General features: G+C 54.8%; 212 protein-coding genes, 6 tRNA genes, 1 other RNA gene, 1 pseudogene and 1 other annotated feature (1 of these 221 only partly in view). Of the genes and pseudogenes, 149 read left to right on the top strand and 71 right to left on the bottom strand.

Annotation, left to right across the window (positions count from 1 at the left end):
* From J2X14_RS15595 to J2X14_RS15585, 3 genes are all read left to right on the top strand, one after another.
* Positions 1-199: the 3' end of an aminotransferase-like domain-containing protein gene (locus tag J2X14_RS15595; RefSeq protein WP_352412087.1), read on the top strand. The gene continues 1,280 nt to the left of window position 1, outside the view; 199 of the gene's 1,479 nt are visible here — the last part of the coding sequence; its start codon lies beyond the left edge, outside the window; it ends in the stop codon at positions 197-199.
* 111 nt (positions 200-310) lie between these two features.
* Positions 311-775, top strand: a complete 465-nt coding sequence (locus J2X14_RS15590; protein WP_352412086.1) for a YlaC family protein — start codon at positions 311-313, stop codon at positions 773-775.
* 154 nt (positions 776-929) lie between these two features.
* On the top strand, positions 930-1,277 hold the full coding sequence (locus J2X14_RS15585; protein ID WP_352412085.1) for a nitrous oxide-stimulated promoter family protein: 348 nt from the start codon (positions 930-932) through the stop codon (positions 1,275-1,277).
* Positions 1,278-1,378: 101 nt separating this feature from the next.
* Here J2X14_RS15585 and J2X14_RS15580 read toward each other — a convergent pair whose 3' ends face one another.
* Positions 1,379-1,570, bottom strand: coding sequence for a hypothetical protein (locus J2X14_RS15580; protein WP_352412084.1), 192 nt, complete (start codon positions 1,568-1,570; stop codon positions 1,379-1,381).
* Between the two features lie 277 nt (positions 1,571-1,847).
* Here J2X14_RS15580 and yghU point away from each other — a divergent pair, with 277 nt between their 5' ends.
* Together yghU and J2X14_RS15570 are read left to right on the top strand one after the other, a co-directional pair.
* The gene (gene yghU, locus J2X14_RS15575) at positions 1,848-2,705 is read left to right on the top strand and encodes a glutathione-dependent disulfide-bond oxidoreductase (protein ID WP_352412083.1); all 858 of its coding nucleotides are present in this window, start codon (positions 1,848-1,850) and stop codon (positions 2,703-2,705) included.
* Positions 2,706-3,190: 485 nt separating this feature from the next.
* Positions 3,191-4,360 carry a M20 aminoacylase family protein gene (locus J2X14_RS15570; RefSeq protein ID WP_352412082.1) on the top strand — a complete coding sequence of 390 codons (1,170 nt, stop codon included), beginning with the start codon at positions 3,191-3,193 and terminating at the stop codon, positions 4,358-4,360.
* A 78-nt stretch (positions 4,361-4,438) separates the two neighbouring features.
* On the opposite strand, the gene J2X14_RS15565 is transcribed toward J2X14_RS15570, so the two are convergent.
* From J2X14_RS15565 to J2X14_RS15545, 5 genes are all read right to left on the bottom strand, one after another.
* Positions 4,439-5,629 carry a phospholipase D-like domain-containing protein gene (locus tag J2X14_RS15565; RefSeq protein WP_352412186.1) on the bottom strand — a complete coding sequence of 397 codons (1,191 nt, stop codon included), beginning with the start codon at positions 5,627-5,629 and terminating at the stop codon, positions 4,439-4,441.
* Positions 5,630-5,690: 61 nt separating this feature from the next.
* Positions 5,691-6,335 (bottom strand): MotA/TolQ/ExbB proton channel family protein, encoded by a 645-nt coding sequence (locus tag J2X14_RS15560; protein ID WP_352412081.1) that lies wholly within the window; start codon positions 6,333-6,335, stop codon positions 5,691-5,693.
* Positions 6,336-6,354: 19 nt separating this feature from the next.
* On the bottom strand, positions 6,355-8,598 hold the full coding sequence (locus tag J2X14_RS15555) for a TonB-dependent receptor family protein (protein ID WP_352412080.1): 2,244 nt from the start codon (positions 8,596-8,598) through the stop codon (positions 6,355-6,357).
* 36 nt (positions 8,599-8,634) lie between these two features.
* Positions 8,635-9,378, bottom strand: coding sequence for an energy transducer TonB (locus J2X14_RS15550; RefSeq protein ID WP_352412079.1), 744 nt, complete (start codon positions 9,376-9,378; stop codon positions 8,635-8,637).
* A 1-nt stretch (position 9,379) separates the two neighbouring features.
* Complete coding sequence (locus tag J2X14_RS15545) at positions 9,380-9,784, bottom strand: ExbD/TolR family protein (protein WP_352412078.1); 405 nt, start codon at positions 9,782-9,784, stop codon at positions 9,380-9,382.
* A gap of 269 nt (positions 9,785-10,053) precedes the next feature.
* Here J2X14_RS15545 and J2X14_RS15540 point away from each other — a divergent pair, with 269 nt between their 5' ends.
* The 3 genes from J2X14_RS15540 to J2X14_RS15530 all read left to right on the top strand — a co-directional run bounded on the left by J2X14_RS15540 (position 10,054) and on the right by J2X14_RS15530 (position 13,984).
* Positions 10,054-11,127: a hypothetical protein gene (locus J2X14_RS15540; RefSeq protein ID WP_352412077.1), complete on the top strand. Its 1,074-nt coding sequence runs from the start codon at positions 10,054-10,056 to the stop codon at positions 11,125-11,127.
* A gap of 241 nt (positions 11,128-11,368) precedes the next feature.
* On the top strand, positions 11,369-12,799 hold the full coding sequence (locus J2X14_RS15535) for a sugar porter family MFS transporter (protein WP_352412076.1): 1,431 nt from the start codon (positions 11,369-11,371) through the stop codon (positions 12,797-12,799).
* Positions 12,800-12,883: 84 nt separating this feature from the next.
* A complete protein-coding gene (locus tag J2X14_RS15530; protein WP_352412075.1) occupies positions 12,884-13,984 on the top strand; it encodes an NADH:flavin oxidoreductase/NADH oxidase in 1,101 nt (366 codons plus the stop codon).
* Positions 13,985-14,079: 95 nt separating this feature from the next.
* Here the strand turns inward: J2X14_RS15530 and J2X14_RS15525 are convergent, their stop codons facing one another.
* Positions 14,080-14,586, bottom strand: coding sequence for a PadR family transcriptional regulator (locus tag J2X14_RS15525; RefSeq protein ID WP_352412074.1), 507 nt, complete (start codon positions 14,584-14,586; stop codon positions 14,080-14,082).
* A gap of 66 nt (positions 14,587-14,652) precedes the next feature.
* Positions 14,653-15,441 carry a siderophore-interacting protein gene (locus tag J2X14_RS15520; RefSeq protein WP_352412073.1) on the bottom strand — a complete coding sequence of 263 codons (789 nt, stop codon included), beginning with the start codon at positions 15,439-15,441 and terminating at the stop codon, positions 14,653-14,655.
* 209 nt (positions 15,442-15,650) lie between these two features.
* On the opposite strand from J2X14_RS15520, the gene J2X14_RS15515 reads away from it, so the two are divergent.
* Together J2X14_RS15515 and J2X14_RS15510 are read left to right on the top strand one after the other, a co-directional pair.
* Complete coding sequence (locus J2X14_RS15515; protein WP_352412072.1) at positions 15,651-16,091, top strand: DUF2231 domain-containing protein; 441 nt, start codon at positions 15,651-15,653, stop codon at positions 16,089-16,091.
* The gene (locus J2X14_RS15510; protein WP_352412071.1) at positions 16,088-17,398 is read left to right on the top strand and encodes a PQQ-dependent sugar dehydrogenase; all 1,311 of its coding nucleotides are present in this window, start codon (positions 16,088-16,090) and stop codon (positions 17,396-17,398) included. The genes J2X14_RS15515 and J2X14_RS15510 overlap by 4 nt, the downstream gene beginning before the upstream one ends.
* Positions 17,399-17,437: 39 nt before the next feature.
* On the opposite strand, the gene J2X14_RS15505 is transcribed toward J2X14_RS15510, so the two are convergent.
* Positions 17,438-18,505 (bottom strand): alkene reductase, encoded by a 1,068-nt coding sequence (locus J2X14_RS15505; RefSeq protein ID WP_352412070.1) that lies wholly within the window; start codon positions 18,503-18,505, stop codon positions 17,438-17,440.
* 348 nt (positions 18,506-18,853) lie between these two features.
* Between J2X14_RS15505 and J2X14_RS15500 the strand changes: the two are divergent.
* Both J2X14_RS15500 and J2X14_RS15495 read left to right on the top strand, forming a co-directional pair.
* Positions 18,854-19,029 (top strand): annotated as a pseudogene (locus J2X14_RS15500) (Orn/Lys/Arg family decarboxylase); the annotation flags it as partial.
* Positions 19,030-19,271: 242 nt separating this feature from the next.
* Positions 19,272-20,009, top strand: a complete 738-nt coding sequence (locus J2X14_RS15495) for a LuxR family transcriptional regulator (protein ID WP_352412069.1) — start codon at positions 19,272-19,274, stop codon at positions 20,007-20,009.
* Here the strand turns inward: J2X14_RS15495 and J2X14_RS15490 are convergent.
* On the bottom strand, positions 19,990-20,640 hold the full coding sequence (locus J2X14_RS15490; protein ID WP_352412068.1) for an acyl-homoserine-lactone synthase: 651 nt from the start codon (positions 20,638-20,640) through the stop codon (positions 19,990-19,992). The two genes, J2X14_RS15495 and J2X14_RS15490, sit on opposite strands and share 20 nt — an antisense overlap.
* Before the next feature lie 301 nt (positions 20,641-20,941).
* Positions 20,942-21,556, bottom strand: coding sequence for a TetR/AcrR family transcriptional regulator (locus J2X14_RS15485; protein WP_352412185.1), 615 nt, complete (start codon positions 21,554-21,556; stop codon positions 20,942-20,944).
* 316 nt (positions 21,557-21,872) lie between these two features.
* On the opposite strand from J2X14_RS15485, the gene J2X14_RS15480 reads away from it, so the two are divergent.
* Positions 21,873-23,093 (top strand): Tm-1-like ATP-binding domain-containing protein, encoded by a 1,221-nt coding sequence (locus J2X14_RS15480; protein ID WP_352412067.1) that lies wholly within the window; start codon positions 21,873-21,875, stop codon positions 23,091-23,093.
* 2 nt (positions 23,094-23,095) lie between these two features.
* Positions 23,096-23,926: a phosphoenolpyruvate hydrolase family protein gene (locus J2X14_RS15475; RefSeq protein WP_352412066.1), complete on the top strand. Its 831-nt coding sequence runs from the start codon at positions 23,096-23,098 to the stop codon at positions 23,924-23,926.
* A 67-nt stretch (positions 23,927-23,993) separates the two neighbouring features.
* Here J2X14_RS15475 and mltC read toward each other — a convergent pair whose 3' ends face one another.
* From mltC to mutY, 3 genes are read right to left on the bottom strand one after another with little or no spacing between them, the layout of a single operon-like run.
* Positions 23,994-25,073: a membrane-bound lytic murein transglycosylase MltC gene (gene mltC, locus J2X14_RS15470; RefSeq protein ID WP_352412065.1), complete on the bottom strand. Its 1,080-nt coding sequence runs from the start codon at positions 25,071-25,073 to the stop codon at positions 23,994-23,996.
* Between the two features lie 49 nt (positions 25,074-25,122).
* A complete protein-coding gene (locus J2X14_RS15465) occupies positions 25,123-25,395 on the bottom strand; it encodes an oxidative damage protection protein (RefSeq protein ID WP_352412064.1) in 273 nt (90 codons plus the stop codon).
* The gene (gene mutY / locus J2X14_RS15460; protein WP_352412063.1) at positions 25,395-26,483 is read right to left on the bottom strand and encodes an A/G-specific adenine glycosylase; all 1,089 of its coding nucleotides are present in this window, start codon (positions 26,481-26,483) and stop codon (positions 25,395-25,397) included. Before mutY ends, J2X14_RS15465 begins: the two co-directional genes overlap by 1 nt.
* 154 nt (positions 26,484-26,637) lie before the next feature.
* Between mutY and trmB the strand changes: the two genes are divergently transcribed.
* From trmB to J2X14_RS15445, 3 genes are all read left to right on the top strand, one after another.
* Entirely contained in the window at positions 26,638-27,357 is a 720-nt protein-coding gene (gene trmB, locus J2X14_RS15455) for a tRNA (guanosine(46)-N7)-methyltransferase TrmB (protein ID WP_352412062.1), read from the top strand.
* Positions 27,357-27,683 (top strand): YggL family protein, encoded by a 327-nt coding sequence (locus tag J2X14_RS15450; protein ID WP_352412061.1) that lies wholly within the window; start codon positions 27,357-27,359, stop codon positions 27,681-27,683. Before trmB ends, J2X14_RS15450 begins: the two co-directional genes overlap by 1 nt.
* Before the next feature lie 136 nt (positions 27,684-27,819).
* Positions 27,820-28,533 (top strand): YggN family protein, encoded by a 714-nt coding sequence (locus J2X14_RS15445; protein WP_352412060.1) that lies wholly within the window; start codon positions 27,820-27,822, stop codon positions 28,531-28,533.
* Positions 28,534-28,691: 158 nt separating this feature from the next.
* Here J2X14_RS15445 and hemW read toward each other — a convergent pair whose 3' ends face one another.
* Genes hemW through J2X14_RS15425 form a run of 4 tightly spaced genes read right to left on the bottom strand, consistent with a single transcriptional unit; the run spans position 28,692 to position 31,724 of the window.
* Positions 28,692-29,828, bottom strand: a complete 1,137-nt coding sequence (gene hemW / locus J2X14_RS15440; protein ID WP_352412059.1) for a radical SAM family heme chaperone HemW — start codon at positions 29,826-29,828, stop codon at positions 28,692-28,694.
* The gene (locus J2X14_RS15435; protein ID WP_352412058.1) at positions 29,821-30,414 is read right to left on the bottom strand and encodes an XTP/dITP diphosphatase; all 594 of its coding nucleotides are present in this window, start codon (positions 30,412-30,414) and stop codon (positions 29,821-29,823) included. The genes hemW and J2X14_RS15435 overlap by 8 nt, the downstream gene beginning before the upstream one ends.
* A gap of 35 nt (positions 30,415-30,449) precedes the next feature.
* Positions 30,450-31,001: a YggT family protein gene (locus J2X14_RS15430; protein WP_352412057.1), complete on the bottom strand. Its 552-nt coding sequence runs from the start codon at positions 30,999-31,001 to the stop codon at positions 30,450-30,452.
* Between the two features lie 12 nt (positions 31,002-31,013).
* Positions 31,014-31,724 (bottom strand): YggS family pyridoxal phosphate-dependent enzyme, encoded by a 711-nt coding sequence (locus J2X14_RS15425; RefSeq protein WP_352412056.1) that lies wholly within the window; start codon positions 31,722-31,724, stop codon positions 31,014-31,016.
* 15 nt (positions 31,725-31,739) lie between these two features.
* Between J2X14_RS15425 and J2X14_RS15420 the strand changes: the two genes are divergently transcribed.
* Positions 31,740-32,768: a type IV pilus twitching motility protein PilT gene (locus J2X14_RS15420; protein WP_352412055.1), complete on the top strand. Its 1,029-nt coding sequence runs from the start codon at positions 31,740-31,742 to the stop codon at positions 32,766-32,768.
* Here J2X14_RS15420 and ruvX read toward each other — a convergent pair.
* From ruvX to metK, 8 genes are all read right to left on the bottom strand, one after another.
* Positions 32,731-33,153, bottom strand: coding sequence for a Holliday junction resolvase RuvX (gene ruvX, locus J2X14_RS15415; RefSeq protein ID WP_352412054.1), 423 nt, complete (start codon positions 33,151-33,153; stop codon positions 32,731-32,733). The two genes, J2X14_RS15420 and ruvX, sit on opposite strands and share 38 nt — an antisense overlap.
* Positions 33,153-33,716, bottom strand: a complete 564-nt coding sequence (locus tag J2X14_RS15410; protein WP_352412053.1) for a YqgE/AlgH family protein — start codon at positions 33,714-33,716, stop codon at positions 33,153-33,155. The genes ruvX and J2X14_RS15410 overlap by 1 nt, the downstream gene beginning before the upstream one ends.
* A gap of 92 nt (positions 33,717-33,808) precedes the next feature.
* On the bottom strand, positions 33,809-34,753 hold the full coding sequence (gene gshB / locus J2X14_RS15405) for a glutathione synthase (protein ID WP_352412052.1): 945 nt from the start codon (positions 34,751-34,753) through the stop codon (positions 33,809-33,811).
* 94 nt (positions 34,754-34,847) lie between these two features.
* Positions 34,848-35,579 carry a 16S rRNA (uracil(1498)-N(3))-methyltransferase gene (gene rsmE, locus J2X14_RS15400; RefSeq protein WP_352412051.1) on the bottom strand — a complete coding sequence of 244 codons (732 nt, stop codon included), beginning with the start codon at positions 35,577-35,579 and terminating at the stop codon, positions 34,848-34,850.
* A gap of 105 nt (positions 35,580-35,684) precedes the next feature.
* Positions 35,685-36,398 (bottom strand): deoxyribonuclease I, encoded by a 714-nt coding sequence (gene endA, locus J2X14_RS15395; protein WP_352412050.1) that lies wholly within the window; start codon positions 36,396-36,398, stop codon positions 35,685-35,687.
* Positions 36,399-36,504: 106 nt separating this feature from the next.
* A complete protein-coding gene (locus tag J2X14_RS15390) occupies positions 36,505-37,023 on the bottom strand; it encodes a SprT family zinc-dependent metalloprotease (RefSeq protein WP_352412049.1) in 519 nt (172 codons plus the stop codon).
* Between the two features lie 134 nt (positions 37,024-37,157).
* The gene (locus J2X14_RS15385) at positions 37,158-38,555 is read right to left on the bottom strand and encodes a sugar porter family MFS transporter (protein ID WP_352412048.1); all 1,398 of its coding nucleotides are present in this window, start codon (positions 38,553-38,555) and stop codon (positions 37,158-37,160) included.
* A gap of 428 nt (positions 38,556-38,983) precedes the next feature.
* A complete protein-coding gene (gene metK / locus J2X14_RS15380) occupies positions 38,984-40,135 on the bottom strand; it encodes a methionine adenosyltransferase (RefSeq protein ID WP_352412047.1) in 1,152 nt (383 codons plus the stop codon).
* A gap of 600 nt (positions 40,136-40,735) precedes the next feature.
* Between metK and J2X14_RS15375 the strand changes: the two genes are divergently transcribed.
* The 3 genes from J2X14_RS15375 to speB all read left to right on the top strand — a co-directional run bounded on the left by J2X14_RS15375 (position 40,736) and on the right by speB (position 44,009).
* Entirely contained in the window at positions 40,736-40,930 is a 195-nt protein-coding gene (locus J2X14_RS15375) for a hypothetical protein (protein ID WP_352412046.1), read from the top strand.
* Positions 40,923-42,899 (top strand): biosynthetic arginine decarboxylase, encoded by a 1,977-nt coding sequence (gene speA / locus J2X14_RS15370; protein ID WP_352412045.1) that lies wholly within the window; start codon positions 40,923-40,925, stop codon positions 42,897-42,899. Before J2X14_RS15375 ends, speA begins: the two co-directional genes overlap by 8 nt.
* Before the next feature lie 174 nt (positions 42,900-43,073).
* Entirely contained in the window at positions 43,074-44,009 is a 936-nt protein-coding gene (speB, locus tag J2X14_RS15365; protein ID WP_352412044.1) for an agmatinase, read from the top strand.
* 90 nt (positions 44,010-44,099) lie between these two features.
* Here speB and loiP read toward each other — a convergent pair whose 3' ends face one another.
* Entirely contained in the window at positions 44,100-44,855 is a 756-nt protein-coding gene (gene loiP, locus J2X14_RS15360) for a metalloprotease LoiP (protein ID WP_352412043.1), read from the bottom strand.
* 289 nt (positions 44,856-45,144) lie between these two features.
* On the opposite strand from loiP, the gene tkt reads away from it, so the two are divergent.
* Positions 45,145-47,136 carry a transketolase gene (tkt, locus tag J2X14_RS15355; RefSeq protein WP_352412042.1) on the top strand — a complete coding sequence of 664 codons (1,992 nt, stop codon included), beginning with the start codon at positions 45,145-45,147 and terminating at the stop codon, positions 47,134-47,136.
* 118 nt (positions 47,137-47,254) lie between these two features.
* Here the strand turns inward: tkt and J2X14_RS15350 are convergent, their stop codons facing one another.
* Complete coding sequence (locus tag J2X14_RS15350; protein ID WP_352412041.1) at positions 47,255-48,001, bottom strand: bactofilin family protein; 747 nt, start codon at positions 47,999-48,001, stop codon at positions 47,255-47,257.
* Positions 48,002-48,426: 425 nt separating this feature from the next.
* On the opposite strand from J2X14_RS15350, the gene epd reads away from it, so the two are divergent.
* From epd to J2X14_RS15320, 6 genes are all read left to right on the top strand, one after another.
* The gene (epd, locus tag J2X14_RS15345; protein WP_352412040.1) at positions 48,427-49,446 is read left to right on the top strand and encodes an erythrose-4-phosphate dehydrogenase; all 1,020 of its coding nucleotides are present in this window, start codon (positions 48,427-48,429) and stop codon (positions 49,444-49,446) included.
* Positions 49,447-49,496: 50 nt separating this feature from the next.
* Positions 49,497-50,660 (top strand): phosphoglycerate kinase, encoded by a 1,164-nt coding sequence (pgk, locus tag J2X14_RS15340; protein ID WP_352412039.1) that lies wholly within the window; start codon positions 49,497-49,499, stop codon positions 50,658-50,660.
* Positions 50,661-50,757: 97 nt separating this feature from the next.
* On the top strand, positions 50,758-51,837 hold the full coding sequence (gene fbaA, locus J2X14_RS15335) for a class II fructose-bisphosphate aldolase (RefSeq protein WP_352412038.1): 1,080 nt from the start codon (positions 50,758-50,760) through the stop codon (positions 51,835-51,837).
* Positions 51,838-52,019: 182 nt separating this feature from the next.
* Positions 52,020-52,925, top strand: coding sequence for a small-conductance mechanosensitive channel MscS (gene mscS, locus J2X14_RS15330; RefSeq protein WP_352412037.1), 906 nt, complete (start codon positions 52,020-52,022; stop codon positions 52,923-52,925).
* Between the two features lie 133 nt (positions 52,926-53,058).
* Entirely contained in the window at positions 53,059-53,682 is a 624-nt protein-coding gene (gene argO / locus J2X14_RS15325; RefSeq protein WP_352412036.1) for an arginine exporter ArgO, read from the top strand.
* A gap of 173 nt (positions 53,683-53,855) precedes the next feature.
* Positions 53,856-54,581 carry an oxidative stress defense protein gene (locus J2X14_RS15320; protein WP_352412035.1) on the top strand — a complete coding sequence of 242 codons (726 nt, stop codon included), beginning with the start codon at positions 53,856-53,858 and terminating at the stop codon, positions 54,579-54,581.
* A gap of 342 nt (positions 54,582-54,923) precedes the next feature.
* Here J2X14_RS15320 and J2X14_RS15315 read toward each other — a convergent pair whose 3' ends face one another.
* On the bottom strand, positions 54,924-55,835 hold the full coding sequence (locus J2X14_RS15315) for a LysR family transcriptional regulator ArgP (RefSeq protein WP_352412034.1): 912 nt from the start codon (positions 55,833-55,835) through the stop codon (positions 54,924-54,926).
* 189 nt (positions 55,836-56,024) lie between these two features.
* Here J2X14_RS15315 and rpiA point away from each other — a divergent pair, with 189 nt between their 5' ends.
* Positions 56,025-56,684 carry a ribose-5-phosphate isomerase RpiA gene (rpiA, locus tag J2X14_RS15310; RefSeq protein ID WP_352412033.1) on the top strand — a complete coding sequence of 220 codons (660 nt, stop codon included), beginning with the start codon at positions 56,025-56,027 and terminating at the stop codon, positions 56,682-56,684.
* Between the two features lie 282 nt (positions 56,685-56,966).
* Positions 56,967-58,205, top strand: coding sequence for a phosphoglycerate dehydrogenase (serA, locus tag J2X14_RS15305; RefSeq protein WP_352412032.1), 1,239 nt, complete (start codon positions 56,967-56,969; stop codon positions 58,203-58,205).
* Between the two features lie 46 nt (positions 58,206-58,251).
* Here serA and J2X14_RS15300 read toward each other — a convergent pair whose 3' ends face one another.
* The 3 genes from J2X14_RS15300 to zapA all read right to left on the bottom strand — a co-directional run bounded on the left by J2X14_RS15300 (position 58,252) and on the right by zapA (position 59,492).
* On the bottom strand, positions 58,252-58,842 hold the full coding sequence (locus tag J2X14_RS15300) for a 5-formyltetrahydrofolate cyclo-ligase (RefSeq protein ID WP_352412031.1): 591 nt from the start codon (positions 58,840-58,842) through the stop codon (positions 58,252-58,254).
* Positions 58,843-58,938: 96 nt separating this feature from the next.
* Positions 58,939-59,122, bottom strand: a non-coding RNA gene (gene ssrS / locus J2X14_RS15295) — 6S RNA.
* A 40-nt stretch (positions 59,123-59,162) separates the two neighbouring features.
* Positions 59,163-59,492 (bottom strand): cell division protein ZapA, encoded by a 330-nt coding sequence (gene zapA / locus J2X14_RS15290; protein WP_085070241.1) that lies wholly within the window; start codon positions 59,490-59,492, stop codon positions 59,163-59,165.
* Between the two features lie 168 nt (positions 59,493-59,660).
* On the opposite strand from zapA, the gene J2X14_RS15285 reads away from it, so the two are divergent.
* From J2X14_RS15285 to gcvP, 7 genes are all read left to right on the top strand, one after another.
* Positions 59,661-60,242, top strand: coding sequence for a YecA/YgfB family protein (locus tag J2X14_RS15285; RefSeq protein ID WP_352412030.1), 582 nt, complete (start codon positions 59,661-59,663; stop codon positions 60,240-60,242).
* A 47-nt stretch (positions 60,243-60,289) separates the two neighbouring features.
* Positions 60,290-61,612 carry a Xaa-Pro aminopeptidase gene (gene pepP, locus J2X14_RS15280; protein ID WP_352412029.1) on the top strand — a complete coding sequence of 441 codons (1,323 nt, stop codon included), beginning with the start codon at positions 60,290-60,292 and terminating at the stop codon, positions 61,610-61,612.
* A complete protein-coding gene (ubiH, locus tag J2X14_RS15275) occupies positions 61,609-62,787 on the top strand; it encodes a 2-octaprenyl-6-methoxyphenyl hydroxylase (protein ID WP_352412028.1) in 1,179 nt (392 codons plus the stop codon). Before pepP ends, ubiH begins: the two co-directional genes overlap by 4 nt.
* Positions 62,788-62,800: 13 nt before the next feature.
* Entirely contained in the window at positions 62,801-64,000 is a 1,200-nt protein-coding gene (gene ubiI, locus J2X14_RS15270; protein WP_352412027.1) for an FAD-dependent 2-octaprenylphenol hydroxylase, read from the top strand.
* Positions 64,001-64,580: 580 nt separating this feature from the next.
* Entirely contained in the window at positions 64,581-65,675 is a 1,095-nt protein-coding gene (gene gcvT, locus J2X14_RS15265) for a glycine cleavage system aminomethyltransferase GcvT (RefSeq protein WP_352412026.1), read from the top strand.
* A gap of 21 nt (positions 65,676-65,696) precedes the next feature.
* Complete coding sequence (gene gcvH / locus J2X14_RS15260) at positions 65,697-66,083, top strand: glycine cleavage system protein GcvH (RefSeq protein ID WP_352412025.1); 387 nt, start codon at positions 65,697-65,699, stop codon at positions 66,081-66,083.
* Between the two features lie 113 nt (positions 66,084-66,196).
* A complete protein-coding gene (gene gcvP, locus J2X14_RS15255) occupies positions 66,197-69,070 on the top strand; it encodes an aminomethyl-transferring glycine dehydrogenase (RefSeq protein ID WP_352412024.1) in 2,874 nt (957 codons plus the stop codon).
* Between the two features lie 39 nt (positions 69,071-69,109).
* Here gcvP and J2X14_RS15250 read toward each other — a convergent pair whose 3' ends face one another.
* Together J2X14_RS15250 and J2X14_RS15245 are read right to left on the bottom strand one after the other, a co-directional pair.
* Positions 69,110-70,549, bottom strand: coding sequence for a 6-phospho-beta-glucosidase (locus J2X14_RS15250; RefSeq protein ID WP_352412023.1), 1,440 nt, complete (start codon positions 70,547-70,549; stop codon positions 69,110-69,112).
* Positions 70,550-70,768: 219 nt separating this feature from the next.
* Positions 70,769-71,500 carry a MurR/RpiR family transcriptional regulator gene (locus J2X14_RS15245; protein ID WP_352412022.1) on the bottom strand — a complete coding sequence of 244 codons (732 nt, stop codon included), beginning with the start codon at positions 71,498-71,500 and terminating at the stop codon, positions 70,769-70,771.
* A gap of 220 nt (positions 71,501-71,720) precedes the next feature.
* Between J2X14_RS15245 and trhA the strand changes: the two genes are divergently transcribed.
* A complete protein-coding gene (trhA, locus tag J2X14_RS15240) occupies positions 71,721-72,371 on the top strand; it encodes a PAQR family membrane homeostasis protein TrhA (RefSeq protein WP_352412021.1) in 651 nt (216 codons plus the stop codon).
* Between the two features lie 55 nt (positions 72,372-72,426).
* Here trhA and ygfZ read toward each other — a convergent pair whose 3' ends face one another.
* Complete coding sequence (gene ygfZ, locus J2X14_RS15235; RefSeq protein WP_352412020.1) at positions 72,427-73,413, bottom strand: tRNA-modifying protein YgfZ; 987 nt, start codon at positions 73,411-73,413, stop codon at positions 72,427-72,429.
* A gap of 225 nt (positions 73,414-73,638) precedes the next feature.
* Between ygfZ and sdhE the strand changes: the two genes are divergently transcribed.
* Positions 73,639-73,917: an FAD assembly factor SdhE gene (sdhE, locus tag J2X14_RS15230; RefSeq protein WP_352412184.1), complete on the top strand. Its 279-nt coding sequence runs from the start codon at positions 73,639-73,641 to the stop codon at positions 73,915-73,917.
* Positions 73,901-74,290, top strand: a complete 390-nt coding sequence (locus J2X14_RS15225) for a protein YgfX (protein WP_352412019.1) — start codon at positions 73,901-73,903, stop codon at positions 74,288-74,290. The genes sdhE and J2X14_RS15225 overlap by 17 nt, the downstream gene beginning before the upstream one ends.
* A gap of 48 nt (positions 74,291-74,338) precedes the next feature.
* Here the strand turns inward: J2X14_RS15225 and fldB are convergent, their stop codons facing one another.
* Positions 74,339-74,857: a flavodoxin FldB gene (gene fldB / locus J2X14_RS15220; protein ID WP_352412018.1), complete on the bottom strand. Its 519-nt coding sequence runs from the start codon at positions 74,855-74,857 to the stop codon at positions 74,339-74,341.
* Positions 74,858-74,963: 106 nt separating this feature from the next.
* On the opposite strand from fldB, the gene xerD reads away from it, so the two are divergent.
* The 3 genes from xerD to recJ are packed head-to-tail and all read left to right on the top strand — an operon-like array spanning position 74,964 to position 78,323.
* A complete protein-coding gene (gene xerD, locus J2X14_RS15215; protein WP_352412183.1) occupies positions 74,964-75,857 on the top strand; it encodes a site-specific tyrosine recombinase XerD in 894 nt (297 codons plus the stop codon).
* Between the two features lie 25 nt (positions 75,858-75,882).
* Positions 75,883-76,593, top strand: coding sequence for a bifunctional protein-disulfide isomerase/oxidoreductase DsbC (gene dsbC / locus J2X14_RS15210; protein ID WP_352412017.1), 711 nt, complete (start codon positions 75,883-75,885; stop codon positions 76,591-76,593).
* Complete coding sequence (gene recJ / locus J2X14_RS15205) at positions 76,593-78,323, top strand: single-stranded-DNA-specific exonuclease RecJ (protein ID WP_352412016.1); 1,731 nt, start codon at positions 76,593-76,595, stop codon at positions 78,321-78,323. Before dsbC ends, recJ begins: the two co-directional genes overlap by 1 nt.
* Positions 78,324-78,488: 165 nt before the next feature.
* Here recJ and J2X14_RS15200 read toward each other — a convergent pair whose 3' ends face one another.
* The gene (locus J2X14_RS15200) at positions 78,489-78,698 is read right to left on the bottom strand and encodes a hypothetical protein (protein ID WP_352412015.1); all 210 of its coding nucleotides are present in this window, start codon (positions 78,696-78,698) and stop codon (positions 78,489-78,491) included.
* Positions 78,679-79,326, bottom strand: a complete 648-nt coding sequence (locus tag J2X14_RS15195) for an Ssp6 family T6SS pore-forming effector (protein ID WP_352412014.1) — start codon at positions 79,324-79,326, stop codon at positions 78,679-78,681. The genes J2X14_RS15200 and J2X14_RS15195 overlap by 20 nt, the downstream gene beginning before the upstream one ends.
* A 146-nt stretch (positions 79,327-79,472) precedes the next feature.
* Here J2X14_RS15195 and mchS3 point away from each other — a divergent pair, with 146 nt between their 5' ends.
* The 4 genes from mchS3 (at position 79,473) to J2X14_RS15175 (ending at position 83,656) form a co-directional block, all read left to right on the top strand.
* Positions 79,473-79,859, top strand: a complete 387-nt coding sequence (gene mchS3, locus J2X14_RS15190) for an MchS3 family protein (RefSeq protein ID WP_352412013.1) — start codon at positions 79,473-79,475, stop codon at positions 79,857-79,859.
* 528 nt (positions 79,860-80,387) lie between these two features.
* A protein-coding gene (gene prfB, locus J2X14_RS15185) for a peptide chain release factor 2 (protein ID WP_352412012.1) occupies positions 80,388-81,486 on the top strand; the annotation gives its coding sequence in 2 pieces (ribosomal slippage) (positions 80,388-80,462 and positions 80,464-81,486; 1,098 coding nt in all).
* 9 nt (positions 81,487-81,495) lie between these two features.
* The gene (gene lysS / locus J2X14_RS15180; protein WP_352412011.1) at positions 81,496-83,016 is read left to right on the top strand and encodes a lysine--tRNA ligase; all 1,521 of its coding nucleotides are present in this window, start codon (positions 81,496-81,498) and stop codon (positions 83,014-83,016) included.
* A 142-nt stretch (positions 83,017-83,158) separates the two neighbouring features.
* Positions 83,159-83,656, top strand: coding sequence for a cupin domain-containing protein (locus tag J2X14_RS15175; RefSeq protein WP_352412010.1), 498 nt, complete (start codon positions 83,159-83,161; stop codon positions 83,654-83,656).
* A 39-nt stretch (positions 83,657-83,695) separates the two neighbouring features.
* Here J2X14_RS15175 and J2X14_RS15170 read toward each other — a convergent pair whose 3' ends face one another.
* Positions 83,696-84,322, bottom strand: coding sequence for a serine protease (locus tag J2X14_RS15170; RefSeq protein WP_352412009.1), 627 nt, complete (start codon positions 84,320-84,322; stop codon positions 83,696-83,698).
* A gap of 410 nt (positions 84,323-84,732) precedes the next feature.
* On the opposite strand from J2X14_RS15170, the gene J2X14_RS15165 reads away from it, so the two are divergent.
* Complete coding sequence (locus J2X14_RS15165) at positions 84,733-85,896, top strand: MFS transporter (protein WP_352412008.1); 1,164 nt, start codon at positions 84,733-84,735, stop codon at positions 85,894-85,896.
* 276 nt (positions 85,897-86,172) lie between these two features.
* The gene (fliB, locus tag J2X14_RS15160) at positions 86,173-87,387 is read left to right on the top strand and encodes a flagellin lysine-N-methylase (RefSeq protein ID WP_352412007.1); all 1,215 of its coding nucleotides are present in this window, start codon (positions 86,173-86,175) and stop codon (positions 87,385-87,387) included.
* A 16-nt stretch (positions 87,388-87,403) separates the two neighbouring features.
* On the opposite strand, the gene J2X14_RS15155 is transcribed toward fliB, so the two are convergent.
* Entirely contained in the window at positions 87,404-88,324 is a 921-nt protein-coding gene (locus tag J2X14_RS15155; protein WP_352412006.1) for a LysR family transcriptional regulator, read from the bottom strand.
* Between the two features lie 112 nt (positions 88,325-88,436).
* Here J2X14_RS15155 and lysA point away from each other — a divergent pair, with 112 nt between their 5' ends.
* Positions 88,437-89,687: a diaminopimelate decarboxylase gene (gene lysA, locus J2X14_RS15150; RefSeq protein ID WP_352412005.1), complete on the top strand. Its 1,251-nt coding sequence runs from the start codon at positions 88,437-88,439 to the stop codon at positions 89,685-89,687.
* A gap of 41 nt (positions 89,688-89,728) precedes the next feature.
* Here the strand turns inward: lysA and J2X14_RS15145 are convergent, their stop codons facing one another.
* On the bottom strand, positions 89,729-90,037 hold the full coding sequence (locus J2X14_RS15145; RefSeq protein ID WP_352412004.1) for a PTS lactose/cellobiose transporter subunit IIA: 309 nt from the start codon (positions 90,035-90,037) through the stop codon (positions 89,729-89,731).
* A gap of 181 nt (positions 90,038-90,218) precedes the next feature.
* Here J2X14_RS15145 and J2X14_RS15140 point away from each other — a divergent pair, with 181 nt between their 5' ends.
* The 9 genes from J2X14_RS15140 (at position 90,219) to J2X14_RS15100 (ending at position 97,556) form a co-directional block, all read left to right on the top strand.
* Positions 90,219-91,556 (top strand): PTS sugar transporter subunit IIC, encoded by a 1,338-nt coding sequence (locus tag J2X14_RS15140; RefSeq protein ID WP_352412003.1) that lies wholly within the window; start codon positions 90,219-90,221, stop codon positions 91,554-91,556.
* Between the two features lie 9 nt (positions 91,557-91,565).
* Positions 91,566-92,993 carry a glycoside hydrolase family 1 protein gene (locus J2X14_RS15135; RefSeq protein WP_352412002.1) on the top strand — a complete coding sequence of 476 codons (1,428 nt, stop codon included), beginning with the start codon at positions 91,566-91,568 and terminating at the stop codon, positions 92,991-92,993.
* A 10-nt stretch (positions 92,994-93,003) separates the two neighbouring features.
* Complete coding sequence (locus J2X14_RS15130) at positions 93,004-93,321, top strand: PTS sugar transporter subunit IIB (RefSeq protein ID WP_352412001.1); 318 nt, start codon at positions 93,004-93,006, stop codon at positions 93,319-93,321.
* 76 nt (positions 93,322-93,397) lie between these two features.
* Complete coding sequence (locus J2X14_RS15125) at positions 93,398-94,171, top strand: FCD domain-containing protein (RefSeq protein ID WP_249892155.1); 774 nt, start codon at positions 93,398-93,400, stop codon at positions 94,169-94,171.
* Positions 94,168-94,626 (top strand): GNAT family N-acetyltransferase, encoded by a 459-nt coding sequence (locus tag J2X14_RS15120; protein WP_352412000.1) that lies wholly within the window; start codon positions 94,168-94,170, stop codon positions 94,624-94,626. The genes J2X14_RS15125 and J2X14_RS15120 overlap by 4 nt, the downstream gene beginning before the upstream one ends.
* Positions 94,627-95,082: 456 nt before the next feature.
* Entirely contained in the window at positions 95,083-96,204 is a 1,122-nt protein-coding gene (locus J2X14_RS15115) for a DUF8093 domain-containing protein (protein WP_352411999.1), read from the top strand.
* The gene (locus J2X14_RS15110; RefSeq protein WP_352411998.1) at positions 96,198-96,446 is read left to right on the top strand and encodes a hypothetical protein; all 249 of its coding nucleotides are present in this window, start codon (positions 96,198-96,200) and stop codon (positions 96,444-96,446) included. The genes J2X14_RS15115 and J2X14_RS15110 overlap by 7 nt, the downstream gene beginning before the upstream one ends.
* A 223-nt stretch (positions 96,447-96,669) precedes the next feature.
* The gene (locus J2X14_RS15105) at positions 96,670-96,909 is read left to right on the top strand and encodes a hypothetical protein (RefSeq protein WP_352411997.1); all 240 of its coding nucleotides are present in this window, start codon (positions 96,670-96,672) and stop codon (positions 96,907-96,909) included.
* 215 nt (positions 96,910-97,124) lie between these two features.
* On the top strand, positions 97,125-97,556 hold the full coding sequence (locus J2X14_RS15100; RefSeq protein WP_352411996.1) for a hypothetical protein: 432 nt from the start codon (positions 97,125-97,127) through the stop codon (positions 97,554-97,556).
* Positions 97,557-97,819: 263 nt separating this feature from the next.
* Here the strand turns inward: J2X14_RS15100 and galR are convergent, their stop codons facing one another.
* Positions 97,820-98,821, bottom strand: a complete 1,002-nt coding sequence (galR, locus tag J2X14_RS15095; RefSeq protein ID WP_352411995.1) for an HTH-type transcriptional regulator GalR — start codon at positions 98,819-98,821, stop codon at positions 97,820-97,822.
* A gap of 183 nt (positions 98,822-99,004) precedes the next feature.
* On the opposite strand from galR, the gene J2X14_RS15090 reads away from it, so the two are divergent.
* From J2X14_RS15090 to lplT, 4 genes are all read left to right on the top strand, one after another.
* Positions 99,005-101,281: a molybdopterin guanine dinucleotide-containing S/N-oxide reductase gene (locus tag J2X14_RS15090; RefSeq protein WP_352411994.1), complete on the top strand. Its 2,277-nt coding sequence runs from the start codon at positions 99,005-99,007 to the stop codon at positions 101,279-101,281.
* 183 nt (positions 101,282-101,464) lie between these two features.
* Positions 101,465-103,186: a penicillin-binding transpeptidase domain-containing protein gene (locus tag J2X14_RS15085; protein ID WP_352411993.1), complete on the top strand. Its 1,722-nt coding sequence runs from the start codon at positions 101,465-101,467 to the stop codon at positions 103,184-103,186.
* Positions 103,187-103,302: 116 nt separating this feature from the next.
* Positions 103,303-105,444, top strand: coding sequence for a bifunctional acyl-ACP--phospholipid O-acyltransferase/long-chain-fatty-acid--ACP ligase (aas, locus tag J2X14_RS15080; protein WP_352411992.1), 2,142 nt, complete (start codon positions 103,303-103,305; stop codon positions 105,442-105,444).
* Positions 105,441-106,646: a lysophospholipid transporter LplT gene (gene lplT, locus J2X14_RS15075; protein WP_352411991.1), complete on the top strand. Its 1,206-nt coding sequence runs from the start codon at positions 105,441-105,443 to the stop codon at positions 106,644-106,646. The genes aas and lplT overlap by 4 nt, the downstream gene beginning before the upstream one ends.
* Before the next feature lie 69 nt (positions 106,647-106,715).
* Here lplT and J2X14_RS15070 read toward each other — a convergent pair whose 3' ends face one another.
* The 3 genes from J2X14_RS15070 to mutH all read right to left on the bottom strand — a co-directional run bounded on the left by J2X14_RS15070 (position 106,716) and on the right by mutH (position 108,925).
* Positions 106,716-107,756, bottom strand: a complete 1,041-nt coding sequence (locus J2X14_RS15070) for an NADP(H)-dependent aldo-keto reductase (protein WP_352411990.1) — start codon at positions 107,754-107,756, stop codon at positions 106,716-106,718.
* Positions 107,757-107,918: 162 nt separating this feature from the next.
* Positions 107,919-108,134, bottom strand: coding sequence for a YgdI/YgdR family lipoprotein (locus J2X14_RS15065; protein ID WP_352411989.1), 216 nt, complete (start codon positions 108,132-108,134; stop codon positions 107,919-107,921).
* A 107-nt stretch (positions 108,135-108,241) separates the two neighbouring features.
* Positions 108,242-108,925: a DNA mismatch repair endonuclease MutH gene (gene mutH, locus J2X14_RS15060; protein ID WP_352411988.1), complete on the bottom strand. Its 684-nt coding sequence runs from the start codon at positions 108,923-108,925 to the stop codon at positions 108,242-108,244.
* Between the two features lie 685 nt (positions 108,926-109,610).
* Here mutH and rppH point away from each other — a divergent pair.
* From rppH to J2X14_RS14980, 16 genes are all read left to right on the top strand, one after another.
* Positions 109,611-110,138: an RNA pyrophosphohydrolase gene (gene rppH / locus J2X14_RS15055; RefSeq protein ID WP_352411987.1), complete on the top strand. Its 528-nt coding sequence runs from the start codon at positions 109,611-109,613 to the stop codon at positions 110,136-110,138.
* Positions 110,139-110,150: 12 nt separating this feature from the next.
* The gene (gene ptsP, locus J2X14_RS15050) at positions 110,151-112,397 is read left to right on the top strand and encodes a phosphoenolpyruvate--protein phosphotransferase (RefSeq protein WP_352412182.1); all 2,247 of its coding nucleotides are present in this window, start codon (positions 110,151-110,153) and stop codon (positions 112,395-112,397) included.
* 161 nt (positions 112,398-112,558) lie between these two features.
* Positions 112,559-113,434 carry a prolipoprotein diacylglyceryl transferase gene (lgt, locus tag J2X14_RS15045; protein WP_352411986.1) on the top strand — a complete coding sequence of 292 codons (876 nt, stop codon included), beginning with the start codon at positions 112,559-112,561 and terminating at the stop codon, positions 113,432-113,434.
* The gene (gene thyA / locus J2X14_RS15040) at positions 113,431-114,225 is read left to right on the top strand and encodes a thymidylate synthase (RefSeq protein WP_352411985.1); all 795 of its coding nucleotides are present in this window, start codon (positions 113,431-113,433) and stop codon (positions 114,223-114,225) included. Before lgt ends, thyA begins: the two co-directional genes overlap by 4 nt.
* A gap of 344 nt (positions 114,226-114,569) precedes the next feature.
* A complete protein-coding gene (locus tag J2X14_RS15035; RefSeq protein WP_352411984.1) occupies positions 114,570-115,034 on the top strand; it encodes a prepilin-type N-terminal cleavage/methylation domain-containing protein in 465 nt (154 codons plus the stop codon).
* Positions 115,025-115,570, top strand: coding sequence for a prepilin peptidase-dependent protein (locus tag J2X14_RS15030; protein ID WP_352411983.1), 546 nt, complete (start codon positions 115,025-115,027; stop codon positions 115,568-115,570). The genes J2X14_RS15035 and J2X14_RS15030 overlap by 10 nt, the downstream gene beginning before the upstream one ends.
* Positions 115,571-115,584: 14 nt before the next feature.
* Positions 115,585-115,995: a DUF2509 family protein gene (locus J2X14_RS15025; RefSeq protein ID WP_352411982.1), complete on the top strand. Its 411-nt coding sequence runs from the start codon at positions 115,585-115,587 to the stop codon at positions 115,993-115,995.
* A complete protein-coding gene (locus J2X14_RS15020) occupies positions 115,985-116,284 on the top strand; it encodes a prepilin-type N-terminal cleavage/methylation domain-containing protein (protein WP_352411981.1) in 300 nt (99 codons plus the stop codon). The genes J2X14_RS15025 and J2X14_RS15020 overlap by 11 nt, the downstream gene beginning before the upstream one ends.
* 143 nt (positions 116,285-116,427) lie before the next feature.
* A complete protein-coding gene (recC, locus tag J2X14_RS15015) occupies positions 116,428-119,826 on the top strand; it encodes an exodeoxyribonuclease V subunit gamma (protein ID WP_352411980.1) in 3,399 nt (1,132 codons plus the stop codon).
* A gap of 110 nt (positions 119,827-119,936) precedes the next feature.
* Entirely contained in the window at positions 119,937-122,828 is a 2,892-nt protein-coding gene (gene ptrA, locus J2X14_RS15010) for a pitrilysin (RefSeq protein ID WP_352411979.1), read from the top strand.
* Positions 122,825-126,367, top strand: coding sequence for an exodeoxyribonuclease V subunit beta (gene recB / locus J2X14_RS15005; protein ID WP_352411978.1), 3,543 nt, complete (start codon positions 122,825-122,827; stop codon positions 126,365-126,367). Before ptrA ends, recB begins: the two co-directional genes overlap by 4 nt.
* Positions 126,364-128,223, top strand: a complete 1,860-nt coding sequence (recD, locus tag J2X14_RS15000) for an exodeoxyribonuclease V subunit alpha (protein ID WP_352411977.1) — start codon at positions 126,364-126,366, stop codon at positions 128,221-128,223. The genes recB and recD overlap by 4 nt, the downstream gene beginning before the upstream one ends.
* 194 nt (positions 128,224-128,417) lie before the next feature.
* Entirely contained in the window at positions 128,418-128,903 is a 486-nt protein-coding gene (locus J2X14_RS14995) for an Hcp family type VI secretion system effector (protein WP_352411976.1), read from the top strand.
* A gap of 2 nt (positions 128,904-128,905) precedes the next feature.
* Complete coding sequence (locus J2X14_RS14990; protein ID WP_352411975.1) at positions 128,906-129,199, top strand: hypothetical protein; 294 nt, start codon at positions 128,906-128,908, stop codon at positions 129,197-129,199.
* 23 nt (positions 129,200-129,222) lie between these two features.
* Positions 129,223-129,477 carry a hypothetical protein gene (locus J2X14_RS14985; protein ID WP_352411974.1) on the top strand — a complete coding sequence of 85 codons (255 nt, stop codon included), beginning with the start codon at positions 129,223-129,225 and terminating at the stop codon, positions 129,475-129,477.
* Between the two features lie 64 nt (positions 129,478-129,541).
* The gene (locus J2X14_RS14980; protein ID WP_352411973.1) at positions 129,542-129,979 is read left to right on the top strand and encodes a hypothetical protein; all 438 of its coding nucleotides are present in this window, start codon (positions 129,542-129,544) and stop codon (positions 129,977-129,979) included.
* 47 nt (positions 129,980-130,026) lie between these two features.
* Here J2X14_RS14980 and argA read toward each other — a convergent pair whose 3' ends face one another.
* Complete coding sequence (gene argA, locus J2X14_RS14975) at positions 130,027-131,355, bottom strand: amino-acid N-acetyltransferase (protein WP_352411972.1); 1,329 nt, start codon at positions 131,353-131,355, stop codon at positions 130,027-130,029.
* Positions 131,356-131,586: 231 nt separating this feature from the next.
* Here argA and amiC point away from each other — a divergent pair, with 231 nt between their 5' ends.
* Positions 131,587-132,831 (top strand): N-acetylmuramoyl-L-alanine amidase AmiC, encoded by a 1,245-nt coding sequence (gene amiC, locus J2X14_RS14970; RefSeq protein WP_352411971.1) that lies wholly within the window; start codon positions 131,587-131,589, stop codon positions 132,829-132,831.
* A gap of 86 nt (positions 132,832-132,917) precedes the next feature.
* Here amiC and J2X14_RS14965 read toward each other — a convergent pair.
* Together J2X14_RS14965 and J2X14_RS14960 are read right to left on the bottom strand one after the other, a co-directional pair.
* Positions 132,918-132,994 (bottom strand) — tRNA-Met (locus tag J2X14_RS14965).
* 50 nt (positions 132,995-133,044) lie between these two features.
* Positions 133,045-133,121: transfer RNA gene (locus J2X14_RS14960), tRNA-Met, on the bottom strand.
* A gap of 202 nt (positions 133,122-133,323) precedes the next feature.
* Between J2X14_RS14960 and mltA the strand changes: the two genes are divergently transcribed.
* Both mltA and tcdA read left to right on the top strand, forming a co-directional pair.
* Positions 133,324-134,475 carry a murein transglycosylase A gene (mltA, locus tag J2X14_RS14955; protein WP_352411970.1) on the top strand — a complete coding sequence of 384 codons (1,152 nt, stop codon included), beginning with the start codon at positions 133,324-133,326 and terminating at the stop codon, positions 134,473-134,475.
* Between the two features lie 56 nt (positions 134,476-134,531).
* On the top strand, positions 134,532-135,335 hold the full coding sequence (gene tcdA, locus J2X14_RS14950) for a tRNA cyclic N6-threonylcarbamoyladenosine(37) synthase TcdA (protein WP_352411969.1): 804 nt from the start codon (positions 134,532-134,534) through the stop codon (positions 135,333-135,335).
* Here the strand turns inward: tcdA and csdE are convergent.
* Positions 135,298-135,762: a cysteine desulfurase sulfur acceptor subunit CsdE gene (csdE, locus tag J2X14_RS14945; protein ID WP_352411968.1), complete on the bottom strand. Its 465-nt coding sequence runs from the start codon at positions 135,760-135,762 to the stop codon at positions 135,298-135,300. The genes tcdA and csdE overlap by 38 nt on opposite strands.
* Positions 135,763-135,767: 5 nt before the next feature.
* Positions 135,768-136,973, bottom strand: a complete 1,206-nt coding sequence (gene csdA, locus J2X14_RS14940; RefSeq protein ID WP_352411967.1) for a cysteine desulfurase CsdA — start codon at positions 136,971-136,973, stop codon at positions 135,768-135,770.
* Between the two features lie 217 nt (positions 136,974-137,190).
* On the opposite strand from csdA, the gene J2X14_RS14935 reads away from it, so the two are divergent.
* From J2X14_RS14935 to J2X14_RS14915, 5 genes are all read left to right on the top strand, one after another.
* Positions 137,191-137,415 carry a YgdI/YgdR family lipoprotein gene (locus J2X14_RS14935; RefSeq protein ID WP_352411966.1) on the top strand — a complete coding sequence of 75 codons (225 nt, stop codon included), beginning with the start codon at positions 137,191-137,193 and terminating at the stop codon, positions 137,413-137,415.
* A gap of 342 nt (positions 137,416-137,757) precedes the next feature.
* Positions 137,758-138,675: a glycine cleavage system transcriptional regulator GcvA gene (gene gcvA, locus J2X14_RS14930; RefSeq protein WP_352411965.1), complete on the top strand. Its 918-nt coding sequence runs from the start codon at positions 137,758-137,760 to the stop codon at positions 138,673-138,675.
* A 57-nt stretch (positions 138,676-138,732) separates the two neighbouring features.
* On the top strand, positions 138,733-139,128 hold the full coding sequence (locus J2X14_RS14925; protein WP_352411964.1) for a DUF423 domain-containing protein: 396 nt from the start codon (positions 138,733-138,735) through the stop codon (positions 139,126-139,128).
* On the top strand, positions 139,121-140,221 hold the full coding sequence (gene rlmM, locus J2X14_RS14920; RefSeq protein WP_352411963.1) for a 23S rRNA (cytidine(2498)-2'-O)-methyltransferase RlmM: 1,101 nt from the start codon (positions 139,121-139,123) through the stop codon (positions 140,219-140,221). Before J2X14_RS14925 ends, rlmM begins: the two co-directional genes overlap by 8 nt.
* A 459-nt stretch (positions 140,222-140,680) precedes the next feature.
* A complete protein-coding gene (locus J2X14_RS14915) occupies positions 140,681-140,848 on the top strand; it encodes a YhfL family protein (protein ID WP_352411962.1) in 168 nt (55 codons plus the stop codon).
* A gap of 898 nt (positions 140,849-141,746) precedes the next feature.
* Here J2X14_RS14915 and xni read toward each other — a convergent pair.
* The 3 genes from xni to queF form a co-directional block, all read right to left on the bottom strand.
* The gene (xni, locus tag J2X14_RS14905; protein WP_352411961.1) at positions 141,747-142,502 is read right to left on the bottom strand and encodes a flap endonuclease Xni; all 756 of its coding nucleotides are present in this window, start codon (positions 142,500-142,502) and stop codon (positions 141,747-141,749) included.
* Positions 142,503-142,539: 37 nt separating this feature from the next.
* The gene (gene ppnN / locus J2X14_RS14900; protein WP_352411960.1) at positions 142,540-143,904 is read right to left on the bottom strand and encodes a nucleotide 5'-monophosphate nucleosidase PpnN; all 1,365 of its coding nucleotides are present in this window, start codon (positions 143,902-143,904) and stop codon (positions 142,540-142,542) included.
* A gap of 182 nt (positions 143,905-144,086) precedes the next feature.
* Positions 144,087-144,932, bottom strand: coding sequence for an NADPH-dependent 7-cyano-7-deazaguanine reductase QueF (gene queF / locus J2X14_RS14895; protein WP_352411959.1), 846 nt, complete (start codon positions 144,930-144,932; stop codon positions 144,087-144,089).
* 105 nt (positions 144,933-145,037) lie between these two features.
* Here queF and syd point away from each other — a divergent pair, with 105 nt between their 5' ends.
* Complete coding sequence (gene syd, locus J2X14_RS14890; protein WP_352411958.1) at positions 145,038-145,592, top strand: SecY-interacting protein; 555 nt, start codon at positions 145,038-145,040, stop codon at positions 145,590-145,592.
* 104 nt (positions 145,593-145,696) lie between these two features.
* Here the strand turns inward: syd and J2X14_RS14885 are convergent, their stop codons facing one another.
* Positions 145,697-146,041, bottom strand: a complete 345-nt coding sequence (locus J2X14_RS14885) for a hypothetical protein (RefSeq protein ID WP_352411957.1) — start codon at positions 146,039-146,041, stop codon at positions 145,697-145,699.
* A gap of 155 nt (positions 146,042-146,196) precedes the next feature.
* On the opposite strand from J2X14_RS14885, the gene J2X14_RS14880 reads away from it, so the two are divergent.
* From J2X14_RS14880 to J2X14_RS14870, 3 genes are read left to right on the top strand one after another with little or no spacing between them, the layout of a single operon-like run.
* The gene (locus J2X14_RS14880; RefSeq protein ID WP_352411956.1) at positions 146,197-146,523 is read left to right on the top strand and encodes a YqcC family protein; all 327 of its coding nucleotides are present in this window, start codon (positions 146,197-146,199) and stop codon (positions 146,521-146,523) included.
* A complete protein-coding gene (truC, locus tag J2X14_RS14875) occupies positions 146,523-147,302 on the top strand; it encodes a tRNA pseudouridine(65) synthase TruC (RefSeq protein WP_352411955.1) in 780 nt (259 codons plus the stop codon). The genes J2X14_RS14880 and truC overlap by 1 nt, the downstream gene beginning before the upstream one ends.
* Before the next feature lie 11 nt (positions 147,303-147,313).
* Positions 147,314-147,760, top strand: a complete 447-nt coding sequence (locus tag J2X14_RS14870; protein WP_352411954.1) for a flavodoxin — start codon at positions 147,314-147,316, stop codon at positions 147,758-147,760.
* Between the two features lie 35 nt (positions 147,761-147,795).
* Here the strand turns inward: J2X14_RS14870 and garD are convergent, their stop codons facing one another.
* A complete protein-coding gene (garD, locus tag J2X14_RS14865) occupies positions 147,796-149,355 on the bottom strand; it encodes a galactarate dehydratase (protein ID WP_352411953.1) in 1,560 nt (519 codons plus the stop codon).
* Between the two features lie 18 nt (positions 149,356-149,373).
* Here garD and J2X14_RS14860 point away from each other — a divergent pair, with 18 nt between their 5' ends.
* From J2X14_RS14860 to J2X14_RS14830, 7 genes are all read left to right on the top strand, one after another.
* On the top strand, positions 149,374-149,604 hold the full coding sequence (locus tag J2X14_RS14860; RefSeq protein WP_352411952.1) for a hypothetical protein: 231 nt from the start codon (positions 149,374-149,376) through the stop codon (positions 149,602-149,604).
* A gap of 265 nt (positions 149,605-149,869) precedes the next feature.
* Positions 149,870-151,216 carry an MFS transporter gene (locus J2X14_RS14855; protein ID WP_352411951.1) on the top strand — a complete coding sequence of 449 codons (1,347 nt, stop codon included), beginning with the start codon at positions 149,870-149,872 and terminating at the stop codon, positions 151,214-151,216.
* Positions 151,217-151,225: 9 nt separating this feature from the next.
* The gene (locus tag J2X14_RS14850) at positions 151,226-152,572 is read left to right on the top strand and encodes an enolase C-terminal domain-like protein (RefSeq protein WP_352411950.1); all 1,347 of its coding nucleotides are present in this window, start codon (positions 151,226-151,228) and stop codon (positions 152,570-152,572) included.
* Positions 152,573-152,582: 10 nt separating this feature from the next.
* A complete protein-coding gene (gudD, locus tag J2X14_RS14845) occupies positions 152,583-153,923 on the top strand; it encodes a glucarate dehydratase (protein WP_352411949.1) in 1,341 nt (446 codons plus the stop codon).
* 25 nt (positions 153,924-153,948) lie between these two features.
* Complete coding sequence (gene garL, locus J2X14_RS14840; RefSeq protein ID WP_352411948.1) at positions 153,949-154,710, top strand: 2-dehydro-3-deoxyglucarate aldolase; 762 nt, start codon at positions 153,949-153,951, stop codon at positions 154,708-154,710.
* 13 nt (positions 154,711-154,723) lie between these two features.
* A complete protein-coding gene (gene garR, locus J2X14_RS14835; RefSeq protein ID WP_352412181.1) occupies positions 154,724-155,614 on the top strand; it encodes a 2-hydroxy-3-oxopropionate reductase in 891 nt (296 codons plus the stop codon).
* Between the two features lie 82 nt (positions 155,615-155,696).
* Positions 155,697-156,845 carry a glycerate kinase gene (locus tag J2X14_RS14830; protein WP_352411947.1) on the top strand — a complete coding sequence of 383 codons (1,149 nt, stop codon included), beginning with the start codon at positions 155,697-155,699 and terminating at the stop codon, positions 156,843-156,845.
* Between the two features lie 46 nt (positions 156,846-156,891).
* On the opposite strand, the gene barA is transcribed toward J2X14_RS14830, so the two are convergent.
* Positions 156,892-159,621, bottom strand: coding sequence for a two-component sensor histidine kinase BarA (barA, locus tag J2X14_RS14825; RefSeq protein WP_352411946.1), 2,730 nt, complete (start codon positions 159,619-159,621; stop codon positions 156,892-156,894).
* A gap of 91 nt (positions 159,622-159,712) precedes the next feature.
* Here barA and rlmD point away from each other — a divergent pair, with 91 nt between their 5' ends.
* From rlmD to mazG, 3 genes are all read left to right on the top strand, one after another.
* Positions 159,713-161,029: a 23S rRNA (uracil(1939)-C(5))-methyltransferase RlmD gene (gene rlmD / locus J2X14_RS14820; RefSeq protein WP_352412180.1), complete on the top strand. Its 1,317-nt coding sequence runs from the start codon at positions 159,713-159,715 to the stop codon at positions 161,027-161,029.
* A gap of 28 nt (positions 161,030-161,057) precedes the next feature.
* Positions 161,058-163,289 carry a GTP diphosphokinase gene (gene relA / locus J2X14_RS14815; RefSeq protein ID WP_352411945.1) on the top strand — a complete coding sequence of 744 codons (2,232 nt, stop codon included), beginning with the start codon at positions 161,058-161,060 and terminating at the stop codon, positions 163,287-163,289.
* A gap of 63 nt (positions 163,290-163,352) precedes the next feature.
* The gene (gene mazG, locus J2X14_RS14810; RefSeq protein ID WP_352411944.1) at positions 163,353-164,147 is read left to right on the top strand and encodes a nucleoside triphosphate pyrophosphohydrolase; all 795 of its coding nucleotides are present in this window, start codon (positions 163,353-163,355) and stop codon (positions 164,145-164,147) included.
* A gap of 441 nt (positions 164,148-164,588) precedes the next feature.
* Here mazG and J2X14_RS14805 read toward each other — a convergent pair whose 3' ends face one another.
* Positions 164,589-164,828: a hypothetical protein gene (locus tag J2X14_RS14805; RefSeq protein ID WP_352411943.1), complete on the bottom strand. Its 240-nt coding sequence runs from the start codon at positions 164,826-164,828 to the stop codon at positions 164,589-164,591.
* Between the two features lie 246 nt (positions 164,829-165,074).
* Between J2X14_RS14805 and pyrG the strand changes: the two genes are divergently transcribed.
* From pyrG to J2X14_RS14780, 5 genes are all read left to right on the top strand, one after another.
* Positions 165,075-166,712: a glutamine hydrolyzing CTP synthase gene (gene pyrG / locus J2X14_RS14800; protein ID WP_352411942.1), complete on the top strand. Its 1,638-nt coding sequence runs from the start codon at positions 165,075-165,077 to the stop codon at positions 166,710-166,712.
* Between the two features lie 78 nt (positions 166,713-166,790).
* On the top strand, positions 166,791-168,086 hold the full coding sequence (eno, locus tag J2X14_RS14795) for a phosphopyruvate hydratase (protein ID WP_352411941.1): 1,296 nt from the start codon (positions 166,791-166,793) through the stop codon (positions 168,084-168,086).
* Positions 168,087-168,652: 566 nt separating this feature from the next.
* The gene (locus J2X14_RS14790; protein WP_352411940.1) at positions 168,653-170,539 is read left to right on the top strand and encodes an acyltransferase family protein; all 1,887 of its coding nucleotides are present in this window, start codon (positions 168,653-168,655) and stop codon (positions 170,537-170,539) included.
* Between the two features lie 136 nt (positions 170,540-170,675).
* A complete protein-coding gene (queE, locus tag J2X14_RS14785; protein WP_352411939.1) occupies positions 170,676-171,347 on the top strand; it encodes a 7-carboxy-7-deazaguanine synthase QueE in 672 nt (223 codons plus the stop codon).
* Between the two features lie 63 nt (positions 171,348-171,410).
* A complete protein-coding gene (locus J2X14_RS14780) occupies positions 171,411-172,721 on the top strand; it encodes an NAD(P)/FAD-dependent oxidoreductase (protein ID WP_352411938.1) in 1,311 nt (436 codons plus the stop codon).
* A gap of 7 nt (positions 172,722-172,728) precedes the next feature.
* Here J2X14_RS14780 and queD read toward each other — a convergent pair whose 3' ends face one another.
* Positions 172,729-173,091 carry a 6-carboxytetrahydropterin synthase QueD gene (gene queD / locus J2X14_RS14775; protein ID WP_352411937.1) on the bottom strand — a complete coding sequence of 121 codons (363 nt, stop codon included), beginning with the start codon at positions 173,089-173,091 and terminating at the stop codon, positions 172,729-172,731.
* Positions 173,092-173,396: 305 nt separating this feature from the next.
* Between queD and cysJ the strand changes: the two genes are divergently transcribed.
* Genes cysJ through J2X14_RS14760 form a run of 3 tightly spaced genes read left to right on the top strand, consistent with a single transcriptional unit; the run spans position 173,397 to position 177,665 of the window.
* Entirely contained in the window at positions 173,397-175,211 is a 1,815-nt protein-coding gene (gene cysJ / locus J2X14_RS14770) for an NADPH-dependent assimilatory sulfite reductase flavoprotein subunit (RefSeq protein ID WP_352411936.1), read from the top strand.
* On the top strand, positions 175,211-176,923 hold the full coding sequence (gene cysI / locus J2X14_RS14765) for an assimilatory sulfite reductase (NADPH) hemoprotein subunit (RefSeq protein ID WP_352411935.1): 1,713 nt from the start codon (positions 175,211-175,213) through the stop codon (positions 176,921-176,923). Before cysJ ends, cysI begins: the two co-directional genes overlap by 1 nt.
* Before the next feature lie 10 nt (positions 176,924-176,933).
* Positions 176,934-177,665 carry a phosphoadenylyl-sulfate reductase gene (locus J2X14_RS14760; RefSeq protein ID WP_352411934.1) on the top strand — a complete coding sequence of 244 codons (732 nt, stop codon included), beginning with the start codon at positions 176,934-176,936 and terminating at the stop codon, positions 177,663-177,665.
* 673 nt (positions 177,666-178,338) lie between these two features.
* Here the strand turns inward: J2X14_RS14760 and J2X14_RS14755 are convergent.
* Both J2X14_RS14755 and J2X14_RS14750 read right to left on the bottom strand, forming a co-directional pair.
* Entirely contained in the window at positions 178,339-178,623 is a 285-nt protein-coding gene (locus J2X14_RS14755; RefSeq protein WP_352412179.1) for a YciI family protein, read from the bottom strand.
* Positions 178,623-179,657, bottom strand: coding sequence for an aminopeptidase (locus tag J2X14_RS14750; protein WP_352411933.1), 1,035 nt, complete (start codon positions 179,655-179,657; stop codon positions 178,623-178,625). Before J2X14_RS14750 ends, J2X14_RS14755 begins: the two co-directional genes overlap by 1 nt.
* 256 nt (positions 179,658-179,913) lie before the next feature.
* Here J2X14_RS14750 and cysG point away from each other — a divergent pair, with 256 nt between their 5' ends.
* The 15 genes from cysG to rpoS all read left to right on the top strand — a co-directional run bounded on the left by cysG (position 179,914) and on the right by rpoS (position 192,459).
* Positions 179,914-181,329 (top strand): siroheme synthase CysG, encoded by a 1,416-nt coding sequence (gene cysG / locus J2X14_RS14745; RefSeq protein ID WP_352411932.1) that lies wholly within the window; start codon positions 179,914-179,916, stop codon positions 181,327-181,329.
* Positions 181,330-181,338: 9 nt separating this feature from the next.
* A complete protein-coding gene (cysD, locus tag J2X14_RS14740) occupies positions 181,339-182,247 on the top strand; it encodes a sulfate adenylyltransferase subunit CysD (RefSeq protein ID WP_352411931.1) in 909 nt (302 codons plus the stop codon).
* A gap of 11 nt (positions 182,248-182,258) precedes the next feature.
* Positions 182,259-183,692, top strand: coding sequence for a sulfate adenylyltransferase subunit CysN (gene cysN / locus J2X14_RS14735; protein ID WP_352411930.1), 1,434 nt, complete (start codon positions 182,259-182,261; stop codon positions 183,690-183,692).
* A 1-nt stretch (position 183,693) separates the two neighbouring features.
* Complete coding sequence (gene cysC, locus J2X14_RS14730; protein WP_352411929.1) at positions 183,694-184,299, top strand: adenylyl-sulfate kinase; 606 nt, start codon at positions 183,694-183,696, stop codon at positions 184,297-184,299.
* Between the two features lie 56 nt (positions 184,300-184,355).
* Complete coding sequence (locus J2X14_RS14725) at positions 184,356-184,676, top strand: DUF3561 family protein (protein WP_352411928.1); 321 nt, start codon at positions 184,356-184,358, stop codon at positions 184,674-184,676.
* 221 nt (positions 184,677-184,897) lie between these two features.
* Complete coding sequence (ftsB, locus tag J2X14_RS14720) at positions 184,898-185,215, top strand: cell division protein FtsB (RefSeq protein WP_352411927.1); 318 nt, start codon at positions 184,898-184,900, stop codon at positions 185,213-185,215.
* Between the two features lie 2 nt (positions 185,216-185,217).
* The gene (gene ispD, locus J2X14_RS14715; RefSeq protein ID WP_352411926.1) at positions 185,218-185,937 is read left to right on the top strand and encodes a 2-C-methyl-D-erythritol 4-phosphate cytidylyltransferase; all 720 of its coding nucleotides are present in this window, start codon (positions 185,218-185,220) and stop codon (positions 185,935-185,937) included.
* Positions 185,937-186,416 carry a 2-C-methyl-D-erythritol 2,4-cyclodiphosphate synthase gene (gene ispF / locus J2X14_RS14710; protein ID WP_352411925.1) on the top strand — a complete coding sequence of 160 codons (480 nt, stop codon included), beginning with the start codon at positions 185,937-185,939 and terminating at the stop codon, positions 186,414-186,416. The genes ispD and ispF overlap by 1 nt, the downstream gene beginning before the upstream one ends.
* The gene (truD, locus tag J2X14_RS14705) at positions 186,416-187,465 is read left to right on the top strand and encodes a tRNA pseudouridine(13) synthase TruD (protein ID WP_352411924.1); all 1,050 of its coding nucleotides are present in this window, start codon (positions 186,416-186,418) and stop codon (positions 187,463-187,465) included. The genes ispF and truD overlap by 1 nt, the downstream gene beginning before the upstream one ends.
* Before the next feature lie 274 nt (positions 187,466-187,739).
* The gene (locus J2X14_RS14700) at positions 187,740-187,970 is read left to right on the top strand and encodes a ParD-like family protein (RefSeq protein ID WP_352411923.1); all 231 of its coding nucleotides are present in this window, start codon (positions 187,740-187,742) and stop codon (positions 187,968-187,970) included.
* A complete protein-coding gene (locus J2X14_RS14695) occupies positions 187,945-188,274 on the top strand; it encodes a type II toxin-antitoxin system RelE/ParE family toxin (protein ID WP_352411922.1) in 330 nt (109 codons plus the stop codon). Before J2X14_RS14700 ends, J2X14_RS14695 begins: the two co-directional genes overlap by 26 nt.
* A gap of 509 nt (positions 188,275-188,783) precedes the next feature.
* Positions 188,784-189,545, top strand: a complete 762-nt coding sequence (gene surE, locus J2X14_RS14690; RefSeq protein WP_352412178.1) for a 5'/3'-nucleotidase SurE — start codon at positions 188,784-188,786, stop codon at positions 189,543-189,545.
* Complete coding sequence (locus J2X14_RS14685; RefSeq protein ID WP_352411921.1) at positions 189,539-190,165, top strand: protein-L-isoaspartate(D-aspartate) O-methyltransferase; 627 nt, start codon at positions 189,539-189,541, stop codon at positions 190,163-190,165. The genes surE and J2X14_RS14685 overlap by 7 nt, the downstream gene beginning before the upstream one ends.
* A gap of 160 nt (positions 190,166-190,325) precedes the next feature.
* Entirely contained in the window at positions 190,326-191,417 is a 1,092-nt protein-coding gene (gene nlpD / locus J2X14_RS14680; protein WP_352411920.1) for a murein hydrolase activator NlpD, read from the top strand.
* 49 nt (positions 191,418-191,466) lie between these two features.
* Positions 191,467-192,459 carry an RNA polymerase sigma factor RpoS gene (rpoS, locus tag J2X14_RS14675; protein WP_085070446.1) on the top strand — a complete coding sequence of 331 codons (993 nt, stop codon included), beginning with the start codon at positions 191,467-191,469 and terminating at the stop codon, positions 192,457-192,459.
* Positions 192,460-192,599: 140 nt separating this feature from the next.
* Here rpoS and mutS read toward each other — a convergent pair whose 3' ends face one another.
* The gene (mutS, locus tag J2X14_RS14670) at positions 192,600-195,143 is read right to left on the bottom strand and encodes a DNA mismatch repair protein MutS (protein WP_502890018.1); all 2,544 of its coding nucleotides are present in this window, start codon (positions 195,141-195,143) and stop codon (positions 192,600-192,602) included.
* A gap of 308 nt (positions 195,144-195,451) precedes the next feature.
* Between mutS and J2X14_RS14665 the strand changes: the two genes are divergently transcribed.
* Complete coding sequence (locus J2X14_RS14665) at positions 195,452-195,793, top strand: zinc ribbon domain-containing protein YjdM (protein WP_352411919.1); 342 nt, start codon at positions 195,452-195,454, stop codon at positions 195,791-195,793.
* Between the two features lie 57 nt (positions 195,794-195,850).
* On the opposite strand, the gene J2X14_RS14660 is transcribed toward J2X14_RS14665, so the two are convergent.
* On the bottom strand, positions 195,851-196,738 hold the full coding sequence (locus tag J2X14_RS14660) for a dihydrodipicolinate synthase family protein (protein WP_352411918.1): 888 nt from the start codon (positions 196,736-196,738) through the stop codon (positions 195,851-195,853).
* 388 nt (positions 196,739-197,126) lie between these two features.
* Here J2X14_RS14660 and pncC point away from each other — a divergent pair, with 388 nt between their 5' ends.
* From pncC to luxS, 13 genes are all read left to right on the top strand, one after another.
* Positions 197,127-197,627: a nicotinamide-nucleotide amidase gene (gene pncC, locus J2X14_RS14655; RefSeq protein WP_352412176.1), complete on the top strand. Its 501-nt coding sequence runs from the start codon at positions 197,127-197,129 to the stop codon at positions 197,625-197,627.
* 94 nt (positions 197,628-197,721) lie between these two features.
* Positions 197,722-198,792, top strand: coding sequence for a recombinase RecA (gene recA / locus J2X14_RS14650; RefSeq protein WP_352411917.1), 1,071 nt, complete (start codon positions 197,722-197,724; stop codon positions 198,790-198,792).
* A 123-nt stretch (positions 198,793-198,915) separates the two neighbouring features.
* Positions 198,916-199,425: a regulatory protein RecX gene (locus J2X14_RS14645; protein WP_352411916.1), complete on the top strand. Its 510-nt coding sequence runs from the start codon at positions 198,916-198,918 to the stop codon at positions 199,423-199,425.
* A gap of 137 nt (positions 199,426-199,562) precedes the next feature.
* The gene (gene alaS, locus J2X14_RS14640) at positions 199,563-202,190 is read left to right on the top strand and encodes an alanine--tRNA ligase (protein WP_352411915.1); all 2,628 of its coding nucleotides are present in this window, start codon (positions 199,563-199,565) and stop codon (positions 202,188-202,190) included.
* A 247-nt stretch (positions 202,191-202,437) separates the two neighbouring features.
* On the top strand, positions 202,438-202,617 hold the full coding sequence (gene csrA / locus J2X14_RS14635) for a carbon storage regulator CsrA (RefSeq protein WP_038624529.1): 180 nt from the start codon (positions 202,438-202,440) through the stop codon (positions 202,615-202,617).
* Positions 202,618-202,904: 287 nt separating this feature from the next.
* A tRNA-Ser gene (locus tag J2X14_RS14630) sits at positions 202,905-202,997 on the top strand.
* A 9-nt stretch (positions 202,998-203,006) separates the two neighbouring features.
* Positions 203,007-203,083: transfer RNA gene (locus J2X14_RS14625), tRNA-Arg, on the top strand.
* An 84-nt stretch (positions 203,084-203,167) separates the two neighbouring features.
* A tRNA-Arg gene (locus J2X14_RS14620) sits at positions 203,168-203,244 on the top strand.
* An 84-nt stretch (positions 203,245-203,328) separates the two neighbouring features.
* A tRNA-Arg gene (locus J2X14_RS14615) sits at positions 203,329-203,405 on the top strand.
* Positions 203,406-203,705: 300 nt separating this feature from the next.
* Positions 203,706-204,272 carry a fructose-1-phosphate/6-phosphogluconate phosphatase gene (gene yqaB / locus J2X14_RS14610; protein ID WP_352411914.1) on the top strand — a complete coding sequence of 189 codons (567 nt, stop codon included), beginning with the start codon at positions 203,706-203,708 and terminating at the stop codon, positions 204,270-204,272.
* Positions 204,269-204,694, top strand: a complete 426-nt coding sequence (locus J2X14_RS14605) for a YqaA family protein (protein WP_352411913.1) — start codon at positions 204,269-204,271, stop codon at positions 204,692-204,694. The genes yqaB and J2X14_RS14605 overlap by 4 nt, the downstream gene beginning before the upstream one ends.
* Before the next feature lie 31 nt (positions 204,695-204,725).
* Positions 204,726-206,330 (top strand): glutamate--cysteine ligase, encoded by a 1,605-nt coding sequence (gene gshA, locus J2X14_RS14600; RefSeq protein WP_352411912.1) that lies wholly within the window; start codon positions 204,726-204,728, stop codon positions 206,328-206,330.
* A gap of 148 nt (positions 206,331-206,478) precedes the next feature.
* Positions 206,479-206,997: an S-ribosylhomocysteine lyase gene (gene luxS, locus J2X14_RS14595; RefSeq protein WP_352411911.1), complete on the top strand. Its 519-nt coding sequence runs from the start codon at positions 206,479-206,481 to the stop codon at positions 206,995-206,997.
* Positions 206,998-207,049: 52 nt separating this feature from the next.
* Here the strand turns inward: luxS and J2X14_RS14590 are convergent, their stop codons facing one another.
* Together J2X14_RS14590 and J2X14_RS14585 are read right to left on the bottom strand one after the other, a co-directional pair.
* Positions 207,050-208,336: an HlyC/CorC family transporter gene (locus tag J2X14_RS14590; RefSeq protein ID WP_352411910.1), complete on the bottom strand. Its 1,287-nt coding sequence runs from the start codon at positions 208,334-208,336 to the stop codon at positions 207,050-207,052.
* A gap of 19 nt (positions 208,337-208,355) precedes the next feature.
* The gene (locus tag J2X14_RS14585) at positions 208,356-209,144 is read right to left on the bottom strand and encodes a cytochrome C assembly family protein (protein WP_352411909.1); all 789 of its coding nucleotides are present in this window, start codon (positions 209,142-209,144) and stop codon (positions 208,356-208,358) included.
* 164 nt (positions 209,145-209,308) lie between these two features.
* Between J2X14_RS14585 and ffh the strand changes: the two genes are divergently transcribed.
* From ffh to J2X14_RS14555, 6 genes are all read left to right on the top strand, one after another.
* Positions 209,309-210,670 (top strand): signal recognition particle protein, encoded by a 1,362-nt coding sequence (ffh, locus tag J2X14_RS14580; RefSeq protein ID WP_352411908.1) that lies wholly within the window; start codon positions 209,309-209,311, stop codon positions 210,668-210,670.
* A 145-nt stretch (positions 210,671-210,815) separates the two neighbouring features.
* A complete protein-coding gene (gene rpsP / locus J2X14_RS14575; RefSeq protein ID WP_352411907.1) occupies positions 210,816-211,064 on the top strand; it encodes a 30S ribosomal protein S16 in 249 nt (82 codons plus the stop codon).
* An 18-nt stretch (positions 211,065-211,082) separates the two neighbouring features.
* On the top strand, positions 211,083-211,631 hold the full coding sequence (gene rimM, locus J2X14_RS14570; protein ID WP_352411906.1) for a ribosome maturation factor RimM: 549 nt from the start codon (positions 211,083-211,085) through the stop codon (positions 211,629-211,631).
* 35 nt (positions 211,632-211,666) lie between these two features.
* The gene (trmD, locus tag J2X14_RS14565) at positions 211,667-212,431 is read left to right on the top strand and encodes a tRNA (guanosine(37)-N1)-methyltransferase TrmD (protein WP_352411905.1); all 765 of its coding nucleotides are present in this window, start codon (positions 211,667-211,669) and stop codon (positions 212,429-212,431) included.
* A 42-nt stretch (positions 212,432-212,473) separates the two neighbouring features.
* On the top strand, positions 212,474-212,821 hold the full coding sequence (gene rplS / locus J2X14_RS14560) for a 50S ribosomal protein L19 (protein WP_025423346.1): 348 nt from the start codon (positions 212,474-212,476) through the stop codon (positions 212,819-212,821).
* Positions 212,822-213,137: 316 nt separating this feature from the next.
* Positions 213,138-214,913 carry a hypothetical protein gene (locus J2X14_RS14555; protein ID WP_352411904.1) on the top strand — a complete coding sequence of 592 codons (1,776 nt, stop codon included), beginning with the start codon at positions 213,138-213,140 and terminating at the stop codon, positions 214,911-214,913.
* Between the two features lie 98 nt (positions 214,914-215,011).
* Here J2X14_RS14555 and J2X14_RS14550 read toward each other — a convergent pair whose 3' ends face one another.
* Positions 215,012-215,560, bottom strand: a complete 549-nt coding sequence (locus J2X14_RS14550; RefSeq protein ID WP_352411903.1) for a GNAT family N-acetyltransferase — start codon at positions 215,558-215,560, stop codon at positions 215,012-215,014.
* Positions 215,561-215,911: 351 nt separating this feature from the next.
* On the opposite strand from J2X14_RS14550, the gene J2X14_RS14545 reads away from it, so the two are divergent.
* A complete protein-coding gene (locus J2X14_RS14545; protein WP_352411902.1) occupies positions 215,912-216,991 on the top strand; it encodes a 3-deoxy-7-phosphoheptulonate synthase in 1,080 nt (359 codons plus the stop codon).
* Positions 216,992-216,997: 6 nt separating this feature from the next.
* The gene (gene tyrA, locus J2X14_RS14540; RefSeq protein ID WP_352411901.1) at positions 216,998-218,119 is read left to right on the top strand and encodes a bifunctional chorismate mutase/prephenate dehydrogenase; all 1,122 of its coding nucleotides are present in this window, start codon (positions 216,998-217,000) and stop codon (positions 218,117-218,119) included.
* A 66-nt stretch (positions 218,120-218,185) separates the two neighbouring features.
* On the opposite strand, the gene budC is transcribed toward tyrA, so the two are convergent.
* The 6 genes from budC to bamD form a co-directional block, all read right to left on the bottom strand.
* The gene (gene budC / locus J2X14_RS14535; RefSeq protein ID WP_352411900.1) at positions 218,186-218,950 is read right to left on the bottom strand and encodes a meso-2,3-butanediol dehydrogenase; all 765 of its coding nucleotides are present in this window, start codon (positions 218,948-218,950) and stop codon (positions 218,186-218,188) included.
* A 196-nt stretch (positions 218,951-219,146) separates the two neighbouring features.
* Entirely contained in the window at positions 219,147-220,190 is a 1,044-nt protein-coding gene (locus J2X14_RS14530; RefSeq protein ID WP_352411899.1) for an ABC transporter substrate-binding protein, read from the bottom strand.
* A gap of 112 nt (positions 220,191-220,302) precedes the next feature.
* Entirely contained in the window at positions 220,303-221,463 is a 1,161-nt protein-coding gene (pheA, locus tag J2X14_RS14525; protein ID WP_352411898.1) for a bifunctional chorismate mutase/prephenate dehydratase, read from the bottom strand.
* A 23-nt stretch (positions 221,464-221,486) separates the two neighbouring features.
* Positions 221,487-221,613: a sequence feature (Phe leader region), on the bottom strand.
* The gene (locus J2X14_RS14520; RefSeq protein ID WP_352412175.1) at positions 221,565-221,612 is read right to left on the bottom strand and encodes a hypothetical protein; all 48 of its coding nucleotides are present in this window, start codon (positions 221,610-221,612) and stop codon (positions 221,565-221,567) included. It overlaps the preceding feature by 48 nt.
* A gap of 122 nt (positions 221,614-221,735) precedes the next feature.
* Positions 221,736-222,071 (bottom strand): ribosome-associated translation inhibitor RaiA, encoded by a 336-nt coding sequence (gene raiA, locus J2X14_RS14515; RefSeq protein ID WP_352412174.1) that lies wholly within the window; start codon positions 222,069-222,071, stop codon positions 221,736-221,738.
* A 267-nt stretch (positions 222,072-222,338) separates the two neighbouring features.
* Positions 222,339-223,070, bottom strand: a complete 732-nt coding sequence (bamD, locus tag J2X14_RS14510; RefSeq protein WP_352411897.1) for an outer membrane protein assembly factor BamD — start codon at positions 223,068-223,070, stop codon at positions 222,339-222,341.
* Between the two features lie 131 nt (positions 223,071-223,201).
* Between bamD and rluD the strand changes: the two genes are divergently transcribed.
* The 3 genes from rluD (at position 223,202) to clpB (ending at position 227,608) form a co-directional block, all read left to right on the top strand.
* On the top strand, positions 223,202-224,182 hold the full coding sequence (rluD, locus tag J2X14_RS14505; RefSeq protein ID WP_352411896.1) for a 23S rRNA pseudouridine(1911/1915/1917) synthase RluD: 981 nt from the start codon (positions 223,202-223,204) through the stop codon (positions 224,180-224,182).
* Positions 224,179-224,910, top strand: a complete 732-nt coding sequence (gene yfiH, locus J2X14_RS14500; protein ID WP_352411895.1) for a purine nucleoside phosphorylase YfiH — start codon at positions 224,179-224,181, stop codon at positions 224,908-224,910. Before rluD ends, yfiH begins: the two co-directional genes overlap by 4 nt.
* A gap of 124 nt (positions 224,911-225,034) precedes the next feature.
* On the top strand, positions 225,035-227,608 hold the full coding sequence (gene clpB, locus J2X14_RS14495) for an ATP-dependent chaperone ClpB (RefSeq protein WP_352411894.1): 2,574 nt from the start codon (positions 225,035-225,037) through the stop codon (positions 227,606-227,608).
* Positions 227,609-227,904 lie beyond the last annotated feature (296 nt).

The raw sequence follows: 227,904 nt of genomic DNA, 5'->3' as shown, positions 1-227,904 counted from the left end.
TTCTGATGCCGCCGCGAAGTTACGAGAGAAAGGCATCAGCGCGGTTTCCGGTATTGCCTTTTGCACTGACAATAATCCGGTAGAGGCGTTGCGCTTGTGCCTGGGCGGATCGCAGACCCGTCAGCAATGCGAAGATAGCCTGAAAATATTGTCTGAAATGCTGGCGGATCCGATTCATTTTTCCAGTATGGCTATTTGAATAATGAATAACCACCAGCGCATGATTAAACACATGAGTAAAGAGCGGCCATAAGTTCTTTGATTGATGCAACTGTTAACGACAACCTGACGGGTTGATAAGGCTTTAGAAATGAGTAATGAACTTAATGCTGTCTTACAGAAAGAGTTAGACAGAATCAACAAAGAAGAGCAGCGTAACGATCGTCCCTATTTTGATATTTCTTTTATCAAACAGTATTCGGGGCTTTATCTGTTAATGTGCTTTCTGTTTATTCTGACCATGGGGCTTTTAATCTACTCTGATTCCTTTGGAACAATCGAGTATATCGTTTGCTGCGCAATTTTTGCCGTATGTAACTTTTTCTTCTTTTTCCATGTAAACCCTTCTTATCAGGTCAAGGATATTGACCGGGGAGCGTGGAGAAACTGCTATACCGGAGACTGGTATATGGAAGTGCATGTAGAAGAAGCTTTTATTCAGTCACTGCTTGCTGGCAACGTGCTGACAGAAATTGAGAAAAATACGCTGAAATCGCAGTATGAAAAGAAAGGCCATCTCTATTTTGCCGATATCTACCGTCTGCGAACCCGATAACGAATAAGCGTTAAAGGGCTGCCTGTCAGCCCTTTCCTGCAATAAAGTTTTCCTTTGATCACGCTTAACACTTACAAAATTAATTTAGGGTAAAACGTCACCGTTCGGTATTTATCGGATGGTCAATTCCTTATTAATTTTGTGGACTATGCACATGTCAGGAAAACGTATTCAGCGTGAAAAACGCACCATTGAGAAAATGATCGCCTTGTATCAGGCTGACTGCCCGCAGGCCGATAGCGATGCGGAACGCTATCGGTCGCTGTATCACTATGCGGTGAAGCGCCTCGAACGCTGCGCTTTTGGCGAGGAAAAACCTGCCTGTAAACAGTGCCCAATCCACTGTTATCAGCCCGCAAAGCGCGAAGAGATGAAACAGATTATGCGTTGGGCGGGGCCGCGTATGCTTATCTATCACCCGATTCTGGCGATCCGTCACCTGATTGATGATAAACGTCCGGTGCCGCCGATTCCGGAGAAATACCAGCCGAAAAAGCGTTAACGGCTGTGCTAACCCTCAAGCGGCGCCCACACGCCTACCAGCGGCGATATTGGCTTCAATTGCCATTATTTTCATTTACTTCAACCTGCCAGACAAAATGATTACCGTGAGGCGCTTGGGCGAAATAAGCGCTGGCGTAGCGCATTAAAAAGACGTTTGCGTCGCGGTAAAGCATAGCTTTCATTATGGGCAATCAACTCCCGAACCCCCACTTCACATAGCAGCTCGCGCATCATATTTTCGTTGCCGGCGCATTTTTCTACCTGACGCTGCAAATCATCATACCAGGACATGGTTGGCTCCTTTAGCGGTTAGCACAGTAGCCACACAGCCACTGCCTCCATGCTATTGCAAACCCTGTGCCATAGATAACCCGCTGAATCACAACGGTTAACATAAAGGGCGCTGTCATTTTGATGTCGCGGAAAAATGTCAAAATGACGTGGGCCTGTCATTTTGACGCGCTGACCACGAGGGAAGGCCAGCAAGGTTAAGTTTGTTCAATGCCGCCTGCTACACTCGGTTCAGCGTAGTACGTCACTTCATCACTACTATCAAGGACACCACACTATGTCAGAGAACAATTATCAGCCGCCGAAGGTCTGGCAATGGGATCAGCAGGGCGCGGGAAGCTGGTCGAAAATCAACCGGCCGATTTCTGGCGCCACGCACGAATCGGCGCTGCCGGTGGGCAAACACCCGTTGCAGCTCTATTCCATGGGCACGCCAAACGGGCAGAAAGTCACGATTCTGCTGGAAGAGCTGCTGGCGCTGGGGGAAAGCGGCGCGGAATATGATGCGCATTTGGTTCGTATCGGTGAAGGCGATCAGTTCTCCAGCGGTTTTGTTGCGGTTAACCCCAACTCGAAAATACCGGCGCTGCTGGACCGCTCAGAAACGCCAGCGGTGCGTGTGTTTGAATCCGGCAATATTTTGCTCTATCTGGCGGAAAAATTTGGTCACTTCCTGCCGCAGGAGCGCGCCGCCCGTGCTGAAACCCTGAACTGGCTGTTCTGGCTACAGGGTTCGGCGCCCTATATCGGCGGCGGCTTTGGCCATTTTTATCACTACGCGCCGGAAAAAATCGAATACGCCATCAACCGCTTTGCGATGGAAGCCAAGCGCCAGCTGGACGTGCTGGATCGCCAGCTGGCTCAGCATCGTTATATCGCCGGTGAAGCGTACAGCATTGCCGATATCGCCATCTGGCCGTGGTATGGCGTGCTGGTGCAGGGCGGCCTGTACGAAGCAGCGGAATTTCTGGATGTTTCTTCCTATAAAAACCTGCAACGCTGGGCACAGGAGATCGGCGAGCGCCCGGCGGTAGCGCGCGGACGTATCGTTAACCGAACCTGGGGCGAGCCGTCGCTGGCAGAACGTCACGATGCCGCTGACTTCGATCAGTTTGGCCTGAACGAAGCGCGTTGATTTATCGCCACGGCAAAGGATTGCCGTGGTTTTGCTGACTGGCCGTTATCTGCTTATCACGTAAATCCACCTGCCTGTAACGTGTTTAATAAACGCAACCCGCCAAAGATTATGCTAATAAAATAGCCTGGCTATCTCACTGCCGTTGCTTAAACCACCGTGTCGTTGGTTAATGGTTTATTCGGGTAATGTTTTACCGGTGCATCCTGATTAACTATCTGAGTAAAAATAATAATTAATAATAAATTCCACAATTCGCACGCAATCAGGATAAAACGATATTTCCCAGAGCGATAATTAGCACGCAATTTAAAAGTAATGCGCTATTTATAGTATGGGTTAATTAATTATATATGTAGCGTAAATTTTCATACTATTAGCCAGGCCATTTTAGGCTGTATGCGCACGCGTCCGCATTTTAATCGCAGATAACGTGAAACGCATTGCCACGATAATAGCGGTCAGAATAGTTAACAGGGAAGGCAATGAAAGGTAGATTCCAGCATATTATAGATAATCAGGCACAGTTTATAGCGCTGCGGCGCGATCTGCACCAGCATCCTGAAACCGGGCTGGAGGAGCTGCGCACCAGTAATATCGTTGCTGAAAAACTACGTTCCTGGGGATATAAAGTGCATCGCGGCATGGCGAAATCCGGGGTGGTAGGCACGCTAAAGGTGGGGCGCGGCGGCAAAACGCTGGGCCTGCGCGCCGCGATGAATGCGTTGTCGGCGCAGGAGCAGAGCGATAAGCCCTGGTGCAGCCGAACCGACGGCAAATTTCACGGCTGCGGCCATGACGGTCATACCGCGATGCTGCTGTGCGCGGCGGAATATCTGGCAAAAACTCAGCGCTTCAACGGGATGCTGCACCTGATATTTCAGCCGGGCGAGGAGCTGCTCTCTGGCAGCCAACTGATGCTGCAAGATGGACTGTTTCAGCGCTTTCCCTGCGAGGCGATTTACGCGCTGCATACCATGCCCGGTTTAAAAAAAGGTCATTTCTATTTTAACACCGGCGCAATCATGGCCTCGTCCGATACCTTACATATTGCGATAAGCGGCAAGGGCGGTCACGGCGCGTTTCCGGAGAAAACCGTTGATGCTACGCTGGTTGCCTGCCAGATTGTGCTGGCGCTGCAAACCATCGTGGCGCGCAACGTCTCGCCGTTTTCCCCTGCGGCGATAACCATCGGCAGTCTCTGTTCAGGCCAAACCGCCAATATTATCAACGGCAGCGCGCTACTGAAGCTGAGCGTAAGCGCGTTGGATAACAAAGTGCGCCAGCAGCTGCTTAAGCGTGTCGGCGATATTGTTCATGGCCAGGCGCAAAGCTTCGGCGCAAAGGTGAAGATCGAGCGTATCAACGGCAGCCCGGCGTTGGTGAACGATCCAACGGCGACGGGGTTTGCCATTAACGTGGCGCAGGAGCTGGTGGGAGAAAGTCGGGTCTGGACGCATACCGCGCCAGTGATGGGCAGCGAGGATTTCGCCTTTATGCTGACGGAGAATCCTCACGGTAGCTATCTGTTCCTTGGCGCAGGCGACGAGCCGGAAAGAGCGATGCTGTATCATCCAGGCTATGACTTTGATGACGAGTTAATTGCGCCGGGCGCGATATTTTTTAGTCATCTCGCGGAGCGCTTCTTAAGTTAACGGCTGCGGGAACATGTGCGGCGCGGTGACGCCGCATCAGGCCAGATACCAGACGGCAGCCAGCCTGCCGCCGTGGCGTTAAGGTGACTTTTTCTCGCCGCCTGGCTGCGGTGGCGGATAGTCATAATCGATACGCAATGCTGCGGCGTAGGGGCTGTGCCACAGCTGCTGATAAAGCTGGTTTAGCCGTTGCGCCATGCTTTCATTATTCATCACCAGCTCCAGGTTGCGCGAGTTGTCGAAATAACCGCCGCGCCAGTTGCTGGTGCCGATCCAGGCGAGTCGATCGTCAAGGATCATGATCTTGCTGTGGATCACCCGGGCGTAAGGAATAAAGCCGCTGCTCGCTGGCGGAATGGTCACTATTTTGATCTGCACGCCAGGCACCAGCGCCAGGCTTTTCAGCCAGTCGATATCGGGTCGGTCGGTGTTCCAGTTAGCGACCATCAGTTCAATATGGACGCCGCGTGCCGCCGCGCTGCGTAAAGCGTTATCGATCAGCGGATAAAAGGGACGGCTGCGCTGCGGCCCGTAAGAGAGTGGCGCATAGTCCATTACCTGAACGCGTATTGAGTTTTGCGCCGACGCCAGCAGCTGCGGTAACGCCGCCTGCGAATCGATCACGCCCGGCGGATTCCAGTTGCGTGGGCTGGCGACCAGATAGTTGCCGCTGCGTAGATCGGTGCTGTCAGCCGCCTGTGGCACCGGCGGCACCGGTTGATCGGCCGCCAGCAGCGCCTGCGCCTGCCAGTCCTGATTAAACACCGCCGCGATCTGCGCCACCACCGGCGCATCGCTGATGCGCAGGCCGGTTTCCTGAATATGCTCCAGCGCGCGCCAGTCGAAATTCTGACTGCCAACAAACGCCTGACGATCGTCCACCACAAAATATTTAGCGTGGATGATGCCGCCGCTGAGTTTGCCAAACGGCATCAGGCGCAGCTCAAGGCCAGGAATGCTTTTCAGCTGCTCCAGCGTCTCCGGGGTACTGTTGCGCAGCCCTTTCTCTTCCATTAAAAACCGGATTTTCACCCCGCGCTCGCCCGCTTCGCGCAGCGCGTGCAGCACGGCGTCCAGCCGCGAACCGGACTGGTTGGCGACGTAAAACTGCGCAATATCGATGCGCTGCTGCGCGGCAGCAAACATCTCGCGCCAGACGTCGTCGCTGCGGCGTAGATCCTCCGCCTGCAGCTGGGTTTCCGTCGGGGCGGTATAGACCAGCTCATAGCCATCCGTTTCAAAACGTGCGCTGGCGTGGCAACTTAACATCAACAGACCACTGCTCCAGAGAATAAAAGGCAGGCGGCGTAGCCACCTGCGGTCAAAAATATCAGGCATAACGCTGCGCTCCGTTTTCCGCCCAGGCATTAGCGGTTTCCGGCAGCGGCAGCGCGGCGTTAGCGGCACGAATCAGCAACACCTTTAACAGTTCGCCAATGCGATCCATGCGGCTTTGCAGATAATTATTGCCTACCAGCGCAATCAGCGCGATGGCAATGCCGAGGCCGGTAGCGTACAGCGCGGTGCCCATGCCCGCCGATACCAGGCTCGGCTCAGAGACGCCGGAGGCGGAAAGCGCCTTAAAGGTATCGATAATGCCCATCACCGTGCCCAGCAGGCCCAGCAACGGCGCGGCGGTAACGATGGTTTCCAGCAGCCACAGCCCGCGGTTTAACCGCGGTTTGCTGAGCAGATATTGCGTCTCCACCAGATCGTTTAACGCCTGCGCGTTATGCTGCCCTTTATGCTGTAAAAGCGGCTGGATCGTGGCGATGGGCAAACTGTTGCGGCGCAGGAGCGCCGCAGGCAGGGCATCAATCTGACGCGTTTGCGGCGTTAACGCCTGCTCCAACTGCTGCGCCTGACGCCATGTCCAGGCAAAGCTGATGGCCCGCTCAATAATAATCACCAGCGCAATCGTGAGGGAAAAGTACATGATGTAAAAGATAATGTCGTGCATTAACGTTGCGTTCATTTCATTCGTTCCCGATTAATTAAAAGGTCGCTTCCAGCGAGACGCTAAAGGTGCGCTCCTCGCCGACGTTGTAATAAGGCGTGCTGGCATCCAGCCCGTTATGCGCGCTGGCGTTAAACACGTTGGTGCGAACCGAGGTGAGATACTTTTTATCCAGCAGGTTATCGATACCGAAGCGCAGCGCGGCGCTTTTCACAATCTTCTTGTCCACCGGCAGATGCACGCCTGCCGCCAGGTCATATATCGTGCGGCCACCGACTTTTTCATCGTTGGTCAGATCGCCGTAAAACGCACCGACATACTTGGCGGTCACGCCGCTGTACCACAGGCCGTCATCGTAGCCCAGCGTCAGGTTAAGCAGGTTTTTCGGCACGTTAGGCAAGGTTTTGCCGGAGGTCGGCAGGGTCACGCCTTCGGTGGTGAGATCCTGTTTCTGTTCTGAATCGGTATAGGTATAGGAGGCGTAATAGTTAAAGTTGTGCGGCAGCTTGCCGCTCCACTCCAGCTCGACCCCGCGGTTCTCTACCTTGCCGACGTTCATCATTTCAAAGTCGCCGTCGCTGTTGGTGGTCGACATCTGACGATCGCTGTAGCGCAGGTAGAACAGCGTGGCGCTCAGCAGCATATCTTCCTGCTGGAAACGCCAGCCCAGCTCATGGTTCCAGCTCAGCTCCGGTTTGGTGCTAATGGAGTCGCCCACGTTGTACAGCACATAGTTAGGCGGGGTACGCATATTGCGCGACAGGCTGTAAAACAGCTGATTTTCCTGATTCAGGCGATAGCTGGCGCTGAAATTGGGCAGGAATTTATGGTAGCTGGCATGGCGATTTTCAGGCGCGTTATACAGGCTGCCGTTGTTCTCGCCGCGTCGCTCAACGTGCTGCCAGGCCAGACCGCCTACCAGCGTCCAGTCCGGGGAAAGATACCAGCTATCCTGCACCCACACTTTCTGCGCGGGCGTCACGGTATATTGATCGCGGCCCTGTACGGTTTTGCCGTTGGCATCTTTTACCTGATTCGATCCGCCTGGTTCACCCCACAGTTCGGCGGGATTGCCATCTGCGTTAATACCGATAAACGGCTGTGTCTGACGCTGGCGCGCGCGCTCATACCAGTAGCCGACATCCAGACTATGTTGCTCGTTAATATCCCACTTCAGTTTAGTGGTGACGCCGGGCCGCCAGGTTTGCGTCCAGGAAGGGCGGTAATAGGTGTTGCTGCTGAGATTGCTTAAATCATACTGTCCGGCCTGGTCAGAGGTCGGCGAAAGCGAAGAAGCGTTCAGACCACTGAAGCTGCCGCCGTTGCCCCAGTAATAGTAGGGCTGAATCGTCCAGCTCAGATTATCGCGCAGCTGAAGTTTCTGGCTGAAGCTGACGGTCAGGTTTTCAAACGGGTTGCGGTTCAGCTTGTAATAACGGCTCAGCTGACCGCTGCTGTTGTATTGCGGCGTGGCGGGATAGTCGCCGGAACTGCGTCCCTCACGCTCGAACTGCGACTTGCTGATAGAGTTATAGTTGCTGTTTTCCTGACGGTTATATTTGACGATCAGGTTGCTGCTGTTGCCGTTCTCCGCCTCAAACAGCGAGTTCATCTCAAACTTATTAGAGTAGAGACGGCCTTCGCCACGCCATTTTTTCGCTTCGGTATGGGAATAAGAGAGCCAGTTGCTGAAGCCGTTATATTCGCCGGTCTCCAGGCGGGCAAAGGTTTTGCTGAGATCGTTGCTGCCCAGCGTTTGCTTCACGAAGCCGCCAAACTCTTTCACCGGACGTCGGGTAACCAGCCCGATATTGCCGCCGCTGGAGCCGATATGCGGGCCGTCCGCTTCGGAAGCGCCCTGCGTAACAAAGATCTCTTCCAGGTTCTCCGCATCGCCCAGCAGGTTAGGGTAGACCGCATAGTTGCCGGAATCGTTAATCGGAATGCCATCCATCGACAGACCAATCTGATCGGAGTTCATCCCGCGCATGGTGTAGTCCACGCCGCTCAGGCCGCTGGCGTCGGTGCTGTTAACGTTCAGTCCCGGCGTATATTCCAGCTTGTCGATGGCGTTGCCAGCGGAAGGCATTTTATCCATTGCCTCTTTAGTCACGGTGGAGCGCGCTTTGGCGGTCTCTTCCTGGACCATCATGCCGCCGCCCAGCGAAACGCCCTGCACATTGATGGTGCCGACGTCGCTATTCTCTTCCGCCTGCGCCAGGCCAGGCAACAGCGCGGTCATAACCGCAAGATAGATCCCAGAACGTTTAAAAGTTGTCATTTTCTTTTCCTGTGGTGCGATGAAAGTTTCCTGGCATTAAGGCGCCTGGTAATTGAAAGTGGCGGTAAAACGTTTACGGCTTTGACCGGCGAAAGCGCCCTCAGGGAAAGGCTTAAGCTGGCTGATGCTTTGCAGGCTGCTGCTGGCGGCACGGTTAAGCAGCATGCTGCGTGCTTTGCTGGTGATGCCGGAAGCGATAACGCGACCGCTGCGATCGACTTCCAGCCAGATCTCAACGTTGCCTTCCGGGCGTTCAAGTGATGCCTGGCGACCGGTGGGATAACGCTTACGCTGCTCCAGATCGTGACGCAGCGCCTGTAAATAGCGGCTTTCCAGCGCCCCTGCATTGGTGGCGCTGCTGGGGGCAGGCGCGCGCGGCGCGGCGGCAAGCGGCCTGACTGCGGGCGCTGGCTGTGAGCGGGGCGGCGTTGTCGGTTTCGACTGTACAACGGGTTTAGGCTTGGGTGTCGGCTTCGGCTGTACCACCGGTTTGGGCTTTGGTTTAGGCGGTGGTGGTGGTGGCTCGGCTATCGGCTCCGGCGTGGGAACAGGCTCCGGCGGCGCCACAGGTTCCGGCTCAGGCTGTGGTTCCGGCTGCGGTTCCGGCTCGGCTGGCGTCTCTGGCTCCGGCGGCGGCGCCAGAACCAATTCCATGGTGGATTCATCATAACGTGGCTGAACTTTCAACGCGGCCTGCTGATTTATCCACAGCATCCAGCCTGCCGCCGCAAGGGCCGGAAGCCAACTCAACACATGGCGGGAACGATAAAGCGAATACATATCACAATTTCCGTGTGGCGATAGAAACAGAGGTGAAACCACCCTGACGCAGGTTGTCCATCACCGCGACCAGGCGCTCTACGGCAACGCCTTTATCGCTGTTAAGAATGATGGTCAGCGGTTCGTCATGCTGTTGCTGCTTCAGCGTGTTGACTAAATCCTGCAGCGCGATCGCTTGCCCATCCAGTTGCAGCCCATCGTTCTCGCCCAATGTCACAATCGCTTTCTTCTGCGGCTTCAGCTGCTGTGCGCTTGCCGCGCCGGGCAGCTGCGTTTTAAGTCCCTGAGCCGGAATCACATTCAGGCTGATCAATACAAAGAACACCAACAGGAACATCATCACGTCGATCATCGGGATCAGTTCAATATGCGCTTTGTTTTTCTTCGGTTCGTTCCAGCTTCGCATGGTGCCTCCAGAGTGAAAGAGCAGCCACTATAGGGAAGGTTTGTTTATTTTTTGTTACGTTTAGAAGACAGAATTTTACACTCGCCGCAGCGCATCCTGCGGGAAAAGCGCGTTATCCATCAACAAGGCTTAAGGCTGAAAGCGCGGCATAACAGAGGGAAGGGCAGTGGCGGTATGCTGGCGGGAAAAAAATATTTTAAACAGCGGACGTTGAACCGCTTATTAGCAGGTGAGAAAGTAAACTATTGCGCCAAAAAAAGGAGGTCATTTTGCATTCCGTTACCCTTAACCCTTTCAGCCGTTATTATCATCATTATTTTCTTGTCTGGTATGCGCTGTTATCTTTTCTTGTCGCCGACAGGCTACATGGTCTGATGATGGTATTACTCTCTTCGCCGGTAGCGATGCTGTTATATTTCTGGCTGAAAGATCGGGCTAAAAAACAGAAGCCGCTCAGAGGCTACCGGCGGCAAATAGTAAAAAACGCCCGGCCTGGATATAGCGTTAGCGAAAATATGCTCTATCTGTCGCTGATATTGCTGATCGGCATCTGTTTGCTGGGTAAGCTAATGCCGGAAACCCTGGCGCTGGAATTTCTAATCGCCTCGCTGTTTTTTGTGGTGATCGCCATGACGGCAATCTATTTCTTCGTCTTTGATTCGCTGATCATGACCGGGAAACTGGGTGAGCGTTTTAAATCTTTGTTTGCCTTTATCTTTCGATCTTCATGGCTGCTGGTGTTTTTCTTTAGCTATGCGACAGCAAAAAACGCCATGATGGAGGTGATGGATATTACCTTTGAGGCCGCGGCCACCAAGGTGACAGTGATTCTGTTAGCCTGCATCTATTTTGGTTTGCTCTACTTTTCCCTGATTATGAGCTTTTCCGTTTTTTTAAATTTCTTTGAAAGCAAAGAGACGGTCACCACCAAAAGAATAAAATATATCGTTCATGTTCCCGCCTGGCCCTTTTTCCTGCTAATCGTTTCCTCGTGGGCCATCTCTTACGTTGCCTTTAACATTAATCTGCACAGCATATTCAGCTACGTGATGAAACGTACCGTGGCAATGGATACGCGCGACACTTTCTTCTGCAACGATCGCTATTTAACGATCCCGGCGTTACCCGGCGCGCGTTATTTAAACGTAGCTGAAAATGACTACCGTATTTTTGCGCCCTCGTCGCAGATTTATAGCACCTGGCGACTGAAGTGTAGCGATAAGCCGCCTGGTTATCGCTACTGGCCGATAATGAAAGCGGAGGATCTGACGCAGGCTACTTTGCAGCAAAAGGTTAACTTATTTAAACAGGACATGGTCAGGCTGCAACAGCCAACGCATTAAATTCATTAACGGATAGTGTGTCCTCCACTTCGCGAGTGATGTAATAAAAAAAACGGGTGGCGCGCGGCAATTTGCGCGCTGCCGCCCTTTTTCAATGTGATCTTCCTCACACAAACAGGCGGTTTCAGCGAAGCCGGTCTAGACTTATCTTTACCTTCCTCTCTTTTGCTGGAGTTAACCCTTTTATTTTTAAGCAATATCACCTGCACAAAACATTACAAAACTTATAACAGGGAGCATTATGACCGACTATTCATCTGAGCCGTCATCCGTAGAGGAGACGGAAACCAAAGACTCCGTCAAGCAACGTATATTTCTTGTGGTGCTGGTCGCAACCATGGGCGCGCTCGCTTTTGGTTACGATACCGGCATCATTTCCGGCTCCTTGCCTTTTATGTCGGCGGCGCCGTCGCAGGGCGGGCTGGGGCTGAACTCATTTACCGAAGGGCTGGTGACGTCATCGCTGATTTTTGGCGCGGCGCTGGGATCGTTTCTTAGCGGCTTTATGTCGGATCGCTTCGGTCGTCGCATGACCCTGCGCAGCCTGGCCGTGCTGTTTATCGCCGGTGCATTGGGCACCGCCGTTGCGCCATCGGTGCCGATCATGGTGGCGATGCGCTTTGTGCTGGGGATCGCCGTTGGCGGCGGCTCTGCCACCGTGCCGGTGTTTATCGCCGAGATCGCCGGGCCTAAACGCCGGGCGCCGCTGGTGAGTCGCAACGAGTTAATGATCGTCAGCGGTCAGCTGATCGCCTATATCGTCAGCACCGTGATGAGCTATGCGCTGCACGATCCGCACATCTGGCGCTATATGCTGGCGCTGGCGATGGTGCCAGGCATTCTGCTGTTTATCGGCACTTTCTTTGTGCCCGCTTCGCCGCACTGGCTGGTAGCGGAAGGCCGTTTCAAAGAGGCGCTCCGGGTGCTGAAAAAACTCAGGGAGACGCCGCGCGAAATACGCAAAGAGATGGCGGAAATGCGTAAGCAGGAGAAGCAGGCGCGTAAAGGGCCTTCGATAAAGGACCTGCTGCAAGAGCGTTGGGTGATTCGCCTGCTGCTTACCGGCTGCGCGCTGGGGTTTGTGGCGCAGTTTACCGGCGTAAACGCCTTTATGTATTACACGCCGATTATCCTGAAAACCACCGGTATGGGTACCAACGCCTCTATTGCTGCCACCATCGGCAACGGCGTGGTTTCGGTGCTGGCGACGCTGGTAGGGATCTGGGCGGTAAGCCGCTTTAGCCGCCGCCGCATGCTGATGACCGGCCTGAGCATCGTTATTCTGGCGCAGGTAGCGCTGGGGCTGACGCTAACGCTGCTGCCGCAAAACTTGATGCAAAGCTATCTGGCGCTGGCCTGTATTCTGGTCTTCCTGTTTTTTATGCAGATGTGCATTTCGCCGGTGTACTGGCTGCTGATGTCCGAGCTGTTCCCGATGAAAATTCGTGGTGCGCTGGCGGGCACCGCCGTCTCGTTCCAGTGGATCTGTAATGCGACCGTCGCGTTCGCGTTCCCGATGATGCTGAACCTGATCGGCAACCAGACTTTCTTCCTGTTTGTGGTGCTGAATATTGGCTCCTTTGTTTTCGTTTACTTTATGCTGCCGGAAACGCGCGGCAAGAGCCTGGAAGAGATCGAGACCATGATGCGTAGCAAATACGGTGAAGTTTAAAAAAGCGGGCCGGGCTATTATCACGCTTCTGTTTGGGCTGATCGGCTCGGCCATCTTCACTTTTCCTGAACGCAAGAGGTTTAAATGTCAGGTTTATTTTCACCGTTTTCATTGAAAGACGTGACGCTGCGTAACCGCATTGCGGTGCCGCCAATGTGTCAATACACCGCCATCGACGGTGTGAGCAACGACTGGCATCGTGTTCACTATAGCGGGCTGGCACGCGGCGGCGCGGGTCTGGTGATCGTCGAGGCGACGGCAGTGGCGCCGGAAGGTCGTATCACCCCCGGCTGCCTGGGTATCTGGAACGATGAGCAGGCGGAAAAGCTGGCGCAGATCGCCCGTGATATTAAAGCGGCAGGCGCCGTGCCGGGCATTCAGATTGCTCACGCCGGACGTAAGGCGAGCGCCAACCGTCCGTGGGAAGGCGATGACCATATCGCTGCAGACGATGGTCGCGGCTGGGAAACCATCGCGCCTTCCGCCGTCGCCTTTGGCGCTAACCTGCCGCAGGTGCCGAAAGCGATGACGCTGGACGATATCGCCCGCGTACGTGAAGATTTCGCTACCGCCGCCTGTCGCGCCCGCGATGCCGGTTTTGAATGGCTGGAGCTGCACTTCGCGCACGGCTATCTGGCGCAGAGCTTCTTCTCGGTGCAGGCGAACCAGCGTCAGGATCAGTACGGCGGCGACCTTGCCGGACGCAGCCGCTTTATGCTGGAAACCCTGGAAGCGGTGCGCCACGTCTGGCCGGAAAACCTGCCGCTGACCGCACGCTTTGGCGTGATTGAGTATGATGGCCGCGACGAAGAGACGCTGGCGGAGTCGATTGAGGTTACGCGTCAGATGCGTGCTGGCGGTCTGGATCTGCTGAGCGTGAGCGTCGGCTTCTCGGCGCCGGACGCCAATATCCCGTGGGGCCCGGCTTTCCTCGCGCCGATCGCTGAACGCGTGCGTCGTGAAGCGCAGATTCCGGTGGCTTCCGCCTGGGGCATCGATGCGCCAGCGATTGCTAACCGCACCGTGGAAGAACAGCAGCTGGATCTGGTGATGGTCGGCCGCGCGCATCTGGCCGATCCGCACTGGCCTTACAAGGCTGCGCTGGCGCTGAATGAAGATAAAGCGTCATGGGTGCTGCCTGCGCCGTACGCGCACTGGCTGGAACGCTATCGCACCAGCGAGTAGTCGCTATCCACTCACCTCCGGCAATCGGAGGTGAGTTTTCCTGCTGCCCTTACGGCAAACACACCTGGCAAATAACGTATTCACCGATTCAGGCGCTAGCTGCGCTCAATCTTTTTCGCCGCATCATCCAGCACATCAATAATCGCGTACAGCGCCTGCTGTGAGATATTTTCATCGGCCAGACGCGTATTCAGCGCGGTGCGCATATTATGAATCGCTCGCTGAATTTCCGGCTGGCTGCGGTTATTTGCCAGCACCGCCAGCGACTGCATACGATCGATCACGCTTTGCAGCTGCGTCTGCTGCTGTTGCAGAAACGCTTCCCCTTCGGCGGTAATCCAGTGGTTTTTTTTGTTGCTCGCTTCGTTCCCGGCGGTGACGTAGCCCATCTCTTCCAGCAGCGTGAGGTTAGGGTAAATCAGGCTGGGGCTGGGGGTATATTCACCGCGCGATAGCTCTTCTATCGCCTTGATAATTTCATAACCGTGCGCCGCGCGCGTCGCCAGAATACGCAGAATCAGCAGACGCACTTCGGTGGCATCAAGCAGCCGCTCTTTACGCTTTTTATGAGCGAAAAAAGCAGCGCTGTTTTTATCTTTCATCAGATGGTTTCCTGTCATGCGCGGTTAAACCGGCAGATATATCCCGGCATCGCTGCCGGGCAAACATTATTTCTGGTGCCAATAGGCCACGCCACGCAGGTAGTTTTCGTTGATCTGGCGTTCCGTGGTGAGGTAATCCAGCAGCGTTTTCACCCGGGTGCCTTCGCCGGTCAGCCAGAGGAAATATCCCTGCTGCGGGATGCTCAGCTGTTGCAGCGCCTGCTGTGCGGCGTGCAGATCGCCTGCGGGCAGGAAATCACAGGTGACGCCCGCCAGCGAAGGCAGATAAGCACGGCTTTGCGCTTCATCCGCCATAATCATTAGGTGAATTTCTGCTTTCGTTTGCGCGGCGGCCAGTTCCGCCAGGCGGCGGTTCAGCGCGGGCAGGCTGGATTCATCGCACAGATAGAGCTGAAACGCATAGTCCAGCGGCATACAGAAAGAGCCGCGCGGGCCGCCAATCACCAGCGGATCGCCCGGCTGCGCGGTTTCCGCCCAGCCGCTGGCAAGGCCGCCCGGATGAATAAAGAAATCGATAGTCAGCGTATTCGCCGCCGCATCCCAGCTCAGCGGCGTATAGTCGCGTGTCTGCGGGCGTTTGCCTTCCGGCCATACCACGCCGCCATCGCCCACTTCCGGCAGCACCAGCTCACCGTTTTGCGCATCCGGGAAAAAGAGTTTGATATGGTCATCGAAGCTATGGGAAATAAAGCCAGCCAGATCCTCGCCGGTTAAACAAATCCGATAAAAACGACCGATTTGCGTCTTGTGCAATACGCGCAACTGACGCAGCTTCAGTTCATTTTTTTTACGTGTGGGAAGGGGCCAGCCCTGAATAGCGGTCTCTGCGCTCATGATTCTCATCTCATAGTGAAGTAAGAGGTGAAACATATCTAAGATATATCTTTATCACAAGCGCCTTATGTGCGCTGCTGGATAAAAATTGACTATTTTTTGCCGGATTGTTAACCGAAAGGGACTATTTTTACTACGCTTTTTCAGGGTAGCGCGACGGTAAGCGATGTTTTGCTGCCGATTTTTCTTATTACCTCAGGAGCCTGCTAATGAATCCCTTTGCGACCAGACGTCACTCTGCGCTTGCGGTGGCGCTGTATGAGTTCCTTAATCCTCTACCGCTGGGCTTTTTCACCGCGGCGTGGATTTTCGACATTATTTACCTGAATAGTTACCAACCAATGTGGACGAAAAGCGCCAGCTGGCTGATCGCCTTTGGGCTAATTATCGCTATTATTCCCCGGCTGATTAACCTGGTACAGGTCTGGGTAGGCGCTTCATGGCCGCAAACCTCGCCGGTAAAACTGCATTTTTGGGCGAACCTCCTCGCCATCATACTGGCAATTTTTAACGCCTTTATTCACAGCCGCGATGCCTACGCCGTGGTGCCGATGGGCGTGATTCTCTCAACGCTGGTGGTGGCGCTGCTGTGCCTTGCCAATATTCAACTGGCTCTGCGTCTGCGCAGTGCAGAAGGAGCAACGCGATGAAAAAATTACTGTTGCTCGCGGTTTCTTCCGCGCTGCTGTTAAGCGGCTGCGATGAGCAGGCATCGATCGATCCCAGCAAGCAAATGGGACCCGATCCGGTATTGCCGAAGGCGCAGGATTTTTTGATCCCGCCGATGCAGGTGCCGAAAGGGGTCGCCTGGCAGCAGGGCGAAATGCCGAAGGTTGCCGATGGCCTGCAAATTACCAAGGTGGCGGATGGGCTGATGCATCCGCGTCAGGTTTATGTTCTGCCTAACAATGATGTGCTGGTGGTGGAAGCCAATAGCCCAGGCACCTCACCGGTGAGTATGCCGAAACAGCTAATTATGGGCCTGGTGCAGAAATCGTCCGGCAAAGGCGGCAAGGGTGGCAACCGTATTACGCTGCTGCGCAATGCCAGCGGCGACGGTGTAACCTGGGAAAAGCATGTTTTCCTCGAAAACCTCTTTTCACCGTTCGGCGTCCAGCTGGTGGGCGATACGCTTTATGTCGCTAACGCCGATAATGTGATGCGCTATCACTATGACGAAGGCGCGACACGGATTACCGATCCCGGTACTGAAGTGACCGATCTACCCGGCGGGCCGCTGAACCATCACTGGACCAAGTCACTGCTGGCCAGCCCGGACGGCAGCAAGCTCTATGTAGGCGTCGGCTCCAACAGTAATATCACGGAGAACGGCATCGGCGCGGAATACCGCCGGGCGGCGGTGCTGGAAGTGGATACCGCGACCGGCGGCAGCCGAATTTACGCCAGCGGCCTGCGTAACCCTACCGGTCTTCAGTGGGAGCCGCAAACCGGTAAGCTGTGGGCGATCGTTAACGAACGTGACGAGATCGGCGCCGATTTGGTGCCCGACTATCTGACTTCGGTGCAGGAGGGCGGTTTTTACGGCTGGCCTTACAGCTATTTTGGCGATCATATCGATCACCGCGTGATGCCGCAGCGCCCCGATCTGGTGAAAAAAGCCATTAAACCCGATTACGCGCTCAGTTCGCACGTCGCGCCGCTGGGTCTGATGTTTTATACCGGCACCAGTCTGCCGGAGAAATATCATGGCGGCGCGTTTATCAGCGAGCATGGCAGCTGGGATCGAACGCCACTGAACGGCTATCGCGTATCGTTTGTCGCTTTCCAGAATGGACGGCCGGTAGGCAAGCCGGAACCGGTGGTCACCGGTTTTCTTACTGACGATCATAAAGAAGTGCGTGGCCTGCCGGTGGGGCTGGCGATGGATAAGCAGGGCGGGGTGCTGATTGCGGATGATGCGGGCAATACCGTCTGGCGCGTTTCCGCCGCACGCTAACGGAGATTCCCGGCGCGTCCTGGACGCGCCGGGAAAACCTTAACCGGCGAGGAAAGGATAATCGGTGTAGCCGCGCTCGTACGGCGGCTCCATGCGATAAATCGTCTCATTATCCAGCGCGTTGAGCGGCGCCTGATGCGCAAAGCGCGCGACCAGATCCGGATTGGCGATAAACAGCTTGCCGAAGCTCACGGCATCGGCCCCGCCTTCAGCAATCAACTTTTCCGCCTGTTCACGCGTAATGCCGTCGTTGGCAATAAACGCACCGCTAAATTTCTCACGCACCAACGGGCCGATAGGCTCCGCCTGGGTTAGCTCTTCACGAGCGAAAATAAAGGCCAGCTGACGCGCATCCAGTTGCTCCGCAACATAGCTGAACAGCGCGCGTGGATTGGAATCTGACATGGAGTAGGAGTTAGACATCAGATTCAGATGCACCCCGACGCGATCGGCAGACCAGACCTGCAACAGCGCATCAACCACCTCCAGCAGAAAACGCGCACGGTTTTCAATCGGGCCGCCATACTGGTCAGTACGCTGGTTGGAGCCGTCATGCAGAAACTGATCGATCAAATAACCGTTGGCCGCATGCAGATCGATACCGTCAAAGCCCGCCCGTTTAGCGTTTTCCGCCGCCCGGCGATAATCTTCCACGATAGCGGAAATTTCACTGGTCTCCAGCGCGCGCGGCGTAACGTAAGGACGCTGCGGACGCACCAGCGTCACGTGGCCTTCAGGAGCAATGGCCGACGGGGCAACCGGTAGCTCGCCGTTCAGGTGAATAGGGTCGGACACACGGCCGACATGCCACAGCTGAATAACGATTTTGCCGCCCGCCTGATGCACCGCATCGGTGATTTTGCGCCAGCCGACGACCTGCTCTTCGCTCCAGATGCCTGGCGTACTGGGGTAACCTACGCCCTGCGGCGAAATTGACGTGGCTTCGGTAACGATCAGCCCGGCGCTGGCGCGCTGTACATAATGTTTAAGCATGATCTCATTAGGTATACGCGCTTCCACCGCACGCATCCGCGTCAGCGGGGCCATCACGATACGATTTTTCAATTCCAGCGCGCCGATTTTTACCGGCTGGTACAAGCTTGTCATAGTTACCTCATCTATTCAGTGAGCTTCAGACAAGTCATCATGCGGAGTGCTAAGCACAGCGTCAATGCATGTCGGCGCAGAGCGCAGGTATGCAGCATATAGTGTTAAACGGCAATGCGGAGGGGGGGAATATTTTTTCATTATCTACTGATGGCTATCGGTTGCAGCCGGACACCATTCTGTTTTGCATCCTTCCGACATCTTTCGCCGGGAAACGGTTTCCCATTGCTGCGCCTTACGCGCCCGCTCATCCTTGAGGCATGAGGATTTGTGCTATGACACCATTGAAAATAGCTGCCAGCGGCGAATACAGCGATTTTGTCATCCTGGCGACGATTTTAGCTAACAGGCGTGCTGTGCGTGGTGCCTGGCGAAGTATGGGGTGGGGCGGCGTTGCGTTACTTTTTAGCGCTGGAGGCGGGCATTAACCAACTGACTGGTTTTTGACCGGAACTGCAAGGCGTGTACAGCGAAACGGAGAGCGAAGGGGTAAACGGTTATATGGATATATCATTACAGAATGAGGGTTTACCTTGACGGCAACCCGTTAACCGTATGATAATTTTTAGATAAATTTTCCCTGGTGTTGGCCAAATGGCAACCTGATCTCATATGGTCAGGTTTTTTTTTGCTTAAAATTTATTCTTTGTCTTTTACTTTCATACACTTTACGATGTATGTAACATGGTTGTAAGTTAGACTTAAGTACAGGGTCCGGCGTTAGCGGGCACATTAAGGACGATACAACGTTATTTTGAGGTTATGGATGTCACTATTTTTTACAGAAAATCAGGCGATCATCGACACCGCACAGCGCTATTTCGACAGCGAATTAAGTCAGCTTGGTGATTTAAAATACGCCTATATGGTTTTAAATAAAAAAAATCCGGCTGATATGGTAATTATTTCAAACTATCCGAAAGAGTGGGTGGAGATTTATAAAGAAAATAATTATCAGCAAATTGATCCCGTGGTCATCGCTTCTTTTAATCGTATTTCCCCTTTCTCTTGGGATGAAAATATCACCATCAACAGTGAGCTGAATTTTTCCAAGATTTTTAACCTGTCTAAAAATTATAAGATTGTTAACGGTCACACGTTTGTCCTGCACGATTATTATAATAACCTTGCGCTGCTTTCTATTTTAATGAATGAAAATCACGTGCAGGAAACGGAAGCGATCGTGGCGCAGCAGCAGGCACAACTGCAGATGCTATTGATCAACGCACATGATAAGGTGATCTCACTCTATAAAGAGATGACAGATAACGCGGCCAGTAAAAAACAGGTGAGTAAAGATATGTTCTCACCGCGTGAAAATGAAATACTCTACTGGGCCAGCGTTGGAAAAACCTATCAGGAAATAGCGCTTATTCTGGATATCAAAGTAAGCACCGTAAAATTCCATATTGGCAATGTTGTAAAGAAACTGGGCGTCATGAACGCAAAACATGCCATCAGGATGGGCATTGAGCTGCAGCTGATTAAACCCGCTGCAGGTTAGGCTGAAAAGCCAGCGGCCAATTTGCTAACTCTTTGTCATCAAAAAGTTTATCCTGGTTCGCTTTTTCAATCAGTATATCGCGGTTTTTATCGTCAACCGGTAAAAACACGATATAAATCTTCTCTTTTTTCTCAGAAAGCGTTTGTGCAAAAACAGAAATTCCCCAGCCGGAACGCTTTAATATGCGCAGCATTGCATGGCTGACCAGCGTATATATTCCTTCATATCCATACTGGCGCGCATAATTAACCATTGCCAGGAAAAGCATGCTGCTGACCGGATATTGATATAGCTCTGAAGAGCGCGAGCGTTCTTTATCGACAAAGAAACGGCTGGATTCTACGTAATTTCCGGCAGGTAATTGTACATTATCAAACCATGGCGCAAAGGTATGGCTAATCATGTTAGGAAAGCGGGTTTCAATAAACCTCACGCTGCATAATACGTTATCATTATGAATGCCGAACACATAGGTTGTATGTTCGTTATCATATTCATCAAACTCCATGCCGTTGATACAGTTAACTGCCCAGTCCAGACGATCTTTGAAAGTTTCCTTTCTCAGGATAAATAGCTCGCTTGACCTCTGCTCTGATAGCTTTTGGTAGTTGATATCAAGAAAATTTATCATGCTGACTCCATTTCGATGACGTTGTTTTGCATCTGAATCACAAAACCTAATCCGGAGCGTAAAACTAATCCGGTAAAATCCTGTTCTGATTTTCGCTTTTTCCGCAGCGCTTGTACAGCGTACAAAGAATGTGTCGTAAAGAGAGGATGAAAATGAATGCGCACGCCGAAAACCTAAGGTAAGGGCTTTATCTGTTTCAGGCAAGTATAGCGGGAACAAACTAATAACCATTCAGCCAGCAATAAGCGGAGCAATATTGCTGACTAAGAATTAACCTACGTATTTCGCTCAGGCTGCCAGCTTACTTGCCCGCTTCCAGCTGGGCATCTTCCCGCGCCTGACGCACGATAGCTCTGGCGATCCAACGTGCGACGCCTTGCAGAGAATCGTCATCGCAGCCCCAAATATCTTTCATCACCAGAAAGATCTCAGAGCCATAGACCAGTGATAACGCATACAGTACTTTTTGTAGCAGTTCTGGCGAAAGCTCGGTGCGCAACGGCTCAACGACATGTTGCAGCGTTTGCTTGCGGTTGCCGCGCACCAGTTTCTCTTTCACCTGCGGCAGATCCGCAGAGCGCGACTGCGCCCACTGCGTCAGCGAGAGATGCAGCGCCGCCCGCAGCGTGCCTTCATGCTGTAGCATCCGCGGAAAAGCGAAAGCCAGCAGCTCATCAATACGATCGCTGACATCGGGTTCGGTTGACTGGAAATTTTTCATCGGGCTCAGCGTTTCAGTCACAATGGCTGAGACCAGCGCGCTTTGCGTAGGGAAATAGCGGTAGGCCGTAGCGCGTGACAGCTGAGCGGCCTGGGCCACTTCGGTAATCGATGGAAAGCTACCGCTATCAAACATTTTCATCGCAGTTTCAATTAATAGCCTGCGCGTACGGGCGCGCGTGGACGTCATTGGCATATCTGCCTGGGTGTCCCTTTCAACCACTTTAACCCCTTGTTTTATCTATTCGGACCCAGAGTCCGCTGATTCGCCAAGCTCTGTTGGCACTATAGCAGAACTAATAATATAAACAGCTAACATTCGTTATGTTTAATCATCAGTTTTTTCTCATTATTGTTGAGACGTGCATTTCATTCGCTTGATTTAACAATCAGGACAGTGATACTGTTGTCTCGGACGCAAGACCTTCTGTCCGCTAATAAAGAGCATTTTGGTTTTTATCTCCATTTTATCAAGAAGTTAGATGATTTATTGACAGGAATGGTTAACAAAAATGAAAGAAGAAACCGGTTACATCTACATTGCTGCTACAGCGGATACTAAAGGAAGGGAACTCTTTTACGTTCGGGATTTGATTAATAAAACTGGCTTGCAGACGCGCACCGTTGACCTGTCAACCCAGTCACTTAGCACCAGTCCGGCGGCTGATGTGACGCCGAAAGAGGTTGCGGCTTTTCACCCCCAGGGCGCGGCGGCCGTTTTTTGCGGCGACCGTGGTCGCGCGATCGAAGCGATGGCCATCGCTTTCCAAAATTACCTGAAAACTCGCCAGGATGTTGCTGGCCTGCTTGGTTTAGGCGGTTCTGGCGGCACGGCGATGGTTACGCCCGCCATGCAGGATTTAGCCGTTGGCGTGCCGAAGGTGATGGTCTCTACCATGGCTTCAGGTGATGTGGCGGCCTATATCGGCGCCAGCGACATCAGCATGCTCTATTCCGTGACCGATGTTGCAGGCCTGAACCGTATTTCGCGTCAGGTGCTGGGCAATGCCGCGCATCAGATCGCAGGCGCGGTGCTGTTTAAGCCAGAAGCCTGCGCGGAAGATAAACCGGCGCTGGGCTTAACCATGTTTGGCGTTACCACGCCCTGTATTCAGGCGGTAAGCCAGCAGCTGGAAGATGAGTTTGATTGTCTGGTTTTTCATGCCACCGGCAGCGGCGGCATGGCGATGGAAAAACTGGCGGATAGCGGCATGCTGGCTGGCGTGCTGGATTTGACCACCACGGAAGTGTGCGATTTGCTGGCTGGCGGCGTACTGGCCTGCGCGGATACGCGTTTTGATGCTATCGCACGCTCACAGGTGCCTTATGTTGTATCCTGCGGCGCGCTGGATATGGTCAATTTTGGCCATCCGTCGAGCGTGCCAGAAAAATATGCGGACCGGCTGTTTTATCACCATAACGCCCAGGTCACGCTAATGCGCACCACACCAGGGGAAAACCGCGCGATGGCGAAGTGGATCGCCGCCAAGCTTAATCGCTGCGAAGGGGAAGTACGGTTTTTGATTCCGGAAGGGGGTTTTTCCGCTCTCGACGCGCCAGGGATGCCATTCTGGTCGCCTGAAGCGAATGAAGCTTTTATCTCTACGCTGGAAGCGGAACTGATACCAACCGCAAAAAGAAAAATAATACGATTACCTTATAATATTAATGACACAAAGTTTGCTTACGCGGCAGTTGACGCGTTTCGTACCATCAACACCAGGGAGTTCTAATTATGCCTGCGTTAAAGCGTCAGGAATTGTTGGATAATTTTCGTGCCATGATCGCCCGACGTGAGCCGATTATTGGCGGCGGCGCCGGTACCGGACTCTCCGCTAAATGTGAAGAGGCAGGCGGCATCGACCTGATTGTTATTTACAACTCAGGGCGTTACCGCATGGCGGGAAGGGGGTCATTGGCCGGTTTACTGGCCTATGGCAACGCGAATGAAATCGTGGTTGATATGGCGAAAGAGGTGCTGCCGGTAGTGAAAAAAACGCCGGTGCTGGCTGGGGTAAACGGTACCGATCCTTTCTGCCATTTTGATAAGTTTCTGGACGATTTAAAGGCGCTGGGTTTTTCCGGCGTGCAGAATTTTCCAACGGTGGGCCTGATTGACGGTAATTTCCGCGCCAATCTGGAAGAGACCGGCATGGGCTACGGGCTGGAGGTTGACATGATCCGCCTGGCGCACCAAAAAGATATGCTCACCACCCCTTATGTGTTTAGCGAGCAGGATGCGGTTGCGATGACCGAGGCGGGCGCGGATATTATCGTGCCGCATATGGGACTTACTACCGGCGGCAACATTGGCGCAGAAACCGCGCTGAAGCTGGAAGATTGTGTGCCGCTGATTACAGCCTGGGCACAGGCGGCGAAAGCGGTGCGTGACGATGTGATCGTGCTTTGTCATGGCGGGCCAATTGCGACGCCGGAAGATGCAAAATTTATTATGGATAACTGCCCGCTGTGCGACGGTTTTTATGGCGCCAGTTCAATGGAGCGGTTACCAACAGAAGTAGCGTTAAAGACTACAACACAGCAATTTAAAAATATTCAGCGTTAATATTTAGCGCCAACATCAGGGTATTAAGCAAAAAGCCAGCCTCTTGAGGCTGGCTTTTTTATCTCCGCTAAAAGCGATTATAACTGCGCTGGGCGTGGCTAACTTTATAAAGGTAGCGCCGTGACTCTGCGGAAGGATGGCGCGTTGTCAGCGTTTGATAGACGTCATCCGGCGACATCGCGTTGATTTGCGCAAAGGCGCGATCCTTATCGCTGGAGAAGACGCGCAGCACGCTGCCCGCGCCACCGTTATAGGCGGTGATCACCGCGTAACGGCGCGACACCGGGTTAGCGATACCCGCCAGATAGTTGCCCTGCAAAATCGACAGGTAAGCAGTACCGGTATCGATATTATTTTCCGGATCGAACAGATAGCTGCGGCTGGGTTTGCCCCATTTACCTTTCATGCGGAACACATCAAGACCGGCAGAGTGTTGCACCACCTGCATCAGGCCCAGTGCATCAGCGTGGCTGACCGCATACGGGTTGAAGCTGGACTCAATCTGCATAATCGCCAGAATCAGCGACGCATCGACGTTATATTTTTCCGCCGCTTTACGCACCATCGGCAGATATTTGTGCGCACGCTTGTCGAGATGGTTAGGCACCATGGGAATGGTAACGGACCAGATCACATGCAGGCCGGAAACACGGCGCTGCAGCTTATTCTGGATCAGATAATCCGCGAAGCTGGCGGCGCGGCCCTGCCAGCGAATCGGCTGACCGGTATTATCCAGCACCTGACCATACAGCAGCGGCTCTTTACTGAGCTGCACATCATTGGCGTCAGAATAGAGATCGACATTGCCCGGATCTTCACCAATCAGCAACGTCGTGACGATCGCCTGACGCAGGCTGGCCGCCGGATCGGTGCCGGTAATGGTCTCAATGGTGATCGAGCCTTTTTCAAAGTTGATATGGCTACGGGTGTAGTAGTTATCGCTGTATTTAACGTAGTCTTTCGGCCCGGCGATCAGAACTTCATTGATACCCCAGATATTCTCAATGTTATGAGCAAACTGGCCCATCAAAATGTCGAAGCCGTTGGTATCTTTTACCCATTCTTCATGAAAAGTCTGTTTCTTACTTCCCGAGCAGGAAACCAGCAGCGGTGCTATCACTAGCAAGGCAATAAATTTTTTTTTCATCGTATCTGCGCTGAACCCAAAACAGGGGCCTCAAGTGAGGCCCAAAATTTTATTTCTCTGGTGGGGTATAACCTTCGATATGCACATCTTTGCCTTCGAACAGGAAATTGACCATCTCCTTCTCCAGCACTTTGCGATCTTCCGGGTTCATCATGTTGAGTTTCTTTTCGTTAATCAACATGGTCTGTTTGCTCATCCACTTTGACCAGGCCTCTTTCGAAATCTCATTGTAGATGCGTTTTCCCAGGTCGCCTGGGTAAAGCTGAAAATCCTGCCCTTCAGCTTCGCGTTGCAGAAACGTACAGAAAATAGTGCGGCTCATTACTCTTCCTCTTCAGAAACGCGCATATGCAGCGATATTTGCTGGGGATGCCGCAATTCTTGCAGCAAGCGCTCGACCGGTGCGGCTAAACCCACGGCCGGTGGTTGCGCTAAGTTATACCAGAGACCCGCGTCTTCATCCATCGCCGCGCCCGAAGATGGCAGCTCCAGCCACATTGGCACAATGTCCAGGTGGAAATGACTAAAAGTATGACGAAAAGCCGTTAGCTGCTGTAGCGCCGCGCTGTGGATGCCGCGAGCGCTAAGCGAGGCGCGGAGTTCCTCTTCGTTAGCAAACTGTGGAAAGCAGAACAGGCCGCCCCACAGGCCAACGGGCGGGCGCTGCTCCAGCCAGACGCCATCACCGCGCTGCATCAGCAGCATGTAGCCGGTGCGTTCTGGCAGCACCTGCTTTGGCTTTTTACCGGGATAGCTGGCCTGGGTGCCTGCGGCGTAAGCCATGCAGCCATTATTCAGGGGGCAGATCTCACATTTCGGCTTAGAGCGTGTACAGACCAGCGCGCCGAGATCCATCATCGCCTGATTGAACTCACTGACGCCAGCCGCTGGCGTAACCTCTTCAGCAATCTGCCACAGGCGCTTTTCCACATCCTTTTTGCCTGGCCAGCCGCCAACCGTATAGCAGCGCGCCAGCACGCGCTTTACGTTGCCGTCGAGAATCGGATAGTGCTGGCCCAGCGCCAGCGAGACCACCGCACCGGCGGTTGAGCGACCGACGCCGGGCAGGGCGGCAACCTCGTCAAAGGTTTCCGGGAAGATGCCCTGATGGCGCTCGCTGATGGTCTGCGCTGCTTTATGTAAGTTGCGCGCGCGGGCGTAGTAACCTAAACCGGTCCAGAGATGCAGCACCTCGTCCAGCTTTGCTGCGGCGAGATCGTTGACCGTGGGAAAGCGCGCCATAAAGCGCTCAAAATAGGGGATCACGGTAGCGACCTGGGTTTGTTGCAGCATGACTTCGGAGAGCCAAACCTTGTAAGGCGTTTTGGCTAGTTGCCACGGCAGGGTTTTACGTCCGAAGCGCTGATACCAGTCCAGCACCTGCTGCGCGAACTGTTGCGCTTGCATCATGAGAAGGAAAATTTCCGTTATTGCTCTACACTCAGGCAGGCATTGCAGCATAGACATTGCGTGGAGTAAACCGGAACTTTGCAAGTGCTTGCTTCTGTCCGGTAACTTTGCATAATGCCCGTTTTCCTGAATATGCAGACAGGCAGGCAACGACATGATTAATGACGTCATCACACCGGAATTTGATGAAAACGGACGCCCTTTGCGTCGTATCCGCAGCTTTGTGCGTCGTCAGGGTCGCCTGACAAAAGGCCAACAGCAGGCGCTTGATACCTTATGGCCGGTTATGGGCGTAGAGTACCAGGCGGAGCCGGTGGATCTGGTGGCGTTGTTTGGCCGCGACGCGCCGGTGGTGCTGGAGATCGGCTTTGGCATGGGCGCCTCGCTGGTGGCGATGGCCAGCGCCAACCCGCAGCAAAACTTTCTCGGTATTGAAGTGCATGCGCCGGGCGTCGGCGCCTGCCTGGGATCGGCGCAGGAAGCGGACGTTAAAAACTTGCGCGTGATGTGTCACGATGCGGTTGAAGTGCTGGAAAAAATGATCCCGGATAACTCGCTGCGTATGGTGCAGCTGTTCTTCCCCGATCCGTGGCACAAAGCGCGCCACAACAAGCGGCGTATTGTGCAGGCGCCTTTCGCCGAGCTGGTGCTGCGTAAACTGAAGCTGGGCGGCGTGTTCCACATGGCTACCGACTGGCAGGAATATGCTGAGCACATGCTGGAAGTAATGAACAATGTGGCGGGTTATCAGAATCAGTCCGCCACCAATGATTATGTGCCGCGTCCCGATACGCGTCCATTGACGAAATTTGAGCAGCGCGGGCAGCGACTGGGCCATGGCGTATGGGATTTAATGTTTGAGAGGATTAAATAATGGCAACACAGCGTAGCCGCCGTTTACGTAAGAAGCTGCATATCGATGAGTTTCAGGAACTGGGCTTTTCCGTTGCCTGGAGTTTTCCGCAGGACACCGCGCCAGAAGAGATCGATACCGTCGTGGATGCCTTTATCAATGAAGTGATTGAGCCTAACGGACTGGCATTTGACGGCAGCGGTTATCTGCAGTGGGAAGGACTGGTTTGCCTGCAGAAGATCGGTAAATGTACCGATGAGCATCGCGAACTGGTTCGTCAGTGGCTGGAAGCGCGCAAAATGGAAGGCGTAAAAGTCACCGAACTGTTTGATGTCTGGTGGGATTGACGCGCAATAGAGGCGCAGACTGGCGGCCAGGCGCGTTAAATCCGCGCTGAGCAGCTGGCGGCGGCGCAGACGCGCAGAGCGTCTGCCTGCCAGGCGTACAGGAACATGATGTCCTATCACGAATGCAGGAGTCTTTATGATGCGTAAAGCGCTGACCGGCGCACTTCTTCTGGCTGCGGTGCAGGCGCACGCGGCTTACGAATGCCCGGTGAAACCGCAGGATGATGTGGTTATCACGCCGCAGTCGGTACAGGTCGTCGGTGCCAGCGGTAATCTGCAGATTTCGCCAACGGGCGATCTGCAATATAACGGCAAGCAAATTCAGCCAGATACGGCGACACGCCAAAAAGCAGTGGATTATCAGGCGGCGCTGCGCCGCGATCTGCCGTGGGTGGATCAGGGCGCGACACAGCGGCTGGAAAAAGGACGCGTGGCGCTGGATAAGGTCGTCGTTGAGAAGCTGGGGGCGAACAGCAACGTACGCAGCCGCCTCACTACGCTGGATAAACAGCTCAAGCAGCAGATGAACCGTATTATTGAGCATCGCAGCGACGGCCTGACGTTCCATCATCAGGCGATCGATCAGGTACGTGCTGACGGCGAACGTTTGGTGCAAAGCAGCCTCGGCGGCGTCGTTCAGGACAGTCTGAACGAAATGGGCACCAAACAGGCGAGCCAGGGCGATAATCCTTTGCAGGCGATTATGGGCAACCTGGGCGGGCTACAGCAGGCGATTCAGGCCGAATGGAGCAATCAGGAACAGGATTTCCAGAACTTCGGTCATGAAGTCTGTAATCGCGTAAGCGCGCTGGAAAACCAGCGTAAGGCGCTGTTAGCGGGTCTTAAATAGTCATCCGCCCTGATGACCGAAAGGTGGTCAGGGCGTTTCTCATCGTTCGCAGGTGCTGGCTAAAGGAATAATATTAATTCAAAGGCTCAACATCGCCTTATGGTATCGGCCTACTATAGCGGCCAATACCCATGAGCCTTCGGTTTTAAACGAGTAGATCACTCCGCTAAAAACAGCTCCAGCAGCGAATTCAGGAACAGCTTGCCCTTCTCCGTTATTTGCCAAAACTCAGAGGTTTCCGTCAGATAACCTTTCTCCAGCGCGCTATCCAGCTGCGGGCGGATAATGGCTTCATCTAAACCCGTGTAGCGCGTGAAATCGCGGCGCGGCGCCGGTTCCAGCAGGCGGAAGCGGTTCATAAAAAACTCAAACGGCTTATCTTCATTCGCCACATCGTGCTGCTTATCCAGATACTCGCCAGACATAAACCCACGCGGATGGCGCGTTTTTACCGTACGCACAATCTGGCCGTCCGGCTGCGTTAGCTTGCCGTGCGCACCGCAGCCAATCCCCAAATAGTCGCCAAAGCGCCAGTAGTTAAGATTATGCTCGCAGCGATAGCCAGGCTTAGCGTAGGCCGAAGTCTCATACTGCTGATAGCCCGCCGCTGCCAGCAACTGATGCCCCTGCTCAAAAATATCCCACAGCGCGTCATCATCCGGCAGAACCGGCGGACGCGAGGCAAACAGCGTATTCGGCTCAATGGTCAGCTGATACCAGGAGAGATGCGGCGGATTAAGCGCGATAGCCTGACGCAGATCGTCCAGCGCTTCGGTCAGCGACTGATCGGGCAGGCCATGCATCAAATCAAGGTTAAAGCTGCGTAGGCCAAGTTCCGCTGCCAGCCTGGCCGCCCGTTTCGCCTCTTCGGGGCCATGAATACGGCCAAGGCGCTGTAGCTTAAGCGGATCAAAGCTCTGCACGCCGATAGAAATCCGGTTGATGCCCGCCGCCTGATAAGCGCTAAAGCGATCGGCTTCCACCGTACCGGGATTGGCTTCCATGGTGATTTCCGCCCCGGCAGCCAGCGGCAGGCGCGCACGCACGCCATCCAGCAGCTGTTGCATCGCGCTGCCGCTTAACAAGCTGGGCGTGCCGCCGCCGATAAAGATCGTGGAGACGTCGCGCCCGCTGGTTAACGGCAGATCGCGCTCCAGATCGGCCAGCAGATGGTTAACATACTCCTCATGCGGCACATCGCCCTTTAAAGCGTGCGAGTTGAAATCGCAGTAGGGGCATTTCTGAACGCACCAGGGAATATGAATATAAAGGCTGAGCGGGGGAAGATTAACCATTACGCATCGCTTCCAGCAGCAGCGTCAGCGCCTGGCCACGGTGTGAAACCGCCTGTTTTTCGGTTTTGCTCAGCTCCGCTGCGGTTTTACCCAGCTCCGGGAGCCAGAAAATGGGATCGTAGCCGAAACCGCCAGCGCCTGCCGGATGACGGATAATCTCACCGCGCCAGCTGCCGTGAAACACCAGCGGCGTGGGATCGGCGGCATGACGCAGATAAACCAGCACGCAGTGGAACTGCGCCTGGCGCTGGCCTTCCGGAACATCCTGTAATGCCACCAGCAGCTTTTCCAGATTCTGCCGGTCGCTGGCCGCCTCGCCCGCGTAGCGCGCCGAATAGATCCCCGGCGCGCCGCCAAGCGCATCCACCGCCAGACCCGAATCATCGGCAATCGCCGGCAGACCGGTTATCTGTGCGGCATGACGCGCTTTCAGAATGGCATTTTCAATAAAGGTTAAACCGGTTTCCTCGGCGGATTCCACGCCCAGATCGGTTTGCGCCACAATATTCAGGCCGAAATCAGCCAGCAGATCGGCCAGTTCACGCACTTTGCCCGGATTACCGGTGGCGAGGACAACTTTTTGCATATCAGTTCCAGAAACGTTTACTGCGATAAAAACAATTACAGCTGCGCCCAGCCAGGAATGAAATCCATGCCCAGGAAGTTCAGCATATAGAGAACCAGAATCACCACCATGGCGGAGAAATCGATGCCGCCCATCGCGGGCAGAATGCGACGCACAGGCGCCATCAGCGGCTCGGTCAGCTGAATCAGCACGTAATCGACCGGATTACGCCCCTGACTTATCCAGCTCATCAGCGAACGGACGATGATTACCCAGAACACCAGCACGCCTGCGGCTTTCACCAGCGAGACAAGGCCAAAATAGAGAAACACCGGATCGAACAGGAAAACGCTGCTTTGCAGCGCGAAAACCAGGGTAAACATCAGCACGCTAAGCACATAGGCCAGCAGCAGCGACGCGGTGTCCACCGGGCCGATGGAGGGAATAACGCGACGCAGCGGTTTGATAATCGGCTGAGTAATCTTGACCACAAACTGGGAAAACGGGTTATAAAAATCGCATCTTGCCCACTGCATCCAAATGCGCAGCAACAACACTTTCACGTACAAATTAATCAGCGTCGTTACCAGGAAAGTCAACGTCAGCATGGGGTTCCTCAATTATTGTTGTGGGGGGGTGGTGCCGTAATCGCGTGCGCCAAAAATCGCGGTGCCGATACGAACCATGGTACTGCCTGCCGCAATCGCGGCTTCCATATCGTCGCTCATTCCCAGAGAAAGTGTATCGACGGATGGATAATGCTGTTGCAGCGAGGCCAACGCGTCCGCCATTTTCTGACAGACCGCCAACTGACGCGGGTAATCTTTTTCCGGCGCCGGAATCGCCATCAGCCCGCGTAGCCGCAAATGCGGCAGCGCCGCAACCGCCTGCGCCAGTTCCGGCAGCGCCTCAAGCATAATGCCGGATTTACTGTTTTCGTCACTGATATTTACCTGAATTAACACATTCAGCGGCGGCAGGTGCGCCGGGCGCTGATCGTTCAGGCGCGTGGCGATACGTAAGCGATCCACCGTATGGCACCAGGCAAAATTTTCCGCCACCAGACGGCTTTTATTGGATTGCAGCGGGCCGATAAAGTGCCATTCAACCTCTCCGACAGCGACTAACTGCTGAATTTTATCCACGCCCTCCTGGACATAGTTTTCGCCAAAGGCGATTTGTCCTGCCTGCAGGGCTTCTGCGACAGCGCTCGCAGGTTTAGTTTTACTGACGGCAAGCAGCGTAATTTCTTTTGGATCGCGGCCGCAGCGCGACGCCGCCGAGGCGATACGCTGGCGTACTTCCTGTAAGTTGTGCTGAATAGAAGTCATAGTCAGGAGAACATCATGGATGTGGAGGAAATCGTGGCCCTTAGTGTAAAGCATAATGCTGCCGATCTGCACCTTTGTAGCGGAGATTTGCCGCGCTGGCGTCTGGATGGCCTGTTGCAGCCGATCCCTGATCTGCCGCCGACCCGCGCAACGCAGCTGGAGGCGCTGCGCGAGCGCTGGCTGGATGCCGCACAGCAGGCCAGCTTAACGCAGCACGGCCATATCGATTTCGCGCTGACCCTTGCCTGCGGGCAACGTCTGCGCGCCAATTTATTTCGGCAGCGGCAGGGGATCTCGCTGGCGCTGCGCATGATCAACAGCCGTTGCCCCTCGCTTGAGGCGCTGCGCCTGCCTGCCAGCGTTGCGGCGCTGCTGGAGCAGCAAGATGGCTTGATCCTGATCACCGGCGCAACCGGCAGCGGTAAATCCACCACGCTGGCCTCAATGGTGGATGCTCTGAATCAGCAGGCGGCGCGCCATATCATTACGCTGGAAGATCCCATCGAATTTATTCACCACAGCCGCCAGTCGCTGATTCAGCAGCGGCAAATAGGCCAGCATTGCAGTAGCTTTCAGCAGGGATTACGGGCGGCGCTGCGCGAGGATCCTGATGTGATTCTGTTGGGAGAGCTGCGCGATCTGGAGACGATTCGGCTGGCGCTGACGGCAGCGGAAACCGGGCATCTGGTGCTGGCGACGCTGCATACGCGCAGCGCGCCGCAGGCGGTGGATCGTCTGATCGATGTCTTTCCGGCGGAGCAGAAAAATCTGGTGCGCAGCCAATTAGCCGCCAGCCTGAAAGCGGTGATCGCGCAACGGCTGGTTGCCGCGAAAGCGGGCGGACGTATTGGGCTTTACGAGGTGCTGATTAATACCCCGGCGATCGCTAACCTGATCCGTGAAGGGAAAACGCATCAGGTTGCTGGCCTGCTGCAAACCGGCATGCAGTCAGGTATGCAAACTTTCGAGCAAAGCCTGTTACAGCGGCAGCAGCAGGGGCTGGTGGTCAGGCCGGAAGGTTCTCAAACCAGCTTTCCAGGATAATCACCGCTGAAAGCGAATCGACGCTGCCTTTGGTCAGCGCTTTATAGCCGCCGCGAGCAAACAGATCGGCGCGCGCTTCAACGGTACTGAGCCGCTCATCATGCAGTACCACCTGCACGCCGAAACGGCCATGCAGCCGGTTAGCAAATTTGCGCGCTCTGGCGGTGAGCGGTTGTTCGCTGCCGTCCATATTTAACGGCAGGCCGACCACCACCTGCTGTGGCTGCCATTCCTGAAGCAGGCGTTCGATCTGTTCCCAATTGGGGATGCCGTCCTGCGCTTTCAGGGCGGTCAAAGGACGTGCGGTGCCGGTAAGCGGCTGGCCGACCGCAACGCCGATGCTTTTGGTGCCAAAATCAAACGCCAGGAGTGTCATGTTGCTCATCAGGCGTGGCCTGCCTCGCTGGTGATATTATGTATATCCACGCCGATGCTTTTCGCCGCTTCACGCCACCGTTCGGCAATTGGCGTCTGGAACAGAATATTGCTGTTAGCGGGCGTGGTCAGCCAGGCATTTTCCAGCAGTTCGCCTTCCAGCTGATCTTTCTCCCAGGCGCAGTAGCCGAGCGCAACCAGCACCTGCTCCGGCTGTTCCGGCGTGCCAAGAGATTCAAGGACATCGCGTGAGGTGGTGATCACCGTATTATCAGAGATACGGATACTGGAAGCGAAAGTGCGCTGCGCGGAATGCAAAATAAAGCCGCGATCTTCCGCCAGCGGGCCGCCGGAAAAAACCGGTTTATCCAGCTTAACCTGCGGATCGCGCGGGGAGGGCGCAATTTTCAGTTTGGTCAGGATGCCGTCAACCGTCAGGTTCTCCATCGGTTTATTAATAATTATCCCCATGGCGCCGTCCTGATTATGCTCGCAGATATAGACCACCGAACGTTTAAACAGCGGATCATGGAGGGCGGGCATCGCAATCAAAAAATGGTGCTGTAAATTCATTCTCACTCGTCTGAATACGGGTTAACGGCTAACGGCAGGTGACCGCAGGGACCATTAACAGGTTGAAGACGGGGCTATTGCCCCGTTCAAATTTACGCCAGGCGCTTCTCAATAGCATCCATCAACATACCGGTGATGGAGACCGGGAAGGCGGCTTCGATTTCACGAATGCAGGTCGGGCTGGTAACGTTTATCTCAGTCAGCTTGTCGCCGATAATATCCAGGCCAACAAAGATCAGGCCTTTTTGTTTCAGCGTCGGCGCAACGCGACGCGCGATCTCCCAGTCGCTTTCGCTCAGCGGACGCGCTTCACCGCGGCCACCGGCGGCGAGGTTGCCGCGCGTTTCGCCCGACTGAGGAATGCGCGCCAGGCAATAAGGCACCGGCTCGCCATCCACCACCAGCACGCGTTTATCGCCATCTTTAATCGCTGGCAGATAGTTTTGCGCCATGCAGAAGAACTTACCGTGATTGGTCAGCGCTTCCAGAATGACCCCGACATTGGGATCGTCCTGTTTCACACGGAAAATAGAGGAGCCGCCCATGCCGTCCAGCGGCTTCAGGATAATGTCGCCGTGTTGGCGCCAGAACTCACGGATGCGCTTGCCGTCACGCGTTACCAGCGTATCGGGCGTCAGCTCAGAGAACCAGGCGGTAAACAGCTTTTCATTACAGTCGCGCAGGCTTTGCGGTTTGTTAACGATCAGCACGCCTTGCTCTTCCGCACGCTCCAGCATATAGGTGGCGTAAATAAATTCTGTGTCGAAAGGCGGATCTTTACGCATCAGAATCACGTTCAGCTCGGCCAGCGCGATATCCTGCTCGCTGCCAAACTCAAACCATTTGTCATAGTTCTGCTCAACGCTGAGCTGGCGCGTGCGGGCGCGCGCTTCGCCGCCGCGTAGATAGAGATCGCCCATCTCCATATAGTGAATTTCATAACCACGGCGCTGTGCTTCCAGCAGCATTGCAAAGCTGGAATCTTTTTTAATATTGATCGTCGTAATCGGATCCATGACGATGCCAAGCTTAATCATTCTGTTCTCCTCGAGCGGGCGGCCGGTATGCCGCTTGCCGCAGATTGGCATAAATTCTTTTTTCAGGCTTAACGCAATGGGCCGCTTATTCAGCTTAACCCAGATCGCCAAACCTGACCTGGAGTGCCGTAATGGCCGTGAGCGCGGTGGTCTCTGTGCGCAGCACGCGTGGGCCAAGCAAGATATCGGTAAAACCCTGGTGGCCGGTCATGGCGATCTCTTCAGCGGTCAACCCGCCTTCCGGGCCAATCAGCAGGCGCACCCGCTCCACCGGCTGCGGCAGCGTATTGATGCTGTGCTGCGCGCGTGGATGAAGATTCAACTTCAGCGCGTTGTCCTGTTCGGCGCACCAGGCTTCCAGCGACATCGCTTCACGTACCTCAGGCACCACATTACGCCCGCACTGCTCGCAGGCGGCCACGGCGATTTTTTGCCACTGTTGAATCTTTTTGGCCTGACGCTCGGCGTCCAGCTTTACGCCGCAGCGCTCAGAAAACAAGGGGGTAATAACATTAACGCCCAGTTCAATCGACTTTTGAATGGTGAACTCCATCTTTTCACCACGCGACATAACCTGGCCTAAATGCAGATGCAGCGGCGATTCGCGGCTATCTTCGCGGCTTTGCATAACTTTTACCGTTACGCTGCGCTTATCGGCGCGAACAATTTCACCGTCAAAAACCAGATTACTGCCATCAAACAGTTCCAGCGCCTGGCCGCTGCCCATACGCAGCACCCGGCCAACGTGATTGGCGGCATCTTCGCTAAGCGCGATCTCCTGACCGACCGTTAAACTTTCGGGATGATAAATGCGGGGTTTTCGCATGAGGTTCCTGATCATAACAGGCCGCGCAGGCGCACGGCAGAAAGTGCCTTCGCGTGACGGGCGCGCAGCGCATCACGCGGTTACGTAAAGTTTAGGGCAGCGCTTTTAGCGCTGGCAAGCGCGCTCAACGTACGGGTTATGGTTTCCCTGAATTTTTGCGATGCGCTTATCACGTTCGCATTCCCAGGGCGTGGCCGGATATTGCTTATCCCATACCTGCATCAGCTGCGTTTGCTGACGAGAAAGGCGCAGCTGGTAGCGATCGCGCATATAAAAATAAGTACGGGCGATAATGCCGCGCGCACGTGCTGGCGGCTCTGCCAGTTTATTTTTGAAATCAATTTTCATTGCGCACTGGCCGTATTGACGTTCGCTGCCGTTCCACTGACTGTACATAAAGTTGCCGCGATCGCCGTTCACTTCGCCAATCGCCGGTTGCAGGTTATGCAGATCCGACTCTATCTCACGATAGCCTTTATCTTTGCTGCAGTTTTTACGACCGCCGTCCTGCCAGCACTGGCGCTGGTGGCCGAACTGCCAGGCGGGAACCACATGCTCCCATTCGATGCGGTTGGCACGGTTAGCGTTTTTACGCACCTGATAGCCGCATGACGCCAGATCGGGCACGCCTTTCTTTCCCTGCCAGTTAATTTTACAGCCGCAGTAAAAGGAGCCTGGCGCATCGGCATTGATTTGCACAGAGACTTTCTTCGCCTGCTGAAAATTATTCTGATGATAAGCGTTTACGCTCAGGCTATGCGCGGCTAACGGCGCGAGCAGAGCGGAAAAGAGAACGGTAAACAAAAATTTGCGAGACATATTCCATTTTTCAACTGACGAAAAAGAGCGCGCAGCGTACCAGATTGCGACGTCTGTCGAAATGCCAAAGGGCCGATTGAGGGGAAATGCGCGCTAATTGGGCGGATCAGTTGCCTGGCGGCGCGTAATCGCCTGCGACAAGCCGATCGCCGCACTGGACACAGCGATATTCTGTTTCGCCGCGCACCACGCGGTTATGACGGCGAACCGTCAGTTGATGCTGCTGGCAGCGGCAACGGTAAGGAAAGGATTTGCCGCGCACCGAGGCGACGGCAAAGGAATGCGTACGGCGTGCCGGTACCTCCAGAATGGTTTCCATCATCCATTTCCACTCTTTGCCATGCGGCGCGACGCGGCCAAAGTGACGCCATACCAGCAGATGCGCCAGCTCGTGCGGCACCACTTCTTCAATAAACGCCTGCTGATTTTCCAGCAGCAGCACCGGATTAAGGCGGATCTCCCAGCTTGCCAGCCAGGCGGTGCCCGCCGCCGTCCCGCGCTGCTGATAAATCAGATTGGGTTCAGGATAGTTGCGTGCCAGGCGCTGGTTAGCCTGCTGCAGCTTCTCACGTAGCGTGCGCATCACGGCCTGCTGCAGGGCAATAGGAAGGCGAATCGATTTCATAGCGGCAAAGCATACGGCGCGTAAAAAAAGAAAACAATGGGATGCCGTGATTGAACGCGCCGGAGAAAGGGGAGGGAAGCGTTAAAAAAAAGCCGGGGCGGCAAAGGCGGCCCCGGCTGTTACCGATAGCAGGATTATTCTTGCGAACCGATATCGCGCAGTTTTTTGCCCGACATCAAATTGCGTTCGATATGTTCCAGAGAGATATTTTTCGTTTCCGGAATCAGCATCACCGTCAGGATGATGAACAGAATATTCAGGCCTGCGTATACCCAGAAGGTATTGGCGTTGCCCAGCGTATTCAGCATCGTCAGGAAGGTTGCGCCGACGATCATGTTGGCAATCCAGTTGGTAGTGGTGGAAACGGTGATACCGAAATCGCGGCCTTTCAGCGGCTGAATTTCAGAACACAGCACCCAGATCAACGGACCGGCGCTCATCGCAAAGCCGATGATAAACATCAGCAGCATGGCAACGGCAAAGTATTGCGCGCCCGGCGATTCGATACCGATATGCAGCATGGTGCCCAGGATGCCCATACCCACCGCCATCACCAGGAAGCCCAGCGTCAGCGTCGGTTTACGGCCCCAGCGATCCACCAGACCGATAGCGATAAAGGTGGCGAGAACGTTGATCAGTCCAACGATGACCGTGCCCCACATCTGCTCGGTGGTATTGGTAAAGCCCGCGATTTCAAAGATTTTCGGCGCGTAATACATGATGACGTTCATGCCGGTAAACTGCTGCATCACCTGCAACAGTACGCCGAGGAACACCGCGCGACGGAAGTTGCTGTTGCCACGGAACAGGCTCCAGCCGGTCTGCTTGATTTTCAGGCTTTCGCGGATCTCATCCAGTTCACGTTTTGCCTGCTCGCTGGTATCGCGCAGGCGATCCAATACGCGCTGTGCATCACGGAAGTTACCTTTTGCCGCCAGCCAACGCGGGCTGTTGGGCAGGAAGAAAACGCCAACCAGCAGCAGGATCGCCGGAATGGTGATCACGCCCAGCATCCAGCGCCAGTCGCCGCTATAGCTAAAGGCGGTATCGGAAAGATAAGCGCCCAGGATACCGATAGTGATCATCAGCTGATAGAGAGAGATCATGCTGCCGCGAATTTTCTCCGGCGCGATTTCCGACAGGTAGAGCGGCGCGGTATAAGAGGCAACGCCTACGGCCAGGCCCAGCACCACGCGAGCGGCGATCAGCATTTCCGGGTTAGGCGCCATAGCCGACCAGAGCGAACCGATCACAAACAGGATGGCACCTGCCATCAGGCTTTTTTTACGACCCAGGCGGGAGGACATCCAGCCGCTGCCGATCGCACCGATTGCGGCGCCAAACATCATTGAGCTAACGATCCACTCTTGTTGATGAGGTGTAACGTTAAAATCTTTGGCGATAAAGGGTAGGGCACCGGCGATAACGCCGATATCCAGGCCAAACAGCAGGCCAGCAAGTGCAGCAAGAAAGCAGACGAATAAGGTCATCATCTTATTCGAGGTTCTGCTTTTGTGGGTATTACCAGGCATAGTGCCTCCGAATAGTATCCATCGTTGTAGTTATCAATGTTAAGAGACCCGAACGTGGCGAAAAGTGAGACAGATCACAGAGGTGTAATCGGTTACACTCGCTGGAACCCTGAAAACCAGCATTTATCACCAGGCTCTGATTACATAACCAGTAAGGTATAGCACCTGTTAAGTTTCTGACAGTCGGGTGTTAACGAACTATCAGACGACGCTGAAAATAACGCATTTTCCGGCAAAATACATCCGCGATTAAATCCTAAATAACAGAAATATAAGGCCTTTCGATTTGTAAGCGTTATCATGACGGCGCAGCCGACAGGCAACCAAAAGTGTAGCTGGTGAAAAAAAACATGAGGAATAAAAAAAGGGAGCCATTAATGCTCCCTTTTACATTGAACGCCGCCGACGAATGCGGCAGCGTGAAGTGTTTACAGGCCCGCTGCGTCGCGCAGCTGCTGTGCTTTATCGGTTTTTTCCCACGGGAAATGCTCGCGACCAAAGTGGCCGTAAGCTGCCGTTTCACGGTAGATCGGCTGCAGCAGATCCAGCATCTGAATCAAACCGTACGGACGCAGATCGAAGAATTCACGCACCAGCAGCGTCAGCTGCTCGGTCGCGATTTTCTCTGTGCCGAAGGTTTCCACCATGATTGAGGTCGGTTCTGCTACGCCGATAGCGTAGGAAACCTGGATCTCACAGCGGTCAGCCAGGCCTGCGGCCACGATGTTTTTCGCTACGTAGCGCGCGGCATAAGCCGCTGAGCGGTCAACTTTGGACGGATCTTTACCTGAGAACGCGCCGCCGCCGTGACGGGCCATGCCGCCGTAGGTATCAACGATGATCTTACGACCGGTCAGGCCGCAGTCGCCCATGGGGCCGCCGATAACAAAGCGTCCGGTTGGGTTAATAAAGAATTTAGTGCTGGCGCTCAACCATTCGGTCGGCAGGACCGGCTTGATGATCTCTTCCATCACCGCTTCTTGCAGGTCAGACTGAGAAACCTCTTCCGCATGCTGAGTAGACAGCACCACGGCGTCGATACCCACAATTTTGCCGCCATCGTACTGGAAGGTCACCTGGCTTTTGGCATCCGGACGCAGCCACGGCAGGCTGCCGTTTTTACGCACTTCAGACTGACGCTGCACCAGACGGTGCGCATAGGTCACCGGCGCTGGCATCAGCACATCGGTTTCATTGGTGGCGTAGCCAAACATCAGGCCCTGGTCGCCCGCGCCCTGTTCCAGCGGATCGATGCGGTCAACGCCCTGATTGATATCCGGCGACTGCTTGCCGATCGCACTCAGCACGGCGCAGGAGTTGGCATCAAAGCCCATATCAGAGTGAACATAGCCGATGTCACGTACGGTCTGGCGCGTGATCTCTTCGATATCAACCCAGGCGCTGGTGGTGATTTCGCCACCGACCAGCACCATGCCGGTCTTCACATAGGTTTCGCAAGCCACGCGTGCTTTCGGATCCTGAGCGAGAATCGCGTCAAGAACGGCGTCCGAAATCTGATCGGCGATTTTATCAGGATGTCCCTCGGATACGGACTCTGAGGTGAAAAGGTGTTTAGCCATTTGATTCTTTACCTTACTAAAACGGTTTAATGAACAACTGCCCGGCGCAGAAAAAGGCTTAGCCTGATTCAACGCCCCTTCAGGCAAAGCCGCGTGCAGCACAGAAGTTAACCAGTTTAGACGGATTAACATCTGGACGTCTATTTTAGGTTACTCCGTAAGCGAATTGCCAGCCCTTTTTTGTTGTGGGCTCTTTTCGAGTTATCGGCCAGGATCGCCATTTCCTGATAGCAACCACAGCTTACATAATTTGTTTTTGCATTTTGCCTGCGTGAGCGGTATAAAACGCGGCTGCTGTTTTCAGCGAAGAAACAGGACGCTGCGGCGTCTGGCCCGTCAGATTTTGATCTGATTTTCACCCTCAGGCCTATTTTCCACATGCCCGGCATGTGTGGAGGTGATACGAGTAATGAACCAGGTTTTCATCCTTTCTTCCGGTTCGCTCCGCTGCACTGATGTGCGGTTGTCCCTTTCCGTTTGCGCCTCCGCCAGCCTTTTCCGCCAACGTTTTCTCTGTATCGGTCATCATCACGACACGAGCGCAGGCTAACTTGCTACAGTTTTTACTGGGTGCCTTCAGTGTTTACTGAAGGTGAGCTGATGCTTTTTCTATCCCGCAACACGGAGTTCGGCGACGTGTTTTACACTGAATCACTGACGCAGTGGCCTGAGGCGACGGTTCAGCATGATATGCTGGCAACCGCGCCGGAAGATGGCTTGTTCTGGCAATGCCAAACTGCGATAGTTGCTAATTATTCTGCCACACTAATTAATGTTGAGGTTCGCGATGTCTGACGACATAAAGAATATCAAGGGTTCGTCAGCTGGCGAACAGGGTGAACTGCGCTCGATGCAGGAGGTGGCGATGAGCGATCAAGATGCGAGCAGAATGCTGCGCACCTATAACATTGCCTGGTGGGGCAACAACTATTACGACGTCAACGAGCTGGGGCACATTAGCGTCTGTCCCGATCCGGATATGCCGGACGTGCGCGTTGACCTGGCCCGCCTGGTAAAAGAGCGTGAGGCCGATGGCCAGCGTTTACCGGCGCTGTTCTGCTTTCCGCAGATCCTGCAGCACCGTCTGCGCTCGATTAACGCCGCCTTTAAACGCGCGCGTGAATCCTACGGCTATCAGGGCGATTACTTCCTGGTCTATCCGATCAAGGTTAACCAGCACAAGCGCGTCATCGAGTCGCTGATTAACTCCGGCGAGCCGCTGGGTCTGGAAGCGGGCTCGAAAGCGGAGCTGATGGCGGTACTGGCGCACGCCGGTAAGACGCGTACGGTGATCGTCTGTAACGGCTATAAAGATCGTGAATATATTCGTCTGGCGCTGATTGGCGAAAAGATGGGGCATAAGGTTTACCTGGTTATCGAAAAAATGACCGAGGTGAAACTGGTGCTGGAAGAGGCGGAGCGCCTGAATGTGGTGCCGCGCCTGGGTATTCGTGCCCGTCTGGCTTCGCAGGGCTCCGGTAAATGGCAGTCCAGCGGCGGCGAGAAATCGAAATTCGGCCTGTCCGCTTCGCAGGTGCTGCAGCTGGTCGATATCATGCGCAACGCCGGGCGTCTCGATAGCCTGCAGTTGCTGCATTTCCATCTCGGTTCGCAGATGGCCAATATCCGTGATATCGCGACCGGCGTACGTGAATCGGCGCGTTTCTACGTTGAGCTGGCGAAGCTGGGCGTCAACATTCAGTGCTTTGATGTCGGCGGCGGGTTGGGCGTTGACTATGAAGGCACGCGCTCGCAGTCCGACTGTTCCGTTAACTATGGCCTGAACGAATACGCCAACAACGTTATCTGGGCGATCGGCGACGCCTGTGAAGAGCATGGCTTACCGCATCCGACGGTGATCACTGAATCGGGCCGTGCGGTAACCGCGCATCATACCGTGCTGGTTTCCAATATTATCGGTGTTGAACGCAGCGAGTTCAGCGAGCCTGCGGCGCCAGCAGAAGATGCGCCGCGTCCGTTGCTGAGCATGTGGGAAACCTGGCTGGAGATGCACGAGCCGAATACGCGTCGTTCGCTGCGTGAATGGCTGCACGACAGCCAGATGGATCTGCATGATATCCATACCGGCTATTCGCAGGGCACCTACGATTTGTCGCAGCGCGCCTGGGCGGAGCAGCTCTATCTGAGCATCTGTCACTATATTCAGCAGCATCTGGATCCCAGCAACCGCGCTCACCGTCCGATTATCGACGAGCTGCAGGAACGCATGGCGGATAAGATCTACGTTAACTTTTCGCTGTTCCAGTCGATGCCGGACGCGTGGGGTATCGATCAGCTCTTCCCGGTGTTGCCGCTGGAAGGGCTGGATAAAACGCCGGAGCGCCGCGCGGTACTGCTCGATATCACCTGCGATTCCGACGGCACCATCGATCACTACGTAGATGGCGACGGCATCGCCACCACCATGCCAATGCCGCAGTATGATGTGGATAATCCACCGATGCTGGGCTTCTTTATGGTGGGCGCGTATCAGGAGATCCTCGGCAACATGCATAACCTGTTCGGCGATACGGAAGCAGTTAACGTTTACGCCTTCGCCGACGGCAGCGTTGAAGTCGAGCTGTCAGATGAAGGGGATACCGTGGCGGATATGCTGGAGTATGTTCAGCTGAACCCGCAGGAGCTGTTGGATCTGTTCCGTAATCAGGTCAAACAGACCGAGCTTGACGAAGAGCTGCGCGCGCAGTTCCTTGAAGAGTTTGAGGCGGGTCTCTACGGCTATACTTATTTAGAAGACGAATAAGCGACGATGCGGCGGCAAGGGTCAAAAATGACATTGCCGCCTGCGTTGCGCGCGGCGATAATCGCCGTCAGCTTTTCCATCAAATCCCTTCCTCGTCGGGTTTAACGACGCGGAGGGGATTTTTTTCATCTGAACAACCATGTCGGCCGCGCCGTCATGAATCAAGGAGTTGTTATGAATAACACCAACACCTTAGGCCATCAGTACGATAACTCGCTGGTTTCCAATGCGTTCGGCTTTCTGCGCCTGCCGCTGAACTTCCAGCCGTACAGCAGCGATGCGGAGTGGGTGATTACCGGCGTGCCTTTTGATGCCGCGACCTCCGGTCGCCCCGGCAGTCGTCTTGGCCCAGGCGCGATTCGCCAGATCTCCACTAACCTGGCGTGGGAAGGCTGCCGCTGGCCGTGGGATTTCGATCTGCGTGAGCGTCTGAACGTAATCGACTGCGGCGATCTGGTTTACGCTTTTGGCGATTCACAGGATCTGAGCGACAAACTGCAGGCGCATGCCGAGCAGCTGCTGGCAAGCGGCAAGCGCATGCTGACTTTCGGCGGCGACCACTATATTACGCTGCCGCTGCTGCGCGCCCACGCGAAGCATTTCGGTAAAATGGCGCTGGTGCATTTTGACGCGCATACCGACACCTATTCCAACGGCCCGAAATTTGACCACGGCACCATGTTCCACCATGCGCCGAATGAAGGTCTGATCGATCCGCAACGTTCGGTACAGATCGGTATTCGTACCGAATTTGATAAAAACCTTGGCTATCAGGTGTTGGACGCGGCGCAGGTTAACGATCGCGGCGTTGATGACATTCTGGCGCAGGTGAAGCAGATTGTCGGCGATATGCCGGTTTATCTGACCTTTGATATCGACTGCCTCGATCCGGCGCATGCGCCTGGCACCGGCACGCCGGTGATTGGTGGCCTGACCACCGATAAAGCGCTGAAGCTGATTCGCGGTCTGCAGGGGCTGAATATCGTGGGTATGGATCTGGTGGAAGTCGCGCCGGGCTACGATCAGTCCGATCTGACGTCGTTGGCGGCGGCAACCATTGCGCTGGATATGCTGCACGTGCAGGCGGCGAATAAAGCCAGCAAGGGCTAATTTTCGCCTGACGGGCCTGGAAAAGATGCTTGCTCCGGGCCAACATCCCGCGCCGCTCAGGCGCGGGATATCAGCGAGCTATCACACCGCTTATTTACTATCGGCAGCGATACGCGCTTTGATATGTTCCGCACGCGCCACGGAAGAAGGGTGGTCATCGAACATTGAACTCTGATGCGTGCCTTCCAGCTGCGCCAGTTTTTCAAAGCTGGTAACCAGACCGTTTGGATTGATGCCGCGCTTTTTCAACAGGTCGTAAGAGTAATCATCCGCCTGCGACTCCTGGGTTTGCGAGAACTGCGCGCTCACCAGTTTCTGACCCAGCTCGCCAAGCTGCGACTGAGACAGCGTGGCAGCAATGCCGCCCATCGAGGCTGCCGCCGTGCGTGCCGCCGTGGTGGCGTAGGCTACCTGCATCGCTTTGCGCGAGTGGCCCAGCGCGACGTGACCCATCTCATGACCCAGCACCGCTTCAACTTCGTTATCGGTCATTAAATCCATCAGCCCGCTATAAACGCGAATGCAGCCGTTGGCCATCGCCCAGGCGTTAACATCTTTGGTGAGATAGACCTTATAGTTGGCTGGCGTACCGTTAATATTGTTGCCCAGCGCGGCGGCGATTTTATCCAGACGCTGCTGATAAGTGCTGCCCGGCTTGGCGATTTGCGCTTCGCTGTCCATCTGCTGGCAGGACTGGTCGCTGAGCGCCTTCACCTGATCGTTGCTGAGCGTTACCGCCTGGAAAGCCTGCGCGCCAGACTGCATCAGCGCATTACTGTCAAGATTCTGACAACCAGAGAGTAACGTCGCGACCGACAGGGCCATTAAAGAAGCACGGATTTTCATTCCATTCATATCCCATCACAGTAACAAAGTAGTAAAAACGATCGGTCCTGAAAGTAAATGCGCGTGGCGCTTCCCTCAGGAAAGCCCTCTTATAACGTTTTCAGACTACAAAGCCCAGTAGACAACGCTTAAAGCGCGAAATGTCCCTGATATTTCGCATCTCACGCCATGTACTTCCACCCCGCTTTTCATGTACATTGTTTGGCGACTTTTCTCTGGCTTTGCCTGATAACTCATTAATTACAATAGGTTAAGGACGGCGAAGCATTAATCCGACCTGGAGTAACACATGTCTTCTCGTAAAGAGCTTGCCAACGCCGTTCGCGCCTTGAGCATGGATGCAGTACAAAAAGCGCAGTCTGGTCATCCGGGTGCCCCGATGGGCATGGCGGACATTGCCGAAGTGCTGTGGCGTGATTACCTGAACCATAACCCGACCAATCCGCTGTGGGCCGATCGCGATCGCTTCGTGCTCTCTAACGGTCACGGATCGATGTTGATCTATAGCCTGCTGCACCTCACTGGCTACGATCTGCCGATTGAAGAGTTGAAAAACTTCCGTCAGCTGCACTCTAAAACGCCGGGCCACCCGGAGTATGGCTACACCGCAGGCGTGGAAACCACCACTGGTCCGCTGGGGCAGGGCATTGCCAATGCGGTGGGTATGGCGATCGCGGAACGCACCATGGCGGCGCAGTTTAACCGTCCGAATCATGACATCGTCGATCACCACACCTACGTGTTTATGGGCGACGGCTGCATGATGGAAGGGATCTCGCATGAGGTCTGCTCGCTGGCCGGTACGCTGAAACTGGGCAAGCTGGTCGCGTTTTACGATGATAACGGCATCTCAATTGATGGTCATATTGAAGGCTGGTTCAGCGATGATACCGCTGCCCGTTTTGAAGCCTACGGCTGGCATGTGGTGCGCGGCGTAGACGGCCACGACGCTGAGGCGATTAAACAGGCGATTGAAGAGGCGAAAGCGGTAAGCGATAAGCCGTCGCTGCTGATGTGCAAAACCGTTATCGGCTTCGGCTCGCCGAACAAAGCCGGTACGCATGATTCACACGGTGCGCCGCTGGGCCCGGGTGAAATCGTTCTGACCCGTAAACAGCTGGGTTGGGAACATGCGCCTTTTGTTATTCCGCAGGAGATTTATGCCGAGTGGGATGCGAAAGAAGCAGGTCAGGTAAAAGAAGCCGCATGGCAGCAGAAGTTTGATGCCTATGCCCAGGCTTACCCGGAGCTGGCCGCTGAGTTTACGCGTCGCATGAGCAATGCGCTGCCCGCTAACTGGCAGGAAGAGTCACAGAAATTTATTGAGCAGCTACAGGCTAATCCAGCCAAAATCGCCAGCCGTAAAGCGTCACAGAATGCGATTGAAGCGTTTGGCAAACTGCTGCCGGAATACCTGGGCGGCTCCGCTGACCTCGCGCCAAGCAACCTGACAATGTGGTCGGGTTCTAAAGGCATCAATGATGATGCGGCCGGTAACTATATCCATTACGGCGTACGTGAATTCGGCATGACCGCGATCGCGAACGGTATCGCGCTGCATGGCGGTTTCCTGCCTTATACCGCGACCTTCCTGATGTTTGTGGAATATGCGCGTAACGCGGCGCGTATGGCGGCGCTGATGAAGATTCGTCAGGTGATGGTTTATACCCACGACTCCATCGGCCTGGGTGAAGATGGCCCGACACACCAGCCGGTTGAACAGATCGCCAGCCTGCGCGTTACGCCGAATATGAGCACCTGGCGTCCGTGCGATCAGGTTGAATCCGCCGTGGCGTGGAAATACGCCATTGAGCGTCAGGATGGCCCGACTGCGCTGATCTTCTCACGTCAGAATCTGGTGCAGCAGTCGCGTAGCCCTGAGCAGCTGGCGAACGTTGCGCGTGGCGCTTACGTGCTGAAAGAGTGCGCAGGCCAGCCGCAGCTGATCCTGATCGCTACCGGTTCGGAAGTGGAACTGGCGGTGGCGGCCTGGGATAAGCTGACTTCTGAAGGCTATCAGGTACGCGTGGTTTCGATGCCGTCTACCGATGCGTTCGATAAGCAGGACGAGGCATATCGTGAATCGGTGCTACCGAAGGCGGTTAGCGCGCGTGTGGCCATCGAAGCGGGCATTGCGGACTACTGGTACAAATATACCGGCCTGAACGGCGCGATTATCGGTATGACCAGTTTCGGTGAATCCGCTCCGGCTGATCAACTGTTTGAGCTGTTTGGCTTTACCGTTGAAAACGTGGTCGCTAAAGCGAAAGCGATTTTGTAATCATGAGGGTGCGCTATTGTGAGCGCACCGGTTAAATAAGGGTGCCGTAATAGAATAAAAACGGCACCCTTTATTTTTTAATCGTCAAATAACCGTCGTGTTTACCGCTAATTTTTAATTATGCATTATGTTCTTCAGCGTTATTATCTACCACCAGTTCAGCGAGCGTAAAGGTTCCTAAGCTGCTTTCTTTAATGATGGTTTTATCCGTAAAATCCATTTTTTCCGTGACATTATCCGTTTGCATCGGTTTTACCCTCCTGGGCTTTGACATACCATAAAAATGTCCGCTTTTATTAATCGATAAATCATCGCTTTCGATGGTGCCGTCAATATAGCCATTGGCATTAATTTCTACTGATTCACTGATGCAGGTGCCGGTGACTTTTCCATCCACCACCAGCTTTTCCGCATAGATGTCGCCTTCAACGTTGCCCTGATGCAGCACATGCACGGTGTTGACCGCCTTGATCGTACCATTAACGGAGCCGCTAATTCGTATATCACCGGATGCGTTAACCTCACCTTTAATATGACACGAAGAGGGGATTATCGTTGCTTCATTATCTTTAATTGCCGTCGAAGCTAACGCTTTTTCAACCTCTGGCGAAAAAGGCTTAACGGAAATAACCTCATCCTGTTCTGCCGCAGCGGGGGCGCTATTTTCATTAAATGTTTCTTTACGTTTAAACATATTCAATCCCTTGTATGGTCGTCGATAATAAATGCAGCTTAAAATAATCACTGATGAGGTAATCAGCGGTAATGCGTTTAACAGAATGTTGAGAAATCCCTGGCGCGCTTCCGCTTGCAGGCAATAAGCCAGCAAAGCCAGAGCCCAGATAAACCAGACGCCCCAAAGCAATGTGTAGTTCATAACATCCTTTTACTGAACCAAAAACAAACACCGTGGCCGCAATAGCAGTGTTCTTTTAACCGGCAATTAAGCCTGACGGTCAGAAAGGCCAACGCGTGATAAAGGTGCAGGACCCGACGCGCTGTAGATAAAATCGTATCTCTTCGCGTCACAATACTATGACCACTAACGAAATCGACGTCGGCTGCGCTAACTTTTCTTCAAATTTGTGATCTGCGTCAGAAGTTTGTCGTAAGGGTTGATCGCTATCATTTTAATTATTCCTGGTAACGAATATTCTGGCTGAAGCGTTTCAGTTTTGTTAACTTCCCACCTTTAGCGTGGCTGGCACGGGCGGATTTTTCCCTGTACAAATCGTAACGGCTGGCTCAGGCTATCGGCACGGTTTGATCAGGTTCTGACGCAGGAGATTTATGACCCTTCGCGTAGCGATTAATGGCTTTGGCCGTATTGGACGCAGCGTATTACGTGCGCTGTACGAAACTGGCCGTCGGGCAGAAATTAGCGTTGTCGCTATTAATGAACTGGCGGAATCTGCCGGTATGGCGCATCTGCTGAAATATGATACCAGCCATGGCCGTTTCGCCTGGGAAGTGCGTCAGGAGCGCGATCTGCTGTGGGTAGGCGAGGATACTATTCGCCTGCTGCATCAGGCGCAAATCGCCGATCTGCCGTGGCGTGAGCTCAACGTCGACGTGGTGCTGGACTGTACCGGCATCTGGGGTAGCCGGGCCGATGGCGAAGCGCATCTGCAGGCTGGGGCGAAAAAAGTGCTGTTTTCTCACCCTGGCGGCAACGATCTCGATGCCACCGTGGTTTTCGGCGTCAATGAGCAGGCGCTTAAACCCACCGACCGCATTGTCTCCAACGCCTCCTGCACCACTAACTGTATTATTCCGATAATTAAGCTGCTGGATGATGCTTTTGGCATCGAATCCGGCACCGTCACCACTATCCATTCCGCGATGCATGATCAGCAGGTGATCGATGCTTATCACAGCGATCTGCGCCGCACGCGTGCCGCCAGCCAGTCTATTATTCCCGTTGATACGCGGCTTGCCGCGGGCATCGAACGCATTCTGCCGCAGTTCCACGATCGCTTCGAAGCGATCGCCGTGCGGGTGCCAACGATCAACGTTACTGCGATGGATCTTAGCGTCAGCGTACGTGCGGCGGTTACCCCTTGCGAGGTGAACGGCGTGCTGCAAAATGCCTCAGCGGGGGCTTTTAGTGGTATAGTTGACTATACGGAAATGCCGTTAGTCTCGATCGATTTTAATCACGATCCGCACAGTGCCATAGTGGACGGTACGCAAACGCGGGTCAGCGGTCGCCACCTGGTTAAGACATTAGTCTGGTGTGACAATGAATGGGGCTTTGCTAATCGGATGCTCGACACGACATTAGCAATGGCCGCAAGTGGTTTCAGGTAAGACGCGGATGCGTCTGACAAAACTTATGAGAATCAACGAGAGGGTTCACCATGTCTGTAATTAAGATGACCGATCTGGATCTTGCTGGTAAACGCGTTCTGATCCGTGCCGATCTCAACGTGCCGGTTAAAGAAGGGAAAGTGACGTCAGATGCGCGTATTCGCGCTTCGCTGCCGACCATCGAAACGGCCCTGAAACAGGGTGCGAAAGTGATGGTGACTTCTCACCTGGGTCGTCCGACCGAAGGCGAATATAACGAAGAGTTCTCCCTGCTGCCGGTAGTTAACTACCTGAAAGAGAAACTGAACGGTACCAACGTAACCCTGGCGAAAGATTACCTCGACGGCGTAGAAGTCGGCGCAGGTGAGCTGGTGGTGTTGGAAAACGTGCGTTTCAACAAAGGCGAGAAGAAAGACGACGAAACCCTCTCGAAAAAATATGCTGCGCTGTGCGACGTGTTCGTTATGGACGCCTTTGGTACCGCTCATCGCGCGCAGGCTTCTACGCACGGCGTAGGTAAATTTGCGCCGATCGCCTGTGCCGGCCCGCTGCTTTCCGCTGAGCTGGAAGCGCTGGGCAAAGTAATGAACAACCCGGCTCGTCCGCTGGTGGCGGTAGTGGGTGGTTCTAAAGTTTCTACCAAGTTCGACGTATTGAACTCGCTGGTTAAAATCGCTGACACCGTTGTCGTGGGCGGCGGTATCGCTAACACCTTTGTAGCGATCGATAACAACGTGGGTAAATCTCTTTATGAACCTGATTTCGTTGAAGCGGCAAAAGGCCTGCGCGATCAGTACGGCATTCCGGTGCCAACCGACTCCCGCGTAGGTACGGAATTCTCTGAAACTGCACCTGCTACGGTGAAAAAGGTTACCGAAATCGCCGATAACGAAGAGATTATGGACTTCGGCGATGAAACGGCGCAGGCGCTGGCTAAAGTGCTGAAAGAGGCGAAAACCATCCTGTGGAACGGCCCGGTAGGCGTGTTCGAATTCCCGAACTTCCGTAAAGGCACCGAAATCATCGCTAACGCCATCGCTGACAGCGAAGCGTTCTCTGTTGCTGGCGGCGGCGATACGCTGGCGGCAATCGATCTGTTTGGTATTGAAGATAAAATTTCTTATATCTCTACCGGCGGCGGCGCGTTCCTTGAGTTCGTGGAAGGCAAAAAACTGCCAGCTGTCGCTATGCTCGAAGAGCGTGCTAAACAGTAACCTTTAGGGCAGGGCGCTATGCTCTGCCAGAACGTATTGCCCAGCTTACTTAAATGGGCTGAATCCGTAACACGGCCGACGAAACAGGACAAAACAGATGTCTAAAATTTTTGATTTCGTAAAACCAGGCGTTGTCACCGGTGATGACGTACAGAAAGTGTTCCAGGTAGCAAAAGAGAACAAATTTGCCCTGCCAGCAGTGAACTGCGTAGGCAGTGACTCCATCAACGCCGTACTGGAAGCCGCTGCAAAAGCAAAAGCGCCGGTTATCGTACAGTTCTCTAACGGCGGTGCTGCCTTTATCGCGGGTAAAGGCTTTAAATCTGACGAGCCGCAGGCTGCTGCTATCGCCGGTGCGATCGCGGGCGCGCATCATGTTCACCTGATGGCGGAAAAATATGGCGTGCCGGTGATCCTGCATACCGACCACTGCGCGAAGAAACTGCTGCCGTGGATCGATGGTCTGCTGGACGCAGGCGAAAAACATTTCGCCCAGACCGGCAAACCGCTGTTCTCTTCGCACATGATTGACCTGTCTGAAGAGACGCTGGAAGAAAACATCGAGATCTGCAGCCAATATCTGGCGCGTATGGCGAAAATGGATATGACGCTGGAGATCGAACTGGGCGTTACCGGTGGTGAAGAAGATGGCGTGGATAACTCCCATCTCGACAGCTCTGCGCTGTACACCCAGCCGGAAGACGTTGACTACGCTTATACCAAACTGAGCGAAGTAAGCCCTCGTTTCACTATTGCTGCCTCTTTCGGTAACGTACACGGCGTTTACAAGCCGGGCAACGTGGTGCTGACGCCGAAAATCCTGAAAAACTCTCAGGAATATGTGTGTCAGAAACATAACCTGCCGCACAACGCGCTGAACTTCGTGTTCCACGGTGGTTCTGGTTCTTCTGCTGAAGAGATCAAAGAATCTATCGATTACGGCGTGATCAAAATGAATATCGACACCGACACCCAATGGGCGACCTGGGACGGTATTCTGCAGTACTACAAAAAGAACGAAGGCTATCTGCAGGCGCAGCTGGGTAACCCGGAAGGCGACGATAAGCCGAACAAGAAATTCTACGATCCGCGCGTTTGGCTGCGTTCTGCACAGGCTTCCATGGTTGTGCGCTTAGAGCAGGCGTTTAAAGAACTGAACAACATCAATACGCTGTAATAGCGCACTGATGATAAAAGGCCCTGCGGGGCCTTTTTTTATGGCATTTTGCGCTAAAAGTGTAACCATTATCGTCACTTATTTGGCGAAGCGGGTGGTTTTTGTTTACCCTTGGTTTAGGGTGCGTCAGCGCTGACTGGCGGGTTAAATGATTTTTTGAGGAATGATAACAGGGTGGATTGATGGAAGATTTAAATGTGGTACACGGAATTAGCAGCGCAGGTGGCTGGCTGGTTCATAATCAGGCGCTGCTGATCGGTTACGCGGTCAATATCGTGGCGGCCTTTGCCATCCTTATGGTAGGGATGATCATTGCGCGCATCGTTTCAAATGGCATCAACCGTTTGTTGGTTGCGCGACATATTGATGCCACCGTGGCGGATTTTCTGTCAGCGCTGGTGCGCTACGGCATTATCGCCTTTACGCTGATTGCGGCGTTGGGACGCGTTGGCGTACAAACGGCGTCGGTGATCGCCGTACTGGGTGCGGCAGGTTTGGCGGTCGGTCTGGCCTTACAGGGGTCACTCTCTAACCTCGCGGCAGGCGTGCTGCTGGTGACCTTCCGTCCGTTCCGTACCGGTGAGTTTGTGGATCTTGGCGGCGTGATGGGCACGGTATTGCACGTGCAGATTTTCTCAACGACGCTGCGTACCGGCGACGGGAAAATTGTCGTGGTGCCGAACGGAAAAATTATTGCTGGCAATATTATTAACTTTTCACGTGAACCGGTGCGCCGTAATGAATTTATTATTGGTGTCGCTTACGACGCGGATGTCGATCAGGTGATTTCACTGCTGCGTGAAGTGGTCGATGCCGATGCGCGCGTCTTGCAGGATAAAGGCGTGCAGATTGGGCTGAATGAGCTGGCGGCCTCCTCGCTGAATTTTGTGGTGCGCTGCTGGAGCAACAGTAGCGATCTGCAGGACGTTTATTGGGATCTGATGAAAAATTTCAAGCGTACGCTGGATGCGCACGGTATTGGCATCCCTTACCCGCAGATGGATGTGCATCTGCATAAAGTCACCTCTGCGGCAGAGGAAAAGGCTCTGCCAGAAAAGGTTCAGTTAGCAAAGACCAACGCGGAATAAGCCAGAACGGGCGAGGGCAATCCTCGCCCGTATTGTTATTAGCTCCGCTGATATTCCATTAGTTCTTTCCATTTCACCCCCACGTCTTTGCGCTATACACTGCCCGCCATTATCTCTGTGGGGAAAAAAAATTATGTTATCCGTTTATTTTCAGGGGCTTGCCCTTGGGGTGGCGCTTATTTTGCCGCTGGGGCCGCAAAACGCCTTTGTTCTTAATCAGGGAATACGCCAGCAGTATCACCTGATGACCGCCGCTCTTTGTACGCTGAGTGATATTATCCTGATCTCCGCCGGGGTTTTTGGCGGCAGCGCGCTGCTTAATCAGTCGCCGCTGTTACTGAATCTGGTGACCTGGGGCGGCGTCGCGTTTTTGTTGTGGTATGGATGGGGCGCGTTGCGTACGGCGATTAGCGCGAATATCTCGCTGGCCAGCGCGCAGATAAAGCAGCAGAGCCGCTGGCGCATTATCGCTACGCTGGTTGCCGTGACCTGGTTAAACCCGCACGTTTATCTGGATACGTTTGTGGTGCTGGGAAGCCTTGGCGGTCAGCTGCCGCCAGAGGCGCGTCGCTGGTTTGCTCTGGGCACCGCAAGCGCCTCTTTTATCTGGTTCTTTAGTCTGGCACTGCTGGCGGCCTGGCTGTCGCCACGATTGAGTACGGTTGGCGCGCAGCGCATCATCAATCTGTTTGTTGGCCTGGTGATGTGGTTTATTGCGCTAAAGCTGGCATTACAGGCGATTACAGGGTTTCACTAGGCGACCAATGGCATTAAATGCGGCGGGGCGGCAAAAAAAGAAACTTTTGCCACAATAAAAACTCAGATGAACACGCATGTTGCCCGCGTCTGGCTTGTGGCAGGCTTGCGTGGCCGTTATGGCAACCGCCACCCGGCGTCTCGCTAATTTTTTGTCTTCAAGGAGGACCTTTCGTGAAACTGAAAGCACTGGCTCTGGCCGCAACCATGGGGTTAAGCATCGGCTCACAGTTAGCCCAGGCCGATGAGTTGCCCAATGGGCCGCATATTGTCACCTCAGGGCAGGCCAGCGTAGATGCGCGTCCTGATATCGCCACGCTGGCAATCGAAGTTAACGTCTCCTCAAAGGATGCGGCGCAAGCAAAGAAACAGGCGGATGACCGCGTGGCGCAATATTTTGATTTGCTCAATAAAAATGGCATTGAGAAGAAAGATATTGATGCAGCGAACCTGCGTACCCAGCCGGAATATGATTACACCAAAGAGGGCAAGTCGGTGCTGAAAGGCTACCGTGCGGTGCGTCAGGTAAAGGTAACGCTGCGTCAGCTGGATAAGCTGAACGATTTGCTGGATGGCGCGCTTAAGTCGGGGCTGAATGAAATTCGCTCGGTGGAGTTGGGCGTCGCGAATCCGGATAATTATCAGGCGAAGGCGCGTCAGGCGGCGATTGAAAACGCTACGCAGCAGGCGGCCGCGCTGGCAAAAGGCTTTAACGCGACGCTGGGCCAGGTTTACAGCGTGCGCTATCACGTTGCCAACTATCAGCCGATGCCGATGGCACGTATGTATAAAGCTGCGGATGCTGCGCCGATGACCTCCGCTGAGCAAACCTATGAGCAGCAGAGCATTCATTTTGACGATCAGGTTGATGTGGTGTTCGAGCTACAGCGCAATAAATAAACCCGGCAGAAACAGCCCCTGCGCGTTGGGCGCTTATGTGCCCGCGCGGAGAGTGCAGGCCGATCGTAAAGACGCAAAAAATGTCATCCCTGACAGCTCGGCCCGCGCCGTCCATGGCGCGGGACGCTTTACTCTTCTGCCTGCGCTCCCCACGCCTCAGGCTTTAGGAGCTGGTTTGCCCGCGCGGAGAGTGCAGGCCGATCGTAAAGACGCAAAAAACGTCATCCCTGACAGCTCGACCCGCGCCGTCCATGGCGCGGGACGCTTTACTCTTCTGCCTGTACTCCCCGCGCCCTGCGCTTTGGGTACTTGCGTGCCTGCGCGGGATTGCCTTTTCGCGCCCTAACCGCTGAGCGCTTCCTCTTCCTGACGCAATACGCGATGACCATGCGCCAGCAGCGCGTCGGTTACCTTACGCATCAGGCGGCTTTCCGGCGCAAAGCGGTGCCAGTAAAGCATGCGGCGCTGATAAAGACCGGGCGTGAGATCGATAAGCTCACCGCTCGCCAGCTCCCGTTCGATCTGCAAATGCGGAATCATACAGCAGGTCGATCCCTGACGCGCCAGCTGCACAAACGCCTCGGATGAGTTAACGATATGACAAGGCACGCTGCCGGGCGACAGATCGAAATTCTGCTGTAAGAAAGCCTGATGCATGTCATCAAGGTGGTCAAAAGCCACCGCTGGCGCTTTCAACAACGCCGAGCGCGTCACGCCGTTAGCAAAATAGCGCGCGGCAAACTCGGGTGAGCCGACAAACAGATAATCCAGCGCGCCAAGCCGATCCACCAAACAGCTGGGCAGCGGCTGCGGCTGAATACTCACCGCGCCCACCACCTCGCCGCGTCGTAAGCGCTCCTGGGTACGGGTCTCATCTTCCACCTGCAAATTCAGGCGTACCGGCGAATCGGTTAACACCTCTTTTAGCGCTGGCAGCAGCCAGGTCGCCAGACTGTCGGCATTCACCGCCAGCGATAGCAGCAGAGGCGTAGTGCCGCCGTTTTCATCGCCCAGCCACTCGTCCTCCAGCAGCTCTACCTGATGCAGCAGGGCCAGCAGCTTTTGTCCTTGTTCGGTCGGGCGCGGTGGAATAGTACGCACCAGCAAAGGCTGACCGAACATATTTTCCAGCTGCTTAATACGCTGTGACACCGCCGACTGGGTGATACATAACTTTTGCGCCGCGCGTTCAAAGCCGCGCTCGCGGATCACAGCATCCAGAGCCTGAAGCGTTCGATAGTCGGGTCTTTTCATTGTTATTTTGTTCTCCTTCAGCAATGCCGGGACACTATGCCATAAAATTCACGCTTTGCCGCTGCGGTCAGAAGCGGCAGTTTGTGCACTGCTTTGCAAAGCGACAAAACGCCGCGCATCCAATACGCATTTTAACCAGAGCTTGTTTTATACTACGCGCACACCATTAGCACAGGTTTTAAACATACCATGACGCAGGATGAACTGAAAAAAGCAGTAGGCTGGGCCGCGCTGGATTATGTCACGCCAGGGACGATTGTCGGCGTAGGCACCGGATCAACCGCCGCCCACTTTATCGATGCGCTCGGCTCGATTAAGCATCAGATCGAAGGCGCCGTTTCCAGCTCGGATGCTTCTACGCTGAAGTTAAAGAGTCTGGGGATCCCGGTCTTTGACCTTAACGAGGTGGATTCGCTGGCGATCTACGTTGACGGCGCGGATGAAATCAACCCGCAAATGCAAATGATTAAAGGCGGCGGCGCAGCGCTAACGCGTGAGAAAATTATCGCTGCGGTAGCGGATAAATTTATCTGTATCGCCGATATTTCCAAGCAGGTTGATGTGCTGGGCGGTTTTCCGCTGCCGGTGGAGGTGATCCCGATGGCACGTTCTTATGTTGCGCGTGAACTGGTGAAACTGGGCGGCCTGCCGGAATATCGTCAGCAGGTTATCACCGATAACGGCAACATTATTCTCGACGTGCATAATCTGAGTATCGTGAACCCCTCTGAACTGGAACGCGCTATCAATGCGTTGCCTGGCGTAGTGACGGTAGGGCTTTTTGCCGCGCGTGGCGCCGACGTTGCGCTGATTGGCGGGCCGGACGGCGTAAAAACCATCACCAAATGATCTGGCTGGCGCGTAGCTCGCGCCGGTTATTTCTTGCCGAAAAACATCTTTTCTCCAGTAGGCGAAATTTAGTGACTTATGTCACATAAGAGATGCCTGGAGCGCTATCATTCTGCCTGCAAGGTGCTTCCCATCATAATCTGTTGAATCTGCCCCTATCTTCCTTTACCCATGCTAAGCGGCAGGCAATCGTTTGTATTGCCGCGCGCGTAAATTTTGATATTTTGACAGAAGGCTGGCTTATTACAGCCCCTTCTGAAGTCTGCAAAATAGGGTCGGGAAATGGCAAAAGTATCGCTGGAGAAAGACAAAATTAAGTTTCTGCTGGTGGAAGGCGTTCACCAGACTGCGCTGGATAATTTGCGTGCGGCAGGTTACACCAATATCGAATATCACAAAGGCGCGCTGGATAGTGAAGCGCTGAAAGCCTCCATTCGCGATGCGCACTTTATCGGTATTCGTTCCCGTACTCAGCTGACCGAAGAGATCTTTGCCGCGGCTGAAAAGCTGGTGGCCGTGGGCTGCTTCTGTATCGGCACCAATCAGGTGAATTTAGAGGCGGCGGCAACGCGCGGCGTGCCGGTGTTTAATGCGCCATTCTCTAACACCCGTTCAGTAGCGGAGCTGGTTATTGGTGAAATGCTGCTGCTGATGCGCGGCATCCCGGAAGCGAATGCCAAAGCCCATCGCGGCATCTGGAACAAACAGGCCGCCGGCTCGTATGAAGCGCGTGGCAAGAAGCTGGGCATCATTGGTTACGGCCATATCGGTATGCAGCTTGGCGTGCTGGCGGAAAGCCTGGGGATGCATGTCTTTTTCTACGATATCGAAAACAAGCTGCCGCTGGGCAATGCCACGCAGGTCAGGCACCTTGCCGATCTGCTGAATATGAGCGATGTGGTCAGCCTGCACGTGCCGGAAACTCCCTCAACCCAGAATATGATGAGCGCAGAAGAACTGGCGCAGATGAAGCCAGGCTCACTGCTGATTAACGCCTCACGCGGAACGGTGGTGGATATCCCGGCGCTCTGCCAGGTGCTGGCGAATAAACATCTCTCCGGCGCGGCGATCGACGTTTTCCCGGAAGAACCGGCAACCAACAGCGATCCGTTTAATTCTCCGCTGTGCGAGTTCGACAACGTGATCCTGACGCCGCATATCGGCGGCTCTACTCAGGAAGCGCAGGAGAATATCGGCATTGAAGTCGCTGGTAAGCTGGCAAAATATTCTGATAACGGCTCTACGCTTTCCGCCGTTAACTTCCCGGAAGTCTCGCTGCCAATGCACGGCGCGCACGTAAGCCGCCTGCTGCATATTCATGAAAACCGTCCAGGCGTGCTAACCGCGATCAACCAGATATTTGCCGAGCAGGGCATTAATATCTCGGCGCAGTATCTGCAAACCACGCCGTTAATGGGTTATGTGGTGATCGATATCGATGCGGAATTGGATGTGGCGCACAAGGCGCTGACGATGATGAAGGCGATTCCGGGCACCATGCGCGCCCGTTTGCTTTACTGATTGACTGTTTTTTTGCTCATCGCGCCGCCTGATTCCGGGCGGCGTGCTATTTTTCCCACTGCCACAGGCGTGAAGGGGTTAACATCGCGGGCAGCGGAATATCCCAGGTTTCCACCGGCAGCGTATCGACCTGCTGGCAGTCGTGCGCCAGGCCAACAGGAAGAAAGCGATGCCTGCGCCAGTGCTGTAAGGTGCGATCGTAAAATCCGCCGCCCATTCCCAGACGCTGTCCATGCTTATCAAACGCCACCAGCGGCACAAACATCACATCCAGCCGATCGAGCGGAATAATATCCTGCACATTTAGCGGCGGCTCCGGGATGCGTAAGCGGTTGGGGATCAGCTCTGTTTCCGGCGTATAGCGGATAAACAGCAGATTTCCCGGCGAGAAAGGGTGCAGTACCGGCAGGTAAACCTGCTTATGCTGTTGCCACAGGCGGGCAATTAAAGGGCGCGTGTTGAGTTCGCCATCCACCGAAAGAAACAGCGCGATATGCTGCGCCTGAGCGACCGATTCGACGTTTAACGCATGTTCAGCGACGCTATTCGCCGCCAGCGTTTGCTGTTCCGCGCTGAGCCCGCGCCGTAAATGGCGGACATGCGTGCGTATCGCCTGGCGTTCAAGTGATAAGGACATAGAGGTTTTCCTGCGCCTGCGGGGATGATGCGAATATAGCACAGGTAAAGCGAAGAATTAGCGGGCAAACGCGTTGCGTAACCGCTAAACAAGAAAGGAATCTCCGAGATGCCGCCGTAGGCTGTAACCCTTGAACCCTTGGTTCAAGGTGAATGTGTCGTCGTAACCATTAGGCTTCCCGGACGGACCGGGCATGCACACAGGCTGCGGAGCGCCACACTCTGTGGTTTTGAAATATCGGCTCAGGGGACTGGCCCACTTGCAAACATCTCAGAGAAATTGTACCTCACCGCCACTGTATCACAGTCGGCCGTAAAGTGTTATTCGAACTTCGCACCCTGGCGTTCAGTTATGCGACCTTGCTCAAGCAATGCTTGTTCTATGGTCTGTTGCAGCATCCGAATGCGTTGTTCCATGTTAGCAGCGTAGTCACGGGTTTTCCCCTTTTCCTGCGCCAGCTCATGGCAAATGTTCAACGCAGCGATGAACACCAGCTGCTCTGTATTTGTGACTCTAGTGCGAACTTTAAGATCTTGCAACCGCTGATTAAGATCTTCCGCCGCCGCGTTCAGCGCATCTTGCTGTTCAGGCGGACAATTCACGCGTAACGAACGTCCAAAAATCTGAATATCTACCGGTTGTGCAGACATGCCACCTTCCTGACTGATTACTGCGCCCGCATCGTTCTGAACCTGCTCCGGCTCAGAAGGGGCGCCACTATATATATCCTGGCGTGAAGAAACAAGCCCTTTCTGGAAACCTCAAGGCACCTGGTGGTAGCATAACACGAACTTACTCCGCCAACGATGATAATGCATATGTCTACAGATAACACACAGCCAGCCTGGCAGGCGCTGGCATCCCTCCTGACCCAGCAAGGGGTAGGAATGACGCCAGCTGAAATGCACGGCTTGATCAGCGGCATCGTCTGCGGTGGCAATAAAGATCACAGCTGGAAAGCGCTGGTACACGATCTCACCAATGAAGGTTTAGCGTTTTCACAATCGCTCTCGCAGCCGCTGCAGGCGCTGCACGCGCATATTCAGGACACGCTGGAAGAAGAAGGCTTTCTGTTTCAGCTGATGCTGCCTGATGAAAATGAAAGCAGCGTCTTTGAGCGTGCCGATGCGCTGGCGGGATGGGTTAATCACTTTCTGTTGGGGCTGGGCGTGACGCAGCCTAAACTGGATAAAGTCAAAGGCGAAGCGGGCGAAGCCATCGACGATCTGCGCACCATTGCCCAGCTTGGCTATGATGATGAAGAAGACCAGGAAGAGCTGGCACAGTCGCTGGAGGAGGTTATCGAGTATGTGCGCGTAGCCGCTTTGCTGTGCCATGAAACCTTTAATCCGCCGATGCCGCCGGGTGCGCCGGAAACCACCAAGGTTACGCTGCACTGATTATTTGCTCTTGCCGCGCGGCGGCCTAACTCAGGGAGAAGATACGGATGATTACGCTGGATACTTTTTTGCAGCGCCGCCAGGCGCTGTTGTCGCGTATGGCTGCGGGCAGCGCGGCACTCATTTTTGCCGCGCCGGAAGTCACGCGCAGCGCGGATAGCGAATATCCGTTCCGCCAGCACAGCGATTTCTGGTATTTCACCGGCTTCAACGAGCCTGAAGCGCTGCTGTTGCTGATTAAAAGCGATGAAAATCACAACCACAGCGTGCTGTTTAACCGCGTACGCGATAAGCAGGCGGAAATCTGGTTTGGTCGCCGTTTGGGGCAGGATGCCGCGCCGGAGAAGCTGGGTGTCGATCGGGCGCTGCCGTGGGACGACCTGAACGAGCAGCTGCATCAGCTGCTGAACGGGCTGGACGTGGTTTATCATGCGCAGGGCGAATATGAGTTTGCCGATCGCATCCTGTTCAGCGCGCTGGAGAAGCTGCGCCGTGGCTTCCGTCAGAATTTGCAGGCGCCGAATACGCTAACCGACTGGCGGCCGTGGGTGCATGAGATGCGCCTGTTTAAAGGCCCGGAAGAGCTGGCGATTTTACGCCGCGCCGGTGAAATCAGCGCGTTGGCGCATACGCGCGCGATGCAGGTGTGTCGGCCCGGCATGTTTGAATATCAGCTGGCGGGTGAAATTCACCATGAGTTTACCCGTCACGGCGCGCGGCATCCCTCTTACAATACCATTGTCGGCGGCGGCGAAAATGCCTGCATCCTGCACTACACCGAGAACGAAAGCGAACTGCGCGCGGGCGATCTGGTGCTGATCGATGCAGGCTGTGAGCTGCATGGCTACGCGGGCGATATCACCCGCACCTTTCCGGTGAGCGGCAAATTCAGCGTGCCGCAGCGGGCAATTTATAACATCGTGCTGGCGTCACTCTACAAAGCGCTTGAGCTGTTTCGTCCGGGTACCAGTATTCGTGAAGTGAATGAAGAAGTGGTGCGGGTCATGGTCAGCGGACTGATCGACTTAGGTGTGATGCAGGGCGATGTTGAGTTGTTAATCGCTGAAAACGCCCATCGACAATTCTTTATGCACGGCCTGAGCCACTGGCTGGGGCTGGATGTGCATGATGTTGGTGATTACGGTACGCCGGATCGCGGACGTATTCTGGAGCCGGGCATGGTGCTTACCGTTGAACCCGGACTTTATATCGCGCCGGATGCGGATGTCCCGGCAGAATATCGCGGGATCGGTATCCGTATTGAAGATGACATCGTGATTACTGAACAGGGCAATGAAAACCTTACCGATAGCGTGGTTAAAGATGTCGATGCTATCGAAGCGCTGATGGCGGCAGCGCAGCAGGCATGAGCGTGATCATAGCCGGTGGCGGCATGACCGGCGCAACGCTGGCGCTGGCGCTCTCGCATCTCACGCAGGGATCGCTGCCGGTGACATTAATCGAAGCGATAGCGCCGGGAGATCGCGCGCATCCGGGTTACGATGGCCGGGCGATTGCGCTGGCGGCAGGCACCTGTCAGCAGCTGGCGGCGATTAATCTTTGGCCCGCGCTTGCTGACTGCGCAACGCCAATTACCCATGTTCACGTCAGCGATCGCGGTCATGCCGGGTTTGTAAACATCGATGCCGCTGACTATGGCGTGAGCGCGCTGGGCAACGTGGTTGAGCTGCATGAAGTGGGAAGCCGCTTATATCAGCGCTTGCGTAAGGCGCCGGGCGTTACGTTACGCTGCCCCGAACAGGTAAGCCGCGTTGAGCGGCATCAGGATCATGTCAACGTGACGCTGGGCAGCGGAGAACAGCTGCAGGGCAGTTTACTGGTCGCGGCTGATGGATCACACTCATCCGTTGCCGCCGACTGCGGCATTCAGTGGCTGCGGGATGACTATCAACAGATTGCCGTTATCGCCAACGTGACAACGCAGGTAGCCCATCAGGGCCGCGCCTTTGAGCGCTTTACTGAACATGGCCCGCTGGCGCTGCTGCCGATGTCGCACGGGCGCAGTTCGCTGGTCTGGTGCCACCCGCCTGCGGCGCAATCCCGCATCGATCGCTGGAGCGATGCTGAATTTTTAGCGGAGCTACAGCAGGCGTTTGGCTGGCGGCTGGGGCGCTTTACCCAGGTTGGACAGCGCACCAGCTATCCGCTGGCGCTGCAAACCGCCAACCAGACGGTGGCGCATCGGCTGGCGCTGGTGGGCAATGCGGCGCAAACCTTACATCCGATTGCCGGTCAGGGATTTAACCTTGGCATACGTGACGTGATGTCGCTGGCGGAAACGCTGGCGGCGGCGCAACGTCAGCAGGAAGACCCCGGCAGTTTTGCCGTATTACAGCGTTACCGTCAGCGGCGAGAGCCGGATCGTACCGCCACTATCGGCGTGACCGATGGGCTGGTGCGGCTGTTTGCCAATCGCTACCTGCCGCTGGTGGCAGGCCGTAACCTTGGCCTGATGACAATGGATAATTTACCCTGGCTGCGCAACCGCCTGGCGGAGCGTACGCTTGGCTGGGTAACGCGCTGAAAAGAGGATTTCAATGCAAACTTATGATGTGGTGATCGCCGGTGGCGGTATGGTGGGGCTGGCTGTCGCCTGCGGATTACAGGGCTGCGGGCTGCGTATCGCGGTGCTGGAAAAGTCCGTGCCGGAACCGTTTAACCCCAGCGAACCGCACGGATTACGCGTCTCCGCCATCAATGCCGCCAGCGAAAAGCTGCTGCAGCATCTGAATGTCTGGTCCGCTATTCTGGCGCAGCGTGCCAGCGCTTATCACGGCATGGAAGTGTGGGATCGCGACAGCTTTGGGCGCATTGAATTTGATGAGCCGCAGGGCGTCAGCCACCTTGGCCATATTATTGAAAATCAGGCCATTCATCAGGCCTTATGGCAACGGGCGCAGCAGCTAAGCGATATTACGCTGCTGGCGCCCGCGCAGCTGCAACAGGTGGCCTTTGGCGATAACGAAGCCTTTATCACGCTGCAGGATGGCAACATGATGAGCGCCCGTCTGCTGATTGGCGCTGATGGCGCGCACTCCTGGCTGCGGGAAAAAGCGGATATTCCCTTAACCTTCTGGGATTATCAGCATCATGCGTTGGTAGCGAATATTCGTACCGAGCAGCCGCATCAGGCGGTGGCGCGTCAGGTTTTCCACGGTGAAGGGATTTTGGCCTTTCTGCCGCTGAGCGATCCGCATCTCTGCTCGATCGTCTGGTCACTGCCGCCGCAGGAGGCGACCCGCCTGCGCGAGATGCCCGCCGCGCTGTTTAACCAGCAGCTGTCGGTCGCTTTTGATATGCGTCTTGGCCTGTGCGAAGTGGAAAGCGAGCGTCAAACCTTCCCGCTGACGGCGCGCTATGCGCGTCAGTTTGCTGCGCATCGGCTGGCGCTGGTGGGCGATGCGGCGCATACCATTCATCCGCTGGCGGGGCAGGGCGTTAATCTGGGCTTTATGGATGCCGCTGAGCTAACCGGTGAAATCCGCCGCTTGCAGCAGCAGGGCAAAGATATCGGTCAGCATCTCTACCTGCGCCGTTATGAGCGCAGCCGTAAGCACAGCGCGGCGCTGATGCTGGCGAATATGCAGGGATTTCGGGAGCTATTTGCTGGCAATAATCCGGCGAAAAAGCTGTTGCGTGACGTCGGCCTGCGGCTGGCGGACAGGCTGCCCGGCGTCAAGCCGCGTTTGCTGCAACAGGCGATGGGCCTGCACGATCTGCCGGAATGGCTGCGTTAAGCGTCGCCAGTTAAACAGGTTAAAAAGGCCGCCTATGCGGCCTTTTTTATCCAGATGGTTCCTACCTGGCCTCTGTTGCCGAAGTGCGCAGATCTGTTATTAAACGTATAAGCCCACCGCTGGTTTCACTTCTCTTAAGTATGTTCGCTCTTTTTATGTAACTTAGCGGCATTTTCACCGTTTTTGTCGCGCTTTTGCCGGATTGCACCAAAACGCAGCAGCTGCACGCTGCTGATTCACTCGTTTGAATTATTCTAATTCTACCCGCTTCTTCGCATTAGTTTTTCTAATTTAACCCACCGATCGCCTGCGGCTTTTTTTCACGTTATCGCCTCGCTGGCTGGTTTTTAAACTGCTTTGTTACCTTTCTGTTGTTAGTTATGTGCCTTGTCACGCATTTTTTCAGTGAAAAATTCTGCACAATCCGTCAGGCACTGAACGCGCCCTGTAAAGGTTCGCCCTTGTTTAGCTTATGGTTAATCGCCTCGTTCGGTGATAACGTCAGAGCAAAGAGAACGTTTGCGTCGGGCGTTTTAGCCTCATTTAGCGTCCAGTTAACCCGTTAACGCACAGGAATGTTATGAAGCAGACTCCGTTATACCAACAGCATCAAGCCTGCGGCGCGCGCATGGTGGATTTTCACGGCTGGATGATGCCGCTGCACTATGGCTCGCAGATGGATGAGCATCATGTGGTACGCACCGATGCCGGGATGTTTGATGTCTCCCATATGACCATTGTCGATCTGCACGGTGAGCGTACCCGCGAATTTCTGCGCAAGCTGTTGGCGAATGATGTCGCGCGTCTGACGCAGCCAGGAAAGGCTCTCTACAGCGCCATGCTGAACGCATCGGGTGGCGTGATTGATGATTTGATTGTTTACTTTATAACCGATGACAGATTCCGGCTGGTGGTTAACTCCGCCACGCGTGAAAAGGATCTGGCCTGGATTAATCAGCATGCGCAGCCCTACGGTGTCACCTCGCAGGTCCGTGACGATCTGGCATTGATCGCCGTTCAGGGGCCGAATGCGCAGCAAAAAGCGCAAACGCTGTTTAGCGCAGCGCAGCGTCAGGCCGTTAGCGGCATGAAACCTTTTTTTGGCGTCGAGTCAGACGGCTTTTTTATCGCGACCACCGGCTATACCGGTGAAAGCGGGTATGAAATCGCGCTGCCGAACGAGCAGGCCGCCGATTTCTGGCAGCGGCTGCTGGATGCAGGCGTGAAGCCAGCCGGGCTGGGCGCGCGTGATACCTTGCGTCTGGAGGCCGGTATGAATCTGTACGGTCAGGATATGGATGAAGGCGTCTCGCCGCTGGCGGCGAATATGGGCTGGACCATCTGCTGGGAACCGGCCGATCGTCAGTTTATTGGCCGTGAAGCGCTGGAGCATCAGCGTGAAAAAGGCAGCGAAAAACTGGTTGGCCTGATCATGACCGAAAAAGGGGTGCTGCGTAACGATCTGCCGGTAATGTTTACCGATGCGCAGGGTAACCAGCAGCAGGGCGTGATTACCAGCGGCTCCTTTTCCCCAACGTTAGGTTGCAGCATTGCGCTGGCCCGCGTTCCGGCAAGCATTGGCGAGCGCGCCATTGTACAGATTCGTAATCGGGAAATGCCCGTTAACGTCACTAAACCTATTTTTGTTCGCGCCGGTAAACCGGTCGCTCAGTAACCAGTGCAGGAGAATGCAGCGATGAGCAATGTGCCAAATGAATTAAAATATCGTGAAAGTCATGAGTGGGTACGTAAGGAAGCGGACGGCACCTATACCGTTGGCATCACTGAACATGCGCAGGAGCTGCTGGGCGATATGGTGTTTATCGATCTGCCGGACGTCGGCAGCAGCTTCGCCGCCGGTGATGATTGCGCGGTTGCCGAGTCGGTCAAAGCGGCTTCTGATATTTACGCGCCGTTAAGCGGCGAAATCGTGGCGGTTAATGATGCGCTGGAAGCGTCGCCGGAGCAGGTGAATAGCGAACCTTACGCTTCCGGCTGGCTGTTTCGCCTGAAAGCCAGCGATGAATCTGAACTGGATCAGCTGCTGGATGCGGAGGCCTATCTGGCCTCCATTGATGAGTAATTTCCGGCAGGCCGTCAGCGCCACGCTAATGCGCTGACCGCCAGTTTTTCGCGGTCGGCTGCGGCTGACCGCTTATGTTGATAGCGGTAGCCTCCCCTCAGGATTGACGATTCATGACTCAGACACTCAGCCAGCTTGAACATACTGGCGACTTTATCGAACGCCATATCGGTCCCTCACTGGCGCAGCAGGAAAGCATGCTGCAGGCCATCAATGCCCGCTCGCTGAAAGAGCTTATCGCCAGCATCGTGCCCGCCGACATCCAGCTGCCTGGCCCGCCTGCGATTGGCGATGCGGTAACGGAACATCAGGCGCTGGCTGAGCTAAAAGCGATTGCCAGCCGTAATCAGCGCTGCAAATCATATATCGGCATGGGCTATACGCCGGTGCTGACGCCGCCGGTGATCCTGCGCAACCTGCTGGAAAATCCGGGCTGGTATACCGCCTACACGCCTTATCAACCAGAGGTTTCCCAGGGTCGCCTGGAAGCGTTACTGAACTTCCAGCAGCTGACGCTGGATTTAACCGGCATGGATATCGCCTCCGCCTCGTTGCTGGATGAGGCCACCGCCGCTGCCGAAGCGATGGCGATGGCAAAACGCGTCAGCAAGCTTAAAAACGCCAATAAATTCTTTATCGCCGACGATATCCATCCGCAAACGCTGGACGTGGTAAAAACGCGTGCGGAAACCTTCGGCTTTGAGATTCTGGTGGATAAAGCGGAGCGCGCGCTGGATCATGACGCGCTGTTTGGCGTGCTGTTGCAGCAGGTTGGCACCACCGGCGAAGCCCACGACTACGGCGCGCTGATGAGCGAACTAAAAGCGCGTAAGGTGGTGGTCAGCGTCGCGGCCGACTTTATGGCGCTGGTGCTGCTGGAAGCGCCGGGCCAGCAGGGCGCGGACATTGTTTTCGGCTCCGCCCAGCGTTTCGGTGTGCCGATGGGCTACGGTGGCCCGCATGCGGCCTTTTTCGCCGCCCGCGATGAATTTAAACGCTCAATGCCGGGACGGATTATCGGCGTCTCGCGCGATAATGCAGGCAATACCGCGTTACGTATGGCGATGCAAACGCGTGAACAGCATATCCGGCGTGAAAAGGCGAACTCCAATATCTGTACCTCGCAGGTGTTGCTGGCCAATATCGCCGGGTTTTATGCTGTCTTCCACGGGCCGCAGGGGCTGAAGCGCATCGCCAGCCGTATTCATCGACTAACCGATATTCTGGCGGCCGGGCTGCAAAAAGGCGGCCTGACGCTGCGTCATCGCAGCTGGTTCGATACCCTGACGGTTGAGGTGGCAGACAAGGCGGCGGTGCTGGCGCGTGCGCTCAGCTTTGGCGTTAACCTGCGTACCGATATCCATCAGGCGGTGGGCATCACGCTGGATGAAACCACCAGCCGCGACGATGTTGCTGCGCTGTTTGCGATTCTGCTGGGCGACGATCACGGACTGGATATCGAGCAGCTGGACGCCGCCGTGGCTGCCGACTGCCGCTCTGTTCCGCCTGCGTTGCTGCGTCAGCAGCCTATCCTGACCCATCCGGTTTTCAATCGTTATCACAGCGAAACCGAGATGATGCGTTATATGCACAGCCTGGAGAAAAAGGATCTGGCGCTGAATCAGGCGATGATTCCGCTCGGCTCCTGCACCATGAAGCTCAACGCCGCCGCTGAGATGATCCCGATCACCTGGCCGGAATTTGCCGAGCTGCATCCGTTCTGTCCGCCGGAGCAGGCGGCGGGCTATCTGCAAATGATTGGTCAGCTTTCTCAATGGCTGGTGCAGCTGACCGGCTACGATGCGCTTTGTATGCAGCCTAACTCCGGTGCACAGGGCGAATATGCTGGTCTGCTGGCGATTCGCCGTTACCATGAAAGCCGTAACGAAGCCGAACGTCATATCTGTCTGATCCCCAGTTCAGCGCACGGCACTAACCCCGCTTCAGCGCAGATGGCAGGCATGACGGTGGTGGTGGTGGCCTGTGATAAGCAGGGCAATATCGATCTGCATGATTTACGACAGAAAGCGGAGCAGGCGGGTAGCGCGCTCTCCTGCATTATGGTGACCTATCCTTCCACGCACGGCGTCTACGAAGAGACCATCCGTGAAGTTTGCCAGATCGTTCATCAGTATGGCGGCCAGGTCTATCTGGACGGCGCAAACATGAACGCACAGGTGGGGATTACCACGCCAGGCTATATCGGCGCGGACGTTTCTCACCTGAATCTGCATAAAACCTTCTGTATTCCGCACGGCGGCGGCGGTCCGGGCATGGGGCCGATTGGCGTGAAAGCACATCTGGCGCCGTTTGTGCCGGGCCATAGCGTGGTACAGGTCGATGAGATGCTCACGCAGCAGGGCGCGGTATCCGCTGCCCCCTTTGGCAGCGCATCAATTTTGCCGATTAGCTGGATGTACATTCGCATGATGGGCGCGGAAGGGTTAAAACAGGCGAGCTCGGTTGCCATTCTGAACGCCAACTATATCGCCAGCCGTTTGCAGTCGGCTTATCCGGTGCTGTATACCGGACGCGACAACCGCGTGGCGCATGAATGTATTCTGGATATTCGTCCACTTAAAGAGCAGACCGGCATTAGCGAGCTGGATATTGCCAAGCGGCTGATCGATTACGGTTTTCACGCGCCGACCATGTCGTTCCCGGTGGCCGGTACTCTGATGGTGGAGCCGACCGAATCAGAAGGAAAAGCCGAGCTGGATCGCTTTATTGATGCCATGCTGGCGATTCGTATGGAGATCGATCGGGTAGCGGACGGCGAATGGCCGCTGGAGGATAATCCGCTGGTGAATGCGCCGCATACTCAACAGGAATTGGTCGGTGAGTGGGCGCATCCTTACAGCCGTGAGCTGGCGGTGTTCCCGGCAGGCAGCGCCAATAAATATTGGCCGACGGTGAAACGTCTGGATGATGTCTTCGGCGACCGTAACCTGTTCTGCTCCTGCGTGCCGATTAGCGATTACCAGTAAGAGTAATAAAAAAGGCCGGATAATTTCCGGCCTTACTGTTTACAGCTGTTCGCCGTTGCTGGCGATCACCTGCTGATACCAGCTGAAGCTTTTTTTCTTCGCGCGCGCCATAGTGCCGGTGCCGTCATCATTTTTATCTACATGGATAAAACCGTAGCGCTTGTTGTACTGACCGGTGGTGAACGAAACGCAGTCGATACAGCCCCACGGCGTATAGCCCATCAGATCAACGCCATCTTCCAGCACCGCTTTTTTCATCTGCTCGATGTGCGCGCTGAGATAATCGATGCGGTAATCATCCTCAATAAAGCCGTCGCCGTTCGGTTTATCGATGGCGCCAAAGCCGTTTTCCACGATAAACAGCGGCTTCTGATAGCGCTCATACAGAATATTCAACGAATAGCGCAGGCCAACCGGATCGATCTGCCAGCCCCAATCGGAGGCTTTTACGTGCGGGTTCGGCACGCTGCCCTCGAAACCGGTAATGGAGTCGCCTTCGCCTTTGGTATTCGCCTGCACCGCCGTGCTCATGTAATAGCTGAAGCCGATATAGTCGCAGCAGCCGTTGCGCAAGATCGCTTCGTCTCCGGCTTCCATCTCAATGTGATAGCCTTTGCGCGCCCACTCATGCAGCGTGTACGCAGGATAGTAGCCGCGCATCTGCACATCGCTGAAAACATAGCGACGATGCATCGCTTCCTGGGCAAACATCACATCGTCCGGATGGCACGAGAAGGGGTAGACCGGCACCATGGCGATCATGCAGCCAATCTGGAAATCGGGATTGATGCGGTGACCCAGCTCCACCACTTTGGCACTGGCGACAAACTGATGGTGCATGACCTGATACATCGCCTGTTCAGGTTTTTCATGATCGGTAAACACCACGCCGGAACAGCAGTAGCCGAACAGCGGATAGTTCCAGGTGCGCTGATTATTGATTTCGTTAAAGGTCATCCAGTATTTCACTTTGTGCTGATAGCGGCGCAACACCACTTCACTAAAACGCACAAAGAAATCGACTACTTTACGGTTCAGCCAGCCGCCATATTCCTTCACCAGATGCCACGGCATCTCAAAGTGGGAGAGGGTGATCACTGGCTCAATGCCGTGCTTCAGCAGCTCATCGAACAGATCGTCGTAAAATTGCAGGCCTGCTTCGTTCGGCTCCAGCTCATCGCCGTTGGGAAAAATACGCGTCCAGGCGATAGAGGTACGGAAGCATTTGAAACCCATTTCGGCAAAAAGCGCGACATCTTCTTTATAGTGGTGATAAAAATCCACCGCCTCATGGTTCGGATAGCTGTAGCCAGGCTGGACGCCATCGGTCATTACACGATCGACGCCGTGCGACCCCCCTGATAGCACGTCACAAATGCTGATGCCTTTACCACCCTGATCCCAACCACCTTCAACCTGATGCGCGGCAACGGCGCCGCCCCAGAGAAAATCCTTCGGTAATTGCTGCTGCTTTGTCATAAAGAGATCCTTACTGTTGCAGTAAAAGTACGGTCTGGTTCACACAGCGCCCAGCGGTATTAAGCGGCGGCAAAAATAGCGTGCGGCCGTCAGCGAGGGCGCGGGGAAAATAACGGTCTGATGGCAAACGTTGACCGGAGTGTAGCAAAGCGCGAAGGAATGTCACGTTATAACGAAACGTGACAAAGGTGATTTGTTACCTGAGAAAAACAACCTGTTTTATTTGCCCTGGCGGCTGGCGAGTTTACGACCAATGGTTTCGATAATATACATAACCGGCACCTGACTGGTAATATCAAAGCCGCCGTTCATACGTATTAATGGCATATGACAGGAGATATTAAAATCCGCCATTTTAGCCAGCGAGCTGGTTTCGCTATTGGTAATGGTGATGATTTTACAGCGGTGCAGGCTGAACTGGCTGGCCAGCCTGAGCATCTCCTCGGTTTCACCGGAAACCGAAAGAATAATCGCCACGGCATCTTTATACATATCGCTGCTGACCGGATAATAAGGGTCATCAATATAGTTACTGAATTTTCCTACGTTAGAAAAAAAGCGTGCGCCATATTTCCCTAACGTGCCAGAGGTGCCTGCGCCGACAAAAATAATTCGCTGCGCCGCTAAAATATGTTCCACCGCCTGGCTAATTAAATGCTCAAATTCATCGTTATTAATGCTTTTAAAAAAGCTGACCAGTTCATTGACGCCATAATTAATTGGCCGCTGCTGTTCCTGCTCCAGATATAATTTAAAACGAATGCGAAACTCGGAATAACCGTCACACTGCATTTTACGGCAGAAGCGTAATACTGAGGTGGTAGAGACGCCAGCGGCATCGGCCAGTTCACGAATGGTCATATACATCACCTTGTCACCGCTTTTGATCACAGTGTTGTATACCATCATCTCTGTGTCATTGAGCGTTGAAATTATACTGTGAGTAAACATGCTTATTCCGCCAGTGAGTGCCGCGCCATACCTTACCAGATTTTGCCCGGCGCGCCGACGTGCGCGTGCAGGTTACAGAATAAGATGAATTTATTTGGGCTTACACTTGTACACTGAAAAAATTCTTCGCTAGTCTGTAAGCGAGTAAGGTTTTTCAGGCGAGTCGCTAACGATTCTTTTTTATACACAAGACATGAACAGAACAAGGGGAGTGAACAGCGTGAATAAAAGCGTATCGTCACCGGGATATTCTCTGGCGGAAGAGATCGCTAACAGTATCAGCCACGGTATTGGCTGCATTTTTGGCATTGTCGGACTGATCTTGCTGCTCAGCCAGGCGATGGAAGCTAACGCCGGGGCGCTTGCCATCACCAGCTACAGCGTGTACGGCGGCAGCATGATTTTGCTGTTTCTCGCCTCCACGCTCTATCACGCGATTCGCAGCCCGCGCGCGAAGTTTTGGTTAAAAAAGCTGGATCACTGCGCCATCTATCTGCTGATTGCCGGCACCTATACGCCTTTTCTGCTGGTGGGGCTGAAGTCGCCGTTAGCGCATAGCCTGATGGTGGTGATCTGGAGCCTGGCGCTGGCCGGGATCGTGTTTAAACTGGTGTTTATTCATCGCTTTAAGGCGCTGTCGCTGGTGACCTATCTGCTGATGGGCTGGCTGTCGGTTATCGTGATTTACGAGTTGGCGACTAAACTGGCACCCGGCGGCGTTTGGCTGCTGGCGGCGGGCGGCATTATCTATACGCTGGGCGTGATTTTTTATGTCGCGAAACGCATCCCTTACAATCATGCCATCTGGCATGGTTTTGTACTGGGCGGCAGCATCTGCCACTTTTTAGCGATCTACCTTTACGTGTTGTAAATGAAACACCATTAAAAAAGGCGGCGCTGGCGCCGCCTTTTACGTTGGGCCTTAATCAGGCCTCCGCCAGGGAATAGGGCAGCGGCTGAATCGCCAGCTGGCCGCCTTCATCGCCCTGCACGCGCAGCACGCTTTCCGCTTCCAGATCGTTGTTCAACACCGCCTGCACCCAGACATCACCGGAATCAAGCTGAACCGCCGCCAGAATGGTGCCGGTGCGCCGCCAGTTTTCACCCATTTTCAGTTCCAGCGCATCGCCCGCTTCTGGCACGCGACCCGCTTTTCCTGCCAGCCAGTAGAGGGCGCGCTTGTTGGCACCACGGAACTTGGCGCGTGCCACCATTTCCTGGCCGGTATAGCAGCCTTTCTTAAAGCTGATCGCTTCCAACGCCTGTAAATTGGTGGCCTGAGGAATCAGCTGCGCGCTGGTTTTTTCATCCAGCACCGGCAGACCCGCTTCAATATCCAGCGCCAGCCACTGTTTGCTGTCATTTAACTGGGCATCGTCTTCCAGCGCCTGTTTCAGCTCGCTGGCTTTCTCCGGCGTGGTCACCAGCAGGAAACGCTCGGCCGGGGTATCAAACCACAGCAGCGTGGAGCCGTTATCCTGTACCACTGGCGTTTGTGCATCCGGCAGCGCGGCAAAGCGATTAGTCAGCGCCGCTCTGGCCTGAAAACCGGCCACGCCCAGCAGCACCGCGCTGTCATCGGCAGCGATAGTGACTTTAGAAAACACGGCATATTTTTTCAGCTCGCTAACCTGGGTATCGCGCAGGCCGCGACGCACCAGATAGGCATAGCCTTCGCCACGGTGAAACAGGCGCAGGTTACTCCACATTTTGCCTTTGGCATCGCAGTGCGCGCAGGGCAAATGCTTTTCAGACGGCAGCGCAGCGACATCCAACGTCACCTGGCCTTGCAAATAGCTGGTGCTGTCAGCACCCTGGACGGAAACCAACGCCCAGTCTTCCAGCGAAATTAACGTCAGCGGCAACCGGGACGAAGCCACAGGCTGGCGCGGTGGAAAAGTAAAATCAGGCATAGCGCAATCCTGAAGAGTCAGTTAATAACAAGAGTGACTTCATATTAAAAGAGCAAGAGGGCTTTGCAACCTGTTTCCGGAAACGGACGCACAATTCGCGTGTTAATCCTGAAACTTGTGAGCGTGCTATGCGGCACGGCGCGCAGCAGAGGAATTTGCTTGCAACAGGCCGGAAAAAAAGCGCTACACTAGCCAGCATCTTGAAGCTAACCGATGACGGAACACATGGATATTAACGATAAATCCCGTATTCACTGGGCGTGCCGCCGCGGCATGCTGGAGCTGGATATCGCCATCATGCCTTTCTTTAAATATGAATATGATGCGTTAAGCGATGACGACAAGGCGCTGTTTATTCGCCTGTTGAAAAGTGACGATCCGGATCTGTTCAACTGGCTGATGAATCATGGCGAACCGGCAGATGCCGAGCTGAAACGTATGGTGCGGCTGATTCAGACGCGTAACCAGCAGCGTGGCCCGGAACGTGGTGCGGTGGCAATCTGAGCTGACGCCTTCGGCGTTCGCCCGGCGCGTGACCCTGGCGCTTTACCTCGCCATCGCGCTCGGGCTGTTGTGGCTTCCCTGGCCGCCACCGTTAACGCCCTTTATTGTTGGGCTGCTGCTGCTGTTAATCATTGAGCTACGGCAGCGCCTGCGGTTACAGCGGCGTTTTCGCGGGCCGTTAACCACGGATGAAAATCGCTGGTGGCACTGGCAGCAGCAGCGCGGTCGGGTAACGCGCCCGCCTTTTATTCTGCCGTTTGGCCTGCTGCTTTTGCTGCGTACGCAGCAGGGGAAACGCTTTTCTCTGTGGCTGATGCGCGACAGCATGAGCGAAGCGAGCTGGCGAGCGCTGCGCCGTCTGTTAAAGGGCTGACACGCGTTGCCTGTCCCGGGCGCAACGCATCCGGCGCAGCAGGCTAAATTACAGTAACGTCGCGGTTTCCGTCAGAATTTGTTCGCACCACTGCGCGATACGCTCATCGCTTTCTTCAAACTGGTTTACATCATCCAGCGCCAGGCCAACAAACTGGTTACCGTCGGGCGTAAGCGGTTTTGGGCTGGTAAATTCATAGCCTGCAATTGGCCAGTAGCCAACAAACTGCACGCCCATCGGCGTCAGCAGGTCATGCAGCATCCCCAACGCGTCAAGAAACCACTCGCCGTAGCCCAGCTGATCGCCCATGCCATAAAGTGCCACCACTTTGCCGCGCAGGTTCAGCGCCGGGATCTCCTGCCATATCGCTTCCCAGTCCTCTTGCAGCTCACCGAAATCCCAGGTCGGGATGCCGAGGATCAGCATATCGTACTGCTCCATCAGCGTTGGAGAATCATCTTTCAGGTTGTGCAGCGTCACCAGCTCCTCGCCGATAAAATCACGAATTTTCTCGGCGGCCATTTCGGTGTAACAGGTGCTGGAACCGTAAAAAAGGCCAATCTTCATACGGAACATCTACTCATAAATAGCTCAATGGGCGCAATTGTATCAGAAGGCCGCCGCTTTCAGGCATAATGAAGGCAAAATCACACATTTGCGCAAAGAGGCAAAAGTGCAGGATAACGATCTTATTGAACAGTTTCTGGATGCGCTGTGGATCGAACGTAACCTGGCGCAAAACACGCTGGCCTCCTATCGTCAGGATCTGCAATCGCTGAGCGCCTGGCTGAAGCATCACCAGCGCACGCTGCTGCAGGTTGACGCCGTGGATTTGCAGGCTTTTCTTGCCGATCGCGTGGAGGGCGGCTATAAAGCCACCAGTTCGGCGCGTTTGCTGAGCGCCATGCGGCGTCTGTTTCAATATCTTTATCGGGAAAAGCTGCGCGATGAGGATCCCAGCGCGCTGCTCTCTTCGCCGAAACTGCCGCAGCGTCTGCCGAAAGATCTCTCTGAAGCGCAGGTCGAACGGCTGCTACAGGCACCCAGCGTTGAGCTGCCGATTGAGCTACGGGATAAGGCGATGCTGGAGCTGCTCTACGCCACCGGCCTGCGTGTTTCAGAGCTGGTGGGGTTAACGGTCAGCGACGTCAGCCTGCGTCAGGGCGTGGTACGCGTGATCGGTAAAGGTAATAAAGAGCGGCTGGTGCCGTTAGGGGAAGAGGCGATACACTGGCTGGAACACTATCTGGAGTATGGTCGCCCCTGGCTGCTGAACGGCCTGGCGATTGATGTGCTTTTTCCCAGTAATCGGGCGCAGCAGATGACGCGGCAAACGTTCTGGCATCGGATCAAGCACTACGCCACGCTGGCGGGCATTGACAGCGAAAAGCTTTCGCCGCACGTTCTGCGGCACGCTTTTGCCACGCATCTGCTGAACCACGGCGCCGATTTACGTGTCGTACAGATGCTGCTGGGGCACAGCGATCTCTCCACCACGCAGATTTACACGCATGTCGCCACCGAGCGGCTGCGTCAGTTACATCAACAGCATCATCCGCGCGCCTGATGCGGCGGGATAATAAGGGAACAGGATGAAAAAAACTTTTGCCATCGTCGCCTTGCTGGCTGCCACGGTTACCGGTGTTGCGCAGGCGGACGACGCGACCATTCAGCAATCGCTGCGCAAACTGGGACTGCAACAAACCGAAATCCAGCCTTCACCGCTGCCGGGCATGAAAACCGTGCTTTCAGAAAGCGGTGTGCTGTATGTCACTGAAGATGGAAAGCATTTTATCCAGGGGCCGCTGTATGACGTCAGCGGCGCGCACCCGGTGAATGTCACTAATCAGCTGCTGCAAAAGAAAGTGGACGCGCTCAGTAAAGAGATGATCGTTTACAAAGCGCCGAAAGAGCAGCATGTGATTACCGTTTTCACCGACATTACCTGCGGCTATTGCCGTAAGCTGCATCAGGAAATGGCGGATTACAATGCGCTGGGCATCACCGTACGTTATCTCGCTTTTCCGCGTGAAGGGATGAACGGGCAGGTCGCGAAAGAGATGAAATCTATCTGGTGCGCGGCGGATCGTAATAAAGCGTTTGATGCGGCGATGAAAGGCGATGAAATTTCGCCCATTGATTGCAAAATCAATCTCGACCAGCACTATCAGCTGGGCATCCTGTTTGGTATTCAGGGCACGCCAGCCATGCTGCTGGAAAATGGCATGATGATCCCGGGCTATCAGGGCCCACAAGAGTTGAAACAGCTTCTTGATAAACAAAAAGCGGTAGCTAATCAGTAGTGAATAAACCGACACAACTCCGCCGCCGTGAAGCGGCAAGCGATGCGGCGCTGCCTGCGGATCTTCATCCGCTGCTGCGCCGTCTGTATGCCCAGCGTGGCGTTAGCGACGAGCGCGCCCTGGAACGCGGCGCGAAATTTTTGCATCCGTGGCAGGGATTAAGCGGGATGGCACAGGCGGTTGCTCTGCTGCATCAGGCGCTGATCGATGGCAAGCAAATTATGATCGTCGGCGATTTTGATGCCGACGGCGCCACCAGCACCGCGCTTACCGTGTTGGCGTTACGCAGTATGGGCGGCCGGAATGTCCAGTATCTGGTGCCTAACCGCTTTGATGATGGCTATGGCCTCAGCCCGGAAGTGGTGGAGCAGGCGGCGGCACGCGGCGCGGAGTTAATTCTGACGGTCGATAACGGGATTTCCTCCCATGCGGGCGTTGAATACGCGCATCAAAAAGGGATTCCGGTACTGGTTACCGACCACCATCTGCCCGGCGAAACGCTGCCTGCGGCAAAGGCGATAGTGAATCCCAACCTGAATGACTGCACTTTTCCTTCAAAGGCGCTGGCTGGCGTTGGCGTTGCGTTCTATTTGATGCTGGCGCTGCGGGCGCATCTGCGCGAGCAGGGCTGGTTCGACAACGGGCAGACAATGCCAAACCTGGCGGAGTTGTTGGATCTGGTGGCGCTGGGCACGGTGGCGGACGTGGTGCCGCTGGATGCCAATAACCGCATTCTGGTCTGGCAGGGAATGAGTCGCATCCGCGCCGGTAAATGTCGTCCGGGGATCCGCGCGCTGCTGGAGATCGCCAATCGCGATGCGCGCCAGCTGGCCGCCAGCGATCTCGGTTTTGCGCTGGGGCCGCGCTTAAACGCGGCGGGGCGTCTGGATGATATGTCGGTTGGCGTGGCGCTGCTGCTGACGGAAGATCTGGCGCAGGCGCGTATGTTGGCCAGCGAGCTGGATGCGTTAAACCAGACGCGCAAAGAGATTGAACAGGGGATGCAGGCGGAGGCATTAACGCTCTGCAATCAGCTGGAGCGCAGCAGCGAGGCGTTGCCGTTAGGGCTGGCGTTTTACCATCCCGAATGGCATCAGGGCGTGGTAGGGATTCTGGCCTCGCGGCTGAAAGAGCGCTTTCATCGTCCGGTGATTGCTTTTGCACCCGCGGGCGACGGCACGCTAAAAGGCTCTGGTCGTTCCATTGCCGGTTTGCATTTACGCGATGCGCTTGAGCGACTGGACACGTTGCATCCCGACTTGATTTTAAAGTTTGGCGGACATGCGATGGCCGCCGGATTATCGCTGCAGGAGGCAAAGTTCGAGCAATTCAGCGCCTTGTTCAGCGAGCTGGTGGGCGACTGGCTGGATGCGGACGCGTTGCAGGGCGTTATCTGGTCCGATGGCGAGCTGATGGCGCAGGAGCTAACGTTGCCGACGGCGGAGATGCTGCGCGATGCCGGTCCGTGGGGACAGGCGTTCCCTGAGCCAGTTTTTGATGGCAAATTCAAGCTGTTACAGCAGCGGCTGGTAGGCGAACGGCATCTGAAGGTGATGATTGAGCCGTTAGGCGGCGGCCCGTTACTGGACGGCATCGCGTTTAACATCGATACGCGTCTCTGGCCCGATGCCAGCGTGCGGCACGTCGAACTGGCTTACAAGCTGGATGTGAATGAGTTTCGCGGCAACCGCAGCGTGCAGCTGTTAATTGAGCACATCTGGCCGCTGTAAGGCCTGGCTGGCAGCGGAGAGCGCTTCTGCTGTCAGCTTTATTATCAACTCGGAAAGCGCCTCTGCTGTCAGCTTTTGATTACCATACAAAGCGTTAACTGTTTTGCTGGCAATCTAAAGCGTATCCAGACTCAGGTCTGCGGTTTCCATTGGGCGCAACGGGGTTCAACGGTATTTCTCAGGCACCAGCTTGCCCAGGATATAGACAGCCAGCAGCGTCAGACCAATATAGATGCCACGCTCCGCCCATGTCTCAAAGTGGAAAAACCAGTAAGCGCATAACAGAAAAACCAGCGTGCCAAGCAGTGAACCCAGGTAATGCAGGAGCGTGCGAATCACCGTCTCGCATTTCGCATCATCTTTTTTTGAATTCATTATCTACCGCATCAAGGATTTGGTTAAAAGCTGACGTTCCGTTAGTCCATCTAACGTGTAACGCCTCTACAAACGGCTGGAGAGCCGGTTCAAGTAAAAAGTAGAGGAGATCATAATTGTGAGGCCGCAGAGCGTTATATACCTCCGGAACATACGATTGAAGCCGACGGGAGGTATAAATGCAGCGTTCTGCCATTCCTCCAGCAAGTAACGCATTACCGATAATACTGCCACGGATACCAATAAATAAGCTACTCTTCTGCGCAATGCTCTGCGCGATACGTCCAGAAATCAATGTGTTAGATGTAGACCTGCCAGCAACGGAGAACAGCGTATGGCTGTAAATGCTGTTCTGTTTTTCTTCCGGAACATATTGATTGAAGGCGGCAAAAACGATCTCTAAGGTTTTAATGAAATTATGGTTTTTCAAAATACCGTAGCGGATCGCTGTCACCATCCTGATCCGTTCGTTTTCCCTGGCGGAGCGTGAGTCGGTGTCGATAAACCCGTAGGCCAGATAACCAACATCTTTTGGTACTGACATCACGCCATTCCAGAAGCCGAACACTGATTCAGGCGAAACCAATATTTTTACTATTCTCTGGGCTATTTCCCTGTAGCTACTCATACCCTTAACTCCCTTTAGGTAATGCGATCCAGACTTAATGTACGCATTTTTTAGATCCAGTAAAGTATAAAGAGAGAGTTTTACGCAATGTAACCGTCATCTGGTTAAGGTATGTTTTTAAATTAATTGTCGAAAATGGAGCCGCGATGGTGATTAAAATAGCGCTTTTGTTATTAGTTACATCATTCTCAGTTCAAGCAACAAGCCTGGAAGAAAACCTTGCGAAAATAACCTATTTCTCTTGGGGAAATGATGGCTTTATCGCACAACAATCTGAAGGCAAAAGCCTTTATGAAAAAATTGCATCTTCAGAAAATAGCGCGGAAATTTTTTTAAAGATAATAAATTCACCCAGCGCCACAAACGAAAGTAAACTCTACGCCGCCTGTGGATTATCCGTTATTAATAAAAAGCGGCTTAACGACATTGGTATAGAAAAAGGTTTCGTCACGGTTCTTCAGGGCGATATTTTACGCAAAGACGATTTTGCTGCCCAACTTGCCAAAATAAAAGAAAAAGGGTGTGCAGGGTAAATAAGAAACGCTTTTATAAGAGCGCGAGAAGATACCTTTGCAAGTTAACGCAGAGGCCATAAGAACAGCGAACAAACCGCCCCGTAAGGCACAAAGCGGCGCAGATCAACGCCGAGGCAGAAAAGCGGCGAACAGTTTATCGCTGAATTCAGGGAAGCAGCAGGTTGGTCGTGGAGAAAAGCCTCCGCGTCAGGGATGACGCGGCGGAGTCTCCAGGGATGGATTCATGACGACTTTACGGAACGGCCAGCCTGTTGCTGACGCCGCCGCTCCCAACATCAATGCCAGCCCGCCGCGTCGCCACCAACCTAAACATCAACGCCAACCCGCCGCGTCCCCGCCAACCCAAACGCCAACGCCAGCCCGCCGCGTCGCCACCAACCTAAACATCAACGCCAACCCGCCGCGTCCCCGCCAACCCGAACACCCGCCCCGCCCGCAATGCCCGTACAAAACTACAATCTCACCGCCTTTTCAGTTAAACTCCCTTGTTATATCTCATGCCACTTCTTAAAAGATCCTAAAGCCATGTTTGAAATCAATCCGGTCAAAAATCGTATCCAGGACCTCACCGAGCGCAGCGACGTTCTTAGGGGGTATCTTTGACTACGATGCCAAGAAAGAACGCCTCGAAGAAGTAAACGCCGAACTCGAACAACCCGACGTCTGGAACGAACCTGAACGCGCTCAGGCGCTGGGTAAAGAACGCTCCGCGCTGGAAGCCATCGTCGACACCCTCGACCAAATGGCTCAGGGCCTGGAAGATGTCGCAGGCCTGCTGGAATTGGCCGTTGAAGCGGATGACGAAGAAACCTTTAACGAAGCCATTGCCGAACTCGACACCCTTGATAAAAAGCTGGGTGAGCTGGAATTCCGCCGCATGTTCTCCGGCGAATATGACAGCGCCGACTGCTACATCGACCTCCAGGCAGGATCCGGCGGTACGGAAGCGCAGGACTGGGCCAGCATGCTGCTGCGTATGTATCTGCGCTGGGCAGAAGATAAAGGCTTCAAAACTGAAGTCATCGAAGTCTCCGACGGCGAAGTCGCAGGCGTCAAATCCGCTACCATCCGCATCGCAGGCGAATACGCCTTCGGCTGGCTGCGTACCGAAACCGGCGTTCATCGCCTGGTGCGTAAAAGCCCGTTCGACTCCGGCGGCCGTCGTCATACTTCCTTCAGCTCCGCCTTCGTTTACCCGGAAGTGGATGATGACATCGACATCGACATCAACCCGGCGGACCTGCGTATCGACGTCTATCGCGCATCCGGCGCAGGCGGTCAGCACGTAAACCGTACGGAATCCGCGGTACGTATCACCCACATTCCTACTGGCACCGTCACGCAATGCCAGAACGATCGCTCTCAGCATAAAAACAAAGATCAGGCCATGAAGCAGATGAAAGCCAAGCTTTATGAACTGGAAATGCAAAAGAAAAATGCTGAGAAACAGGCGCTGGAAGACAACAAATCTGATATTGGCTGGGGCAGCCAGATCCGCTCATACGTGCTGGATGATTCACGCATCAAAGATCTGCGCACCGGCGTAGAGACGCGTAACACCCAGGCGGTGCTGGACGGCGATCTGGATCGTTTCATTGAAGCAAGTTTGAAAGCAGGGCTATAAGGAACCGACATGTCTGAACAACAACCGCAGGGCGCTGATGCCGCGCTTGAACTTAACAACGAACTGAAAGCGCGTCGTGAAAAGCTCAGCGCGCTGCGTGAACAGGGCGTGGCGTTTCCGAACGACTTCCGCCGCGACAGCATCGCCGACCAGCTGCACGCGCAGTACGGTGACAAAGAAAATGAAGAGCTGGAAGCGCTGAATATCGAAGTCAGCGTGGCGGGGCGTATGATGACGCGCCGTATCATGGGTAAAGCCTCTTTTGTTACGCTGCAGGATGTTGGCGGCCGCATCCAGCTCTACGTTGCCCGTGACGACCTGGCGGAAGGCATCTATAACGAACAGTTTAAAAAGTGGGACCTGGGCGACATCCTCGGCGCGCGCGGCAAACTGTTCAAAACCAAAACCGGCGAACTCTCTATTCACTGCACCGAGCTGCGTCTGCTGACCAAAGCGCTGCGCCCGCTGCCGGATAAATTCCATGGCCTGGCCGATCAGGAAACCCGCTATCGTCAGCGCTACCTTGATCTGATTGCCAATGAAGAGTCGCGTAACACCTTCCGCATTCGCTCGCAGATCATGGCCGGTATCCGCCAGTTCATGGTTGGCCGCGACTTTATGGAAGTGGAAACCCCGATGATGCAGGTGATCCCCGGCGGTGCCTCTGCCCGTCCGTTTATCACCCATCACAATGCGCTCGACATCGATATGTACCTGCGTATCGCGCCGGAACTCTATCTGAAACGTCTGGTGGTTGGCGGCTTCGATCGCGTGTTTGAAATCAACCGTAACTTCCGTAATGAAGGCATCTCGCCGCGCCATAACCCTGAGTTCACTATGATGGAACTCTATATGGCTTATGCGGATTACAAGGATCTGATCGAACTCACGGAAAGCCTGTTCCGTACGCTGGCGCAGGATGTGCTGGGCACCACCGAAGTGGCGTACGGCGAGCAGACCTTTGATTTCGGCAAGCCGTTTGCCAAACTGACCATGACCGAAGCGATTCAGAAATATCGCCCGGAAACCGACCTGGCCGATCTGCAAGACTTTGACAAAGCCGTGGCGATTGCACGTTCGCTGGGCATCAAAGTTGAGAAAAGCTGGGGCCTTGGTCGCGTTGTTACTGAAATTTTCGAAGAGACGGCGGAAAGCCATCTGATTCAGCCGACCTTTATTACCGAGTATCCGGCCGAAGTCTCTCCGCTGGCGCGTCGTAACGACACCAACCCGGAAATCACCGATCGTTTCGAGTTCTTTATTGGCGGTCGTGAAATCGGTAACGGCTTCTCCGAGCTGAACGACGCGGAAGATCAGGTTGATCGTTTCCGCCAGCAGGTAGCAGCGAAAGATGCCGGTGATGATGAAGCGATGTTCTTCGATGAAGATTACGTCACCGCGCTGGAGCACGGCCTGCCGCCGACCGCGGGTCTTGGCATTGGTATCGACCGTATGGTGATGCTGTTCACCAACAGCCATACCATTCGCGACGTTATCCTGTTCCCGGCGCTGCGTCCGAACACGAAATAATGACGTAACGTGGTAAAAAAGGGGCGCTCAGGCACCCCTTTTTATTTCAACCTCACAGCCACCGCTTTCGATTCCCCCTTGCTTGAGATTGTCTCGTTCCTTTGCCATGCTCAAACGATCCTTTCTGGAAAGAGGCAATAACATGCAGCCCAAAGCGCGTCCCGGTTTTATTCGTCACTGGCAGGAACTGGAAGAGCCAGATGAAGCGCATTATGGCGATAGTCATGAACATATGGGCATTGGTGCGCCTTTAGGGCGGGCGCTGGGGTTAACGCGTATTGGCATTCATCATGAGCGCCTGCTGCCAGGACGTCGTCTTTCTTATCCGCATGCTGAAAGCGCGGAAGAAGAATTTGTCTATGTGCTGGAAGGACATCCTGATGCCTGGATTAACGGTGAGCTGCATGCTTTACAACCGGGCGATGCCGTGGCCTTTCCCGCAGGAAGCGGTATTTGTCATACTTTTATAAATAATGGGACAGCGGAAGTAAGATTATTAGTAATAGGCGAGGCGAATAAAGAGGAAAACCGTATTCATTATCCGCTCAACCCTGAATATGAAGCGACCCGAAAAGATCGCTGGCATAACCCACCGTTACAATCATTCGGCCCGCATAGTGGCCTGCCCGATAAGTCATAAACGACGGGCTGTTTATTTATCAGGCGAAGCACTATGCGCTTACGATTTTAGCGCGTTGGTCAGCCAGGCGGAGAATTGAGAATAAGGAACATAGAGCGCGGCATCCTTATACAGCGTTTTGCCGCTTTGCTTATCATTAATCTCAGCGCTATAGCCGACAATCACACCGGCCAGCGTATCATCCGACGCGTTATACACCGCGCCGCCGGACATTCCCTGAACCACGCCAGCATCTGCGGCCACCACCACACAGCTCTGCTTATTCCAGCTGTTTAGCAGGCTGCTGTTAACCAGATTCTTGCCAGATGAAGCGACCGGCATCGCGGTATAAAAACTATAGCCGTACAGGTTTACCCGATCGCCCATAAAACCATTACGAAAGCGCGGCGGCAGATTTTGCTCATCGTTTTTATGGTAAACAATCGCCAGATCGCAGGCAGGATGCCAGGCCTTAACTTTATATAAAGAGAACTTCGCCACATGGGCAGCGGTCAGGCTATAGTCCGCCGTCAATGGAATGGTGGTACCGAGCGTGCCCAGCCCCAATACCGTGGGGATACCGGTGACGGTCATATCAACGCGCCGCTGGGCTTCTTTGCTGTATTCATAATGACCGACCGAACAGCCAGTCAAACTCAACGCCAGCAGGGCGCACATCTTGCGCATGGCGACTCTCCGATATTGATTATTAAGCGCTGTTAATCCCTTATAAAGATATCGGCAGCGGCCTTGCTTTCTTTAATGCCTGGTTTATCCCCTGGAAAGCGTTATCGCACGCTATTTAGCGCCGTTGCGCCAGCGCGAAAGCAAACTTTAACAAAATTACCCGGCTAATTGTTAAGTAAAGATAAAGGAATACTCTTAAAGAAGATGTTTTGCGCGCCAAAGGTGTCCACAAGATTATTGCGAATGGCGCAATAATCCCTTGTGCGTTTTGGGGTGTTTGTCACATTAACGCTGTGCTTTAATAACCGCAGTGACGCAATAAACAGATGCAACATCACAACGCGTCATTCAATCCGCTGTCCGGCAGCGGCCTGCCTGGAGTCTGCAATTATCGTTTTCTGGAGAATGTTATGCCTGTTTCACTACTGGCGTTGGCGCTGAGTGCGTTCGCCATTGGTACCACGGAGTTCGTTATTATGGGATTACTGCCGGAGGTGGCGGGCGATCTGCGTGTTTCGATCCCTTCCGCTGGCTGGCTGATTAGCGGCTATGCGCTGGGCGTGGCGATTGGCGCACCGGTGATGGCGTTGCTGACCGCGCGCCTGCCGCGTAAACGTACGTTGATCCTGCTGATGTCGATTTTTATTATCGGCAACGTGCTGTGCGCCCTGGCATACAGCTATAACCTGCTGATGCTGGCGCGTATTGTCACCGCGCTGTGCCATGGCGCTTTCTTTGGTATCGGCTCGGTGGTTGCCGCCAGCCTGGTTGCGCCTAATCGTCAGGCCTCGGCGGTTGCGCTGATGTTTACCGGCCTGACGCTGGCTAACGTACTGGGCGTGCCGCTCGGTACCTGGTTTGGTCAGCTGTTTGGCTGGCGCGCGACCTTCTGGGGCGTAGCGGTGATCGGCATACTGGCCTTTGTGGCGCTGATTGTCAGCCTGCCGACCAATAAAGATGAGAAGCCGGTACACCTCGGCAGTGAAATTAGCGCGCTGGCAAACGGCAAGCTCTGGCTGTCGCTACTGATGACGGTCTGTTTTGCGGCGGCGATGTTCGCCCTGTTTAGCTACATCGCTCCGCTGCTGTTACAGGTGACCGGCATCAGCAATCGTGGCGTAAGCTGGACGCTGTTTCTGATTGGCGCGGGCCTGACGGTAGGCAATATCATCGGCGGCAAGCTGGCGGACTGGAAAGTGTCCTTCAGCCTGATTCTGAGCTTTGCGCTGATTGCGATCTTCTCTCTGGCCTTTAGCTGGACCAGCCACGGGCTTTGGCTGGCGGAGATCACCCTGTTTCTGTGGGCGATGGCGACCTTTGCCACCGTGCCGGGCCTGCAAATTAACGTAGTGCGCCACGGCAAAGATGCACCGAACCTGGTTTCCACGCTGAATATTTCGGCATTTAACGTCGGTAATGCGTTGGGCGCCTGGGTTGGCGGGGCAGTGATTGAGGGCGGCTACGGCCTGACCGCCGTGCCGGTGGCGGCCGCAGTGTTGGCTGCGGTTGGCCTGGTTGTCTGCCTGATCACTTTCCGTAAAGCGGGCGGCGAAACGCAGCCCGCGCGCGCTTAATTTAGTCATGTAGTAACGCATCGGCGGCATAAGATGTGCCGCCGATGCAATCGTTAACGCCTCTTTTATGCCAGCCCGTTATGTCGTTTCCGGATGCCTGTTGCTGCCTGTGGGGCAGCCAGCAATATATAAAGCGCCAGCCTTAATATCTTATATCGCCCGCTATGGTTACTTAAAGGCGGTATGACTAATTGCACGCTAAAGTGTGCGCTTATATCGCATTGGGTTGTCAACACTTCGTGTTACCTTATCGGTTTTATACAAGAGTGTTAATCTATGAAGATACACAAAGTCATTACCCCAAACTTTTATAAAAAATTCCAATGCGTGGGGGCGGCCTGTTTAAATCATTGCTGCCAGGGATGGGTTATTTACATAGATAAGAAAACACACGGAAAATATATTAACTCGTCTAATAAAGAGATAAGAGATATCTCTAATAAGTATTTTGTAAAAACCAGGGAAGGTAAAAATAAATATTCCATTATTGAGTTTAACGAAAAGGGAACATGTCCTTTTTTTACTGAAGAAAAACTGTGTAAAATTCATCAAGTCATGGGCGGTAATGCCCTCTCCAGAACCTGCGCTCGCTATCCCCGCCAAATGAAAGTCTGGAACGATCAGGCACGCCATAATATGTCGATGTCTTGCTCAGAAGTCGCACGGCTGGTTCTGTTCGATCCAGACAGTATGCTACAGCATGAAGAAACCAATCTGCTCGCCTCGCCTGCCAAAAACAAACAGTTTTACTCGCATGATTTGGGGCAAAAAAAACAGCTTATTCATCTGTTCGCCTGGAACCTGATCGCTGCACAAGGCAGCAGCATTGAGGCCAATTTACTTGCGCTGGCCCAGTTTATTTTATATCTGCAACGTATCGATTTTGATTTGGCGGAACGACTCACTGAAGCGGAAGCCTTCTACGAATCATTACTCGCGGCACTGAATAGCGGTGAAATGGACACGCATAGCGGCGTCAGCGAGCAGTCTGCATTATTAAAACTTCGCGCAGTAATGGCGATCTTCAAAGATCATATTAATACCACTGTACGCAATAAGTCACTGCGCGGTAATTATGAATTTCTTGCGGATTATTTGCATGAAGAAGCGAGTAATATCACCGAACTACAACAAAAATTTACTAAACTTAATCAGCAATGGCAGCAGCTTTGTGCTACTTCATGCCTGAAAGAGCCGTATGTGATGCGTAATTATCTGCTTTATCACCTTTATACCAGCTGGTTTCCCGGTGATGATTTTTCGCTTATCATGAGAAAGTTCTACCGTATCGTAATGGATTATTTCTTTGTGAAATTTTCACTCGCGGTGAAATCGTTCCATCAGGAAATTACGCCAGACGACGTCATTGAACTGGTTGCTGACTATTATCAATATATCAGTCACTCTGCTTCAATGGAGGATAAGCTGGATCAAGCCATTAATGAAATAAACAACGGGGACGATTTATCCTGCCTGCTGCTGTTAAGTTAACCCGCGTGCGGCCGGATTAATCAAGCAGGGCATTCAATTTAACCCGAAACTGCGCCGCCTCGTGCTGAAGATGCTGGCTAAACGCGCTCACCAGCGCCGAAGCCGGACGATGCAGCGGACGAATCAGACTGACGGTAAAAGGCACCTCAACGCTAAACCGCCGAATCACCACGCCGCTGGCGGCATAATCAAGCGCCGTCAGCGGATTCACGACCGATATGCCGACGCCAGCCCGCACCATGGCGCATACCGACGCCGCGCTATGCGTTTCCATCACCATTCTGCGCTGCACATTTTGCTCATGAAACAGCGCGTCCAGCAGCTGCCGATAGCTATCGCTGCGCGACAGGCTGATATAGCTTTCACCGGCAAAGTCCTGCGGCGTTAGCTGCCTGCGTGATGCTAACGGATGCCCGGCGGGCAACACGCACACCTCATTCAGCGTTAACAGCTCAATACGTTCCGTCCCGGCGGGTGTGACGTGGGTTTCGGTCAGGCCGAGATCGTGGCGCTGCGCTGACAGCCACTCTTCCAGCAGTGGTGACTCCTGCGGGATGATATTCAGGCTGAGATCGGGATAGTGTTGCAGAAAAGGCTGGCAAAGCGGCGGCAACAGCGACTGGGAAAAAACCGGCAGGCAGGCGATCGAAAGTTCGCCCTGGCGGAACTGACGCAGCCCTTCCGCCGCGCTGATAATGCGATCGAGGCCGTACCAGGAGCGCTGAACCTCTTCAAACAGGCGCAGCCCCTGAACGGTGGGTTGCAGGCGACCACGCACGCGCTCAAACAGATTAAGGCCGGTCAGCTTTTCAAAGCGGGCCAGCTCGCGGCTAACGGTTGGCTGCGAGGTGTGCAGCAGTTCGGCGGCGGCGGTTAAATTGCCGCTGGTCATCACTGCGTGAAAGATCTCAATATGCCGATGGGTGACGTTAGCCATAACTGCTCCGGAAACCAAAGCCATATCATATTTGCATAGACTGCGCAGAAACAGATATTTTTCACATGAAGCGCGCTATGGCGTAATAGGCAAAAGAGTAAGGAGAATCCTGATGCCGCGCCCGCTTAACCATTCTGATACCGCCCTGAACGCCGCTAACCTGCTGCCGCTGACTGAACGCTATGATGGCCCGTTCTGGGCCTACGATGCCGATATTATTCGCCAGCGCATCGCCCAGCTACAGCAGTTTGACGTGGTGCGCTTTGCGCAAAAAGCCTGCTCGAATATTCATATTTTGCGTCTGATGCGTGAAGCAGGGGTGAAAGTGGATTCGGTTTCGCTGGGCGAAATCGAGCGTGCGCTGGCGGCGGGCTATGTGGCGGGCGGCGATGAGATCGTGTTTACCGCCGACCTGCTGGATAAACCGACGCTGGCGCGCATCGCCGAGCTACGCATTCCGGTTAATGCCGGATCGGTGGATATGCTGCATCAGCTGGGCGAACGTGCGCCCGGCCATCCGGTCTGGCTGCGCGTGAATCCGGGCTTTGGTCACGGGCACAGTCAAAAAACCAATACCGGCGGCGAAAACAGCAAGCACGGCATCTGGCATGATGATTTGCCGCAGGCGCTACAGGCTATCGATCAATACAACCTGCAATTGGTCGGTATTCATATGCATATCGGTTCGGGGGTCGATTATGCCCATCTGGAACAGGTATGCGATGCCATGGTCAGCCAGGTGATCGCGCTGGGTTGTGATATTAGCGCCATCTCTGCTGGCGGCGGCCTGTCGATTCCCTATCGTTACGGCGAAGAGGCGATCGATACGCAACACTATTTCAGCCTGTGGCATAACGCGCGCCAACGTATTGCCGCACATCTGGGCCATGCGGTGAAATTAGAGATCGAGCCGGGACGCTTTCTGGCGGCGGAAGCGGGCGTGCTGGTGGCGCAGGTACGGGCGGTAAAAGAGATGGGCAGCCGCCACTTTGTGTTGGTGGATGCGGGCTTCAGCGATTTAATGCGCCCGTCGATGTACGGCAGCTATCATCATATTTCGCTGCTTGCAGCAGATAACGCTGCCGCGCAGAGAGAGCAACGCGAAACGGTAGTGGCGGGGCCGCTATGCGAATCGGGCGACGTGTTTACCCAGCTGGAAGGCGGACAGGTTGAAACGCGTCTGCTTCCGGTAACGGCGCCAGGCGATTATCTGGTGTTCCACGATACCGGCGCATATGGCGCCTCCATGTCATCCAATTACAACAGCCGCCCGCTGATCCCGGAAGTGCTGTTTGATGGCGGCGCGGCGCGTGAAATTCGCCGTCGCCAGACCATTGAAGAATTGCTGGCGCTGGAGCAATAATCCGCCCGCCGTTCCTGCTGCGTTACAGGAACGGCGGCGATTCAGGCCAGCAGCTCTTTACGCAGCAGCACAATCTCTTCTGCCAAATCCCGGCACAGCATGGCATTCATCAGATGATCCTGCGCATGTACCAGGATCAAGGTCACCGGCAGTTTCCCTTCACCCTCATCAGCACCGATCAGCTGCGTTTGAATACGATGCGCCGCTTTAGAGGCTTCCGCCGAGGCGGCCAGCGCTTCGTCCGCCTGCTGCCATTCACGCTTACGGGCTGATTGAATGGCGCTCATCGCGTGCGATCGCGCTTCGCCAGCGTTAATCAGCAATTCCATAACGATTTGTTCAAAATCCATACTCACCCCAACTATTGGTATACCAGATTTGAGTTAATCATCTTATTGGAATACCAAATAAGCGAACTGCGCTAAAGCTCACAGAAAAAAGCGCCGATTCCGCTAATTTTGGTATGCCATATCAGGGAAGGGTTGGGTTGTCACACCAGGACGATTACTCATTTACCCTGAGGGGTTGCTTATGTCTCTACAGGATCGATTGATTGACTCGCTGGGGAGCTTCGCCACGCGCTTTAACAGCTATCGCTACATTATGGCGATCAAAGCCTCTTTTATTACCCTGATGCCGGTGATTATCGTCGGCGCGTTTTCGGTGCTGATTTCAAATATGGTGCTGGATGCGAAAAACGGTCTCGCCAGTTTTCAGGCGCTCGCTTTCCTTGCCGAACTCAAACCGATCACCACCAGTATTAACTATGCCACGCTGAGCTTTCTGAATATCGGCGCGGTATTTTTAATCGGCATTGAGCTGGGCAGAATCAACGGCATCAGAACGCTGTTTCCTGGCCTGCTGGCGGTGATCTGCTTTATCGCCGTTACGCCCACCACGCTGGAAATGATGGTTGATGGGCAGATGCGGCTGGTGACGGATGTGCTGGCGAAACAGTTTTCCGACACCAAAAGCCTGTTTCTCGGCATGTTTATCGCCATCTTATCGGTAGAGATTTACTGTCGGCTGGAAAATGTCGAACGGCTAAAAATCAAAATGCCCGATACCGTACCGCCAAACGTTTCGGCCTCTTTTTCCGCGCTGATCCCGGCGATCATTACCGTGTCGGCTATTGCCACTTTCGGTTTTATTTTCCATCAGGTCAGCGGCATGTACCTCTACGACGCGGTCTACCGCGTGGTGCAGCAGCCGCTGGAATCGGTGGTGCAGAGCCTGTGGGGCATTTTGCTGCTGATGTTTGTCGCCCAGCTGTTCTGGGTAATCGGCATTCATGGCAATCAGATGATTAAACCGATCCGCGAGCCGCTGCTGCTGGGGGCGATTCTGGTGAATATGAACGCCTTTGAGCAGGGAATCGAAGCGCCGAATATCATCACCATGCCGTTTTGGGATGTCTATATGAGCATCGGCGGCTCAGGATTAACCATCGGCCTGTTGACGGCGGTAATGCTGGCGACCAAACGCAAAGAGATGCGGGAAATCGCCAAGCTTTCGTTTGGGCCGGGGCTGTTTAATATCAACGAGCCGGTGATTTTCGGCATGCCGATTATGCTGAACCCGATTCTGGCGATCCCGTTCATTATTACCCCGCTGGTAACCGGCACCATTGGCTATTTTGCCACGCTGATGGGCTTTGCCGGGAAAGCGGTGGTGATGGTGCCCTGGACCACGCCGCCAATCATTAACGCCTGGCTTTCTACCGCCGGTTCAATGGGCGCGGTGGTTACCCAGCTGGTGTGCATTGTGGTTTCAGTGCTGATCTATCTGCCGTTTGTGAAAATCGCCGCGCGTCGTGCCGAAGCCGCTGAGGCGAAAGCCCTACAGCAGCCGGAACTGGCGCAGCCTTAAGGAGTAGAAATGAGCAAAGTCACCATTGATATTCCGCCCGATTTTATTCTGGGCGCGGCGGCTTCCGCCTGGCAAACCGAAGGCTGGCATGGCAAAAAGGCGGGGCAGGACTCTTATCTGGACGCCTGGTATCAGCAGGATCGTCATGTCTGGCATAACGGCTACGGCCCGGCGGTGGCAACTGATTTTATCAATCGTTATCAGGAAGATGTGGCGTTAATGAAAGCCTGCGGATTAACGCACTACCGCACATCGATTAACTGGTCGCGCTTTCTGCTGAATTACGAAACGGCGGAAGTGGATGAAGAGTATGCCAGCTACTACGACCGCCTGTTGGATGAGATGGCGGCCAACAATATTGAGCCGATGCTCTGCCTGGAGCATTACGAATTACCGGCGGTCCTGCTGGAGAAATATGGCGGCTGGGGCGCGAAAAAGGTGGTGGACCTGTTTGTCCGCTATGCGGAGAAAGTGTTTGCCCGCTATGCCCATCGGGTGAAGCGCTGGTTTGTATTTAACGAACCGATTGTGGTGCAAACCCGCCTCTACCTCGACGCGCTGCGCTGGCCTTACCACCAAAGCACCGGCACCTGGATGCAGTGGAATCACCATAAAAACCTGGCTACCGCGCGGGTGGTGGCGCTGTTTCGCGCCGGTGGTTGGGCGGGCACCATCGGTACGATTTTGAACCCGGAAGTGACCTGGCCGCGCTCCAGCGCGCCGCACGACCAAAAAGCCGCAGAGATGTATGACCTGTTCTATAACCGGGTGTTTCTCGATCCGGCGATCAGAGGGGAATATCCGCCAGCGCTGTTGCAGCTGTTAGCGCAGCATCAGGTGGCGTGGGAATACAGCGAGGAAGATTTAGCGCTGATTGCCGCGCAGCGCGTCGATGAAGTCGGGCTGAATCTCTATTATCCGCATCGGGTTAAAGCGCCGTCGCGCGCCTGGCATGCGGAGACGCCGTTTCATCCCGCTTATTACTATGACCATTTTGAGCTGCCGGGACGGCGCATGAACCCGTCGCGCGGCTGGGAGATTGAGCCGCGCATCGTGGCGGATATCGCCCGGCGCATGCGCGATGAGTATGACAATTTCCCGTGGTTTATTGCCGAGAACGGCATGGGTATTGAGAACGAAGCGCGCTTTCGCGATACGCAGGGCGAGATTCAGGATGATTACCGCATCGCTTTTATCGCCGAGCACCTGTATCAGGCGCTGCTGGCGCGCGAAGCGGGCAGTAACTGTCAGGGTTATATGCTGTGGGCGTTTACCGATAACGTTTCGCCGATGAACGCCTTTAAAAATCGCTATGGCCTGATTGAAATCGATTTAGACCATCAGCGCCAGCGGCGCATGAAGAAATCAGCGCACTGGTTTCGCCAGCTGCGCGCCAGCGGCCAGCTGACCCTGACGCTGAACGATCAACCCAGGTAAGGAGCGGCAAATGAAACGTATCGTACTGGCCTGCGCGGCAGGCATGTCAACATCAATGGTGGTAACGCGCATGGAGAAAGAGGCGGCGGCGCGTGGCCTGAGCTATGAAATTTACGCTATTCCGGAGCAAAATTTGCGCGAGGAGCTGGAAAACCATGCCGGTGAGGTGGCCGTGGTGCTGCTGGGACCGCAGGTGCGTTTTAAGCTGGAGGAAAACCGTAAGCTGACCGAGCCTCATCGGGTTCCGCTGGCGGTGATCGATACGCTGGCGTATGGCACGTTAAATGGTGCAAAGGTACTCGATCAGGCGCTGGCTTTGATAAACTAGCCGGGTGTTGCCATCTGTTGTTACCGTTTAATCAGGCGCTACGGGATGGCGTGGTCAACGGGCGAAGGGTGATGAAGTGGATAAGGGCGCAGCGCCGCAAGAGAGAAAGCAATATCAGGAAATTGGCGAGCATTTGCGCCAGCAGATCGTTGCCGGGCTCTATCCGGTTGGCTCACGACTGCCGCCGGAGCGTAATCTTGCTGAGACCTGGGGCGTGAGCCGAACTATCGTCCGCGAGGCGTTGCTGATGCTGGAGCTGGAGGGCACGGTTGATATTCGGCAAAGTTCGGGCGTGTATGTGATGCGGATTCCCAGCGCCAGCAGCGATGAGGAAGAGGCGTTTTTCCGCAGTGATGTGGGGCCGTTTGAGATGTTACAGGCGCGTCAATTGCTGGAGAGTAATATTGCTGCTTTCGCTGCGCGCATGGCGACCAAAGCGGATATTGAGAATCTGCGTCGTACGCTGGAGCAGGAGCAGCGCGCCATCGCCCTGGATGATACCAGTCAGGATAACGATCGTTTGTTTCATCTGTTATTGGCCGGCGCGACGCAGAATCAGATGCTGATGGATACGGTAAAAAGTATCTGGCGGCATCATGAAAATAATCCGCTGTGGCAGCAGCTGCGCAGGCATATTGAGACGCGCAGTTACCGTTTGAAGTGGCTGAGCGACCATCAGACGATTCTGGCGGCGCTACGGCGGCGCGATGTGATGGGTGCCTGGCAGGGGATGTGGCAGCATCTGGAGAATGTGAAGAATACGCTGATGGAGCTGTCGGATGCGGATGCGCCCGATTTCGATGGGTATCTGTTTGAATCAGTGCCGATTTTTCAGGGGAAGCTGGTATGAGCCGCTGGCGTATTGTTGCTTTGTCTGAGGTGCCGCACTGTCAGCCGCAGCTGGTGTCGTGGCTGTGGCGCGCGTTTGGCGATGAGCAGAGCCAGAATTTTTTCGCCAGCGTGATAGAGAGTAGCGTGCGCGGCGCAGATTTCCCGCAGACGTTTGTGGCGCTGGAGGGCGATCGGCCGGTAGGGACGGTGGGCGTTTGGCGTTGTGATTTAATTAGTCGTCAGGATCTTTTTCCGTGGCTGGCGGCGTTATACGTTGATGAAAGCGCGCGCGGCAGCGGGCTGAGCGCGGCGTTGCAGGCGTATGCGGAAGGCTGGTGTCGTGACCAGGGTTTTACCGATCTTTATCTGTATGCGCTGTGCGCGGATTATTATGAGCGGTTTGGCTGGCGCTATATTGGCGATGCGTTGGATTATCCCGATGTAGCGGTTCGCTTGTATCACAAGGCGTTGTGATAAGCGCGGCGGAGGGGTTTTAGTTCGTTCGGCGGCGGGTTGCGTTTACGGTGGCTGTGGTTCGTTCGGCGGCGGATCGCGTTTATGGTGGTTTCAGCTCGTTCGGCGGTTGGGTGGTGTTTTCGGTGATTGCAGTCCATTCGGCGGCGGGCAGACGCTGCGTAAAGACGGCGTGAACCCATCCCTGGGGCCTCCGCCGCGTCATCCCTGACGCGGAGGCTTTACTCCGCCGCCTCACTGACTCCTGCGTTTGTTTGCCGCCGCCTCACTGGCTTTGGTGTTTGTTTGCCACCAGCACCAAACCGCCCTTTAAATAAACGATAAAAGCTACTCGTTATAATTTTGCGAACAACGCCACAATCTAAAAATATCTCCACGATAAAATAATTAATCTTTCTAATCCGAACCGTCCCCAGCAAGGGTTATGCAATAAATTTCATCATAAGGATATGATGTATGAGCTTCAGCCTGCCCGGAAACGATCTTTATTACCTGCCGCGCGACGATCTTCCGCCGGAAAAATATCAAGACATCATCAGGCCTGTTTTTGCCTGGCCGAAAATCGACAGTAACTATGTGTTTGACGATCGTATGCATTTCGGTTTTCAGCTGATTAATATGCGGCAACGCGCTTTTAACGGTTATACCCATCAGCTGCCGCCGCACGGACCACGCGAGCGGGAAAAGCTGAAAAATATGATCTATCGCGGCGAAGTGGTGATGCTGGGCGGTTTTTCTGGGACGAAAGGCGAGCTGTTTTATATCGATGAACAGGGTGAGCTGATTTGCCGCGATCCGCGGGCATTTAACTTCGGCGGGGCGCAGGACGTCATCCGGGAATATAAGCGCTCGGTTGCTCGTCGGGACTACAGCAGCCGTGGCGGTAAACCACGTCCCACCGTTTTACCCGGTCGTCCATCCGGCGTTAAACAACCCGCTCCGCAGAGCACCATTAACAGCAAAGCTGCCGGACGGCTTCTGGCGGCTGGCGGGATCTATAATAGAAACCCTGAAGGCTTCAGGCAAGCTGCACAGCAGCTCGGCGGCGATGCGCCTGCGGGTTACGACCAGATGATGTCTGAACAGGCGAAAGGCCTGCTGATTGCTGGCGCTTCTGTTGCCGCTGGTTTGACAATGGGACGGATGAAGTTTCCTGATTTAAATGAACTGGAGGCATTTGGCGCTAAAGGCACCTATACATTACGACAATTTGATCCTGAAAAAGCTGGTGGTCCCATCGAACACCTAACAACTGAGGGGGTAACCATTACTCACGAAGGGATAACTATTGTAGAAAAACATATCTCTCGTTTTGATCCTGACCCAGGAAACGAATTTATGGTGACAAGATTAAAGAAAATCGCTGATGGTGAAATCCCTCCAGAACAGGTAGATTTAAATTTCTATACTTATGAATGCAGAGAATTTCAGCGTTACTGTAACTTAGGTTGGGAAACGGGAAGGCCTGGCGATAACATTGAGGCTTACGAATTGTGGAATAACACACATACTGCCACTCTCGAAGACTATAGAATAACTGGCGATAAACTTTATCATCCGGATGCACCATTATGGTAAGTAATACAGAACTGAATATTTTAAAGCTGCTGGCCTCAAGGGATGATGTCAATTGGACCTGGTATAACCTTGATCGTGCTCTGAGCCAGCGAAAAATGGCTGGGGCTGGCAATGTTGCAAAGCTTGTAGATAACCTATCTAAAGCAGGTCTAATCGATATCATACCCAGAACCCCTGCCGGTATGGATTATTATCGTATATCTTCACAAGGGGTTAAATTGCTTAATGATAAAAATGAATAGACTTGTTGATTTCTTATCGAAGCGGAAGGGGGGAGACCTATACCTGCTTTTTGCTCCCTCGACTGACCAACACCATATCGCCCTTTATATAAACGATAAAACTATTTTTCATAACTTTGCCAACCACTCTACAATCTAAAAATACCTGATGGGCGCGGTTTGCGCTATAACTCCGATGGGTCGCTCTCTGGTCTTTTAGATCCTAAGTTGATGAGGTAATGATATGGATGACGATTTTGAAATAACCTTTTTTAGTGATTCTGATTATGAAGAAATCACCGTGGAGGTTTCATTCAGAGACCAAATTTTTTGTCAATTAAACAAAGATAAAGGTCCTGATAATATTGAGGTTGAGTTTTTTGCCGACGCCAGAATTTTAGCTGAGAAAAATGCCATGAAATTTAGTTTGGATGATTTTTTAAAAGTCATTGCGGAAGCATCGGATGCGTTGAAAGAATCTTAGTTGATGTAATCCCATCTGCTGAGATTTAGGGGGGCGTTGAGCGCTTTAACGTTTTTGCCTGATGATATTGAGTTATTAAAATAGAAGGCTGGGAAAGTAAAGTAGCTTGTAAAGTTGGTTAATGGCCACTATAAAGTCGCTGGGTAGCTGGTAGCAGAGGAAACTGATAATAATAGCCCTAAAATTTCACAAAGATTTTTTGGGAAAGGGTTAATATGTTGATTAATGAATATTTTAAAGGTTTCAGATTCCGTTCTTTTTTTATCGAGAAAGCATTGGTTTGCCAGATGCTGGCATTCTTTTTCCATGTTTCATCTTCTGGCTGGGTGTCATTAACTATCGATGAAGGTGTTTTGCGCTTATCAGTTGAAGATTCAGAGCCGATGCTGTTGGATATCAAAGATATTGATGATGAGTTTGCATATCCCGTAGAAACTGCTGTTGAGTTCAATAATTATCTTGGCAAAAAAATAACTAACATATCTGAGTACAGGTTGGAAGGGATCAAAGAGGGTTGTGTTGGTGTTTATATTGAATGCGGTAATGAAGGATTTAGCATAGTAGAAAAGGGCAGCTGCTTATTTTTATTTGATGGAATATATCAGGATTTTCAGGAGGAAACCTTTTTGTCCAGATTAAATATTTAATCCTGGCGCTCGGGTGCAAGGTAGAGATAACCAGTAGTTTTTACTTTTCTAAGCTTATTTTCGAGATGTTAAGTTACGGTAGCTGGACAGCCGGGGGAAGGAGAGGGGTGGGCAGTGGAGGCGGGCCTCCCGCGCCAGGGAAGGCGTGGGCGGAGGCCCCAGGGATGGGTTTATGCCGTCCCGCCGGAACTGCCCACCCCTCGACTGACCGGCACCAAACCACCTTTAAGCTAATCCACATCAAACCGCCCTTCACCTCAGCCTCAGCCGGGTGAACTCACTGAATGCCTGCGCACCAGCGTTGGATTAAACGTATTCGTCACCTCCGGTAGCGGCTGACCATTCGCTAACGCTAATGCCAGTTCGGCGGCCTGTTGCGCCATCGTCACAATCGGATAACGAATCGTCGTCAGGCGCGGACGCACATAACGCGACACCAACACATCATCAAAACCCATTAACGACATCTCCTCCGGCACGCGAATACCGTTATCGCTTAGCACCGCTAACGCGCCCGCCGCCATCGAATCGTTATAACAGGCCACCGCAGTAAAATTTCGGCCGCGTCCTAACAGCTCCGTCATCGCCTGCTCGCCGCCCACCTCATCCGGCTCGCCAAACGCCACCAGCCGATCGTTACAGGGCAAACTGTACTCTCTCAACGCATCGTAATAACCCTGCAAACGCTCCTCGGCATCGGAAATCGTATGCGTGGAACAGATATAAGCGATCTGATCGTGACCCTGCTGAATCAAATGGCGCGTCGCCAGCCACGCGCCATAGCGATCGTCCAGCGCAATACAGCGCTGCTGAAAAGCGGGCAGCGAACGATTAAGCAACACCATGCCCGGCATCTGCTGCATCAGTTTCTCCAGCTCCTCATCCGGGATCTTCTTGGCATGCACCACCAACGCCGCGCAACGATGCCGCATCAGCTGTTCAATCGCCTGCCGCTCCTTCACCTCGTTGTGGTAACCGTTGCCAATCAGCAAAAAATTACCGGTTTGCCAGGCGATCTCGTCAACGGCCTTTACCATCGCCCCGAAAAAAGGGTCGGAAACATCGCCAACCACCAAACCAATGGTTTCTGTTGACTGCTGAGCCAGCGCCCGCGCGTTGGCATTCGGGTGATACTGCAGCTGCTCCATTGCGCTAAACACCGCCAGACGTGAATTCTCACTGGCCTTGGGGGAGTTATTGATAACTCGCGAAACGGTAGCAACAGAAACACCCGCCAGTTTGGCGACATCCTTTATCGTAGCCATGAATAGAGAACCTTCCGGGGTAAACGTTTACACATACTGAGAGTGTTGCGGAAAAGAGTGGCAAGTTCAACCGCACAGAATGCCAGCTTCGTCGCAAAGCGCGCCGAATATTGCGCTTTTATTTTGCCAGTGGGAAAAGCTACCATGCCCCTCTGTTCTTTTCGCTGGCATTCACATCCCACCATGACGATCAAAAAAGTACCGCACCTTGCCCACTGGGGCGCGTTTACCGCCGTAACCGAAAATGGCCGACTTACTGGTTGCGAACCCTTTTTTGCTGACAGCAACCCCTCGCCGATGCTGCAAAGCATCCCGCAGCTGGTCTATTCCGATAAGCGAATTCGTCAGCCGATGGTGCGGCGATCCTGGCTTAAAGCGCGTGAAAACAGCGATCGCACGCTGCGTGGACGGGAAGATTTTGTCGCCGTGGATTGGGAAACCGCGCTCGATCTGGTTGCCGCAGAAAACCAGCGCGTCCGCGCGCGTTACGGTGCCAGCGGCATCTTTACCGGATCGTACGGCTGGTCTTCGGCAGGAAGGGTCAACCATGCGCGCACGCTGGTACGACGCTTCTACTTCAATGGCGGTGGCGGCGTGGATCAGCAGGGCAACTACAGCTGGGGATCGGCACAATTTTTCCTGCCTTATGTGATCGGCACTTATATGCCGCTCACCGGTCGCGTCACCGACTGGCCGAGCGTGATTGAACATGCGGAAGTGGTGCTGGCGTTTGGCGGCCTCGCGCTGAAAAATTCCCAGGTGGCGTCGGGCGGGGCGGGCGAGCATACCCTGAAACCGGCGCTGGAACAGCTGGCGCGCAAAGGCACGCGCGTCATCAACGTCAGCCCGCTGCGCGACGATTGTCCTGCCTTTCTGAATGCCGACTGGATCGCGATTCGCCCCAACACCGATGTCGCGCTGATGCTGGCGCTGGGCTATGAGATCGAGCGCCTCGGCGCGGCGGATCGTGACTTTCTGCACAGCCACTGCGTCGGTTATCCGCAGCTGCGGGACTATCTGCTGGGACAAAGCGACGGCGTAGCGAAAACGCCGCAGTGGGCCAGCGCCATCACCGGCATCGCGGCGCAACGTATCAGCGAACTGGCGCGTCAGCTGATCGGTAAACGCAGCTTTATCACCTGTTCTTATGCAGTACAGCGCGCGCATCGCGGCGAACAGCCTTACTGGATGATGATTGCGCTCTCCGCCATGCTGGGGCAGCCTGGCCTGCCGGGCGCGGGCTTCTCGTTTGGTCATGGCTCAATGAACAGCGTGGGCAACCCACGGCTGGATACGCCTGCGCCGCAGCTGCCTACCGGCCCCAACCCGGCTGGACTGGCGATCCCGGTGGCGCGCATCTGCGATATGCTGCTGCAACCCGGCGAAAATTATGCTTTCCAGGGAAAAACGCACCGCTATCCCGATATTCATCTGATGCACTGGGCGGGCGGTAATCCGTTCCATCATCATCAGCAGCTTAACCGGCTGGTGCAGGGCTGGCAGCGCCCGGACACGGTTATTGTGCAGGATATTGTCTGGACGCCAGCGGCACAAATGGCCGATATCGTATTGCCAGTTACCACCACCCTGGAGCGTAACGATATTGGCGGATCCTCGCGCGATCGCTTTGTTTTCGCCATGCATCAGGCCATTGCGCCGCAGCATCAGGCGCGTAACGACTTCGATATCTTTGCCGATCTCGCTGAACGCCTCGGCTACCGGGAGCGTTTCACCGAAAACCGTAATGAGATGCAGTGGATCGCCCATCTTTACCAGCATTGCGGCGAGGCGCAGCGGCGTAAAGGCGTGGAATGGCCGACCTTTGACACATTCTGGCAGCGTGGCTATGCCGAGGTGCCAGCCAGCGAACGCGACTACGTTTTTATGGCCGACTTTCGCGCCGATGCGCAGGCCAGCCCGTTAAAAACGCCCAGCGGGAAAATCGAACTCTTCAGCCAGCGCATCGCGGATTATCAGCTGGACGATATGGCGGGGCACCCGGAATGGCGTGCGCCGCAGGAGTGGCTGGGTAGCGAACAGGCGACGCGTTTTCCGCTGCATCTGATTTCCATTCAGCCTGCCGATCGCCTGCACAGCCAGCTTGATGCAACGCCGGATGTTCAGGCGAACAAAACCGCCGGTCATGAAACGCTGTGGATGCATCCGCAGGACGCAGCGGCGCGCGGTCTCGGCGATGGCGATGAAATCGAGGTATTTAACGCCCGTGGCATGATGCTGGCGGGGCTGCGGCTGAACGAGGGCCTGACGCCGGGCGTGGCGGTGATCTCAACCGGCGCCTGGTTCGATCCTGGCTTTGGCGGTGCCTGGCAGAGCTGGGATCGCGCCGGTAATCCGAATGTGTTGACGCTGGATATTGGCACCTCGCGTTTGACCCAGGGGCCAAACGCCATGTCCTGCCTGGTGGAGATCCGTGCGCGGCAAACATTGCAAAATAGCTGATAAATCACATAGCTGGTTACATTTTGCGGGTAACTGTTGCGAATCATCGATAGCCGTCCGTCGCTGCCGCTTGGTACATTTTACGTCCCAGAGGTATTGATGGGTGAACATCAACAAGTTTATTGATTACACCAACCTGCGCAGATGCGCAGGTTTTTTTTGCCCGTTTTAAGGTCATGGACCATGCCGCGCATACAAAAATTTCTTGGAAAAGACCAGATCAAAGCGCCGTTCAACCCCTTTCGGTTTCGCCTTATTTGTCTGGGAGTGCTGGGATGTTTGTCGGTTCTGCTGGCTCGCGTCGCCGATCTTCAGTTAATTAACCATCCGATGCTGGAACACGAAGCGGATCAGCGTTCGCTACGTACCGTTACGCTGCCCACTAACCGCGGCACCTTGCTGGATCGCGATGGCGAAACGCTGGCGCTGAGCGTGCCTTCACGCGACATCATTGCCGATCCGCAGCGCGTGCTGGAGGCCAATCCCGATTTCACCAGCCCCAAATGGGAATATCTGGCCAGCGCCCTTAGCCAGCGCCCGGAACAGATCCAGCAGCAAATTACCGCTAACCCGCATCGCCGCTTTCTTTACCTGGGCCATAAAATCGAGCTGGGCATCGCCAAAGATATCAGCAAGCTGCATCTGAAAGGCATCAGCAGCGTCTATAACGACAGCCGTTTTTATCCCATGAGCGAGGCCGCAGCGCCGCTTATTGGCATTGTCGGCGCAGATAATAGCGGCCTGAACGGGCTGGAAAAAGGCTACGACAAAGTGCTACAGGGGCAGCCGGGCGTGGAAAAATATCGCCAGGATCGCGAAGGTAATATCATCGCGATGATCGACTATCAGCCGCCGAAACAGCCGCCTACCGTGCAACTCAGTATCGATAAGTTCGATCAGTACACCCTTTACAGCAAACTGCGCGATGGCGTGCTGTTGAATAAAGCGGACTCCGGCGCGGCGGTGTTGGTGAAGATCGATACCGGCGAAATTCTGGGTATGGCCTCTTATCCCTCTTTCAACCCGAATAACTACGCGGATGTCTCACCGGCGCAAATGCGTAACGTGGCGATCAATGACAGCTTCGAACCGGGCTCGACGGTAAAACCGTTAGTGGTGATGGAAGGGCTGGAGCGCGGCCTGGTACGGCCTGATTCCGTGCTGGATACCACGCCGTATCGCGTTAACGGCCACCTGATCCGCGATGTGGGCCACTGGCCGCGCCTGACCATGACCGGCATTCTGCAAAAATCGAGCGACATCGGCGTTTCGCACATTGCGCTGGCGATGCCGGCGGAAGCGCTGGTGAATACCTATCACGCTTTCGGCCTCGGCAAACCCACCGGTCTTGGGCTGACTGGCGAAAGCGTCGGCTATTTCCCACTGCATCGTCAGCGCTGGGCCGATATTGAACGTGCGACGTTCTCGTTTGGCTACGGATTACGCGTCACGCCGCTGCAGATCGCCCGCGAATATGCCACGCTGGGCAGCTACGGCATTTACCGTCCGCTTTCCATCACTAAAGTGACGCCGCCGGTAATCGGTAAACAGGTCGCTAATCCCGATACGGTAAAAACCGTGGTGCATATGCTGGAGAGCGATGTGTTGCCGGGCGGCACCGGGATCCGCGCCGCGGTGCCGGGTTACCGGTTAGCCACCAAAACCGGTACGGCGGAGAAGATGGGCGCCAGCGGCAAATATGATGGCGGTTACATTAACTATACCGCAGGCATCGCACCGGCCAGCAATCCGCAGGTGGCGCTGGTGGTGATGATTAACCATCCCACCGCAGGCGATCACTTTGGCGGATCGGTGGCCGCGCCGATCTTCGGTAATATCATGGGACCGGTGCTGAAACATATGAATATCGCCCCTGATGCGCTGGTCAGCGGCGCGCCGCGTTAAACCGCAAGAAAACCGCGCTAACGGAAACAGCGCGGTTTTTTAACCCGCCAGCGTTGAGTTCAGCGTGCCTTTGCTGCATGGTGATAGCCAGTTTTTTCGGCTGCTAAGGAGCTGGCATGCTTTTTTCCTTTTTCCGTTTTCTGTTTCGTCTGCTGTGGCGCGTGCAGCTGCGCGGCGATCTTTCCGGGCTGCGCAAAGACAAGGTGCTGATAGCGCCGAATCACGCCTCGTTTCTCGACGGCGCGCTGCTGGCGCTGTTTCTGCCGGTAAAGCCGGTTTTTGCCGTCTATTCAGATATCACCGATAAATGGTTTATGCGGCTGCTGAAGCCGATGGTGGATTTTGTTCCGCTTGACCCCACGCGGCCGATGTCGTTGAAATACCTGGTGCGCACGTTGAACGAAGGGCGACCGGTGGTGATCTTCCCGGAAGGGCGCATTACCATCACCGGTTCCCTGATGAAGGTATACAGCGGCGCGGGCTTCGTGGCGGCAAAATCGCAGGCAACCGTGGTGCCGATGCGCATCGAAGGGGCGGAATATACGCCGTTTGGCCGTCTTGGCGGCGTCTTTAAGCGGCGTCTGTTTCCGCGCATTACGCTGACGGTGCTGCCGCCCACGCTGATCCCGATGCCCGATGCGCCTCGCGCCCGCGATCGTCGTGCGCTGGCGGGCGAACATCTGCATCATATTATGATGGAAGCGCGAATGGCGGTGCGTCCGCGTGAGACGCTGTTCGAGGCGTTGCTCAGCGCCCGTACTCGCTATGGCTGGTTTAAGCGCTGCATTGAAGATATTAATTTTGCGCCAGACAGCTACAGCGGCCTGCTGAAAAAATCGCTGGGCGTAGGGCGCATTCTGGAGCGTTACACGCAGCCCGGGGAATATGTCGGCCTGCTGCTGCCAAATACCACCGTCACTGCCGCCGCCATTTTCGGTGCCACGCTGCGCGCGCGCGTTCCGGCCATGCTGAACTATACCGCTGGCGTTAACGGCCTGAGCAGCGCGGTCGCCGCGGCACAGATAAAAACCGTTTTTACCTCACGGCAGTTTCTGGAGAAAGGCAACCTGTTGCACCTGCCGCAGGGGATCCCGCAGGTGAAGTGGATCTTCCTGGAAGATTTGAAAGATACCCTGACCGGCAACGATAAATTGTGGATCCTGGCGCATCTGCTGGTGCCCCGGCGCGCCATGCTGCCGCAGCGCGCAGAAGACGCAGCGATGGTGCTGTTTACCTCCGGCTCGGAAGGCAATCCGAAAGGGGTGGTGCATTCGCACAAAAGCCTGCTGGCGAACGTCGAGCAGATTCGTACCGTCGCCGATTTCACCCCGCGCGATCGCTTTATGGCCTCGCTGCCGCTGTTCCATGCCTTTGGCCTGACGGTTGGCCTGTTTACGCCGCTCTTTACCGGCGCGCAGGTCTTTTTATATCCCAGCCCGCTGCACTATCGCATCGTGCCGGAGCTGGTCTACGACCGTAACTGCACCGTGCTGTTTGGCACCTCCACCTTCCTCGGCAACTATGCTCGCTTCGCGAACCCTTACGATTTTGCGCGTCTGCGCTATGTGGTCGCCGGTGCGGAGAAACTGCAGGAAGGCGTGCGCCAGCTTTATCAGGATCGTTTCGGCATTCGTATTCTTGAAGGCTATGGCGTGACCGAATGCGCGCCGGTGGTGGCGATTAACGTACCGATGGCGGCAAAACCGCATACCGTTGGCCGTCTGCTGCCGGGTATGGATTCCCGCCTGATGTCGGTGCCGGGCATTGAGCAGGGCGGAAGGCTACAGCTGCGCGGGCCCAATATCATGAATGGCTACCTGCGCGTGGAACGGCCAGGCGAGCTGGAGCCGCCGATGGCTGACAACGGCGAAGGCGTGATGGAGCCAGGCTGGTACGACACCGGCGATATCGTCAGCTTTGATGAAGGCGGCTTCTGTGAGATTCAGGGCAGGGCGAAGCGCTTTGCCAAAATTGCCGGTGAAATGGTCTCTCTGGAGGTGGTCGAGCAGATCGCCCTGAAAGCCTCGCCGGAGAAACAGCACGCCGCCACCATTAAGCCGGACGGCAATCGCGGCGAAGCGCTGGTGCTGTTCACCACCGACCGCGAATTGCAACGCGATGCGCTCCAGCAGGCGGCGCGCGAACTGGGCGCGGCAGAACTGGCGATACCGCGCGATATCCGTTTCCTGCAACAGCTGCCGTTGCTGGGCAGCGGCAAGCCCGACTTTGTTACACTGAAGAAAATGGTGGAAGAATGAAACTCCCGCTTCAAAGCTCCTCATTAATGTCGCGCGGCATGCTGGCGGTGATCGGCGCGCAGTTTTTCTCCGCTTTTGGCGATAATGCGCTGCTGTTCGCCACGCTGGCGGTGCTGAAAAATCAGCGCTATCCCGACTGGAGCCAGCCGGTGCTGCAAATGGTGTTTGTCGCCACCTATATTCTGCTGGCCCCGTTTGTCGGTCAGCTGGCGGATAGCTTTGCCAAAGGGCGCGTGATGATGCTGGCAAACGGTCTGAAGCTGTTGGGCGCGCTGGTGATCTGCTTTGGGCTTAATCCTTTTCTGGGTTACGCGCTGGTGGGGATCGGCGCGGCGGCTTACTCACCGGCCAAATACGGTATCCTGGGCGAAATCACCGACGGCGATCGGCTGGTTAAAGCTAACGGCCTGATGGAAGCCTCGACGATTGCGGCGATCCTGTTGGGATCGGTGGCGGGCGGCGTGCTGGCGGACTGGAACCTGCTGGCGGCGCTGATCGCCTGTGTGGTGACCTATGGGCTGGCGGTGGCTGCGAACCTGCTGATTCCACAGCTGCAGGCGGCGCGTCCTGGTCAGAGCTGGCATCCGGGAGCGATGGCGCGCGCTTTTTTCCAGGCGGCGCAACTGCTGTGGCGCAACGGCGAAACGCGTTTCTCGCTGGTGGGCACCAGCCTGTTTTGGGGCGCTGGCGTCACGCTGCGCTTTTTGCTGGTGCTGTGGGTGCCGGTGGCGCTGGGCATCACCGATAACAAAACGCCTACGCTGCTCAATGCCATGGTGGCGATTGGGATTGTGTTTGGCGCGGCGGCGGCGGCAAAGCTGGTGACGCTGAAAACCGTTGGGCGCTGTATGCCCGCCGGCGTGCTGATTGGCGTGGCGGTGGTGTTTTTTGCCCTACAGCATACGCAGATCAACGCCTACGCCTTGCTGATTGTCATTGGCGTGCTGGGCGGTTTCTTTGTGGTGCCGCTTAATGCGCTGCTGCAGGAGCGCGGAAAACAAACGGTCGGCGCGGGTAACGCCATTGCGGTGCAGAACCTGGGCGAGAACAGCGCGATGCTGCTGATGCTGGGCCTCTACTCGCTGGCGATTAGTCTGGGCGCGCCGCCGGTTGCCACCGGAGTGGGCTTTGGCGCGCTGTTTACGCTTGCCATCGCGCTGCTTTGGGGCTGGCAGCTGGCGCAAAAGCGTCGCGTGTTATAGCAGATAACGGCGGACAACCCGCCGTCTGTAACCTTGTGCGCCGCCCTCTTTTGACGGCGGCGCTGTTTTTTACGGCGCGGGGTAAGTATAGCGACGGTGAATCGCTTCCAGCTGCTCTATCAGCTCGCTGCTGAGCGTGAGCTGATAACTATCGATATTGCTCTGCAGCTGCGCCAGCGTGGTCGCGCCCAGCAGCGTGCTGGCGACAAAAGGCTGTTGGCGCACAAAGGCCAGCGCCATCTGCGCCGGATCGAGCGCGTGGCTGCGTGCCAGCTCGACATATTCCGCGATCGCCTGCTGCGACTGTTCACTGCTGTAACGCGTAAAGCGGCTGAACAGCGTGTTGCGTGCGCCAGCCGGACGCGCGCCGTTGAGATATTTACCGCTAAGCGTACCGAAAGCGAGACAGGAATAGGCCAGCAGCTCCACGCCTTCATGCTGGCTAATTTCCGCCAGGCCCACCTCAAAGCTACGGTTAAGCAGGCTATAGGGATTCTGGATCGAGACAATACGCGGCAGCTCATGCTTTTCCGCCAGCTGCAGATAACGCATCACGCCCCACGGCGTTTCATTCGAGACGCCAATATAGCGAATCTTACCGGCGCGCACCTGCTCGGCCAGCGCCTCCAGCGTCTCCAGCAACGTCACCGGCACGCTGCTATCGGTATACTGATAGCCCAGCTTGCCGAAACAGTTGGTCTGACGCTGTGGCCAGTGAACCTGATAGAGATCGATATAGTCGGTGTTCAAACGCTTCAGGCTCGCATCCAGCGCCACACGAATATTTTTGCGATCCAGCACCTGAGCCGGGCGAATACCGGCGTCACTGCCGCGCGATGGCCCGGCGACTTTGGTGGCCAGCACGATTTTGTCACGGTTGCCGCGCGCTTTTAGCCAATTGCCGATATAGCTTTCGGTGCGTCCCTGGGTTTCCGGGCGCGGCGGCACGGGATACATCTCCGCGGTGTCGATGAAGTTAATGCCGCAATTAACGGCTAAATCCAACTGGGCATGGGCATCGGCTTCGCTATTTTGCTCACCAAACGTCATGGTTCCTAATCCCAGCTGGCTGACTTCCAGCGTACTATGGGGGATACGGTGATAGTGCATTTGCCGGCTTCCTTTTGTCATTATGGGGAGAGTGCAGGCGCTGCCATTTCTAAAGCGCCATTTCGACTATAGCGGGCGCTGAGGAGAGGGGGAAGAGGAGAGTTGCGGTTCAATTTAACGATAAGCGCCGAGGGATGCTGCACGGTCGGCGCTCATATCGGATTAGCGCTCAATGATGGAAGATATCTCATCACCGTTGATCTGCATTTCATTACCGGCCTGATCGGTATATTTAACCAGCCCCGTTTCCTTATCAATTTCCGGCTTGCCGTCGGTCATAATCATGTGACCATTTTTCGTCGACATCACGTAATTGCTGCTGCAGCCGCTTAACAACATCACGATAGTCAGGGCAGCCACGCTGGTTATCCGCTTCATTTACTCTGTTCTCCTGGGTGGTGATTACAACTAAACAGTGTAGTAATAAAATATTTGCTGCCCAGGATTAATCGCAGGAATCTGAAAAAAGCGCCAGCAGGAAAAGATTACAGCAAAAAATGACGCGCCAGCAGCGGGGCGGTAAAGCTCTTCTTCAGGTAAAAACCGCGTGGCAACGTCATAATCGGCTGCCCATGCTCGCCGATGCCTTCGGTTAAGGCTTTACTGTTGGCCGCTTTCGGACGGATCTGCAACACCTCGCCGTGGCGGGCGGTGATACGCTCTACCTGGCCCAGAACGATCATATCCATAAGCTCTTCCCAGTCGCGTTGCAACAGCGACTCCTCCTGCGGCGTCGGGCTCCAGAGTAGCGGCGCGCCAACGCGGCGCGTTGCCAAAGGAATCGCCCGATCGCCTTCCACCGGGATCCACAACACCCGCGCCAGCTTATGGCGTACGTGGCTGCTCTCCCAGGTTACGCCGCTATTGCCGGTCAGCGGCGCCACGCAAACAAAGGTGGTTTCCAGCGGGCGGCCCTGGGCATCAACCGGGATGGTTTTCAGCTCCACGCCAAGATGGGCGAAATCACGTTCGGGCTTGCTGCCCGCGCTGGCCCCAAGATGCATCTCCAGCAGCATGCCAACCCAGCCTTTATCACGACGTAAATCCGCTGGCGTGGCGATGCCCGCCAGCTGCGCCAGTTCATCCAGCGTATAGCCAGCCAGCGTCTGCGCGCGAGCCAGTAACGTCGCCTCATCGGGCGGGGGCGTGGTGAGAAAACAGGGATCCATAATACTCTCAATAACTGTTCAAAAAATAGCCACCCAGCACAGGTGGGTTATCTGCACGTGGGCGTGCAGAATAGTCGGGGAATAATAGCATGATAAATCTTAAGAATTTATTTGGCCGCGCCTGGACAGGATCGAATTACGCGAGCGTTTTACCCACATTGTCACCGGCAATGAACAGGATCTTACACCCAGTTATCCACAGAAACATGGGATAACTTCGCTTTTTTCCCCGTACTGGTTCCATTTACAGCCTTGACGCAGGCCATTTTTACTGGGCGCAGCCGTTTTGTGCATAACTTTATCGCATATTCTGTGGATAAAATCAGCGGTGGGCGATCTTTCACCAGTAGCGGATCCTTGCGGGTATAAACAGTGCGATTGACTGCGCAAATGCGGCTAATAATGCGCTTAATCTATTTAAAATAAACAGGTTAGCTATTTATAACGGACAAATGAAATCCGCTGCTTTTGCTGCTTTTCCCACGCGGCTACCATGTTCTGCACAAAGCTATCCACAGAAAAAGTGAATAAAATTGCCCTTTTCTGCCGTTAGCTGTTTATAACTATGATGAAAACTGTGAGTTATCCCCCTGTTATGCGTTATTCACAGCCGCAAGCAGTGGTTTACCGCCTGTAAGGAGTATGAAACAATCAGACCATCTGAATTTCAGTTTGAGGTAGTCCCGTGATCGACGATGATGGCTACCGCCCAAATGTTGGTATTGTAATCTGTAACAGACAGGGACAGGTATTGTGGGCCCGGCGTTTCGGACAGCACTCCTGGCAGTTTCCTCAGGGTGGCATTAATCCTGGAGAAACCGCCGAACAGGCCATGTACCGCGAACTCTTTGAAGAAGTCGGCTTGCACCGTAAAGATGTGCGCCTGCTCGCCTCTACCCGAAACTGGTTACGTTATAAGTTGCCAAAACGTTTGGTGCGTTGGGACACAAAGCCGGTATGTATCGGCCAGAAACAGAAGTGGTTTCTTCTGCAGTTGATGAGCAATGAAGCCGATATCAACATGCAAACCAGTAGCACGCCGGAATTTGACGGCTGGCGCTGGGTCAGCTTTTGGTATCCGGTTCGTCAGGTCGTCTCTTTTAAACGCGACGTCTATCGCCGCGTGATGAAAGAGTTTGCCGCTGTGGTCATGCCATTGCAGGAGAGTGCAACGCAGCGCAATACGCCTGCTTATCGACGGAAAAGAGGTTAAGCCACGCTGATGATGCTGACTCAGTTGCGTGAGATTGTAGAGAAAGTGGCGGGCGCACCGCGCCTCGAAGAAGCGCTTGAGATCCTGGTGAACGAAATCTGTTTTGCCATGGAAACTGAAGTCTGCTCCATTTATCTCGCCGATCACGATCGTCGTTGCTATTACCTGATGGCGACGCGCGGACTGAAAAAGCCGCGCGGCAAGATCGTCACGCTGGCCTTTGATCAAGGCATCGTTGGGTTGGTTGGACGGCTGGCGGAGCCGATCAACCTGGCCGATGCGCAGAGTCACCCCAGCTTCAAATATATTCCGTCGGTTAAAGAAGAGCGTTTCCGCTCGTTCCTCGGCGTGCCGATCATCACCCGACGCCAGCTGCTTGGCGTGCTGGTGGTGCAACAGCGCGAACATCGCCAGTTCGATGAAAGCGAAGAATCCTTCCTGGTGACGCTCGCCACCCAGCTGGCCACGCTGATTACCCAATCTCAGGTTAGCCAGCTGTTTGGCCATTTCCGGCAAAAACGCGTACGCGCGCTGGCGGCAGCGCCCGGCGTGGCGGTCGCGCCCGGCTGGGTGGATACCACGCAGCCCTCGCTGGAGCATGTTTCCGCCGCCTCGACGCTGGACGTTGGGCGCGAGCGCGAGCGACTGGCGCAGGCAATGAGCGAGGCCAGCAACGAATTCCGTCGCTACAGCAAACGCTTCAGCGCCAGCGTGCAAAAAGAGAGCGCGGCGATTTTCGATCTCTACTCCCACCTGTTAACCGACGCGCGGCTGAAACAGGATCTGTTTGCCGAGATCGACAGCGGATCGGTGGCGGAGTGGGCGGTGAAAAAGGTGATCGAGAAATTCGCCGCCCAGTTCGCCAGTTTGCAGGATAACTACCTGCGTGAACGCGCGGGCGATCTGCGCGTGCTGGGCCAGCGCCTGCTGTTTCACCTTGATGATACGCTGCAAGGCACTAACGCCTGGCCGGAGCGCTTTGTGCTGGTGGCGGATGAGCTAACGGCGACCACGCTGGCGGAGCTGCCGCAGGAGCGGCTGGCGGGCGTGGTGGTGCGTGACGGCGCGGCCAACTCCCATGCGGCGATCCTGGTGCGGGCGATGGGCATTCCCACGGTGATGGGCGCGGACATCCTGCCGGAGCTGTTAAATAAGCGCTTACTGATCGTTGATGGCTATCGCGGCGAACTGCTGATCGATCCTGAGCCAGTGCTGGTGCAGGAATATCAGCAGCTGGTCAGCGAAGAAAACGAGCTAAGTCGGCTGGCGGAAGATGACGTTGAGCAGCTCGCCAGGCTGAAAAGCGGCGAGCGCATTCAGGTGATGCTGAACGCGGGCCTGAGCGCAGAGCATGAACAGGCGATGGATAACTGGGTGGATGGCATCGGCCTCTACCGTACTGAAATCCCGTTTATGCTGCAAAACGGCTTCCCCTCGGAAGAGGAGCAGGTCGCGCAGTATCAGGGCATGCTACAGCTGTTTCTGCATAAGTCGGTCACGCTGCGTACGCTGGATATCGGCGCGGACAAGCAGCTGCCCTATATGCCGATCAGCGAAGAGAACCCTTGTCTGGGCTGGCGCGGCATCCGCCTGACGCTTGATCAGCCGGAGATTTTCCTGGTGCAGGTGCGGGCGATGCTGCGCGCCAACGCCGCCAGCGGCAATCTCAGCATTTTGTTGCCCATGATCACCGGCATCGAAGAAATTGACGAGGCGCGCCGCCTGATTGAGCGCGCCGGGAAAGAAGTGGAAGAGATGCTCGGCTACGCGATCCCGCAACCGCGCATCGGCATTATGATCGAAGTGCCTTCCATGCTGTTTATGATCCCGCATCTGGCCTCACGCGTTGACTTTGTTTCGGTTGGCACCAACGACCTGACGCAGTATCTGCTGGCGGTGGATCGCAACAATACCCGCGTGGCTAACCTGTACGATTCACTGCATCCGGCGATGCTCAAGGCGTTGAAGTCTATTGCCAGAGCGGCGCGCGAAGCGCATATCGATCTCTGCTTGTGCGGTGAAATGGCGGGCGATCCGATGTGCGTGGCGCTGCTGATTGGGTTGGGCTATCACCATTTGAGCATGAACGGCAAAAACGTGCCGCGCGTGAAATATCTGCTGCGCCATATCGACCACGAAGAGGCGCTGGCGCTGGCGGAACGCAGCCTGCAGGCGCAAACGGCGACCGAGGTGCGACATCAGGTTGCCGCCTTTATGGAGCGACGCGGTTTGGGCGGGCTGATCCGCGGCGGACGCTAAGCATTTATCCACGTTTACATTTCGATGAATCCCTCAGAAAACGGCTATGCTATCATGCCTGGCCGGTTTTCCCTGGCTGAGAGGCGCTGCGTATTACGCGGTGTACAAGGAGTAAACTATCCATCGTCCAGCCTGTGGACGGATGACATCAATGGTGAAAGATGAATAGCTATCTGGCTTTCCCTCAATTCGATCCGGTGATTTTCTCGATCGGACCTATCTCCCTGCACTGGTATGGCCTGATGTATTTGGTCGGGTTTATTTTTGCTATGTGGCTGGCGGTACGCCGTGCGAACAAACCCGGTAGCGGCTGGAAAAAAGAGGAAGTGGAAAACCTGCTGTATGCGGGCTTCCTTGGCGTGTTCCTGGGCGGCCGTATCGGCTATGTGCTGTTTTATAACCTGCCGCTGTTCCTGGATAATCCGCTCTACCTGTTCAAAGTCTGGGATGGCGGCATGTCGTTCCACGGCGGATTAATCGGCGTTATCGTGGTCATGCTGTGGTTTGCGCATCGTACCAAACGTCACTTCTTCCAGGTCGCTGACTTTATTGCGCCGCTGATCCCGTTCGGGTTGGGCGCGGGCCGTCTTGGCAACTTTATTAATGGCGAACTGTGGGGCCGCGTCGCGCCTGATTTCTCCCTGGCAATGCTGTTTCCCGGCTCGCGCAGTGAAGATGTAGCGCTGGTTGCTACGCACCCGGAGTGGCAATCGCTGCTGGCAACGTACGGCGTGCTGCCGCGTCATCCCTCACAGCTGTATGAACTGGCGCTGGAAGGCGTGGTGCTGTTTGCCATCCTCAACCTGTTTATTCGCAAGCCGCGTCCGATGGGCAGCGTTTCCGGCTTGTTCCTGATCGGCTACGGCGCATTCCGCATTATCGTGGAGTTTTTCCGTCAGCCCGACGCCCAGCTGGGGCTGTTTAGCGGCATCAGTATGGGGCAAATTTTGTCGGTTCCGATGATTCTGGCCGGCATCATCATGATGATTTGGGCGTACCGTCGTCGCCCGCAGCTACACACAGGTGAACAAAAATGAAGCAGTATCTGGCATTAATGGACAAAGTGCTGAACGAGGGCACGCCGAAAAACGATCGCACCGGAACCGGCACCCTGTCGATTTTTGGCCACCAGATGCGTTTCAATTTGCAGGAAGGCTTTCCGTTGGTCACCACCAAGCGCTGCCATTTGCGCTCGATTATTCATGAACTGTTGTGGTTCCTGAAGGGTGATACCAACATCGCTTATCTGAAAGAAAACAACGTCTCGATCTGGGATGAGTGGGCCGATGAAAATGGCGATCTCGGACCGGTCTACGGCAAACAGTGGCGCAGTTGGGGCGCGGCGGACGGTCGTCAGATCGACCAGCTGGCTAAGGTGCTGGAGCAGTTGAAAAACGATCCCGATTCACGTCGGATTATCGTTTCCGCCTGGAACGTCGGCGAGCTGGACGAAATGGCGCTGGCGCCGTGCCACGCGTTCTTCCAGTTCTACGTCGCGGACGGCAAACTCTCTTGCCAGCTTTACCAGCGCTCTTGCGATGTGTTCCTCGGCCTGCCGTTTAATATCGCCAGCTATGCGCTGCTGGTGCATATGATGGCGCAGCAGTGCGATCTGGAGCCGGGGGATTTTGTCTGGACCGGGGGCGACACGCACCTCTACAGCAACCATCTGGAGCAGGCGCGCCTGCAGCTGACGCGCGAACCGCGTCCGCAGCCGAAGCTGGTGATCAAACGCAAGCCCGCCTCGCTGTTTGATTACCGTTTCGAGGACTTCGAGATCGAAGGTTACGATCCGCATCCCGCCATCAAGGCACCGGTAGCGATCTAACCCTGGCACCTCAGCGGCGCATCCCCGCGCCGCTGACCTTCATGCTATCTGCTCATCAGTAATACTGATCCTTTTTCGGCGCATCCCGTGCCGCTAATTTCCCTCTCAGCGACAACGCTATGCGGTCATGGCAATAACGGTTCATACATTCACTTCCTTTCCGTCTGCTTTTGAATTCTCTTTCTTTCCTCGAACGTTGTGCAGCTTCGCATTCAACATCAGCGATGCGGCAAGTTTCACAACGCTGTGCAAGCCGTTGCAATTTAACGAGAAAATCGGGAAGCATGGCCGCAAGCTGTTGCTAACGTGCTGGTCGCGGCCGGTCAGCGCGGCACAATAGGGCAATGAAAAACAGATATAGCGATGGATTTACCCTAATGGAGCTGCTGCTGGTGGTGACCATAGCCGGTCTGCTGAGCCTCGCTTCGTTGCAGGGCTGGCAGAGCTGGCAGCAGCGTCAGCGCATGCAGGAGACCGCCCGGCAGCTACAACGCTTTTTACATGGCGTGCGCGCCTGGGCCAACTGGCATAACCAGCCGCAGCCGTTGTGGCTGTTGGCGGGTGAACGCTGGTGCCTTGGTAGCGGAGCGGTGCCCGCAACCGGCTGCGAACGCGCGCACCGGCTACAGCTGCTGGCGCCGCATCCGCAGGTGCAGATTTTCGCGATAGAAGGGACGCCGGGGTTTTACGGTAAACGTAACGTAGCAAAAGCGGGGCATATTATCTTTGGTGAAGGCCAACTGCGCTGGCGAGTAATTATCTCGTCACGCGGGCGCATTCGGGTTTGCGAGGTTGCGCCATGCCTGTAAAAGCCGCTGGTTTTAGCCTGATGGAAATGCTGATCGCGATGGCGCTGAGCGGCATTTTAATGCTTGGGGCGTTGCGTCTGCTGCCCCATTTGCAGCGGCAAAATTTGCAATTGCAAAGCCAGGTGCGGTTACAGGAAGAACTACAGCAGATAATGAGCCTGCTGGAAAAGGCGATTCGTCGGGCGGGCTACTGTCGCGGCATATGTCAGGGAACGCCGCTGATTATTCAACAAAACTGCCTGTTGGTAAGGTGGGATGAAAACAGCAATGGTCGCTGGGAAGGGCCGGAGCATGAGGAGAGCGAATGGTACGGATACCGACTGCGCAATCAACGACTGGAGATGCAGCGCGCCGTGAGCAGCTGCGACGGCAACGGCTGGGAAAGCCTTTCCGATCCCACCACCCTGACCGTGGCCGAGCTGGCGTTTACTCACCGCGGGCAGCAAGTCACAGTGACGCTCAGCGGCGCATCGCCGGGCTTTCCCGCGCATATATTCAGGCTGCAAAGCATCGCCACCACCCACAATTTGCCTTAAGGGAGGAGGGCGGTATGGCGCTGGCGATGGTGCTGCTGATCCTGTTGCTGGGCGCCGGGCTGCTGCACGCCACGCGCCAGCAGCTTGATGGTTCGCTGGCGCTGGTGGCAGACGAGCGGCAGTTCCTGCTGGAGCAGCATCAGGCACTTTCAGCGCTGGCATGGGGCGAACGGCTGAGCTGGCCGTCTCAGCAGGGCTGGCATTGCCAGCAGCAGCCGCAGCATGGCTGGCGCGCCTGTCTGCTGCACCATGCCAGCGACGAAGCGTTGCTACGCGGCAGCGGCGTAGCATCCAGCGGCGAGGCGCTCTCTCTATGGCAGTGGCTGACGCCGGGCGAGGCGGGGCGCTGGCGGGCGCGGGCGCACGGTTGGCTCGATTTTTGCCCGCTTTCTCCACAAGATCGTTGTCAGCCTGATGCAGCGTGAAACAGGCTTTAGCGTAGCGGAAACGCTGCTGGCGCTGCTGCTGTTTGCCGTCAGTTTAACGGCGCTGTTGCACTATCAGCGGGTACTGGCGACAGGTTTTTACCAGCAGTGGCAACAGCGCGAGGCCTGGCGCGTGGCGGCAAGGCGTCTGCAGGGGCAGGAGATCGAAAGCTGGCAAACCACGCTGCACACGCAGCCCGCAACAGAAGGCTGCCTGCTATGGCAGGCGACGGCTTCCCGGCCCGGCCTGGCTGCTGTTACGCTAAGCCAGCTGCGCTGTGCTCAATAGCGTGGTCGGCGGGTCATTCCGCCAGCTGGCCTTATAAGGCAGGGTAATTTTGCGGTTTTTTTGCACGATGGTTGCATTAGTCAATGTAAGGGGTAGAGTGTCCCCGCGCTAACGCGCAGTAGCAGCACTGAACAGGAGCCAACATGTTTACGGTTTATCACTCCAACCAGCTCGATATTCTTAAATCGCTGGCGGCCTATCTGATTGAGAACGAACCGTTACGCGATCCTTTTCAGTCCGAAGTGGTACTGGTGCAAAGTCCGGGCATGGCGCAATGGCTACAGATGCAGCTGGCCCAGCAGTTCGGCATTGCAGCCAATATCGCTTTTCCGCTGCCCGCCTCTTTTATCTGGGATATGTTTGTCCGCGTATTGCCCGGCATTCCAAAAGAGAGCGCCTTTAATAAAGCCAGCATGAGCTGGAAGCTAATGACGCTGCTGCCCGATCTGCTGCGGCAAGAGGCGTTTCGCCCGCTGCAACACTATCTCAACGATGACGACGACAAGCGTAAGCTGTTTCAACTGGCGTCGCGCGTGGCCGATCTCTATGACCAGTATCTGGTTTATCGCCCCGAGTGGCTGAACAGCTGGCAGCAGGGCAAAACCCTTGATGGCCTGGGCGAGGCGCAGCAGTGGCAGGCGCCGCTGTGGGCCGCGCTGGTGGAATATACCCGCGATCTTGAACAGCCGGAATGGCACCGCGCCAACCTTTATGCGCGGTTTATTCAAAAGCTGGAGAACAGCGAATCGCGTCCGGCGGGCCTGCCGGATCGCGTGTTTATCTGTGGCATATCGGCGCTGCCGCCGGTTTATCTGCAGGCGCTGCAGGCGTTGGGCAAGCATATCGATATTCATCTGCTGTTCACTAATCCCTGTCGGCACTACTGGGGTGATATTCAGGATTATGCTTTCCTGGCGAAGCTGCAAAGCCGCCGTCGCCGTCATCATCAACAGCAGCAAGAGATCGCGCTGTTTCGCGATCCCGACGGCGCCTCTTCACTGTTCAACGACGCCGGTGAACAGCAGCTAACCAACCCGCTGCTCGCCTCATGGGGCAAGCTGGGGCGCGACAACCTTTATCTGCTGGCGCAAATGGAGGCGCGCGAGATCGATGCCTTTGTTGAGGTGCCGCAAGATACCCTGCTGCAGGCGTTACAGCACGATCTGCTGGAGCTGGAAGATAACGCGGTTATTGGGCTGAATGCGGAAGAGCTAAAAAGCAGCCATAAAAAACGCTGTCTCGATCTGCAGGATCGTTCGGTGGTGGTGCATGTTTGCCACAGCCCGCAGCGCGAAGTGGAAGTGTTACAGGATCAGCTGTTGGCAATGATGGAGGCGGATCCTGCGCTGACGGCACGCGATATTATTGTGATGGTCGCCGATATTGATGCCTACACGCCCTATATTCAGGCGGTGTTTGGCAACGCCTCGGCGGATCGCTATCTGCCTTTTGCGATCTCGGATCGCCGCGCCAGCTTCGCTCATCCGGCGATCATGGCCTTTCTCAATCTGCTTGCCTTGCCCGATAGCCGCTTCGCCTGTGAAGAGGTGCTGGCTTTGCTGGAAGTACCGGCGTTGGCGACGCGCTTTGCTATTGATGAAGAAGGGTTGCGCCGGTTACGTATGTGGGTAGAAGAGTCCGGCATTCGCTGGGGACTGGATGATGATAACGTACGCGAGCTGGAGCTGCCGCCGACCGGTCAGCACACCTGGCGCTTCGGGATTACCCGTATGCTGCTGGGTTATGCGATGGAAAGTAGCCACGGCGACTGGGATGGCATTCTGCCTTATGACGAATCCAGCGGGCTGATTGCAGAGCTGGCCGGTAACCTGGCCGAACTGTTGATGCAGCTTAACCACTGGCGGCAGATCCTGGCCCTGCCGCGCACGCTTAGCGACTGGCAGCCGCTGTGCCGCGAACTGCTGCAAACCTTTTTCGCCGCCGATGTGAATACCGATGCCGCGCTGATGCTGATTGAAGAGCAGTGGCAACAGGTTATGGCCTATGGCCTGCAGGCACGCTACGTCGATAGCGTTCCGGCTACGCTGCTGCGCGATGAGCTGGCCGCGCGCCTCGAACAACAGCGTATCAGCCAGCGTTTCCTCGCCGGGCCGGTTAACTTCTGTACCCTGATGCCGATGCGTTCGGTGCCGTTTCGCGTGGTGTGCTTGCTGGGTATGAATGACGGCGTCTATCCGCGCACGCTGCCGCCGCTGGGATTTGATCTGATGGCGCAGCAGCCGCAAAAGGGCGATCGTAGCCGCCGTGACGATGACCGTTTCCTGTTCCTGGAAGCGTTGCTGTCGGCCCAGCAGAAACTCTATATCAGCTATATTGGCCGCTCAATTCAGGATAATACGGAACGATATCCTTCGGTGCTGGTCACTGAACTGGTGGACTATATCGGGCAAAGCTTTCATCTGCCGGGTGATGAGGCGCTGGATGTCGATAACAGCGCGCAACGGGTGCTGGCGCATCTGCACTGTCTGCATAGCCGTATGCCGTTCGACCCGCAAAACTTCGCACCGCAGGCGGAATACCGCAGCTTTGCGCAAGAGTGGCTGCCTGCGGCGCGCGGCAGCGGCGAACCGCATCCGCCGTTTATGCAGCCGTTGCCGCCGCTGGAGATGCATGAGCTGAGTTTTGAACAGCTGCTGCGTTTCTGGCGTCATCCGGTGCGCGCCTTCTTTACGATGCGCCTCGGGGTCAGTTTTGCGCTGGAGCAGACCGAGCTGCCTGACGCCGAGCCGTTCGTACTGGATGCGCTCGATCGTTATCAAATTAACGCGCAGCTGCTTAATGCCCTGATTGAACAGGAAGATACCCAGCGGTTGTTTAATCATCATCGGGCGGCGGGCGTATTGCCGTATGGCGCTTTCGGTGAACTGTTCTGGCAAACGCAGCAGGAAGAGATGACGCCGCTGGCGGAACAGGTCAGGGAGCTGCGCGCCGAAAGCCGCAGCATAGAGATCGACCTGACCATCGCTGGCGTGAAACTCAACGGCTGGCTGCCGCAGGTGCAGGAGAGCGGCCTGCTGCGCTGGCGTCCGGGCGTGCTGAACTTTACCGATGGCCTGGCGCTGTGGCTGGAGCATTTGGCATGGTGCGCGCTGGGCGGTAAAGGACAGAGCCGTATGCTGGGGCGCAAAGAGAGCAGCTGGTGCTTTGACGCTGTCGATGCGCAGCAGGCGCAGGCGTGGCTAACGCGCTACGTCGAAGGCTATCGTGACGGCATGAGTTCGCCGCTGCTACTGCTGGCGAAAACCGGCGGTGCCTGGCTGGAAGCCAGCTATGACGCTAAAAACGACGTCATGCTGATGGATGAAGCCACGCAGGCCAAAGCGCGTGCGAGGCTGTTAACTGCCTGGCAGGGCAACTATCAGCTGGAAGGCGAAGGCAGCGATCCTTATCTGCAGCGCCTGTTTCGTACGCTGGAAGCGGCGCAGCTTGATGTTATTTGTGCCGCAGCCGAACAGTGGCTATTGCCGCTGTTGCGTTTTAACCGCAGCGATACCGAGAAAAATGATGACTCGTCGATTTAACCGGCAACAAAAGCGTCTGGCGGGATAGTTACCCGCCCGATTTCACTCGTGATATGTGTTTTGACCAGCGATACCGCGTTGGGAACAAGGATAAAGCTCAAGGGGATTAGATGCGAAAGTACGCTGTCTGGACAGCCAGTCTGTTACTGATTTTCACCATGTTTAGCCAGGTAGCCAGCGCTGAGAAAGGCTGGCAGCCTGTTGATCGGGCGATTCAAAAAAGTAATAAAGATCCTCGCCATTATCAGGCGATTCGTCTGGATAACGGCATGACGGTGCTGCTGGTTTCCGATGCGCAGGCCACAAAATCGCTGGCGGCGTTGTCGTTACCGATTGGTTCGCTGGACGATCCCGACCGGCAGCTGGGGCTGGCGCACTACCTTGAGCATATGGTGCTGATGGGATCGAAGCGCTATCCAGAGCCGGGTAACCTGGAAGAATTCCTCAAAAAACATGGCGGCAGCCATAATGCCAGCACCGCTTCCTATCGCACTGCTTACTATCTGGAAGTGGAAAATGAGGCGCTGGCGCCTGCGGTTGATCGCATGGCGGCCGCCATCGCCGAGCCGCTGCTCGATCCGGTTAATGCCGATCGCGAGCGGAACGCCGTTAATGCCGAAATGACCATGGCGCGCTCCCGCGACGGGCATCGTATGGGGCAGGTAGGTGCGGAAACGCTGAACCCTGCCCATCCTGCTGCGCGCTTCTCCGGCGGTAACCTGGAAACGCTAAGCGATAAACCCGGCAGTAAACTGCACGATGCGCTGCGCGAGTTTTATCAGCAGCATTACTCGGCCAACCTGATGAAGGCGGTGATCTACAGCAACAAGCCGCTGCCGGAGCTGGCGACCATCGCTGCGCAGACATTTGGACGGGTGAGCAATCACCAGGCCAGCGTCCCCACCATCAAGGTTCCGGCGGTCACCGACCAGCAAAAAGGCATTATCATTCATTATGTTCCCGCTCAGCCGCTGAAACAGCTGCGGGTGGAATTTCGCATTGATAACAATGCCGATCGCTTTCGCAGCAAAACCGATACCTTAATCAGCTACCTGATTGGCAACCGCAGCAAAGATACACTTTCTGACTGGCTACAAAGCCAGGGACTGGCCGATGCGGTTAACGCCGGTGCCGATCCGGTGATTACGCGTAACGGCGGCCTCTTCGCCATTAACATTTCGCTGACCGATAAAGGGTTGGCGCAGCGCGATCGGGTGGTTGCAGCAATTTTTAATTACCTTGCCATGCTGCGTGAAAAAGGCATCGATAAACGCTACTTCGATGAAATGGCCCATGTGCTGGACCTGGATTTCCGCTATCCGTCGATTACGCGCGATATGGATTATATCGAATGGCTGGTAGATACCATGCTGCGCGTGCCGGTTGAGCATACGCTGGATGCGCCTTACCTGGCTGATCGCTACGATCCGGCGGAAATCAACGCCCGCCTGCAGGAGATGACGCCGCAAAATGCGCGTATCTGGTATATCAGCCCTGACGAGCCGCACAACAAAGTCGCTTATTTTGTCGATGCGCCTTATCAGGTTGATAAAATCAGTGCCGATCTGTTCAAACAATGGCAGCAGACCGCCGCCGGGATCTCGCTGGCTATGCCCGCGCTGAATCCTTATATTCCCGATGACTTTAGCCTGATCCCGACAGCGGACAAGCCGGTAACGCATCCTCAGCCGCTGATTAATGAGCCGGGGCTACGTGCCTTTTATATGCCGAGCCGTTATTACGCCAGCGAACCAAAAGCCAGTATTACTCTGGCGTTGCGTAGTGACGCCGCCATGGCTAACGCCCGTAATCAGGTGCTGTTCGCGCTGAATGATTATCTGGCCGGCGTGGCGCTGGATGAGCTGGGTTCGCAGGCCGCGGTGGGCGGCATTAGCTTCTCTACCAGTGGAAACGACGGGCTTACCGTGAGCGCCAGCGGCTTTACCCAGCGGCTGCCAAAACTGTTAATTACCCTGTTGCAGGGGTACGTCAGCTATGTCCCAACGGAAGATCTGCTGGCGCAGGCGAAGTCCTGGTATAAGCAGCAGCTGGATGCGGCGGAGAAAGGTAAAGCGTTTGATCAGGCGATTCAGCCGGTGCAGATGTTGTCGCAGCTACCCTATACCGAACGCAGCGAGCGCCGCAAACTGCTGGATTCCATCACCCTGAAAGAGCTGAACAGCTATCGCCGTATGCTGGTAGAGCAGGCGGCGCCGGAGTTGCTGGTGGTTGGGAATATGTCGCCGCAGGCGGTTAAATCGCTGGCGCATGACGTGAAGCAGCAGCTGAACTGCAAGGGAACAGAAGAGTGGCATGCTAAAGATGTCATTATCAAACAGCCGCTGCGCGCCAATATTCAGAAAGCGGGCAGCAGCAGCGACTCGGCATTGGCGGCGGTCTATGTGCCGGTTGGCTACAGCGAACATCAAAGTATTGCCAACAGCACGCTATTGAGTCAGATTATTCAACCCTGGTTTTATAACCAGTTGCGTACCCAGCAGCAGCTTGGCTATGCGGTATTCAGTTTCCGCATCGCGGTTGGTCGTCAGTGGGGCATTGGTTTCCTGTTGCAAAGCAACAGCAAGCAGCCCGCGCTGCTGCTGCAACGCTATGAGGCTTTCTATCCTGAGGCGGAAAAACGTCTGCGGGCAATGAGCCAGCAGGATTTCGCCCAGTATCAGGCGGCGCTGATTAATGAGCTACAGCAGCGGCCACAAACGCTGGATGAAGAAGCCAGTCGCTACGAAAAAGATTTTTATCAGCAAAATTACGCTTTCGATACCCGAGAAAAAGTCATCGAACAAATTAAAGCGCTGACGCCGCAGAGCCTGGCGGACTTCTTCCACCGGGCGGTGATTGCTAAGCAGGGACTGGCTATGCTGTCGCAGATCTCCGGCAGTCAGCATGGAAAAGCTGAATATGCCGCGCCGCAAGGCTGGAAAACCTGGCCAAACGTTAGCAGCCTGCAGCAGACGCTGCCGGTGACAAGCGAGAAGAAATGAATGACAACCATCCGCAGCGGCTCGATCCGCTAACCTTGCCGCTCCATGGGGAGCGGCTTATCGAGGCGTCAGCGGGAACCGGAAAAACCTTTACCATCGGCATACTCTACCTGAGGCTGTTACTGGGCCTCGGGCAGCAGAATGCTTTCCATCGTCCGCTGTCGGTGGAAGAAATCCTGGTGGTGACCTTTACCGAGGCTGCCACCGCCGAACTTCGTGGGCGCATCCGTCAGAATATCCATGAGCTGCGGCTGGCCTGCGTACGCGGCAATAGCGCAAATCCTGTGCTGGCGGCGCTGATGCAGGAAATCAGCGATCCCGCCGATGCCGCCGCGCTGCTGCTGGCGGCGGAGCGGCAAATGGATGAGGCGGCGATTTTTACCATCCACGGCTTTTGCCAGCGCATGTTGAACCTCAACGCGTTTGAGTCAGGAATGCTGTTTGAACAGCAGCTTATTGAAGACGAATCTGCGCTGCGTCGTCAGGCGGCCGCTGACTTCTGGCGGCGCCACTGTTATCCGCTGCCGCTGACGATCGCGAAAGTGATTGCCCAGGAATGGACCGGGCCGGAGCAACTCCTCTCCACCTTAACCCCCTGGCTGCATGGCGAATCGCCCGCGTTAAAATATGCGCCGGATAGCGAAGAGACGCTGGCGCAGCGCCATGAAAAGATCGTGGCACGCATCGATAACCTGAAGGCGCAATGGCGGGCAGCGGCAGCGGACCTGCGCGAGCTGATTGAAAAATCGGGCGTGGATAAGCGCAGTTACAGCAGTAAGCATTTACCTGCCTGGCTAAATAACGTGGCGGCCTGGGTTGAAGAAGAGACGCTGGGCTACGCGGTGCCGAAAGATCTGGCGCGTTTCCGTCAGAGCGTACTGCTGGAAAAAACCAAAAAAGGCGAGCCGCCGCGGCATCCATTATTTGCGGAGGTGGATGCCTTTTTCGCCGAGCCGCTTTCATTACGCGATCTGATTATCGCCCGCGCGCTGGATGAGATTCGCCTGGCAACCCGCCGAGAGAAAAAGCTGCGGGCGCTGCTCGGCTTCGACGATCTGCTTAGCCGTCTGGATGAGGCGCTACATCAGCCTGGCGGCGATCTGCTGGCGGAGGCGATTCGCGCCCGCTATCCGGTGGCGCTGATCGATGAATTCCAGGATACCGACCCACAGCAGTATCGTATTTTTCGGCGTCTCTATATTGCGCAGCCGGAAAACGCGCTGCTGTTGATTGGCGATCCCAAGCAGGCTATTTACGCTTTTCGCGGCGCGGATATTTTTACCTATATGCGCGCCCGTGGGGAAATCAGCGCTCACTACACGCTGGACACCAACTGGCGTTCATCGCCAGCGATGGTCGCCAGCGTTAATCAACTCTTTTCCCGGCTGGATAACCCGTTCTTATTCAGTCAGATCCCCTTTATTGAGGTTAATGCCGCGCCGCCCAATGAAACGCGCGGTTTTCATCTGAACGGGGCGGAGCAGCCAGCGCTGCGCTTCTGGCTGCAGCCCGGCGAAGGCGTGGGCGTTAGCGAATATCAGCAGTGGATGGCGCGCCAGTGTGCAGCCGAAATCCTTCACTGGCTACAGGCTGGCCTGCGAGGCGAGGCGCTGGTGGGCAAGCAGGGCGATCGGCGTGCGGTCAGCGCCTCGGATATTACCGTTCTGGTGCGCAGCCGCAGCGAGGCTGCCGTTATTCGTGATGCGCTGGAAAACCTGAATATTCCTTCAGTCTATTTATCCAATCGCGATAGCGTGTTTACCACGCCGGAAGCGCGTGAACTGCTGTGGCTGCTGCAGGCGGTGCTGGCTCCGGAGCTGGAACGCACCCTGCGCAGCGCGCTGGCGACCAGCATTTTAGGGCTGGATGCGGTCACCATTGATGCGATGAGTCAGGATGAAGATCGCTGGGACATGCTGGTTGAGGAGTTTGCCGCCTATCGCCAGCGCTGGCAGCAGCGCGGCGTGTTGCCCATGCTGCGTGAGCTGATGACCCGTCGCCATATCGCGGAAAACCTGCTGGCCTCTGAAAGCGGCGAACGGCGGCTGACCGATCTGCTGCACCTGGGCGAGCTGTTGCAGGAAGCTGCCGCACAGCTGGATAGCGAACATGCGCTGGTGCGCTGGCTGGCGCAGCAAATCGCGCAGCCTAATCATCAGGCGGCCAGTCAGCAGCTGCGCCTTGAAAGCGATCGTCACCTGGTGCAGATCGTGACGATCCATAAATCAAAAGGGCTGGAATACCCGCTGGTCTGGCTGCCGTTTGCCGCTAACTTCCGCGAAGCGGCGCAGGGGCTGTATCACGATCGCCAAACGTTTCAGGCGCTGCTGGATTTAAGCGATGATGAAGAGAGCCTGGCGCTGGCGGAACAGGAGCGGCTGGCGGAGGATTTGCGCCTGCTGTATGTGGCGCTGACCCGCTCGGTTTATCATTGCAGCATCGGCATGGCGCCGTTGATCAAGGGCAATCGTAAGAAAGAGGGCAACAGTGACCTGCACAAAAGCGCGGTGGGTTATCTGGTCCAGCGCGGCGAGGCGCTGAACGCCAGCGGCCTACAGCAAGCGCTGCATGATCTCAGCAACGATGCGGTAGAAGTGATGATGCCGGAAGAGGCGGCGGAAGGGCGCTGGCAGCCGGAAGGCGATCGTATGCCGCAGCTGGATAGCCTGGTGATCACCCGTCCCTTGCAGGATCACTGGCGCGTAACCAGCTACTCCGGCCTGCAACAGCACGGCCCGACGGTGGCGCTCGATCTGGCGCCGCGTTTCGATATCGACGCGGCAGGCGAAACCGCTGAAGTGGCTGCACCAGCGTTGACGCCGCATACCTTTCCGCGCGGCGCGTCGCCGGGCACCTTTCTGCATGGCCTGTTTGAAACGCTGGATTTTAACCAGCCGCCGGAGGAAACCTGGCTGGCGGAGCAGCTGCAGCTGGCCGGTTTTGGCGAGCAGTGGCTACCGATGCTTTCCGACTGGATCGGCCGGGTATTGCAAACGCCGCTTAACCAGCAAGGCATTCACCTGGCAGGGCTAACGCCGGGCCGCTATCTGGTGGAACTGGAATTTTACCTGCCGATGCACCAGCTGCTGACCGCGCCAGCGCTGGATGCGGTGATGCGCCAGCACGACAGCCTGTCGGCGCGCGCGCCGGAGCTGAATTTCCAGCAGGTGCAGGGAATGCTGAAAGGCTTTATCGACCTGGTTTTTTGCTGGCAGGGAAAATATTACCTGCTGGATTATAAGTCTAACTGGCTGGGTGAAGAGAGCGCGGCCTATACGCCGCAGGCGATGGCGGAGGCGATGATCGGCCACCGTTACGATTTGCAGTATCAGCTCTATACGCTGGCGCTGCACCGCTATTTGCGTCATCGTGTGGCGGATTACGATTATCAGCGCCACTTCGGCGGCGTGTTTTACCTGTTTTTACGCGGAATGGACGGCAGCGCCAGTGAGAACGGCGTGTTTCATCACCGTCCCTCTGCAGATTTTGTCATGGCGCTGGATCGCCTGTTTACCGGAGACAAGGTGGAAGCGAAATGAGAAAAATAAGCGAGTTGCTGCGTGAGGCGGTGGATAAGCGCCTGATACGCCCACTGGATTTGCAGTTCGCCCATATGTTGGCGGACGATCAACAACCGGCGCTGATGCTGGCGGCGGCCTGCGTGAGCGCCGAGGCGGGCGAAGGGCATGTCTGTCTGCCGCTCGACCATCTTCGTGACGGGCAGCTGTTCGCCGGTCGGCAGCCGGAGCTGGCGGCCGAGATCTGGCAAACGGTTGGGCAGCCGGAAGATTGGCAGCGTTTGCTGCTGCAAAGTCATGCCGTCAGCGATGGCTCAAAGCCGACGCCGCTGGTGCTGGCGCAGCAACGGCTCTATCTGCATCGGATGTGGCGCGGAGAAGGGCATGTGGCGCGCTTTATCGCTACCGAGCAGGCGGTGCCTGCGTTTAACGACGCCGATTTGCAGCAGATATTAAATGAGCTGTTTGGCGAACGTCCTGACGACTGGCAGAAAATTGCCGCTGCCGTGGCGATTACCCGGCATATTTCCGTGATTTCCGGCGGCCCTGGCACCGGTAAAACCACTACCGTCGCGAAAATGTTGGCAGCGCTGATTCGCCTTTCTCAGCAGAAATTGCGTATTCGTCTGGCGGCGCCAACCGGCAAAGCGGCGGCGCGATTAACCGAGTCGCTGGGTAAGGCGTTACAGGCATTAACGCTAAGCGACGCGGAGCGCAGCGCCTTTCCTGATGATGCCACCACGCTGCACCGTTTACTGGGCGCGCAGCCCAACAGTCAGCGCCTGCGTTACCACGCCGGTAACCCGCTGCACCTTGATGTGCTGGTGGTGGATGAAGCCTCAATGGTGGATTTGCCGATGATGGCGAATCTGATTGCCGCGTTGCCGAAACATGCGCGGGTGATTTTCCTTGGCGATCGCGATCAGCTGGCTTCGGTTGAAGCAGGCGCGGTACTGGGCGATATCTGTCGCTGCGCCGAAGCGGGCTACAGCACGGCTCGCGCCCGGCAGCTGGCGCAGCTCACCGGCTGTGAGCTGGACGGCGCGGACGGTGACGATATGCCCAACGTACGCGACAGTATCTGCCTGCTGCGCAAGAGCTATCGTTTCGATGCCCGCTCCGGCATCGGACAGCTGGCGCAGGCCGTGAACGCAGGCGATGCCAAAGCGGCGGAAAAGGTTTTTGGCGCGGGCTTTGCTGATATTTGTCGCAGCGAGCTAAGCAGCGCCGAACATTACCAGCAGTTGTTGGAGCAGGGTATTGCCGGTTACGACGACTATCTGTCGCTGCTGCAAAGCGATGCGGAGGCGGATAAAGTGCTGGCGGCCTTCGCCCGTTACCGGCTGCTCTGCGCGCTGCGTGAAGGGCCGTTTGGCGTAGCGGGTTTAAATGAACGTATTGAACGTCAGCTGCTGAAGCAGCGCCGAATTCGGCGGCCGCAAGCGCAAAGCCGCTGGTATGTGGGGCGGCCGGTGATGATTGCACGCAATGATAGCGCGCTGGGGCTGTTTAACGGCGATATTGGCGTTGCCATGAATGATGCCAGCGGCGCGCTGAAGGTCTTTTTCCCGCTGCCGGACGGCTCGATTAAGGCGGTACAGCCAAGCCGTTTACCGCCGCACGATACCGCCTGGGCGATGACGGTGCATAAATCGCAGGGATCGGAGTTTGAGCATACGGCGCTGGTGTTGCCGAATCACTATTTGCCGGTGCTAACGCGTGAGTTGGTCTATACCGCCATTACTCGCGCGCGCAGCCAGCTAACGCTCTATACCGATCGACAAATCTTTGCGCGTGCGGTTGCCGTGCGTACCCAGCGCCGCAGCGGATTAGTGGAGCGTCTGAGCGCTCCCTGTACTGAGACGTTCGATCTTTAATTCCCACTTTTATCTCACTTCGAAAAACAGCGTAATATCTTAAAGTATGAGATTACGCTGTTGTCGATGAATTATTAAATGTTTAGCTGGCTAATTAAAAAAAGAAATTTATATATTGCTTAACATTCATGCCTCGCTCAATGGATATATATTAACCTCATTGGAATGTCGCTTTAAGTTTCCAGGAAGGATATATGTCAAATTCTTTTTATTTACGCGTTGCAGGGGTTGCTGGTGAATGTGTAGAGGCGAATCACAAGGAATGGATAGATATATTTTCTGTTAACTGGGGGGCTTCTCAGCAGGTAAGTAACTATAGAGGCGGCGGAGGTGGCGCGGGCAAGGTTGATTTTAAAGATCTCAGCGTAGTCGCCGCGATCGATAACGCGACGCCGACATTAATGAAAATGTGTGTTACTGGCCACCATATTAAAGATGTATACGTTTCACTTTGTAAGGCTGGCGGCGGAAAATCAATGGAATACGCATCATTTATATTAAAAGATACATTAATAACTGATGTGAATATCGGCGGATCAAATGGAAGTCAGACGTTAGTGACTTATAACTTCCAGGCTGCAGCGATAGAAATTCATTATTGGAAGCAGATGAGCAACGGCGTGAAAGGCGCTGAAGTTGCGATGGGATTTGATATAAAACAGAATAAAGTCACAGCGTGACCATGGGAAAAATCATCGTTGATAATGAAATCGGCTTAATTGTTCGTGGTAAACGTCTTCCCGCACATGTACCAGACCTGTTAGAACAACATGCTGATTGTGTGTTAAGCGATGGATCGCCTGTAGGGTTTTACGGTACAGGTGCAGGCTATCTGGGGGTATCAGCTTCCACTGGGATGGGAATGGACGGCGTTGTTATGACCTATGACGATTTTGCCTCCGGCATTTACGGCAGGATCCATTATGTTGATGCTGTAGTTGCTAAAAAATATAATTTGGCATCACCTTACTGCTAATTAAAGTATCCAAAGCAGAATCCATGCTTTTTGCTGCTGCATGGAATGAAATGAAGCATCATCCTGGAAGCTTTAGCCTTTTAGGCAATAACTGCTCTACTCATGCCAGTCTGGCCTTTAATAAGGCAGGCGTTCTGCCCTCTGCCATACCCGGGATCGATACGCCTGACAATTTATACCATCAGCTGATAGCAATAAGGGAAGGTCAGTTCCGTTCTTTTTCTGGCTTTTTGGGATTCACACCTGAGCCAGGAGGGTTCAGCATTGATATGCTATAAGTATTGTGATGTATTAAAAGCTGCAATGGTTTTAACGATTTTCGCACTTTTTTGCCGGGGGAGTATGGCTTCGTTTTTAACACGACCAATAGACATAACAGCGGAAAACGCCATGTTTAAGGGCGTAGAAATGTTACATCCGCAAAAAAAAATTATTGTTGAAGTAAAAAAAGAAAAAAAAGAAGAGGAGATTATTTCTTCACTTAAACCAGGAAGATCGCCATCGTTAATCTCTGGCTATCCCGATCCCGTATTGATTGAGGGAGTGATATTAAATGGCTCAGAGCCAAAGCTGGTGAATCAGCCGGTGAGGTTACGTTTGCCTGAGCAGGAGTGGCAGCGTATCAAAGCGGAGAAAGGATCAATTATCGGCATCGGCATTATCATGACTAAACAAGGGTATGGCTTACTTTGCCTTGAAAACCTTACGGATAGAGATAGCGATAAACAAACCGCCTGGCTTAATACTTTATCCTGTCGGAAACGCTGGGATCCCGCCTGAATGAACAGGCACAGCCCAGGCTGCGCCAGTCGCTATTTGCTAAGAAGTCAGGTTAAATCAGCCATTAGCACCTTAGAGCGGCGCTGGTAGTTATACATCTGCTTTTTGCTTTCCGGCAATAGCTCGATATCTACCGGCGTAAAGCCGCGCTCCTGGAACCAGTGAATACTGCGGGTGGTTAGCACAAACAGCTTTTTCAACCCCAGCTGGCGTGCCTGCAAAGCGACGCGCTGCAGCAGCATTTCACCGCGAGAAGAGCTACGATAGTCCGGGTGAACCGCGACGCAGGCCATTTCACCAATCTGCTCATCGGGGAAAGGATAGAGCGCCACGCAGGCGATGGTCAGATTGTCGCGCTCGATAATGGTGAATTTATCGATTTCCATCTCCAGCTGTTCACGCGAGCGGCGTACCAGAATGCCCTGCTGCTCCAGCGGACGGATGAGCTCCAGAATGCCGCCGATATCGTTGATGGTGGCGCGGCGGATCTGCTCGGCGGATTCCATCACAATCTGCGTACCGATGCCGTCACGGGAGAACAGCTCCTGCAACAGCGCGCCATCTTCCTGATAGCTAATTAAATGGCTGCGGCGTACGCCGCTGCGGCAGGCTTTCACCGCGCCGCGCAGGAAACGCACCGTACCGGAAAGGTAGTCGCCACGCTGCTCCAGCGTTTCAATGCGCGCCTGCGCATCGTTCGGGAACAGTTCAGAAATAATATTGCCTTCATCATCCGTCGCGCCCTGTTCAGAGCAGAAGCCGATCATCTTTTCCGCCCGCAGTTTGATCGCCAGCTGGGTGGCTACCTCTTCCGAGGTCAGATTAAAACTTTCGCCGGTGACCGACACCGCCACCGGACCGATCAGTACAATGGCGTCGCTGTCGAGCTGGCGATGAATCGCCTCTTCATCAATGCGGCGAATGCGTCCGCTGTGGCAATAGTCGATGCCATCGTCCACGCCCAGCGGCTGAGAAATAATAAAATTGCCGCTGACGACATTAATATGCGCGCCCTGCAGCGGTGTATTGCTCAGGCTCATCGACAGGCGAGCGGTGATATCCAGCTGTAAACGTCCGGCGGCCTGCTTAACCAGCTCAAGGGATTGCGCATCGGTTACGCGAGTATGCTTATGATAAAGCGGCTCCAGCTGATGTTCTGCCAGGTTAGCATCAATTTGCGGCCGGGCGCCGTACACCACCACCAGCCGGATACCCAGACTATGCAGCAGGCCAATATCGTTAATTATGCTGGAGAAGTTCTCATGCTCGATCGCTTCGCCACTGAGCATAATCACGAAAGTCTTGTCCCGATGAGCGTTGATATAGGGAACGGAATGGCGAAAACCCTGAACCAGTGCGGTGCTACGTTCCTTCACGGCAAACCCTCTCTTGCATGAATATTCGGTTTTTGTGTATTTTTATTCTTTTGTTGCCTGAAGTGCAAGCTGCTTTTATGATCGCTTATCATTTTTCACAATCGGTTAATAAGCTTAACAGGCTGCATTTAATGGTTTTTTCCGGATGACAGCATAAAAGCGATTGGGTTAAAGTTTTCGCCACTTTTTTTTCTGGCTTTTTTTTAGACACAACACAGTATCTGGAGCGGCATGTCCGAATCTCATCCCGTTATCAGCCGTCGTCGGCTGTTACAGGGCGCTGGAGCAATGTGGTTACTGAGCGTGAGCCGGGTTGGCCTGGCGGCCAGCAGCCATATTGTTGCGGTGCGCATCTGGCCTTCTTCCAGCTATTCCCGCCTGACCATTGAATCAAGCGTGGCCCTGAAATATAAGCAGTTTGCCCTGAGCCATCCCGATCGCGTGGTGATCGATATTGAAAATCTGCATCTGAATCGGGTGCTGAAAGGGGTAGGGCAGCTGGTACAACGCAACGATCCCTATATCAAAACGGCGCGCGTGGGCCAGTTTGATCAAAACACCGTGCGTATTGTGCTGGAGCTGAAGCAGAACGTCTCGCCGCGCCTGTTTACGCTGGCGCCGGTCGCTGGCTTTAAACATCGCTTAGTGGTGGATCTCTATGCGGCCTACGATACGCAGGACGATCCGCTGTTGGCGCTGCTCAAGGATTACAATCAGGGCGAGCTGGAGCGGACGCAGCCTGCCGAAGCGCCGCTGCCCGGCAAAGCAGGACGCGACCGTCCGATTGTTATCATGATCGATCCGGGACACGGCGGCGAAGATCCCGGCGCGCATGGCCTGCATAAGACGCGTGAAAAGGATATCGTGCTGAAAATCGGCCGTCGTCTGAAGGCGCTCATTGATAAAGAGCCGAATATGCGCGCCTATATGACGCGTAATGAGGATGTCTTTATTCCGCTGAAAGTGCGCGTGGCAAAGGCGCGTAAACAGCGCGCCGATCTGTTTGTTTCTATTCACGCCGACGCCTTTACCAGTCGGGCGGCGCGCGGTTCTTCGGTGTTCGCGCTTTCCACTAAAGGCGCAACCTCGGCGGCGGCGCGCTTTCTCGCGCAAACGCAAAACGAATCGGATTTAATTGGCGGCGTCAGTAAAAGTGGCGATCGCTATCTCGACCATACGATGTTCGATATGCTGCAAAGCCAGACCATTACCGATAGCCTGAAGTTTGGTAAGGAAGTGCTGACGCGCATAGGCAAGGTGAATCATCTGCATAAGCGCAGCGTGGATCAGGCGGGGTTTGCGGTGCTTAAAGCGCCCGATATTCCGTCGATTCTGGTGGAGACGGCGTTTATCAGTAACCCGGCGGAGGAGCGCAAGCTGCGTACGGCGCGCTATCAGCAGCAGGTGGCCGAAGCGATTCTGGGCGGCATCAAAGCCTATTTTTCGAAAGGGGCGGCGCTGGCACGCTATAAATAGTGCGGTAACCGGGGAGCCTGTCGCAGGCGAACCGGTTTTACCAAACGCCAGATACAAAAAAACACCCTTAAGGGTGTTTTAATGATTGGTTGCGGGAGCCGGATTTGAACCGACGACCTTCGGGTTATGAGCCCGACGAGCTACCAGGCTGCTCCATCCCGCGTCCGGATGTTGTCGCTTCCGTCACGACAAGCTTATTGCGTACTGCTTAATTGGTTGCGGGAGCCGGATTTGAACCGACGACCTTCGGGTTATGAGCCCGACGAGCTACCAGGCTGCTCCATCCCGCGTCCGTGGATGCGCACTATACTCTTACCGGATTTTCATGCAACCCCTTTTTTAAAATTAATTAGCATAACGGCGCAGGTTGTTGAATATATCCGCAGCATGGTGGTTTTCTACACAAAACGCGCCACTCTTTTTCTGGTAACGCATTTCATTCTTATAACCCCTTTGCTATCGTGCCCTGCACGCAGCCGAGGTGAGAAGATAATGAACGGACGTTGGACGAAGTATTGGGTTACGGGCGCGCTGTTAGCGCTGCTGGCGGGGTGTTCCTCTAAGCCGACCGATCGTGGTCAGCAATATAAAGATGGTAAAATTGAGCAGCCGTTGGCGCTGGTGAATCAGCCGAATGCCAAAGGGCGTCCGGTTAACGGGAAAGATTTCGGCGATCAGGTCAGTGAAATCCGTTTCGCCTCCTCTTCTTTATATACACGGCAAACTAATACCTATAGCGCGATTGAAAACTGGCTGCTGGCAGGCGGCGATACGCGCCAGCTGCGGCTGTTTGGTCTGGATGCTTTTCAGATGGAAGGCACGGATAACTACGGTAACGTGCAGTTTACCGGCTATTACACGCCGGTGATCCATGCGCGCTATACGCGCCAGGGCGAGTTCCAGTATCCGCTTTACCGTATGCCGCCGCGTAGTAAAGGCCGCAAGTTGCCGAGCCGGGCACAGATTTACAGCGGCGCGCTGGATGAGCGCTATGTGATTGGCTACAGTAATTCGCTGATGGATAACTTTATTATGGACGTGCAGGGCAGCGGCTATGTCGATTACGGCGATGGACGTCCGCTGATGTTCTTTGGCTACGCAGGCAAGAACGGCTGGGCCTACCACAGCGTCGGTAAGGAGCTGATCGATCGCGGCGAAGTGAAACGCGAAGATATGTCGATGCAGGCGATTCGCAAATGGGCCGATGAGCATAGCCCGGAAGAGGTGCGTGCGCTGCTGGAAACCAATAACTCTTTCGTTTTCTTTAAGCCGGAAGACTTTACGCCGGTGCGCGGTGCCAGCGCAGTGCCGCTGATTGCGAAAGCGTCGGTGGCGGCGGACCGCTCGCTGATCCCGCCGGGCACAGTGCTGCTGGCGGAAGTGCCGCTGTTAAATAACGACGGTAAATTTACCGGTAAGTATGAGATGCGCCTGATGGTGGCGCTGGATGTCGGCGGCGCAATTAAAGGCCAGCACTTTGATATCTATCAGGGTATCGGGCCGGAAGCGGGGCATATGGCCGGTTTCTTTAACCATTATGGCCGCGTTTGGGTGCTGAAAAGCGCGCCAGGCACCGGTACCACGCTGTTCAGCAATGCGCAAAACCACCAGAATGGTTCAATGCTGGTCAGCGCCAGCCAGTAAACTTCAGTATGGCGGACCGTTCTGGTCCGCTATCGACTATCAACAAAGGTTATTTCATGAGAGTTCTCTCTGACGCCTGGCGACAGCGCTTTGGCGGTACGGCGCGTCTCTATGGTCAGGACGCATTACAGCTGTTTGCCGACGCTCACGTTTGCGTGATCGGCATTGGCGGCGTCGGTTCGTGGGCGGCGGAAGCGCTGGCGCGCACCGGCATCGGCACCATTACGCTTGTCGATATGGATGACGTCTGCATTACCAATACCAACCGTCAACTTCACGCTTTGCAGGGTAATGTCGGCAAGGCAAAAACAGAAGTGATGGCCGAGCGCATGCGGGCGATCAATCCTGAATGTACGGTTCACTGCGTAGACGATTTTATTACCCCTGATAATACTGCCGAGTTAATGAGCGCTGGCTACAGCTATGTGATCGATGCGATCGATAGCGTGCGACCAAAAGCAGCGCTGCTTGCCTGGTGTCGACGCAATAAGATCCCGGTGGTCACCACCGGCGGCGCGGGCGGGCAAATCGATCCCACCCAAATTCAGGTGAGCGATCTGGCGAAAACCGTTCAGGATCCGCTGGCGGCGAAATTGCGTGAGCGGCTAAAGCACGATTTCGGCGTGGTGAAGAACAGCAAAGGCAAGCTCGCCATCGACTGCGTATTTTCTACCGAAGCGCTGGTTTATCCGCAGCCGGACGGCAGCGTTTGCGCGTCACGCAGCACGGCGGAAGGGCCAAAACGAATGGATTGCGCCTCCGGGTTTGGCGCCGCAACCATGGTCACCGCCACCTTTGGCTTTGTGGCGGTATCACACGTGCTTAAGAAAATGTTGGCGAAGGCGGCGCGTCAGGGTTAGCGGCTGCGGCGCGAACCGCCTGCGCCAGCGCATCAAGCCCGCTGCTGCGCGAGGCGCTGAGCTGTTCGCGCAGCCCTAACTCATCAAACAGCTGTAACGGATCCTGTTGTAGCAAGGTTTCCGGCTGCTGACGCTCAACTGCCGTCAGCAGCACCGCCAACAGGCCGCGTACGATCCTGCCTTCGCTGTCACCATAAAAATGCAGCGATCCATCATGCAAACGCTGATGACCCAGCCAGACGCGATTTTCACAGCCGCTTAGCTCAATGCCCGCGCTTTTCAGCGCCTCCGGCAGCGGCGGCAGCTGTTTGCCCAGCAGGATCAGCTGACGGTAACGCTCTTCCCAGCCGGGACAGGCGGCAAACTTCTCTTTTAATGATGAGACGGTAATCAGTTCGGCAAACGGATGTGGGGCGATAAGCGTCATAGTGGTTACTCGGCCAGTAAAGTGATGGCGTTATGGATGGCGCGCACCAGCGCATCGACATCCTGCAGACTATTATAAGGCGCAAACGACGCGCGCAGCGTACCCGCAACGCCCAATGCCGCCATAAGCGGCTGGGCGCAATGCTGACCAGCGCGCACGGCTACGCCGCTTTCGGCCAGCAGCGTCACGACATCGCTGTGATGAATCCCGGCGATATCAAAAGAGAGCAGGCTGGATTCGCCGCTGCGAAAGCTGCGGAAACCGGGAATCGCCTGCAGCTGCTCTTCCGCCAGCGTCGCCAGGCTGCAACACCAGCGCTCCGCCGCATTGATATCCACGCTTTCCAGCCACTCCAGCGCCGCGCTCAGGCCAATCACGCCCGCGACGTTTGGCGTACCCGCCTCAAAACGCCACGGCACCGGCTGCGGCGTAAAGCCGTTAAAATCAACATCGCTAAGCATTTTGCCGCCGCCCTGCCAGGCGGGCATCGCCTCCAGCAGCGCCGGTTTGCCATACAGCGCGCCGATGCCCATCGGACCGTAAAGTTTGTGACCGGAAAAGGCATAAAAATCGATATCCAGCGCCTGAACGTCCGGCGGGCAATGCACCACGCCCTGCGCGCCATCAACTAGCACCAGCGCGCCTGCGGCATGCGCCAGATGAATCGCCTGCGCCAGATCGGGACAGCCGCCGGTTACGTTGGACATCTGCCCCAGCGCCAGCAGGCGCGTTTTGCTATTCAACAGCGTGGGCAACAGCGCCATATCGGGTAGATAGTCTGGCCCCAGCGGCCATTTCACCACCCGCGCGCCGGTCTGTTCGGCGGCCATCAGCCAGGGCACCAGGTTGGCATGATGCTCTGCTTCGCTGACGATAATTTCGTCGCCGGGCCGTAATCTCGGCCTGAAGGCGCTCTGCGCGACGAGGTTAATCGCTTCGGTGGTGCCGCGCGTCCAGATAACTGCCTGCGGCTGTGGGGCATTAATCAGGGCGGCTACCTGCGCGCGCGCGCTTTCGTAGCGCTCGGTGAGCTTTCGCGCCGCGGCATACTGGCTGCGATGAACGGTTCCGGCGCTCAGGCTGTAGTAATGCTCAGTGGCCTCGATCACCGCCTGCGGTTTTAGCGCGGTGGCGGCGCTGTCCAGATAGACGCCCGCGTTGGCCAGCGCCGGGAACTGCTGACGGAACTGGGCAGGATTAAATTGGGTCATGCGGTTCTCATTACAATCAGGGTTTTGCCTCTGCGGCCAGCAACCGTTCGGAAATCTCCTAAGCCACTGGCGAAGCAACAAATCCGCGTTATGCTGAATAGACAAGGTGTAAACTTTTGCCGTCAGTTTGCCAGAGGGAATAGGGCTGTTAAAGGACATTCACGCTGGCTGACCGGGACGGTTAGTTTGTCGCATTTAATCTGCAAGGAGATGGAAAATGAAAAAACTCGCCGCAGTACTGGCCGCCTGCGCCATGACATTTACTTTAGCAGCCTGCTCCAGCAATTACGTTATGCATACCAACGATGGTCGCACCATCGTTACCGAAGGTAAGCCTATGGTAGACGATGATACCGGCATGATCAGCTACAAAGATGCCAAAGGTAGCGAGCAGCAGATCAACCGCTCTGATGTCAAAGAGATGGTAGAGGTCGGCCAGTAATTAAGGGCAAAAAAAAGCACCGCATTTTGCGGTGCTATTAAAATCACTATGGACAGACAGGGTAAATCTACAGGAATAAACGGTAGCCAGGCTACCCGATCTGAAAAAGGTCAGATCAAATTGCAAACACAACATCACGACCACAAGCCAAAAATCCTCTGAAATCAGCAGTTTCCCGCATATTCTGAAAACTTTTCGTTCCGGCTCAGGAAGTGCGGCAACTATAGGTATTTGCTGGAGCTTCCTCAACGGACAATTTATAATGTCTCGGATAAAAAAATCTAATACGTAACGCGATGCTGTCGGGTTGCGTCAAAGTGTTTCAGCCAAGATTTGGGAATCATGTCAAAACGTCTTCCACCACTGAATGCCCTGCGCGTTTTTGATGCGGCAGCGCGTCATCTCAGCTTTACCAAAGCGGCTGAAGAGCTGTTTGTTACCCAGGCGGCTGTAAGCCATCAGATTAAATCTCTGGAAGATTTTCTCGGTCTTAAGCTGTTTCGGCGGCGTAATCGTTCGCTATTATTAACGGAAGAAGGTCAAAGCTACTATCTGGATATTAAGGAAATTTTCTCGGCGCTTAACGATGCGACGCGTAAGTTGCAGGCGCGCAGCGCCAAGGGCGCGCTGACGGTAAGTTTGCTGCCGAGTTTTGCCATTCAGTGGCTGGTGCCACGACTTTCCAGCTTTAACTCAGCTTATCCGGGAATCGATGTGCGTATCCAGGCGGTGGACCGGGAAGAAGAGAAACTGGCCGACGATGTGGACGTGGCCATTTTTTATGGGCGCGGCAACTGGCCGGGGCTGCGCGTTGAGAAGCTGTATGCGGAGTATCTGCTGCCGGTTTGCTCGCCGCAGCTGCTTACCGGTGATAAACCGCTAAAAACCCCAGCCGATTTAGCGCATGTCACGCTGTTGCACGATGCGTCGCGCCGCGACTGGCAATCTTATACGCGCCAGCTAGGCGTGCAGCATATTAATGTGCAGCAGGGACCGATTTTCAGCCACAGCGCGATGGTGCTGCAGGCGGCGATTCATGGTCAGGGCGTGGCGCTGGCGAACAACGTAATGGCGCAGAGTGAGATTGAAGCGGGCCGCCTGGTGTGTCCGTTTAATGATGTGCTGGTAAGTAAAAATGCTTTTTATCTGGTTTGTCATGACAGCCAGGCAGAACTGGGTAAAATAGCCGCCTTTCGACACTGGATTCTGGCAAAAGCCGCAAGCGAGCAAGAGAAATTTCGCTTCCGCTACGCCAATTAACCTGTTTATTTATCCGCGACGGAGTGACCCGGCGCGTTATGTTACGAGGATCGTTTGATGTCCAGTCGTGCAATGTTAATTTTTTCCGCCATCAGCGGCTTTTTCTTTGTCGCCTTTGGCGCGTTTGGTGCGCACGTCCTGAGTCAGTCTCTGGGGCCGACAGAAATGGCCTGGATTCATACCGGGCTGGATTACCAGGCCTGGCATACGTTGACCATTATTGGCCTGGCGGCGGCGATGCTGCGTCGCGCAAATATCTGGTTTTATTGGAGCAGCGCCTTTTTAGCGCTGGGCGTGGTGCTGTTTAGCGGCAGCCTTTACTGTCTGGCGCTGTCGCATTTGAAGATGTGGGTGTTTGTTACGCCTGTTGGCGGCACCTGTTTTCTGATTGGTTGGGTTTTAATGTTAATCGGCGCGCTGCGTCTGAAGAGAAAGGCAGATCGCCATGAATAAAGTGTTGTTGTATTGCCGTTCCGGCTTTGAGAAAGAGTGTGCGGCGGAAATTACCGATAAAGCGGCGCAGCGTGGCGTGTATGGTTTCGCGCGGGTAAAAGAGAATTCAGCTTACGTGCTGTTTGAATGCTATGAAACCACCGATGCCGATAAGCTGGCGCGCGAGTTACCTTTCAGCGAGCTTATTTTTGCGCGGCAGATGGTGGTGGTGGGTGAACTACTGCGCGATTTGCCGCCTGAAGATCGGATTTCGCCGGTGGCCGGCATGCTGAACGGCGTGGTTGAGAAGGGCGGCGACTTAAGGGTCGAGGTGCCGGATACCAATGAAGCGAAAGAGCTTTTGAAGTTTTGCCGCAAATTTACCGTTCCGCTGCGTAGCGCCCTGCGTCAGCAAAAGAGTTTGCTGAACTATGAAAGCGCCACGCGGCCGGTGATCCATGTCTTTTTTATCGCGTCTGGTCACTGCTATGTGGGGTACTCTTATCCCAATAATAACTCACCGTTTTTTATGGGCATTCCGCGTCTTAAATTCCCTTCTGACGCGCCGAGCCGTTCTACGCTGAAGCTGGAAGAGGCGTTCCATGTGTTTATTCCAGCCGATGAATGGGATGAGCGTCTGGGCAGCGGAATGTATGCGGTTGATCTGGGTGCCTGTCCGGGCGGCTGGACTTATCAACTGGTGAAACGCAGCATGATGGTACATGCGGTGGATAATGGCCCGATGGCGCCTTCGCTAATGGATACCGGACAGGTGATGCATCATCGCGAAGATGGTTTTAAATATCGTCCGACGCGCAGCAATATTAGCTGGGTGGTGTGCGATATGGTGGAGAAACCGGTACGCGTGGCGAATCTGATGGCGGAGTGGCTGATTAATGGCTGGTGCCGTGAGGCGATTTTTAACCTTAAGCTGCCGATGAAAAAGCGCTATGAAGAGGTGTCGCAAAACCTGGCGATGATTCAGGAAAAGCTGCGTGAGAACGGCATTAACGCGCAAATTCAGGCGCGCCAGCTTTATCACGATCGCGAAGAAGTCACGGTGCATATTCGCCGCATTTGGGGCGCAACGCCGGGCCGCCGCGACGAGCGATAAAACATGTCATATCTCTGCGGGTAGATACTTTTTTTCGCTAAAGGATTAGCAATTAGGCCGGCGTGAAGCTTTGCGTGTGACTAATCCGCTCGCCGCTGATTTAACCATTATGACTTGCCGCTGCTTCGGTTTTTCTGCCAGCAGCGGCATATTATTACAGCACCCGGTTTGCTGCATGCAAAGCGTAACCCTTCCACGTAACGATAAAGAACAGTGTAAACAATAAATATCCTGCTATTAATTCATTTTTAATTAATTAAATAAATATACGAGAGTAAATAAAAGCATCCGGTAAAAAGCGCTCTTCAGTAAATAAGCAACATAAACAGCGCTAACTTAAGGGTTTAATACAGTTTGTTTTCATTGGAAATATCTATATCTAAGTTGTATGATACCGGGCACCATTCGTACGGTATTGTACTGTATTGGAAGGATCTCTTATTTTAAAAGGATATTACAATGAAAACAGCATGCAAACTCGCTATCCTGGGCGCTTTTCTGGCAACGCTTACCGGTTGCACCGGCAGCGTTTATAATAAAGAAAAAAACTGTAATTATGACTATTTGCTGCATCCTGCCGTCTCTGTTTCAAAAATTATTGGCGGTTGCGGCCCGGTAGATAAATAATAAGTTTTTTTATAGCGCTAAATGCTGGTCTGAATTGACCAGCATTTTATAAGTAATATCTAATTTCCATACTTTTAATGCATATAATGTAAAGTAATTCCCCTCGTATGCAGAAGGCACAATATGCGGATGGCTGATAACCCTTACTTTTATTTAATTCACATAATATGTAAATTTCACTGTCACTATTTTTAATTATTTGGGTTTTACGTTTCCCTGCTGAATATTAGCCAGTTCTCTCGCCATATTAAAAGTATTATAAGGCATCTGATTTTTACGTTGATGCTTAAAAGTGAAATTTTCTGGTGAGCCTTTTTCAAGCATCTTAGCAATTGGATATGAACAGTTGTTTGTGAACGTTTTGAATTTAATGCTGTTTTCCTTCCATGCATTAATTGCTTTACTAACATTTGATAATTTTACTTTTTGGAAGTTATTTTTTTATTTGAGGTGGCTTGGTGAATGCTTTTTCCTTTATTATCGCCAGTAAATAACGTGTCATTGAAGTTTTTCATATCTTCTATTAGTTCCGTTCGGCAATTTTCCAGGCTTGTACACTCTTTGCTTTTGTCGCCATACAATGAAAAGTATTTTAATGTATTACCATCCCTCAATAGTATAGCACTGTGCAGACCTCTGCCGAAGTTCATTACCAGTGCATTTTTTTATAAATATAATGATATCCATGTTTAAATCGAAAAAAATTTTGGATAAGTTAGAGGCCTTTAGAGAAAATATCAAATAAATAAATTTTAACTAAGAGAATTTTTAATAAATATAAGCGCAACTCCAAATTTAGTTGCGCCTGGTATAGTTTGAGGTTTGTGGAACTGTTGTTGGACAACATGACAATTATTAAAAAGGTTACTTTAGTCCCGACGGTAGGCAAGACTATGCTTCATGTTTGCCGACGTAAATCTTTTAAATTACCGTTAAGGTTAAGATCGGTACGCAGCGTAGCGACGCGCTGGCTAATAAATGCCATCTCACGCTGTTCAATGAGCTTTTTACGCCATTTATCAGGCACCGCATCAAGTTGCTGATACAGTGCTTCCAGAGAACCAAACTGCTGCAGTAGCTGACTGGCGCTTTTGGCGCCGATTCCTGTGACACCCGGAATTTTACTGCTGCCGATCCCTGCCAGCCCCCAAAAATCAGGCAACTTATCTGGCGTGACGCCAAACTCCTGCTCGATAAAAGGTAAATCCAGCCAGCGTTTTTGAAAGTAATCACGAATACGGATTTCAGGCGCCAACAGCTGACAATAACCTTTATCCGTGGAAACAATCGTCGCCTGATAGCCATTTTGCGCCACCTTTACCGCCAGCGTAGCCGCCAGATCGTCCGCCTCATCACCTTCAGCAGACCAGCAGGGCACACCCGCCTGACGAAACGCTGCCTGCAGCGCAGGCATTTCCCGCTGCAAGTCTTCCGGCATCGGCGGACGTCCCGCCTTGTAATCGGGCAGCAGCTGATGTCGCCAGCCTTCACGGCGCAGCTCATCGTCAAAAACCGCCACGACATGCGTGGGCTGCGTATGGCTTAACAGCTGTTGCAATGCCGACACGCAGCGATCCTGACAAGGGGTTCCCTGTACCGCATGAATACGGCGGATAAGATTGAGCGCATCAATAATTAATAGATGAATAGTCATGATTTAAGACGGGCAGCCTGAAGCCGCCCGTTTGCGGTTATTTAATGATTTCGTAGCACGGTATATAGGCCGTGCCCGGCAGCTTCATGCGGTGCTGGGCCACAAAGCCCTGCAGCAGATCGTCCATGCGATGCATAATGGCTGGATCGCCATGAAGCCGGTACACCCCTTTCTGGCGAATTTCACGAATGCCCATCTCTTTCACATTGCCTGCAACAATGCCGGAGAAAGCGCGGCGCAGGGCAGCAGCCAGTTTTTCCGGCGGCTGATTAGGGTAGAGATTAAGGTTCGCCATATTTTCATGCGTTGGCAGAAAGGGAACCTGTAAATCAGGCTCGATACGCAGCGACCAGTTAAAGCTGTAGGCATCGCCGCTTTCACGACGGTTCTCTTTAACCTGCGGCATCGCTTTTTTCATCTGGCGCGCCACTTCGGCAGCATCGTCAATAATAATGGTGTAATAACGGCGCGCCTGCTCACCGACGGTATTGACGATAAACTCATCCAGCACGCGGAAATAGTCGGCGCTCTCTTTGGGGCCGGTAAGGATCAGCGGCAGCACCTGATCGTTATTCGCAGGATTCATCAGAATCCCCAGCAGATAAAGCAGCTCTTCCGCCGTACCGACGCCGCCAGGGAAAATGATGATGCCGTGAGCGATGCGCACAAACGCTTCCAGGCGCTTTTCAATATCCGGCATGATAATCAGCTCGTTAACCAGCGGATTCGGCGGCTCTGCGGCAATAATCGATGGCTCCGTCAGGCCGATAAAACGCCCTTCGCGGTAACGCTGCTGGGCATGACCAACCGCCGCGCCTTTCATCGGCGCTTCCATTACGCCCGGCCCGCAGCCGGTACAGATATTGAGTTCGCGCAGGCCCAACTGGGTGCCGACATTGCGACAATATTGATATTCCGTGGCGTTAATTGAGTGACCGCCCCAGCACACCACCATATTCGGGTATTCGCCCACGTGCAGCGCACGCGCGTTACGCAAAATAGAGAACACCAGGTTAGTGATATGCGTGGAATTCGCCAGATCGAGCGGCTGAAAACGGCCCGCTGTTTCGAACTGGCCGGTGACAAATAAAATATCGCGCAGTACGGCAAACAGGTTAGCCTGCAACGAACGGATAATGCGTCCGTCAACGAAGGCTTCCTCCGGCGGATTAATCAGTTCCAGCTTTACGCCACGCTCACGGCTCAGCACATTAATATCGAAATTTTCAAAGCGGGAGAGCAGCTCATGGCTACTGTCGGTCTGGCTACCGGAATTAAGCACGGCGAGGGAACAGTTGCGAAACAGCTGATAGAGATCGCTGCTGGCCGTACGTTTCAGCATGTCGACTTCTAACTGCGACAACAAATCCATTGAGCCAAGTGGGCTGATATGTGTAATCAAGTGAACTCCTTTACACCCGCCAGGGTGACAAATGACATCGTGCCATTACGGCAAGAACACGATGACGAGAAAATCCCTGAGCGGTGGGGATTGCCACCGCTGTTTCTCAGAGTAGCCTTGTGTACTGAAGTTCCTCAACCGATTCCGGTAGCAGAAGCAACTCCTGCGAGGAGCTTCGCAGTTTACTGACGCACCAGGCGTGAATGGCTGGGAGAAAAATCAGTATTGCTGCGCCACGGATTAATATCCAGCCCGCCGCGTCGCGTATAGCGGGCATATACCGAGAGCGCTTCCGGCTGACAAAAGCGCAGCAGATCGTTAAAGATACGTTCTACGCACTGCTCATGAAACTCGTTGTGATGACGGAACGAGACCAGATAGCGTAGCAGCGACTCGCGCTTGATGCGCGGCCCGCGATAGCGGATCTGCACGGAACCCCAGTCGGGTTGATGGGTGATCAGGCAGTTTGATTTCAACAGGTGGCTGACCAGCGTCTCTTCAACGATCTCTTCGCCTTTGGCGTCGGCCAGATAATCCGCGTTGAACTGATAGTCATCAATAGTGATATCCTGCTCATCAATACAGAAACCATCAAACTGACCGATCGGCTGCCCTTCAATCTCCTGTAGACGGAACAGCGCCACGCTGACCTCTCCCTGAGCGCAGGCGCGCAAATCACGCTCCAGCGTCTGGCGCACCTCGCCCCAGTCGGTAAAGCGCGTCTGATTGAAGCTGTTAAGATAGAGCTTGAAGCTTTTTGACTCGATCAGGTTAAGGCTATCCGCCCGCAGCGTGATTTCGCCGACGGCAACCTGCGGCACGCCTTTCGCGTTCAGCCAGGAGAGCTCATACAGGGTCCAGATATCTGCGCCATGAAAGGGCAGGTTGGTGGGATAAAGGCCCAAAGGCTCACGGTTAAGCGAGCGGGGCACCGCCTGGAGCAGGCCCGGTTCGTACCGATCCTGATAGGCGGTCGGCTTGCCCAGCGTCAGGCCGGCAAGCGCCTGATGGTTTTCGTAAGAAGACATAATGTAACCTCAAACCCGTCGGGGAAGACGAGCGGAGTCTTTTCCTGTGATAAAGAAACGGTAAATAAGGCTGTAAGTGTAACTCAGTCAGCCTGGAGTAAAAAAATGAATGATCACATTGCCGCCGCGTTGCATGACTTTACCCAACGCTACTGTCAACAATGGCAGCAGCGCTATGGGCATCTGCCCGCCAGCGCAGAGTTATACAGCATTCCTTCGCCCTGCGCGGTAGAAAACCGTAACGAGCAGGTGCTTTGGCAGCCGCAGCCTTTTCGCGCAAAGCCGCATCTTGATGCGGTGGAACGGGCGCTGGATCTCCAGCTGCAATCTGCGGTGGTGAGCTATTATACAACGCAATACGCCGGAGATATGCCCGCAACCTATGAGCAGCAACCGATCACTTTACTGCAGGTGTGGAGCGAAGACGATTTTGTGCGCGTTCAGGAAAACCTGATTGGGCATTTAGTAATGAAAAGGCGGTTAAAACAAACGCCGACATTATTTATTGCCACCACCGCATCTGATTCAGAAGTTATATCTGTCTGTAATTTAACCGGTGAAGTGATCTGCGAAACGTTGGGCACGCCGCGGCGTGAAAAACTGGCTGCGGATCTTCGGACTTTTCTCAAGTTATTACAACCGGTTACTGAGATTGCTTAAGTGATCTGCCTGATACGTTGTGCGAGATTTCTTACATAAGTTGTAAGAGATCGCTAAAAGAAAAAACCAGGAAACAAAAAGTTATTTTGTGAAAATAATGTAAATCATAAACTTAGTGCGATCCGCCTTTTCAGATTTTTTCCGAGATCCATTGTTAAAGGAAAAGGTAGCTTGTTTCCTTTGCTGACCAGGGCAAACTGCACAGCATCGGAAAGGGAATCCGTGGAATGGATAACGTCAGGGAAGGCGTTCATCAGGATGATCTGCCGCACAGGGAAGGCGTGAAAGGATAGCTTCAGGATGAAGCTGAATATTCCAGGGCTGGAATAACGGGACACCTCCAGGATGGAGAATGAGAGCCAGAAAGGATTTCTGGTGGGCCAGGAAAGCCGATGGAGTACCGCCATGAAGGCGTGTTTGTCAGGATGACAACAGGGAAAAGTTTTCATGGACGAGCAGGGAGCAATAAAGTAGCAGGATTGCTGCAAACGAACCGGGGGCACTGTATTTACAGTGCCCCCTTTTTTTATGCCGCGCGTTTTCCCGCCGCCTTTGCGGTGCTATGCTTGCCGCCCTTAAAATTTCACCCATTGTGAGGATCGGAATGCAGCGTGAACATCAGGTTCGCCAGGGGTTGCTGGCGCTGGAAACATTACTGAAAACGCATGCGCTATGGCAGAACAACGCGCCTGAAACGGCCGCGTTCAACAGCACACAGCCGTTTTTCCTCGATACGATGCAGCCGCTGGAGTGGTTACAGTGGGTTTTAATCCCGCGTATGCACGCCTTGCTCGACGCCGGAGCGGCCTTGCCGCAAAATTTTGCCGTCGCACCCTATTATGAAATGGCGCTGGACGCCGGGACAGCAGGACGCAACGAGCTGCTCCTTCACCTTAACGCGCTGGATGCGCTGTTTATAACGGATCGTTGATGCTGGAAATTATCTATCAAGATGAATGGCTGGTGGCGGTAAATAAACCAGCAGGGTGGCTGGTGCATCGCAGCTGGCTGGATCGCAAAGAAAAAGTCGTGGTAATGCAAACGGTGCGCGATCAAATCGGTCAGCACGTCTTTACCGCGCATCGGCTCGATCGTCCCACCTCTGGCGTTTTGCTGATGGGGCTTTCCAGCGAAGTGGGGCGTCTACTGTCGCAACAGTTTGAGCAGCACCAGATGGTGAAAACCTATCATGCCGTGGCGCGCGGCTGGCTGGAGGGCGCGGAGCGGCTCGATTATCCGCTCACCGAAGAGCTGGATAAAATCGCGGATAAATATGCCTCGGCGGACAAAGGGCCACAGCCTGCGGTAACCCACTGGCGCGGACTGGCGGTGACAGAACAGCCGGTGGCGATTGGCCGCTATCCTACCTGCCGCTATAGCCTGGTGGAGCTGCAGCCCGCTACGGGCCGTAAACATCAGCTGCGCCGCCATCTTTCCCATTTGCGTCATCCCATTATTGGCGATACCACGCACGGTGATTTACGGCAGAATCGCGGCGTGGCTGCGCATTTCGGCTGCGATCGCCTGATGCTGCACGCCAGCAGCCTGGCGCTGAATCATCCGGTAACCGGCGAGCCGCTGGTTTTACGCGCCGGGCTCGATCATGACTGGCAACGGCTGATGCAGCAGTTTGGCTGGCAGCATCATCTCCCTGATATTCCCAGGGTTGAGTTTGCGCAGACGCCAGGCCAGGATAGAGAATCACTCTAAGGGAGAAGTTTATGGCGCAGATAGGTATTTTCGTCGGAACGGTTTACGGCAATGCGTTGCTGGTCGCGGAAGAGGCGGAACCGATCCTGCAAGAGCAGGGGCATCAGGTAACCATTTTTGAAGATCCCAGCTTTAGCGACTGGCAGCAATATAGTGATAAAGTTGCGCTGATCGTCACCTCGACCACAGGACAAGGCAATTTCCCTGACAGCATCGCCGGGCTGTATCACGATGTGAAGGATAAGCTGGGCCATCAGCCGCAGCTGCGCTATGGCGTTATCGCGTTGGGTGACAGCAGCTACGATCACTTCTGCGGCGCCGGGAAAACCTTCGATGCGCTGTTACAGGAGCAGGGCGCAACGCGCGCAGGCGATCTGCTGCTGGTGGATGCGATGGAATCGCCGGAGCCGGAAAGCGTGACTTCCCCCTGGGTTGAAAGCTGGGGCAAGCTGCTGTAATCCTTCCCGCTCCGGTAAGTGCCCGTCTTTCCCGGTCAGGTGACCGGAGCCGGATTAAACACCGCCAGCGCATTGCGAATGCCCCAGCGATCGGACCAGGTTTGCTGTCGGCCGCTGGCGATATCCAGAATCATATTGAACAAGCGCCAGCCGACCTGTTCAATGGTTTCTTCGCCGGTGGCAATGGTACCCGCATTGATATCCATCAAATCGTGCCAGCGGGTGGCTAATGCGGTGCGCGTCGCCATTTTAATCACCGGAATAGCGGCCAGGCCATAGGGTGTGCCACGACCGGTGGTGAACACCTGTAGCGTAATGCCGGAGGCCATCTGTTGCGTGCCGCAGACAAAATCGCTGGCAGGCGTGGCGGCATAAATCAGTCCGCGCTTCGTTGGACGCTGTCCGGGTGACAGCACCTCGGCGATGGCGCTGCGTCCCGATTTTGCAATCGAGCCGAGTGCCTTTTCCACCACGTTGGCCAACCCGCCTTTTTTATTACCCGGCGAAGGGTTGGCGCTACGATCGGTTTGCCCCTGACGCAAATATTCATCATACCAGGCCATCTCTTCCAGCAGACGTTTACCAGTGGCTTCGTCCACCACGCGCGGCGTTAACAGATGAATCGCATCGCGCACTTCGGTCACTTCGGAAAACATCACCGTCGCGCCACAGCGCACCAGCAGATCTGATGCATAGCCCACCGCCGGATTCGCCGTCACGCCGGAAAAGGCGTCGCTGCCGCCGCACTGCATGCCGACAATCAGCTCGGAAGCGGGGCAGGTTTCGCGCTGCCGTTGGTTGAGGCGCTGCAGGTGGCGATCCGCAACGCGCAGAATCTCCTGCACCATCGCCTCGAAGCCGACATGACGCTCATCTTGCAAACGCACAATATCTTCCTCGCCAAGGGAGATAGCCTGTACATCATCACCGTTGGCGGCTAATAACCGCTCCGGCTGCAGCTTTTCACAGCCGAGGCTGACCACCATCACTTCACCGCCGAAATTGGCGTTCAGCGCCAGATTATGAATGGTGCGGATCGGGATAATGGCCGCAGGCGCATTGATCGCCACACCGCAGCCGTAAAGATGATTCAGCGCCACCACGCCATCGACATTGGGATAACGCGGCAACAGATCGCGCTCAATGATGCCGACCACATAATCCACGACGCCAGCCACGCAGTGAACGCTGGTGGTAATGCCCAGCAGATTACGCGTGCCAACGCTGCCGTCGGCGTTGCGGTAGCCTTCAAAGGTATAGCCTTCCAGCGGCGGCAGCGGTTCCGGCACGCGCGTCGCCAACGGCAGGCTTTCCAGCGGTGGCGCTTCAGGCAGCGCCACCAGCGACTCTTCAATCCAGCTGCCCTGGGCAATATCACGCAACGCGTAACCAATCACTTCACCATAACGACGAATCGCTGCGCCGCGCGCAATCGCGCTGAGCGCCACTTTGTGCCCTTGCGGAACATGCTCCGTCAGACGCAGGCCGCAGGGAAAAACGCTGCCCGCAGGCAGGCCATTATCATTCACGACGATGGCAACATTATCGTTTTCATGTACCTGAATATAACGCGGCGTCTCTTCGAATGTTTTCATTGCTTCGGTATCCAGTAAATGGAAAAGAGTGAAAAAGGGGATGGCGCCGGTGAAAACCGCGTCTTTAGTTTTTGCTGTGAAAAGTATAAGAAGCGGCAAAGCGGCGGGCATTATGCAAATGACCTGGTTTGTGGGCTCACTTCACTTCATTTTCAGGCTTTAGAACAAATGCAAGTGAAGAGGCTCACAAACCCAACCCGCGCACGCGCTGGCCTGCTGCCGATCGGCCTGAAAAAAACGATTCCGTGAGCGAGGCCGCAGCGAATTATGCAGATGCCATAAAATAAGCGCATTTTACCCCTAAATATCGGGCGTTATTCCAGTGAATTGCCCCGTCGCGCTCCATATACTTTTTCCAGATTTGACGACTGGTGAGACAACAACGCTGCGTAATAAATGTTTTTGCTAATAAATAAATATCGCCATGTTTAACCCAACCTCATTCTGATACTCAACGCGAAGTGTATGCAGTCAGAGTGGAAAGTAGCGTACCGCTATATTTCAGGAGTGCATCATGAATTCATACAGCCAGGCGGAAAGCGCCGTGGAAAAAAGAACTAACGCACGATACTGGATTGTCGTGATGTTATTTATCGTCACCTCTTTTAACTATGGCGACCGCGCCACGCTTTCGATTGCCGGTTCCCAGATGGCGAAAGATATTGGCCTCGACCCGGTTGGCATGGGCTACATCTTCTCGGCATTCTCATGGGCTTACGTTATCGGCCAAATCCCCGGCGGCTGGCTGCTTGACCGTTTCGGCTCGAAGCGTGTCTACTTCTGGAGCATTTTCATCTGGTCTCTGTTTACTCTGCTACAGGGATTCGTCGATATCTTTGAAGGTTTTACCGTGATCGTCGCGCTGTTCATGCTGCGCTTCCTGGTGGGCCTGGCGGAGGCGCCTTCTTTCCCCGGCAACAGCCGTATTGTCGCCGCCTGGTTTCCGGCGCAGGAGCGCGGTACCGCCGTGGCGATTTTTAACTCAGCGCAATATTTCGCCACCGTTATTTTCGCGCCGATCATGGGCTGGCTGACCTCGCAGGTGGGCTGGGCGCACGTCTTCTGGTTTATGGGCGGGTTGGGCATCATCATCAGCTTTATCTGGCTGAAAGTAATCCACGATCCTAACGATCATCCGGGCGTTAACCGGGCCGAGCTGGCATATATGGAGCAGGGCGGCGCGCTGATCAATATGGACGCGAAGAAAGAGAAACAAAAAGTCAGCGGACGGGAAAAGTGGTATCAGATTCGTCAGCTGATCTCTTCGCGCATGATGATTGGTATCTATCTCGGCCAGTACTGCATCAACGCATTGACCTACTTCTTTATTACCTGGTTCCCGGTTTATCTGGTGCAGGCGCGTGGCATGTCGATTCTCAAGGCAGGTTTTATCGCCTCCATTCCGGCCATCTGCGGTTTCCTTGGCGGCGTACTCGGCGGCGTAATCTCCGACTGGCTGATGCGTAGAACCGGCTCGCTGAATATCGCCCGTAAAACGCCAATCGTACTCGGTATGCTGCTCTCTATTTCGATGGTGACCTGTAACTACGTCGAGACGGAATGGGTGGTAGTGTTCTTTATGGCGACCGCGTTCTTCGGTAAAGGCATCGGCGCGCTCGGCTGGGCGGTAATGGCGGATACCGCGCCGAAAGAGATCAGCGGACTCAGCGGCGGCCTGTTCAATATGTTCGGCAACATCTCCGGCATCATTACGCCAATCGCTATCGGCTACATCATCGCCACTACCGGTTCGTATAACGGCGCACTGATTTATGTCGGCATCCACGCTTTCGTTGCGGTACTGAGCTATCTGGTGCTGGTGGGTGATATCAAACGTATCGAACTGAAAAAGTTAGTGTAAGGAGAGGCGATGAATACGCAAAGCACGCCCGTGATTACCGATATGAAAGTCATTCCGGTCGCCGGTTATGACAGCATGCTGCTCAATATCGGCGGGGCGCACAACGCATTCTTTACCCGCAATATCGTGGTGTTAACCGATAGCGCCGGACATACCGGCCTGGGTGAAGCGCCGGGGGGGGAAACCATCTTCCAGACGCTAAACGAGGCGATTCCGCAGGTGGTAGGGCATGAGGTCGGCCGTATGAACCGGCTGGTGCAGCAGGTGCATAAAGGGAATCAGCACGCTGATTTCGATACCTTCGGCAAAGGCGCCTGGACATTTGAACTACGGGTCAATGCGGTGGCTGCGCTGGAAGCCGCGCTGCTCGACTTATTGGGTCAGTGCCTGAAGGTGCCGGTCGCCGAACTGCTTGGCCCAGGCAAACAGCGCGATGAAGTCACCGTACTGGGCTATCTGTTTTACCTCGGCGATCGGCAAAAAACCGATCTGCCTTACCTGAGCGGCGAGCAGGCGACGCACGACTGGTATCACCTGCGTCATCAGCAGGCGCTGGATAGCGCGTCGGTGGTTCGGCTGGCGGAAGCCGCTCAGGATCGCTACGGCTTTAAAGATTTCAAGTTAAAAGGCGGCGTGCTGCCGGGCGAAGAGGAGATCGAAACTGCGCGGGCGCTGAAAAAGCGCTTCCCGGAAGCGCGTATCACCGTTGACCCTAACGGCGCCTGGCACCTGGATGAAGCGATTGCGCTCTGCAGCGGTTTGCAGGATGTGCTGAGCTATGCCGAGGACCCCTGCGGCGCCGAACAGGGCTACTCCGGGCGCGAGGTGATGGCGGAGTTTCGCCGCGCCACCGGTCTGCCGGTGGCAACCAATATGATCGCCACCAACTGGCGGGAAATGCAGCATGCGGTGATGCTGAACGCGGTGGATATTCCGCTGGCCGATCCGCACTTCTGGACATTAAGCGGCGCGGTGCGCGTTGCGCAGCTTTGCGACGACTGGGGCCTGACCTGGGGCTGCCACTCTAACAACCATTTCGATATCTCTCTGGCGATGTTTACCCACGTCGGCGCCGCCGCGCCGGGGAAACCCACCGCCATTGATACCCACTGGATTTGGCAGGAGGGCGATCAGCATCTGACCAAAGAACCTTTATCGATCCGTCACGGCAAAATCGCCGTGCCTGACAAACCAGGCCTGGGCATTGAGCTGGACTGGGAACGCCTGCAACGGGCGCATGAACTGTATAAAACTTTGCCGGGCGGCGCACGTAACGACGCGACCGCGATGCAGTACCTTGTTCCCGGCTGGACATTTGATCGCAAGCGCCCGGCGTTCGGGCGCAGCAAAGCATAAGGAATCGACCATGAGCCAACAGAACGCTACGCCGAAAATCACCGCTATGCAGGTCATCCCGGTTGCCGGTTACGACAGTATGCTGCTCAATTTGAGCGGGGCGCACGCGCCATTTTTTACCCGCAACATCGTGATCATCAAAGATAACGCGGGGCATACCGGCGTCGGTGAAATTCCGGGCGGCGAGAAAATCCGCCAGACGCTGGAAGAGGCGGCGGCCCTGCTTGTGGGTCATACGCTGGGTGAATATAAAAACCTGCTGAATAAAGTGCGTAACACGTTCGCCGATCGCGACGCAGGCGGACGCGGCACGCAAACCTTCGATCTGCGCACCACCATTCATGTGGTGACCGGTATTGAGGCCGCGCTGCTGGATCTGCTCGGGCAGTTCCTGGGCGTTAACGTTGCCAGCCTGTTGGGCGAAGGCCAGCAGCGCGATAGCGTCGAAATGCTGGGCTACCTGTTCTATGTCGGCGATCGCCGCAAAACCACGCTGCCTTATCAGAGCGAGCCGTCGGCCAGCTGCGACTGGTATCGTCTGCGTCACGAAGAGGCGCTGACGCCGGAGACGGTGGTCAGGCTGGCTGAGGCAGCGTATGAGAAATATGGCTTTAACGATTTTAAACTCAAAGGCGGCGTGCTGGCCGGTAGCGAAGAGGCGGAAGCGGTCACCGCGCTGGCTAAGCGTTTCCCGGAAGCGCGTATCACGCTGGATCCCAACGGCGCCTGGTCGCTGGAAGAGTCGATTCAGCTGGGTAAACAGCTGCGTAACGTGCTGGCCTATGCGGAAGATCCGTGCGGTGCCGAGCAGGGCTATTCCGGACGCGAAGTGATGGCGGAGTTCCGTCGCGCCACCGGCCTGCCGACCGCCACTAATATGATCGCCACCGACTGGCGTCAGATGGGGCATACCCTGTCGCTGCAGTCAGTGGATATTCCGCTGGCCGATCCGCATTTCTGGACCATGCAAGGCTCGGTGCGCGTGGCGCAAATGTGCCATGAGTTCGGCCTGACCTGGGGCTCTCACTCCAATAACCATTTCGATATTTCGCTGGCGATGTTTACCCATGTCGCCGCCGCCGCGCCGGGCAAAATTACCGCCATCGATACGCACTGGATCTGGCAGGAAGGCAATCAGCGTCTGACGAAGCAGCCGCTGGAGATCAAAGGCGGTATGGTGCAGGTGCCGCAGAAAGCGGGCCTGGGCGTGGAGCTGGATATGGATCAGGTGATGAAGGCGCACGAACTTTATCAGAAGCACGGACTGGGCGCGCGCGATGATGCGCAGGCGATGCAGTTCCTGGTGCCGAACTGGAGCTTTAATAACAAACGTCCGTGCCTGGTGCGCTAAGCGCGCTTAACCGAGAGGAAACAGAATGTCTTATCCCAACCGTTTTCGTCAGCGTCTGCTGAGTGGTGAAACGCTGATCGGCAGCTGGTGTTCGCTGGCGAATCCTATTACCACGGAAGTGCTCGGCCTGGCGGGTTTCGACTGGCTGGTGCTGGACGGCGAACATGCGCCAAACGATATCACCACCTTTGTGCCGCAGCTGATGGCGTTGAAAGGCAGTTCCAGCGCAGCGGTGGTCCGTCCGCCCTGCAATGAGCCGGTGATCATCAAACGTCTGCTGGATATTGGTTTTTATAACTTTTTGATTCCGTTTGTGGAAAGCGAAGAGGAAGCGGCGCTGGCCGTGGCTTCGACGCGCTATCCGCCCGCCGGTATTCGCGGCGTCTCGGTTTCGCATCGCAGCAACATGTACGGCACGCTGCCGGACTACAACCTTGATATCAACAACAACGTCAGCGTGCTGGTGCAAATTGAAAGCCAGCTGGGCGTGGATAATCTCGACAGCATCATCAGCGTTGAGGGCGTGGACGGGATTTTTGTCGGCCCCGGCGACCTCTCCGCCGCGCTCGGTTATCTGGGGCAGCCAGCCCATCCTGAAGTGTTAAAGGTCATTCAGCATATTTTTGCGCGGGCGAAAGCCGCAGGCAAACCGAGCGGCATCCTGGCGCCGGTGGAGGCTGACGCGCGTCGTTACCTCGAATGGGGAGCAACCTTTGTCGCCGTAGGCAGCGATCTGGGCGTCTTCCGTAATGCCACGCAGGCGCTGTGCGATCGTTTTAAAAAATAGCTTAACAAGGGGAATAGCAATGAAAGTTGGATTTATTGGTCTGGGCATCATGGGCAAACCCATGAGCAAAAACCTGGTAAAAGCGGGTTATTCGCTGGTGGTGCGTGATTTCAGCGAGCAAAACGAAGCAGAGCTGATTGAACTGGGCGCCGCCACGGCGAAAACGCCAAAAGCGGTCGCTGAACAGTGCGACGTCATCGTTACCATGCTGCCGAACTCACCGCACGTTAAGGAAGTGGCGCTGGGTGAAAACGGCATCATTGAAGGCGCCAAACCCGGCACCGTGCTGATCGATATGAGTTCCATTGCGCCACTGGCCAGCCGCGAAATCCACGACGCGCTGGCGGAGAAGGGCATCAAAATGCTGGATGCGCCGGTAAGCGGCGGTGAGCCAAAAGCGATCGACGGCACCCTTTCGGTGATGGTCGGCGGTGATAAAGCGGTTTTCGATCGTTATTACGATTTGATGAAAGCGATGGCGGGCTCGGTGGTGCACACCGGCGATATCGGCGCAGGCAACGTCACCAAGCTGGCGAACCAAGTGATTGTGGCGCTGAACATCGCGGCGATGTCTGAGGCGCTTTCTCTGGCAACGAAAGCAGGCGTTAACCCGGATCTGGTTTATCAGGCGATTCGTGGTGGGCTGGCAGGCAGCACGGTGCTGGATGCCAAAGCGCCGATGGTGATGGATCGTAACTTTAAGCCAGGCTTCCGTATCGATCTGCATATTAAAGATCTCAGCAACGCGCTGGATACGTCGCACGGTGTTGGCGCGCAGCTGCCGTTGACCGCTGCCGTAATGGAGATGATGCAGGCGCTGAAAGCCGATGGCATGGGCACTTCCGACCACAGTGCGCTGGCCTGCTATTATGAAAAATTAGCGAAGGTTGAAATTTCACGCTAGTCATCCGCACAGGTGTCGAGCCGGTCAGGGTGACCGGCTCCGTTCTCTGGCTGCGGCCAGCTCAACAGCGCTCGGACAATTTATGAAAATCGTTATCGCACCGGATTCGTATAAAGAGAGTTTATCCGCCCTGCAGGTCGCTTCGGAGATTGAAAACGGCTTTCGTGCAATCTTTCCCGAGGCGGAATATGTCAAGTTGCCGGTTGCGGATGGTGGCGAAGGCACCGTAGAAGCAATGGTAGCGGCCACGCAAGGTAAAATTGTCAGATTACGGGTCACCGGGCCTTTGGGCGAACCGGTTGATGCTTTTTATGGTTTGTCTGGCGATGAAAGCTGCGCGTTTATTGAGATGGCCGCCGCCAGCGGCCTGGAACTGGTGCCGCCTGCCCGGCGCGATCCACTGGTGACCACCTCGTGGGGCACCGGCGAGCTGATCGCTAACGCGCTGGATCGCGGCGTACAACATTTTATTATCGGCATCGGCGGCAGCGCCACCAACGATGGCGGCGCCGGTATGGTGCAGGCGTTGGGCGCCAGGCTGCTGAATGCGCAAAATGAGCAGATCGGTTACGGCGGCGGCGCGCTGCCGCAGCTGGCGCGCATTGATATCAGCCAGCTTGATGCGCGCCTGCGTCAGTGCCGCTTTGAGGTCGCCTGCGATGTTACTAATCCGCTGACCGGCGATGAAGGCGCTTCAGCGATTTTCGGCCCGCAAAAGGGCGCGACGCCGGAGCTCGTGCAGCAGCTTGATCGGGCGCTGGCGCACTACGCCGCGATTATTCAGCGCGATCTGGATAAGGATGTGCTGCATATTCCCGGCGGCGGCGCGGCGGGAGGCATGGGCGCAGCGTTGCACGCGTTTTGCCAGGCAGAGCTGCGGCGCGGTATTGAGATCGTGACCGAAGCGCTGGGGCTGGATGAGTTAGTGAAAGACGCCACGCTGGTGATCACCGGCGAAGGCCGCATCGACAGTCAAACCGTACACGGCAAAGTGCCGATTGGCGTGGCGAAAGTGGCGAAGCGTTATAACAAGCCGGTGATCGGTATTGCCGGTAGCCTGACGGCGGATGTCGGCGTGGTGCATCAACATGGTCTCGACGCGGTATACAGCGTGATCTATTCCATCTGCACGCTGGAAGAGGCGCTGGATAACGCGGCGGAAAACGTACGCATGACGGCCCGCAATATCGCCGCAACCCTGAAAATAGGTCTGGCTATCCCGCCAGCCTGAAGCAGGCTATCACCTGCAACATTGGTCAGGCTGTGCCGTCAGCCTGTCACCCCTGACTAAGAATGTGGCGCGCCGCCTGCGCCACATTCTCCATTTCATCCAGCAGCTCCAGCAGTTCCGGCTCCAGCGCCATCACTTCGCCATCCAGCCGCAGGCTATGTTCAATCTGCCGACAGAGATTTTTCATGCGTGGCACGCCGCTGTAGCTGGCGCTGCCGTGCAGCTTATGAATAATTTCCCGCAGCCCGTTCTGACGGTTTTCCGCCAGGCTCTGCTCCACCTTTTCCCGCACCTCCGGCAGAAAATCCAGCAGCATGCGCAGCAGATCGCGCGCCAGATCCGGTTTGTTAGCCGCCTGACGCAGCGCCAGCTGCCAGTCAAGCGACGCCGGAACCGCTGTGGTTTCCGGCGTTCCCGGTAACAGCGTCGGGGAGTAACGCGCCAGCAGATGGCTCAGTTTCACCTCGTCAATCGGCTTGGCGAGGTAATCATTCATGCCCGCTTTAATCAAGTGCTCACGTTCGCCATCAATGGCGTGAGCGGTCACGGCGATAATTGGCGTATTGGCATGCTGGGGCAGTTCGCGAATCAGTTCGCTGGCGCGAATGCCGTCGATTTCAGGCATCTGAATATCCATCAGAATAATATCCAGCGCCTGCTGGCGGGCGATATCGATCGCTTTTTCACCGCTGTCGCACAGCACGATATTTTCTACCTGCTCCTCCAGCAGCGCGCCAATCAGCTTCAGGTTGGCGGGGTTATCATCTACCGCCATTACCGCCAGCGGCAGACGGGCGCGCGCGGGCAGGTCATAAAGCTTACGCGCATGTAAATCGAGCATAATCGGCAACAGGCGTGTGCGGGTGACCGGTTTACATAAGCAGGCATCAATGCCGCGCGTTTTCAGCAGCTCCGCCTGTAACAGCATCTGGCTCGGCATCGCCATAATTACGCAGTCCGCCCGCGCCGTCAGGCTGTTAATAAACGCCTGCGACAGTACGCTGTCGGTGCTTTGGCTAACCGGCAAACTCATCAGCAGCATATCGTAACGCGTCTCGGTCAGCCCTTCGAGCGTCAGGCTGTAGCTGACGGTAAGCGGCGTGGAGCTAAGGATATCCAGCGCCGCCTGCGCCGCAGCCGGGTTCGCCTCAACATAGGCGAGACGCTTGCCGCGCAGCCCATCCAGCGCGCGAGGATCGCTGGCGGCGTTCGGATTCAGCGCCAGACTGACGTGGAACCAGAACGTTGAGCCCTGACCCAGGCGGCTGTGAAAGGCGATATCGCCACCCATCTCTTTCACCAGTTTCTGGGTGATCACCAGCCCCAGCCCGGTGCCGCCGTGCCGCCGGGAAATACTGGCATCCGCCTGGCGGAAAGCCTCAAACAGCTGCGACTGCTGCTTTTCCGCGATGCCGATGCCGCTGTCGTGGACCTGTACTTCCAGCTCGACGCTGCTGTTGCTCAGGCCGCGCTTTTCCACGCGAATATCGATATTGCCGCGTTCAGTAAACTTCACCGCGTTGCCAATCAAATTGGTTAAAATCTGCTGCAGGCGCAGCGGATCGCCAATCACATTGTCCGGCACCTCGCCCTGAACGTTAATGGTCAACTCCAGCCCTTTGTCATGGGCGGAAGGAGCCAACAGCACCAGCGTTTCATCCAGCGTGGCGCGTAGCGGGAACGGAATCGACTCCAGCACCAGCTTCCCGGCTTCCAGCTTCGAGAAGTCGAGTACATCGTTGATGATGCTCAGCAGGTTATTGGCCGAGCGCTCGATAGTATGCAGATAATCGCGTTGGGTGGCGGTAAGCGGCGTTTTTAGCGTCTGCCGCGTAAAGCCGATCACACCATTCAGCGGCGTGCGCAGCTCGTGCGACATATTGGCGAGGAATTCTGACTTGATGCGCGCCGCCTCCTGCGCCCGCCGCTTGGCCAGATCCAGCTCCACGTTCTGGATCTCCATCTGTTCCAGCGTTTCACGCAGGTCGGAGGTTGCCTGATCGATATTCTGCTGCATCTCTTCATGGTAGGCCGTCAACGACATCGCCATGGCGTTAATGCCGTTTTTCAGCATATCCAGCTCGCCAAGCATATGCCCCTCGACGCGGCTGTCGAGCTGACCACGGCGAATACGATCCACCGTGCTGACCATATTGCGTATCGGCCCGGTGACGTCACGCATCAGGCGATAGGCAAACAGCATGGCGATAGCGAGGCAAAACAGCAGCAGCAGCGTAGAGACAAAGATCTCTTTATATTGCTGTAGCCTGACCGATTGCAGATCCAGCTCAATCGCCACGTAGCCCAGCGGATTGCCGGTGGGCTTGGCATCCCGCCCCGGCGACTCATCCGGGTAATAGCTTTCCGATACCACCGGCGTGCGCAGCACCATGATATTGCCAACGCGTTGAATCGCCGTGACTTTTGGCGGCTTTACGCCATCCGGCAGGCGCAGCATCTCCTGATTCAGATGATAGTTTGAGGTAACAAACACCTGATTTTTATCATCAAAAACCGTAATGGCGCGCACAATGTCAGAGTGGCGGCGATGCAGCACGCTCACCAGCTGGCGTACCGATTCGCGGCTGTGAAAGGTCATGCCGTATTCACTGGACACCGCCAGCGGTTCGATAATATTTGCGCCAGCATCCACCAACTGACGTTGCAGTTCGTTATAGCGATGCACCACAAAAAAGGTACTGAGCAGCAGGCCAATCATTAAGGTCGGCGCCAGTATTAAAATCATCATCCTGGCCCGCAGGCTATATTTGGTCATGATAGTCCGGTATGAGACAATTACGCTGGGCAGTAACGCCGTCAGAACGGTATTACTTCGCGTAGCAATTATTCAGAGATTCTATTCCACTATGGCGCAATTCTACTCCGCAAAACGGCGTGTGACGACCCGACAGACAATTACGGTGACTATTCACGATCTTGATGCTTTCGGTCAGGGGGTGGCTCGCCATCAGGGCAAAACGCTTTTTGTCAGCGGCGCGCTGCCGGGCGAGCAGGTCGAGGTTGAGCTGCAGGAGGATAAACGCCAGTACGCACGCGGACGCGCACGGCGGATTTTACAGCCCAGCGAGCAACGCGTTACGCCGCGCTGCCCACATTTCACCGTTTGCGGCGGTTGCCAGCAGCAGCATGCTTCGCAGGCATTACAACAGCAGAGTAAAGCCAATGCGCTGGCGCATCTGCTGACGCGGGAAACCGGTCAGCCGATTCAGGTGGATGAAATTATTGGCGATAGCGCTTACGGCTACCGTCGTCGCGCGCGGCTCGGCCTGCAATATCAGAACAAAACCCAGACGCTGCAAATGGGCTTTCGTAAAGCCGCCTCAAACGAGCTGGTTTCCATCGATTGTTGCCCTATTTTGAAGCCCGAACTTGAGGCGCTGCTGTTGCCGCTCAGAGCCTGTCTCTCCTCTTTGCAGGCGGTACGACGTCTGGGGCATGTCGAACTGGTGCAGGCGGATAACGGCCCGGTGCTGGTGTTGCGCCATCTTGATCCCTTAAGCGCAGGCGATCGGCAAAAGCTGGAACGCTTTTCGCATGAGCATCGGCTGGCGTTGTTTCTGGCGCCTGATAGCGAGCAGTTAACGCAGATCGACGGTGAGCCGCCTTATTACCTGTCGCATCAGCTGAAGCTGAACTTTAGCCCGCGCGATTTTATTCAGGTTAATGACGCGGTAAATCAAAAGATGGTGGCGAAGGCGCTGGAATGGCTCGATCTACAGCCAGGCGATCGGGTGCTGGATCTGTTTTGCGGGATGGGAAATTTCACTTTGCCGCTGGCGAAGTTCGCACAAAATGTTGTGGGTGTGGAGGGCGTAGCAGCTTTAACGGCGCAAGGTGCGTATAATGCCAGCCAGAATTGTCTCGAAAACATCACTTTTTTTCATGAGAACCTGGAAGATGATGTGACGCGCCAGCCCTGGGCAGCGCGCGGTTTTGACAAAATATTACTGGATCCAGCGCGAGCGGGCGCGGGCGGCGTTATGCAGCATATTGCTAAACTGGCGCCACAACGTATTGTTTACGTTTCATGTAACCCGACTACACTTGCCCGCGACAGTCAGGTGCTGCTGGCGTCCGGTTACCAGTTAGAAAGGGTTGCGATGCTCGATATGTTCCCGCATACCGGTCATCTTGAATCCATGGTGCTATTCGGTAAAACATAAGTATCTTTACAGGTTGCCAGGAGAGGTTATGGTTGCGGTAAGAAGCGCACATTTGAATACGGCGGGTGAGTTCGCGCTCGATGAATGGATCACCAGTTTGGGGATCGTTAACCCGCAATCAAGTGAACGACTGGCCGATACCTGGCGCTATTGTGAGGCCGTCACCCAGGCGCATCCCGATCAGGCGTTGCTGCTGTGGCGCGGCATTGAAATGGTTGAAATCCTTTCGATGCTGAGCATGGATAACGACACGCTGCGCGCCGCGCTGGTGTTTCCGCTGGCAGATGCCGATGTGGTATCGGAAGAGAAGCTGGAAGAGACCTTCGGTAAAGCGATCGTCTCGCTGGTGCATGGCGTGCGCGATATGGATGCGATTCGCCAACTGAAGGCGACTCATAACGATTCCATGGCCTCCGAGCAGGTGGATAACGTACGCCGCATGCTGCTGGCGATGGTGGAAGATTTTCGCTGCGTGGTGATCAAGCTGGCCGAGCGTATCGCCCACCTGCGTGAAATGAAGGACGCGCCGGAAGATGAGCGCGTGCTGGCAGCAAAAGAGTGTACCAATATCTACGCCCCGTTAGCCAACCGTCTCGGCATCGGGCAGCTCAAGTGGGAGCTGGAGGATTTCTGCTTCCGCTATCTTCATCCTGATGAATACAAACGCATCGCTAAGCTGCTGCATGAGCGGCGTATCGACCGCGAGCAGTATATCGAAACCTTTGTTAACAGCCTGCGCACCGAGATGACGCGCGAAGGCGTTAAGGCGGAGGTTTACGGGCGGCCGAAACATATCTACAGCATCTGGCGCAAGATGCAGAAAAAGTCGCTGGCATTTGATGAACTGTTTGATGTGCGCGCGGTGCGCATTGTCGCCGAGCGTTTGCAGGACTGTTATGGCGCGCTGGGGATTGTGCATACGCTGTATCGTCATTTGCCGGATGAGTTTGATGACTATGTCGCTAATCCGAAGCCCAACGGCTATCAGTCGATTCATACCGTGGTGCTCGGTCCCGGCGGCAAAACGGTTGAGATTCAGATCCGCACGCGCCAGATGCATGAAGATGCGGAGCTGGGCGTCGCCGCGCACTGGAAATATAAAGAAGGCTCCGGCGGCCAGGCGCGTGGCGCGCATGGTCATGAGGAGCGTATCGCCTGGCTGCGTAAGCTGATCGCCTGGCAGGAAGAGATGGCGGATACCGGCGAGCTGCTGGAAGAGGTGCGTAGCCAGGTTTTCGACGATCGCGTGTATGTGTTTACGCCGAAGGGCGACGTGGTCGATCTGCCTGCGGGTTCGACGCCGCTGGATTTCGCTTATCACATTCACAGCGATATTGGTCATCGCTGCATCGGCGCCAAGATTGGCGGCCGTATCGTGCCCTTTACCTATCAGCTGCAGATGGGCGATCAGATTGAAATCATTACGCAAAAGCAGCCGAATCCGAGCCGCGACTGGCTAAACCCCAATCTTGGCTATGTCACCACCAGCCGTGGCCGCTCTAAAATCCACGCCTGGTTCCGCAAGCAGGATCGCGATAAGAATATCGTAGCGGGCCGCCAGATTCTGGATAACGAACTGAATCAGCTGGATATCAGCCTGAAAGAGGCGGAGAAGCTGCTGCTGCCGCGCTATAACGTCGGCACGCTGGATGAGTTGCTGGCGGCGATCGGCGGCGGCGATATTCGCCTCAATCAGATGGTGAATTTCCTGCAGGCGAAGCTGAATAAGCCGAGCGCGGAAGAGGAAGATCGCGAGGCGCTGCGCCAGCTGACGCAGAAATCCCATACGCCGCAGCGCGCAGGGAAAGAGAGCGGGCGCGTGGTGGTGGAGGGCGTTGGCAATCTAATGCACCATATCGCCCGCTGCTGTCAGCCGATTCCGGGTGACGATATTGTCGGCTTTATTACCCAGGGACGCGGGATTTCTATTCACCGCGCCGACTGCGATCAGCTGGCGGATCTGATGTCCCATGCGCCGGAGCGTATTGTGGATGCGGTTTGGGGCGAGAGCTATTCCAGCGGTTATTCGCTGGTGGTGCGCGTGACCGCCAACGATCGCAGCGGGCTGCTGCGCGACATTACCACGATTCTCGCTAATGAGAAGGTGAACGTGCTGGGCGTTTCCAGCCGCAGCGATACGCGTAAGCAGCTGGCCACCATTGATATGGATATTGAGATTTATAATCATCAGGTGCTGGGCCGCGTGCTGGCGCGGCTTAATCAGGTTCCTGATATCATCGACGCCCGACGTCTGCATTAATCATCCGGCATACCGCAGGCGCTGCGGTATGCCGGTCCCGCTTATTCGCATTAAGGTTTCACTATGACTGCTCTTGATCGTCTGCTGACTATTATGCAGACCCTGCGCGATCCGCAGCACGGCTGCCCCTGGGATCGTGAACAAACGTACGCCACGATTGCGCCCTATACGCTGGAAGAGACTTATGAGGTGATCGACGCGATTCAACGCGAAGATTACGAGGATCTGCGCGGCGAGCTGGGCGATTTGCTGTTTCAGGTGGTTTTTTACGCGCAGATGGCGCGGGAAGAGGGGCGTTTTACCTTTGATGATATTTGTCATGGCATTGCCGATAAGCTGGAGCGCCGCCATCCGCATATTTTTGCCAACGCGCAGGTAAAGGATAGCGAGGAAGTGCTGCATAACTGGGAGCAGATTAAGCAGCAGGAGCGGGCAGAGAAAGCGCAGCATTCGGCGCTGGATGATATCCCGCAGGCGCTACCGGCGCTGATGCGCGCGCAGAAGATCCAGAAGCGTTGCCGCAGCGTGGGCTTTGACTGGAATTCGTTGGGGCCGGTGGTTGATAAGGTGCATGAAGAGATCGATGAGGTGATGCACGAAGCGCAGCAGGCGGTGGTAGATGAGGCGAAGCTGGAGGAGGAGGTAGGCGATTTGTTGTTTGCTACCGTTAATCTGGCGCGTCATCTCGGTACGAAAGCGGAAACCGCGCTGCAAAAAGCCAATGTGAAGTTTGAACGCCGTTTTCGTCAGGTGGAGCAGATTATCGCTGCGCAAGGCATGAATATGAGTGACGCTTCGCTGGATCAGATGGAAGCCGCCTGGCAGCAGGTGAAAGCGGGCGAGAAAGCGGCGGGTTAAAGCAGCGTTAAAGCGGCTCTAAAGCTTAAACGGCTCTGCCGCCGTTTTGGCGTAGAGCTGTTCGTTGGAGGGTGTGCTTTATGTGGGTTAAAACGGCTCCGCTGCCGTCAGCGGGGGAAAGGCCGTTCCGTAAAGACGTCGTCAATCCATCCCTGGAGACTCCGCCGCGTCATCCCTGACGCGGAGGCTTTACTCCACGGCCTTTCCCCCGCTTCCCACGCTTTCGGTGTCGGTTTGTCAGAAAAACCCTCTTTATCAAGCTTTCTGTGTAGGTTTGTCAGAAAAACCCTCTTTATCAAGCTTTCGGTGTCGGTTTGTCAGAAAAAACCTCTTTATCAGGCTTTCTGTATAGGTTTGTCAGATAAATTTTCTTTATTATCAGAGGGTAATTCTGTTTTTTCCAAAGTAGAAAACCCCTGGTTAAGTTACGGAAGTCCGATATCAAGGGAAGGCGAAGGGCGGGGCATAAGGCGGGCCTCCCGCGCCAGGGAAGGCGCGGGCGGAGGCGCCATGGATGGCTTCATGCCGTCCCACCGTTGACCCGCCCTTCGCCTGACCGGCACGGTTCAGTTCAAAGCGTGCAGCTGTACCACCCATTACCGGACCGGCACGGTTCAGTTCAAAGCGTGCAGCTGTACCGCCATCGCCTGACCGACACGATACAAAGCTCGCAGCGTTCATTTTTTAGCCACAACACCTCACTGCCAACCGGTCGCCAATCTCGGCTTACTCGTTTCAGCTTTTAGCGAAAAAAGGGTGATGGTCATGACGCAAATCAACCCTTCGAACCTCTCCCCCGGTTAAGGTAGGCCGTCATCAGAAACGGCGATGGCGGCAATGATCAATTGTGGGTAAGAGGTGAATCCAGTATACTGTTTTCCCGTCCTGGTTATTCCACCGTTTTAAACCTCAACTCTCAGGTTCAGCATGACAACGAACTATATTTTTGTGACCGGCGGGGTCGTATCCTCTCTGGGTAAAGGCATTGCCGCAGCCTCCCTCGCAGCCATTCTCGAGGCGCGTGGCCTGAACGTGACCATCATGAAACTGGACCCGTATATCAACGTGGATCCCGGTACCATGAGCCCGACGCAGCACGGTGAAGTGTTTGTCACCGATGACGGCGCCGAAACCGATCTCGATTTAGGTCACTATGAACGCTTTATCCGCACCCGGATGACGCGTCGCAATAACTTTACCACTGGCCGCATCTATTCTGAGGTGCTGCGCAAAGAGCGTCGCGGTGATTATCTTGGCGCCACAATCCAGGTGATTCCGCACATCACTAATGCCATCAAAGAGCGCATTATTGAAGGCGGCGAAGGCCATGACGTCGTGCTGGTGGAAATCGGCGGTACCGTTGGCGATATCGAATCGCTGCCTTTCCTTGAAGCCATCCGTCAGATGGCGGTTGATGTCGGCCGCGAACATACCCTCTACATGCACCTGACGCTCGTGCCTTATATGGCAGCGGCGGGTGAAGTAAAAACCAAACCGACTCAGCACTCCGTTAAAGAACTGCTCTCTATCGGTATCCAGCCTGACGTGCTGATCTGCCGTTCCGATCGCGCCGTTCCTGCTAACGAACGCGCAAAAATCGCGCTGTTCTGTAACGTGCCGGAAAAAGCGGTTATCTCCCTGAAAGACGTTGATTCCATTTATAAGATTCCTGGCCTGTTGAAATCACAGGGCTTAGATGATTATATTTGTAAACGATTCAGCCTGAACGTGCCGGAAGCAAACCTCTCTGAATGGGAGCAGGTGATCTACGAAGAAGCCAATGCGGGCGGAGAAGTCACCATCGGGATGGTCGGCAAATATGTCGAACTGCCGGATGCGTACAAATCCGTGATTGAAGCGCTGAAGCACGGCGGCCTGAAAAATCGCGTAACGGTGAACATCAAACTGATCGACTCGCAGGATGTGGAATCGCGCGGCGTCGAAGTGTTGAAAGATCTGGATGCCATCCTGGTGCCGGGCGGCTTTGGTCCGCGCGGTATTGAAGGCAAGATCCTCACCGCGCAGTATGCGCGTGAAAACAATATTCCTTATCTGGGCATCTGCCTGGGTATGCAGGTTGCGCTGATGGAGTTCGCGCGTAACGTTGCGGGTATGGCTGATGCCAACTCAACGGAATTTGTGCCAGACTGTAAATATCCGGTGGTGGCGTTGATCACCGAATGGCGCGATGAAAACGGCAACGTTGAAGTCCGCAGCGAGCAGAGCGATCTCGGTGGTACCATGCGCCTTGGCAGCCAGCAGTGCCAGCTGACCGATAACAGCCTGGTGCGCCAGCTGTATGGCTCCGATACCATCGTTGAGCGTCATCGTCATCGCTATGAAGTCAACAACATGCTGTTGAAACCGATCGAAGCAGCGGGACTGCGCATCGCAGGCCGTTCCGGTGACGATCAGCTGGTTGAGATTATTGAAAACCCGAACCACCCGTGGTTTGTTGCGTGTCAGTTCCACCCGGAATTTACCTCAACGCCCCGCGATGGTCACCCGCTGTTTGCCGGCTTTGTAAAGGCCGCCAGCGAGTACCAGAAGCATCAAGTGAAGTAAGCATTTTTATAACAGTGCGCGAACTTTTCGCGCACTGTTTGTCAGAGTTTTAGCTTAACTTGTACTGAGGAAAAACTAATGTCCAAAATCGTTAAAGTCATCGGTCGTGAAATCATCGACTCACGTGGTAACCCGACTGTTGAAGCTGAAGTTCACCTGGAAGGCGGTTTTGTCGGTATGGCTGCCGCGCCGTCAGGGGCTTCTACCGGCTCTCGTGAAGCACTGGAACTGCGTGACGGTGACAAATCTCGTTTCCTGGGCAAAGGCGTGACGAAAGCCGTTGCTGCGGTTAACGGTCCGATTGCTGAAGCCATCCTGGGTAAAGATGCAAAAGATCAGGCGAACATCGATAAGATCATGATCGACCTGGACGGTACTGAAAACAAATCTAACTTCGGTGCTAACGCGATTCTGGCGGTTTCTCTGGCAAGCGCCAAAGCTGCAGCCGCAGCGAAAGGCATGCCGCTGTATGAGCACATTGCTGAACTGAACGGCACGCCGGGCAAATTCTCTATGCCGCTGCCGATGATGAACATCATCAACGGTGGTGAGCACGCCGACAACAACGTCGACATCCAGGAATTCATGATCCAGCCGGTTGGCGCTTCCAGCGTGAAAGAAGCGATCCGTATGGGTTCTGAAGTGTTCCATCACCTGGCGAAAGTGCTGAAAGCGAAAGGCATGAACACCGCAGTCGGTGATGAAGGCGGCTACGCGCCGAACCTGGGCTCCAACGCAGAAGCGCTGGCCGTTATCGCTGAAGCGGTAAAAGCAGCGGGCTACGAGCTGGGCAAAGACATCACTCTGGCGATGGACTGTGCGGCATCTGAGTTCTACAAAGATGGCAAATACGTTCTGGCTGGCGAAGGCAACAAAGCATTCACTTCTGAAGAGTTCACTCACTTCCTGGAAGACCTGACCAAACAGTACCCGATCGTTTCTATCGAAGATGGTCTGGACGAATCTGACTGGGAAGGTTTTGCTTACCAGACTAAAGTGCTGGGCGACAAAATCCAGCTGGTGGGCGACGACTTGTTCGTTACCAACACCAAGATCCTGAAAGAAGGTATTGAGAAAGGCATCGCTAACTCCATCCTGATCAAATTCAACCAGATCGGCTCACTGAGCGAAACCCTGGCTGCGATCAAGATGGCGAAAGATGCGGGCTACACTGCCGTTATCTCTCACCGCTCTGGCGAAACTGAAGATGCCACTATCGCTGACCTGGCGGTAGGTACGGCAGCAGGCCAGATCAAAACCGGTTCTATGAGCCGTTCTGACCGCGTAGCGAAATACAACCAGCTGATTCGTATCGAAGAAGCGCTGGGTGGTAAAGCACCGTTCAACGGTCTGAAAGAAGTTAAAGGCCAGTAATTCGCTGGTAAGGCGCGGCGGAATTATCCGCTGCCCAATAATGCTAAACCCCGTCGCCTGACGGGGTTTTTTTATATCCTGATAAAAGCTGGTTTGCTAACAAAACGCGTCAGCGTCAGCGGTAAAACTTTACCGGCTGACAGGTCAGCGCATAAAAAGGATGTGCTGGTTAATTCGGGCCAGCATTAATTAACGTTGGGATAAATTTTAATACCACTATTATTTCAAGCGATGAAACGGATTAACTGCCGCTCTCTGGTTGCGTAATAAACCGGCAGATGACCACGGCAAAAAGGCGATTGGACAAGTGTGTAAAGAATATGTCAGGCGCATGACAGAAGTTTGATATGCATCACATTGCGGCCTGAAGGCAAAAGGTGACCTACGTATAAATCTGAAAAGCCCCAACTTGAGCCAGGGATTTTTTACTATTTTGTTAAAAATTAGCGGGTTAGCCTTTAATAAAGTGTTTCCAGAACTGTCTGATTTGGCTTAGGGCAGGGTTAATTACTGGAAAAAATATGTAAACCTTACGTCATTAACTGTAATGAGACGGAAGGTTCAAAATGAAATATCGCGCTGATATTGACGGTCTTCGCGCACTTGCCGTGCTGCCAGTGATCGCCTATCACCTGGGCGTGACCGGCATACCAGGTGGCTTTACCGGGGTAGATATCTTTTTCGTGATATCCGGTTACCTTATTTGCGGCATTATTTACCAGAGCGCTATGAAGGGAGAGTTTTCTTACCTTGAGTTCTATAAACGCCGCTGCTTACGTATTTTACCGCCGCTGTTTGTGGTGCTGATCGCCACGCTGTTATTTGGTTACCATAATCTGTTACCGGCACAGTTTACCGAATTAGGTAATAGCGCCGTTGCCACCACGCTTTTCTCTTCCAATATTTTCTTTTGGCAGCAAACCGGTTATTTCGCCGGCCCGGCGGAGCTGAAACCGCTGCTGCACACCTGGTCTCTGGCGGTTGAGGAGCAGTTCTACATTCTGTTCCCGATTGTGCTGCTGTTTGCCGTTCGCTGGTTCCGTCATCGCGTCACGCAGGTGATGCTGGCGATCATTGCGGTTTCATTTCTGCTCAGCGTGGTTGGCGTGCTGAAAAAGCCCGACTTCACCTTCTATATGTTGCCGACGCGCGCATGGGAACTGGCGATTGGCGGACTGATTGCAGTTTCCACCATGGAAACGCGCATGGCGGCGGTGCGTCAGGAAATTAAACATCTGATGAGCCTGGCCGGACTGGCGCTGATTCTGTTTGGCTTCTTCTGGCTCAACACCAGCAAACCGTTCCCTTCATGGAATGCGATCTGGCCCTGCGTCGGCAGCTTCCTGCTGATTCTGGCGGGCCGCGAGGCGGTGGTAAACCGCGTTCTGGCGCTGAAGCCGGTGGTTTACGTCGGGATGATCTCCTACTGCCTTTACCTGTGGCACTGGCCGTTGATCGTTTACAGCAAAATGTTCCTGAACATGGACGAAGGCATGCGCGATCTGCTGGTGCTGGCGCTGACCTTTGCTCTGGCTATCGCTTCCCGTTATCTGGTTGAGATTCCTTTCCGCTATAAGCTGTCGAACCTGAATCCGACCCTGGTTTCCGCCTTTTCGGTGGTGGGTCTGGTGATTGTCGCGTCGGCCACGCTATATAAAAGTCATGTCAGCAATGAGTCCGGTAAGTTTTCCGATCAGGCGCTGGCGGTAGCGAAATTCTCGCAGTATCGCGGCACCGAAGAGTATTTTTATCAGTTCCGTTTAGGGAAATGCTTTATCGATGGCAACAACGAGGCGAAAGGGCATTTCGATCGTGATTTCTGCCTGAAAACCTCCAGCAGCGAGAAAAACTATCTGCTGGTGGGCGACAGCCACGGCGCTCATTTGTGGCGTGCGCTTAGCCTGGCGGCGGGTGAGAACGTTAACCTGATGCAGGCGACATCCGCAGGCTGTAAACCGGTTTCGCATCAGTCCATTAATAATAAATGTACCGAACTGATGGATTACGTTTATCAGCAGTGGATCCCCAAACACAAAGTGGATGGCATTATCATTTCTGCTCGCTGGCTGCCGGAGGATATCGCGCCGCTGAAAGCCACGCTGGAGACGCTGAAAGGCATCACCAACAATATTACGGTAATGGGACCGACCATTGAGTATGCCGAGGCGCTGCCTGACTTGCTGGCCTATCAGGAGAACGGACGCAAAGATTTAGTTTCCAGCTCCATTAACCATAATATTAAAGGTATCGATCTGCGCATGCAGCAGGCGATGGCTGAAGAGAAAGTGGGTTATATCTCGGTCTATAACATTATGTGTCCGAATGATGTTTGCCATGCGCTGGCGTCAAACGGTCAACCGAGCGCGTTTGACTATGGTCACTTTACCCTGAGCGGCGCAAACGACGTTGCCCGTCAGGCAATGGCGAAAATGCACCGGAATAAATTCATGTAATGCCACGTCGCCGCCCGCCATCAGCGCGGGCGGCGGTTTCATGCTTCAGTTTGTGCCTTTTCTGCCCACGGCATTTGGCGTCACCTCCTCTATCTGCCATAATCTGCGCCCTTATTTCTCCTGACGTGAGTGCGTAATGCAGTACCCGATTAATGAAATGTTCCAGACGTTGCAGGGCGAAGGTTTTTATACCGGCGTTCCGGCAATTTTTATCCGCTTGCAGGGATGCCCGGTTGGCTGCAGCTGGTGCGATACCAAACACACATGGGATAAGCTGGCCGATCGGGAAACCTCGCTGGGCGATATTCTGCTGAAAACGGTGGAAACCGATGCCTGGGGCGCTGCCGATGCCGAAGCGTTATTAAACACCATTAACCAGCAGCAGTGGACGGCGCGCCATGTGGTGATTACCGGCGGCGAGCCCTGTATTCATGACCTGACGCCGTTAACGGAAGCGTTGCAGCAGGCCGGTTTCAGCTGTCAGATCGAAACCAGCGGAACCCATCCTGTACGCTGTACGACGCAAACCTGGGTAACGGTATCCCCTAAAGTGAATATGCGCGGCGGTTATGATGTGCTGGATCAGGCGCTGGTACGCGCTGATGAGATCAAACATCCGGTCGCGCGTCAACGCGATATCGACGCGCTGGATCAGCTCCTGGCGCGCGTGCAAGATGATAAAGCTCGGATTATTGCGCTACAGCCGATAAGCCAAAAAGAGGACGCCACGCGTCTTTGCATCGCCACCTGTATTGCCCGTAACTGGCGCCTTTCGATGCAGACCCATAAATACCTCAACATTGCCTGATTAACGCCCTTGCCTGCGGGTGGTACACTCCTTGTTCGGAATAGCCACACCAAAGGAAGGGTTATGCATCATTTGCCGCTTAATCAAAACATCTCCGGCTGGCTCGCCCAGCATCCACAACGTGCGGTTTTCCCGGCGCTAACCGCCGCCATCGACGCTGACTGGGTGGTGATTGGTGCCGGTTACGCCGGATTAGCCTTTGCCCGTCGTCTGGCCGCGTTAAAACCGGCATGGAAAATCGCGGTGCTGGAGGCGGGCACCGCTTACGAAAGCGCATCCGGCAGGAACTCCGGTTTTATTATCGGCTTGCCGCACAATATCGGCAGCTCAACGGCCGAACTAAAAAAAGCCCACGCTTATCGTCAGCTGTTGCAGGCGGGTATGCAACGGCTAAAAGCGCTGGTGGATGCGCATCGCATCGAATGCGCCTGGGATGCCGCCGGAAAATATCATTGTCAGGTCGCAGTCGGGCAGGAAAAGATTTTACAGCGTTACTGCGCCAGCCTGGAGCAGATGGCGGAAGATTATCAGCTGCTGAACCGCGACGAACTACAGGAAAAACTGGGCACCCGCTTTTATCACAAAGCGATCTTTACCCCCTATACGGTGCTGGTGAATCCGGCGTTGCTGATTGCTGGTCTGGCTGCGACGCTGCCTGCTAATGTTACGCTTTATGAGCACAGCCCGGCGCTGGCCCTCGATTACCAGCGGGGAGGCGTCACGGTTTATACCGCCACGGGCGCGGTGCGGGCGCAAAAAGCAATGCTGGCGACCAATGCGTTATCGAGCCATTTACTGCCGGGCGTTCGCCGTCAGGCGGCAATGGCAACCTTTGCCAGCCTGACGCCGCCGCTTACTGAGCAACAGCTGGCGCGGCTGCCGCAGATGACAAGCTGGGGATTAACGCCGGTCAACGCGATTGCGGGCGCCACGCTGCGCTTTACCCAGGATCGTCGTTTCCTGCTGCGTCAGCATGTGATCCCGGCGCTGCATGGCAACATCAGCGCACGCCAGACGCAGCGCGCGGCCCGCTTGCATCATCAGCTGTTTCGCAAAGTCTATCCGCAGCTTGAAGATGTGGCGTTTAGCCATTGCTGGTCGGGCACCATCAGCGTGACGCGTAACGGCGCGCCGCAGTGGGGCAAAATCAACCCTTTTTTGTATACGGCGGGCGGCTGTAACGGGGCAGGAATATCTAAACAGACCATTGCTGGTGAGCTGCTGGCGGACTATGCCGTTGGGCAGGATCATCCGCTGCTGGCTGCTATGCAGGCGTTGGGTAAAGCCAGCTGGCTTCCCCCATCGCCTGTACTGGACATTGCTATCCACGGCGCGCTACAGAAAGAGCGCTGGCAGGGCAGGAAAGAGCGTTAGGCCGCGACTACTCGCCGCGATAAACGCAACCGGCGGTGCAGGTTTCTTTGATCATCACTGCGCTAAGAAGCGGCATTACCGGTTTCATCTGCTGCCAAATCCACTGCGCCAGCACTTCGCTGGTCGGGTTCTCCAGACCGGGAATATCGTTCAGGTAATAGTGATCGAGACGATCGTATACCGGTTTAAAAGCGGCCTTCAGCTCGGCGAAATCCATAATCCAGCCGGTATAAGGGTCGACATCGCCGGTGATTTCAAGACGCACCAGGAATGAGTGACCGTGCAGACGTCCGCACTTATGGCCTTCAGGCACATGCGGCAGATGGTGTGCGGCTTCGAACTGGAAATCTTTAAAAAGCGTGGTTGCCATAATCGGTATCTCAGTTGTTGCAAAAACCGGCGAAGTCTACCGGAAAAACAGATTTTTCGCACCAGTTTCCCCGGTTAGCGCGCTTTTGACGCGGGTACAGTTATTGTCCAGCAAGTAAATCACTGATAAATAAATCATTTAATAAGAAGCGAAAACGTTAAGCTTTATCGGCAAAAGTGTTTAGGCGTTTTGGTTATTTATTATTTCTAACCCTTATTTACCGGTTAATATGCGACTCGGTAACCTCTACGCTATCTTCCGTCTCTGAACGGTTTGGCACCACTGATACTGGAACTATCAAGGCAATGACGACTCAGGCACCCCCAGGTTCTTTGCTCCCGCTTGACCCGGAGCAGCTCGCCCGCTTGCAGGCGGCGACCCATGATTTATCAACGACGCAGCTGGCATGGATTTCCGGCTATTTCTGGGGGGTGGTGAACCAGTCGCCCGGCGCTGCTGCCGTTGCGCAAAATGCGCCTGCGCCCGCCGCTGAGGCACCGGCGATTACGCTGCTTTCCGCTTCGCAAACCGGCAATGCGCGCCGCGTCGCGGAACAGCTGCGTGACGATTTGCTGGCAGCGAAACTGAATGTGAAGCTGGTAAACGCCGGTGACTATAAATTCAAGCAGATCGCGCAGGAAAAACTGCTGATCGTGGTGACCTCGACGCAGGGCGAAGGCGATCCGCCGGAAGAGGCGGTGGCGCTGCATAAATACCTGATGTCGAAAAAAGCGCCGAAGCTAACGGAAACCGCCTTTGCGGTGTTTGGCCTTGGCGATACCTCGTATGAGTTTTTCAGCAAAGCGGGGAAAGATTTCGACAGTCGGCTGGCTGAGCTGGGCGCTGAACGTCTGCTGGATCGCGTTGATGCTGACGTTGAGTTTGCCGCCGACGCGCAAAAATGGCGCGAGGCGATTGTCGCGCTGTTGCAGAAGCGCGTGCCCGCCGAGACGCCTGCGCAGGCCGCTGCTACCGCAACCGGCACCGTTAATGAAGTGTTTACCACGCCCTACACGCGTGACGAACCGCTGGTGGCCTCACTTGCGCTGAATCAGAAGATTACCGGTCGCGCTTCCGATAAGGATGTGCGGCACATTGAGATCGATTTAGGCGATGCCGATCTGCGCTATCAGCCGGGCGACGCGCTTGGCGTCTGGTATGAAAACGATCCGGCGCTGGTGAAAGAGCTGACGGAACTGCTCTGGCTGCGCGGCGATGAAATCGTTGAGGTTAAAGGGCAAAGCCTGCCGCTGGCGCAGGCGTTGCAGCAGCATTTTGAGCTGACGGTTAATACGCCGCAGATCGTTGAGCAATACGCCAAACTGGTGCGCAACGAGAAACTGCTGGCGCTGGCGGCGGATAAGGCGCAGCTCCAGCATTATGCGCAAACCGTGCCGATTGTGGATATGGCGCGTCTGGCGCCCGGCGAGCTTAACCCGGAGCAGCTGTTGTCATTATTGCGTCCGCTAACGCCGCGCCTCTATTCCATCGCCTCTTCGCAGGCGGAAACGGAAAACGAAGTGCATATTACCGTTGGCGCGGTGCGCTATGAGATTGACGGACGTCCGCGCGCGGGCGGCGCTTCCAGCTATCTGGCCGACAGGCTGGAGGAAGAGGGCGAGGTGCGAGTGTTTATCGAGCATAACGATAACTTCCGTCTGCCCGCCAATCCCGATGCGCCGGTGATTATGATCGGGCCGGGCACCGGTATCGCGCCGTTCCGCGCCTTTATGCAACAGCGTGAAAATGACGGCGCCAGCGGCAAGAACTGGCTGTTCTTCGGCAATCCGCACTTCACTGAAGATTTCCTCTATCAGGTGGAGTGGCAGCGCTATGTAAAAGAAGGGCTGCTGACTCATATCGATTTGGCCTGGTCGCGTGACCAACAGCATAAAATTTACGTACAGGACAAGATCCGCGAGAAAGGCGCGGAGGTGTGGCGCTGGTTGCAGGACGGCGCGCATATTTACGTCTGCGGCGATGCCAATCGTATGGCGAAAGATGTTGAGCAGGCGTTACTGGAAGTGGTAGCTGAGCAGGGCGGTATGGACCTTGAATCGGCTGATGAATTTTTAAGTGAGCTGCGCATTGAGCGCCGTTATCAGCGAGATGTTTACTAATGAGTGAAAAACACCCAGGACCGCTGGTCGTCGAAGGAAAACTCTCCGATGCGGAGCGCATGAAAAAAGAGAGCAATTTTCTGCGCGGGACGATTGCCGACGATTTACAAAATGGCCTGACCGGCGCCTTTAGCGGCGATAACTTTCTGCTGATCCGCTTTCACGGCATGTATCAGCAGGATGACCGCGATATTCGCGCCGAACGTGCCGAGCAGAAGCTGGAGCCGCGTCATGCGATGATGCTGCGCTGTCGTCTGCCGGGCGGCATCATTACGCCGAAGCAGTGGCTGGCGATTGAACATTTCGCCACGGAAAACACGCTGTACGGCAGCGTGCGCCTGACCAACCGTCAGACTTTTCAGTTTCACGGCATTCTGAAAAAGAACGTGAAACCGGCGCATCAGATGCTGCACGACGTGGGGCTGGATGCGATCGGCACCGCCAACGATATGAACCGTAATGTGCTGTGTAGCTCTAACCCGGTGGAGTCGGAGCTGCATCAGGAAGCGTATGAGTGGGCGAAGAAAATCTCTGAGCATCTGCTGCCGCGCACCCGTGCCTATGCCGAAATCTGGCTGGATGAGAAAAAGGTTGTCACCACCGAAGAGGAGCCGATCCTCAGCGCCACCTATCTGCCGCGTAAGTTCAAGACCACGGTTGTGGTGCCGCCACATAACGATGTGGATCTGCACGCCAACGATTTGAACTTTGTCGCTATCGCCGAGAACGGCAAGCTGGTGGGCTTTAACCTGCTGGTGGGCGGCGGGTTGTCCATTGAGCATGGCAATAAAGAGACCTACGCCCGTACCGCCAGCGAGTTTGGCTATCTGCCGCTGGATAAGACGCTGGCGGTTGCCGAGGCGGTGGTCACCACCCAGCGCGACTGGGGCAATCGCACCAATCGTAAGAATGCCAAGACTAAGTATACTCTTGAGCGCGTGGGCGTAGAGACGTTTAAAGCGGAAGTGGAACGTCGCGCTGGCCTTACCTTTGCGCCGATCCGCCCGTATGAGTTCACGACGCGTGGCGATCGTTTCGGCTGGGTAAAAGGGATCGATAATAAGTGGCACCTGACGCTGTTTATTGAGAACGGCCGTTTGATGGATTACCCGGATCGTCCGCTGAAAAGCGGCATCGCGGAGATCGCTAAAATTCATCAGGGCGATTTCCGTCTTACCGCCAACCAGAATCTGATCGTGGCGGGCGTGCCGGAAAGCGAAAAAGCGCGCATTGAAGAGATTGCCCGCGCGCATGCGCTGATGGAGAACGTTACCGCGCAGCGTGAGAATTCCATGGCCTGCGTGGCGTTCCCGACCTGTCCGCTGGCGATGGCGGAAGCGGAACGTTTTCTGCCCGCCTTTGTGACGCGCGTTGAAGAGATTATGTCGCAGCACGGCGTTGGCAATGAGCATATTGTATTGCGCGTGACCGGCTGTCCGAACGGCTGCGGGCGCTCCATGCTGGCGGAGGTGGGGCTGGTGGGTAAAGCGCCGGGACGTTATAACCTGCATCTCGGCGGCAACCGCAGCGGCACGCGTATCCCGCGCATGTACCGGGAAAATATTACCGCAGAAGAGATTCTGACGCATATCGATGAGCTGGTTGGCCGCTGGGCGCAAGAACGTACGCCGGGCGAAGGCTTTGGTGATTTCACCATTCGCGCCGGTGTGGTTAAACCGGTTGTCGATCCAGCCCGCGATTTCTGGGAATAACGGAGGGGATATGTCTGTACTCGATATCGCAGCACTGAATGCATTACCGAAGTTAGATCGCATTATGGCGCTGGCTGAGGTGAATACGCAGCTGGAGGCGCTGTCCGCCGAGGATCGCGTGATCTGGGCGCTGGAGAATCTGCCGGGTGAGTTTGTGCTCTCTTCCAGTTTTGGTATTCAGGCGGCGGTGTCGCTGCATCTGGTTACGCGCCAGAAGCCAGACATTCCGGTGATTTTGACCGATACCGGTTATCTGTTCCCGGAGACTTACCGGTTTATTGATGAGCTGACGGAGAAGCTGGATCTGAATCTGAAGATTTTCCGTGCCGAGCAATCGGCGGCGTGGCAGGAAGCGCGTTACGGCAAGCTGTGGGAGCAGGGCGTGGAAGGGATTGAGCGCTACAACGAGATCAATAAGGTAGAGCCGATGAACCGCGCGTTGCAGACGCTCGGCGCGCAGAGCTGGTTCGCCGGTTTGCGCCGCGAGCAGTCCGGCAGCCGGGCGAATTTGCCGGTGCTGGCAGTGCAGCGCGGGGTGTTTAAGGTGTTGCCGATTATCGACTGGGATAACCGTCAGGTTTACCAGTATTTGCAGCAGCACGGTTTGGGTTATCACCCGCTGTGGGAGGAAGGCTATTTGTCGGTGGGCGATACGCATACTACCCGCAAGTGGGAGCCGGGCATGGCCGAGGAGGAGACGCGCTTTTTTGGTTTGAAGCGCGAATGCGGGCTGCATGAGTAAGATTCTGTAGTAAATGAGAAGGGCGGCTGCAAGGCCGCTTTTTTGTATTGCTGGTCAGGGATCGTTTGCGAGCCGGTGGGAGGTTCAGCGGCGAACGGGGCGCTTCCCCTGGCAGTTGAGTTGTCTGCTATGTCGTCTGCGAGCTGGTGGAAGGTTCAGCGGTGAACGGGGTGCTTCCCCTGGCAGTTGAGTTGTCTGCTATGTCGTCTGCGAGTTGGTGGAAGGTTCAGCGGTGAACGGGGCGCTACGTAAAGGCGGCGTGAATCCATCCCTGGAGCCTCCGCCGCGTCATCCCTGACGCGGAGGCTTTACTCCGGCCCCGCTCGCCGCTTCCCTTGGCAGTTGAGTTGTCTGTTTGCCGCTTCCCTGGCTGCTGAGTTGTTTTTTACGTCGTCTGTGAGCTGGCGGGAGGTTCAGCGGTGAACGGGGCGCTACGTAAAGGCGGCGTGAATCCATCCCTGGAGCCTCCGCCGCGTCATCCCTGACGCGGAGGCTTTACTCCGGCCCCGTCCGCCGCTTCCCTTGGCCGCTGCGTTGTCTGTTGGACGCTTCCCTTGGCCGCTGCGTTGTCTGTTGGACGCTTCCCTTGGCCGCTGCGTTGTCTGTTGGACGCTTCCCCTGGCCGCTGCGTTGTCTGTTTGCTGCTCCGCTGGGCTGCTGCGTTGTCTGTTGGTTAACTTTCTGCCAGCGCTTTTAATGCCTCTGAGGTCAGCGAAATATTCACCTTAATCACCTCGTAATGCGCAACCGCGACAAAAGGATCTTCGGCCAAAATGGTATCCAGGCGACCACGATCGATATCTTTTGCCATCAGCACGCCGCCGGTGCGCGGATCTTTGCGGCCTGCGGCAATAAACACGTCAGCGTCGAAATAGCGTTTCAGCCAGCTAATATGCGCGTCCGTCAGCGCTTCAACTTCCTCAATCGGGCGATGGTAGCTCAGATTAATGATATACATCATGACTCCTTGTTGGCGGCGGGCGGATTAGCCAGCTCGTTAATCAGGGGAAACAGAATGCGCACGCTGTCGCGCGTGCGGGCGCTGATGCGTCCGGGTAACCAGCGATCAAGATAGTTAACGTTATCCCGCTCGGTTTGATGTTGCGCGCTGCCCTGCGGGAAATGGCGGGAAGCCGTGCGCTGCTGCATACCATCTTTCTTGCCCAGATCCCAGTTCGCGGCGCGCACCGTCAGCAAGGGAAAACCGGCAGTGTCAAACGCGTTTGGCGTCGGGTACGCGGCGCTATGGGGCGGACGCGTCGCCGCGTTAATGCCATATCGATGCGCAATATCCAGCGCCCGATCGCGCGTCTGCTTGATCACCGCCGAGGCGGTGTTCTGCCCACTGTTAAAATAGAGCCGATCGCCGACGATCAAACTGTCGAGATCGATCACCAGCAGCGTATTCTTGCGATCGTCCGCTTTCATGCGGGCAATATAGGCTTCCATACCGTGCAAATCATCCTGATGCGCGCTGAGCGCGACAAAGCGCACCCCGTAATGCAGCGGTTGATGGCTAAGCTGCTGCGCCAGCTCCAGCATCACGCCCAGCCCGGAAGCGTTATCGTCCGCGCCCTGAAGACGCAGTCCGCCGATATCCTTTTGCGTCTCTTCTTCGCTTAGCGGCCGCCAGGTGTCCAGATGCGCAACCACTAAAATCTCCTGCGGTACTTCGCCGCTGCGTGCGGCAATCACCGATGTGGCGGTAAGGTTGCGCCAGCGCGTCTTGCCATCATTGCCGCGCCAGGCGGCTTTGGTTTTAAAATCGCGCTTATCGCTTTTATAACCCATGGCAACAAACTGTTGTTGCAGATAATCGGCGGTAAGCAACTCTGCCGGGCTGCCCGCCATGCGGCCGGGAAACCAGGTGGCGATATGGCGTAGTTGCTGTTCTGCAAACTGGCCGGGAACCGGAGAGCTGGCGCTAACCGGCAAACTGATGCCGCAGCTGAGCAGCGCGGCCAACGCGCTCAGGCGGAGCAGGGAAAACATACCGTGGTCCTTAGACGTCATCCGGTGACGCTGAAACGAAATAATTTTGCCAGGATAGTATGAAACTGTGACGCAGATTGCACAATTTCAATCGCTCTTAAATACCCGAAATATCATCTGTTAAGCACCTTTTATGCAAAGCTTTGCCGGAGCGTTATTCCATTCAGTAACTACTCATTCCAATTCGTAATTTCATCTGCCGGAAGCAGCAGTCGTATAGTCGCGTTAACTTTTTGTTATTTAATGTAAGGTCGACGTGGATTATCTCCCTATATTTGCCGATCTAAAAGCCAAACCGGTGCTGGTTGTCGGCGGTGGCGACGTGGCGGCGCGCAAAATCGAACTGCTGCGCCGCGCTGGCGCGCATGTGCAAATTGCCGCGCGCGCGCTCTGCCCGGAACTGCAGGCGCTGGCGGATAGCCAGCAGCTTGAGTGGCTGGCGACCCATTTCGATGAGCAGCAGCTCGATCAGGTTTATCTGGTGATCGCCGCCACCGACGACAGCGAACTGAATGCGCAGGTTTTTGCCGCGGCCAATCAGCGTCGACTGCTGGCAAATGTCGTCGATGACCAGCCGAAATGCTCCTTTATCTTCCCGTCGATCGTTGACCGCTCACCGCTGGTGGTGGCGATCTCTTCCAGCGGCACCGCGCCGGTGCTGGCGCGTATGCTGCGTGAAAAGCTGGAAACCCTGCTCCCCGCTAACCTCGGCGCGATGGCGCAGGTGGCGGGTGAGTGGCGCGACAAAGTCAAACAGCGTTTCAGCAAAATGTCCGATCGCCGTCGCTTCTGGGAACGCGCGTTTAACGGGCTGTTTGCCAGCCAGATGGCGGCAGGCAACGTGCAGGGCGCGAAGCAGACGCTGGACGCGCAGCTAACCGAAGAGACCGCCCATCAGGGGGAAATTATTTTAGTGGGCGCAGGGCCGGGCGATGCCGGACTGCTGACGCTGCGGGCGTTACAGGTTATGCAGCAGGCGGATGTGGTGCTGTATGACCATTTGGTCAGCGAAGAGATTCTGGATCTGGTGCGGCGCGACGCCGACCGCCTGTGCGTGGGAAAACGCGCCGGTGCGCATTCAGTGGCGCAGGAAGAGACCAATCGCCTGCTGGTGCAGCTGGCGAGCAAAGGAAAGCGCGTTGTGCGTCTGAAAGGCGGCGATCCCTTTATTTTTGGTCGCGGCGGGGAAGAGCTACAGGCGGCGGCGGAAGCGGGCATACCTTTCCAGGTTGTGCCGGGCGTCACCGCCGCATCCGGTGCCACCGCCTATGCGGGCATTCCATTAACCCACCGCGATTATGCGCAGAGCGTCCTGTTTATTACCGGCCACTGCCGCGCCGATGGACAAACCATCGACTGGCCGTCGCTGGCGCGCGCGCATCAAACGCTGGCGATCTATATGGGCACGGTAAAGGCGGCGGAAATCGCCGCGCAGCTCATCGCCCACGGACGTGCGGCATCAACGCCGGTTGCCGTTATCGGTCGCGGTACGCGCCAGGATCAGCAGGTGCTGACCGGGACGCTGGAACAGCTGGAACAGCTGGCGCAACAGGCGCCGACGCCCGCGCTGCTGGTGATTGGTGAGGTGGTTAATCTCCACGCGCAGCTGGCCTGGTTTCAACATTCAGCACAGCAGGCCGGACGCGATTCCGCCGTTGTGAATTTGGCTTGAGGAAAAATCATGGATCAAAAACGACTGACTCATCTGCGTCAACTGGAGGCGGAAAGCATCCATATTATCCGCGAAGTGGCGGCTGAATTTGGCAATCCGGTAATGCTTTACTCCATTGGTAAAGATTCATCGGTCATGCTGCATCTGGCGCGTAAAGCCTTTTATCCCGGCACGCTGCCGTTCCCGCTGCTGCACGTTGATACCGGTTGGAAATTTCGCGAAATGTACGAATTCCGCGATCGCACGGTAAAAGCGATCGGCGCGGAGCTGCTGGTTCATCGCAACCCGGAAGGCGTGGCGATGGGCATCAATCCCTTTGTGCACGGCAGCGCGAAGCACACCGATATCATGAAAACCGAAGGGCTAAAGCAGGCGCTGAATAAATATGGCTTTGATGCTGCGTTTGGCGGCGCGCGTCGTGACGAAGAGAAGTCGCGCGCGAAAGAGCGTATTTACTCTTTCCGCGATCGCTTTCACCGCTGGGATCCGAAAAACCAGCGCCCGGAGCTGTGGCACAACTACAACGGACAGATTAATAAGGGCGAAAGCATTCGCGTCTTCCCGCTCTCCAACTGGACCGAGCTGGATATCTGGCAATACATCTTCCTGGAAAACATTGAGATTGTGCCGCTTTACCTGGCCGCAGAGCGTCCGGTACTGGAACGTGACGGCATGCTGATGATGATCGATGACGAGCGTATCGACCTGCAACCCCATGAAGAGGTGAAATCACGCATGGTGCGTTTCCGTACCCTGGGTTGCTGGCCGCTGACCGGCGCGGTGGAGTCGTCGGCACAAACGCTGCCGGAAATTATTGAAGAGATGCTGGTTTCCACCACCAGCGAGCGACAGGGCCGCGTTATCGACCGCGACCAGGCTGGCTCAATGGAGCTGAAGAAACGTCAGGGTTATTTCTAAGGGGAAGCCAGATGAATACCGTTATTGCACAACAGATCGCCGATCAGGGCGGGGTGGAAGCCTGGCTGCATGCGCAGCAGCACAAGAGCCTGCTGCGTTTTCTTACCTGCGGCAGCGTGGACGATGGTAAAAGTACGCTGATTGGTCGCCTGCTGCACGATACGCGGCAGATTTATGAAGATCAGCTTTCATCGCTGCATAACGACAGCAAGCGCCACGGCACCCAGGGCGAGAAGCTCGATCTGGCGCTGCTGGTGGATGGCCTGCAGGCCGAGCGCGAACAGGGCATTACCATTGATGTCGCTTACCGCTATTTCTCTACCGAAAAGCGTAAGTTTATTATTGCCGACACGCCGGGACACGAGCAGTACACGCGTAATATGGCCACCGGCGCGTCCACCTGTGACCTGGCGATTTTGCTGATTGACGCGCGCAAAGGCGTGCTGGATCAGACGCGTCGCCACAGCTTTATCTCTACGCTGCTGGGCATTAAACACCTGGTGGTGGCGATCAATAAAATGGATCTGGTGGAGTACAGCCAGGATCGCTTCGAGCAGATCAAACAGGAATACTTTGATTTCGCGGCGCAGCTGCCGGGCGATCTCGATATTCGTTTCGTCCCGATGTCGGCGCTGGAAGGCGACAATGTCGCAACGCAAAGCACCACCATGAACTGGTACAGCGGCCCCACGCTGCTGGACGTGCTGGAAACGGTGGAAGTGAACCGCGTGGTAGAAAGCCAGCCGATGCGTTTCCCTGTGCAGTACGTAAACCGACCGAATCTCGATTTCCGTGGCTATGCCGGTACGCTGGCCTCGGGCATTCTGCGGGTGGGTCAACGCGTGAAGGTGCTGCCTTCCGGCGTTGAATCAAGCGTGGCGCGCATCGTGACCTTTGATGGCGACTTGCCGGAGGCGGGACCGGGCGAAGCGGTGACGCTGGTATTAAGCGATGAAATCGATATCAGCCGTGGCGATCTGCTGGTGGCGGCGGAGGAAACGCTGAAAGCGGTGCAGGGCGCAGCCGTGGATGTGGTCTGGATGGCAGAGCAGGCGCTAACGCCTGGCCAAAGCTTTGATGTGAAAATCGCCGGTAAGAAAAGCCGCGCCCGCATCGAAAGCATCGACCATCAGGTCAATATCAATAACCTGACGCACAACAATCAGGTTGACGCGCTGCCGCTGAACGGCATCGGCCGGATAAACGTGATCTTTGATGAGCCAATGGTGCTGGATGCCTATCAACAGAATCCGGTGACCGGCGGCATGATCTTTATCGATCGGCTGACTAACGTCACCGTCGGCGCCGGAATGATCCATCAACCGCTGCAGCAGGCGAGCGCCAGTCAGGGCGAGTTCTCCGCTTTTGAGCTGGAGCTGAATGCGCTGATCCGTCGTCACTTCCCGCACTGGGAAGCGCGCGATCTGCTGGCGGGCAAGCAATAAGATGGCGACGCATGATGAAAATGTCGTCTGGCATGCGCACGCGGTAACGCGTGCCGATCGCCAGCAACAGCACGGGCATCGCGGCGTGGTGCTCTGGTTTACCGGCCTCTCCGGCTCCGGCAAGTCAACGGTCGCCGGGGCGCTGGAGCAGGCGCTGCATCAGCTGGGCGTCAGCACCTATCTGCTGGATGGCGATAATGTGCGGCACGGCCTGTGCCGCGATTTAGGCTTCAGCGACGCCGACCGCAAAGAGAATATCCGCCGCGTAGGCGAGGTTGCCAGGCTGATGGTGGATGCCGGGCTGGTGGTGCTGACCGCCTTTATCTCGCCGCACCGCGCAGAGCGGCAGATGGTGCGGGAAATGCTGGGCGCAGGCGAGTTTATCGAAGTGTTTGTCGATACGCCGCTGGCGATTTGCGAGGCGCGCGATCCGAAAGGGCTGTATAAAAAAGCGCGGGCGGGCGAGCTGCGCAATTTTACCGGCATCGACGCGGTTTATGAGGCGCCTTCGCTGCCGGAAATCCATCTTGACGGCGAACAATTGGTAACAAAATTAACCGCGCAACTGTTAGATCTGCTGCGCCAGCACGATATTATCAACGCCTGAGATTGCAGCGGCAAACTGCCAGAGAGCGGGCCGCGATGCGCAACAACAGGATACCTATGCATAATGTTACACCCCTGCTGGCCCGTAAACATAGTCGTGACCAGGACGAGCGTGCCTGGTCTTTTCCCGGCGGCGTAATCGGTTTTGTTTCTTACTGGTGCGCCCTGAGCATCCCCTTCCTGCTGTATGGTTCTAATACGCTGTTTTTCCTGCTGTATACCTGGCCTTTCTTCCTTGCTCTGCTGCCGGTCGCCGTTTTGATCGGGATTGCGTTTGGTTTGCTGCTGCGCGGGCAGTTTATCTGGACGCTGCTGCTGACGCTGGTTACCGTTACCTCGCTTTTCTGGCTGCTCTTTTCCTGGCTAACCGGCTGGTAAGGCGCGCTGTGGTGGGCCTCTGCCACGGCCTCAGCCTGAGACCGGCGGGTTAACGCCTGATTGCGCGGCGCTTGCTGATGATCAAACGCGACGACGCGTTACAAAACTTTACCTGCTGCGTTATTTCCAGGCACTGCGTAGAGAAAGCGGCGCAATTTCGCTGGCGGAGTGGAGTCCGGCGAAAAGTTATGGGATGATTGAGCCGTTTTTCAGGGGGCAGGATGGGAAAACTGACGCTGCTGTTACTTGCATTACTGGTTTGGCTGCAGTATTCGCTGTGGCTGGGCAAGAATGGTATTCATGATTACACCCGCGTCAGCGATGACGTTGTGGTACAACAGGCGGGTAATGCCAAATTAAAAGCGCGTAACGATCAGCTGTTTGCCGAAATCGACGATCTTAACGGCGGTTCGGAAGCAATTGAGGAGCGCGCGCGCAATGAGCTGGGGATGATTAGACCCGGAGAGACCTTCTATCGCCTGGTGCCGGATCAAAATAAACGTAACGGTCAGCAGGCTTTGTCAAATCAACAACGATAGCAATGACCACTATAACTGACGCCTGGCCAGATATTATCGCCGTGGTGCCCGCTGCCGGTATCGGCAGCCGTATGCAAACGGGGCGCCCTAAGCAGTACCTGACCATTGGTCAGTCCACCATTCTGGAGCACAGCATTGCCAGCCTGCTGGCGCACCCGGCGATTAACCGGGTGATCGTTGCGCTTAGCCCGGACGATAACTATTTTCAACAGCTACCGCTGGCAAGCGACCACCGCATCCTGACGGTAACCGGCGGAAAACAGCGCGCCGATTCGGTGCTGGCAGGCCTGCAGGCAGCGCCACAGGCGGACTGGGCGCTGGTGCATGACGCGGCGCGTCCCTGCCTGGCCGCAGACGATCTGAACCGTTTATTAGCGCTTTGCCACCACAGCCGCATTGGCGGCATTCTTGCCGCGCCGGTGCGCGACACCATGAAACGCAGCGAACCGGGCAAAGATGCGATCGCGCATACGGTTGAGCGTGAAGCCTTATGGCATGCTCTGACGCCGCAGCTGTTTCCTTTAGCGCTGCTGCGCCACTGTCTGGCGCGCGCGTTAGAGGAAGGCGCCATCATTACCGATGAGGCCTCGGCGCTGGAATATTGCGGCTATCATCCAGAACTGATCGCTGGCCGCAGCGATAACATTAAAGTCACCCGCCCGGAAGATCTGGCGCTGGCGGCCTTTTATCTTACTCAACAACACAACAAGGAGTGCGCATAATGCGTATTGGTCACGGTTTTGACGTCCATGCTTTCGGTGGCGAAGGCCCGTTGATTATTGGCGGCGTGCGGATTCCGTTTGAGAAAGGCTTTATTGCCCATTCCGATGGCGATGTGGCGCTGCATGCTCTGACGGATGCGCTACTGGGTGCCGCCGCGATGGGCGATATCGGCAAGCTTTTCCCTGATACCGATCCCGCATTTAAAGGTGCGGACAGCCGTGGGCTGTTGCGCGAAGCCTGGCAACGCATTCAGGCAAAAGGCTATCGGCTGGTGAATGTCGATGTCACCATTATTGCGCAGGCGCCGAAAATGCTGCCGCATGTGCCGCAGATGCGCATCAATATCGCGGAAGATCTTGGCTGCCATATGGATGACGTTAACGTCAAAGCCACCACCACCGAAAAGTTGGGCTTTACTGGACGCGGCGAAGGCATCGCCTGTGAAGCCGTGGCGCTGATTGCACGGGCGGAGGCATAATGGCGTTACCTGAATGGCAGTGGCTTTACGGCAAGCCTGAAATCCGTGGGCAGGTAAAAGCCAGCCCGGAAGATTTTGTGGTGATCGAAGATCTCGGTTACGAGGCGGATGGCGAGGGCGAGCATCTGCTGGTGCGCATCCGCAAGACCGGCTGTAATACGCGCTTTGTGGCCGATGCGCTGGCTAAATTCGCCGGCATCCATCCACGTGATGTCAGCTTTGCCGGAATGAAAGATCGTCATGCCATCACCGAGCAGACGCTGTGTTTGCGCCTGCCGGGCAAAGAGACGCCCGATTTCTCCGCGTTTACGCTGGAAGGCTGCGAGATCCTGCATCTGGCGCGCCATAAACGTAAGTTACGCACCGGCGCGCTGGCGGGTAACGCTTTCCAGCTGGTGCTGCGCCAGATCAGCGATCGCACGGCGCTGGAGGCGCGGCTGCTACGCGTGCAAAGCGGCGGCGCGCCAAACTATTTCGGCCAACAGCGCTTTGGTTTCCAGGGCAACAACCTGGATCAGGCGACGCGCTGGGCCAACAATGAAATTCGCGTGCGCGAACGCAACAAGCGCAGCTTTCTGCTTTCGGCGGCGCGCAGCGTCATGTTTAATCAGGTGGTCAGCGATCGCCTGGCGCAGCAGGGCAGCCTGACGCAGGCGCTAACAGGCGATGCGCTACAGCTCACCGGTCGCGGCAGCTGGTTTGTCGCCGATGCCGCCGAGTTACCTGCGCTGCAAACGCGCGTGGATAATAATGAACTGCGCATCACCGCGCCGCTGCCGGGCAGCGGAGAGTGGGGAAGCCGTGACGCGGCGCTGGCTTTTGAGCAGCAAAGCCTGGCCGACAGCGCGCCATTGATCCAGCTGCTTGAGCGTGAGCGAGTAGAGGCGGCACGTCGGGCGATGCTGGTGATCCCGCGCGATATGCGCTGGCACTGGCGCGATGACGCGACGCTGGAACTCAGTTTTTGGCTGCCAGCTGGCAGCTTCGCCACCAGCATAGTCAGGGAACTTTTCGAACAGGAAGGTAACGATGCGGATATTGCTGAGTAATTAGCATTACTGTCTCATGTTGCTTCTGTCGATCTCACGTTGAAAATTATCCCGCATCAAATCTGGCGCTATCGCTTTTATCCGCTGAACGGTAAAGCGGGCGATGTCCGTGCCAGTTTTGATAAATTGCTCGAACTGAACAGAACCCACGGCGTGCGGTTTTTTTGTGCCATAAAGGGGTGTGGATGCGACAAAAAGTTGCATGAAGCGACAAAGGGACGCATTATTCTGATGGCATTAACTCAGAGGAGTTTAATCATTAGAGGTAAAACCTATGGCTACTAGTATCCGTCTCGACGATGACTTTGTTAACGACGTTAAGATTCATGCTGATGCAGCCAGCCGCAGTGTTCCGAAGCAGATTGAACATTGGGCCAAAATTGGCCGAATAGCTGAAGATAACCCTGATCTGCCTTACAGCTTTATCAGTGAGACCTTATTGGCGCTTAGTGAAGTCAATAACCAGAAGGTTTCCCGTTATGTCAGAAGAACAGAACGAAAGTAATATTGAAGTTTTTCAAAGCCGCCGCTTTGAAAAAGCAATGGACAAGCTGCCTGAAACACTACAGGCAGTGGTAGAAGATGAGATCGACCGCATCATTGCAGATCCAGATATTGGAGAGCTGAAAAAGGGCGATTTAAACTTCCTTCGCGTGCATAAATTTTTACTCCATCACCAACAGGTTTTGTTGGGGTATAGCTGGGTTGAAAATAAGCTAGAACTCTATCTATTGAGTATTGGCGCGCACGAAAATTTCTATCGTGACCAAAAGAAAAATCGAAAGGCTGATTTAAAGCTAATCGGATGAATTAAAAGGCTCGCTTTGGCGGGCTTTTTGTTTATGGCGCACTTTATAAATTCCTCAAACCCATCCTCCTCATGATCCCCAGTCGCCTCACTTGCGACGCCCACACCCGGTGCCGCTGCTGTACGGCAAATGCCGGATCGACGGCGCGATTATCTCTGCGGGTATGCGATTTTGTTAATGAACTGGCACGCGTTAACTGGCAGTTCACGCTGGCAGAGGCTAATGCATGGATTGAAAACAACATCAGTACATTTAAAGACGTTTCAATTAATGAAAGCGAGGCCCGCACGTTTCTGATGCATAACTCAAATAATGGGGGCATGGTGTAATGAGTTTTAAAAAAAAGGAGGCTATCCGATCTGGATAAGGCGCGCTAGAATGCCTCACATTACGCCACCCCCCTGTTCTGTATAATAAATGTCCAGCAATATCGACGTAGGACAATATACAGGAAAAAATAAGCGGGAATTTCTGAGTTGTCCTTTATGAAACAAGAAGTTACGCCACAGATGCGGATATTGCTGAGTAATGATGATGGGATCCATGCGCCAGGCATCCAGACATTAGCCAAAGCCCTGCGTGAAATTGCCGAGGTGCAGCTGGTTGCGCCCGATCGTAATCGCAGCGGCGCGTCAAACTCGCTGACGCTGGAAACCCCGTTACGTACTTTTACCTATCCCAATGGGGATATCGCCGTGCAGATGGGCACACCTACCGACTGCGTATTCCTTGGCGTCAATGCGCTGATGCGACCAAAGCCGGATATCGTGGTGTCCGGAATTAATGCGGGGCCGAATTTAGGCGATGACGTCATCTATTCCGGCACGGTCGCTGCAGCGATGGAAGGGCGGCATCTGGGGCTGCCTGCGCTGGCGGTATCGCTGGACGGACAGCAGCATTATGAGACCGCCGCTGCGGTAACCTGCGCGATTCTGCAAGGCTTGCAGCGCGAGCCGTTGCGCACCGGACGTATTCTGAATATCAATGTTCCCGATCTGCCGCTCGATCAGATCAAAGGCATTCGCGTGACGCGCTGCGGCAGCCGTCATCCCGCCGATAAAGTTATTCCTCAGCAAGATCCGCGCGGTAATACGCTCTACTGGATTGGCCCGCCGGGCGATAAGCATGATGCCGGGCCAGACACCGATTTTGCCGCCGTCGATGAAGGCTATGTCTCTGTGACGGCGCTGCATGTTGATCTCACTGCCCATCAGGCGCAAGAGGTGGTGACGAGTTGGCTAAACAAAGCCGGAGTCGAGTCGCTATGGTAAGCAGACGCATCGAGACTTTGCTGGATCAGCTACGTCAGCAGGGTATTGAAGATGAGCTTTTGCTAAAGGCGATCGGCGACGTGCCGCGCGAGCGCTTCGTTGATGAGGCGCTGGAACATCAGGCCTGGGAAAATATGTCACTGCCGATTGGCTCCGGGCAAACCATCTCGCAACCTTATATGGTCGCAAGGATGACCGCGTTGCTGGAGCTAAAGCCCGATTCGCGTGTGCTGGAGATCGGCACCGGCTCGGGCTATCAAACCGCCATTCTGGCGCATCTGGTCGATCACGTTTGTTCCGTTGAGCGCATTAAAGGGCTGCAATGGCAGGCGAAGCGCCGATTAAAACAGCTTGATTTACATAATGTTTCCACGCGCCACGGCGACGGCTGGCAAGGTTGGGCGGCACGCGCGCCGTTTGATGCCATAATTGTTACCGCCGCGCCACCGGAAATCCCTGAAGCCCTGCTGGCTCAGCTGGATGAGGGCGGCATTATGGTATTGCCGGTTGGGGAAGAAATTCAGTCGCTGAAACGCGTGCGGCGTAAAGGCGGCGAGTTTATGGTCGATATTATTGAGCCGGTACGTTTTGTGCCGCTGGTGCAGGGCGATCTCGCCTGAGAAGCCTGCGCCGCCTACGCATTTCTTCACAACTGATTAATGGCACAGGAATTGGGTTGTTGTTAGTATCAGCCATTCCATTCGTCAGCAATGGATAGCGAACGGGTTGAGTACGTTCGTGGTTTCAAAGCTCGTCACAGATTCGTATTACGGGGGATAAATGAGCACGGGAAGCCCACTTTTTACTTTGAGCCGTCTTGCGGCTGTTTCATTAATTGGATTTTGGCTGACGGGTTGTACTTCTGCTGATAACGCTCAGGCTCCTATTAGTTCGGTTGGCGGCCAGTCGCAGGGCGGCGGTAATATGACAGGCGGCATGCTAAACGGTGCGTCATCCTCCCGGCCTGTATTTGCGTCCCGTTCGAATAGCGGTTCAAACGTGAATTCGAATAGTAGCAACGCTAATGTTATGACGCAGAATGGCCGTATCGTTTATAACCGCAGTTATGAGAATATTCCGAAAGGTAGCTACGGCGGAGAGACCTATACCGTTAAGCGAGGCGATACCTTGTTCTATATCGCCTGGATTACCGGCAACGATTTCCGCGATCTTGCCCAGCGCAATAATGTCGCTGCGCCTTACAACCTCAATGTCGGTCAGGCTTTGCAGGTTGGTAACGGCTCAGGATCGTCGATTACCGGCGGTAACGCGATTACGGTAGCGGACGCCACCCAGGGGGGTGTTCCGACCACGCCAGGCTCACGAGAAATCAAATCTTCTACGGTTGCGCAGCAACCGGTTATTACGTATTCTGATGATTCAGGAAAATCAGGTGGAGGCAAGATGTTGCCTTCAGCGGGGAATACAACTGTTGCAACGACAACAGCCCCGGTTACCGCACCGCCGACGGTAAGCAGTACAACGTCCAGTTCAACCCCTGTGGCTGGATGGCGTTGGCCTACTGACGGTAAGATCATCGATAACTTCTCTGCAGCCGAAGGCGGCAATAAAGGTATCGATATCGCAGGATCGCGAGGACAGCCAGTGGTTGCCACCGCATCCGGTCGTGTAGTGTATGCAGGTAATGCGCTGCGCGGTTACGGTAACCTAATTATCATCAAACATAATGATGATTACCTGAGTGCCTACGCCCATAACGACACTATGCTGGTCCGGGAACAACAAGAAGTTAAGGCGGGGCAGAAAGTCGCTACTATGGGTAGCACCGGTACCAGTTCAGTACGATTACATTTTGAAATTCGTTACAAGGGGAAATCCGTAAACCCGTTGCGTTATTTACCGCAGCGATAAACGGGCAGAGCCTTGAACTCTGCCCAAGGATCACGGGTAGGAGCCGCTTATGAGCCAGAATACGCTGAAAGTTAACGAGTTACATGAAGATGCGGAATTCGACGAGAACGGAGCTGAGATTTTCGACGAGAAGGCTCTTGTTGAAAATGAACCTGGTGATAACGAACTAGCTGAAGAAGAGTTGTTGTCACAGGGTGCGACGCAACGTGTTTTAGATGCGACGCAGCTGTATCTCGGTGAGATTGGTTATTCGCCACTGTTAACGGCAGAGGAAGAAGTATTCTTCGCTCGCCGCGCACTGAAAGGCGACATTCCGTCTCGTCGTCGCATGATTGAAAGTAACTTACGACTGGTGGTGAAAATTGCTCGTCGTTACAGCAATCGTGGTCTGGCGCTGCTGGATCTGATTGAAGAGGGCAACCTTGGCTTGATTCGCGCTGTTGAGAAGTTTGACCCGGAACGTGGTTTCCGTTTCTCAACTTACGCCACCTGGTGGATTCGTCAAACGATTGAACGGGCAATTATGAACCAAACCCGTACCATTCGCTTGCCGATTCACATCGTCAAGGAGTTGAACGTTTATCTGCGCACCGCGCGTGAACTGTCGCACAAGCTGGATCATGAGCCGAGTGCGGAAGAGATCGCCGAACAGCTGGATAAACCGGTTGATGACGTAAGCCGTATGTTGCGTCTCAACGAACGCATTACCTCAGTTGATACGCCGTTAGGTGGAGATTCTGAGAAAGCGCTGCTGGATATCCTGGCCGATGAGAAAGATAACGGCCCGGAAGACACCACGCAGGACGATGACATGAAACAGAGCATCGTTAAGTGGTTGTTTGAACTGAATGCCAAGCAGCGTGAAGTATTGGCGCGTCGTTTCGGCCTGTTAGGCTATGAAGCGGCAACGCTTGAGGATGTGGGCCGCGAAATCGGTCTGACCCGTGAGCGTGTACGTCAGATTCAGGTTGAAGGTCTGCGTCGTCTGCGTGAAATCCTGCAGGCGCAGGGCCTGAGCATTGAAGCTCTGTTCCGTGAGTAACAATGCTCCTGCAATAGGGTAATGCGAAAGCGGTGGTCTGTGACCACCGCTTTTTTATTGCCTGCAATTTATAGTTGCTGGTTATGCCGCGCCTGACAAACCGCTCAGGCGCGATGCGCAGAAAACAGCCGCGCTTTACTTTATACCAGCGATTTCAGCCGATAGATCCACTCCAGCGCCTGGCGCGGAGAAAGGGTATCGGGATCCAGCGCTTCCAGCGCCTCAACCGCAGGCGACGTCTCCTCCACCAGCAGCGGGAGCTGTGGGCCATCGGCAGTGCTGGCCGCCGCCGAACCCGATAGCGCCTCCAGCTCTTTCAGCTTTTGCCGCGCGCGCTTAATCACCTCTTTCGGTACGCCCGCTAACGCGGCCACCGCCAGTCCGTAGCTTTTACTGGCCGCGCCTTCCTGCACGCTGTGCATAAAGGCGATGGTATCACCGTGTTCCACCGCATCCAGATGAACGTTTGCCACGCCTTCCATTTTCTCTGCCAGCGTGGTCAGCTCAAAATAGTGGGTCGCGAACAGCGTCATCGCCTTGATACGGCTGGCCAGGCTTTCGGCACAGGCCCAGGCAAGAGAAAGCCCGTCGTAGGTTGAGGTTCCTCGCCCAATTTCATCCATTAACACCAGGCTGTGTTCGGTCGCGTTATGCAGAATATTCGCGGTCTCGGTCATCTCGACCATAAAGGTGGAGCGACCAGAGGCGAGATCGTCTGCCGCGCCGACGCGGGTAAAGATACGATCCACCGGCCCGATCGTCGCCTGCTCTGCCGGGACAAAGCTGCCGATGCAGGCCAGCAGCACGATCAGGGCGGTTTGCCGCATATAGGTACTCTTACCACCCATATTAGGGCCAGTGATCACCAGCATGCGGCGCTGTGGTGAGAGCGCCAACGGGTTAGCGATAAAGGGTTCTTTCAGCACCTGTTCCACCACCGGATGACGACCGCCAACCAGCTTAATGCCCGGCTTATCGCTTAATAGCGGGCGCGTGTAGTTTAATGTCCAGGCGCGCTCTGCCAGGTTGGCTAAGACATCCAGTTCAGCCAGCGCGGCAGCGCTTTGCAGCAGCGCATCCAGATGCGGCAACAGCAGATCGAAGAGTTCATCATAGAGCGCTTTCTCCAGCGCCAGCGCCTTCCCTTTGGAGGTCAGCACTTTATCTTCATACTCTTTCAGCTCTGGAATAATGTAACGCTCGGCATTCTTCAGCGTCTGGCGGCGCACGTAATGAATCGGCACCAGATGGCTCTGCCCACGGCTTACCTGAATGTAATAACCGTGTACCGCGTTGAATCCGACTTTTAACGTGTCCAGACCCAGCTTTTCGCGCTCGCGGATTTCAAGGCGATCGAGGTAATCAGTCGCGCCATCGGCCAGCGCGCGCCACTCATCCAGCTCAGCGTTGTACCCCGGCGCAATCACGCCGCCGTCGCGTACCAGCACCGGCGGCGCTTCAATCACCGCACGCTCCAGCAGCTCGCGCAGTTCGTTAAATTCGCCCATCTGCTGGCGCAGCGTGGCGAGATGTCCGGCCTCGCTCTCCATTAACAGCGCGTTCAGCTCCGGCAACTGCTGGAAAGCGTGACGCATACGCGCCAAATCACGTGGGCGCGCGGTGCGTAGCGCCAGACGCGCCAGAATACGTTCTAAATCGCCTACCTGACGCAGCACCGGCTGCAATTCACCGCTGAGATCCTGCAGGGCGGCGATGCTTTCCTGACGCTGCGTAATCACGCGGCTGTCTCTGACTGGCGTATGCAGCCAGCGCTTCAACATGCGGCTGCCCATCGGCGTGACCGTTTTATCCAGCACGGCGGCCAGCGTATTATCAATGCCGCCTGCCAGGTTCTGGGTAATTTCCAGGTTACGTCGCGTAGCGGCATCCATAATGATGCTGTCCTGCTGGCGTTCCATGGTCAGCGAGCGAATATGCGGCAGCGAAGTGCGCTGCGTATCTTTGACATATTGCAGCAGGCAACCGGCGGCGCGCAGCGCAATATGCGCATTTTCCACGCCGAAACCGGTAAGATCGCGCGTGCCAAATTGCAGGTTAAGCTGCTGGCGCGCGGTATCCAGCTCATATTCCCAGAGCGGACGGCGACGCATGCCGCGGCGATTTTCAATCAAATCCATCGCGGCGAAATCTTCCGGGTAAAGCAGCTCGGCAGGGTTGGTGCGCTGCAGCTCGGCGGCCATCGCCTCGCGGTCCGCCGGTTCGGTCAGCAGAAAGCGGCCGGAACTGATATCCAGCGTGGCGTAGCCGAAACCGCGCGCATCCTGCCAGATCGCTGCCAGCAAATTGTCCTGACGCTCGTTAAGCAGCGCTTCGTCGCTAATGGTGCCAGGCGTAACGATACGCACCACTTTGCGCTCTACCGGGCCTTTGCTCTGCGCCGGATCGCCGATCTGTTCGCAAATAGCCACCGACTCGCCTAATTGCACCAGCCTGGCGAGATAGTTTTCCACGGCGTGATAGGGCACGCCTGCCATAGGAATCGGTTCACCGGCGGAGGCGCCGCGTTTGGTTAAGGAGATATCCAGCAGTTGAGAGGCGCGTTTGGCATCGTCATAAAACAGTTCATAGAAATCCCCCATGCGATAAAACAGCAAAATGTCGGGATGCTGCGCCTTCAGACGAAGGTACTGCTGCATCATCGGGGTGTGGTTGCCAATATCCATAGCGGTTGATCCTTTCACGTTCATGTCACTCAACTTGCGGGTTCCTGTTGGTCTCTGCGGCGGTCTGGGAAGTCAGGCGGATCCTATCGTTAAAGTCTCGAAAGCGCTACCCGACGTTAGCAGGCGAGGCGTCAGAAAGGGAGGTTTATTCTTTTCCTTATCATGCTTCTTCGGCACAGGCCGCAAAATAGCGGAAGCTTGCGTTACATCAAGCGTGCGCGGTGAATAACGCTATCCACAGCAAAGCTAAGGTTATAGAATAGCCGCCTTTTTTCGTTACCCGTTGGGTCGTAACTTTTGAGGTTCTAATGCAGACTTTACCTTCTTGTCCTGAGTGCCATTCTGAATATACCTGGCAGGATGGCGATACGCTGAATTGTCCTGAATGTGGTCATATCTGGACGCAGCAGGAGGCGGGCGCGCCACAGGATCAGGAACTTATTGTGCGTGACGCCAACGGTACGCAGCTGGCGGATGGCGACAGCGTAACGGTCATCAAGGATCTGAAGGTTAAGGGCAGCTCTTCGGCGCTGAAGATCGGTACCAAAGTGAAAGGGATCCGGCTGGTGGAAGGCGATCATAACATCGACTGTAAGATCGACGGTTTTGGTCCGATGAAGCTTAAATCTGAATTCGTGAAGAAGATCTAACGTGACTACGCCGTCAGGCAGAGCAGCTAAGCGTTGGCTTCGCTGCCGCCTTTCCGGCTAGCTGAACAGCAGATCAATCGCATCGCACTGCGCGTTGCTCAGGGTTCCGCCGCTGTTGCGTGAAAGCGGCGTCATATAGCCATATTTGCGGGCAACCGCGGTTTTAATGGTGGTAACGAAGTCATCGCCGACCGTGTAAATCGCCATGAGTTTGCCAATACGCTGCTGGAATTGCGTCAGCGCAGCTAAATCACCGGCCTGCCAGCTCTGCATCGCTTCAGCAAACATCGCCGGTACCAGATTATTCAAACCGCTAATCACCCCCGCGCCGCCCGCCAGCAGATTAGGCAACAGATATTCGTCGTAACCAGAGAGCACGGCGAAATCGCCGCGTACTTTTTTGGTTTCTTCTATTAAAGCGCGGTTATGCGACAGGCAATCGGTGGTGTCTTTAATACCGATAAAATTCGGCAGCTCTGCGGCCAGCTCCGCCACCAGCATCGCATCCAAATCGCAACCGGTACGCGCCGGGAAGTTATAGGCGAACCATTTACCATCCAGCTCACGATCCAGCTGCCGGTAGTAGGCCATGAGCTGCTGCCGGGTCTGGCCGTAATACCACGGCGGCAGCACCATCACGGCATCGAAACCGCTCTGCCAGGCAATCTGCGCTAACTCCAACATATCGCTTTTACTGCCGCTGGAAATGTTGGCGACCATACTCAGACGTGACATGCCGCGCGCTTCACGCAGCAGTAATTTACGCTCGGTATGCGTTAATGAAACAAACTCGCCGATGCTGCCCATCAGTAGCAGCGTGTCGATGCCGGAGGCGTCGAGACGGGCAAAATGCTGCGCCAGCGCGTTAAGATCCAGCTGATTGTCTGACGTAAACGGCGTGACCGAAGGGCACCAGACGCCGGAAAAAGCAGGCCGTGTTTCCATATTGTTCTCCGCAGGAAAAATTTGAAACGGTGTTTTAAATTAATCCCTTTTTTAGTCGGGTGTCACAGTAAGTCGCACAATAATCCAACCGCGATCTCAATTTTCGTCTTTACTTAGTCTGCCTGCCAGAAAGTGCGGCCTGATTTCGCCCGCTTGTTGTTACCGCCGGTTTAACCCTTGCGAAAAAAGCAGCCATACTAAAGCTTAGCGACATTTCCCTGTGCGGAATAGGTCGGCAGCAGCCTTGCTAAGTGAGGTGAAAGCCCACATATAAAGCGGGAACCTGCCTCGCAAAATCATCATGCTATTCAGGCCAAACGGCAAAAAGGGTACGCCCTGCGCCCGCTTTATTGTTAACGTGGCGGGTAAAGCCAACAAGGATGAGACCATGACCGACGAACAACTGAAAACCTTAAGCGCCGCTAACGGAGAGCTACTGCGCCAGCGCCAGGCAACGGTCACCACGGCCGAATCCTGTACCGGCGGCTGGATCGCGAAAGTGTTAACCGATATCGCAGGCAGTTCCGCCTGGTTTGAACGCGCGTTTATCACCTACAGTAATGATGCCAAACAGCAGATGGTCGGCGTCTCTGACCAGAGCCTGCAGCAGTGGGGCGCGGTAAGCGAACAGGTGGTCAAAGAGATGGCGCTCGGCGCGTTAAAAGAGGCCAACGCCGACTTCGCCATTGCGGTTAGCGGCATCGCCGGACCCGACGGTGGCACCATGGAAAAACCGGTTGGCACTGTCTGGTTTGGCTTCGCCACAGCAGCAGGCGAGACGGTGCAAAAAAGGGTTGTATTTCAGGGAGATCGCGACGCCGTACGGCGGCAAACGGTCGCGACCGCGTTACAGGTTTTGCATGATGATTTTCTCAAAAATTTGACTTGATACTGTATGATTATACAGTATAATTACCATCCAATGAACGAGAGCACTGCACACAACCGTGGCGTGCTTTACCCCGGCATGATTAGGAGTAAAAATGGCTATTGACGAAAACAAGCAAAAGGCTCTGGCAGCAGCGCTGGGCCAAATTGAGAAGCAATTTGGTAAAGGCTCCATCATGCGCCTGGGTGAAGACCGCTCAATGGATGTGGAAACCATCTCGACCGGTTCGCTTTCGCTTGATATCGCCCTTGGTGCTGGCGGCCTGCCGATGGGCCGTATTGTTGAAATTTACGGGCCGGAATCTTCCGGTAAAACCACGCTGACGCTGCAGGTGATCGCCGCTGCACAGCGTAAGGGTAAAACCTGCGCCTTTATCGATGCGGAACATGCGCTGGATCCGGTATACGCCAAGAAGCTGGGCGTTGATATCGATAACCTGCTCTGTTCTCAGCCGGATACGGGTGAGCAGGCGCTGGAAATCTGTGATGCGCTGGCGCGCTCCGGCGCGGTAGACGTGATCATCGTTGACTCCGTGGCAGCACTGACGCCAAAAGCGGAAATCGAAGGTGAAATCGGTGACTCACACATGGGTCTGGCCGCGCGTATGATGAGCCAGGCGATGCGTAAGCTGGCCGGTAACCTGAAGCAGTCCAACACGCTGCTGATCTTTATCAACCAGATCCGTATGAAGATCGGCGTGATGTTCGGTAACCCGGAAACCACCACCGGTGGTAACGCGCTGAAGTTCTACGCTTCTGTGCGTCTTGATATCCGTCGTATCGGCGCGATTAAAGAGGGTGATAACGTCGTCGGCAGTGAAACGCGCGTGAAAGTGGTGAAAAACAAAATCGCCGCGCCGTTTAAACAGGCTGAATTCCAGATCATGTATGGCGAAGGCATCAACATCTACGGCGAGCTGGTGGATCTGGGCGTGAAGCACAAGCTGATCGAGAAGGCGGGCGCATGGTATAGCTACAATGGCGATAAAATCGGCCAGGGTAAAGCGAATGCCGGCAACTACCTGAAAGAAAACAGCGCTGTGGCTAACGAGATCGAGCAGAAACTGCGTGATATGCTGCTGAACAACCCTGTAGAGGAAGGCAAAGCGCCTGCTTCAGCGGAAAATTACGAAGATACCGCTAGCGAAACGAACGAAGACTTCTAATTACTCACCCCGGTCAGCCCAGCTGGCCGGGGTTTTTTGCTCTAATTCTTTGTATCCTGCCTTAATTCTCGCTAACCTCGCTTTTTACTGCTTATCGCAAACTTCAAACCTGACGGAAGCATAATGACTGACAAGCCCGCAACTCCGGTCACGTTTGCACGCCTGTTAGACCGTGCCACTCGTATTCTTGCCATGCGCGATCATAGCGAAGCCGAGTTTCGTCGTAAGATGGCGCAGTCCGCTGCGCGCGCGGCAATGCGTCATGACGAACCGGCTGAGGAAATTCCGGAAGCGCTGCTGGAAGAGCTTATCGCCTGGTGCTATGAGCATAACTGGCTGGACGATGTGCGTTTTGCCCAACGTTTTGTCGTCAGCCGCAGCCGCAAAGGCTATGGCCCACAGCGTATCCGCATGGAGCTGGCGCAAAAGGGAATAGGGCGCGAGCTGGCGGAAACCGCCCTGAGCGAAGCGGAAATTGACTGGGCCGCTCAGGCTTTCGACGCCGCCGAACGTAAGTTTGGCCTGCCGCTGCCGCAGGAGTGGAAACAAAAATCCAAAGTGTTGCGTTATCTGCAGGCGAAAGGGTTTTTCATGGAGGATATCCAGTCGATTTATCGAAATAATGATGATTGAGTCGAGATGGGATTTTACTTCCCTCGGAAGAAAATTTATCTTATTCCCACTTTTTGTTGGTAACTCTTCACGCAGCCGTGTGGAACGCCCGCCCGGTGCCAAGGGAAGAACCTTCGTTAGCGTATTCCAGGATATTTATGAGCAAGAGTACTGCTGAGATCCGTCAAACGTTTCTCGATTTTTTCCATAGCAAGGGACACCAGGTTGTTGCCAGCAGCTCCCTCGTACCCCATAACGATCCGACGTTGCTGTTTACTAACGCCGGGATGAACCAGTTTAAAGACGTTTTCCTTGGACAAGACAAGCGCAGCTACTCGCGTGCCACCACCTCACAGCGCTGTGTCCGCGCCGGTGGTAAGCATAACGATCTGGAAAACGTCGGTTATACCGCCCGTCACCACACGTTCTTTGAGATGCTGGGTAACTTCAGCTTCGGTGACTATTTTAAAAAAGAAGCGATCGCCTTCGCCTGGGAGCTGCTGACTTCCGCGCAGTGGTTTAACCTGCCGAAAGAGCGCCTGTGGGTGACCGTTTACGAAACCGATAACGAAGCCTGGGATATCTGGGCGAACGAGATTGGCGTACCGGCTGAACGTATTATTCGTATCGGCGATAACAAAGGCGGCGCTTACGCTTCCGATAACTTCTGGCAGATGGGCGATACCGGCCCGTGCGGCCCGTGCAGTGAGATTTTTTACGATCATGGCGATCATATCTTTGGCGGCCCGCCGGGCAGCCCGGAAGAAGATGGCGACCGCTATATTGAGATCTGGAACATCGTCTTTATGCAGTTTAACCGTCAGCCTGACGGCACCATGCTGCCGCTGCCAAAACCTTCCGTTGATACCGGAATGGGGCTGGAGCGTATCTCTGCGGTACTGCAACACGTTAACTCCAACTATGAAATCGATCTGTTCCAGAACCTTATCGCTTCCGTGGCAGAGGTAACGGGCAGCACCGATCTCAGCAATAAATCGCTGCGGGTTATCGCCGACCATATCCGTTCCTGCGCCTTCCTGATTGCTGATGGCGTGGTGCCGTCCAATGAGAACCGCGGCTATGTGCTGCGTCGTATCATTCGTCGCGCGGTGCGTCATGGCAATATGCTGGGCGCGAAAGGCAGCTTCTTCCATAAGCTGGTAGGGCCGTTGATTGCCGTGATGGGCAGCGCAGGTGAAGATCTGCAACGCCAGCAGGCGCAGGTAGAGCAGATTCTGAAAACGGAAGAAGAGCAGTTCGCTAAAACGCTGGAGCGCGGTCTGGCACTGCTGGACGAAGAGCTGGCCAATCTGCAGGGCGATACGCTGGATGGCGAAACCGTCTTCCGTCTGTACGATACCTTCGGCTTCCCGGCTGACCTGACGGCCGATGTTTGCCGTGAGCGTAACCTGAAAATCGATGAAACGGGCTTTGAGCAGGCAATGGAGCGTCAACGCCAGCGTGCGCGTGAAGCCAGCGGTTTTGGCGCTGACTACAGCAACGTTATCAGTATCGACGCTGCGTCATCCTTTAAAGGTTATGACAATCTGGCGCTTAAAGCGGCGATCACCGCGATCTATGTTAACGGTCAGCCAGCTGATGAGATCACCGCCGGACAGGAAGGGGTGATTGTGCTGGATGAGACGCCGTTCTATGGCGAATCAGGCGGCCAGGTAGGCGATACCGGCGTACTGAAAGGGATCAATGCGGAGTTTAGCGTCAGCGACACGCAGAAGTATGGTCAGGCTATCGGCCACACCGGCAAGCTGACATCAGGTCATCTGCGCGTTGGCGATCGTCTGGATGCGCAGGTTGACGAGGCGCGTCGCGCCCGTATTCGTCTGAACCACTCGGCAACGCACTTGCTGCATGCCGCGCTGCGCCAGGTGCTGGGCACGCACGTCGCACAGAAAGGCTCACTGGTTAACGATAAATACCTGCGTTTCGATTTCTCGCACGCTGAAGCGATGAAGCCACAAGAGATCCGTCAGGTTGAGGATATCGTGAACGCGCAGATTCGTCGTAACCTGCCGGTTGAGACCAACATCATGGATCTCGAGGATGCCAAAGAAAAAGGCGCGATGGCGCTGTTTGGCGAGAAATATGATGCGCGCGTACGCGTACTCTCGATGGGCGATTTCTCTACCGAGCTGTGTGGCGGCACGCACGCCAGCCGCACGGGCGATATCGGTCTGTTCCGCATTACTTCTGAATCCGGTACCGCTGCCGGTATTCGTCGTATTGAGGCGATAACGGGCGAAGCGGCGCTGGCGCAGGTGAACGCGCAGGCCGAGCAGCTGCATGATATCGCGCAGCTGGTGAAAGCCAACAGCAGCAATCTGAATGAGAAAGTGCGTGCGGTCATCGATCACGCACGCGCGCTGGAAAAAGAGTTACAGCAGTTAAAAGATCAGCAGGCGGCGCAGGAGAGCGCATCGCTAAGCAGCAAAGCCAAAGATATCAACGGGGTAAAACTGTTGGTCAATGAGCTGAGCAATGTGGATCCTAAACTGTTGCGCACCATGGTTGATGAACTGAAAAATCAGCTTGGTTCGGCAGTAATCGTCCTGGCGACGGTGACCGACGGCAAGGTTTCACTGATTGCGGGTGTAACAAAAGATGTTACCGACCGTGTGAAAGCGGGCGAGTTGATTGGCGCTGTGGCGCAGCAGGTTGGCGGTAAAGGCGGTGGACGTCCGGATATGGCGCAGGCGGGCGGTACAGATGCACAGGCGCTGCCTGCTGCGCTGGCCAGCGTTGAGTCCTGGGTATCTGCTAAACTGTAAGGGATAAAAAAAGCAGTACGGAAAGCGCCGTGGATAACCTCCGCTGGCGCTTTTTCATGCAATCCGTACTCTGTAATAACAAAGTCAGGTTGAGGGTAGTGATTTCGGCTAAACTAACTATCAGCAGAATGTATTAGCGTGACAAGATGCTTTGCGTTATTTGTCATCATCTACGTTTAGCGCTATATGATGGATAATGCCGGGGACCCGACAGGCCCGACTCTTTTAATCTTTCAAGGAGCAAAGAATGCTTATTCTAACTCGTCGAGTTGGTGAAACCCTCATGATTGGTGATGAGGTGACGGTAACGGTACTGGGAGTTAAAGGTAACCAGGTTCGTATTGGTGTGAACGCGCCGAAAGAAGTCTCCGTACACCGTGAAGAAATATATCAGCGTATCCAGGCTGAGAAGAGCCAACCGCAATAAAAGCTATACCGAATCCCGCGCCTCGCTCTCATTACAGCGAGGCGCAATGTTTTTACCCGCCTGATTTTTTCTCGGCTGTTTTCCCCTGATTGTGAACTGCCTCCGGATTTACTGTTGATAATTCACTCTTTTTGTCGTCAAAATATGCGAATTGAGTGGCTTTTGCGCAATCAAAAATTTGTTGGGAAAAATTGTTTGACTTATAAGTGCGGGAAAGTAATATGTGCGCCACGCAGTGCCGATGAGCGGAAACAAAGTTCAGCAGCACAGTTCGCAAGAACGCGTAAGGTGAGATGGCCGAGAGGCTGAAGGCGCTCCCCTGCTAAGGGAGTATGCGGTCAAAAGCTGCATCGAGGGTTCGAATCCCTCTCTCACCGCCATTTAATGATGCATCCGTAGCTCAGCTGGATAGAGTACTCGGCTACGAACCGAGCGGTCGGAGGTTCGAATCCTCCCGGATGCACCATCTCTAAGAAGTAAAACGAGACAGTGTTAGCAGCCTGTGTCACGGTGAGTTGTCAGCACCCTGCGTTATACAAGAATTTGTAATGCATCCGTAGCTCAGCTGGATAGAGTACTCGGCTACGAACCGAGCGGTCGGAGGTTCGAATCCTCCCGGATGCACCATCTCTAAGAAGTAAAACGAGACAGTGTTAGCAGCCTGTGTCACGGTGAGTTGTCAGCACCCTGCGTTATACAAGAATTTGTAATGCATCCGTAGCTCAGCTGGATAGAGTACTCGGCTACGAACCGAGCGGTCGGAGGTTCGAATCCTCCCGGATGCACCATTTTTAGTTCTCCCTCTGATATACCCGTTTAGTTCCTCCCTTGATGTACTCTCTTTATTTTCCCTTGCAATTGCGCATTATCTTCTGATTCTTCCCGCTTATGTTTTTCCTGTTCTCTGTTTTTTTGTTCCGCTGTTTACTGGCGCCAGCATGGCTTGCCAGGTTCCTGAACTCTCTCACCTTTTTCTGATTCCTGAATTCTTCAATAGATTCAAAGCATTTGCTGTTCACTGCTACCGGCGACAACCTGCATACTTTACGTTAAAGTAATGGGGCATTTATTCACTGCCGGGAGAGGATATGTACGATCGTTATGATGGTCTGATTTTCGATATGGACGGTACTATTCTCGATACCGAAGTAACCCATCGCCGGGCCTGGGATCGGGTGCTGACGCAATATGGTTTATCCTTTGACGAACAGGCGATGATTGGGCTGAACGGCTCGCCAACCTGGCGTGTGGCGGAATTTATTATTGCCAGCCATCAGGCCGACCTCGATCCTTTCCAGCTGGCCGCGGAAAAAACGGCGGCCGTTAAGGCGATGCTGTTTGACAGCGTTCGTCCGTTGCCGCTTATCGACGTGGTTAAAGCGTATCACGGGCGCAAGCCGATGGCGGTCGGCACCGGTAGTGAACATGCAATGGCCGACGCGTTATTACAGCATCTAAATCTGCGCCACTATTTTGACGTTATCGTCGGTGCCGATGATGTAACGCGCCACAAACCCGAACCCGATACTTTCTTGCGCTGCGCCGCGCTCATGGGCGTCGATCCTGAGAAATGCGTGGTGTTTGAGGATGCGGACTTTGGCCTGCAGGCCGCTCAGGCCGCCGGTATGGCTGCGGTAGATGTTCGCTTACTGTGAATGAGATTCTGAGTTACGGTTCGTTATTTGCCAGCAGTTTTTTGAGCGCCACGCTGCTTCCTGGCAGCTCTGAGGTGCTGCTGGTGACGTTATTACTGGCAGGGAAGACGCCAGCATTAGGTTTGATTTTTGTCGCCGCCGTAGGGAACACGCTCGGCGGGTTAACAAATGTTGTCATTGGCCGCTTACTGCCGCCAAAGCAGGGGCGATGGCATAACACAGCAATGGCGTGGTTGCGTCGGTTTGGTCCTGCAGCACTGTTATTCAGCTGGTTACCGCTGATTGGCGATCTGCTGTGTGTCCTGGCTGGATGGTTGCGTTTCTCATGGCTACCGGTAGTGCTGTTCCTGGCTATTGGCAAGACCCTGCGTTACGTAGTGGTCGCGACCGCAACTTTACAGGGTATGGCGTGGTGGCATTGATTCATTCAGAATCAGGGCTACGGTTAACATTATGCTAAACAAAAATAAATTATTCTCTGAGCGGGAGGTCACTTTGATCCCGGACGTATCACAGGCGCTTTCCTGGCTGGAAGCACATCCTGACGCCCTGAAAGGTATTGGTCGTGGCATTGAGCGTGAGACGCTGCGTGTCAGGCCAAACGGTAAAATCGCGACAACCGGCCATCCGGCGGATCTTGGCGCGGCGTTGACTCATAAATGGATCACCACCGATTTCGCTGAATCGCTGCTGGAGTTTATTACCCCCGTCGATCGTGATATCGATCACCTGCTGGCGTTTTTACGCGATATTCATCGTCACGTGGCTCAGGAGCTGGGTGAAGAGCGGATGTGGCCTTTCAGTATGCCCTGCGTGATTGAAAACAGCGATGATATCCAGCTGGCGCAGTATGGCAGCTCGAACATCGGGCGCATGAAAACGCTTTATCGCGAAGGCTTAAAGAACCGCTACGGCGCGCTGATGCAAACCATTTCCGGCGTGCACTATAACTTCTCGCTGCCGCTCTCTTTCTGGCAGGCATGGGCAGGCGTTAAAGATGCGGAAAGCGGGAAAGAGGCGATCTCTGCCGGCTATTTGCGTTTGATCCGCAACTACTATCGTTTCGGCTGGGTGATTCCTTATCTGTTTGGCGCCTCGCCTGCGGTGTGTTCCACTTTCCTGCAGGGAAAAGAGAGCAGCCTGCCTTTCGAGCGCAACGAGCAAGGTATGCTCTGGCTGCCGCATGCGACGTCGCTGCGCTTAAGCGACCTGGGCTATACCAATAAGTCACAGAGCAGCCTTGGCATCACCTTTAACACCCTGGCAGGCTATGTCGAGGCGTTGAAAAAAGCGATCAAGACGCCGTCTGAAGAATATGCGCGCATGGGCGTAAAAGATGAGCAGGGGAACTGGCTGCAGCTGAACACCAACGTGCTGCAAATAGAGAACGAACTCTATGCGCCGATTCGCCCTAAACGCGTGACGCGCTCCGGCGAAGCACCTTCTGATGCGCTGGCGCGCGGCGGCATTGAATATATTGAAGTGCGTTCGCTTGATATTAATCCTTTCTCCCCGGTTGGCGTCGATGAAAATCAGGTGCGCTTCCTCGATCTGTTCCTGATCTGGTGTACCCTGGCGGATGCACCGGAAATGAGCAGCGCCGAACTGCAATGCGCACGGCAAAACTGGAACCGCGTTATCCTTGAAGGCCGTAAGCCAGGCCAGACCATCGGCATCGGCTGTGACGACACGCGTCAGCCGTTAACCCTGGTGGGCAAAGCGCTGTTCGCCGATCTGAAACGCGTCGCGGAAGTGCTGGATAGCCAGTCCGGCACGCCGGATTATCAGCAGGTTTGCGATCGGCTGGTCGCCTCTTTTGACGATCCGGAACTTACTTACTCGGCACGTATTCTGCAGACAATGTTAGACAACGGCATCAGCGGAAGCGGATTAGCGCTGGCTGAGCAGTATCGTCAGATGCTAATGGCAGAGCCGATGCAGGTGTTGACTGAGGGCGATTTCACCGCGGAAGCACAACGTTCGCGTCAGGCGCAGCAGGAGCTGGAAGCGGCAGATAGCCTGAGCTTCACGGAGTTTCTGGCGAGTAAGAAGGGATAGAAAAGAAAATGGCCACATCACTGTGGCCAAATGAACATCTCTGTTGTCAGGGATGATGATAACAAATGCGCGTCTTTCACTTATTCAGACGCACGGCGAACAGAAAAGTTTCATCGTTCACAAAAAAAATTTTAGCTGAGGTAACGATATGCCATTACTGGACAGTTTTACCGTTGATCATACGCGTATGGCCGCACCGGCAGTACGCGTAGCGAAAACCATGAATACGCCTCATGGCGACACCATCACGGTATTTGACCTGCGCTTCTGCGTGCCGAATAAAGAAGTGATGCCGGAGCGCGGTATCCATACGCTTGAGCATCTGTTCGCAGGCTTTATGCGTAACCACCTGAACGGTGACGGCGTGGAAATTATTGATATCTCCCCGATGGGATGCCGCACCGGCTTTTATATGAGCCTGATCGGTACGCCTTCCGAGCAGCGCGTGGCGGATTCATGGAAAGCGGCGATGGATGATGTGCTGAAGGTCAACGACCAGAACCAGATCCCGGAACTGAATGAATACCAGTGCGGCACGTATCAGATGCACTCGCTGGATGAGGCGAAAGATATCGCGCGTCACATCATCGAGCATGACGTACGCGTGAATCACAATGATGAGCTGGCGCTGCCGCAGGATAAGCTGAAAGAGCTGGAAATCCACTAAGCGTAAGCATAAAAAAAGGGCCGCAGATGCGGCCCTTGTTATTTACGGCGGATCAAGAACCGACACTGGATTTCAGCGGTTGCTGCGGCGTCACTTTGATCTGCTTCACCATATTGTCCTGCACATCCAGGATATCGATAGCGTAGTTCTCTATCTGGATACGCGTGCCCGCCTGCGGGATCTCCTCCAGCTCTTCCAGCAGCATACCGTTAACGGTGCGCGCATCTTCCTGTGGCAGGTGCCAGTTAAAGGCTTTGTTGATTTCACGCACGTTAGCCGTGCCTTCAATCAGCACCGAGCCGTCGCTTTGCGGCATCACCTCTTCAGCCAGCGAAGGCGACATTGACGTAGTAAAGTCACCGACAATCTCTTCCAGAATATCTTCAATGGTGATCAGCCCTTTAATATCGCCATACTCATCAACCACCAGACCCACTTTCTTCTTGTTGCGCTGAAATTTAACCAGCTGCACGTTAAGCGGGGTGCCTTCCGGCACGTAGTAGATCTCATCGGCGGCGCGCAGCAGGTTCTCTTTGGTAAACTCTTTTTTCTCGGTCATCATGCGCCACGCTTCACGTACGCGCAGCATGCCTACGGCATCGTCCAGCGAATCGCGAAACAGCACGATACGGCCGTGCGGGGAGTGAGAAACCTGACGCTCAATCGACTTCCAGTCATCGTTGATATTGATGCCGACGATTTCATTACGCGGCACCATAATGTCATCCACGTTGACCTTCTCCAGGTCGAGCACTGACAGCAGCATCTCCTGATGGCGGCGCGACATCAGCGAACGGGATTCATACACCAGGGTACGCAGTTCATCTTTGTTCAGCGCTGAGCTGATTGAGGCGTCCGACTTGATGCCAACCATGCGCATCAGGATGCGGGTAATGGTATTTAACAGCCAGACCAGCGGCATCATGATGATTTGCAGCGGGCCGAGCAGCAGGCTGCTGGGGTAGGCCACCTTCTCCGGGTAGAGGGCGGCAATGGTTTTCGGCAACACTTCGGCAAAAATCAAAACGGCAAAGGTCAGCACGCCGGTAGCAACGGCGACGCCAGCGTTGCCGTACAGGCGCATACCCACGATGGTCGCCAACGCCGAGGCGAGGATATTAACCAGGTTGTTGCCGATCAGCACCAGGCTTATCAGGCGATCCGGCCGCCGCAGCAATTTCTCAACGCGACGGGCGCTGCGGTTGCCGTTTTTCGCTTTATGGCGCAGCCGGTAGCGGTTGAGGGTCATCATGCCGGTCTCGGAGCCGGAAAAATAGGCCGAGACCAGAATCATCACAACCAGCGTAATAATCAGTGTGGTGGTTGAAACATGTTCCAACGCGAAATCCTTGTATAAATCAGTGAGTGAGCAGGTGCTGAAGGACGCGGCTGCCAAAATAGGACATGGTTAACAGCAATGCGCCGCCGCAGTTAAACCAGACGACGCGGCGTCCACGCCAGCCTTCATGATAGTGTCCCCAGAGCAAAACGATATAAACAAACCAGGCCAGAATCGACAGCACGGCTTTGTCTACGTTCTCAGGCGAGAAGAGATTTTCCATATAAAACAGGCCGGTACAGAGTACCAGCGTCAGCAGCACGACGCCAACCTGGGTGATATGAAACATTTTGCGCTCGATGGTCATCAGCGGCGGCATATCGTTGCTAAAAGCCAGCCGTTTATTTTTCAACTGATAATCGATCCACGCCAGCTGCAGCGCATAGAGCGCGGCAATAATCAGCGTCGCATAGGCAAACAGCGCCAGTCCGATATGAATCATCATGCCGGGCGTGGTTTCCAGATGCGTAATAAAGGCATTCGGCACAAAAGTGGCGAAGGCCAGGTTGATCAGCGCGAAGCTGTAGACGACCGGCAGCAGCAGCCAGCCGCGATTACGCGAGGCGACCACGGTCATAATGATGCAGATTAGCAGGCTAACCAGCGAACCGATGTTCAACAGGCTCAGATTCTGCGCCCCGTTGACGAAGATGCGCTGCTGGAGCGCAACCGCATGCGCCGCCAGCGCCAGCGTTGCCGACAGAACCGCGATGCGTCGCCAGGCGCCGTTATTCCGCAGCAGGCTGGGAACAATCAGAGCAAGACTAAATGAGTAGGCAAATAGCGCCAGAAGAGCAAAAGCAGACATAGGATGGTCAAATATCGGAAAGATGAAGAAAAACGCAGTATAGCGCCAGCCAGAGTTTGCACCAAACGTTCTCATTGCCGATTGCAGAGATCGCCAATGCTTCGTGTTATAATCCGCCACATTGTGTCGCCCAGGCGGCTCTGTTTTATCTTGAGCGAGAGACAATGTTTGATAATTTAACCGATCGATTGTCGCAAACCCTGCGCAATATCAGCGGCCGCGGAAGGCTGACCGAAGAGAACGTCAAAGAAACCCTGCGCGAAGTGCGTATGGCGCTGCTGGAGGCGGACGTTGCGCTGCCGGTAGTCCGTGAATTTATTAACCGCGTAAAAGAGCGCGCGGTTGGGCACGAAGTGAATAAAAGCCTGACGCCAGGTCAGGAGTTTATCAAGATTGTGCGCAATGAGCTGGTTGAGGCGATGGGTTCTGAAAACCACGCGCTTAACCTGGCTGCGCAGCCACCGGCCGTGGTGCTGATGGCGGGCCTGCAGGGCGCGGGTAAAACCACCAGCGTCGGTAAGCTCGGTAAGTTCCTGCGTGAAAAGCACAAGAAAAAAGTGCTGGTGGTCTCTGCCGACGTTTATCGTCCGGCGGCGATTAAACAGCTGGAAACGCTGGCAGAGCAGGTAGGCGTGGATTTCTGTCCGTCCGACCTGAGCCAGAAGCCGGTTGATATCGTTAACCATGCGCTGAAAGAAGCAAAGCTTAAGTTCTACGACGTGCTGCTGGTGGATACCGCCGGTCGTCTGCACGTCGATGAAGCGATGATGGACGAAATCAAACAGGTTCACGCCGCGATTAATCCGGTGGAAACGCTGTTTGTGGTCGATGCCATGACCGGTCAGGATGCGGCGAATACGGCGAAGGCGTTTAATGAAGCGCTGCCGTTAACCGGCGTGATCTTAACCAAGGTTGACGGCGACGCACGCGGCGGTGCCGCGCTGTCGATTCGTCATATCACCGGCAAGCCGATTAAATTTATGGGCGTCGGTGAAAAAACCGAAGCGCTGGAGCCGTTTTATCCCGATCGTCTGGCATCGCGTATCCTCGGCATGGGCGACGTGCTGTCGCTGATCGAAGATATCGAAAGCAAGGTTGATCGCGCTCAGGCTGAAAAGCTGGCCAATAAGCTGAAAAAAGGCGACGGCTTTGATCTGAATGATTTTCTCGAACAGCTGAAGCAGATGCGCAATATGGGCGGCATGGCCAGCCTGATGGGAAAACTTCCCGGAATGGGGCAGCTGCCGGATAACGTTAAGTCGCAGATGGATGACAAAGTACTGGTGCGGATGGAAGCGATGATCAATTCCATGACGCGCAAAGAGCGTGAAAAACCTGAGATAATCAAAGGCTCACGCAAGCGCCGCATCGCCGCAGGCTCAGGAATGCAGGTGCAGGATGTCAACCGGATGCTGAAGCAATTCGATGACATGCAGCGCATGATGAAAAAGATGAAAAAGGGCGGCATGGCGAAAATGATGCGCGGAATGAAAGGCATGATGCCGCCGGGCTTTCCGGGCCGTTAAGCCGTTCCAATGTAAAGTCCCGACGGCTTGCTCACTTTAGATTGCTTTTTGCGCCAAAATGAGTAAAATTTTCGGGCTTTTTATACGACACCCGGGCCCCGTTCCTCGATGGGGCCCGGTTGTTTTATTAACTGAAGAGGATGTTATGGTAACAATTCGTTTGGCACGTCACGGCGCGAAAAAGCGTCCGTTCTATCAGGTTGTCGTAACCGACAGCCGTAACGCACGCAATGGTCGTTTCATTGAGCGTGTAGGCTTCTTCAACCCGATCGCATCTGGTCAGGCTGAAGTACTGCGTCTGGACCTGGACCGTATTGAGCACTGGGTTGGCCAGGGCGCTACGCTGTCCGATCGCGTTAACGCGCTGATCAAAGAAGCTAAGAAAGCAGCTTAATCTGTCACGGTGGTTAGCATGAGCAAACAACTCGCCACACAGCCTCCCGTTAATCCTGTCACGCTGGGAAAAATGGGCGCGGCCTACGGCATTCGGGGTTGGCTCAAAGTGTTTTCTTCCACCGAAGATGCCGACAGCATCTTTGACTATCAGCCCTGGTTCATTCAGCGCGCCGGTAAATGGCAGCAGGTTGAGCTGGAAAGCTGGAAGCACCATAATCAGGATATTATCATCAAGGTCAAAGGCATTGATGATCGTGATGCGGCGGCCCAGTTGACTAACTGTGAAATTTTAGTCGATGCCACGCAGTTGCCGAAGCTGGATGAAGGCGATTTCTACTGGAAAGACCTGATGGGTTGCCAGGTAGTTACCGTTGACGGCTATGAAATGGGTAAAGTCATTGATTTGATGGAAACCGGTTCAAACGACGTACTGGTCGTTAAGGCAAACCTGAAAGATGCGTTCGGTGTGAAAGAGCGGTTAATTCCGTTTCTTGATGAACAGGTTATCAAGAAAGTCGATCTCACTACCGGCACCATTGAAGTAGATTGGGATCCTGGTTTTTGACCTCCGAACAAAACGGTAATTCAACGGCGAGCTCTATGTGGATTGGTGTTATCAGCCTGTTTCCAGAGATGTTTCGCGCTATTACCGACTACGGGGTAACTGGCCGGGCAGTAAAAAATGGCCTGCTCAGCGTCCAAAGCTGGAGTCCACGTGACTTCACGCATGACCGACACCGCACCGTGGACGATCGTCCATATGGCGGCGGTCCCGGGATGCTGATGATGGTGCAACCTTTACGGGATGCCATCCACGCAGCGAAAGCGGCGGCGGGAGAGGGTGCTAAGGTGATTTATCTGTCACCTCAGGGGCGCAAACTCGATCAAGATGGAGTTTGCGAACTGGCGACGCAGCAGAAGTTAATTCTGGTTTGCGGACGCTATGAAGGGATCGATGAGCGCGTGATCCAGACTGAAATCGATGAAGAATGGTCGATTGGGGATTACGTACTCAGCGGCGGAGAGCTGCCAGCGATGACCTTGATTGATTCAGTCGCCCGGTTTATTCCAGGCGTGCTGGGCAAACAGGCGTCAGCAGAGGAAGATTCGTTTTCCGATGGTTTGCTGGACTGTCCGCACTATACCCGTCCTGAAGTGTTAGAAGGGCTGGAGGTTCCGTCAGTATTACTGTCGGGCAACCATGCCGATATTCGCCGCTGGCGCCTGAAACAGTCGCTTGGCCGTACCTGGCTTAGAAGACCTGAACTTCTGGAAAACCTGGCTCTGACTGAAGAGCAAGCAAAGTTGCTTAGCGAGTTCCAACAGGAATTCAGCGCGCAACAAAACTATGATGCGGAAGACTAGCCTTCCGATAAGATCAGTTTACCCAGGATAAGAGATTTAATTATGAGCAACATTATCAAGCAGATCGAACAAGAGCAGATGAAGCAGGACGTACCTTCTTTCCGTCCGGGTGATTCCGTGGAAGTGAAAGTATGGGTCGTTGAAGGTTCTAAAAAGCGTCTGCAGGCATTCGAGGGCGTGGTTATCGCTATTCGTAACCGCGGTCTGCACTCTGCATTCACTGTTCGCAAAATTTCCAATGGCGAAGGTGTTGAGCGTGTATTCCAGACTCACTCACCGGTCATTGACAGCATCACCGTGAAACGTCGTGGTGCCGTGCGTCAAGCGAAACTGTACTACCTGCGTGAGCGTACTGGTAAAGCAGCTCGTATCAAAGAGCGCCTTAACTAAGAGCTCGCGTAAGCGACATCTTAAAGTTAATAGCAATAAAGGGGTTAGCGTAGCGCTAACCCCTTTTTTTATGTTTAAAAAGCTATGCGGATAGCTTGTAGTGCATTGCGCCAGTCGACAGTTGTATAAAAAATGTCATAAACGGCGGAACCCCTGATGCCCACAGCCTACACAGAGGGAATCGTGTGTAAGTTGTACTGATGTTCTTTTCACCAGGTTAGACACGAGTTTGCACTAACAACATTCAACAAAGGTACGTGGCGGCGACCTTATTGCGGCCTCATCGTTGTTGATTTAACTCCGGAGTCTATCGAACATGACTAATGGCATTCAGCGTCAACCAACGGTACAAAATTTTTCCCGTCCAATAAATAATCAACCCAATAACGCGGGTAGCAGCCAGACGCAGGGCGTGCGTAGCCAGGCTACCAGCGGCGCGGGACATACAGGTAATGTCGCGGCGGCAGGGGGCGTTGATGCGCAACGCCAGAAAAATATCACCGAATTGAAAAAACTGATGAAAGAGTACTTCACTGCCGGTGAAGGCATGGAAGAACTAATTAATTCGCGTGCCACCGAACTCCACGAAATGGGATATAACCAGGACAGCGCACGCAACGTACTTTTGAAGGGAAACAAACTGGATGCAGCGACCGATGCAGCGCTGGGAGCCCTGGGAGCGGTGGCCTTTGCCACGTCCTCTTTTCCGTCAGAAGCGCTGGCAAAAGTCGCTAACAACTACTTTGGTTTTCCCGAAGGAACGCTGAGCGCGGAAGCGGTTAACGGCGCTATCGGTGGAGGCACGGCGATAGTGATGAAATCGTTCTGGGATAAAGTATCGGCCAATGCCCAGCATGACGCTAAATGGATGGATGCTGATATGGATAAACTGGAGCCAGCGATGCAGGAAACCGTTAAACGGCGCGAAGGGCTGGGCCACAATATGAAGCAGGCCGTTCTGGGAGGAACCGGTTATAACGCGCGCAACGTCCTTACCGGGGCGGTAGCGACCAGCGTAGCCGGATTGTCGGAGTCGCAGCGCTATGCGGCTAATACGGCAACCAGTACGCCGCTTACCGTGGCGGCTGGTGCCCTGAGCGGCTTCGTGCAAAACAAAGCCAACAATCTGCACGGCGCGGAGTTTCTGTTGGGACGTACCGACTGGAAAGATCGTTTTAAACAACTTGATGACACTAAGGCGATGGATCAAGTGGTAAAGGGTGGTGCAAAACGGTTAGCGGACGCCGCACAGGGCCTGGTTTCTCCGCGTCAGCTGACCAAAGGCGGCATGAATATTTTGTCAGGCAATATGGTTGCCGAAACGATGGCGCTTGGCGCTGGTCTGGCGGGCGTGAATAGCCTGCGCAATATGACCCGCCATGCGATGCAGAAAGAGACGGGCAATGTTAACGCGCAGCAGGCGGTCGAGCAGTTGGTTAACCTTTTTGCCGCCGCCGCCGCTTATGCCGGGCAGGGCGTGGCAGGAACCATTGCCGGTAAGCCCGTCGCCACCAACGATCAGGCAATAGACAACTTCTTTGATAATCATCCTGCGCTGGATTTCAATAGTGGCAGGCAGCGCGATAATGCAGGCGGCAATGCGGCGGCGACTGGCAATACGGCAGCGGCTGGCAATACGGCGGCGGCTGGTAATACGGCGGCGACTGGCAATGCGGCGGCGACTGGCAATGCGGCAGCGGCTGGCAATACGGCAGCGGCTGGCAATACGGCAGCGGCTGGCAATACGGCGGCGACTGGCAATGCGGCAGCGGCTGGCAATACTAACGCGCCTGCCGACCAGACCACGGACATTCCTCTGCGTCCGCTTACCCAGGCAGGCACCCAGGCGGCCGGTTCTTCATCACAGGCAGCCGGTTCCTCATCACAGGCGGCGGCTTCCTCTTCCCGTGCCGATAATGCCTCGCAGCAGAGCCTCGACAGCGCTTTTGTTGCACGGCCAAGAAGCGCCAGCAGTCAGGCAAGCTTCCATTCAGCGATTAGCAGAGCAAGTTCTCCGGAAGAGTTAAGTGCGCTTCAGGCACAGCAGAAAGTTGCGGAAGCGTCAGGTGAATGGCCGTTAAAAAGTAGCTGATTAGGCGGCTGGCTTTAAACCGAAAACGTGCATTACCCGTTGCACCTTAGCAGGATAGCGGCAGAACAGAAGCTGGTTTGCCCCCGGTCAGGGATGACCTATAACCTAAACGCAGGAGGCTCTACCACAAAATCCTCACGACGCAGATGATAGATCGCGGCAGTGACCGGCCCCTGTTCCATGACAATCAGGCCGTAGCGCAGGCCGATTAACCGCGCCCCGCAGCTCAGCGCAACCGCCCGGCTGGCATGGTTATTTTCAGCCGCTAAAATCTCAATAATATTAATTTCAGGACGGCGAAACCCTTCTCTGGCCAGCTGCATAACCGCCTTGTGCGCCACGCCCTTACGCTGCTCTTTCTGGCGAACCCAATACCCTATCGCGCTCTGTTCTTCCGGCATTTGTCCATAGCGAATTCCGGCGGCACCCAAAAAGCGGTGATCGCTGGCCGCGAAAATGCTCATTTCATTCGCTTCGCCTTTCTCCCGCTGCCGATCGATCAGGCGAAACCATTCAACGGCTTCTTCAGGCTGATAATCCTCATGCGCCCAGGACATCCACGGCTGTAGCGAAGAGAGCGACTCATTAATAGCCGTCGCGTATTCAGCGGCATCCGTGGTCAGCATCGGGCGTAAATAAATTTCCATATCGTCTCCGTGAAAAGTATTTTGCTTAGCAGCTATAGGGCAGAGAAACTTGTTATAACAGATTGTTAAAAAAAGTATTGTTACTCAATTCCATTGTCATCGCCTGGATCGGCTTAACGTTTTTTAAGTATAGCCATTTAACAACTGTAAAGTTTATTGAACGGTTGCACCTTGGTCTGTAACAAGTCTAAATTTATTTATATCCTTATAAATCAATCATTTATTATAGATAAGCTCAAGGCTTTTACGGTTGAGTAAAAAATAATGTACAGATAGGTGCTGCTGTGTATTTCCTGTGTTACATTATTTGCTCACCGCAATGACGAAAAGGCCAGAACGAGGATCGCCGATATGCAGAAAGATGCGCTGAATAATGTTCATATCACTGAAGAGCAAGTTTTGATTACGCCCGAACAGCTTAAACAGAAGTTTCCGCTCAATGCGCAGCTGGAAACGCAGGTGGCTGATGCGCGTCAAACCATCTCTAATATACTTGCCGGCCGGGATCATCGGCTGTTAGTGGTATGCGGCCCCTGTTCTGTTCACGATCCCGAAGCCGCGCTCGCCTATGCGCGCCAGCTAAAAGATCTTTCCGATCGGCTGAAGGATCAGCTGTATATCGTCATGCGTGTCTATTTTGAAAAACCTCGTACTACCGTTGGCTGGAAAGGGTTAATCAACGACCCTTATATGGATAACTCTTTTGATGTGGAAGCGGGCCTGCATATCGCTCGTCAGCTGCTGGTGAACCTGGTTGAGATGGGGCTGCCGTTAGCCACGGAGGCGCTGGATCCCAACAGCCCGCAATACCTGGGCGATCTCTTTAGCTGGTCAGCTATCGGCGCGCGTACTACTGAATCACAAACGCATCGTGAAATGGCGTCCGGCCTGTCGATGCCGGTTGGTTTTAAAAACGGCACTGACGGTAGCCTGGGCACCGCGATTAACGCCATGCGCGCCGCTGCGATGCCGCACCGTTTTGTCGGAATTAATCAGGCCGGCCAGGTCTGCCTGCTACAAACGCAGGGCAACCCGGACGGGCATGTTATTTTGCGCGGCGGCAAAACGCCAAATTACAGTCCGGCCGACGTTGAGCAGTGCGAAAAAGAGATGGTGAAAGCGGGATTACGTCCGGCGCTGATGATAGATTGCAGTCACGGTAATTCAAATAAAGACTACCGTCGCCAGCCCGGCGTAGCCGAATCCGCCGTTGCGCAGATCAAAGACGGCAATCGTTCCATTATTGGCCTGATGCTGGAAAGCCATATTCATGAAGGCAGCCAGTCCTCCGAGCAGCCGCGTAGCGAAATGCGTTATGGTGTGTCGGTAACCGATGCCTGTATTAGCTGGGAAACAACCGAGCAGCTGTTACAGAGTATTCACCGGGATCTTAGCGGCGTACTGGCGGCGCGTTTGTCACAGGAGAGTTAATACAAGATGGTGGCTGAACTGAACGCGCTGCGCGATCAAATTGATGAGGTGGATCGGGCATTGCTCGATCTGCTGGCGAAACGGCTGGAGCTGGTTGCCGAAGTCGGCGAAGTGAAAAGTCGTTTTGGCTTGCCGATTTATGTGCCTGAGCGTGAAGCGAGCATGCTGGCTTCGCGCCGCAAAGAAGCGGAAGCGCTCGGCGTACCGCCCGATCTGATTGAAGATGTGTTACGTCGTGTTATGCGGGAATCCTATTCCAGCGAAAATGATAAAGGCTTTAAGACGCTCTGCCCTGAACTGCGTCCGGTGGTGATCGTGGGCGGTAAAGGACGCATGGGCCAGCTGTTTGAAAAAATGCTGACGCTCTCCGGCTATCAGGTAAAAATCCTTGATAAAGAGGAGTGGGAGCAGGCGCCGTTGCTGCTGCAGGATGCGGGAATGGTCATTGTTAGCGTGCCTATCCATTTAACCGAAAAGGTGATCGCCCAGCTGCCGCCGTTACCGGAAGATTGCATTCTGGTGGATATCGCTTCGGTGAAAAACGGCCCGCTGCAGGCGATGCTGGCGGCGCATTCCGGCCCGGTATTGGGGCTGCACCCGATGTTCGGCCCGGACAGCGGCAGCCTGGCGAAACAGGTCGTGGTGTGGTGTGACGGACGCCAGCCAGAAGCTTATCAGTGGTTTTTGGAACAGATTCAGGTGTGGGGCGCGCGGTTACACCGCATCAGCGCGGCTGAGCACGATCAGAATATGGCCTTTATCCAGGCGCTACGCCACTTTGCCACTTTTGCTTATGGCTTACACCTTGCTGAGGAAAATGTGCAGCTTGATCAGCTGTTGGCGCTTTCGTCGCCGATTTACCGGCTGGAACTGGCGATGGTAGGACGTCTGTTCGCTCAGGATCCGCAGCTGTATGCCGATATCATTATGTCTTCTGAAAATAATCTGGCGTTGATTAAGCGTTACTATCAACGTTTTGGTGAGGCGATCGCCTTGCTGGAGCGCAGCGATAAGCAGGGCTTTATTGATAGCTTCCGTAAAGTAGAGCAGTGGTTCGGCGATTACGCGCCACGCTTTATGCTGGAGAGCCGGTCGCTGTTGCGTTCAGCCAACGACAATCGGGTCTGATGCGTTAATCTTAAAGCTCGTACAAAGCATAAAATAGAGCCCGTCCTGAAGACGGGCTTGCGCTTTTTACGCCTGCGGCGGTTGTCCATTGGACGCGGTAATACCGCCGTCCACCGGCAGATTGACGCCGGTGATGTAGCGGGCATCGTCGCTGGCCAGGAAAGCGATGGCTGCGGCAAGCTCTTCCGCTTCGCCCGGACGTCCAAGCGCGATACGCTCGTTAAACTTCGCCATCAGCTCAGCGTTGCTCTGCATCTCTTTGGTCATATCGGTAATGGTCAGGCCCGGGCAAATCGCATTTACCCGCACGCCATCTTTACCGTAATCCATCGCCAGGGAACGGGTAAAGTTGGTAATGGCGCCTTTGGCGGCATTATAAATGCTCATCCCCCAGTCGCCGCCAAGCCCGGAAACCGAAGAAATGTTGATAACGTTGCCTTTGCTTTTCAGCAGCATCGGCATAAAAGCGCGAGTGCAGTAGAAAACGCCATCCAGGTCGGTGGACATCACTTTTTTCCAGTCTTCATCGCTGGCCTGATGAATTTTTCCTGATGCATTCACACCGGCATTATTAATTAGCACATCAGCATGACCATAATGATCCTCTACCTGCTGCGCGAGGGCTTCTACATCTTCCCGTTTTGAAACGTCGGCAACAACAACCAGGTGATCGCCCGCTTTGAGCGTGGCAAAGATGTTATTAAGTTTCTCTCGGGTACGCCCTACCAGCACCACATTCGCGCCTTCTTCCGCGAAACGTTTAGCGCTTGCCGCGCCAATACCTGAGCCTGCACCTGTCACGATCGCGACTTTATTACTGAAACGTTCCATTGCGCCTCCTTGTTGATGTCAACTCGCTAATCCCAATGATTAGCAGCTCATTAAGCCTGGCATAACGACGGAGCGCGTCAGCAGTAAATCAATAAAATAGATGCAACTGGCTGATTTTAATGAATTGTTAATCTTTAGAAATTGTTAATGCGGCTGGCGAGGCGCCCGCTGTATGATGCCGGGACGCCGTGGTTCGTTAATTATCGTTGAGATAATGGGTGTGATAGAAACGCCTATACCAGCGGTCGGCCTGCTGCTGCATATCAATATCCTGAAAGCGTGTTGGATAAAGCTTCTGCGCCAGCCAGAGTTCGCCCAGCCCTATTGCTTCGGGCATGGGATATCCCCAGGCTTTGGCATATTCCGGCATCAGCCAGACGCGCTGATGCTGTACCGCATCGATCACCTGCCATACCGGCTGCGTCTTGATCTCATTGATGACCTGCGGATAGCGATTTTGTACCAGGATCACCTGCGGGTTCCATGCTATCACCTGCTCCATAGAAACCTGTTTATAACCGCGTACCGTGGCGGCGGCGACATTGACGGCACCGGCGTGCGTCATCATCAGGCCGGTATATTTACCGGAGCCGTAGGTGGTGAGTTCCGGGTTAGCCATATAAACCCGTACGCGCTGGCTTTCCGGGATGTCATGTAAACGCGCCGCGATAAGTTTGCGCTGGCTAAAGGCGGCGGTTAGCAGCTCCTCCGCCTGGCTGGAACGATTAACGACCGTGCCGATCAAGCGAATCCCCGCCTTTAATCCTTCATCGTACGCTTTTTCTTCATCTTCCAGCGTTGGATTTAACGTTGCCAGCTGCTCCGCTTTTCCACTGCGTAGTGAAATAGCAATCACAGGGATACCGAGGTTTTGAATCCGTTCAATCATGCTAAGAGGCGCATAGTTGGTAACAAACACCGCCTGCGGATGGAGCGCAACCAGCGCTTCAGGGTCAACATGGGCCAGATCGCCGGGCGCAGGCAGCGTTGCCAGCGACGGCGCAAGGCGCGCATAGTTAGCGCCCAGCTGCTCCCGCCAGTTACTCAGGACGCCAACGATTTTATCCGTTGCGCCCAACTGCACCAGCAGGTTAAGCGTCTGGTGCTGTAAAACCACCACGCGATCGACGCGATCGGGGATAGTAACTTTACGACCAAGCTGATCGATAACTTCCCGATCGGCATGGGCATAAACAGAAAACAGGGCGAGAAGCAAAAGCAGGGGAGGGAGTCTGAACATGATAAGTCTCGTGGATGCGTTGTGTATGAAATTATACAGCGATCCCGAGCCAGGAAAATGATACGGCGCAAATAACCAAGGTGCGCCAACCCCATCGGGCTGGCGCACCACCTTACTGTGGATCGACCGGCACAATATTCTCGCCGGGATAGCAGCCTAATACCTTTAACGATCGGGTAATTGCCCGCAGTTCCTGTAGCGCCTGCTGCATCTCACTGGTGCGCAAGTTGCCCTGTACATCAAGGTAAAACATCTCTTCCCACGGGTTGCCGTTAATTGGCCGTGACTCCAGCTTGCTCATAATCAGATTGTGCTGGCGCAATACCAGCAGCGCTTCAACCAGCGCACCGGACTGCTGCCCGGTCGCCATGATTAAGGTGGTTTTCGCCGGTACCTGTTCAGTCACCTCAACCGGCTTACGCGCCAGAATAATAAAGCGCGTGATGTTTTGTTGCTGATTCGCCAGGTGTCGTTCCAGCACCTGTAAATGATAAAGCTCGCCGCCCGCCTCGCTGCCTAATGCCGCCGCTTTAGGCGAGTTAAGCGCCGCCACTTTTTCCATCGCTGCCGCAGTGCTTTCGGTGTATTCAATCTTCCAGTGCGGGAAACGATTAATAAACTGGCTGCACTGCTGGAAAGGCTGCGGATGGCTGTAAACCGTTTCGATCTGTTGCAGATCGGTAGAGCCGGTAACCAGAACGCAATGGTCGATAGGCACCGTCATCTCGCCAACAATCGACAGGCTGGTTTGCTGCAGAAGATCGTAGACCTCATTAATTGAACCCGAACTGGTATTCTCAATCGGCAATACGGCGTAATCCGCCTGACCGCTTTCCACTTCCTGAATAATGTCATGGAATTTTTGACAGCCGCTCTCAATCACATTGGCAAAGTGGCGCGCGCCATATTTACGCGCGGCCAGATGGGAATAAGAGCCTTTAGGGCCAAGAAAGGCAATACGCGCGGACTGTTGATTGGTCTGGTTGAGATGCTTTTGCAGCAGCGCCTGCTGGGTAAGAACAGAATCTTCAATGATGAGCTGAAACAGGCGCGTAATAAAATGGGCGTCCAGCTGGTGGCTTTTACCGAGAGTAATTAACCGCTCCAGCAAATCCCGTTCACGATCGATATCGCGCACCGGACGATGCGTCGCCATTTTTGCTTTAGCGACGTCAATCGCCAGCGTCCGCCGTTCAGCGAGGAGATCCAGCAATTTTTCATCGATGACGCTGATTTTGTCACGCAGGGCCAACAACGGATTTTCCGGTTTCATAGCGTTACCTGTCAAATGTCCATAATAAAAAAGCCTCCCGGTTTGGGAGGCTTTATTGTTCGTCTTCGCTTTCTTTTTTCTGCGACGAAACGCCTCCCGAATCAGGGGAAGGTAAAAAAGAAAGCGAAGAAAAACGATGTGTTCATCATATAACCTGTTGCTGTAGATGCGGTTAAAGTAACCGTAGCGTTTTGCTGCTGTCAATAAAAAACGCGCCCGCAGGCGCGTCATCCACTCAATGGCGCCCCAGACAAACAGGGGCGCAGCAACATTTACACTTCATCATCAACAGGGGTTAACCCTTTCACGCTGGCGGCGGCGCGGCGCGCTTCACCTTTATGCTGAACCTTATTCAGCTGACGCTCCAGTTTACTGATGAGCTCGTTAATCGCGGCGTACATATCTTCATGGGATGCGCTGGCGACCAGCGGGCCGTTAGGTGTATTGATCGTTGCATCAGCAACGTACTCCTTCGGCGCTTTTGACAGTACGATATGCGGATTGATCAAGTGGGTTTGCCACTTTTCGAGCTTGGAAAGACGGTCTTCGACATGCTGGCGGATAGCGGGGGTGATTTCCATTTGTTTGCTGGTAATGTTCACAATCATCATGTTTACCTCTCTGTCATTGCCGTCGTAGTAAGTGTAGCATACCGTGCAGAGGGGTAAATTTTGTGATGAAAATCACATTAAAAGGTCACTTTTTGTCAAGGAAATGAAATCTGTGAGGGGGCACGGTAAATGTGCTGAAACCCCTTGTAGAACCCCGTAGCACAGGGCAGACTCAGTGAGTTAACAGCAGAGAAGAAAGTAAAATCTGCTGTTTTTATCAACAAAAAAGCAGCCTGCAGGCTGCTTTTTTGCTGTGTAATCGAATCAGGCCTGATTCGCAGCGATAACCTTCGCCACTTTATCCGCCTGAGCCGTTAACTGCAGCTTACGATAGGCATTTTCCATCAGCGGCAGCGCGGTGCGTGTCGCCTGCGTATCCGGATAATCTTTCAGCATTTGCTCAACGCGATTGACGACCGCGACATAGGCTTCGCGTTTCGTGTAGAATTGCGCCACGGAAAGCTCATATTTTGCCAGGCGGTCTTTTAAATAGACCAGGCGTTTGCGCGCATCGGTGGCATACTGGCTGCTCGGCCAGTTACGCAGCAGCTGAGAGAAGTCACGGAAGGCCGCGCGCGCATGTTCGGGATCGCGATCGGAACGATCGATGCCGAAAAAGCCTTGCAGAGCGGAATCGTCTAACGCCATATCCGTCAGGCCCTTCATATACAGAACATAATCAATGTTCGGATGTGTCGGATTCAGACGCATAAAGCGATCGATGGCAGCCTGAGCCATCGGCAGGTCAGCGTTTTTGTAGTAAGCGTAGATCAGATCCAGCTGAACTTGTTGGGCGTAAGGGCCAAATGGATAGCGGTTATCCAGTGCTTCCAGTTGCGTTATTGCGCCTTTAAAGTTACCGTCCTGCAGTTTTTGCTGAGCCGTTGCATAAAGCTCAGAAGGCGGACTGTCAGGCACTTGATCCTTAGAGCTTGAACAACCCGCAAGAGCCAGGCTCAACGTGGCTGCAGCCACCAGATATTTCATACGCGTCATGACGATTTGATTATCCTCAGAGTGTGTTATTGCGGAAGCTGTCCATGAAGCTCCCGATAGTGACCGGTACGATAGCACATTATATTAAACGGCATCGCCGTGAAAACCCAACGTTAACGAAGAAGCTGTTTATGGCACAACAAGTAAAACTCACCGCAACGGTTTCCGAGTCGCAACTCGGACAACGCTTAGATCAGTCTTTGGCGGAATTGTTCCCTGATTATTCGCGTTCGCGCATAAAAGAATGGATTCTCGATCGTCGTGTGAGCGTCAACGGTAACATTGTTGACACGCCGAAGGAAAAAGTATTAGGCGGCGAAGCCGTGGCCATCGATGCGGAAATAGAAGAAGAAGCACGCTGGGAAGCGCAGGATATTCCATTAAATATCGTTTATGAAGATGAACATATTCTGGTGATCAACAAGCCGCGCGATCTGGTGGTGCATCCAGGCGCGGGCAACCCGGATGGCACGGTGCTGAATGCGCTGCTGCATCATTATCCGGCGATTGCCGACGTACCGCGTGCGGGCATTGTGCATCGTCTTGATAAAGATACCACCGGCCTGATGGTGGTGGCGAAAACCGTTCCGGCGCAAACACACCTGGTTGAATCGCTGCAGCTGCGTGAAATCACCCGTGAATATGAGGCGGTCGCCATCGGTACCATGACCGCGGGCGGCATTGTTGATGAACCTATCAGCCGTCACTCAACCAAGCGCACCCACATGGCGGTGCATCCGATGGGGAAACATGCTGTAACCCACTATCGGGTTATGGAGCATTTCCGGGCGCATACGCGTCTGCGTCTGCGTCTGGAAACCGGTCGTACGCACCAGATTCGTGTGCATATGTCGCACATTACCCATCCGCTGGTGGGCGATCCGCTGTATGGCGGCCGTCCACGCCCGCCGAAAGGCGCATCGGATGCGTTTATTGCGACATTACGCGGCTTTGATCGTCAGGCGCTGCACGCCACCATGCTACGCCTTTATCATCCGGTTACCGGCATTGAGATGGAATGGCATGCGCCGCTGCCGCAGGATATGGTCGATCTGATCGATGCGCTGAAAGCGGATACCGAAGCTTTTAAGGACCAGCTGGACTGGCTATGAGCGATCTGATTGTTCCTGACTGGCCAGCGCCGAAAACGGTAGGCGCCTGTAGCACCACGCGCGCTGGCGGCATCAGCGAAGCGCCCTGGGATTCGCTAAACCTGGGCGATCATGTCGGTGACCTGCCCGCAGCGGTGCAGGCGAACCGACAACGTCTGGTGGATATGGCGGGTTTGCCTGCGATGCCCTGGTGGCTGGAACAGGTTCATGGCACCGAGGTGATTCGCCTTGATGGCCAGGAACCCGCCACGCGCCGCGCGGATGCGATCTGGAGCAATCAGAAACAGGCCGTCTGCGCCGTAATGACCGCCGACTGCCTGCCAGTGCTTTTCTGTTCTTTTGATGGCAGAGAAGTCGCGGCGGCGCATGCAGGCTGGCGCGGGCTCTGCGCTGGCGTGCTGGAAAACACGCTAAGCCAGTTTTCCGCTCCGCCGCAGGAGATCCATGTGTGGATGGGGCCAGCAATCGGGCCAGCAGCCTTTGAAGTCGGCGCGGAGGTCAGAGCGGCGTTTATGGCTCACGATCCAGCGGCTGACGTGGCTTTCCGCGCTGCTGGCGATAAATTTTACGCCGACCTGTGGTTACTGGCGCGTCAGCGTCTGGCAGCCCAGGGCGTTGCCTCTGTTAGCGGGGGCGGACGCTGCACCTGGCATGAATCGGCTGATTTTTTCTCCTGGCGACGCAGCGGTACTACCGGCCGGATGGCAAGTTTGATCTGGCTGAGATAACCTTACGCCACAAGACGATCCAGATTGCGTTTTTTTTCACCATCACAGCGTTCAAAGACTTGAAAATTTGAGGCCCGGCCTCATTTTATCTCCAGTAGCATTTTGACCTGTATTGGGAGGAATCATGCGTCTGGATCGTCTTACTAATAAATTCCAGCTTGCGCTCGCCGATGCTCAATCCCTCGCCCTCGGGCGCGACAACCAATTCATTGAACCTCTTCACTTGATGAGCGCGCTGCTCAATCAGGAAGGCGGCACTGTGCGTCCTTTACTGACGGCGGCAGGGGTGGATGTAGGGGGATTACGTAACGGCGTAGAACAGGCTATCAGTCGTCTGCCGCAGGTAGAAGGTACCGACGGCGATGTTCAGCCCTCTGCTGATTTGATACGGGTTCTTAACCTGTGCGACAAGCTGGCGCAGAAGCGCGGCGACAACTTTATTTCATCTGAACTGTTTGTTTTGGCTGCGCTTGATTCGCGCGGCTCGCTGGCGGACTTGTTAAAATCCGCAGGTGCCACAACGGACAAGCTCACCAACGCTGTTGAACAGATGCGTGGAGGAGAAGGCGTGAACGATCAAGGGGCTGAAGACCAGCGCCAGGCACTGAAAAAATACACCATCGATCTCACTGAACGTGCGGAGCAGGGCAAGCTTGATCCGGTTATCGGTCGTGATGAAGAGATTCGTCGCACTATTCAGGTGTTGCAACGGCGCACCAAAAATAACCCGGTATTGATTGGCGAGCCTGGCGTCGGTAAAACGGCGATTGTCGAAGGGCTGGCGCAGCGTATCGTAAACGGTGAAGTGCCGGAAGGGCTGAAAGGTCGTCGGGTACTGGCGCTGGATATGGGATCGCTGGTGGCCGGTGCTAAGTATCGCGGCGAGTTTGAAGAGCGCCTGAAAGGGGTGCTGAACGATCTCTCTAAGCAGGAAGGCAACGTCATTCTGTTTATTGATGAGCTGCATACCATGGTTGGCGCGGGTAAAGCCGATGGCGCGATGGACGCGGGTAATATGTTGAAGCCTGCGCTGGCGCGCGGCGAACTGCACTGCGTTGGCGCAACTACGCTGGACGAATATCGGCAGTATATTGAAAAGGATGCCGCGCTGGAGCGCCGCTTCCAGAAAGTTTTCGTGGCTCAACCCAGCGTGGAAGACACCATCGCGATCTTGCGTGGCCTGAAAGAGCGTTATGAACTGCATCACCACGTGCAAATTACCGATCCGGCTATTGTTGCCGCCGCGACGCTGTCGCATCGTTATATTGCCGATCGCCAGTTGCCGGATAAAGCAATCGACCTGATCGATGAGGCCGCTTCCAGTATCCGTTTACAAATCGACTCTAAACCCGAAGCGCTGGATCGTCTGGAGCGTCGCGTTATCCAGCTGAAGCTGGAACAGCAGGCGCTGAAGAAAGAGTCGGATGAGGCCAGCCTGAAACGGCTTGAAATGCTGGAAGGCGAACTCAATCAGAAAGAGCGTGAATACGCCGAGCTGGAAGAAGAGTGGAAAGCAGAGAAAGCCTCGCTCTCTGGCACTCAGAATATTAAAGCGGAGCTGGAACAAGCGAAAATTGCGCTGGAACAGGCTCGTCGCTCTGGCGATCTCGGCCGTATGTCCGAGCTACAGTATGGCAAGCTGCCGGAACTGGAAAAACAGCTGGCGGCGGCAACGCAGGCGGAAGGCAAAACCATGCGCCTGCTGCGTAACCGGGTAACGGACGTTGAAATTGCCGATGTTCTGGCGCGCTGGACCGGTATTCCGGTTGCCCGCATGATGGAAGGCGAACGTGAAAAACTGCTGCGTATGGAGCAGGATTTGCATCAGCGGGTTATTGGTCAGAATGAAGCAGTAGAAGCGGTCTCCAATGCGATACGCCGTAGCCGTGCCGGTTTATCCGATCCGAATCGTCCGATTGGTTCGTTCCTGTTCCTTGGTCCGACCGGGGTAGGTAAAACCGAACTGTGTAAAGCATTGGCTAATTTCCTGTTCGACAGCGACGACGCGATGGTGCGTATCGATATGTCGGAGTTTATGGAGAAACACTCGGTGTCGCGGCTGGTGGGCGCGCCTCCGGGCTACGTTGGCTATGAGGAAGGCGGCTATCTCACCGAAGCCGTACGACGTCGTCCTTATTCTGTGATTCTGCTGGATGAAGTCGAAAAGGCGCACCCCGATGTCTTTAATATACTGTTGCAGGTATTGGATGATGGCCGACTAACGGACGGGCAGGGCCGTACGGTTGATTTCCGTAATGCAGTGGTGATTATGACCTCGAACCTGGGTTCCGATTTAATTCAGGAGCGTTTTGGCGAGCTGGACTACGGTGCGATGAAGGATGTGGTGATGTCGGTGGTTAGCCATCATTTCCGTCCAGAGTTCATTAACCGTATTGATGAGGTAGTGGTGTTCCATCCGCTGGGTGAGAAACATATCGCTTCTATTGCTAATATCCAGCTGCAGCGGCTTTACAAGCGTCTGGAAGAGGGCGGCTTTACAGTGAACATGTCAGAAGAGGCATTGACGCTTCTGGGGCAGAACGGCTATGACCCGGTATATGGGGCGCGTCCGTTAAAACGTGCGATTCAGCAGCAGATAGAAAACCCGTTGGCGCAACAAATCCTTTCTGGAAAACTGGTGCCGGGCAAAGTAATAGAGATTGATGTTAAGGATGACGTTATCACCGCACATCAATAAACGATGAAAAAATGGGCCGAAAGGCCCATTTTTGTCTCTCTGGCGTGCCTTATGGCGCGTTTTATAAGCGGGATGTGTGAAATCTGAACGGTTAGAATTATTTTTGCAATTAGCACTTGCGAGGCGTCGAGAACTCCCTATAATGCGCCTCCATCGACACGGCACAACGGCTTACGCCACGCGGTGTTGAGCGGTTCACTAAGGTGAATCGCCGGAGAAAAACTTCTGAAAAAGAGGTTGACTCTGAAAGAGAGTAGCGTAATATACGCCACCTCGCGGCAACGGCAACAAACGCC

The organism is Mixta sp. BE291 (genome assembly GCF_031457955.1).
In the GTDB taxonomy this organism is placed as follows: domain Bacteria; phylum Pseudomonadota; class Gammaproteobacteria; order Enterobacterales; family Enterobacteriaceae; genus Mixta.
This window is presented reverse-complemented; position numbering and strand designations above follow the sequence as displayed.

Excerpts from the sequence above, each read along its gene's own strand:
- J2X14_RS15250 (WP_352412023.1), bottom strand. The coding sequence starts at position 70,549 with ATGACAAAGCAGCAGCAATTACCGAAGGATTTTCTCTGGGGCGGCGCC.
- J2X14_RS15090 (WP_352411994.1), top strand. The coding sequence starts at position 99,005 with ATGACGATCAAAAAAGTACCGCACCTTGCCCACTGGGGCGCGTTTACC.
- queE (WP_352411939.1), top strand. The coding sequence starts at position 170,676 with ATGCAGTACCCGATTAATGAAATGTTCCAGACGTTGCAGGGCGAAGGT.
- nlpD (WP_352411920.1), top strand. The coding sequence starts at position 190,326 with ATGAGCACGGGAAGCCCACTTTTTACTTTGAGCCGTCTTGCGGCTGTT.
- J2X14_RS14850 (WP_352411950.1), top strand. The coding sequence starts at position 151,226 with ATGAATACGCAAAGCACGCCCGTGATTACCGATATGAAAGTCATTCCG.
- relA (WP_352411945.1), top strand. The coding sequence starts at position 161,058 with ATGGTTGCGGTAAGAAGCGCACATTTGAATACGGCGGGTGAGTTCGCG.
- J2X14_RS15435 (WP_352412058.1), bottom strand. The coding sequence starts at position 30,414 with ATGCAAAAAGTTGTCCTCGCCACCGGTAATCCGGGCAAAGTGCGTGAA.
- rlmD (WP_352412180.1), top strand. The coding sequence starts at position 159,713 with ATGGCGCAATTCTACTCCGCAAAACGGCGTGTGACGACCCGACAGACA.
- J2X14_RS14935 (WP_352411966.1), top strand. The coding sequence starts at position 137,191 with ATGAAAAAACTCGCCGCAGTACTGGCCGCCTGCGCCATGACATTTACT.
- mscS (WP_352412037.1), top strand. The coding sequence starts at position 52,020 with ATGGAAGATTTAAATGTGGTACACGGAATTAGCAGCGCAGGTGGCTGG.
- J2X14_RS15545 (WP_352412078.1), bottom strand. The coding sequence starts at position 9,784 with ATGCGAAGCTGGAACGAACCGAAGAAAAACAAAGCGCATATTGAACTG.
- cysJ (WP_352411936.1), top strand. The coding sequence starts at position 173,397 with ATGACGACTCAGGCACCCCCAGGTTCTTTGCTCCCGCTTGACCCGGAG.
- J2X14_RS15430 (WP_352412057.1), bottom strand. The coding sequence starts at position 31,001 with ATGCTGACGTTGACTTTCCTGGTAACGACGCTGATTAATTTGTACGTG.
- fbaA (WP_352412038.1), top strand. The coding sequence starts at position 50,758 with ATGTCTAAAATTTTTGATTTCGTAAAACCAGGCGTTGTCACCGGTGAT.
- fldB (WP_352412018.1), bottom strand. The coding sequence starts at position 74,857 with ATGAAGATTGGCCTTTTTTACGGTTCCAGCACCTGTTACACCGAAATG.
- yfiH (WP_352411895.1), top strand. The coding sequence starts at position 224,179 with ATGAGCGATCTGATTGTTCCTGACTGGCCAGCGCCGAAAACGGTAGGC.
- gcvT (WP_352412026.1), top strand. The coding sequence starts at position 64,581 with ATGAAGCAGACTCCGTTATACCAACAGCATCAAGCCTGCGGCGCGCGC.
- J2X14_RS14860 (WP_352411952.1), top strand. The coding sequence starts at position 149,374 with ATGGAAAAGAGTGAAAAAGGGGATGGCGCCGGTGAAAACCGCGTCTTT.
- aas (WP_352411992.1), top strand. The coding sequence starts at position 103,303 with ATGCTTTTTTCCTTTTTCCGTTTTCTGTTTCGTCTGCTGTGGCGCGTG.
- J2X14_RS15245 (WP_352412022.1), bottom strand. The coding sequence starts at position 71,500 with ATGTTTACTCACAGTATAATTTCAACGCTCAATGACACAGAGATGATG.
- speA (WP_352412045.1), top strand. The coding sequence starts at position 40,923 with ATGTCTGACGACATAAAGAATATCAAGGGTTCGTCAGCTGGCGAACAG.
- J2X14_RS14725 (WP_352411928.1), top strand. The coding sequence starts at position 184,356 with ATGCATAATGTTACACCCCTGCTGGCCCGTAAACATAGTCGTGACCAG.
- J2X14_RS14995 (WP_352411976.1), top strand. The coding sequence starts at position 128,418 with ATGTCAAATTCTTTTTATTTACGCGTTGCAGGGGTTGCTGGTGAATGT.
- recA (WP_352411917.1), top strand. The coding sequence starts at position 197,722 with ATGGCTATTGACGAAAACAAGCAAAAGGCTCTGGCAGCAGCGCTGGGC.
- J2X14_RS15375 (WP_352412046.1), top strand. The coding sequence starts at position 40,736 with ATGCTTTTTCTATCCCGCAACACGGAGTTCGGCGACGTGTTTTACACT.
- J2X14_RS14790 (WP_352411940.1), top strand. The coding sequence starts at position 168,653 with ATGAAATATCGCGCTGATATTGACGGTCTTCGCGCACTTGCCGTGCTG.
- csdE (WP_352411968.1), bottom strand. The coding sequence starts at position 135,762 with ATGACGCTTATCGCCCCACATCCGTTTGCCGAACTGATTACCGTCTCA.
- J2X14_RS15450 (WP_352412061.1), top strand. The coding sequence starts at position 27,357 with ATGGCAACACAGCGTAGCCGCCGTTTACGTAAGAAGCTGCATATCGAT.
- J2X14_RS15425 (WP_352412056.1), bottom strand. The coding sequence starts at position 31,724 with ATGACTTCTATTCAGCACAACTTACAGGAAGTACGCCAGCGTATCGCC.
- speB (WP_352412044.1), top strand. The coding sequence starts at position 43,074 with ATGAATAACACCAACACCTTAGGCCATCAGTACGATAACTCGCTGGTT.
- fliB (WP_352412007.1), top strand. The coding sequence starts at position 86,173 with ATGAAGATACACAAAGTCATTACCCCAAACTTTTATAAAAAATTCCAA.
- lgt (WP_352411986.1), top strand. The coding sequence starts at position 112,559 with ATGAATAGCTATCTGGCTTTCCCTCAATTCGATCCGGTGATTTTCTCG.
- rimM (WP_352411906.1), top strand. The coding sequence starts at position 211,083 with ATGAGCAAACAACTCGCCACACAGCCTCCCGTTAATCCTGTCACGCTG.
- J2X14_RS15105 (WP_352411997.1), top strand. The coding sequence starts at position 96,670 with ATGGATGACGATTTTGAAATAACCTTTTTTAGTGATTCTGATTATGAA.
- J2X14_RS15130 (WP_352412001.1), top strand. The coding sequence starts at position 93,004 with ATGAAACGTATCGTACTGGCCTGCGCGGCAGGCATGTCAACATCAATG.
- J2X14_RS14665 (WP_352411919.1), top strand. The coding sequence starts at position 195,452 with ATGCAGACTTTACCTTCTTGTCCTGAGTGCCATTCTGAATATACCTGG.
- J2X14_RS15300 (WP_352412031.1), bottom strand. The coding sequence starts at position 58,842 with ATGTCCTTATCACTTGAACGCCAGGCGATACGCACGCATGTCCGCCAT.
- J2X14_RS15110 (WP_352411998.1), top strand. The coding sequence starts at position 96,198 with ATGGTAAGTAATACAGAACTGAATATTTTAAAGCTGCTGGCCTCAAGG.
- J2X14_RS15120 (WP_352412000.1), top strand. The coding sequence starts at position 94,168 with ATGAGCCGCTGGCGTATTGTTGCTTTGTCTGAGGTGCCGCACTGTCAG.
- mazG (WP_352411944.1), top strand. The coding sequence starts at position 163,353 with ATGACTGCTCTTGATCGTCTGCTGACTATTATGCAGACCCTGCGCGAT.
- J2X14_RS14585 (WP_352411909.1), bottom strand. The coding sequence starts at position 209,144 with ATGTCTGCTTTTGCTCTTCTGGCGCTATTTGCCTACTCATTTAGTCTT.
- ptrA (WP_352411979.1), top strand. The coding sequence starts at position 119,937 with ATGCGAAAGTACGCTGTCTGGACAGCCAGTCTGTTACTGATTTTCACC.
- pyrG (WP_352411942.1), top strand. The coding sequence starts at position 165,075 with ATGACAACGAACTATATTTTTGTGACCGGCGGGGTCGTATCCTCTCTG.
- J2X14_RS14870 (WP_352411954.1), top strand. The coding sequence starts at position 147,314 with ATGGCGCAGATAGGTATTTTCGTCGGAACGGTTTACGGCAATGCGTTG.
- J2X14_RS15020 (WP_352411981.1), top strand. The coding sequence starts at position 115,985 with ATGCAGCGTGAAACAGGCTTTAGCGTAGCGGAAACGCTGCTGGCGCTG.
- csrA (WP_038624529.1), top strand. The coding sequence starts at position 202,438 with ATGCTTATTCTAACTCGTCGAGTTGGTGAAACCCTCATGATTGGTGAT.
- J2X14_RS15555 (WP_352412080.1), bottom strand. The coding sequence starts at position 8,598 with ATGACAACTTTTAAACGTTCTGGGATCTATCTTGCGGTTATGACCGCG.
- rluD (WP_352411896.1), top strand. The coding sequence starts at position 223,202 with ATGGCACAACAAGTAAAACTCACCGCAACGGTTTCCGAGTCGCAACTC.
- rplS (WP_025423346.1), top strand. The coding sequence starts at position 212,474 with ATGAGCAACATTATCAAGCAGATCGAACAAGAGCAGATGAAGCAGGAC.
- J2X14_RS15480 (WP_352412067.1), top strand. The coding sequence starts at position 21,873 with ATGAAAGAAGAAACCGGTTACATCTACATTGCTGCTACAGCGGATACT.
- J2X14_RS15520 (WP_352412073.1), bottom strand. The coding sequence starts at position 15,441 with ATGAGCGCAGAGACCGCTATTCAGGGCTGGCCCCTTCCCACACGTAAA.
- ygfZ (WP_352412020.1), bottom strand. The coding sequence starts at position 73,413 with ATGCCTGATTTTACTTTTCCACCGCGCCAGCCTGTGGCTTCGTCCCGG.
- J2X14_RS15390 (WP_352412049.1), bottom strand. The coding sequence starts at position 37,023 with ATGAAATCGATTCGCCTTCCTATTGCCCTGCAGCAGGCCGTGATGCGC.
- J2X14_RS15035 (WP_352411984.1), top strand. The coding sequence starts at position 114,570 with ATGAAAAACAGATATAGCGATGGATTTACCCTAATGGAGCTGCTGCTG.
- ftsB (WP_352411927.1), top strand. The coding sequence starts at position 184,898 with ATGGGAAAACTGACGCTGCTGTTACTTGCATTACTGGTTTGGCTGCAG.
- J2X14_RS15100 (WP_352411996.1), top strand. The coding sequence starts at position 97,125 with ATGTTGATTAATGAATATTTTAAAGGTTTCAGATTCCGTTCTTTTTTT.
- mltC (WP_352412065.1), bottom strand. The coding sequence starts at position 25,073 with ATGAAAAAAAAATTTATTGCCTTGCTAGTGATAGCACCGCTGCTGGTT.
- rsmE (WP_352412051.1), bottom strand. The coding sequence starts at position 35,579 with ATGCGAAAACCCCGCATTTATCATCCCGAAAGTTTAACGGTCGGTCAG.
- trmB (WP_352412062.1), top strand. The coding sequence starts at position 26,638 with ATGATTAATGACGTCATCACACCGGAATTTGATGAAAACGGACGCCCT.
- ruvX (WP_352412054.1), bottom strand. The coding sequence starts at position 33,153 with ATGAGCAACATGACACTCCTGGCGTTTGATTTTGGCACCAAAAGCATC.
- J2X14_RS14805 (WP_352411943.1), bottom strand. The coding sequence starts at position 164,828 with ATGAACGCTGCGAGCTTTGTATCGTGTCGGTCAGGCGATGGCGGTACA.
- surE (WP_352412178.1), top strand. The coding sequence starts at position 188,784 with ATGCGGATATTGCTGAGTAATGATGATGGGATCCATGCGCCAGGCATC.
- J2X14_RS15445 (WP_352412060.1), top strand. The coding sequence starts at position 27,820 with ATGATGCGTAAAGCGCTGACCGGCGCACTTCTTCTGGCTGCGGTGCAG.
- J2X14_RS15030 (WP_352411983.1), top strand. The coding sequence starts at position 115,025 with ATGCCTGTAAAAGCCGCTGGTTTTAGCCTGATGGAAATGCTGATCGCG.
- J2X14_RS14980 (WP_352411973.1), top strand. The coding sequence starts at position 129,542 with ATGGCTTCGTTTTTAACACGACCAATAGACATAACAGCGGAAAACGCC.
- barA (WP_352411946.1), bottom strand. The coding sequence starts at position 159,621 with ATGACCAAATATAGCCTGCGGGCCAGGATGATGATTTTAATACTGGCG.
- J2X14_RS15560 (WP_352412081.1), bottom strand. The coding sequence starts at position 6,335 with ATGAACGCAACGTTAATGCACGACATTATCTTTTACATCATGTACTTT.
- J2X14_RS14750 (WP_352411933.1), bottom strand. The coding sequence starts at position 179,657 with ATGTTTTCCCTGCTCCGCCTGAGCGCGTTGGCCGCGCTGCTCAGCTGC.
- J2X14_RS15140 (WP_352412003.1), top strand. The coding sequence starts at position 90,219 with ATGTCTCTACAGGATCGATTGATTGACTCGCTGGGGAGCTTCGCCACG.
- queD (WP_352411937.1), bottom strand. The coding sequence starts at position 173,091 with ATGGCAACCACGCTTTTTAAAGATTTCCAGTTCGAAGCCGCACACCAT.
- J2X14_RS15170 (WP_352412009.1), bottom strand. The coding sequence starts at position 84,322 with ATGCGCAAGATGTGCGCCCTGCTGGCGTTGAGTTTGACTGGCTGTTCG.
- J2X14_RS15565 (WP_352412186.1), bottom strand. The coding sequence starts at position 5,629 with ATGTTAAGTTGCCACGCCAGCGCACGTTTTGAAACGGATGGCTATGAG.
- tyrA (WP_352411901.1), top strand. The coding sequence starts at position 216,998 with ATGGTGGCTGAACTGAACGCGCTGCGCGATCAAATTGATGAGGTGGAT.
- J2X14_RS15475 (WP_352412066.1), top strand. The coding sequence starts at position 23,096 with ATGCCTGCGTTAAAGCGTCAGGAATTGTTGGATAATTTTCGTGCCATG.
- J2X14_RS15175 (WP_352412010.1), top strand. The coding sequence starts at position 83,159 with ATGCAGCCCAAAGCGCGTCCCGGTTTTATTCGTCACTGGCAGGAACTG.
- J2X14_RS14685 (WP_352411921.1), top strand. The coding sequence starts at position 189,539 with ATGGTAAGCAGACGCATCGAGACTTTGCTGGATCAGCTACGTCAGCAG.
- pepP (WP_352412029.1), top strand. The coding sequence starts at position 60,290 with ATGATTACGCTGGATACTTTTTTGCAGCGCCGCCAGGCGCTGTTGTCG.
- eno (WP_352411941.1), top strand. The coding sequence starts at position 166,791 with ATGTCCAAAATCGTTAAAGTCATCGGTCGTGAAATCATCGACTCACGT.
- J2X14_RS15285 (WP_352412030.1), top strand. The coding sequence starts at position 59,661 with ATGTCTACAGATAACACACAGCCAGCCTGGCAGGCGCTGGCATCCCTC.
- hemW (WP_352412059.1), bottom strand. The coding sequence starts at position 29,828 with ATGGTTAATCTTCCCCCGCTCAGCCTTTATATTCATATTCCCTGGTGC.
- J2X14_RS14885 (WP_352411957.1), bottom strand. The coding sequence starts at position 146,041 with ATGAAAACTTTTCCCTGTTGTCATCCTGACAAACACGCCTTCATGGCG.
- ubiI (WP_352412027.1), top strand. The coding sequence starts at position 62,801 with ATGCAAACTTATGATGTGGTGATCGCCGGTGGCGGTATGGTGGGGCTG.
- ispD (WP_352411926.1), top strand. The coding sequence starts at position 185,218 with ATGACCACTATAACTGACGCCTGGCCAGATATTATCGCCGTGGTGCCC.
- rpsP (WP_352411907.1), top strand. The coding sequence starts at position 210,816 with ATGGTAACAATTCGTTTGGCACGTCACGGCGCGAAAAAGCGTCCGTTC.
- sdhE (WP_352412184.1), top strand. The coding sequence starts at position 73,639 with ATGGATATTAACGATAAATCCCGTATTCACTGGGCGTGCCGCCGCGGC.
- queF (WP_352411959.1), bottom strand. The coding sequence starts at position 144,932 with ATGTCTTCTTACGAAAACCATCAGGCGCTTGCCGGCCTGACGCTGGGC.
- J2X14_RS15465 (WP_352412064.1), bottom strand. The coding sequence starts at position 25,395 with ATGAGCCGCACTATTTTCTGTACGTTTCTGCAACGCGAAGCTGAAGGG.
- epd (WP_352412040.1), top strand. The coding sequence starts at position 48,427 with ATGACCCTTCGCGTAGCGATTAATGGCTTTGGCCGTATTGGACGCAGC.
- alaS (WP_352411915.1), top strand. The coding sequence starts at position 199,563 with ATGAGCAAGAGTACTGCTGAGATCCGTCAAACGTTTCTCGATTTTTTC.
- serA (WP_352412032.1), top strand. The coding sequence starts at position 56,967 with ATGGCAAAAGTATCGCTGGAGAAAGACAAAATTAAGTTTCTGCTGGTG.
- J2X14_RS14855 (WP_352411951.1), top strand. The coding sequence starts at position 149,870 with ATGAATTCATACAGCCAGGCGGAAAGCGCCGTGGAAAAAAGAACTAAC.
- cysD (WP_352411931.1), top strand. The coding sequence starts at position 181,339 with ATGGATCAAAAACGACTGACTCATCTGCGTCAACTGGAGGCGGAAAGC.
- mutS (WP_502890018.1), bottom strand. The coding sequence starts at position 195,143 with ATGGATATTGGCAACCACACCCCGATGATGCAGCAGTACCTTCGTCTG.
- argO (WP_352412036.1), top strand. The coding sequence starts at position 53,059 with ATGTTATCCGTTTATTTTCAGGGGCTTGCCCTTGGGGTGGCGCTTATT.
- J2X14_RS15550 (WP_352412079.1), bottom strand. The coding sequence starts at position 9,378 with ATGTATTCGCTTTATCGTTCCCGCCATGTGTTGAGTTGGCTTCCGGCC.
- thyA (WP_352411985.1), top strand. The coding sequence starts at position 113,431 with ATGAAGCAGTATCTGGCATTAATGGACAAAGTGCTGAACGAGGGCACG.
- lysA (WP_352412005.1), top strand. The coding sequence starts at position 88,437 with ATGCCGCGCCCGCTTAACCATTCTGATACCGCCCTGAACGCCGCTAAC.
- mltA (WP_352411970.1), top strand. The coding sequence starts at position 133,324 with ATGAACGGACGTTGGACGAAGTATTGGGTTACGGGCGCGCTGTTAGCG.
- J2X14_RS15315 (WP_352412034.1), bottom strand. The coding sequence starts at position 55,835 with ATGAAAAGACCCGACTATCGAACGCTTCAGGCTCTGGATGCTGTGATC.
- J2X14_RS14545 (WP_352411902.1), top strand. The coding sequence starts at position 215,912 with ATGCAGAAAGATGCGCTGAATAATGTTCATATCACTGAAGAGCAAGTT.
- xni (WP_352411961.1), bottom strand. The coding sequence starts at position 142,502 with ATGACTATTCATCTATTAATTATTGATGCGCTCAATCTTATCCGCCGT.
- ubiH (WP_352412028.1), top strand. The coding sequence starts at position 61,609 with ATGAGCGTGATCATAGCCGGTGGCGGCATGACCGGCGCAACGCTGGCG.
- metK (WP_352412047.1), bottom strand. The coding sequence starts at position 40,135 with ATGGCTAAACACCTTTTCACCTCAGAGTCCGTATCCGAGGGACATCCT.
- J2X14_RS14880 (WP_352411956.1), top strand. The coding sequence starts at position 146,197 with ATGCAGCGTGAACATCAGGTTCGCCAGGGGTTGCTGGCGCTGGAAACA.
- gshB (WP_352412052.1), bottom strand. The coding sequence starts at position 34,753 with ATGATTAAGCTTGGCATCGTCATGGATCCGATTACGACGATCAATATT.
- gshA (WP_352411912.1), top strand. The coding sequence starts at position 204,726 with ATGCTAAACAAAAATAAATTATTCTCTGAGCGGGAGGTCACTTTGATC.
- J2X14_RS15515 (WP_352412072.1), top strand. The coding sequence starts at position 15,651 with ATGAATCCCTTTGCGACCAGACGTCACTCTGCGCTTGCGGTGGCGCTG.
- J2X14_RS15025 (WP_352411982.1), top strand. The coding sequence starts at position 115,585 with ATGGCGCTGGCGATGGTGCTGCTGATCCTGTTGCTGGGCGCCGGGCTG.
- J2X14_RS15065 (WP_352411989.1), bottom strand. The coding sequence starts at position 108,134 with ATGAAGCGGATAACCAGCGTGGCTGCCCTGACTATCGTGATGTTGTTA.
- garD (WP_352411953.1), bottom strand. The coding sequence starts at position 149,355 with ATGAAAACATTCGAAGAGACGCCGCGTTATATTCAGGTACATGAAAAC.
- J2X14_RS15485 (WP_352412185.1), bottom strand. The coding sequence starts at position 21,556 with ATGCCAATGACGTCCACGCGCGCCCGTACGCGCAGGCTATTAATTGAA.
- J2X14_RS15570 (WP_352412082.1), top strand. The coding sequence starts at position 3,191 with ATGAAAGGTAGATTCCAGCATATTATAGATAATCAGGCACAGTTTATA.
- budC (WP_352411900.1), bottom strand. The coding sequence starts at position 218,950 with ATGGAACGTTTCAGTAATAAAGTCGCGATCGTGACAGGTGCAGGCTCA.
- J2X14_RS15420 (WP_352412055.1), top strand. The coding sequence starts at position 31,740 with ATGGATGTGGAGGAAATCGTGGCCCTTAGTGTAAAGCATAATGCTGCC.
- J2X14_RS15525 (WP_352412074.1), bottom strand. The coding sequence starts at position 14,586 with ATGAAAGATAAAAACAGCGCTGCTTTTTTCGCTCATAAAAAGCGTAAA.
- J2X14_RS15070 (WP_352411990.1), bottom strand. The coding sequence starts at position 107,756 with ATGCACTATCACCGTATCCCCCATAGTACGCTGGAAGTCAGCCAGCTG.
- J2X14_RS15490 (WP_352412068.1), bottom strand. The coding sequence starts at position 20,640 with ATGATAAATTTTCTTGATATCAACTACCAAAAGCTATCAGAGCAGAGG.
- pgk (WP_352412039.1), top strand. The coding sequence starts at position 49,497 with ATGTCTGTAATTAAGATGACCGATCTGGATCTTGCTGGTAAACGCGTT.
- J2X14_RS14925 (WP_352411964.1), top strand. The coding sequence starts at position 138,733 with ATGTCCAGTCGTGCAATGTTAATTTTTTCCGCCATCAGCGGCTTTTTC.
- J2X14_RS14550 (WP_352411903.1), bottom strand. The coding sequence starts at position 215,560 with ATGGAAATTTATTTACGCCCGATGCTGACCACGGATGCCGCTGAATAC.
- amiC (WP_352411971.1), top strand. The coding sequence starts at position 131,587 with ATGTCCGAATCTCATCCCGTTATCAGCCGTCGTCGGCTGTTACAGGGC.
- J2X14_RS15530 (WP_352412075.1), top strand. The coding sequence starts at position 12,884 with ATGTCAGGTTTATTTTCACCGTTTTCATTGAAAGACGTGACGCTGCGT.
- ffh (WP_352411908.1), top strand. The coding sequence starts at position 209,309 with ATGTTTGATAATTTAACCGATCGATTGTCGCAAACCCTGCGCAATATC.
- lplT (WP_352411991.1), top strand. The coding sequence starts at position 105,441 with ATGAAACTCCCGCTTCAAAGCTCCTCATTAATGTCGCGCGGCATGCTG.
- rpiA (WP_352412033.1), top strand. The coding sequence starts at position 56,025 with ATGACGCAGGATGAACTGAAAAAAGCAGTAGGCTGGGCCGCGCTGGAT.
- trmD (WP_352411905.1), top strand. The coding sequence starts at position 211,667 with ATGTGGATTGGTGTTATCAGCCTGTTTCCAGAGATGTTTCGCGCTATT.
- J2X14_RS14755 (WP_352412179.1), bottom strand. The coding sequence starts at position 178,623 with ATGTATATCATTAATCTGAGCTACCATCGCCCGATTGAGGAAGTTGAA.
- mutY (WP_352412063.1), bottom strand. The coding sequence starts at position 26,483 with ATGATGCAAGCGCAACAGTTCGCGCAGCAGGTGCTGGACTGGTATCAG.
- gcvH (WP_352412025.1), top strand. The coding sequence starts at position 65,697 with ATGAGCAATGTGCCAAATGAATTAAAATATCGTGAAAGTCATGAGTGG.
- pncC (WP_352412176.1), top strand. The coding sequence starts at position 197,127 with ATGACCGACGAACAACTGAAAACCTTAAGCGCCGCTAACGGAGAGCTA.
- mutH (WP_352411988.1), bottom strand. The coding sequence starts at position 108,925 with ATGGATCCCTGTTTTCTCACCACGCCCCCGCCCGATGAGGCGACGTTA.
- tcdA (WP_352411969.1), top strand. The coding sequence starts at position 134,532 with ATGAGAGTTCTCTCTGACGCCTGGCGACAGCGCTTTGGCGGTACGGCG.
- J2X14_RS15510 (WP_352412071.1), top strand. The coding sequence starts at position 16,088 with ATGAAAAAATTACTGTTGCTCGCGGTTTCTTCCGCGCTGCTGTTAAGC.
- tkt (WP_352412042.1), top strand. The coding sequence starts at position 45,145 with ATGTCTTCTCGTAAAGAGCTTGCCAACGCCGTTCGCGCCTTGAGCATG.
- mchS3 (WP_352412013.1), top strand. The coding sequence starts at position 79,473 with ATGGTGATTAAAATAGCGCTTTTGTTATTAGTTACATCATTCTCAGTT.
- J2X14_RS15165 (WP_352412008.1), top strand. The coding sequence starts at position 84,733 with ATGCCTGTTTCACTACTGGCGTTGGCGCTGAGTGCGTTCGCCATTGGT.
- J2X14_RS14530 (WP_352411899.1), bottom strand. The coding sequence starts at position 220,190 with ATGTTCAGACTCCCTCCCCTGCTTTTGCTTCTCGCCCTGTTTTCTGTT.
- dsbC (WP_352412017.1), top strand. The coding sequence starts at position 75,883 with ATGAAAAAAACTTTTGCCATCGTCGCCTTGCTGGCTGCCACGGTTACC.
- ispF (WP_352411925.1), top strand. The coding sequence starts at position 185,937 with ATGCGTATTGGTCACGGTTTTGACGTCCATGCTTTCGGTGGCGAAGGC.
- zapA (WP_085070241.1), bottom strand. The coding sequence starts at position 59,492 with ATGTCTGCACAACCGGTAGATATTCAGATTTTTGGACGTTCGTTACGC.
- lysS (WP_352412011.1), top strand. The coding sequence starts at position 81,496 with ATGTCTGAACAACAACCGCAGGGCGCTGATGCCGCGCTTGAACTTAAC.
- J2X14_RS14760 (WP_352411934.1), top strand. The coding sequence starts at position 176,934 with ATGTCTGTACTCGATATCGCAGCACTGAATGCATTACCGAAGTTAGAT.
- recC (WP_352411980.1), top strand. The coding sequence starts at position 116,428 with ATGTTTACGGTTTATCACTCCAACCAGCTCGATATTCTTAAATCGCTG.
- galR (WP_352411995.1), bottom strand. The coding sequence starts at position 98,821 with ATGGCTACGATAAAGGATGTCGCCAAACTGGCGGGTGTTTCTGTTGCT.
- luxS (WP_352411911.1), top strand. The coding sequence starts at position 206,479 with ATGCCATTACTGGACAGTTTTACCGTTGATCATACGCGTATGGCCGCA.
- yghU (WP_352412083.1), top strand. The coding sequence starts at position 1,848 with ATGTCAGAGAACAATTATCAGCCGCCGAAGGTCTGGCAATGGGATCAG.
- J2X14_RS14985 (WP_352411974.1), top strand. The coding sequence starts at position 129,223 with ATGCTTTTTGCTGCTGCATGGAATGAAATGAAGCATCATCCTGGAAGC.
- cysI (WP_352411935.1), top strand. The coding sequence starts at position 175,211 with ATGAGTGAAAAACACCCAGGACCGCTGGTCGTCGAAGGAAAACTCTCC.
- J2X14_RS14645 (WP_352411916.1), top strand. The coding sequence starts at position 198,916 with ATGACTGACAAGCCCGCAACTCCGGTCACGTTTGCACGCCTGTTAGAC.
- raiA (WP_352412174.1), bottom strand. The coding sequence starts at position 222,071 with ATGATTGTGAACATTACCAGCAAACAAATGGAAATCACCCCCGCTATC.
- cysN (WP_352411930.1), top strand. The coding sequence starts at position 182,259 with ATGAATACCGTTATTGCACAACAGATCGCCGATCAGGGCGGGGTGGAA.
- J2X14_RS15085 (WP_352411993.1), top strand. The coding sequence starts at position 101,465 with ATGCCGCGCATACAAAAATTTCTTGGAAAAGACCAGATCAAAGCGCCG.
- J2X14_RS14915 (WP_352411962.1), top strand. The coding sequence starts at position 140,681 with ATGAAAACAGCATGCAAACTCGCTATCCTGGGCGCTTTTCTGGCAACG.
- J2X14_RS15145 (WP_352412004.1), bottom strand. The coding sequence starts at position 90,037 with ATGGATTTTGAACAAATCGTTATGGAATTGCTGATTAACGCTGGCGAA.
- gcvP (WP_352412024.1), top strand. The coding sequence starts at position 66,197 with ATGACTCAGACACTCAGCCAGCTTGAACATACTGGCGACTTTATCGAA.
- J2X14_RS15585 (WP_352412085.1), top strand. The coding sequence starts at position 930 with ATGTCAGGAAAACGTATTCAGCGTGAAAAACGCACCATTGAGAAAATG.
- gudD (WP_352411949.1), top strand. The coding sequence starts at position 152,583 with ATGAGCCAACAGAACGCTACGCCGAAAATCACCGCTATGCAGGTCATC.
- cysC (WP_352411929.1), top strand. The coding sequence starts at position 183,694 with ATGGCGACGCATGATGAAAATGTCGTCTGGCATGCGCACGCGGTAACG.
- ptsP (WP_352412182.1), top strand. The coding sequence starts at position 110,151 with ATGCTGACTCAGTTGCGTGAGATTGTAGAGAAAGTGGCGGGCGCACCG.
- J2X14_RS14555 (WP_352411904.1), top strand. The coding sequence starts at position 213,138 with ATGACTAATGGCATTCAGCGTCAACCAACGGTACAAAATTTTTCCCGT.
- J2X14_RS14990 (WP_352411975.1), top strand. The coding sequence starts at position 128,906 with ATGGGAAAAATCATCGTTGATAATGAAATCGGCTTAATTGTTCGTGGT.
- J2X14_RS15580 (WP_352412084.1), bottom strand. The coding sequence starts at position 1,570 with ATGTCCTGGTATGATGATTTGCAGCGTCAGGTAGAAAAATGCGCCGGC.
- garL (WP_352411948.1), top strand. The coding sequence starts at position 153,949 with ATGTCTTATCCCAACCGTTTTCGTCAGCGTCTGCTGAGTGGTGAAACG.
- J2X14_RS15200 (WP_352412015.1), bottom strand. The coding sequence starts at position 78,698 with ATGAATTCAAAAAAAGATGATGCGAAATGCGAGACGGTGATTCGCACG.
- truD (WP_352411924.1), top strand. The coding sequence starts at position 186,416 with ATGGCGTTACCTGAATGGCAGTGGCTTTACGGCAAGCCTGAAATCCGT.
- J2X14_RS15535 (WP_352412076.1), top strand. The coding sequence starts at position 11,369 with ATGACCGACTATTCATCTGAGCCGTCATCCGTAGAGGAGACGGAAACC.
- pheA (WP_352411898.1), bottom strand. The coding sequence starts at position 221,463 with ATGAAACCGGAAAATCCGTTGTTGGCCCTGCGTGACAAAATCAGCGTC.
- J2X14_RS15505 (WP_352412070.1), bottom strand. The coding sequence starts at position 18,505 with ATGACAAGCTTGTACCAGCCGGTAAAAATCGGCGCGCTGGAATTGAAA.
- rpoS (WP_085070446.1), top strand. The coding sequence starts at position 191,467 with ATGAGCCAGAATACGCTGAAAGTTAACGAGTTACATGAAGATGCGGAA.
- csdA (WP_352411967.1), bottom strand. The coding sequence starts at position 136,973 with ATGACCCAATTTAATCCTGCCCAGTTCCGTCAGCAGTTCCCGGCGCTG.
- recB (WP_352411978.1), top strand. The coding sequence starts at position 122,825 with ATGAATGACAACCATCCGCAGCGGCTCGATCCGCTAACCTTGCCGCTC.
- J2X14_RS15135 (WP_352412002.1), top strand. The coding sequence starts at position 91,566 with ATGAGCAAAGTCACCATTGATATTCCGCCCGATTTTATTCTGGGCGCG.
- J2X14_RS15385 (WP_352412048.1), bottom strand. The coding sequence starts at position 38,555 with ATGCCTGGTAATACCCACAAAAGCAGAACCTCGAATAAGATGATGACC.
- J2X14_RS15410 (WP_352412053.1), bottom strand. The coding sequence starts at position 33,716 with ATGAATTTACAGCACCATTTTTTGATTGCGATGCCCGCCCTCCATGAT.
- J2X14_RS14830 (WP_352411947.1), top strand. The coding sequence starts at position 155,697 with ATGAAAATCGTTATCGCACCGGATTCGTATAAAGAGAGTTTATCCGCC.
- recD (WP_352411977.1), top strand. The coding sequence starts at position 126,364 with ATGAGAAAAATAAGCGAGTTGCTGCGTGAGGCGGTGGATAAGCGCCTG.
- J2X14_RS15155 (WP_352412006.1), bottom strand. The coding sequence starts at position 88,324 with ATGGCTAACGTCACCCATCGGCATATTGAGATCTTTCACGCAGTGATG.
- J2X14_RS15590 (WP_352412086.1), top strand. The coding sequence starts at position 311 with ATGAGTAATGAACTTAATGCTGTCTTACAGAAAGAGTTAGACAGAATC.
- J2X14_RS14700 (WP_352411923.1), top strand. The coding sequence starts at position 187,740 with ATGGCTACTAGTATCCGTCTCGACGATGACTTTGTTAACGACGTTAAG.
- syd (WP_352411958.1), top strand. The coding sequence starts at position 145,038 with ATGAATGATCACATTGCCGCCGCGTTGCATGACTTTACCCAACGCTAC.
- J2X14_RS14780 (WP_352411938.1), top strand. The coding sequence starts at position 171,411 with ATGCATCATTTGCCGCTTAATCAAAACATCTCCGGCTGGCTCGCCCAG.
- bamD (WP_352411897.1), bottom strand. The coding sequence starts at position 223,070 with ATGACGCGTATGAAATATCTGGTGGCTGCAGCCACGTTGAGCCTGGCT.
- rlmM (WP_352411963.1), top strand. The coding sequence starts at position 139,121 with ATGAATAAAGTGTTGTTGTATTGCCGTTCCGGCTTTGAGAAAGAGTGT.
- J2X14_RS15495 (WP_352412069.1), top strand. The coding sequence starts at position 19,272 with ATGTCACTATTTTTTACAGAAAATCAGGCGATCATCGACACCGCACAG.
- J2X14_RS15195 (WP_352412014.1), bottom strand. The coding sequence starts at position 79,326 with ATGAGTAGCTACAGGGAAATAGCCCAGAGAATAGTAAAAATATTGGTT.
- gcvA (WP_352411965.1), top strand. The coding sequence starts at position 137,758 with ATGTCAAAACGTCTTCCACCACTGAATGCCCTGCGCGTTTTTGATGCG.
- J2X14_RS15115 (WP_352411999.1), top strand. The coding sequence starts at position 95,083 with ATGAGCTTCAGCCTGCCCGGAAACGATCTTTATTACCTGCCGCGCGAC.
- loiP (WP_352412043.1), bottom strand. The coding sequence starts at position 44,855 with ATGAAAATCCGTGCTTCTTTAATGGCCCTGTCGGTCGCGACGTTACTC.
- yqaB (WP_352411914.1), top strand. The coding sequence starts at position 203,706 with ATGTACGATCGTTATGATGGTCTGATTTTCGATATGGACGGTACTATT.
- endA (WP_352412050.1), bottom strand. The coding sequence starts at position 36,398 with ATGTCTCGCAAATTTTTGTTTACCGTTCTCTTTTCCGCTCTGCTCGCG.
- truC (WP_352411955.1), top strand. The coding sequence starts at position 146,523 with ATGCTGGAAATTATCTATCAAGATGAATGGCTGGTGGCGGTAAATAAA.
- J2X14_RS14660 (WP_352411918.1), bottom strand. The coding sequence starts at position 196,738 with ATGGAAACACGGCCTGCTTTTTCCGGCGTCTGGTGCCCTTCGGTCACG.
- clpB (WP_352411894.1), top strand. The coding sequence starts at position 225,035 with ATGCGTCTGGATCGTCTTACTAATAAATTCCAGCTTGCGCTCGCCGAT.
- J2X14_RS14695 (WP_352411922.1), top strand. The coding sequence starts at position 187,945 with ATGTCAGAAGAACAGAACGAAAGTAATATTGAAGTTTTTCAAAGCCGC.